The sequence below is a fragment of the Chryseobacterium gilvum genome (assembly GCF_025628965.1).
Taxonomy (GTDB): Bacteria; Bacteroidota; Bacteroidia; order Flavobacteriales; family Weeksellaceae; genus Chryseobacterium; species Chryseobacterium gilvum.
On sequence record NZ_JAOTEN010000003.1, the window covers coordinates 57,672 to 288,357 of the forward strand.

At 36.0% G+C, this 230,686-nt stretch carries 225 protein-coding genes, 2 tRNA genes, 1 pseudogene and 2 riboswitches (2 of these 230 only partly in view); of the genes and pseudogenes, 99 read left to right on the forward strand and 129 right to left on the reverse strand.

All coding sequences use genetic code 11. The features are described from left to right. The 7 genes from N0B16_RS10450 to N0B16_RS10480 all read left to right on the forward strand — a co-directional run. Window positions 1-85 carry the 3' end of a DUF6526 family protein gene (locus tag N0B16_RS10450; protein ID WP_262990847.1) on the forward strand. Its footprint begins 353 nt before the window's first position, so the window shows 85 of its 438 coding nt (coding positions 354-438); its start codon lies beyond the left edge, outside the window; the stop codon is at window positions 83-85. A gap of 19 nt (window positions 86-104) precedes the next feature. Beyond that, a complete protein-coding gene (locus N0B16_RS10455; RefSeq protein WP_262990849.1) occupies window positions 105-272 on the forward strand; it encodes a phosphatidate cytidylyltransferase in 168 nt (55 codons plus the stop codon). Between the two features lie 12 nt (window positions 273-284). Continuing rightward, window positions 285-1,388: a DNA topoisomerase IB gene (locus N0B16_RS10460; protein WP_262990851.1), complete on the forward strand. Its 1,104-nt coding sequence runs from the start codon at window positions 285-287 to the stop codon at window positions 1,386-1,388. 332 nt (window positions 1,389-1,720) lie between these two features. Continuing rightward, window positions 1,721-3,346 carry an L-glutamate gamma-semialdehyde dehydrogenase gene (gene pruA, locus N0B16_RS10465; protein WP_262990853.1) on the forward strand — a complete coding sequence of 542 codons (1,626 nt, stop codon included), beginning with the start codon at window positions 1,721-1,723 and terminating at the stop codon, window positions 3,344-3,346. A 145-nt stretch (window positions 3,347-3,491) separates the two neighbouring features. Then, window positions 3,492-3,716, forward strand: coding sequence for a cytochrome C551 (locus tag N0B16_RS10470; protein WP_262990854.1), 225 nt, complete (start codon window positions 3,492-3,494; stop codon window positions 3,714-3,716). Between the two features lie 80 nt (window positions 3,717-3,796). Further along, complete coding sequence (locus tag N0B16_RS10475) at window positions 3,797-4,054, forward strand: hypothetical protein (protein WP_262990856.1); 258 nt, start codon at window positions 3,797-3,799, stop codon at window positions 4,052-4,054. Between the two features lie 116 nt (window positions 4,055-4,170). Next, window positions 4,171-5,331, forward strand: coding sequence for a thioredoxin fold domain-containing protein (locus N0B16_RS10480; protein WP_262990858.1), 1,161 nt, complete (start codon window positions 4,171-4,173; stop codon window positions 5,329-5,331). Between the two features lie 77 nt (window positions 5,332-5,408). Here N0B16_RS10480 and N0B16_RS10485 read toward each other — a convergent pair whose 3' ends face one another. Then, window positions 5,409-6,431, reverse strand: coding sequence for a 3-oxoacyl-ACP synthase III family protein (locus N0B16_RS10485; protein ID WP_262990859.1), 1,023 nt, complete (start codon window positions 6,429-6,431; stop codon window positions 5,409-5,411). Between the two features lie 75 nt (window positions 6,432-6,506). Between N0B16_RS10485 and N0B16_RS10490 the strand changes: the two genes are divergently transcribed. Genes N0B16_RS10490 through N0B16_RS10510 form a run of 5 tightly spaced genes read left to right on the forward strand, consistent with a single transcriptional unit; the run spans window position 6,507 to window position 10,477 of the window. Continuing rightward, window positions 6,507-7,412, forward strand: coding sequence for a magnesium transporter CorA family protein (locus N0B16_RS10490; RefSeq protein ID WP_262990861.1), 906 nt, complete (start codon window positions 6,507-6,509; stop codon window positions 7,410-7,412). Window positions 7,413-7,452: 40 nt separating this feature from the next. Beyond that, window positions 7,453-9,039 (forward strand): patatin-like phospholipase family protein, encoded by a 1,587-nt coding sequence (locus N0B16_RS10495; RefSeq protein WP_262990863.1) that lies wholly within the window; start codon window positions 7,453-7,455, stop codon window positions 9,037-9,039. A 55-nt stretch (window positions 9,040-9,094) separates the two neighbouring features. Continuing rightward, complete coding sequence (locus N0B16_RS10500) at window positions 9,095-9,592, forward strand: DUF2199 domain-containing protein (RefSeq protein WP_262990864.1); 498 nt, start codon at window positions 9,095-9,097, stop codon at window positions 9,590-9,592. Beyond that, complete coding sequence (locus N0B16_RS10505) at window positions 9,589-10,059, forward strand: hypothetical protein (protein WP_262990866.1); 471 nt, start codon at window positions 9,589-9,591, stop codon at window positions 10,057-10,059. Before N0B16_RS10500 ends, N0B16_RS10505 begins: the two co-directional genes overlap by 4 nt. A 49-nt stretch (window positions 10,060-10,108) precedes the next feature. Then, window positions 10,109-10,477 carry a glyoxalase gene (locus N0B16_RS10510; protein ID WP_262990867.1) on the forward strand — a complete coding sequence of 123 codons (369 nt, stop codon included), beginning with the start codon at window positions 10,109-10,111 and terminating at the stop codon, window positions 10,475-10,477. 84 nt (window positions 10,478-10,561) lie between these two features. Here N0B16_RS10510 and N0B16_RS10515 read toward each other — a convergent pair whose 3' ends face one another. The 6 genes from N0B16_RS10515 to N0B16_RS10540 form a co-directional block, all read right to left on the reverse strand. After that, window positions 10,562-11,113 (reverse strand): DNA-3-methyladenine glycosylase I, encoded by a 552-nt coding sequence (locus tag N0B16_RS10515; protein WP_262990868.1) that lies wholly within the window; start codon window positions 11,111-11,113, stop codon window positions 10,562-10,564. 103 nt (window positions 11,114-11,216) lie between these two features. Beyond that, window positions 11,217-12,794 (reverse strand): DHA2 family efflux MFS transporter permease subunit, encoded by a 1,578-nt coding sequence (locus N0B16_RS10520; RefSeq protein WP_262990870.1) that lies wholly within the window; start codon window positions 12,792-12,794, stop codon window positions 11,217-11,219. A 116-nt stretch (window positions 12,795-12,910) separates the two neighbouring features. After that, entirely contained in the window at window positions 12,911-14,014 is a 1,104-nt protein-coding gene (locus N0B16_RS10525; protein WP_262990872.1) for an HlyD family secretion protein, read from the reverse strand. 19 nt (window positions 14,015-14,033) lie between these two features. Next, window positions 14,034-15,347: a TolC family protein gene (locus tag N0B16_RS10530; protein WP_262990874.1), complete on the reverse strand. Its 1,314-nt coding sequence runs from the start codon at window positions 15,345-15,347 to the stop codon at window positions 14,034-14,036. Further along, on the reverse strand, window positions 15,331-15,957 hold the full coding sequence (locus N0B16_RS10535) for a TetR/AcrR family transcriptional regulator (RefSeq protein ID WP_262990876.1): 627 nt from the start codon (window positions 15,955-15,957) through the stop codon (window positions 15,331-15,333). The genes N0B16_RS10530 and N0B16_RS10535 overlap by 17 nt, the downstream gene beginning before the upstream one ends. Window positions 15,958-16,185: 228 nt before the next feature. Then, window positions 16,186-17,304 (reverse strand): DNA polymerase III subunit, encoded by a 1,119-nt coding sequence (locus N0B16_RS10540; RefSeq protein ID WP_262990877.1) that lies wholly within the window; start codon window positions 17,302-17,304, stop codon window positions 16,186-16,188. Window positions 17,305-17,517: 213 nt separating this feature from the next. Between N0B16_RS10540 and bamG the strand changes: the two genes are divergently transcribed. Genes bamG through N0B16_RS10555 form a run of 3 tightly spaced genes read left to right on the forward strand, consistent with a single transcriptional unit; the run spans window position 17,518 to window position 20,436 of the window. Next, window positions 17,518-18,798 (forward strand): BamG family beta-barrel-assembly machinery protein, encoded by a 1,281-nt coding sequence (gene bamG, locus N0B16_RS10545; RefSeq protein WP_262990879.1) that lies wholly within the window; start codon window positions 17,518-17,520, stop codon window positions 18,796-18,798. Further along, a complete protein-coding gene (gene lptC, locus N0B16_RS10550; RefSeq protein ID WP_262990881.1) occupies window positions 18,798-19,382 on the forward strand; it encodes an LPS export ABC transporter periplasmic protein LptC in 585 nt (194 codons plus the stop codon). Before bamG ends, lptC begins: the two co-directional genes overlap by 1 nt. A 7-nt stretch (window positions 19,383-19,389) precedes the next feature. Further along, entirely contained in the window at window positions 19,390-20,436 is a 1,047-nt protein-coding gene (locus N0B16_RS10555) for an anhydro-N-acetylmuramic acid kinase (protein ID WP_262990883.1), read from the forward strand. A gap of 138 nt (window positions 20,437-20,574) precedes the next feature. Here N0B16_RS10555 and N0B16_RS10560 read toward each other — a convergent pair whose 3' ends face one another. Further along, complete coding sequence (locus tag N0B16_RS10560) at window positions 20,575-20,964, reverse strand: SRPBCC family protein (protein ID WP_262990884.1); 390 nt, start codon at window positions 20,962-20,964, stop codon at window positions 20,575-20,577. A gap of 29 nt (window positions 20,965-20,993) precedes the next feature. Between N0B16_RS10560 and N0B16_RS10565 the strand changes: the two genes are divergently transcribed. Further along, the gene (locus tag N0B16_RS10565) at window positions 20,994-21,605 is read left to right on the forward strand and encodes an NUDIX hydrolase (RefSeq protein ID WP_262990886.1); all 612 of its coding nucleotides are present in this window, start codon (window positions 20,994-20,996) and stop codon (window positions 21,603-21,605) included. On the opposite strand, the gene N0B16_RS10570 is transcribed toward N0B16_RS10565, so the two are convergent. Next, the gene (locus tag N0B16_RS10570; RefSeq protein ID WP_262990887.1) at window positions 21,598-22,869 is read right to left on the reverse strand and encodes a UDP-N-acetylmuramoyl-tripeptide--D-alanyl-D-alanine ligase; all 1,272 of its coding nucleotides are present in this window, start codon (window positions 22,867-22,869) and stop codon (window positions 21,598-21,600) included. The two genes, N0B16_RS10565 and N0B16_RS10570, sit on opposite strands and share 8 nt — an antisense overlap. Window positions 22,870-22,931: 62 nt before the next feature. Then, window positions 22,932-24,533, reverse strand: a complete 1,602-nt coding sequence (gldJ, locus tag N0B16_RS10575; RefSeq protein WP_262990889.1) for a gliding motility lipoprotein GldJ — start codon at window positions 24,531-24,533, stop codon at window positions 22,932-22,934. Window positions 24,534-24,697: 164 nt separating this feature from the next. Here gldJ and porU point away from each other — a divergent pair, with 164 nt between their 5' ends. The 3 genes from porU (at window position 24,698) to N0B16_RS10590 (ending at window position 32,150) form a co-directional block, all read left to right on the forward strand. Then, the gene (porU, locus tag N0B16_RS10580; RefSeq protein ID WP_262990891.1) at window positions 24,698-28,591 is read left to right on the forward strand and encodes a type IX secretion system sortase PorU; all 3,894 of its coding nucleotides are present in this window, start codon (window positions 24,698-24,700) and stop codon (window positions 28,589-28,591) included. Window positions 28,592-28,649: 58 nt separating this feature from the next. Then, a complete protein-coding gene (porV, locus tag N0B16_RS10585; RefSeq protein WP_262990892.1) occupies window positions 28,650-29,813 on the forward strand; it encodes a type IX secretion system outer membrane channel protein PorV in 1,164 nt (387 codons plus the stop codon). 75 nt (window positions 29,814-29,888) lie between these two features. After that, on the forward strand, window positions 29,889-32,150 hold the full coding sequence (locus tag N0B16_RS10590) for an FUSC family protein (RefSeq protein ID WP_262990894.1): 2,262 nt from the start codon (window positions 29,889-29,891) through the stop codon (window positions 32,148-32,150). Here the strand turns inward: N0B16_RS10590 and N0B16_RS10595 are convergent. After that, complete coding sequence (locus N0B16_RS10595; protein ID WP_262990896.1) at window positions 32,131-32,745, reverse strand: 4'-phosphopantetheinyl transferase superfamily protein; 615 nt, start codon at window positions 32,743-32,745, stop codon at window positions 32,131-32,133. The genes N0B16_RS10590 and N0B16_RS10595 overlap by 20 nt on opposite strands. A gap of 54 nt (window positions 32,746-32,799) precedes the next feature. Here N0B16_RS10595 and ahcY point away from each other — a divergent pair, with 54 nt between their 5' ends. Continuing rightward, a complete protein-coding gene (gene ahcY / locus N0B16_RS10600; protein WP_262990898.1) occupies window positions 32,800-34,113 on the forward strand; it encodes an adenosylhomocysteinase in 1,314 nt (437 codons plus the stop codon). Between the two features lie 97 nt (window positions 34,114-34,210). Here ahcY and purE read toward each other — a convergent pair whose 3' ends face one another. After that, window positions 34,211-34,714, reverse strand: coding sequence for a 5-(carboxyamino)imidazole ribonucleotide mutase (gene purE / locus N0B16_RS10605; RefSeq protein WP_262990899.1), 504 nt, complete (start codon window positions 34,712-34,714; stop codon window positions 34,211-34,213). Between the two features lie 164 nt (window positions 34,715-34,878). Between purE and N0B16_RS10610 the strand changes: the two genes are divergently transcribed. Further along, the gene (locus N0B16_RS10610; protein WP_262991159.1) at window positions 34,879-35,784 is read left to right on the forward strand and encodes a DMT family transporter; all 906 of its coding nucleotides are present in this window, start codon (window positions 34,879-34,881) and stop codon (window positions 35,782-35,784) included. 55 nt (window positions 35,785-35,839) lie between these two features. Continuing rightward, on the forward strand, window positions 35,840-36,199 hold the full coding sequence (locus N0B16_RS10615; protein ID WP_262990901.1) for a hypothetical protein: 360 nt from the start codon (window positions 35,840-35,842) through the stop codon (window positions 36,197-36,199). A 51-nt stretch (window positions 36,200-36,250) separates the two neighbouring features. Here N0B16_RS10615 and N0B16_RS10620 read toward each other — a convergent pair whose 3' ends face one another. Both N0B16_RS10620 and N0B16_RS10625 read right to left on the reverse strand, forming a co-directional pair. Continuing rightward, the gene (locus N0B16_RS10620) at window positions 36,251-37,363 is read right to left on the reverse strand and encodes a 5-(carboxyamino)imidazole ribonucleotide synthase (protein ID WP_262990903.1); all 1,113 of its coding nucleotides are present in this window, start codon (window positions 37,361-37,363) and stop codon (window positions 36,251-36,253) included. A 12-nt stretch (window positions 37,364-37,375) separates the two neighbouring features. After that, window positions 37,376-37,924, reverse strand: coding sequence for a DUF1543 domain-containing protein (locus tag N0B16_RS10625; protein WP_262990906.1), 549 nt, complete (start codon window positions 37,922-37,924; stop codon window positions 37,376-37,378). Window positions 37,925-38,009: 85 nt separating this feature from the next. On the opposite strand from N0B16_RS10625, the gene N0B16_RS10630 reads away from it, so the two are divergent. Beyond that, on the forward strand, window positions 38,010-38,840 hold the full coding sequence (locus N0B16_RS10630; protein WP_262990908.1) for a sulfite exporter TauE/SafE family protein: 831 nt from the start codon (window positions 38,010-38,012) through the stop codon (window positions 38,838-38,840). Further along, on the forward strand, window positions 38,837-39,220 hold the full coding sequence (locus N0B16_RS10635) for a DUF1634 domain-containing protein (RefSeq protein WP_262990910.1): 384 nt from the start codon (window positions 38,837-38,839) through the stop codon (window positions 39,218-39,220). Before N0B16_RS10630 ends, N0B16_RS10635 begins: the two co-directional genes overlap by 4 nt. A gap of 12 nt (window positions 39,221-39,232) precedes the next feature. Here N0B16_RS10635 and gloA2 read toward each other — a convergent pair whose 3' ends face one another. Further along, window positions 39,233-39,610 carry an SMU1112c/YaeR family gloxylase I-like metalloprotein gene (gene gloA2, locus N0B16_RS10640; protein WP_262990911.1) on the reverse strand — a complete coding sequence of 126 codons (378 nt, stop codon included), beginning with the start codon at window positions 39,608-39,610 and terminating at the stop codon, window positions 39,233-39,235. A 4-nt stretch (window positions 39,611-39,614) separates the two neighbouring features. Continuing rightward, window positions 39,615-40,055, reverse strand: a complete 441-nt coding sequence (locus N0B16_RS10645) for a nuclear transport factor 2 family protein (protein ID WP_262990913.1) — start codon at window positions 40,053-40,055, stop codon at window positions 39,615-39,617. Between the two features lie 128 nt (window positions 40,056-40,183). Between N0B16_RS10645 and N0B16_RS10650 the strand changes: the two genes are divergently transcribed. Next, entirely contained in the window at window positions 40,184-41,266 is a 1,083-nt protein-coding gene (locus N0B16_RS10650; protein ID WP_262990915.1) for an endonuclease/exonuclease/phosphatase family protein, read from the forward strand. A gap of 362 nt (window positions 41,267-41,628) precedes the next feature. Here N0B16_RS10650 and N0B16_RS10655 read toward each other — a convergent pair whose 3' ends face one another. The 11 genes from N0B16_RS10655 to N0B16_RS10705 all read right to left on the reverse strand — a co-directional run bounded on the left by N0B16_RS10655 (window position 41,629) and on the right by N0B16_RS10705 (window position 53,559). Then, window positions 41,629-42,684, reverse strand: a complete 1,056-nt coding sequence (locus N0B16_RS10655) for a diphosphomevalonate decarboxylase (RefSeq protein WP_262991160.1) — start codon at window positions 42,682-42,684, stop codon at window positions 41,629-41,631. Continuing rightward, window positions 42,684-43,394: a hypothetical protein gene (locus tag N0B16_RS10660; protein ID WP_262990917.1), complete on the reverse strand. Its 711-nt coding sequence runs from the start codon at window positions 43,392-43,394 to the stop codon at window positions 42,684-42,686. Before N0B16_RS10660 ends, N0B16_RS10655 begins: the two co-directional genes overlap by 1 nt. Before the next feature lie 27 nt (window positions 43,395-43,421). Next, entirely contained in the window at window positions 43,422-45,182 is a 1,761-nt protein-coding gene (locus N0B16_RS10665; protein ID WP_262990919.1) for an AMP-dependent synthetase/ligase, read from the reverse strand. After that, window positions 45,182-46,198, reverse strand: a complete 1,017-nt coding sequence (locus N0B16_RS10670; RefSeq protein WP_262990920.1) for an NAD-dependent epimerase/dehydratase family protein — start codon at window positions 46,196-46,198, stop codon at window positions 45,182-45,184. The genes N0B16_RS10665 and N0B16_RS10670 overlap by 1 nt, the downstream gene beginning before the upstream one ends. A 3-nt stretch (window positions 46,199-46,201) precedes the next feature. Beyond that, window positions 46,202-48,358 carry a peptidase domain-containing ABC transporter gene (locus N0B16_RS10675; RefSeq protein ID WP_262990922.1) on the reverse strand — a complete coding sequence of 719 codons (2,157 nt, stop codon included), beginning with the start codon at window positions 48,356-48,358 and terminating at the stop codon, window positions 46,202-46,204. Between the two features lie 9 nt (window positions 48,359-48,367). Beyond that, window positions 48,368-49,375, reverse strand: coding sequence for an MvdC/MvdD family ATP grasp protein (locus tag N0B16_RS10680; protein ID WP_262990924.1), 1,008 nt, complete (start codon window positions 49,373-49,375; stop codon window positions 48,368-48,370). After that, window positions 49,372-50,322, reverse strand: coding sequence for an MvdC/MvdD family ATP grasp protein (locus N0B16_RS10685; RefSeq protein WP_262990926.1), 951 nt, complete (start codon window positions 50,320-50,322; stop codon window positions 49,372-49,374). The genes N0B16_RS10680 and N0B16_RS10685 overlap by 4 nt, the downstream gene beginning before the upstream one ends. An 83-nt stretch (window positions 50,323-50,405) precedes the next feature. Then, the gene (locus N0B16_RS10690; RefSeq protein WP_262990927.1) at window positions 50,406-50,606 is read right to left on the reverse strand and encodes a microviridin/marinostatin family tricyclic proteinase inhibitor; all 201 of its coding nucleotides are present in this window, start codon (window positions 50,604-50,606) and stop codon (window positions 50,406-50,408) included. 97 nt (window positions 50,607-50,703) lie between these two features. Beyond that, window positions 50,704-51,489 (reverse strand): alpha/beta fold hydrolase, encoded by a 786-nt coding sequence (locus tag N0B16_RS10695; RefSeq protein WP_262990928.1) that lies wholly within the window; start codon window positions 51,487-51,489, stop codon window positions 50,704-50,706. Window positions 51,490-51,527: 38 nt separating this feature from the next. Beyond that, window positions 51,528-52,247, reverse strand: a complete 720-nt coding sequence (locus N0B16_RS10700; protein WP_262990929.1) for a pyridoxine 5'-phosphate synthase — start codon at window positions 52,245-52,247, stop codon at window positions 51,528-51,530. A 46-nt stretch (window positions 52,248-52,293) separates the two neighbouring features. After that, window positions 52,294-53,559 carry a mechanosensitive ion channel family protein gene (locus N0B16_RS10705; protein ID WP_262990930.1) on the reverse strand — a complete coding sequence of 422 codons (1,266 nt, stop codon included), beginning with the start codon at window positions 53,557-53,559 and terminating at the stop codon, window positions 52,294-52,296. A 175-nt stretch (window positions 53,560-53,734) separates the two neighbouring features. Here N0B16_RS10705 and N0B16_RS10710 point away from each other — a divergent pair, with 175 nt between their 5' ends. From N0B16_RS10710 to N0B16_RS10720, 3 genes are all read left to right on the forward strand, one after another. Further along, the gene (locus tag N0B16_RS10710; RefSeq protein WP_262990931.1) at window positions 53,735-54,913 is read left to right on the forward strand and encodes a carboxypeptidase-like regulatory domain-containing protein; all 1,179 of its coding nucleotides are present in this window, start codon (window positions 53,735-53,737) and stop codon (window positions 54,911-54,913) included. Between the two features lie 82 nt (window positions 54,914-54,995). Continuing rightward, a complete protein-coding gene (locus N0B16_RS10715) occupies window positions 54,996-55,487 on the forward strand; it encodes a DUF456 domain-containing protein (protein ID WP_262990932.1) in 492 nt (163 codons plus the stop codon). A 5-nt stretch (window positions 55,488-55,492) separates the two neighbouring features. Then, a complete protein-coding gene (locus N0B16_RS10720) occupies window positions 55,493-55,996 on the forward strand; it encodes a hypothetical protein (protein ID WP_262990933.1) in 504 nt (167 codons plus the stop codon). On the opposite strand, the gene N0B16_RS10725 is transcribed toward N0B16_RS10720, so the two are convergent. Together N0B16_RS10725 and N0B16_RS10730 are read right to left on the reverse strand one after the other, a co-directional pair. Further along, complete coding sequence (locus N0B16_RS10725; RefSeq protein ID WP_262990934.1) at window positions 55,983-56,624, reverse strand: uracil-DNA glycosylase; 642 nt, start codon at window positions 56,622-56,624, stop codon at window positions 55,983-55,985. The two genes, N0B16_RS10720 and N0B16_RS10725, sit on opposite strands and share 14 nt — an antisense overlap. A gap of 93 nt (window positions 56,625-56,717) precedes the next feature. Beyond that, window positions 56,718-57,227 carry a GNAT family N-acetyltransferase gene (locus N0B16_RS10730; RefSeq protein WP_262990935.1) on the reverse strand — a complete coding sequence of 170 codons (510 nt, stop codon included), beginning with the start codon at window positions 57,225-57,227 and terminating at the stop codon, window positions 56,718-56,720. A 232-nt stretch (window positions 57,228-57,459) separates the two neighbouring features. Between N0B16_RS10730 and N0B16_RS10735 the strand changes: the two genes are divergently transcribed. The 8 genes from N0B16_RS10735 (at window position 57,460) to N0B16_RS10770 (ending at window position 66,069) form a co-directional block, all read left to right on the forward strand. After that, complete coding sequence (locus N0B16_RS10735; RefSeq protein WP_262990936.1) at window positions 57,460-59,607, forward strand: endonuclease MutS2; 2,148 nt, start codon at window positions 57,460-57,462, stop codon at window positions 59,605-59,607. A gap of 95 nt (window positions 59,608-59,702) precedes the next feature. Further along, window positions 59,703-60,500, forward strand: coding sequence for an SGNH/GDSL hydrolase family protein (locus N0B16_RS10740; protein ID WP_262990937.1), 798 nt, complete (start codon window positions 59,703-59,705; stop codon window positions 60,498-60,500). Between the two features lie 52 nt (window positions 60,501-60,552). After that, window positions 60,553-60,714, forward strand: a riboswitch (cobalamin riboswitch). A 109-nt stretch (window positions 60,715-60,823) separates the two neighbouring features. Continuing rightward, window positions 60,824-61,207 carry an acyl-CoA thioesterase gene (locus N0B16_RS10745; RefSeq protein ID WP_262990938.1) on the forward strand — a complete coding sequence of 128 codons (384 nt, stop codon included), beginning with the start codon at window positions 60,824-60,826 and terminating at the stop codon, window positions 61,205-61,207. A gap of 435 nt (window positions 61,208-61,642) precedes the next feature. Beyond that, window positions 61,643-61,972, forward strand: coding sequence for a PadR family transcriptional regulator (locus tag N0B16_RS10750; RefSeq protein WP_262990939.1), 330 nt, complete (start codon window positions 61,643-61,645; stop codon window positions 61,970-61,972). 10 nt (window positions 61,973-61,982) lie between these two features. Continuing rightward, entirely contained in the window at window positions 61,983-63,701 is a 1,719-nt protein-coding gene (locus N0B16_RS10755; RefSeq protein WP_262990940.1) for a PspC domain-containing protein, read from the forward strand. A gap of 311 nt (window positions 63,702-64,012) precedes the next feature. After that, on the forward strand, window positions 64,013-64,594 hold the full coding sequence (locus N0B16_RS10760; protein ID WP_262990941.1) for a 1-acyl-sn-glycerol-3-phosphate acyltransferase: 582 nt from the start codon (window positions 64,013-64,015) through the stop codon (window positions 64,592-64,594). Between the two features lie 72 nt (window positions 64,595-64,666). Further along, complete coding sequence (locus tag N0B16_RS10765; RefSeq protein ID WP_262990942.1) at window positions 64,667-65,092, forward strand: PaaI family thioesterase; 426 nt, start codon at window positions 64,667-64,669, stop codon at window positions 65,090-65,092. An 8-nt stretch (window positions 65,093-65,100) separates the two neighbouring features. Further along, window positions 65,101-66,069, forward strand: coding sequence for a chorismate-binding protein (locus tag N0B16_RS10770; protein ID WP_262990943.1), 969 nt, complete (start codon window positions 65,101-65,103; stop codon window positions 66,067-66,069). Window positions 66,070-66,239: 170 nt separating this feature from the next. On the opposite strand, the gene N0B16_RS10775 is transcribed toward N0B16_RS10770, so the two are convergent. From N0B16_RS10775 to N0B16_RS10815, 9 genes are all read right to left on the reverse strand, one after another. Next, on the reverse strand, window positions 66,240-66,434 hold the full coding sequence (locus N0B16_RS10775; protein WP_262990944.1) for a hypothetical protein: 195 nt from the start codon (window positions 66,432-66,434) through the stop codon (window positions 66,240-66,242). A 3-nt stretch (window positions 66,435-66,437) separates the two neighbouring features. Beyond that, window positions 66,438-67,040, reverse strand: coding sequence for a MarC family protein (locus N0B16_RS10780; RefSeq protein WP_262990945.1), 603 nt, complete (start codon window positions 67,038-67,040; stop codon window positions 66,438-66,440). A 44-nt stretch (window positions 67,041-67,084) separates the two neighbouring features. Further along, window positions 67,085-68,815 carry a BatD family protein gene (locus N0B16_RS10785; RefSeq protein ID WP_262990946.1) on the reverse strand — a complete coding sequence of 577 codons (1,731 nt, stop codon included), beginning with the start codon at window positions 68,813-68,815 and terminating at the stop codon, window positions 67,085-67,087. Beyond that, entirely contained in the window at window positions 68,815-69,549 is a 735-nt protein-coding gene (locus N0B16_RS10790) for a tetratricopeptide repeat protein (protein ID WP_262990947.1), read from the reverse strand. The genes N0B16_RS10785 and N0B16_RS10790 overlap by 1 nt, the downstream gene beginning before the upstream one ends. A gap of 88 nt (window positions 69,550-69,637) precedes the next feature. Beyond that, window positions 69,638-70,645, reverse strand: a complete 1,008-nt coding sequence (locus N0B16_RS10795; RefSeq protein ID WP_262990948.1) for a vWA domain-containing protein — start codon at window positions 70,643-70,645, stop codon at window positions 69,638-69,640. Continuing rightward, window positions 70,645-71,634 carry a vWA domain-containing protein gene (locus tag N0B16_RS10800; protein WP_262990949.1) on the reverse strand — a complete coding sequence of 330 codons (990 nt, stop codon included), beginning with the start codon at window positions 71,632-71,634 and terminating at the stop codon, window positions 70,645-70,647. The genes N0B16_RS10795 and N0B16_RS10800 overlap by 1 nt, the downstream gene beginning before the upstream one ends. Then, complete coding sequence (locus tag N0B16_RS10805) at window positions 71,627-72,523, reverse strand: BatD family protein (RefSeq protein WP_438265276.1); 897 nt, start codon at window positions 72,521-72,523, stop codon at window positions 71,627-71,629. Before N0B16_RS10805 ends, N0B16_RS10800 begins: the two co-directional genes overlap by 8 nt. Before the next feature lie 35 nt (window positions 72,524-72,558). After that, window positions 72,559-73,422 (reverse strand): DUF58 domain-containing protein, encoded by an 864-nt coding sequence (locus tag N0B16_RS10810; protein ID WP_262990951.1) that lies wholly within the window; start codon window positions 73,420-73,422, stop codon window positions 72,559-72,561. Window positions 73,423-73,518: 96 nt separating this feature from the next. Further along, window positions 73,519-74,523, reverse strand: a complete 1,005-nt coding sequence (locus tag N0B16_RS10815; protein WP_262990952.1) for an AAA family ATPase — start codon at window positions 74,521-74,523, stop codon at window positions 73,519-73,521. Between the two features lie 247 nt (window positions 74,524-74,770). Between N0B16_RS10815 and N0B16_RS10820 the strand changes: the two genes are divergently transcribed. The 7 genes from N0B16_RS10820 (at window position 74,771) to N0B16_RS10850 (ending at window position 81,764) form a co-directional block, all read left to right on the forward strand. Continuing rightward, window positions 74,771-75,241 carry a DinB family protein gene (locus N0B16_RS10820; RefSeq protein WP_262990953.1) on the forward strand — a complete coding sequence of 157 codons (471 nt, stop codon included), beginning with the start codon at window positions 74,771-74,773 and terminating at the stop codon, window positions 75,239-75,241. A gap of 69 nt (window positions 75,242-75,310) precedes the next feature. Further along, on the forward strand, window positions 75,311-76,111 hold the full coding sequence (gene rlmB, locus N0B16_RS10825; RefSeq protein ID WP_262990954.1) for a 23S rRNA (guanosine(2251)-2'-O)-methyltransferase RlmB: 801 nt from the start codon (window positions 75,311-75,313) through the stop codon (window positions 76,109-76,111). Between the two features lie 18 nt (window positions 76,112-76,129). After that, window positions 76,130-77,176, forward strand: a complete 1,047-nt coding sequence (locus N0B16_RS10830) for a DUF6263 family protein (RefSeq protein WP_262990955.1) — start codon at window positions 76,130-76,132, stop codon at window positions 77,174-77,176. A 25-nt stretch (window positions 77,177-77,201) separates the two neighbouring features. Then, a complete protein-coding gene (locus N0B16_RS10835) occupies window positions 77,202-77,423 on the forward strand; it encodes a hypothetical protein (protein ID WP_262990956.1) in 222 nt (73 codons plus the stop codon). 31 nt (window positions 77,424-77,454) lie between these two features. Then, window positions 77,455-80,013, forward strand: a complete 2,559-nt coding sequence (locus N0B16_RS10840) for a YfhO family protein (protein WP_262990957.1) — start codon at window positions 77,455-77,457, stop codon at window positions 80,011-80,013. Between the two features lie 162 nt (window positions 80,014-80,175). Continuing rightward, window positions 80,176-80,394 carry a GIY-YIG nuclease family protein gene (locus N0B16_RS10845; RefSeq protein ID WP_368407551.1) on the forward strand — a complete coding sequence of 73 codons (219 nt, stop codon included), beginning with the start codon at window positions 80,176-80,178 and terminating at the stop codon, window positions 80,392-80,394. Between the two features lie 53 nt (window positions 80,395-80,447). After that, window positions 80,448-81,764: a glycosyltransferase family protein gene (locus N0B16_RS10850; RefSeq protein ID WP_262990958.1), complete on the forward strand. Its 1,317-nt coding sequence runs from the start codon at window positions 80,448-80,450 to the stop codon at window positions 81,762-81,764. Here N0B16_RS10850 and N0B16_RS10855 read toward each other — a convergent pair. Continuing rightward, window positions 81,761-82,396 carry a hypothetical protein gene (locus N0B16_RS10855; protein WP_262990959.1) on the reverse strand — a complete coding sequence of 212 codons (636 nt, stop codon included), beginning with the start codon at window positions 82,394-82,396 and terminating at the stop codon, window positions 81,761-81,763. The genes N0B16_RS10850 and N0B16_RS10855 overlap by 4 nt on opposite strands. 128 nt (window positions 82,397-82,524) lie before the next feature. Here N0B16_RS10855 and N0B16_RS10860 point away from each other — a divergent pair, with 128 nt between their 5' ends. Further along, window positions 82,525-83,487: a YpdA family putative bacillithiol disulfide reductase gene (locus N0B16_RS10860; RefSeq protein ID WP_262990960.1), complete on the forward strand. Its 963-nt coding sequence runs from the start codon at window positions 82,525-82,527 to the stop codon at window positions 83,485-83,487. A gap of 60 nt (window positions 83,488-83,547) precedes the next feature. Here N0B16_RS10860 and N0B16_RS10865 read toward each other — a convergent pair whose 3' ends face one another. Then, window positions 83,548-84,321, reverse strand: coding sequence for a GLPGLI family protein (locus N0B16_RS10865; protein ID WP_262990961.1), 774 nt, complete (start codon window positions 84,319-84,321; stop codon window positions 83,548-83,550). Window positions 84,322-84,331: 10 nt separating this feature from the next. After that, window positions 84,332-84,613: a hypothetical protein gene (locus N0B16_RS10870; protein WP_262990962.1), complete on the reverse strand. Its 282-nt coding sequence runs from the start codon at window positions 84,611-84,613 to the stop codon at window positions 84,332-84,334. A 127-nt stretch (window positions 84,614-84,740) separates the two neighbouring features. Here N0B16_RS10870 and N0B16_RS10875 point away from each other — a divergent pair, with 127 nt between their 5' ends. Beyond that, entirely contained in the window at window positions 84,741-85,100 is a 360-nt protein-coding gene (locus N0B16_RS10875) for a helix-turn-helix transcriptional regulator (protein WP_262990963.1), read from the forward strand. Window positions 85,101-85,207: 107 nt separating this feature from the next. Here N0B16_RS10875 and N0B16_RS10880 read toward each other — a convergent pair whose 3' ends face one another. From N0B16_RS10880 to fbp, 7 genes are all read right to left on the reverse strand, one after another. Further along, window positions 85,208-87,238 carry a TonB-dependent receptor gene (locus N0B16_RS10880; RefSeq protein WP_262990964.1) on the reverse strand — a complete coding sequence of 677 codons (2,031 nt, stop codon included), beginning with the start codon at window positions 87,236-87,238 and terminating at the stop codon, window positions 85,208-85,210. Between the two features lie 112 nt (window positions 87,239-87,350). Continuing rightward, window positions 87,351-88,517 (reverse strand): MFS transporter, encoded by a 1,167-nt coding sequence (locus N0B16_RS10885; protein WP_303647449.1) that lies wholly within the window; start codon window positions 88,515-88,517, stop codon window positions 87,351-87,353. A 132-nt stretch (window positions 88,518-88,649) separates the two neighbouring features. Then, the gene (locus tag N0B16_RS10890) at window positions 88,650-90,323 is read right to left on the reverse strand and encodes a glutamine--tRNA ligase/YqeY domain fusion protein (RefSeq protein ID WP_262990966.1); all 1,674 of its coding nucleotides are present in this window, start codon (window positions 90,321-90,323) and stop codon (window positions 88,650-88,652) included. Window positions 90,324-90,433: 110 nt separating this feature from the next. Next, complete coding sequence (locus N0B16_RS10895; RefSeq protein ID WP_262990967.1) at window positions 90,434-91,660, reverse strand: hypothetical protein; 1,227 nt, start codon at window positions 91,658-91,660, stop codon at window positions 90,434-90,436. Window positions 91,661-91,670: 10 nt separating this feature from the next. Continuing rightward, on the reverse strand, window positions 91,671-92,099 hold the full coding sequence (locus tag N0B16_RS10900) for a hypothetical protein (RefSeq protein ID WP_262990968.1): 429 nt from the start codon (window positions 92,097-92,099) through the stop codon (window positions 91,671-91,673). Window positions 92,100-92,566: 467 nt separating this feature from the next. Next, complete coding sequence (locus N0B16_RS10905) at window positions 92,567-93,571, reverse strand: o-succinylbenzoate synthase (RefSeq protein ID WP_262990969.1); 1,005 nt, start codon at window positions 93,569-93,571, stop codon at window positions 92,567-92,569. Further along, entirely contained in the window at window positions 93,571-94,587 is a 1,017-nt protein-coding gene (gene fbp / locus N0B16_RS10910; protein ID WP_262990970.1) for a class 1 fructose-bisphosphatase, read from the reverse strand. The genes N0B16_RS10905 and fbp overlap by 1 nt, the downstream gene beginning before the upstream one ends. A 236-nt stretch (window positions 94,588-94,823) precedes the next feature. Between fbp and N0B16_RS10915 the strand changes: the two genes are divergently transcribed. From N0B16_RS10915 to N0B16_RS10945, 7 genes are all read left to right on the forward strand, one after another. After that, a complete protein-coding gene (locus tag N0B16_RS10915) occupies window positions 94,824-96,068 on the forward strand; it encodes an aspartate kinase (RefSeq protein ID WP_262990971.1) in 1,245 nt (414 codons plus the stop codon). A gap of 16 nt (window positions 96,069-96,084) precedes the next feature. Next, window positions 96,085-97,926, forward strand: coding sequence for a bifunctional lysophospholipid acyltransferase family protein/GNAT family N-acetyltransferase (locus N0B16_RS10920; RefSeq protein ID WP_262990972.1), 1,842 nt, complete (start codon window positions 96,085-96,087; stop codon window positions 97,924-97,926). 108 nt (window positions 97,927-98,034) lie between these two features. Continuing rightward, window positions 98,035-98,107, forward strand: a tRNA-Phe gene (locus N0B16_RS10925). A gap of 104 nt (window positions 98,108-98,211) precedes the next feature. Beyond that, window positions 98,212-98,284, forward strand: a tRNA-Phe gene (locus N0B16_RS10930). A gap of 99 nt (window positions 98,285-98,383) precedes the next feature. Continuing rightward, window positions 98,384-99,565 carry a thioredoxin family protein gene (locus N0B16_RS10935; protein ID WP_262990973.1) on the forward strand — a complete coding sequence of 394 codons (1,182 nt, stop codon included), beginning with the start codon at window positions 98,384-98,386 and terminating at the stop codon, window positions 99,563-99,565. Between the two features lie 53 nt (window positions 99,566-99,618). Continuing rightward, a complete protein-coding gene (locus N0B16_RS10940; protein WP_262990974.1) occupies window positions 99,619-100,200 on the forward strand; it encodes a DUF3575 domain-containing protein in 582 nt (193 codons plus the stop codon). 4 nt (window positions 100,201-100,204) lie between these two features. Continuing rightward, window positions 100,205-100,411 (forward strand): hypothetical protein, encoded by a 207-nt coding sequence (locus N0B16_RS10945; RefSeq protein WP_262990975.1) that lies wholly within the window; start codon window positions 100,205-100,207, stop codon window positions 100,409-100,411. A 30-nt stretch (window positions 100,412-100,441) separates the two neighbouring features. Here N0B16_RS10945 and N0B16_RS10950 read toward each other — a convergent pair whose 3' ends face one another. After that, window positions 100,442-101,638 carry an exo-beta-N-acetylmuramidase NamZ family protein gene (locus tag N0B16_RS10950; RefSeq protein ID WP_262990976.1) on the reverse strand — a complete coding sequence of 399 codons (1,197 nt, stop codon included), beginning with the start codon at window positions 101,636-101,638 and terminating at the stop codon, window positions 100,442-100,444. A gap of 4 nt (window positions 101,639-101,642) precedes the next feature. Here N0B16_RS10950 and N0B16_RS10955 point away from each other — a divergent pair, with 4 nt between their 5' ends. Together N0B16_RS10955 and N0B16_RS10960 are read left to right on the forward strand one after the other, a co-directional pair. Beyond that, window positions 101,643-102,872: an ABC transporter permease gene (locus tag N0B16_RS10955; protein ID WP_262990977.1), complete on the forward strand. Its 1,230-nt coding sequence runs from the start codon at window positions 101,643-101,645 to the stop codon at window positions 102,870-102,872. 119 nt (window positions 102,873-102,991) lie between these two features. Beyond that, the gene (locus tag N0B16_RS10960; RefSeq protein WP_262990978.1) at window positions 102,992-103,975 is read left to right on the forward strand and encodes a PLP-dependent cysteine synthase family protein; all 984 of its coding nucleotides are present in this window, start codon (window positions 102,992-102,994) and stop codon (window positions 103,973-103,975) included. A gap of 56 nt (window positions 103,976-104,031) precedes the next feature. Here the strand turns inward: N0B16_RS10960 and N0B16_RS10965 are convergent, their stop codons facing one another. Genes N0B16_RS10965 through N0B16_RS10975 form a run of 3 tightly spaced genes read right to left on the reverse strand, consistent with a single transcriptional unit; the run spans window position 104,032 to window position 105,809 of the window. Then, window positions 104,032-104,556 (reverse strand): hypothetical protein, encoded by a 525-nt coding sequence (locus N0B16_RS10965; protein WP_262990979.1) that lies wholly within the window; start codon window positions 104,554-104,556, stop codon window positions 104,032-104,034. 42 nt (window positions 104,557-104,598) lie between these two features. Next, window positions 104,599-104,901: a chaperone modulator CbpM gene (locus N0B16_RS10970; RefSeq protein ID WP_262990980.1), complete on the reverse strand. Its 303-nt coding sequence runs from the start codon at window positions 104,899-104,901 to the stop codon at window positions 104,599-104,601. Between the two features lie 2 nt (window positions 104,902-104,903). After that, window positions 104,904-105,809 carry a DnaJ C-terminal domain-containing protein gene (locus tag N0B16_RS10975; RefSeq protein WP_262990981.1) on the reverse strand — a complete coding sequence of 302 codons (906 nt, stop codon included), beginning with the start codon at window positions 105,807-105,809 and terminating at the stop codon, window positions 104,904-104,906. 94 nt (window positions 105,810-105,903) lie between these two features. Between N0B16_RS10975 and N0B16_RS10980 the strand changes: the two genes are divergently transcribed. The 3 genes from N0B16_RS10980 (at window position 105,904) to N0B16_RS10990 (ending at window position 111,709) form a co-directional block, all read left to right on the forward strand. Next, window positions 105,904-107,103: a dicarboxylate/amino acid:cation symporter gene (locus N0B16_RS10980; RefSeq protein ID WP_262990982.1), complete on the forward strand. Its 1,200-nt coding sequence runs from the start codon at window positions 105,904-105,906 to the stop codon at window positions 107,101-107,103. Window positions 107,104-107,157: 54 nt separating this feature from the next. After that, window positions 107,158-107,703: a hypothetical protein gene (locus N0B16_RS10985; protein WP_262990983.1), complete on the forward strand. Its 546-nt coding sequence runs from the start codon at window positions 107,158-107,160 to the stop codon at window positions 107,701-107,703. Window positions 107,704-107,926: 223 nt separating this feature from the next. Further along, window positions 107,927-111,709 carry a fibronectin type III domain-containing protein gene (locus N0B16_RS10990; RefSeq protein ID WP_262990984.1) on the forward strand — a complete coding sequence of 1,261 codons (3,783 nt, stop codon included), beginning with the start codon at window positions 107,927-107,929 and terminating at the stop codon, window positions 111,707-111,709. Window positions 111,710-111,929: 220 nt separating this feature from the next. Here the strand turns inward: N0B16_RS10990 and N0B16_RS10995 are convergent, their stop codons facing one another. The 5 genes from N0B16_RS10995 to N0B16_RS11015 all read right to left on the reverse strand — a co-directional run bounded on the left by N0B16_RS10995 (window position 111,930) and on the right by N0B16_RS11015 (window position 117,232). After that, window positions 111,930-114,440, reverse strand: coding sequence for a M1 family metallopeptidase (locus N0B16_RS10995; protein ID WP_262990985.1), 2,511 nt, complete (start codon window positions 114,438-114,440; stop codon window positions 111,930-111,932). 9 nt (window positions 114,441-114,449) lie between these two features. Next, complete coding sequence (locus tag N0B16_RS11000; protein ID WP_262990986.1) at window positions 114,450-114,680, reverse strand: hypothetical protein; 231 nt, start codon at window positions 114,678-114,680, stop codon at window positions 114,450-114,452. Next, window positions 114,680-115,996 (reverse strand): serine hydrolase domain-containing protein, encoded by a 1,317-nt coding sequence (locus tag N0B16_RS11005; protein ID WP_262990987.1) that lies wholly within the window; start codon window positions 115,994-115,996, stop codon window positions 114,680-114,682. Before N0B16_RS11005 ends, N0B16_RS11000 begins: the two co-directional genes overlap by 1 nt. Window positions 115,997-116,085: 89 nt before the next feature. Continuing rightward, window positions 116,086-116,880 carry a thymidylate synthase gene (locus N0B16_RS11010; RefSeq protein WP_262990988.1) on the reverse strand — a complete coding sequence of 265 codons (795 nt, stop codon included), beginning with the start codon at window positions 116,878-116,880 and terminating at the stop codon, window positions 116,086-116,088. A gap of 136 nt (window positions 116,881-117,016) precedes the next feature. Next, window positions 117,017-117,232: a hypothetical protein gene (locus N0B16_RS11015; protein ID WP_262990989.1), complete on the reverse strand. Its 216-nt coding sequence runs from the start codon at window positions 117,230-117,232 to the stop codon at window positions 117,017-117,019. A gap of 598 nt (window positions 117,233-117,830) precedes the next feature. Between N0B16_RS11015 and N0B16_RS11025 the strand changes: the two genes are divergently transcribed. After that, window positions 117,831-118,652 (forward strand): GLPGLI family protein, encoded by an 822-nt coding sequence (locus N0B16_RS11025; protein WP_262990991.1) that lies wholly within the window; start codon window positions 117,831-117,833, stop codon window positions 118,650-118,652. A gap of 119 nt (window positions 118,653-118,771) precedes the next feature. On the opposite strand, the gene N0B16_RS11030 is transcribed toward N0B16_RS11025, so the two are convergent. The 6 genes from N0B16_RS11030 to N0B16_RS11055 all read right to left on the reverse strand — a co-directional run bounded on the left by N0B16_RS11030 (window position 118,772) and on the right by N0B16_RS11055 (window position 123,848). Next, a complete protein-coding gene (locus N0B16_RS11030) occupies window positions 118,772-119,224 on the reverse strand; it encodes a hypothetical protein (protein WP_262990992.1) in 453 nt (150 codons plus the stop codon). A gap of 96 nt (window positions 119,225-119,320) precedes the next feature. Beyond that, window positions 119,321-119,761 (reverse strand): hypothetical protein, encoded by a 441-nt coding sequence (locus N0B16_RS11035; protein WP_262990993.1) that lies wholly within the window; start codon window positions 119,759-119,761, stop codon window positions 119,321-119,323. A gap of 160 nt (window positions 119,762-119,921) precedes the next feature. Beyond that, on the reverse strand, window positions 119,922-121,268 hold the full coding sequence (locus tag N0B16_RS11040; RefSeq protein ID WP_262990994.1) for an alpha-amylase family glycosyl hydrolase: 1,347 nt from the start codon (window positions 121,266-121,268) through the stop codon (window positions 119,922-119,924). Window positions 121,269-121,362: 94 nt separating this feature from the next. Next, window positions 121,363-121,965, reverse strand: coding sequence for an IS1096 element passenger TnpR family protein (locus N0B16_RS11045; RefSeq protein WP_262990995.1), 603 nt, complete (start codon window positions 121,963-121,965; stop codon window positions 121,363-121,365). Window positions 121,966-122,093: 128 nt separating this feature from the next. Further along, window positions 122,094-123,125 (reverse strand): sensor histidine kinase, encoded by a 1,032-nt coding sequence (locus tag N0B16_RS11050; protein ID WP_262990996.1) that lies wholly within the window; start codon window positions 123,123-123,125, stop codon window positions 122,094-122,096. Between the two features lie 45 nt (window positions 123,126-123,170). Continuing rightward, window positions 123,171-123,848, reverse strand: a complete 678-nt coding sequence (locus N0B16_RS11055) for a response regulator transcription factor (RefSeq protein WP_262990997.1) — start codon at window positions 123,846-123,848, stop codon at window positions 123,171-123,173. A 188-nt stretch (window positions 123,849-124,036) separates the two neighbouring features. Here N0B16_RS11055 and N0B16_RS11060 point away from each other — a divergent pair, with 188 nt between their 5' ends. Next, window positions 124,037-126,502 carry a TonB-dependent receptor domain-containing protein gene (locus tag N0B16_RS11060; protein WP_262990998.1) on the forward strand — a complete coding sequence of 822 codons (2,466 nt, stop codon included), beginning with the start codon at window positions 124,037-124,039 and terminating at the stop codon, window positions 126,500-126,502. A gap of 23 nt (window positions 126,503-126,525) precedes the next feature. Then, window positions 126,526-127,737 (forward strand): beta-helix domain-containing protein, encoded by a 1,212-nt coding sequence (locus N0B16_RS11065; RefSeq protein WP_262990999.1) that lies wholly within the window; start codon window positions 126,526-126,528, stop codon window positions 127,735-127,737. A gap of 126 nt (window positions 127,738-127,863) precedes the next feature. On the opposite strand, the gene N0B16_RS11070 is transcribed toward N0B16_RS11065, so the two are convergent. Continuing rightward, window positions 127,864-128,217: a helix-turn-helix domain-containing protein gene (locus N0B16_RS11070; RefSeq protein ID WP_262991000.1), complete on the reverse strand. Its 354-nt coding sequence runs from the start codon at window positions 128,215-128,217 to the stop codon at window positions 127,864-127,866. A 215-nt stretch (window positions 128,218-128,432) separates the two neighbouring features. On the opposite strand from N0B16_RS11070, the gene N0B16_RS11075 reads away from it, so the two are divergent. Both N0B16_RS11075 and N0B16_RS11080 read left to right on the forward strand, forming a co-directional pair. Beyond that, the gene (locus N0B16_RS11075; protein ID WP_262991001.1) at window positions 128,433-128,960 is read left to right on the forward strand and encodes a hypothetical protein; all 528 of its coding nucleotides are present in this window, start codon (window positions 128,433-128,435) and stop codon (window positions 128,958-128,960) included. 35 nt (window positions 128,961-128,995) lie between these two features. Continuing rightward, window positions 128,996-129,799 (forward strand): CPBP family intramembrane glutamic endopeptidase, encoded by an 804-nt coding sequence (locus N0B16_RS11080; RefSeq protein WP_262991002.1) that lies wholly within the window; start codon window positions 128,996-128,998, stop codon window positions 129,797-129,799. A 203-nt stretch (window positions 129,800-130,002) separates the two neighbouring features. Here N0B16_RS11080 and hemL read toward each other — a convergent pair whose 3' ends face one another. The 4 genes from hemL to N0B16_RS11100 form a co-directional block, all read right to left on the reverse strand. Further along, entirely contained in the window at window positions 130,003-131,289 is a 1,287-nt protein-coding gene (hemL, locus tag N0B16_RS11085; protein ID WP_262991003.1) for a glutamate-1-semialdehyde 2,1-aminomutase, read from the reverse strand. A 54-nt stretch (window positions 131,290-131,343) separates the two neighbouring features. Continuing rightward, window positions 131,344-132,396 carry a glucosaminidase domain-containing protein gene (locus N0B16_RS11090; RefSeq protein ID WP_262991004.1) on the reverse strand — a complete coding sequence of 351 codons (1,053 nt, stop codon included), beginning with the start codon at window positions 132,394-132,396 and terminating at the stop codon, window positions 131,344-131,346. Between the two features lie 86 nt (window positions 132,397-132,482). After that, the gene (locus N0B16_RS11095) at window positions 132,483-133,391 is read right to left on the reverse strand and encodes a 1-aminocyclopropane-1-carboxylate deaminase/D-cysteine desulfhydrase (RefSeq protein WP_262991005.1); all 909 of its coding nucleotides are present in this window, start codon (window positions 133,389-133,391) and stop codon (window positions 132,483-132,485) included. Window position 133,392: 1 nt separating this feature from the next. Continuing rightward, window positions 133,393-133,728, reverse strand: coding sequence for a hypothetical protein (locus N0B16_RS11100; protein ID WP_262991006.1), 336 nt, complete (start codon window positions 133,726-133,728; stop codon window positions 133,393-133,395). Between the two features lie 32 nt (window positions 133,729-133,760). Here N0B16_RS11100 and N0B16_RS11105 point away from each other — a divergent pair, with 32 nt between their 5' ends. Together N0B16_RS11105 and N0B16_RS11110 are read left to right on the forward strand one after the other, a co-directional pair. Further along, complete coding sequence (locus N0B16_RS11105; protein ID WP_262991007.1) at window positions 133,761-133,943, forward strand: C1orf53 family protein; 183 nt, start codon at window positions 133,761-133,763, stop codon at window positions 133,941-133,943. Window position 133,944: 1 nt separating this feature from the next. Then, entirely contained in the window at window positions 133,945-134,472 is a 528-nt protein-coding gene (locus tag N0B16_RS11110) for a DUF4136 domain-containing protein (RefSeq protein ID WP_262991008.1), read from the forward strand. A gap of 91 nt (window positions 134,473-134,563) precedes the next feature. Here N0B16_RS11110 and N0B16_RS11115 read toward each other — a convergent pair whose 3' ends face one another. The 3 genes from N0B16_RS11115 to namA are packed head-to-tail and all read right to left on the reverse strand — an operon-like array spanning window position 134,564 to window position 136,271. Then, the gene (locus N0B16_RS11115) at window positions 134,564-134,884 is read right to left on the reverse strand and encodes a CCC motif membrane protein (protein ID WP_262991009.1); all 321 of its coding nucleotides are present in this window, start codon (window positions 134,882-134,884) and stop codon (window positions 134,564-134,566) included. 28 nt (window positions 134,885-134,912) lie between these two features. Further along, window positions 134,913-135,194: a DUF2752 domain-containing protein gene (locus N0B16_RS11120; RefSeq protein WP_262991010.1), complete on the reverse strand. Its 282-nt coding sequence runs from the start codon at window positions 135,192-135,194 to the stop codon at window positions 134,913-134,915. Between the two features lie 24 nt (window positions 135,195-135,218). Further along, window positions 135,219-136,271: an NADPH dehydrogenase NamA gene (gene namA / locus N0B16_RS11125; RefSeq protein WP_262991011.1), complete on the reverse strand. Its 1,053-nt coding sequence runs from the start codon at window positions 136,269-136,271 to the stop codon at window positions 135,219-135,221. Window positions 136,272-136,376: 105 nt separating this feature from the next. On the opposite strand from namA, the gene N0B16_RS11130 reads away from it, so the two are divergent. From N0B16_RS11130 to N0B16_RS11140, 3 genes are all read left to right on the forward strand, one after another. Then, window positions 136,377-136,859, forward strand: coding sequence for a cytidine deaminase (locus N0B16_RS11130; RefSeq protein WP_262991012.1), 483 nt, complete (start codon window positions 136,377-136,379; stop codon window positions 136,857-136,859). Between the two features lie 84 nt (window positions 136,860-136,943). Continuing rightward, window positions 136,944-137,120: riboswitch (cobalamin riboswitch) on the forward strand. 31 nt (window positions 137,121-137,151) lie between these two features. After that, entirely contained in the window at window positions 137,152-138,984 is a 1,833-nt protein-coding gene (locus tag N0B16_RS11135; RefSeq protein ID WP_262991013.1) for a TonB-dependent receptor plug domain-containing protein, read from the forward strand. 17 nt (window positions 138,985-139,001) lie between these two features. Then, complete coding sequence (locus tag N0B16_RS11140; protein WP_262991014.1) at window positions 139,002-140,051, forward strand: DUF5074 domain-containing protein; 1,050 nt, start codon at window positions 139,002-139,004, stop codon at window positions 140,049-140,051. 376 nt (window positions 140,052-140,427) lie between these two features. On the opposite strand, the gene N0B16_RS11145 is transcribed toward N0B16_RS11140, so the two are convergent. From N0B16_RS11145 to gldB, 10 genes are all read right to left on the reverse strand, one after another. Continuing rightward, window positions 140,428-141,852, reverse strand: a complete 1,425-nt coding sequence (locus tag N0B16_RS11145; protein ID WP_262991015.1) for a CCA tRNA nucleotidyltransferase — start codon at window positions 141,850-141,852, stop codon at window positions 140,428-140,430. A gap of 27 nt (window positions 141,853-141,879) precedes the next feature. Further along, a complete protein-coding gene (locus N0B16_RS11150; RefSeq protein WP_262991016.1) occupies window positions 141,880-142,224 on the reverse strand; it encodes a nuclear transport factor 2 family protein in 345 nt (114 codons plus the stop codon). Between the two features lie 96 nt (window positions 142,225-142,320). After that, complete coding sequence (locus N0B16_RS11155; RefSeq protein WP_262991017.1) at window positions 142,321-142,869, reverse strand: L-threonylcarbamoyladenylate synthase; 549 nt, start codon at window positions 142,867-142,869, stop codon at window positions 142,321-142,323. A 39-nt stretch (window positions 142,870-142,908) separates the two neighbouring features. Further along, window positions 142,909-143,217 (reverse strand): GIY-YIG nuclease family protein, encoded by a 309-nt coding sequence (locus N0B16_RS11160; RefSeq protein WP_262991018.1) that lies wholly within the window; start codon window positions 143,215-143,217, stop codon window positions 142,909-142,911. A gap of 73 nt (window positions 143,218-143,290) precedes the next feature. Beyond that, on the reverse strand, window positions 143,291-143,794 hold the full coding sequence (locus N0B16_RS11165) for a DinB family protein (protein WP_262991019.1): 504 nt from the start codon (window positions 143,792-143,794) through the stop codon (window positions 143,291-143,293). Window positions 143,795-143,843: 49 nt separating this feature from the next. Then, a complete protein-coding gene (locus N0B16_RS11170; RefSeq protein WP_262991020.1) occupies window positions 143,844-144,290 on the reverse strand; it encodes a GNAT family N-acetyltransferase in 447 nt (148 codons plus the stop codon). A 7-nt stretch (window positions 144,291-144,297) separates the two neighbouring features. Next, the gene (locus N0B16_RS11175; protein ID WP_262991021.1) at window positions 144,298-144,774 is read right to left on the reverse strand and encodes a nuclear transport factor 2 family protein; all 477 of its coding nucleotides are present in this window, start codon (window positions 144,772-144,774) and stop codon (window positions 144,298-144,300) included. Window positions 144,775-144,940: 166 nt separating this feature from the next. After that, window positions 144,941-146,080: a cystathionine gamma-synthase gene (locus N0B16_RS11180; RefSeq protein WP_262991022.1), complete on the reverse strand. Its 1,140-nt coding sequence runs from the start codon at window positions 146,078-146,080 to the stop codon at window positions 144,941-144,943. Window positions 146,081-146,166: 86 nt separating this feature from the next. Next, complete coding sequence (gene gldC / locus N0B16_RS11185) at window positions 146,167-146,493, reverse strand: gliding motility protein GldC (protein ID WP_262991023.1); 327 nt, start codon at window positions 146,491-146,493, stop codon at window positions 146,167-146,169. A 17-nt stretch (window positions 146,494-146,510) separates the two neighbouring features. Next, the gene (gene gldB, locus N0B16_RS11190) at window positions 146,511-147,497 is read right to left on the reverse strand and encodes a gliding motility lipoprotein GldB (protein WP_262991024.1); all 987 of its coding nucleotides are present in this window, start codon (window positions 147,495-147,497) and stop codon (window positions 146,511-146,513) included. 172 nt (window positions 147,498-147,669) lie between these two features. Between gldB and nadE the strand changes: the two genes are divergently transcribed. From nadE to N0B16_RS11205, 3 genes are read left to right on the forward strand one after another with little or no spacing between them, the layout of a single operon-like run. Then, the gene (gene nadE / locus N0B16_RS11195; protein ID WP_262991025.1) at window positions 147,670-148,464 is read left to right on the forward strand and encodes an NAD(+) synthase; all 795 of its coding nucleotides are present in this window, start codon (window positions 147,670-147,672) and stop codon (window positions 148,462-148,464) included. 17 nt (window positions 148,465-148,481) lie between these two features. Beyond that, a complete protein-coding gene (locus N0B16_RS11200; RefSeq protein ID WP_262991026.1) occupies window positions 148,482-148,997 on the forward strand; it encodes a ribonuclease domain-containing protein in 516 nt (171 codons plus the stop codon). A gap of 37 nt (window positions 148,998-149,034) precedes the next feature. Continuing rightward, window positions 149,035-149,343 (forward strand): barstar family protein, encoded by a 309-nt coding sequence (locus N0B16_RS11205; RefSeq protein ID WP_262991027.1) that lies wholly within the window; start codon window positions 149,035-149,037, stop codon window positions 149,341-149,343. A 74-nt stretch (window positions 149,344-149,417) separates the two neighbouring features. Here the strand turns inward: N0B16_RS11205 and pafA are convergent, their stop codons facing one another. Then, a complete protein-coding gene (gene pafA, locus N0B16_RS11210) occupies window positions 149,418-151,064 on the reverse strand; it encodes an alkaline phosphatase PafA (RefSeq protein WP_262991028.1) in 1,647 nt (548 codons plus the stop codon). A 149-nt stretch (window positions 151,065-151,213) separates the two neighbouring features. On the opposite strand from pafA, the gene N0B16_RS11215 reads away from it, so the two are divergent. The 9 genes from N0B16_RS11215 (at window position 151,214) to N0B16_RS11255 (ending at window position 159,883) form a co-directional block, all read left to right on the forward strand. Then, window positions 151,214-152,932: a S41 family peptidase gene (locus N0B16_RS11215; RefSeq protein WP_262991029.1), complete on the forward strand. Its 1,719-nt coding sequence runs from the start codon at window positions 151,214-151,216 to the stop codon at window positions 152,930-152,932. Window positions 152,933-153,032: 100 nt separating this feature from the next. After that, on the forward strand, window positions 153,033-153,617 hold the full coding sequence (locus tag N0B16_RS11220; RefSeq protein WP_262991030.1) for a TetR/AcrR family transcriptional regulator: 585 nt from the start codon (window positions 153,033-153,035) through the stop codon (window positions 153,615-153,617). 71 nt (window positions 153,618-153,688) lie between these two features. Beyond that, window positions 153,689-154,426 carry an SDR family oxidoreductase gene (locus tag N0B16_RS11225; protein ID WP_262991031.1) on the forward strand — a complete coding sequence of 246 codons (738 nt, stop codon included), beginning with the start codon at window positions 153,689-153,691 and terminating at the stop codon, window positions 154,424-154,426. Between the two features lie 171 nt (window positions 154,427-154,597). Beyond that, window positions 154,598-155,575 carry an SDR family oxidoreductase gene (locus N0B16_RS11230; protein WP_262991032.1) on the forward strand — a complete coding sequence of 326 codons (978 nt, stop codon included), beginning with the start codon at window positions 154,598-154,600 and terminating at the stop codon, window positions 155,573-155,575. A 116-nt stretch (window positions 155,576-155,691) separates the two neighbouring features. Continuing rightward, window positions 155,692-156,486 carry a helix-turn-helix domain-containing protein gene (locus N0B16_RS11235; RefSeq protein ID WP_262991034.1) on the forward strand — a complete coding sequence of 265 codons (795 nt, stop codon included), beginning with the start codon at window positions 155,692-155,694 and terminating at the stop codon, window positions 156,484-156,486. Between the two features lie 148 nt (window positions 156,487-156,634). Further along, window positions 156,635-157,693 (forward strand): tetratricopeptide repeat protein, encoded by a 1,059-nt coding sequence (locus N0B16_RS11240; RefSeq protein ID WP_262991035.1) that lies wholly within the window; start codon window positions 156,635-156,637, stop codon window positions 157,691-157,693. Window positions 157,694-157,867: 174 nt separating this feature from the next. Continuing rightward, window positions 157,868-158,776 carry an NAD(P)/FAD-dependent oxidoreductase gene (locus tag N0B16_RS11245; protein ID WP_262991036.1) on the forward strand — a complete coding sequence of 303 codons (909 nt, stop codon included), beginning with the start codon at window positions 157,868-157,870 and terminating at the stop codon, window positions 158,774-158,776. Window positions 158,777-158,857: 81 nt separating this feature from the next. Next, complete coding sequence (locus N0B16_RS11250) at window positions 158,858-159,415, forward strand: Crp/Fnr family transcriptional regulator (RefSeq protein ID WP_368407552.1); 558 nt, start codon at window positions 158,858-158,860, stop codon at window positions 159,413-159,415. A 78-nt stretch (window positions 159,416-159,493) separates the two neighbouring features. Then, complete coding sequence (locus N0B16_RS11255) at window positions 159,494-159,883, forward strand: RidA family protein (protein ID WP_262991038.1); 390 nt, start codon at window positions 159,494-159,496, stop codon at window positions 159,881-159,883. 70 nt (window positions 159,884-159,953) lie between these two features. Here the strand turns inward: N0B16_RS11255 and N0B16_RS11260 are convergent, their stop codons facing one another. The 4 genes from N0B16_RS11260 to N0B16_RS11275 all read right to left on the reverse strand — a co-directional run bounded on the left by N0B16_RS11260 (window position 159,954) and on the right by N0B16_RS11275 (window position 165,119). Next, a complete protein-coding gene (locus N0B16_RS11260) occupies window positions 159,954-160,880 on the reverse strand; it encodes a malate dehydrogenase (protein WP_262991039.1) in 927 nt (308 codons plus the stop codon). Window positions 160,881-161,065: 185 nt separating this feature from the next. Beyond that, on the reverse strand, window positions 161,066-161,617 hold the full coding sequence (locus N0B16_RS11265; protein WP_262991040.1) for a biliverdin-producing heme oxygenase: 552 nt from the start codon (window positions 161,615-161,617) through the stop codon (window positions 161,066-161,068). A gap of 14 nt (window positions 161,618-161,631) precedes the next feature. Next, window positions 161,632-163,839: an ATP-binding protein gene (locus tag N0B16_RS11270; protein WP_262991041.1), complete on the reverse strand. Its 2,208-nt coding sequence runs from the start codon at window positions 163,837-163,839 to the stop codon at window positions 161,632-161,634. Window positions 163,840-164,105: 266 nt separating this feature from the next. Then, entirely contained in the window at window positions 164,106-165,119 is a 1,014-nt protein-coding gene (locus N0B16_RS11275; RefSeq protein ID WP_262991042.1) for a nucleoid-associated protein, read from the reverse strand. A gap of 202 nt (window positions 165,120-165,321) precedes the next feature. Here N0B16_RS11275 and N0B16_RS11280 point away from each other — a divergent pair, with 202 nt between their 5' ends. The 4 genes from N0B16_RS11280 to N0B16_RS11295 all read left to right on the forward strand — a co-directional run bounded on the left by N0B16_RS11280 (window position 165,322) and on the right by N0B16_RS11295 (window position 166,532). Beyond that, window positions 165,322-165,483: a hypothetical protein gene (locus tag N0B16_RS11280; RefSeq protein WP_262991043.1), complete on the forward strand. Its 162-nt coding sequence runs from the start codon at window positions 165,322-165,324 to the stop codon at window positions 165,481-165,483. A gap of 1 nt (window position 165,484) precedes the next feature. Further along, the gene (locus N0B16_RS11285; RefSeq protein ID WP_262991044.1) at window positions 165,485-165,835 is read left to right on the forward strand and encodes a DUF7674 family protein; all 351 of its coding nucleotides are present in this window, start codon (window positions 165,485-165,487) and stop codon (window positions 165,833-165,835) included. Window positions 165,836-165,951: 116 nt separating this feature from the next. Next, the gene (locus tag N0B16_RS11290) at window positions 165,952-166,083 is read left to right on the forward strand and encodes a hypothetical protein (protein ID WP_262991045.1); all 132 of its coding nucleotides are present in this window, start codon (window positions 165,952-165,954) and stop codon (window positions 166,081-166,083) included. Between the two features lie 50 nt (window positions 166,084-166,133). Beyond that, window positions 166,134-166,532, forward strand: coding sequence for a DUF7674 family protein (locus N0B16_RS11295; protein WP_262991046.1), 399 nt, complete (start codon window positions 166,134-166,136; stop codon window positions 166,530-166,532). A gap of 106 nt (window positions 166,533-166,638) precedes the next feature. On the opposite strand, the gene N0B16_RS11300 is transcribed toward N0B16_RS11295, so the two are convergent. Continuing rightward, a complete protein-coding gene (locus N0B16_RS11300) occupies window positions 166,639-166,977 on the reverse strand; it encodes a nuclear transport factor 2 family protein (protein WP_262991047.1) in 339 nt (112 codons plus the stop codon). A 141-nt stretch (window positions 166,978-167,118) separates the two neighbouring features. Between N0B16_RS11300 and N0B16_RS11305 the strand changes: the two genes are divergently transcribed. Then, on the forward strand, window positions 167,119-167,526 hold the full coding sequence (locus N0B16_RS11305) for a putative periplasmic lipoprotein (RefSeq protein ID WP_262991048.1): 408 nt from the start codon (window positions 167,119-167,121) through the stop codon (window positions 167,524-167,526). Between the two features lie 55 nt (window positions 167,527-167,581). Here N0B16_RS11305 and dnaK read toward each other — a convergent pair whose 3' ends face one another. Further along, a complete protein-coding gene (dnaK, locus tag N0B16_RS11310) occupies window positions 167,582-169,477 on the reverse strand; it encodes a molecular chaperone DnaK (RefSeq protein WP_262991049.1) in 1,896 nt (631 codons plus the stop codon). Between the two features lie 232 nt (window positions 169,478-169,709). Between dnaK and ppk1 the strand changes: the two genes are divergently transcribed. The 4 genes from ppk1 to N0B16_RS11330 all read left to right on the forward strand — a co-directional run bounded on the left by ppk1 (window position 169,710) and on the right by N0B16_RS11330 (window position 176,691). Beyond that, a complete protein-coding gene (gene ppk1 / locus N0B16_RS11315; RefSeq protein ID WP_262991050.1) occupies window positions 169,710-171,782 on the forward strand; it encodes a polyphosphate kinase 1 in 2,073 nt (690 codons plus the stop codon). Further along, window positions 171,779-172,663, forward strand: coding sequence for a Ppx/GppA phosphatase family protein (locus tag N0B16_RS11320; RefSeq protein WP_262991051.1), 885 nt, complete (start codon window positions 171,779-171,781; stop codon window positions 172,661-172,663). Before ppk1 ends, N0B16_RS11320 begins: the two co-directional genes overlap by 4 nt. 163 nt (window positions 172,664-172,826) lie before the next feature. After that, window positions 172,827-175,877: a choice-of-anchor I family protein gene (locus tag N0B16_RS11325; RefSeq protein WP_262991052.1), complete on the forward strand. Its 3,051-nt coding sequence runs from the start codon at window positions 172,827-172,829 to the stop codon at window positions 175,875-175,877. 214 nt (window positions 175,878-176,091) lie between these two features. Continuing rightward, on the forward strand, window positions 176,092-176,691 hold the full coding sequence (locus N0B16_RS11330; protein WP_262991053.1) for a hypothetical protein: 600 nt from the start codon (window positions 176,092-176,094) through the stop codon (window positions 176,689-176,691). Window positions 176,692-176,742: 51 nt separating this feature from the next. Here the strand turns inward: N0B16_RS11330 and N0B16_RS11335 are convergent, their stop codons facing one another. Beyond that, the gene (locus N0B16_RS11335) at window positions 176,743-176,991 is read right to left on the reverse strand and encodes a NifU family protein (protein ID WP_262991054.1); all 249 of its coding nucleotides are present in this window, start codon (window positions 176,989-176,991) and stop codon (window positions 176,743-176,745) included. Between the two features lie 39 nt (window positions 176,992-177,030). Continuing rightward, window positions 177,031-178,134 carry an Mrp/NBP35 family ATP-binding protein gene (locus N0B16_RS11340; RefSeq protein WP_262991055.1) on the reverse strand — a complete coding sequence of 368 codons (1,104 nt, stop codon included), beginning with the start codon at window positions 178,132-178,134 and terminating at the stop codon, window positions 177,031-177,033. Window positions 178,135-178,262: 128 nt separating this feature from the next. Between N0B16_RS11340 and N0B16_RS11345 the strand changes: the two genes are divergently transcribed. Beyond that, a complete protein-coding gene (locus N0B16_RS11345) occupies window positions 178,263-181,064 on the forward strand; it encodes a GH92 family glycosyl hydrolase (RefSeq protein WP_262991056.1) in 2,802 nt (933 codons plus the stop codon). A gap of 245 nt (window positions 181,065-181,309) precedes the next feature. On the opposite strand, the gene N0B16_RS11350 is transcribed toward N0B16_RS11345, so the two are convergent. Beyond that, the gene (locus tag N0B16_RS11350) at window positions 181,310-182,560 is read right to left on the reverse strand and encodes a dicarboxylate/amino acid:cation symporter (protein ID WP_262991058.1); all 1,251 of its coding nucleotides are present in this window, start codon (window positions 182,558-182,560) and stop codon (window positions 181,310-181,312) included. Between the two features lie 207 nt (window positions 182,561-182,767). Here N0B16_RS11350 and N0B16_RS11355 point away from each other — a divergent pair, with 207 nt between their 5' ends. The 3 genes from N0B16_RS11355 to N0B16_RS11365 all read left to right on the forward strand — a co-directional run bounded on the left by N0B16_RS11355 (window position 182,768) and on the right by N0B16_RS11365 (window position 185,650). Beyond that, window positions 182,768-183,256, forward strand: a complete 489-nt coding sequence (locus N0B16_RS11355) for a BON domain-containing protein (protein WP_262991059.1) — start codon at window positions 182,768-182,770, stop codon at window positions 183,254-183,256. A 5-nt stretch (window positions 183,257-183,261) separates the two neighbouring features. Then, complete coding sequence (locus tag N0B16_RS11360) at window positions 183,262-183,681, forward strand: SH3 domain-containing protein (RefSeq protein ID WP_262991060.1); 420 nt, start codon at window positions 183,262-183,264, stop codon at window positions 183,679-183,681. 118 nt (window positions 183,682-183,799) lie between these two features. Then, window positions 183,800-185,650, forward strand: a complete 1,851-nt coding sequence (locus N0B16_RS11365; RefSeq protein ID WP_262991061.1) for a CocE/NonD family hydrolase — start codon at window positions 183,800-183,802, stop codon at window positions 185,648-185,650. 80 nt (window positions 185,651-185,730) lie between these two features. Here N0B16_RS11365 and N0B16_RS11370 read toward each other — a convergent pair whose 3' ends face one another. The 3 genes from N0B16_RS11370 to speB form a co-directional block, all read right to left on the reverse strand. Next, a complete protein-coding gene (locus N0B16_RS11370) occupies window positions 185,731-186,342 on the reverse strand; it encodes an alpha-ketoglutarate-dependent dioxygenase AlkB family protein (protein ID WP_262991062.1) in 612 nt (203 codons plus the stop codon). Between the two features lie 134 nt (window positions 186,343-186,476). Then, on the reverse strand, window positions 186,477-187,337 hold the full coding sequence (locus N0B16_RS11375; protein WP_262991063.1) for a bifunctional helix-turn-helix domain-containing protein/methylated-DNA--[protein]-cysteine S-methyltransferase: 861 nt from the start codon (window positions 187,335-187,337) through the stop codon (window positions 186,477-186,479). Between the two features lie 66 nt (window positions 187,338-187,403). Then, window positions 187,404-188,255 (reverse strand): agmatinase, encoded by an 852-nt coding sequence (speB, locus tag N0B16_RS11380; protein ID WP_262991064.1) that lies wholly within the window; start codon window positions 188,253-188,255, stop codon window positions 187,404-187,406. A gap of 114 nt (window positions 188,256-188,369) precedes the next feature. Here speB and N0B16_RS11385 point away from each other — a divergent pair, with 114 nt between their 5' ends. Beyond that, on the forward strand, window positions 188,370-189,032 hold the full coding sequence (locus N0B16_RS11385; protein WP_262991065.1) for an HAD family hydrolase: 663 nt from the start codon (window positions 188,370-188,372) through the stop codon (window positions 189,030-189,032). Between the two features lie 48 nt (window positions 189,033-189,080). Here N0B16_RS11385 and N0B16_RS11390 read toward each other — a convergent pair whose 3' ends face one another. From N0B16_RS11390 to N0B16_RS11410, 5 genes are all read right to left on the reverse strand, one after another. Beyond that, on the reverse strand, window positions 189,081-190,475 hold the full coding sequence (locus tag N0B16_RS11390; protein WP_262991066.1) for a type III PLP-dependent enzyme domain-containing protein: 1,395 nt from the start codon (window positions 190,473-190,475) through the stop codon (window positions 189,081-189,083). 105 nt (window positions 190,476-190,580) lie between these two features. Then, window positions 190,581-191,210: a thiamine diphosphokinase gene (locus N0B16_RS11395; RefSeq protein WP_262991067.1), complete on the reverse strand. Its 630-nt coding sequence runs from the start codon at window positions 191,208-191,210 to the stop codon at window positions 190,581-190,583. Further along, the gene (locus N0B16_RS11400; protein WP_262991068.1) at window positions 191,200-191,844 is read right to left on the reverse strand and encodes a tetratricopeptide repeat protein; all 645 of its coding nucleotides are present in this window, start codon (window positions 191,842-191,844) and stop codon (window positions 191,200-191,202) included. Before N0B16_RS11400 ends, N0B16_RS11395 begins: the two co-directional genes overlap by 11 nt. Beyond that, window positions 191,845-192,414, reverse strand: coding sequence for a cob(I)yrinic acid a,c-diamide adenosyltransferase (locus N0B16_RS11405; RefSeq protein WP_262991069.1), 570 nt, complete (start codon window positions 192,412-192,414; stop codon window positions 191,845-191,847). It lies immediately after the preceding gene. A gap of 90 nt (window positions 192,415-192,504) precedes the next feature. Further along, window positions 192,505-193,077 carry a hypothetical protein gene (locus N0B16_RS11410; protein ID WP_262991070.1) on the reverse strand — a complete coding sequence of 191 codons (573 nt, stop codon included), beginning with the start codon at window positions 193,075-193,077 and terminating at the stop codon, window positions 192,505-192,507. Window positions 193,078-193,246: 169 nt separating this feature from the next. Between N0B16_RS11410 and N0B16_RS11415 the strand changes: the two genes are divergently transcribed. Continuing rightward, the gene (locus N0B16_RS11415) at window positions 193,247-193,738 is read left to right on the forward strand and encodes a DinB family protein (protein WP_262991071.1); all 492 of its coding nucleotides are present in this window, start codon (window positions 193,247-193,249) and stop codon (window positions 193,736-193,738) included. Between the two features lie 41 nt (window positions 193,739-193,779). On the opposite strand, the gene N0B16_RS11420 is transcribed toward N0B16_RS11415, so the two are convergent. The 5 genes and pseudogenes from N0B16_RS11420 to hemB form a co-directional block, all read right to left on the reverse strand. Continuing rightward, window positions 193,780-194,736: a helix-turn-helix transcriptional regulator gene (locus N0B16_RS11420; protein WP_262991072.1), complete on the reverse strand. Its 957-nt coding sequence runs from the start codon at window positions 194,734-194,736 to the stop codon at window positions 193,780-193,782. Beyond that, complete coding sequence (locus N0B16_RS11425; RefSeq protein ID WP_262991161.1) at window positions 194,736-196,457, reverse strand: ABC transporter ATP-binding protein; 1,722 nt, start codon at window positions 196,455-196,457, stop codon at window positions 194,736-194,738. The genes N0B16_RS11420 and N0B16_RS11425 overlap by 1 nt, the downstream gene beginning before the upstream one ends. Window positions 196,458-196,619: 162 nt before the next feature. Then, entirely contained in the window at window positions 196,620-197,201 is a 582-nt protein-coding gene (locus N0B16_RS11430) for a hypothetical protein (protein ID WP_262991073.1), read from the reverse strand. A gap of 349 nt (window positions 197,202-197,550) precedes the next feature. Then, window positions 197,551-198,276, reverse strand: a pseudogene (gene lptB / locus N0B16_RS11435) (LPS export ABC transporter ATP-binding protein); the annotation flags it as partial. Between the two features lie 89 nt (window positions 198,277-198,365). Continuing rightward, a complete protein-coding gene (hemB, locus tag N0B16_RS11440; RefSeq protein WP_262991075.1) occupies window positions 198,366-199,358 on the reverse strand; it encodes a porphobilinogen synthase in 993 nt (330 codons plus the stop codon). Between the two features lie 119 nt (window positions 199,359-199,477). On the opposite strand from hemB, the gene N0B16_RS11445 reads away from it, so the two are divergent. The 3 genes from N0B16_RS11445 (at window position 199,478) to N0B16_RS11455 (ending at window position 202,159) form a co-directional block, all read left to right on the forward strand. Further along, window positions 199,478-199,828 carry a T9SS type A sorting domain-containing protein gene (locus N0B16_RS11445; RefSeq protein WP_262991076.1) on the forward strand — a complete coding sequence of 117 codons (351 nt, stop codon included), beginning with the start codon at window positions 199,478-199,480 and terminating at the stop codon, window positions 199,826-199,828. Between the two features lie 106 nt (window positions 199,829-199,934). Beyond that, window positions 199,935-200,846, forward strand: a complete 912-nt coding sequence (locus N0B16_RS11450) for an ABC transporter ATP-binding protein (RefSeq protein ID WP_262991077.1) — start codon at window positions 199,935-199,937, stop codon at window positions 200,844-200,846. 2 nt (window positions 200,847-200,848) lie between these two features. Beyond that, a complete protein-coding gene (locus N0B16_RS11455) occupies window positions 200,849-202,159 on the forward strand; it encodes an ABC transporter permease (RefSeq protein WP_262991078.1) in 1,311 nt (436 codons plus the stop codon). Between the two features lie 72 nt (window positions 202,160-202,231). Here the strand turns inward: N0B16_RS11455 and N0B16_RS11460 are convergent, their stop codons facing one another. The 8 genes from N0B16_RS11460 to N0B16_RS11495 form a co-directional block, all read right to left on the reverse strand. Then, complete coding sequence (locus N0B16_RS11460) at window positions 202,232-202,876, reverse strand: porin family protein (RefSeq protein ID WP_262991079.1); 645 nt, start codon at window positions 202,874-202,876, stop codon at window positions 202,232-202,234. A gap of 16 nt (window positions 202,877-202,892) precedes the next feature. After that, window positions 202,893-203,765 (reverse strand): succinate--CoA ligase subunit alpha, encoded by an 873-nt coding sequence (gene sucD / locus N0B16_RS11465; RefSeq protein ID WP_262991080.1) that lies wholly within the window; start codon window positions 203,763-203,765, stop codon window positions 202,893-202,895. Window positions 203,766-203,855: 90 nt separating this feature from the next. After that, on the reverse strand, window positions 203,856-204,758 hold the full coding sequence (locus N0B16_RS11470) for a UDP-3-O-(3-hydroxymyristoyl)glucosamine N-acyltransferase (RefSeq protein WP_262991081.1): 903 nt from the start codon (window positions 204,756-204,758) through the stop codon (window positions 203,856-203,858). A gap of 225 nt (window positions 204,759-204,983) precedes the next feature. Next, complete coding sequence (gene efp, locus N0B16_RS11475) at window positions 204,984-205,547, reverse strand: elongation factor P (protein WP_262991082.1); 564 nt, start codon at window positions 205,545-205,547, stop codon at window positions 204,984-204,986. Between the two features lie 25 nt (window positions 205,548-205,572). After that, entirely contained in the window at window positions 205,573-206,361 is a 789-nt protein-coding gene (lpxA, locus tag N0B16_RS11480) for an acyl-ACP--UDP-N-acetylglucosamine O-acyltransferase (RefSeq protein WP_262991083.1), read from the reverse strand. Next, the gene (locus N0B16_RS11485; protein ID WP_262991084.1) at window positions 206,362-207,759 is read right to left on the reverse strand and encodes a bifunctional UDP-3-O-[3-hydroxymyristoyl] N-acetylglucosamine deacetylase/3-hydroxyacyl-ACP dehydratase; all 1,398 of its coding nucleotides are present in this window, start codon (window positions 207,757-207,759) and stop codon (window positions 206,362-206,364) included. Then, window positions 207,752-208,783, reverse strand: a complete 1,032-nt coding sequence (lpxD, locus tag N0B16_RS11490) for a UDP-3-O-(3-hydroxymyristoyl)glucosamine N-acyltransferase (RefSeq protein WP_262991085.1) — start codon at window positions 208,781-208,783, stop codon at window positions 207,752-207,754. The genes N0B16_RS11485 and lpxD overlap by 8 nt, the downstream gene beginning before the upstream one ends. 85 nt (window positions 208,784-208,868) lie before the next feature. Then, window positions 208,869-210,077 carry an HD domain-containing protein gene (locus tag N0B16_RS11495; protein ID WP_262991086.1) on the reverse strand — a complete coding sequence of 403 codons (1,209 nt, stop codon included), beginning with the start codon at window positions 210,075-210,077 and terminating at the stop codon, window positions 208,869-208,871. 246 nt (window positions 210,078-210,323) lie between these two features. On the opposite strand from N0B16_RS11495, the gene porX reads away from it, so the two are divergent. After that, window positions 210,324-211,868 (forward strand): T9SS response regulator signal transducer PorX, encoded by a 1,545-nt coding sequence (porX, locus tag N0B16_RS11500; RefSeq protein WP_262991087.1) that lies wholly within the window; start codon window positions 210,324-210,326, stop codon window positions 211,866-211,868. A gap of 132 nt (window positions 211,869-212,000) precedes the next feature. Beyond that, window positions 212,001-212,765 (forward strand): exodeoxyribonuclease III, encoded by a 765-nt coding sequence (locus N0B16_RS11505; RefSeq protein ID WP_262991088.1) that lies wholly within the window; start codon window positions 212,001-212,003, stop codon window positions 212,763-212,765. A gap of 49 nt (window positions 212,766-212,814) precedes the next feature. Here N0B16_RS11505 and N0B16_RS11510 read toward each other — a convergent pair whose 3' ends face one another. The 17 genes from N0B16_RS11510 to wecB form a co-directional block, all read right to left on the reverse strand. Beyond that, window positions 212,815-213,186 (reverse strand): septal ring lytic transglycosylase RlpA family protein, encoded by a 372-nt coding sequence (locus tag N0B16_RS11510; RefSeq protein WP_262991089.1) that lies wholly within the window; start codon window positions 213,184-213,186, stop codon window positions 212,815-212,817. Window positions 213,187-213,500: 314 nt separating this feature from the next. Continuing rightward, the gene (gene rimO, locus N0B16_RS11515) at window positions 213,501-214,802 is read right to left on the reverse strand and encodes a 30S ribosomal protein S12 methylthiotransferase RimO (RefSeq protein WP_262991090.1); all 1,302 of its coding nucleotides are present in this window, start codon (window positions 214,800-214,802) and stop codon (window positions 213,501-213,503) included. Between the two features lie 90 nt (window positions 214,803-214,892). Further along, window positions 214,893-215,438, reverse strand: a complete 546-nt coding sequence (rfbC, locus tag N0B16_RS11520; protein ID WP_262991091.1) for a dTDP-4-dehydrorhamnose 3,5-epimerase — start codon at window positions 215,436-215,438, stop codon at window positions 214,893-214,895. A gap of 27 nt (window positions 215,439-215,465) precedes the next feature. Then, complete coding sequence (locus tag N0B16_RS11525; protein ID WP_262991092.1) at window positions 215,466-216,527, reverse strand: hypothetical protein; 1,062 nt, start codon at window positions 216,525-216,527, stop codon at window positions 215,466-215,468. A gap of 130 nt (window positions 216,528-216,657) precedes the next feature. Further along, window positions 216,658-217,605, reverse strand: a complete 948-nt coding sequence (locus tag N0B16_RS11530; protein ID WP_262991093.1) for a sugar transferase — start codon at window positions 217,603-217,605, stop codon at window positions 216,658-216,660. A 223-nt stretch (window positions 217,606-217,828) separates the two neighbouring features. Beyond that, the gene (locus N0B16_RS11535) at window positions 217,829-218,887 is read right to left on the reverse strand and encodes a glycosyltransferase (RefSeq protein ID WP_262991094.1); all 1,059 of its coding nucleotides are present in this window, start codon (window positions 218,885-218,887) and stop codon (window positions 217,829-217,831) included. Between the two features lie 9 nt (window positions 218,888-218,896). Next, entirely contained in the window at window positions 218,897-219,658 is a 762-nt protein-coding gene (locus N0B16_RS11540) for a glycosyltransferase (protein WP_262991095.1), read from the reverse strand. After that, on the reverse strand, window positions 219,655-220,479 hold the full coding sequence (locus N0B16_RS11545) for a glycosyltransferase family 2 protein (RefSeq protein ID WP_262991096.1): 825 nt from the start codon (window positions 220,477-220,479) through the stop codon (window positions 219,655-219,657). Before N0B16_RS11545 ends, N0B16_RS11540 begins: the two co-directional genes overlap by 4 nt. Continuing rightward, a complete protein-coding gene (locus tag N0B16_RS11550) occupies window positions 220,476-221,516 on the reverse strand; it encodes an EpsG family protein (protein WP_262991097.1) in 1,041 nt (346 codons plus the stop codon). Before N0B16_RS11550 ends, N0B16_RS11545 begins: the two co-directional genes overlap by 4 nt. An 88-nt stretch (window positions 221,517-221,604) precedes the next feature. Beyond that, window positions 221,605-223,005, reverse strand: coding sequence for a flippase (locus tag N0B16_RS11555; protein ID WP_262991098.1), 1,401 nt, complete (start codon window positions 223,003-223,005; stop codon window positions 221,605-221,607). A gap of 58 nt (window positions 223,006-223,063) precedes the next feature. After that, window positions 223,064-225,424, reverse strand: a complete 2,361-nt coding sequence (locus N0B16_RS11560) for a GumC family protein (RefSeq protein WP_262991099.1) — start codon at window positions 225,422-225,424, stop codon at window positions 223,064-223,066. A 204-nt stretch (window positions 225,425-225,628) separates the two neighbouring features. Next, entirely contained in the window at window positions 225,629-226,195 is a 567-nt protein-coding gene (locus N0B16_RS11565) for a sugar transferase (protein WP_262991100.1), read from the reverse strand. Between the two features lie 150 nt (window positions 226,196-226,345). Next, the gene (locus N0B16_RS11570; RefSeq protein WP_262991101.1) at window positions 226,346-227,479 is read right to left on the reverse strand and encodes an aminotransferase class I/II-fold pyridoxal phosphate-dependent enzyme; all 1,134 of its coding nucleotides are present in this window, start codon (window positions 227,477-227,479) and stop codon (window positions 226,346-226,348) included. Between the two features lie 11 nt (window positions 227,480-227,490). Continuing rightward, complete coding sequence (locus N0B16_RS11575) at window positions 227,491-228,138, reverse strand: acetyltransferase (protein ID WP_262991102.1); 648 nt, start codon at window positions 228,136-228,138, stop codon at window positions 227,491-227,493. A 9-nt stretch (window positions 228,139-228,147) separates the two neighbouring features. After that, the gene (locus tag N0B16_RS11580) at window positions 228,148-228,753 is read right to left on the reverse strand and encodes a sugar transferase (RefSeq protein WP_262991103.1); all 606 of its coding nucleotides are present in this window, start codon (window positions 228,751-228,753) and stop codon (window positions 228,148-228,150) included. Next, on the reverse strand, window positions 228,753-229,949 hold the full coding sequence (locus N0B16_RS11585) for a glycosyltransferase family 4 protein (protein WP_262991104.1): 1,197 nt from the start codon (window positions 229,947-229,949) through the stop codon (window positions 228,753-228,755). The genes N0B16_RS11580 and N0B16_RS11585 overlap by 1 nt, the downstream gene beginning before the upstream one ends. A gap of 1 nt (window position 229,950) precedes the next feature. Beyond that, a protein-coding gene (gene wecB / locus N0B16_RS11590; protein WP_262991105.1) for a non-hydrolyzing UDP-N-acetylglucosamine 2-epimerase crosses the window boundary here: on the reverse strand, window positions 229,951-230,686 show its 3' portion. 404 nt of this gene lie beyond the right edge of the window; the window shows 736 of its 1,140 coding nt (coding positions 405-1,140); its start codon lies beyond the right edge, outside the window; the stop codon is at window positions 229,951-229,953.

Sequence of the window (230,686 nt, forward strand, 5' to 3'; positions counted from 1 at the left end):
GCAGAAGGCACTTACAGAAAATCTTTCAGGAGACGACATCAAAAAATCAATCACCGCCTGGAAACCTGATCATCACAGAATCTAAACCTATTAAATATATTATCATGAAAAAATTTACATTGTACACGCTCAGTTTGCTCAGCTTTTTACTTCTTACCAGTTGTGAAGCGGTAGAGACCATCTTCAAAGCCGGAATGTGGTGGGGAATTATCTTAGTAGTAGGTGTTGTAGGACTTTTAATATGGCTTTTTACAAGAGGTAAAAATTCTTAACCAATCTTTTATATGGATAATTCAGATCTGGAAATTATTTCCCACTTAAAACCGTCGAAGATCATCAAAATAATGAAAGATCCGGTAGCTTCTGCAAAGGCAGTAAATCTTATTTACACTTCGGACGCAGAAACTGCCGGTATTATCCGTAAAAAAAGAGGAAAAAAGTATTCGTATTTCAAAGACGGAGAAAGAATTAAAGATAAGGAAGAAATATCCCGCATCAATAAACTCGTGATTCCACCGGCATGGGAAAACGTATGGATCTGCGCTTTAGACAACGGTCATCTTCAGGCAACCGGATTGGATGCGCGACAAAGAAAACAGTATCGGTATCATCCATTATGGAGTGCTTTAAGAAATCATACCAAATTTTACCGGATGCTGCAGTTCGGGTATAAACTTCCTGAAATCAGGCTGCAGCTCGAGAAAGATTTAGCCTTAAGAAATTTCGAAAAAAGAAAAATTCTTGCCCTGATTGTAAGTCTCATGCAGCGTACAAATATTCGTATCGGCAATAATATTTACGAAAAATTATACGGTTCTTTCGGTTTAACCACCTTAAAAGGAAAGCATGTAAAAATAGAGGGACAAAAAATTAATTTTTCTTTTAAAGGTAAAAAAGGGGTCATGCACAATGTAGACCTAAAAAGTAAAAGACTGGCAAAACTGGTTGCAAAATGCAAAGAAATCCCAGGAAAAGAGCTTTTTCAGTTTTACGATGACGAAGGAAACCGCCATACGGTAGATTCCGGAATGGTGAATGATTACATCAAAGAACTGAGTGGCGAAGATTTTACCGCGAAAGATTTCAGAACATGGTCCGGAACAGTCAACGCTTTAATTGCATTTAAAGAAATCGGCTACGCTGAAAACAATACCCAATACAAAAAGAAAGTGAAGGAAGCCTTGGAAATCGTCGCTTCTCACCTCGGAAATACAAGCACAGTCTGCAGAAAGTATTACGTACATCCTTTGGTGATTAATCTTTATGAAAACAATACCATTAAAAAATATCTGGATGAGCTCGAAGTGATTGAGGAAAATGACGGCAAAGCCGGTTTAACGCACGAAGAAAAACTGGTTCTGAAAATTCTTGAAACCGAAAAAATGTAATTTCTGAAATTTTGGATTCAATTCGATGAGCTCTGCTTCACCTTTTCCATATTAGTACGATTCACAACCTTTAAAAAACTGTTAGCAGTTTACTTTCAGGATAGTTATATTTCAATTTATATTGGGAGAGCAACCTCCTGTATTTTCCGTATAATGCTGTGCAAAACGGTTTAGACAAAAGCGGAAAAATTAACAGTACTTAATCATACTCTGAATGGTGTGATATTTCAGATATAATCATTCTAAAATGCAAATAGTCTCTATCGATTTTTTGTCCAGATTAATTATTGTAAATTTGTATCATTAGCAAATTAAAAATAATACAACGTAATATGTCTAAAGCAATTTCGCAAGTACCATTTGCAGTAAACGAGCCAGTCAATTCTTATGCACCCGGAACTCCGGAAGTAAAAAGCCTTATCGCACAATACAAAAAGATGTGGGCTGAAAAGATAGAAATCCCAATGATTATAAATGGTAAAGAGGTAAAAACCGGCGATACGGTTCAGCTTCAGTCGCCACAGGATCATGCGCACGATTTCGGTTTTTACCACAAAGGAACCATGCAGCATGTGGATGATGCCATTAATTCTGCATTAGCGGCTAAAAAAGATTGGAATGAGCTTGGATGGGAACACCGTGCAGCGATTTTCTTAAAAGCAGCTGATCTTTTGGCTGGTCCTTACAGAGATGTAATCAACGCTGCCACGATGATCGGACAGTCAAAAAATGTGCATCAGGCTGAAATTGATGCCGCTTGTGAATTTATTGATTTTTTACGATTCAACGTAGAATTCATGACAGAGATGTATTCTGAGCAGCCGATTTCTGATGCGGGAATCTGGAATCGCGTGGAATACAGACCTTTGGAAGGATTTGTTTTTGCAGTTACCCCGTTCAACTTTACTGCAATCTCAGGAAACTTGCCGACTTGTATGGCCATGCTTGGAAACGTTGTCGTTTGGAAGCCTTCTGATAAGCAAATCTATTCTGCGAAAGTAATCATGGATGTTTTGACAGAAGCCGGACTTCCCGCAGGTGTGATCAACATGATTTTTACAGACGGAAAAGAAACCGCCGAGAAAGTTCTAGCACACAGAGATTTTGCAGGCCTTCACTTTACAGGTTCTACAAAAGTATTCCAGGGAATGTGGAAAATGATCGGTGATAATATTCATAACTACAGAACCTATCCGAGAATTGTGGGTGAAACCGGTGGAAAAGATTTCGTTATTGCACATCCTTCTGCCAATATAGAAGCTGTTGCGACGGCTTTGGTGAGAGGTTCTTTCGAATATCAGGGACAAAAATGTTCTGCCGCTTCAAGAGCGTATATTCCGAAATCTCTGTGGAACGATGTAAAAGCAGTGATGGAAAAACAGATTAATTCAATTAAAGTCGGTTCTCCGGAAGATCCTTCCAACTTTGTGAATGCGGTGATTGATAAAAATTCTTTCGACAAGTGTAAAGGGTATATCGACAGAGCCAATGCATCAAGTGAAGCAAATGTAATAATCGGTGGAAAAGTAGATGACTCTAAAGGATGGTTTGTATATCCTACTGTGATCGAAACGACCAATCCTCAATACGAAAGTATGGTTGAAGAAATTTTTGGGCCGATTTTATCTGTTTTCGTTTATGAAGATCAGGATTGGGTTGAAACCTTGAAACTGGTTGACTCTTCTTCCCCTTATTCATTAACGGGTTCTGTATTTGCACAAGATCGCTATGCGGTAAACGAAGCTTTTAAAGCGTTAGAAAATGCATCCGGAAACTTCTATATCAACGATAAACCTACCGGTGCGGTAGTTGGCCAACAGCCTTTCGGTGGTGGCAGAGCTTCAGGTACGAATGACAAGGCAGGTTCTAAAATGAATTTACTGAGATGGACTTCTGTAAGAAGTATCAAAGAAACTTTTGTTTCTCCTAAAGATTATAAATATCCTTATTTAGGATAAGATCATTATTCATCAAAAAAAGCTCTGAAATTTTCGGAGCTTTTTTTATTATAACACTTTCATAATTAACATTTTTTAATAATCATAAAAAGTAATTCGGAATAATTATTGAATAGTCATTAGCGCACCATAAAAAATAATTATTATGAAAAAGTTAGTGTTATTAACCGTAGGTTTAGGATTATTTGCAGTAAGCTGCGGAACAAAAGAGTCGTCGATGTCTACCAACAATACCGATTCTGCGGCAGCAGATAACTCTGCAACAGCCAGAACAACAATGCCGCCCGCAACAACAGATAGTATGACTACTACAACTCCGGATAGCATGAAGATGAGAACAGATTCTGCTGCTTCTCCTACTACCCGATAGGAAGTTTATCTTAAAAGTAAATAAATCCACAAATATATTTGTGGATTTATTTATATTTGAACCAATAATTAAAATTGACTATGAAAAAAATATGTATAGGAGCATTTTCAGCATTGTTATTTTTAGCAAGCTGCGCTCAGAAAAAAGAAGGAAGAGAAGAATTTAAAGAAGAGCATAATAAAGATTCTTTACGAAATAAAATGGGAGATTCTGCAGTAGCTCATTCCGAACATGCGCAAATCTCTGCTCAGGACACTTTGCAAAAAATGGATACCGCTCAAACGCCAACAAATTATAAGAAGCTGAAGCCCAATACCGCAGTTGGAGGTAACCGATAAACTATAATCCGCTTTGTGCGGATTTATTTTTTATATACCCCGAAATCAGATAATCTATCAAAAAATAAACTCGGGTATCTGTATAATTACTACTTTTATAATCAATAAAAATTTTCATGAAAAAAACAGCAATATTATCATTCCTTTTCTTTACCGTAATTGCATTCGGACAGGGAATTAAATTTGAAGAAGCAAAATGGAGCACTCTTTTGGCAAAAGCAAAAAAAGAAAATAAATTAATTTTTGTAGATGCATATGCCGTATGGTGCGGACCTTGTAAACTGATGGTAAAAAATATTTTCCCCTTAGAATCGGTAGGGAATGAATACAATGCACACTTTATCAATACAAAAATTGATATGGAAAAAGGGGAAGGAATAGATCTGGCTAAAAAGTACAATGTAAAAGCTTTTCCTACCTATTTATTCATCAATGGTGACGGTGAAGAAGTTCACAGAACGTTAGGTTATGTAGAAGAAGGAGATTTCATACAATTTGCAAAAGACGCTCAAGATCCCAACAAAAGACTTTCTGCTTTAAAACAAAAATTTGAAAAAGGAGAAAATTCACCTGAATTTCTTAAAAATCTGGCCGGTCTTACTATGTATAATGATGCCGAGTTTTCAGGGAAAGTAATGCAAAGGTATTTCACGGTAAAACCTGCCTTGGATCAGGATGATGTACAGATGCTTCTTACCGGAATTCAAAGCTCGGAAAGCCCTGCATATACCATTTTTAAAAACAGAAAGGAAGATATCGTCAAAATATTTCCGGCAGATAAATATGAAAAATTTGATAAGAGCATCAGGCTGAATACGATCGCTAAAAAATCATATAATGCAGAAACTAAAAAATTTGATGATGCGTATTTTCTTACCGAAAGCCAGAAATTTTTAGGCAAAGAAGAATCTGAAATGTTTCTGAAAAAAGTAAAATCAAGCAGAGCTTTGAGAGATAAAGATTTTGCGACGTATGAAAAGATGAATCTAGAATTATACAAAGATTACGCTGCAGCGACTTCAGAAGAATTAAATTCTCTGGCCTGGAATTTCTTTGAAAACATCAATACCAAATCTTCTTTGGAAATGGCCGTAAAATGGGCGCAGGAATCTGTAAAGAAAAATGAAAACTACGCCAATACAGATACTTTAGCCAATTTGTATAACAAGATCGGGGATAAGAAAAATGCCAAAATATGGGCAGAAAAATCGATCCAGCTGGCAAAAAGCTCAGGCGAAGATGCTGCTGATACAGAAAAATTATTAAAAAGCTTATAAGCTTACTTAAATACAAAACCGGCGCGGAAAATGAAATTTTCCGCGCCGGTTTTGTATAATAATTGCAACTCTAATTTTTAATATTCAAATAAAACACTTCCCCAAGTAAAGCCGCTCCCGAAAGCTGAAAGAAGAACCAGGTCACCCCGTTTTACTTTTCCAAGCTCAATGGCTTCACATAAGGCAATCGGGATTGAAGCTGCCGTCGTATTTCCGTATTTTTGGATATTATTATGAATTTTCTCATCCGGCAACCCGAATTTCTGCTGTACAAACTGGGCAATCCTAAGATTGGCCTGATGCGGAATAAACATATCCAAATCATCCACTGTTTTCCCGGCTTTTTCCAAAGCTTCCATCATGGTTTCCGGAAACCTGGTTACGGCGTGTTTAAACACAAAATTACCGTTCATGATAGGATACACTTCTTTATCCGTCACGTTTTCAGGTTCTTTTCTCATCCGGTCGCTCCATCCGTATTTGGATCCCGGAAACTGCGTACACAATTCATCAGCATATTTCCCTTCAGAATGCATATTCATAGATAAAATATCTCCCGCATTTTCATCTTCCGTTGCAGAAAGGATGATTGCGCCTGCTCCGTCACCGAAAATCACTGAAACGCCTCTTCCGGCATCAGAAAAATCTAATCCGAATGAATGTACTTCTGCTCCTACTACGAGAATATTTTTATACGTTCCTGATTTAATAAAAGCATTGGCAACACTCATAGCATACACAAATCCTGAACACTGGTTTCTTACATCCAGAGCTCCGATCGTATCACAACCCAACATATCCTGAAGCAAAACCCCGCATCCCGGAAAATAATAATCCGGCGAAAGGGTGGCAAAAACTATATAATCGATGTCTTTTACTGATAAACCAGATTGCTGAAGCGCTTTTTCAGAGGCCTTAAATCCTAAATAAGCGGTCGTTTCCTGCGCATCATTCCGGTTGATCCGGTGTCTTCTTTCTTTAATTCCCGTTCTTTCTGTGATCCATTCGTCATTGGTGGTCATTAACTGTGCTAAATCATCATTGGTGACAACATGATCCGGAACATGAAATCCGATCCCCTTGATTGTACTTTTAATCATATAGTTTGTTTAATTTTGGTAAAGATAAAATTTATTTAATACATACTATTTTCAAATTAATACTATTTTTACAGTATGCCAATTGAAACACTTTACAGCGGTTCCGGATGTGAATGGGTTGACGTAGAAGCTCCTACGGCAGAAGACATGAAATTTCTGCACGAAAAATATGAGATCAATAACCTCCTTTTGGAAGATACGCTGGATCCCAATCACCTGCCGAAATATGAAGAAGACGGAAACGTGAAATTTTTTCTCCTGCGGGAAAGCACCGAGCTGGAAAGAAAAAACCTGAATACAATAAGTGACATCAGTACAAAAATCGGGATTTTCCTTGTCGGCGATACGATTATTACCGTTCACAGGATGAAAGCGAAAAGCATTACCGAAACAAAAAAGCAGCTTTCTGAAGATACCAATCTTACCAGTGTTTCGCCTGAAAAAGTGGCTTTAATGATCACCATAATCATAATGAAAAGTTTTGATGATGAATCCATCAGTCTTTTTGAAACGATGGATAATATCGAGAATGAAATTTTTCTTAAAAATACCAATCATACCACACAGATCAGGAGATTATACAAGCTTAAAAGAAAATCGGGGCTGAATTCCAGGGTGCTTACGATTTCGAATGATCCGATTGAGAAATTCAGGCTGCTGAAACTGCAGGATTCTGAAGTGGTCGATCTCAAAGACAAACACCGAGATGTGGTGGCCGATTTTGAACATTTAAACATACAGATTACCAACCTGATCTCTATGTTTCTGGCACTGTCTGATCAGAAAGCCAACCAGGTGATGAAAGTGCTTGCGATTTATTCGGTGTATTTTTTACCGATCACTTTTATTGCCGGTTTATACGGGATGAATTTCGATAATATGCCCGAACTTCATACGAAACACGGTTATTTTTACACATTGGGATTAATGGCGGTCATTGTGATCTGTACGTTCATTTATGCAAGAAGAAAGCAGTGGTAATGATTTAATCCTCATCCTATAAAAAGCACCAAACCAGATCATGAAAACCGAAATCCTTCAAAAAATTCTTGATGAAAATCTCCTTTCCCGGGAATCAAAAGAAAAGCTTACCGCACTGCATGAACAAATTTCAGCCAAAACGTTTTCTGATCTTTTGGATGCGGAAGGAAATCAATATATAGAATTTGTACAGGAAGGAGGCGGAGTTTGGGGCAGTGCATTGGTAGGATATTTATATGGACTCGAAATTTTCGGGATCCGGTTCCTGAAAATAGCGGGAACAAGCGCAGGAGCCATCAATACGATGCTTATTGCAGCCTGCAAAACGAAAGAAGAAGCCAAAAGCGAAACCATCAGAGAAATTCTCCTTAATTGGAATTTTGCAGACTTCATGGATGGAAAATCGTATGTAAAAGCGACGATTCATGCTATTTTAAACGATAAAAATTTCCTGAAAACCAATGCCATTATCGCAGCGATACTAATGGGGATTCTCATTATTGCTCCGTTTGCGATCCCCTCAAAAACCATCTGGGAAGCCAAGCTGCTTTTTTTGGTTCCGCTGATTCCGTTAATCATCGCGTTTTTCTATATTAAAAAGCTGTATCATAATTTCCGGAAAAGCAATAGCGGACTTAATCCGGGCAATGTTTTTTTACAACAAATGACCGAAGTGATGAATGGTTTCGGCATAAAAACGGTAGCCGAACTCAATCAGAAGTTCGTCCAAAAGGAGCTGCATCTCAATCTTGATTACCGGTACGGAAATGATATGGAATATTACACCAATGCCCTGAATGCGATTGAAGATATCAGGATGAACAATCTTGAGCATATTGATGAAACCCGATACAGAATATTTTTTGAAGGTGCTGAGAATAACGATTATTACAAACACAATCCTTTTTACCAGTTGCAGTCAGAATATATTGTCATCACCACCGATATCAATGCCAAAATAAAGGTCGAACTGCCTACAATGGCCAATCTCTATTGGTCTGAAGAAGAATTGAAACACATCAGTCCGGCTGAGTTTGTACGGGCTTCCATGTCGGTTCCTTTTTTCTTTGAACCTATGCAAAAGCTCATCAATAAAGATGATGATTCTGTACAATACGCCTGGAAATTCTGGATGAATACTCAGAAAGAAGATATTTTTCCTGTCGGGATTTTCATTGACGGCGGAAGTATTTCTAATTTCCCAATTGATGTTTTCCACTCAATGGATATTTTTTATCCGAGAATGCCTCTTTTCGGTGTACAACTGACCAGTGATTCTGAAATTTTAGGAGAAAAAGGAAAAACGAGCCAACAAATTTTGAAGACGCCCCTCTCCTATGCCGGAAATATAATCGGAACACTAAAAGGGTTTAATGATAAATCTTTCCTTACAAAACACACTTTTTATCATCTGTACAGTATTAAAACCGTGAATTGCGGAACCAGCAGCTGGCTGAATTTTTTTATGAAAAGAGATGAAAAAGAACAGCTTTTCAACGCCGGGTTTCTCGCTGCTTTAGATTTTCTTAATCAATTTGACTGGGAAAAATATAAGTACGAGCGAATGATGGTCGCGATGAAAGAGAAAAAGATTTTAAAGGAAGAAGATACGAAGACGGTAGGGTGAGTAATTTTGAGCTTTAAGGTTAATATTGTAAATTTAAATTTAAGTACTAATTTATATGAAATACATCTGTGAATGTTGTGGCAAAGAAAAAGAAGAATGGCCTGCAATAGCTTACAATTCTCCATCACCATATATGAATCTTACTGAGGAAGAACAAAAAAATTCTGAATTGGGATCTGATTTTTGTATTATAAGATATGATGACGAAACCTGCTATTTTATCAGAGGAGTTCTGGTTCAAAATGTAATTGATGATTGTCAAAACCTTGAATATGGAGTTTGGGTTTCTTTGAGTGAAAAAAGTTTTAAGGAATATGTTGAGAATTATGATAACAAAGAATTTACTGCAGTGTACTTTGGATGGCTATCAAATTATCTACCGGATTATGACTATCATTCAATCCCAACAAATGTTGAAGTCAACAGTTCTTTGGGGCGACCATTAATACTTCCACATAGTTCCCATGATGATCGTTTTGTAAAAGATTGCTATGATGGGATTTCTAAAGAAGAAGCTGACAAAAGAATTGATACTGTTTTAAACAAATTATGAATTGGATCATCCGAAGTACAAAAACGGTAAAGTACCATACAAATCTACAAGAAGTGCTAAAACCGATTTGGGAAGTTTTAAAAGAATATAATTGGGTATTAACTGATCTCGATTTTATTAGCGATACTGAAGTTCCAATTAATTTTGATCATGATTATTTTATACTCAATCATGATGAATTTGAAAAAGTCTACAACTCTGAGACACAAATTATTTGGGGCATTATTTCAGCTGTTCCAAGAAGTCACGAAATAAATCTTAGCTTAATTTCAAAATTTTCAGCAGAAAATGAAAAAGTATGGAAACCTGACCAATTTTTAATTCCAGAATCATTTTTAGAAATCATTGCGTTTGATAGTGGCTATACTATTGTGAAATTTAGGAATAAGGATATGTCAAATAAGTTTAAAAATCATTTTGGAAGAGAAGCATTAAGTTTAAAAAAGTTTAATGAGAAATATAAGTAATAAAATACTGTAATATGTCAATTAAAAAGCCGACATTAAATCATAAAGCATGACAACAAAAATACACCTTAGAGAATCTCTCAACCTACCCAATTCAGAAACAACCACTCCCGCAGAAGTATTTCAAAACCAAACGCTGCGTCCCGTTCTAAAATTACAGAATGAACTTTACCTGTCGCTGTTTACAAACTATATTGTAAGGCAGAAGGCAGATTTTGAAGCCAGCTCTCTTCAGAAAAAGCATATTTTTATTGAGCAAAGCCTGCAAAAAGATGCTGTGCTGAAAAATACTTTTATCGGAATGACGATCGGAATGTTCACCCTTCAGGAATTGGAAACCTACCATACTGATCATAAAGAATTTAACAGAAGAATCATTACAATGCTGATTGAGCGATTGAAAAGTCAGATGAAATAAAAGTTTATTTTTATTTAAAAAACTGCAGCTGAAAATAAAAATGTAAAAGAGTCTTCCTTCGTCAGAATGACAAATTACGAAGGATTAATCTTTCCTCCACATCGGATCATGCTTCAAAATCTCTTCATTTACCACACAACCTTCGGCATGCGCACCTTTTAAAAAACCAATGCTCATCAGAAATTCATTTACAATTTCTCCGCCGGTGAATTTGAAGGTTTTTTTGAAAATTTTCATCCATTCCGGTAAGGTTTGAGGATGATGATGCTCCAACCATTTTTCAAACGATCCGAATTCTTTTTGCAGCGCAAGTATGGTTTTGGCATTTTCGATGGCTGCATTGACTTTCAATTTATTTCGGATAATTCCGGGATCATTTAATAATCTTTCACGGTCTTTTTCTTCATAAGCCGCAATTTTTTTGATATTAAATTGATCATACGCTTTTCTGAAGCCTTCCTCTTTCTTCAAAATAGTTTCCCAACTGAGGCCTGCCTGATTTATTTCCATAATAAGCCTCCCGAATAATTCATCATCATTATGAATCGGAAACCCGTAATGATAATCGTGGTATTTTTTATGCAGTGCTTTTCTGGTTTCAGGCTGCATTTTTTCGATGGCTGAACAATAGCTCATGATTTTATTTTATAGCAAAGATATGACAGACCGATGACAAATGTATGTCATGAACAAGAGCTTAACAAAAAAAACCTCTGAAAATTCAGAGGTTTATATTTTTTTAGTGCATCGCTTCACTCAGATCTATTTTTTCCTTGCTTTTCCGCTCTCTGATAAACAGAATAAACGGTATACAGATTAAAAATGCGATTCCGAGGTACAGGAATACATCCATATAAGAAAGCACGGTCGCCTGTTTGGTTACGGTCATGTCAAGAATTTTGTAGGCCGCATTTCCTGCCGCATCGGGAGTCATTCCTTTGGCTATGAAATTGGCTTTTAATCCTACCAATCTTTGCTGAACATCGAAACTGTCGCTATCTAAATGAGATATTAAATTGACCCGGTATTTCTGGCTTGCATTGGCAATGAATGTGGTAATCGCCGCAATCCCGAAAGAACCGCCCAATTGCCTCATCATTCCTGTAAAAGCCGCTCCCTGACCAATTTCCTGGCCTTTAAGTGTACTTAATGACAGCGAAGTTATCGGAATAAAAAGCAATCCCAATCCCATTCCGCGTACGATCAGCATCCAGAAAAAAGCTTGTTTGCTGGTGTCGGGAGTCAAAATTTTGTAGCCCCAAAAACTGTATACAAAAAATATAAACAGTCCCAGGGAAACCAAAATCTGCTGTTTCGCCCCTTTTGAAAGCAATTTCCCGATAATAGGCATCATGAAAGCTGTTGTTAAGGCTGCAGGTATCATTAATGCTCCGGACTGTAAAGCCGTCCATCCCAAAATACTCTGGGTATATAAAGGAACAATAAAGGTTGAACCATACAAACCAAATCCTAAAACAAAACTCATGATGGTTCCTATCCTTAAATTCCCGTTCTTTAAAACCCGGAGTTCTACGATAGGATATTTAAAGGTAAGTTCCCGCCAGAGAAATAAGATAAATCCTAAAACAGCTGTAGTGGTAAAGGTTACGATCATTCCGCTTTCAAACCAGTCTTCTTCGTGCCCTCTTTCCAGAATAAACTGTAAAGATCCCACAGTAAGTGCCAATAACATAATTCCCAGCCAGTCGACATCTGAAGCTTTTCGTTTTTCCGAAAACTTCGGACTCTTTACAAACTGTAATGTCATTAAAGTTGCTGCGATACCGATCGGAATATTGATATAAAATATATAAGGCCAGCTGAAATTATCTACAATATATCCTCCCAATGGCGGACCTAAAGTAGGGCCTATAATCACACCCAACCCATAAATTGCCTGTGCCATACTTCTTTTCTCAACCGGATATGACTCGGTGATAATGGTTTGTGAAGTTACAAGCAGCGCTCCTCCCCCAATTCCCTGACAGAGCCTGAAAAACACCAGTTCCCAGATATTGTCTGCATTTCCGCATAAAAATGAAAATAGGGTAAATATGATAATGGAAGCAGCAAAATAATTTCTTCGTCCAAACTGTTGGGAAAGCCAGCTCGTCATCGGAACTACGATAACGTTCCCAATGGCATAAGCGGTGATTACCCATCCTACTTCAGAAAGTGTGGCTCCCAGATTCCCTTTCATTTCGTTCAGGGCAACGTTCACAATCGTGGAATCCACAATTTCAAGCAAAGCGCAAAGAATCGCCGTGATCGTAATGATCACTCTTCGGGCTCCGTATTCTACTAATGAATCTTGCATTTGATATTTAATTTAAAGATTAAAAAAATTAAAGGATTAAAAGATTACTGACCCGCATAATTATTATTTTATCTGTCCTGTAATCTTTTAATATTTGAATCTTTTAATTATTTAATCTAATTTAATGATACCTCTGCTTTCACATTCATCCCGGTTCTCAATCTTTTTGCGATATTTTTATCAAGATGCACAAAATCGATTTTTATAGGAAGCCTCTGTACTACTTTTACAAAGTTTCCGCTTGCATTGTCCGGAGGCAAAATAGAAAACGTAGAACCAGTAGCCGGAGAGAAAGAACTTACTACGCCTTCAAAATCTGTATTGGGAAAAGCGTCGATCTCAATTTTCACTTTTTGTCCTTCCACCATTTTAGCCACCTGAGTTTCTTTAAAATTGGCGATTACCCATTTCTGGTCATTTTTCACAAGGCTGAATAACTGAGATCCTGCCTGTAAAAACTGTCCTGCCTGAATAGGGACTTTTCCAACAAAACCATCTTCCGGAGCTACAATTACAGTATATGAAAGATTTAATCTTGCGCTTTCTACATCCACTTCTCTTTGTTTTGCCACAGAACCCGCTACTGAAATCTGCTGTGAGCTGGCTGCAGTTTGCGAAGAAGCAATCCCAGTCTGTTGCGCGATCTGGTTTCTTTGCTCTACCAAAACCTGCAATTGTCTGTCTGCAGATTGTTTGGCGGCTAAAGCCTGCTCATACTGCTGTTCTGTAATAGAGTGATCTTTCACTAATACAGAATATCTTTTTAAATCCTGAGAAGTTTTCCAGACATTTACTTTTGCGGCTTCAATCTGAGCGTTTGCAGTCGCAACGGCTGCCTGTGAGCTGTTGATGTTTTTTGAAGTGGCTGTAGTGGCCGACTGTGCTGATGAAATATTGCTTTTTGCCGTAGATAACGCAGCCAATGCCTGATCGAGAGCCATTTTCTGATCTTTGTTATCTAAAATGACCAGCGTATCTCCTTTTTTTACAAACTGGTTGTCTTTTACTTTTACTTCGGCCACATATCCTGAAATTTTAGAAATGACGGGATTCATATTGGAAGCAATCTGTGCGTCATCGGTTTCTTCATGATTCTGTCCGTAAGAATAGGTTCTGTATCCGAAAATTCCTCCTACAATGATTACTACCGCTAAAATGATCGGGAAAACTAAGCTTTTTTTCTTTTTAGGTTCAGTTGCTGGTGTTGTATTATTTTCCATTTGGGTATATCGTTCTTTATTATTTGATTGTTAAAGTTCCTGTTGTCTGTAATAATTTTCTGTATGCCAATGCTGCATCTGCTTTAGCGTTGATCACGCCTACATTGGCCGCAATCTGCGCCGCATCTGCATCCAGGAGTTCTGTCATGGTTGCTAATCCATTGTCATATTTATTTTTGGTAATTCTGTAGTTTTCGTTGGCCTGCTCAGCAGATTTTTCGAAGACCGCAATTCTTTTTTTAGAATAATCTGTATTCTGATACTCTCTGTTGACATCGAGCTTGATATTGTCATTCAATAATTCATTGGTTGCAGACAATTGCATTTCCCTGGCTTGAGACTGTTTCAGAGAAGAATTTTCTTTCCAGAGATTAGAGAGATTGTAAGAAATTCCTACCCCTACATTGACAGCATTGTACAAAGTCAGAAATTTTGGAATATCTGCAGCTACATAGCCTCCTGTAAATGCTATTGAAGGAAGGTTTTCAGCTTTTGCCGATCTGGTTCCCAATGCGGCCGCTTTTCTTTGCTGGTCTAAAGCCTGAAGATCTTTACGGTTTTCACGGGCTTCATTCAGATAAAAATCAACGGGTTTTACATCATCCGATTCATCAATATAATTTTGATCTATTTCTATTTCTGTGGTTTCCGGAAGCCCCAATAAAAGATCCATATTGATATTGGCAATATTGTAATTGTTTCTCGCTTCCAGCAATTGCAATTCTATATTTGAAGTCTGCAGGTTTGCTTTTAAACGGTCGTTTCTTGCAATCACTCCGTTATTTTCTAGCTTAAGAAAAGTTTCGTCCCTTTTTTGAGAGGCAGAAAGGTTTTCTTCCAAAACCTTAATCGATTGGTTGGCTTTGAATAAATTATTATACGCCTGTGCCACATTGTATGCAATAGAAACTTTATCGTTTTCGGTGCTTAATTTTGATGCTTCCACCAGATATTTTGCCGATTGGATGCCGTACTTTATTTTACCGCCGTTGTAAATCGGTACACTAAGATTTGCCGATCCGTATGCTACCTGATGAACTTGAGGGCCTCCTGCAGTGGAAACTCCCGGAATTTTTAGATCAATAGTCGGTTTGAGCGGGAGGTAAAGATAACTTCCTGAAACAGAAAGTTCCGGAAGCTGCCTGTTTTTAGCTTCTAAAAGATCAGCGGTCGCTTCTTCAATTTTTGCGGCATCAATTTTTAAACTTTTACTGTTCTGGATTCCCAGCTGAACGGCTTCATCCAAAGTAAGCAGCTTTTTTTCCTGAGCATGTACATTGGCAATCCCTATAAGTAAGGCAATTGCAATCACGGAATTATTTATTCTCTTCATAACCTAAAAGGTCTTTTAAAATATGTTTAATATGCTTATTGAGTTCTGTATAGTATTGTTCTTCAAAAACTTCTTCATCTTCTGTGTTATTCAGAAATTCTTTATACATGTCTTTGCCATTCGACGCATAGAACAAGGTTCCGCTTATGGTAGAATGCAAAAGATAAATCGGAGGATTTTTGGTAAAAATCCCATTTGCCAAGCCGCTTTCCAGAATTTTTGAATACATAGATAAAAAACCCAGTTTGGTCTGCTTGAGAAATTCTACAATTTGTGGATTTTCTGTATGAAGCTGCTCTCTCTGCATAATTCTGTAAAAACATTTCTGGTGTCTTATTCTACCGGCAAACTGATCTACTATTTTCTCTATTTTTTCCCATTCGTTAATATCCGTTCTCTCTAAAGTGTCTTTTGAAAAAAACTGGCCTTCATTCATCCTGTATTCTACCAGCTTTTCATAAAGTTTTTCTTTTGAACCGAAATAATAAGAAATCATAGAAATATTCACATTTGCCGCTTTGGAAATTTCTCTGGTGGAAGTTCCCTGAAAGCCATTTTCAGCAAACAGTTTTTCTGCGGCAAACAATATATTTTCTTCTTTCGAAATCATATGTTCATTTTTCACGGGGCAAATGTACAGCAAATTTTAATAAAATCAAACGATTGATTGATTTTTAATTAAAATTTAAGTTTTTGTTAATATTGGGATTTATAATTTTTGATCTACAATTGAAACAGGTACATCATTGACATACCAATCAATGACTACAAAAGATTTCTGATTGCATTTTAGAAAGATTATGACAAATACGAATGAGTTTTAAAAGGCGTTATTCTTTTATACGCTTTTATGGATGTATCTTGAAAGCTTGATTCCCAGATCTGTCCAGATGATTTTAGGATTTCCGTTTCGGGTCAAATGATGGTCTGCCGCATTGATTTCTTCTAAAATACTGATGATGTTTGCGCCACTGATGAATTTTGAGAAACCTTCCCAATTAAATCCGTTGGCATCAATTTTTTTATATACAAGATCATGAGAATGGTAATTCTGAAGCAAAGCCAGCCTGAAAATTTCAGAAGCGTAATTCAGGAAATTCTTTTGCTTTTCCCGGTTCCATCCGGCGATTTCTCTTGCCCAATGAATGATATTTTTGAGAAATTCAGGTTTCTTTTTTACCTGAAAAGCATCACGCACCCATTGTATGAATAATCTTTCAAATTCTGCATTTTTGTTTTCAGAATTTAAAAGCCTTATGGCTTCATTCAGGTCTCCCTGCGCTTCATGTACAACAATTTTTGCCTGATCTTCGGAAGCGGCAAAATGGTTTTTAAGATGAATTTCCAGATCGTGATCGCTGATTCTGGGAACTTCTATCATCTGGGTCCGGGAAATAATAGTGGGTAAAATATCATCTGCACTTTCCGCTGTGAGAAGAATAATCGTTTTTGCAGGAGGTTCTTCCAGAAACTTCAGAAATTTATTGGATGCTGAAACATTCATTTTGTCGGCTCTCCAGACAATCAGGATTTTGGTTCCGCCTTCAAAGCTTTTCAGTGCAAATTTTTGGTTCTGGTCATCAATTTCGTCAGCGGAAATAAATAGCTGCTTATTTTCTGAATCTAAAAAAGCGGCCCAATCATCATAACTGGCATACGGAGAAGCCAAAATCATCTCTCTGAACTCTTCAAACTTATTTTTACTTAAAGAGTTTCTCTGGTCTGTAAAAACCGGTAAACTGAAATGCAGATCAAGATGATTAAGATGGTCTACTTTTGAAGCGGCGTGGTCATTTTCACGGCTTAAAATTTCTCTGGCATACGCCAAAACCATCGGCAAAGTTCCGTAGCCTTCTTTTCCGATAAAAAGCTGGGCATGACTCACTCTGTTTTCAGCGATGCTGTCTTTAAGGAGTTTTTTAAGATTTTCCTGCCCTGCAATGTTTTCCCAATTCATGTTTCAAAGATAAAGAATTTTGTAAAAATAGAATTTTCCGTCAACAAAAATTCACAGCTAATTCATCATTAAATTATTAATCCTAAAAATAAAAAATGATTTCTGCAAACGATTTATTTTCCACGGTTTTAGCCCTTAACAAACTTTAACCTCATATAACTTTTACAATTCATTAATATTTAAGATATTTGCGCATTATTTTAAAAATCTAGAATGAAAAAAATTTTTGTACTATCATTTATTTCGGTTGGGTATTTCCTTAATGCGCAGAATCTGAGCAATTCACCTTATGCAACTTACGGAATTGGAGATGTAAAATATGATAATACGATTGAAACGACCTCTATGGGAGGCATTTCTACCGCTTTTATAAGCGACTTCAACAGTAATTTTAACTTTGGAAACCCTGCAAATAACAGTAATTTTGAATTAACAAGCATTAAGCTGGAAGCTACCAACGAAAATAATTACTTTAAAACCGATTATAACAATACAAAGTCTACCAAACATTCTACGTATTTATCTAATATTTCACTGGCTTTTCCTATTTCTTCGAAAATAAAGATGGGGATTTTGTATCAGCCTTACAGCTCAAAAAGCTATGATATTGTAAATACAGAGACTCAATTAGACGGAACCACTGTCTATGCAAATCGTTTTAACGGAAAAGGAACACTTAACACTGCACAGGCAGCACTTTCTTATAAAATAAATGCCCAGTTTGCGGTAGGAGTAAGAGCCAATTTATATTTTGGAAATCTTTATGATGTGAATGAATTTACGACATCAACTTCGGAACTCATCAACGGATATGAAACCAAAAACAGTATTAAAAACTTTAATTTTACCTTAGGTGCAAGTTATCAGCATATCAATACCAGTACTGATCGCAAGCTTACTCTAGGAGCAACAACTACGTTCGGAAATACCAGTAATATGACGACTGATTTTAAAAACAGTACCTATTATTATACCGACGGGGAAGTGAAAGCAAACGAAACTATCATTGAGCAGAGAAGCTCAAGCTCAAAAAACCTTCTTCCTTTGCAAGCTTCATTTGGCGTAGGTTACGGAAGCGAAAATCAATGGTTTTTATCTGCTCAGCTGGATTATAAAAAGGGAGAAAACATCAGTTATTTCGGTAAGACCTTTGATTTTAAAGATTCTTACAGAGTTTCTGCAGGAGGTTGGTATCTGCCAAATTATAATAATTTCAGAAATTATTTTTCAAGGGTAATCTACAGATACGGCGCATTCTACGAAAAAGGAAACATCGAGCTTTACGGAAACAGTATCAATAAATTTGGTATTTCTGCCGGTGTGATGCTTCCATTCAAAACAAGCAGCATCAACAGAATGAGCGGCCTGGAATTGGGAGTTGAATTAGGAAAAAGAGGTACGTTAAAAGACAATCTGATCAATCAGAATTTTGTTAATCTAAAAGTAGGATTCAATTTTGCTGATAAATGGTTCAGAAAATCACTTTACAACTAATGAAATGTTCTTCAGACATATCATATAAAATTATAGCATACCTTTTTAGTTGTGCTATATTTTTTATGTTTATATCCTGCGAGGAAGATCTTACCAAACAAAACGGAAGTCAGAACAAAAATTTCCCATCGCAGATCATTAATAACGCTAATATTATTCAGAGAGATTCCGGATTTATAACGTTAAAGGCAAAAGCGCCGATTATTGAAAAATATGAATTGATTGACAGCCCTTATATAGTGGCAAGAAAAGGAATCGATATAGAGTTTTTCGATAAAAAAAAACCTAAAGTCCCCGGAAAGATTACCGCTAAATATGCGAAGATTTTTGATTATAAAAAGTTTTATGAAGCGAAAGGTGATGTAAGAATTACCACCAATGAGGGACAAAGATTTGCGACCCAAAGTGTTTACTGGGATCAGAAAAAGAAAAGAATTTATACCCGGGATACGGTTTTTGCAACCATGGAAGACGGCTCTACTCTAGTTCATGCCAACGGAATGACAGCGAAAGACGACTTCTCAGAATATACGTTCTACAATAATTCCGGAGATGTGAGTGCCGGTAAAATATCCAAACAATAATTCTGCAATGATCTTTCGAGCAATAGGATTAATGTCCGGAACAAGCTTAGATGGTCTTGATATTTGTTTTGCGGAATTTGAAAAAAACAATCAAAACTGGTCATTTGATATTGTAAGAGCTGAAACAATACCCTATTCTAAAAGCTGGGAAAACCGGTTACGAAATTCGATTTATCTTTCTGCAGAAGATCTTCTTGCCTTGCATTCTGAATACGGTTTTTATTTGGGTAACGCTGTAAAAGAGTTTATTGACCGGCACAGTCTTCAGAATATCGATCTTATTTCTTCCCACGGTCATACCGTTTTTCATCAGCCGGAGAAAAAATTCACCTTACAGATTGGTGATGGAAGAGCCATTAAAATAACAACCCAAATCCCTGTAGTTTATGATTTTCGCTTACAGGACGTTCTGATGGGCGGAAACGGCGCACCACTGGTTCCGATAGGTGATGAGCTTTTATTTTCAAATTATGACGCATGCATAAATATAGGGGGTTTTTCAAATATTTCCTTACGGCTGAATAATTCGAGAATTGCCTTTGATATTGCTCCCGTGAATATTGTTCTCAACAGATTGGCTCAGGAATTTAATCAGGATTATGACTTCAACGGAGATTTAGCTAAAAAAGGGAAAATACATGATGATCTGCTTAAAAAATTAAATGCACTTCCGTTTTATCGCCAATCGCCACCCAAGTCATTGGGAATTGAATGGTGCAACGAAAACATATTCCCTTTATTCAATGAAATTCATTCTTTAGATGTATTATCAACCTATACCGAACATGCGGCTGTTCAAATCTCCAGCGTTTTACAAAACTACAACCTGAAAAGCGTGCTTTTTACAGGCGGTGGAACGCACAATCAATTTTTAATTGAAAAAATCAGAGAAAAAATCAACTCTCAAATCATTGTTCCTGAAAGAGAACTGATCGATTATAAAGAATCGCTGATTTTCGCATTAATGGGTATTTTAAAGCTCAATAATGAGATAAATGTATTTGCTTCTACTACAGGAAGTTCATCGGATCATAGTTCCGGGCTGATTATATAAAAGTTTTTCTTAATACTTAATTTCCCTCAGTACTTTTGATTTCATAACCCTTTCAGGGTTTAACCCCTGAAAGGATTGAAAGATTAAAAGTCTATAAATTTATATTAAAAAAAGTCCTGAAAATATTCAGGACTTTTTTTATTTATAAGCTTCAATCTTATCCGTCAAAGTATTGATAAAATTTTGGAGTGGTTTTTCGACCATCATTTTGATGAAAGGGTTAAATTTTCCTTCAAACAGCATTTGTACCTCCGTCTGATTTTCGCTGATTGGCTGTAAAGTGGCCGTCAACGAAAAGTCTAAGCTTGAACTTGCAGATGTTAAAACTGCTTTCTCTTCTGTCACTTCATCAATCTTGAGAGCAATTTCGGGCATCCCCTGAAGTCCGAATTTGAACCCATCTTCCCTGCTTTCAAACTTCTGAAGACCATCCGGCATGAAATTTTTGTAATTTTCAGGTGATTTTAGCAATTCAGACAGTTCTTTGGATGATTTATTGACAATTATTTTTCGTCCTTCTAAATTCATTTTTTATTTTTGTATTTAAATTCCTACAAATGTATAAAGTTTTTGTGAACGAAAAAAAATTATTACTGTCTAAGCATCCTGAAGGTTTAGAAAAAACCTTACCATATGACGGTTTCACAACTTTAGAAATTGCGTTGGATCTTCTGCAGAATACTTCAGTGAAGGAAATGAATGTATATGATGAGCGCCTTGATGAGATGTGGGAAGAGTTTAAGAAACTTTTCAGGATTATTGAAGCTGCAGGCGGAATCGTTAAAAATCCTGCCGGTGAAATTTTATTCATTAAAAGATTAGGAAAGTGGGATCTCCCGAAAGGTAAAATGGAAAAAGGAGAATCCCGCGAAGAATCTGCCATACGAGAAATTGAGGAAGAAACCGGTCTGAAAGACGTAAAACTTCTTGATTTTATCAATACGACGTACCATATTTATATCGAAAGGAACGGTGACAGGGTTTTGAAATACACCCACTGGTTTGCCATGAGCTTTGATGGTGAAGATACATCTAAACCGCAGATAGAAGAAGGCATCACTGAAGTGGCATGGAAAACGACCTCACAAATAGATCATGAGGTTTTTCCGAATACATTTAAGAATATCAAATTAATTATCGGGGAATATTGGCAGAATAATGCTAAATAAATTCAATTGCTTTTTCAAGCGAAATTCCTCTTGAAGCTTTTAACAATATATTAGAAGAATCTATCGAATTCGATTTCAGATATTCAATCAGTTCAGATGTATTTTCAAACGAATTGGCAGAAGAGTTAACCTGTTTAAAATATTTTCCCACGGTAATAATCTGGTTAAAACCCAACTCTTGAGCAAGGTTAAGAATATTCTGGTGTTCTTGTCCGCTTTCTTCACCCAATTCCAGCATGTCTCCGATAATAATGGCTTTTGAGCCATCAAATGTGACAAAGTTTTGGAGAGATGCAGCCATGGAACTCGGATTGGCATTATAGGTATCTAAAACAAGCGTTTTATGATCTTTAACCACAATTTGTGAACGCATGTTGGTAGGCGAATAATTGTTGATGGCACCTTTTATATTCTCAAAGTCAATTCCGAAATGCAATCCAAAACTTGCGGCAGCACAAAGATTGGTAAAATTATAATCTCCAGTAAGCTGTGACAGCGCTTTTCCATCTTTATACTGTAATCCCACACAATTTTCTTCCGAAAATAGTCTGAAAAAATAATCGGATTCGTCTTTTCCGAAGGTTATCTTATTTTCATAACCGGATGTTTTTTCCATCTGGATCTGATCATTCTCATTAATCAGAATAGTCTTATGGTTTATTTTAATATAATCATACAGCTCAGATTTACCTTTGATTACTCCTTCAAAACCGCCAAAACCTTCTAAATGGGCCTTTCCGAAGTTGGTAATATATCCGAAATCGGGTTTGGCAAGCGTACATAAAAATCCTATTTCTTTCTGATGATTGGCTCCCATTTCTATGACGGCCATGTTATGTTCAGGTTTAATCGATAAGAGAGTTAGAGGCACACCAATATGATTATTGAGATTACCAGCAGTATATTGTACATTGTATTTTTGAGAAAGTACGGCATGGATCAATTCTTTTGTGGTCGTCTTACCATTGCTCCCGGTAAGCCCGATAACGGGAATTTTCAGCTGATCTCTGTGAAAAACTGCGAGATTTTGTAAGAATTCTAACGTGGAGGGTACAAAAAATATATTGTGGTCTTTATTTTCAAAATCTTTCTGTTCTACAATGACCGCTAAAGCGCCATCAGAAATAGCTTTTTCGGCAAAAATTGCTGCATTGAAATTATCGCCTGAAAATGCAAAGAAGATATCATTCTTTTCGATTGTTCTGCTGTCGATGGTTACCTTATTTGACTTTAAAAATAATGGATAAAAATCTTCTGTATTCATGGTTCAAAAATAAAAAAACCTTCCGGAAATCCGGAAGGTTTTGTAAGTATTTTGATAAATATTTATCTTCTTGTTCTGCCCTTATCGCTTACTCTAGCATCTTGAGCAACACGGAATCCGATCCAACCATAACCAGAAGCCTGATTTTTGTATCTTCTCTGTCCCGGGTCTAGCCAATATGCAGAATCCTGCCAAGAACCACCTTTTACAACTCTGATATCATTAGACATTGCCGAAGTTCTGTCTTTTGTATCTTTCTGCATAATTACTCTTCCGTTTCCATCTACAATAAATCTCTTTGCAGGAGCATTGTACATGTTGTAAGAAGTTGCAGAGTCGCTTGCATTTCTGTAGTCAAGTGAAGACATTCTGTCACCGTCTCTATAATTTCTATAGTCAGCGATTGTCTCTCTTTCAAATTGACCAGGAAGGTTTTTAGCCAAAAGTCTTCCGTCTGCTAACGTATCATATTTGATATTGCTTTCGTCTACCATTTTGTAAGTTCCGTCTCCGTTTCTTACGATAGCTTGAGGCATATTTCCTCTATAGTAGTTAAAATCGCTTGCGTCTTCATCAATGATTGGTCTGTAAACATCCGCAGTCCATTCAGCAACGTTTCCGAACATTCCGTAGATTCCGATATCATTTGACGGGAACTGTCTAACGTCTGCAGTTTGCGCTGCTCCGTCATTTTTCCAACCTGCAGGCCCAGAATAATCTCCTCTTCCTTGTTTGAAGTTTTCAAGGATCATTCCTCTGTTTTTACCTTTGGTTCCTCTTAGATCTTGTATTTCAGGTCTTTTACCTAAATAATTATTATACTCTCTGTTTTTTTCCATCCCAAGAGCTGCATATTCCCATTCTACTTCTGTAGGAAGTCTGAATTTGGTCACCATCGCTGCATTAGGAGCTCTGTTTGCGGCAAGGAGTCTTTGGTTGGTTGTTTTCATACCACTCTTTTGCTGCATTCTTTGTTCGTTGATATATCCTTGCATTTCCGGATCATTCGATTTGAATTTATCCATATTGAATGCAGTTCCTCCCTGATTATTAGATTCGTTGATATACAAATCTTTGGCAATAATTCCGGCACTCATTAATGCTTTTTCGTTCGCTCTGTCGGTCAACCATTCACAGTATCTGTTGGCTTGCGTCCAGGAAACTCCTACTACAGGATAATAATCGTAGTTCTGATCTCTGAAGTACGTCTCATTAAGATCATTTCTAGATAATTTGTTATCCCATAACAAAGTGTCTGGTAATGCACCGTTGTAGATCTCCTTAAAACTAGGATCACTTGGAGGGAATACATACTTCAACCATGTAAGGTATTCGCGGTATTCGTAGTTAGTAATTTCTGTTTCACCGATAAAGAATGAACTTACCTGCATTCTGCGTGGCGAGTTATTCCAATCGTGCATTACATCATCTTTCACTAATCCCATCGTAAAAGTTCCACCTTCTACATATACCATTCCCGGCCACCCTTTCTGCTTTTGTTGCTTTCCTGCAAAAAACCAACCCTGTTTTTCGTTTGGTTTCCAGCCTGTCTTGCTGACAAACTTTTTAGTACCTCCACCACTGTTGGTACCTGAACCACCACAACTGGTTAATGCAAGTGTAGAACTTAATGCTATTAATGAAAACAACTTTAGTTTTTTCATAGTCGATATAAATATTATTCAAAGTACAAAGAAAAAATAAATTATTCAATAAATCAAGTAAAGATTTGATTTTTTTGAAAAACGTTAACAAATTAATTTTATTGTATTACAATTTAATTATAATTTTTCATTTATTTTGTAATTTAGCAATTTCAAATACAAACATGAGACTGAAAATTACTTTACTATTCTTATTTGCTTTTGTATCAACGATTTGGGCTCAAAGAACTTCCATACAATGGGAAGGCTCTAAAACTGAGGATTTCGGCGATACAAAAAGGATTTTACCTAATTTTAAAAATGAGGGTTTTTCTTACAGCCAAAATAACATTTTTATTGTTAACAAACAAAAAATTGGTGAAAACCAGCTGAAAGTTTCAAATCTTGTTTGGGAAGCGGTTTCTGGTAAAGATTTGTATGAAATCAGTAAAGAACTTTTACCGGATTATGATATTGCAGATATTAATTATTACTATCTGGAAGGGCAAAAATATGCCAATATAAGTGTTGCTCTGTTTAAAAATGTGAAAGGGAAAGTTTTGAGGTTGTCATCTTTTGATGTATCTGAAAGCAATTCATCCGCAAACTTCAATGTCAGTAAGGTTGGGACAACCACAAATCCTCTTTCCTCAGGAGGTTTTTATAAAATCCGGGTTGATAAATCCGGTGTTTTCAAAATTACCGCCCAGTTTTTAAGAGATATAGGGATTAACCCTTCTAATGTTAACCCAAAAAATTTCAGAATTTATGGAAACGGAGGGATCATGCTTCCGGAATACAACCAGGATGTAAAATACAGTGCGCTTCAGGAAAATGCAATTCAGGTAGTGGGTGAAGATGACGGTATTTGGCAGGATTCTGACTATGCATTATTCTATGCTCAAGGCCCGAACGGATATAATCTGTATGATGCCGGAAACGGAAACGGCTTTAAAAGAGTAGATACAAGAAATGACCGCGCCAATAATCTTAAAAATATCTACGAAGATTATGCGTATTATTATATTAATTATGACAAAGGCTTAGGAAAAAGGATACAGCCGGTTGATATCAACTTACCGGCAAATCTGATTACACGGTACGACAATTATCAGGTTATCAACAATGATCAGAAAAATCTTTTAAAAGTAGGAAGAATATGGGTAGAAGATCAGCCTTTTTCTACCAATAAAACAATCAGTTTTACTACAAACTCTCCTATTCAGGGTTCAGATGTGATAAAATACAGAACTCAGGTGATTGGGTATAAAGCACAGCAGAATACATTGGGCTTCAATATTAACAATCAAAATCCCCTCACATTCTCTGTACCTCCCAATGCAAGTAATTATGTATACGATTTCTTTCCGTTACGATACGACGGAACGATTACCAATGCGAGCGGAACTCAGATATCAATAAATTACACCCCAAATATCTCTACAAACCCCAACGGAGCTTTTTATCTGGATTATGTAGAAGTACAATATAAGGAAGATTTAAAATTCAACGGTACCCAGATGAATTTCAGGGATTTTTCTCTGCAAAGTGGCAGCAATACCAACTACGGATTCAGCATTTCCAATGCAGCCAATATTGAGCAGGTTTGGGATGTTACGGATATCACGAATGCCAATAGAAGAGTCAACAAATCAGGAGGAAGCGGAGCTTTTAATTTTGCTTACACAACCTCTAACCCGAATTTCAACAATGAATTTGTAGCTTTCAGGGCAGATGCAGCCTATTCTCCGCAGTTTGTGGAAAAAATCGCGAATCAGAATCTTTCTGCGTTGCAAAATGTAGATTACCTGATTATCACCTCTCCGGAAATGATGGCTCAGGCACAGCGATTAGCCACTTATCATCAGACGAAGAACAATTACAATGTACAGATTGTAGATGCTACCAAAATTTATAATGAATTTGGCAGCGGAAGCAGAGATTTAACGGCAATCAGGGATTTCGTCACTAAACTTAATACTCCACTGGGAAGTTTGAAATATGTATTTATATTAGGTGATACTTCATTCGATTATAAAAACAGGGTTTCAAACAATAACAATATAGTGTCGAGCTATGAGAGTGAAGATTCGGCAGACTTTATCAGTTCGTTTGTTACAGATGATTACATTGTCATGACCAAACCTCAGACAACATCATTTATTACCAACAACCTTCCGGATCTGCCTGTCGGAAGAATCCCGGCAACCAATTCCACGGAAGCCGCCAATATGATAGATAAAACATTGGCATACTATAATTCTTTACCGGGACAATCAACACCGTTCGGAGAATGGAGGATGAAGCTTGATTTTGTAGTTGATGATGATAATGATGGTGGAACTCCGTTTCATACAATCATGAATAATACATTGGCAAGCACTTTTGAAATTGCAGGAAACCCCAATCTTAAAGAATATAACCTTAGAAAATTGTACTTAGATGCCTTTCAGGCACAAAGTACTTCCGGTGGACAACGATACCCGCAGGTAAATCAGGCCATCTCCAACGATATGGGGAACAGCCTTTATCTGTTTTATTTGGGACATGGCGGGATCAACGGCTGGTCACAGGAAAGGGTTTTTACGCTTGATGAAATTCAGAACGCCAATAACTTCTCTAATGTATACAGCAGATTTCCGTTTGTATCTACCATAACCTGTGAATTTACTTTATGGGATGAGCCGGGAACCGCTTCTGCAGGAGAACAGCTGATAAAATTAAAACAAGGCGGCGCAGCGGCGATGATTACCTCAAGCCGTGCTGTTGGCGTAGGATACGGACTTGATTTCACCAATCTTTTTACCCAGGATATATTCAAGTTGGTAAACGATGATTTTGAAACGCTTGGAAATGCGCATCTTAATGCTAAAAAACAAAGAGGAGGTGATTCAAACCATTTAAAAGTAAACTTTCTGGGAGATCCTGCCATGAAAATGAGCAGGCCAAAAAGGCTCCTGGTTATTGATAACATTGAAACTCCTGTTCCTGGTCTGATCAGAGGGCTGGATTTTGTAAAAGTGAAAGGCCGTGTTACCAATCCCAACGGAACAACCAATACAACATTCAACGGAAGAGTGGTTATCAATATTTTTGATAAAAAATTCAATAAAAATACCTTAAACAACGACGGCAACCTTACTCCAATACTGAATTATTCTGAAGAGGGAAGCGCTATCGTTAAAGCATCCGGAACTGCAGTAAACGGCGTATTTACCGTTGAATTTTATGTTCCGAAAGACATCAATTATGCAGTAGGAACCGGAAGAATACTGGGTTATGCTGATAATAAATCGATTGATGTATTTAATAACCAAGCGGTACAGGTAGGCGATATCAATCCAAATGGAATTAATGATAACGAACCTCCGAAAATTAAGCTATATATGAATAATACCAATTTCGCAGACGGCGGAATTACCGATCAGAATCCTATGCTTTTAGCCTGTGTTACAGATGATACAGGAATAAATTCTACAGGTTCTGGTATTGGTCACGATATTACTGTATATTTGGACGGACAAATTATTAATACCGTGGTTTTGAATGATTTCTTCGCTTCAGGAGAAGGAAACGGATGTTTAAGCCCGAGTCTTGCAGATTATCAGAAAGGAAATGTAACGTATCCATTCAGAAATTTAGCATTGGGACAACATCAGTTAACATTTAAAGTTTGGGACATAAACAATAATTCTTCCACTGCTACGTTAAACTTTGAAGTTAAGGACGAAGCTAATCAGCACCTGGTTATCAACAGACCGCTGAACTGGCCAAACCCTTTTACCAATAAGACGTATATTCATTTTGAGCACAATTGTGATGATATTTTAGATGTCAATGTTCAGATCTATACCATAACCGGTAAACTGGTAAGAACATTGTCTCAGGCAGTAGTTGCAGAACCATTTTTACAGGGATTCAGAACGCCCCGTCAAGCGATCGAATGGGACGGAAAAGATGATTTTGGGGACACAGTAGCAAAAGGTACGTATATTTTTAAGATATTTGCAAAAAGCCAGAATCAAGAAAAATGCAAAGGAAGTGCTACAGCTGTAGAAAAAATGGTACTTTTGAAATAAATAGATACATAAAGAATACAATTAATAAAAAACTGATAATATATTAAAGACAACATATATGAATTTAACTACTAAACTGCTTTTAGGGATTGGTTTGAGTGCTGGTTTTATTGCCTCTGCACAAGATTTAAGTCTGATAAGACCCGTATTAACCGGAGCTCCATTCCTGAGAATTGCACCTGATGCAAGAGCCGGAGGTATGGGAGATCAGGGGGTGGTTACTTCCCCGGATGCTTTCTCACAGTTCTGGAATGCAGCAAAATATCCTTTTAGCAGAACAAGCTCTTCTGTAGGGGTAAACTATACACCTTACATGGGCAAACTTACCAATGATGTATTTTTACTCTATGGAGCTTTTCATAAATTTTTAGGACAGGAAGAAAGATCCACAATTTCTGCAAGTATCTATTATTTCAACATGGGTGAGGTAGATCTTACACAGTTGGTAGGTAATGAAGTTGCTTCTTTAGGTACCTCAAAACCAAATGAATTCTCCCTTGACGTTGCATACGGTCTGAAACTTTCCGATTCTTATTCAATGGCAGTTACCGGTAGATTTATCCGTTCAGATTTAGCCGGAGGATTCAACACAGATACTACTTTAAAGCCAGCCAACTCATTTGCAGTTGACGTTTCAGCATATTATACATCACCAAAATTCTCAAGTTTTGGAGGATATGACGGTAAATTAAATGCAGGTCTTGCTATTCAGAACTTAGGCCCGAAATTAGACTATACCGGAAATGAAGAATCAAGATCTTATCTTCCTACCATGGCAAGATTAGGAATTGGATATGACATGTATCTGGATGATGTGAACAGAGTGGGGCTTTCTGTAGAAGGTTCTAAGATTCTGGTTCCGGGATCAGAGCTTGTAGGTACGGATCCTAACACAAGACAACCTGTATATGCAATTCCAAACGTAGGACCTATCGCAGGAATCGGAAAATCATTCAAAAACCCTAATTCTATTATGTACAGTGGTGCATTAGAATATTCTTACGACAATGCATTTGCAGTAAGAGGAGGATATTTCCATGAAAGTGAAGAGCAGGGAGCTAGACAATTTGCCACCGCAGGTATTGGTTTAAAATACCGTTCTTTTGGTCTTGATATTTCTTATCTGATTAACATGTCTAAAATTAATACCGCTTTAGATAACACCTTACGTTTCGGGCTTACCTGGAATATCGGTGATGAAACTTCTAATGTGGATAATTAAAAAACAACTTATAAAATTTTATAAAAGTCTCATATTTATGAGGCTTTTTTTATTTTCTATAATTAATTTTGTACCATGAACTATTCTGCGGAGCTTAAAAAATTTGTAACCAGCCAATATGTATATTCTTCGATAAGAATTACATTGGCAACGGTACTCCCCTGTTTGGTTCTCGCCCACTTCGGAATATTAAAAGAGTATTTCCTTTTTCCTTTAGGAACCAGCTTTGTAGCCTTGACAGATCAGCCGGGGCCATTTATCAGACGAAGAAATTCACTCATATTAGCTATTTTCTGTTTTATCCTGGTTGCCTTAATTGCAAGTTTAGTCAAAGGGATTTTCCTTCTGGTTCTATTGGAGATCATTGCTTTCGGAATGTTTTTTTCGTTAATCGGCGTGTACGGACAGAGATTAGCCGCAGTCGGCTCATTATCCTTAGTCGTTTTAGCAATCTTTATTGACGGGCATCTTACCGGAGCCAATATTTTTAAAAGTTTATTGATTTTTGCAGGCGGGTGCATTTGGTTTTTATTGATTTTCCTTATTGTCACCACGATACAACCCTACAAACTGGCAAGTCAGATGATCGGTGAAAATTACCTTCAGCTTGCCGAATTTCTTAAAATCAAAGCCAATTTTTATCAGAAAAATCCCGATTTCGACAGACTGAATATCCAGGTCATTGCCAAACAGGTAGAAATTAAAAATCTTCAGGAAGAAACCCGGGAAACCGTATTTAAAACCAGGGTGATTGTCAATGAGTCTACTACACTCAGCAGATTATTAATGCTGATGTTTCTGAATTCCTTAGATCTTCACGAAAAACTGATGACTTCTGAAAGTGACTACAAAAAGCTCCAGAAAAGTTTTGAAGACACCTCCATTCTGGTCAATATACATGATTATCTCAATATCCTGTCTGAAGAAATTACCAATATCGGGATCTCTCTTCAGAGCAGCACCAGAGCAAGGCCTGTTTATAATCTGGAAGCCCAGTCACAGGATCTGAATTCCCATTATTTTGAATTGCGGAATAAAATCATGACTCCCGATAATCTTGAAGATTTTATGATCTTGCGTCAAATCATGATGCGCATCAACGAAATTACAAAAGAGATCAATGAAATATATAAGGTTTTTTCGCAGAACGTAAAATTGGCAAAAAGCCTTTCTACAGGATTAGATCTGAAAAAGTTTTTACCCAGTCAGGAAAAAATCAATTTTAAAGTTTTAAAAAGCAACATTTCGTTTACCTCATCTCATTTTCGCCATGCAATCAGAATTACCATTGCTTTGCTGTTGGGTTACTTGGTTTCAAGACTACCTTTTTTGGTCATCGGACATGCGTACTGGATTTTAATAACTATAGTAGCGATTTTAAAACCCGCCTACTCTATCACCAAGCAGCGAAACTTGCTGCGTTTCTACGGTACCGTTGTGGGAGCTGTAGTGGCTTACATTATTTTATATTTTATCAATATCAATGCAATTCTTTTTTCGATTTTATTGATAAGCATGATCCTGTGTTTTAGTTTATTAAAAGGCAGATACTTTTGGGCAGTATTATTTATGACGATGTATGTTTTTCTGAGTTTTAATTTTTTAAATCCCGGAAAAATCAATATTATTTTCAAAGACCGTATTATAGACACCTTTATTGCAGGAATTATTGCTTTTATCGTTTCCTATATTGTGCTTCCGGTTTGGGAACACACACAGAATTTAAGTCTGATGAGAAAATCTGCAGAAAGTAACCTTACGTATTTTCACAGTGTCATGTCAAAATTCCTGAATGAAGATTTTGACCTCGAAGAATATAAGGTAAAACGTAAAAACGCGATTATCTCATTAGCCAACCTCTCGGATAATTTCCAGAGAATGATTTCGGACCCCAAAAACCAACGTAAAAAACTCGAAGTTGTACATCAGTTTGTGGCAACATCCCATCTGATTACGGCGTATACGGCCTCCCTTTCGCAATATTCTCAAAACGATGAAAAATACCCTGAAATTGATTCTGAAAACTGGACTAAAAAAATAGAAGCCGAAATGAATCAGGTTTCTGCCTTACTGAATAATGAAAAAATTACTGAAAATTTAAAAATGGACAGCCGTCTGGAACCCGAAGATTCGTCCGTTGAAGATTTGCTGATCAAAAGAAAAAATGAGCTTTTGGAAAATGAATCGTATGACCGAAGAGATCCGAATAAAATTTCCCATTTAACGCAGCTGAAAAATATTCATGATGTACTGGAATTGATTTATGATGTGGCAAAAGAACAGAGAAAGGTCATCGAAAAGTATAAAAACGAAGAACTTACTCTTCCACAATCGTAAAGCAATAATCATCGAAAAATTTCACCCGTGCTTTGAATTCATCAGAAAACGCATCATCGTACACTCTGCAGCTGATATCGAAAAGATGCTTCAGCTCAAAAGGCTTTACTTCATAATTTTTTTTCAGGGACCAGTATTTTGAATGATGTATTTTATACATGCTTTCTTTTACGCTCCAGATAATGGTGTAAAATGTGACCTCATTATCCGAAGGAATAAACCCTCTTTCGTGTTCGTACGTGAATTTATCAATGACCCTTAAAATTTTAGGATTAAATTTTTCTAGATCAATTCCGATCTTATTTTGTGAAATGGCAACAGCTGCAAATGGGAAAGAATGGGTAATTGAAATCTCAGCATCATTCGGTTCTAGAAAAGGTTCCCGGTCTTTATATAAAATTTTAGATTCGGGTTTTAAACTTTTTAAAAGTTTACGGACCATTAAAACCTCCAATAATTTTTTAGGATGATAATCAGCCACTTTCGTTACATTTTCTGGTTCAAGAAGGTCGTTTATATGTAATTCTTCTTCCTCATCGTATTTCCAGATCAGAATGGTCGCATTGTCGTCAGAAAAATCGCGGTAAAGGGGCATATTTTTGGTCAGCAGGATATTAGTTTGTAAATTTGCAAAAAATTTTTCATATAAATGGAAACAACAACACAATACGTTCCTTATAAAGTTAAGGACATTTCCCTTGCAGAATGGGGAAGAAAAGAAATTACACTTGCTGAAGCAGAGATGCCGGGATTAATGTCAATCCGTGAAGAATATGGTCCTTCTCAGCCTTTGAAAGGAGCAAGAATCGCAGGATGTCTTCACATGACTATTCAGACGGCTGTACTTATAGAAACTTTAGTGGCTCTTGGTGCCGAAGTAACCTGGTCTTCTTGTAATATTTTCTCGACTCAGGATCATGCTGCCGCTGCGATTGCCGCTGCAGGAATTCCTGTATATGCCTGGAAAGGCCTTAACGAAGAAGAATTTGACTGGTGTATCGAGCAGACTATTTTCTTCGGAGAAGACAGAAAGCCGTTAAACATGATTTTGGATGACGGAGGAGATCTAACCAATATGGTTTTTGATAAATATCCTGAACTGACTGCCGGAATCAAAGGTTTATCTGAAGAAACCACCACCGGTGTTCACAGACTGTACGAAAGAATGAAAAACGGAACCTTGGTAATGCCTGCAATCAACGTAAACGATTCGGTAACCAAATCTAAATTCGACAACAAATACGGATGTAAAGAATCTGCAGTAGATGCTGTAAGAAGAGCTACAGATATTATGCTTGCCGGAAAAAGAGTGGTGGTTTGCGGATACGGAGACGTAGGAAAAGGTACTGCTGCATCATTCAGAGGAGCGGGATCTATTGTGACCGTTACCGAAATTGATCCTATTTGTGCTTTACAGGCTGCAATGGATGGTTTTGAAGTAAAAAGATTAGATACTGTTGTAGATAATGCAGATATCGTAATCACGACAACTGGTAACTTTAATATTGTAAGAAAAGAGCATTTCCTAAAATTAAAAGATAAGGCAATCGTTTGTAACATCGGTCACTTCGACAACGAAATCGATATGGCTTGGTTAAACGAAAACTACGGCCACACAAAATCTGAAGTAAAACCACAGGTTGATATCTATACCATTGAAGGGAAAGAAGTGATTATCCTTGCAGAAGGAAGATTGGTAAACCTTGGCTGTGCAACCGGTCACCCAAGTTTTGTAATGTCTAACTCATTCTCTAACCAGACTTTGGCTCAGATCGAACTTTGGACCAATGCTGAAGCATACGGAAACGAAGTATACATGCTGCCTAAACATTTGGATGAAAAGGTTGCCGCTTTACACCTGAAAAAATTAAGTGTTGAGCTGGAGACGCTTTCTCCTGAACAGGCTCAATATATCGGTGTAGACGTAAAAGGACCTTACAAACCGGAATATTACAGATACTAAATTAATTAGTAATTAGTAATTAGTAATTAGTAATTAGTAATTTTAAAAAAAACAGTAAAATAAAAAGCCTTACGATTTGTAAGGCTTTTTCTATTGGTTATACATCGTAAAGATTCGGATGTTTAGCTTTTACGTCATCTACGGTTCCTAAAACTTTATCTTTCAAGGTCTCCTGATAAATCTGTAACTTTTCAGCGATTTTTTCGTCACTGCTTCCCAGTATTTTGGCTGCTAAAATTCCTGCATTCAGCGCTCCGTTTAATGCGACGGTAGCTACAGGAATTCCGCCCGGCATTTGAAGGATTGATAAAACCGAATCCCATCCGTCAATGGAATTGCTTGATAAAATAGGAACACCTATTACAGGCAAAGTAGTACAGCTTGCCACCATTCCCGGAAGATGGGCCGCTCCACCTGCTCCCGCAATGATCACATGTACTCCCCTTTTCCGTGCTTTTTTTGCGTAATCAATCATTCTTTCCGGAGTTCTGTGTGCGGAAACCACTGTAAGTTCATAAGGAATGTCTAAACTTTTCAGAAAATCTGCTGCAAGCTCCATGATTGGCAAGTCGCTTTGACTTCCCATGATAATTCCTACCATTTTTCAATTTTTATTAGAAATCAAAGATAAGAATTTTACGGCAGATCATTCACTTTCTCTTAACAGTGCATTTTTTTTGAATATCACTTTCGATTACTTTGTTACACGTAAATTTCATTATGAAATGGTTTCAAATCTTTATCTTTGTCATTCGATTCATGATCTTGAAAAACTACAAACTTACCTTCGCCGTTCTTACTGTTGCCGTTGTCTGGGGAACCACATTTTTAGCTATTCGTGTTGCTGTTGAAACCATTCCGGCTTGGTTTGTGGCGGGAATCCGTCAGTTTTTAGCTTCGATGATTATGCTGATTATTCTCCTGTACCGAAAAGAATTCAGATGGATCGGCTGGAAAAATCTGGGTTACCAGTTGATTTTTTCTACCTTAATGCTCATTATAGCCAACGGAATGACAACCGTCGCAGAAGAACATGTAACAAGCAGCTTAACGTCTCTTATCAGTGCATGCTCTCCTATTATGGTTTTTCTGGGAAGTGTTGCCGTAGGTTTACAGAAATTCAGTTTCAGGGCATTAATCGGGATTTTACTGTGTTTCAGCGGGATACTTTTTATTTTTTCAGATGGTTTTGCCGATTTGGCGAACCCTGATTACAGCAGAGGGATTATTTTTTTATTTATTGCGATCGGAGGATGGGCTTCAGGAACTATTTTTACAAAAAAACTTAATGTACAAAGCCGGAATATTACTTTAAACCTTTTTTACCAGTTTGCTTTTGCGGGAATTGTACAGCTGTGTTTTGCTTTTCTTTTTTCAGAAAATTATAATTTTGGAAACTGGAGCATCATCAGTATTTCAGCAATGTTTTATCTCGCTGTTTTCGGTTCTGTGGCTGCTTTTTTTGCCTTTCATTATGCTCTGACAAGAATTTCGCCGGTACAGGTTTCTATTTTGGCGTACGTCAACACAATTATTTCTATTTTCCTGAGCTGGCTTATTTTAGGAGAACATATTTCTGCACAGTTTATCGTAGCAGCCGTTTTGATTATTGCAGGGGTTTTTATCATTAATTACAATCCGCAAATGTTTAAGAAACAAAGAATTGAATGATTATTATACTATCTATCTTTTAATTTAGCTATCTTAAAAATTCGCATACCATACAATGAAAATTTTAACTGTTATTTTTGTTTTTCTAATTTGTTTCTCTTGTTCAACATACAAAGTAAATCCAATTGAGAAAAAATATCTTTTGAAGGATGAAGGAGATGCAAAATATTATCTTGTAGAATTAATCAGAAAAGCACAAATTGAACATAAGCTGGGTGAAGAGCCTATGCTGATTATTGATGGAATACCGGTTTATTATCATTATAGAAAAGATTTTGTATCCATTAAAATTATAAAGGATCAGATAAAAGAAGTAAGAATAACTGAAAGTTCAAAATGTGTCTCTCTGTATGGAAGTGCCTGTAAATATGGTTTAATAACTTTAAAAACGTATTCAGGAAAATATATTGATTGATTTTAAACAAAAAAGACCGCAAAAGCGGTCTTTTCAAATATAATGAAATAATTATTCAGCAATCACTCTCACCATCGCTTTCACTTTCACCAATTTCTCCATTAATTCTTCTTTTGAATCTGCCAAAACATTAACATGGCCCATTTTTCTGCCGGGTTTGGTTTGTGTTTTTCCGTAGAGGTGGACGTAGGTTTTAGGAAGTTTTAGAACGTCTTCCATTCCTTCATATACCACTTTTCCGGAAAACCCTTCCGCTCCCACCAAATTCAGCATTCCGCTGAATGTGAAAGCGTCCGTATCAGCTAAAGGTAAATTTTTTACTACACGGTACATCTGCTCAAATTGGGAATTGGCGTTACCTTCCTGACTTTGATGCCCGGAATTATGCAATCTCGGAGCCGTTTCGTTTACCCAGACTTTGCCTTCTTTGTCTAAAAATAATTCAATGGCAAAAAGCCCGGGAGAATTTACGGCAGCCAAAAACTTATCGGTAATCGATTTGATTTGCTGATCAACATCTTCACTTAAATGAACCGGACAAATATTAAAATCAAGTAAGTTTAATTTCGGGTCGGCCACCATTTCCGTTACAGGGAAAGTCTTTGTTTCTCCGTTTTCGTTGATGGCAACAATCACTGAAAGCTCTTTATCAATATCCACCAGATTTTCTAATACTGAATCCTGGGTCCATAAATTTTTTAAATCTTCAGCTGAACGAATAATCTGAACACCCTTTCCATCGTAACCACCGGTATTGAGCTTTTGTACAAAAGGAAAATCTATTTTTATTTCGTCTGAACTTCCATCCATAATCTCAAAATCCGGGCTTGGAATATCATGCGCTTTATAAAATTCTTTCTGCAGTATTTTCTGCTGAATAGTTTTAATGATTGCAGCATTCGGAACCACTTTAATTCCTTGACTTTCAAGTTCTTCCAAAGCTTCAGCATTCACGTGCTCGATCTCGATAGTTACAACATCTTTATCTTTTCCGAAATCAAGCACCGTTTCAAAATCATTAAAATTCCCTTGTGTAAAATGCGAAATATTGTGACACGGTGCATCTGCAGCCGGATCCAGCGTGTAAAACTCATCATCATATTTCAATGCCTCCTGAATCAGCATTCGTCCCAATTGCCCACCTCCTAAAATTCCTATTTTCATTGCTATCTTTAGTTAAATTTTATCAATTTTAAAATACCCCACTTCCAGAATATTTTCCTGATTGGGTTCGTCTGACTTTTGTAAAATTATGGAATATTTCTCCCTCATTTTTTTAGGAAGAATATCGTTTACCGTAAAAATATCATCAATATCTACCCCGTGTTTATCATCGATATGGCTTACCGCTTTATCAAATCCCATAGTTTTATAGAATTCGGTCTTTTTCACTCTTTTTATTACTTCAGCCATTGAAGTTCCCACCATAAGATGCTGCTCATGAAATTCTGCAAAAAAACCTCTCTTATAACCTCCGAGATTAATAAAAAACAATTGGTTTTCCTGAGCTTCATCAGTTTTTTCGACAATTTTTACTTCATATCCGTCTATAAATTTCACTTCCTGATACGCATCTAGATGAATTTTCCCTTTTGCTTCTTTCCAGAAATCTTTCATATCCGGAACCAGATCATGGAGCGTTTCGGCAATACCGAAGAATACATCATGCTGCTCGATATTCCTTCCTTTTGGAGTTGCGCCTAGAATGATATAAAATAATTTCATTATCCTTTTTATTTTTGCAAAAATACGGCAAAATAATCTTTCGCTAAAGTTTGTCTGAAAACGGCAATAGTTTTATATTTGTACCATGTCGGAAATCATTATTCTCTTCCTGGGTGCCATCTCTGCAGGCCTCTTAGGTTCACTTACCGGTTTAGGAGGAGGGGTTATCATCATCCCTTTATTGACGCTTGGTTTCGGGGTTCCAATGCATTATGCGATCGGGGCTTCGCTAATTTCTGTAATCGGAACTTCATCCGGAGCAGCGGTAGCTTTTGTGAAAGAAGGTTTCACCAACATGAGAATAGGGATGTTTCTGGAGATTGCCACGACTGCAGGCGCAATTGCCGGAGCTTTGATTTCCGGAATGCTGAATCCCAATACCATCGGGATTATTTTTGCAAGCATATTGCTTCTGACCGTAATTTTAAATCTTAAAGGAAAACCTGATCATCAGGAACCATTAATACAGGGAACATTAGAAGATAAACTGAAACTGTACGGAACTTTTCCGGACAAAGGAATTTTGAAAAATTATGCTGCAAGAAATACGGTTCCGGGATTTTTTATGATGATGTTTGCAGGCGCAATGTCCGGACTGTTGGGAATAGGATCCGGTGCTTTAAAGGTTTTGGCGATGGATAATATGATGAAACTGCCTTTTAAAGTTTCCACCACAACCAGCAATTTTATGATCGGTGTTACGGCTGTCGCAAGTTCATTAATTTACTTTCAGCGCGGGGAGATTATTCCTGTAATTGTAGCTCCCGTATTGGTAGGAGTGGTTGTTGGTAGCTTTATAGGATCAAAAACGTTAATGGTTTCTAAAACGAAAAAATTAAAGACATTTTTTGCCATTGTCATTACGATTCTTTCTATTTATATGATGTATAACGGGTTAAGCAGTAATTTTTCATGAGAAAGAATTTTACAGATGTAGATCTGAACCGATCTGTAGGAAATCTCCTGAGACTTGGTGTTATTTTATCTGTTTTTATATCATTGGCGGGCTTCATCAAGCTTTTTTTTGAAGGTTTTAAAATGCCTAAAAAATATTCGCTTCTGGATATGGGAACTTCATCTGAGAAAGTATGGGGACAGTTTTGGAATTCTCTTTGTAAAGGAGAAGGAATGGCGATTATCCAGCTGGGAATTCTGGTGCTGATTTTTACTCCGCTGATGAGAATAATATTTGCATTAATTGGTTATCTTAAAGAGAAAGATTACCTGTATGTTACGATTTCATCTATTGTATTAGCAATTATGGCTGTTAGTTTTTTTGCCGGTTATGCCCATTAAAGAATATTTCGATTACATTTCATAAAATTCCAGCGGCAACTGATCAGGATCCTGAATAAAGAAAAAAGGTTTACCGGTAAACTCATCGATCCGTATTTCTTCACAGACAATTCCTTTTTCTATTAATTTCTGACGCTGATCAAATACATTCTCTACAGAAAAAGCCAGATGTCTCAAACCGCAGGATTCCGGTCTTGAAGGTCTTTCCGGAGGATCAGGAAATGAAAACAACTCGATGACATAATGATTGTCAATTGCTAAATCCAGCTTATACGACTGCCGTTCTTCCCTGTAAACTTCACGAATGACATTCAATTCTAAAATTTCTGTATAGAACTTCTTTGATATTTCATAATCTGAACATATGATGGCAATATGATGAATTTTCATGATTTTATTTTTTATAGTTTTCTTTTCTTCGGGTGTCGATGAGGTACTGAATTTTCCAGCTTCCGTTCTGTTTCACCATCTGAAAACTGTTGACCCCGCAATGAGAGAAATTTCCTTTATAATAAAATTCATAAGGGGTAAAAACACTAGCCAGATTATCATCAATGAGGACCGATTCAAAAGTGATTCTTTCATCAGCATCATTCTTTGACAGCTTTGAAATAGAAGCAATAAATTCAGCGATATTTTCATTTTTTACCGTTCCGTTTTTGGATACACTCTGTAAAATTGCGTTCTCGGTAAATGCAGTCTTTATCATTTCAGGATCTGCATTTTTCATTCCTGTAAAAAGCTGCTGTATTTTCGCTTTTATAAGCTCATTGTCTGAAGTTTGCCCAAAACAAAAACTACTAATAAATAAGGCTAAAACCACTATATTTTTCATAAAATATTCTTTTAAACATTTAAAAATACTGAAAATTTAATTTAATTACATCTCATGAGCAAATTTAAAGGTGAACCTTATAATTCTTCTGAAAAAAAACTTAATTTTAAGGGTTTATTTTAAATTATATGTGGGAAGCTTATCTGGCAATTACTCTTTTACTGTTGGTTTTAACCATTTTACCCAAAATCCCAAATTCGCATTGGGTTTTTCGCTTTCCGGATTTTGGTAAAATTCAGATTACCTACATTACTCTTATTGTTTTCGCAGCAGGATTTTTAATCGAAAAAAACGCATATTTCTGGTATTTTCAGGGACTTTTGCTGGCGATGTTTATTTTTCATGGTTTTATCCTGATAAGATACACACCGCTATACCGGGTTAAGAAACATCAGCAGGGAAAGAACTCATCAAAAAAATATCATTTCATTTCGGCCAATGTGTATCAGTTTAATAAAGAATATGATCAATTTATCAGCCTGATTGAAAAAAACAAACCGGAAATGTTTCTTACGATGGAAAGCAACGGTGACTGGGAAAAAGCACTGCAGGTTTTAGAAAATGAATATCCTTACCAACATAAAGTAACGCTTGAAAATACGTACGGAATGCACTTCTACTCCAAAATAAACATTGAGCATTCTCAGACACATTTTTTCGTTGCAGACGACATTCCCAGTATTGAAGCTCATTTAAAAACAGAAGATGGATTTTCATTCGTGTTTTTCGGGGTTCATCCTCCTCCGCCAAGCCCCACAGAAGAGGAAACATCCAAAGAAAGGGACGGCGATCTTCTGAGCACCGCAAAACGGGTTCAGGAAATAGACAAACCGGTGATTGTCGTAGGGGATTTTAATAATGTAGCTTGGTCAAAATCATCCATTCTGTTCAGAAAGACAAGCCATTTGATCGATCCGCGGGTCGGCCATTCTTTTGTCTCCACTTTTCATGCAAAATACAGGCTTTTACGATTCCCGATCGATCTGATGTTTCACAGTGAAAATATTTTCATTAAAAATCTGAAAACGCTGGAAAATTTCGGTTCAGATCATCTCCCGGTGTACTGCCAGTTTTTCATTGACCACCAAAACGATCAGCAGGAAGAACGCGTGGAAGAAGCCAGTGCGGACGAAAAAGCGGAGGCCGAAGAAATAATTCAGGAGGGGAAAATGGAAGATGGGGAACGTAATGCGGTAGTGACTGAGGATTGATAATTATTTCATTCACTTAACTTCGAGAAGATATAAAATTACATATAAGTATAATAATTAATCTAAAAATAAAAATAAAAATTGGCAGAGCAAAAAATATTGAAAGATACTTTTCATGTACATTAACTCGTTGTTTCCAATTGCTTTTAATTCTTATTAATGCAATTAATGATAAAATAGATGCAATAATAATTAATGGCAATATGAGCAAAAGATTAAACCCAAAATTATGGGGTGCATAACCTGGCAATATTCCAAACCATTCTTTTCGGTAATAGCCAAATATAAAAACCAAAGTAAAACATAAATTGGATATTGTGACGAGAATAAAATTCCAGAACTGATCTCTGCCTTCTTTCATTCTAAAATTTCATCACATCCTTCACCACTCCATTTTTCTGGGTGTGCTGCATCAATTCTGTTTCTATAAAGGTTTTGATCTGTTCTTCCGAACCATTATTCGGAAATAAAAGATGAACATTCGCACCTGCATCCAAAGTAAAGAATAAAGGCAACGCGGTTTCTTTTCTGAAATCCCAGATTCTATTGATTACTTCCATAGTTCCGGTTTTCATCAAAATAAATGCAGGATCGCTCATCATCATCATTGCATGCAGCGTTAACGCTTCGTGTTCAACTAATTTTATAAACTGCTCCAGATCACCGTTTTTCAGAATTTTATTCATAGGAACAAAATTTTCCCTCGCTTCCTGAAACCTTCTTTCCGCATACGGATTGGTTTTCATCAAACCATGTCCTACAGTGGAAGAAACGCTTTTCTGACCCTCATGAATTAACAAAACCCAATCATTAAAATCTTTAAATACTTCATGAATTTCAGCGTTTGGATACTGCACGGCGAAAAGATCTGAACTTCCTTCAACCTCATCGGTTTCGCCCCATACAACTAAACCTTCATAAAGGCTTCTGCATGCACTTCCGCTTCCTAATCTTGCCAAAAATGAAGCTTTTTTCAAAGAGGCTTCGTCTGAGCTTTTCTCTGAAAAAACCCCATCCAATTTCATTAAGCATTTTGCAATAGCCCCGAAACCGGATGCCGAACTGGCAATTCCCGAACTGTGGGGAAATGTATTTTCTGTTCGGATGACATATTTTCCTTTTAAGATCCACGGAAGGTACTGTTCTATATTTTTAAAATACTTTTCAATTTTTTCAGCAAATTGCATTTCTTCTTTTCCTGATAAAAAAGTCTGCACAGAAAAAGATTCATGGGCCGAAAAATCTATTGTGGTATTGGTTTTACAATGCGTCAAAGTATAACTGATGCTTGGATTTGCAGGGATCTGATCTTCATATTTTCCCCAATATTTAATCAAAGCAATATTTGACGGGCAGCTTTCTGAAACGGTTTCTGAGCTGATATTATATTTTCCTTTTCCTAAAAAGTTTTCCATAATTATTTTTCGTGTTTTTTGATATATTGATTCAGTGAAAATTGAACATGCCATATTCCTACAAAAAATGTCCAAACCGGATTGATTTTTATCCCTGTCAATTTTTCGGTAATCTTTTTTCGGAGGGAAAAAATACAAATCAGGAAACATACAAAATAACCAATTTGCCCCAGCCAATACAAAATCGTTAAAATAACCTTATTTGAACTAGAAGAAGGGCTGAATATATCAATTAAACCTACATGAATACAAGAAAGGAAAAATAGTAAGAGGATAATCCATACATTAAGTTTTGCATTAAATTTAATATCTTTTTTAATAAACCAATACGGAACATAAAGTCCAAAACTTATAATAGAATAGACAATGAGAAGAAAAATATTTTCTCTTTGTATTTCATTTTTAAGAATCTCAAGTTTTAGCAAATAAACGATTATACCATAAAATATAAGCTTATAGCCAAAACCTCCAATCAGACTGATTAGAGAATACCATTTCATAATTTCTATTGAAGTATTATAATTCGCTGTTAAACGCTTATTTACATAATATTGTGAGATATAGTTTAAAATAGTGAAAACAAGTCCTACAACTAAATAATAATTCACTTTATCTTTTGAAGTTTTATCAGAAAAATAAAGATAAAAAATAATGATGATAAGACTTAGTACAGGGAAATAGTTTAATAAATCTGGAATAATTTTTTCCATCATAAAATTTTAGTTTAAATGAAAATTACTCTAATACATTTTCTCAATAAGATCTGCATATTTTTTAAGCACCACATTTCGTTTTACTTTCAGCGTTGGCGTAATTTCTCCGCTGCTGATTTCAAATTCTGAAGGCATCAACGTGAATTTTTTTACTTTTTCATAATCTGAAAGCTCATGCTGCAATTCTTTTACCTTTTCTTTATAGAAATCAACAATTTCTTTTTTCTGAACGATTTCTTCCCAATTTGTAAATGCAATAATGTTTTTCTTAAGATAGTCTTTTAAAAATTCAAAATTCGGGACTATTAAGGCAGAGACAAACTGTTTTCCTTCTGCAATTAAAACAATCTGCTGTATAAAATTGTTGTTGGTCAGGAGATTTTCGATCTGTTGCGGGGCAATGTATTTTCCGTTGGATGTTTTCATCAGATCCTTGATTCGGTCTGTGATAAATAAGTTTCCATTTTCATCGAATCTTCCTGCATCACCTGTTTTGAACCAGCCATCGTCGGTAAAAACCTTTTCTGTTTCTTCCGGCTTCTGGTAATACCCTTTCATAATTCCTTTTCCTTTAGCCAGAATTTCATCATTTTCACCGATTTTCATTTCTATGCCCGATAAAGGTTTTCCGCAGCTTCCGTGTACAAAATGAGTCAGCGGAAAAGCAGTTAGTGTAGCGGTCGTTTCCGTCAAACCATAGCCTACCGTAATGTGAAGACCCATTGCTTCAAACAGCTCGGTAACTTCAGATGAAATAGAAGCGCCTCCGCAAGGCATAAACCATAATCTTGCGCCGAGCTTTTGTTTTACTTTATTGAAAACCAATGTATTAGCAAGCGCATATTTCAGCATCAATCCGATAGGAACCGGCTGTTCTTTTCTTCTCAGTTCTGCGGTCTGCTTTCCGGTCTGTATTGCCCAGTCGAATATTTTTCTCTTAAATGATGAACTTTCTTCTGCTTTTTCCAGGACTCCTGCGTAAACTTTCTGAAAAAATCTCGGAACTGCACACATCATGGTGGGTTTTACTTCTTCTAAAGCTTTGGCAATATCTTTAGGATCTTCGAGAAAATAAACCCTTGCTCCGCCGTAAAGACACAAGAGGCTCCAGCTTCTTTCGAAAACATGAGTGAGCGGCAGAAAAGCCAATGACAGCTCATCCTGAAAATTTTTAAACTTAAAAAATTCAAAGTGGGCATCAAAAGCACTGATGAAATTTCCGTGTGTTAACATCACGCCTTTCGGAGTTCCTGTCGTACCCGAAGTATAAATAAGTGTTGCAATATCGTCATCTTCTTTTTTGCAGATTTCAAATTCGGGAGAAGATTTGGCGATGAAGTCTTCGAGATAAAAAGTATGTTCCTTTTTTACCCAGACTGCTTTTTTGGAAACCACGACGGTCTGAAGGGTATTTTCTTTTTGTACAATCTCAAAACAGGCATCGTATTGCGCCTGATTTCCTACGAGAATTACTTTTGACCGGGAATCATTAATGATATATTCTGCCTGATCTGCATTATTGGTAGAATAAATAGGTACCGTAACTGCTCCTACTGACATCGCGGCCAGATCAAAGATCATCCATTCTGCAGAGTTGTCTGCATAGATTGCTACTTTATCATCCTTTTCCACACCTGCATTTCTGAGTGCATTGGCGGTTTTGAAAACCATATCACTCAGTCTTTTCCAGCTCAGCTCTTTCCAGCCTTCTTTTTTTCTGAATCCGATGGATGATTTAAAAGGATGTTTTTCTGCATTTTTCGTGATAATAGCCTCTGCAAGATTCATTATATTTTCTTCCGCTTTTTGTCGTTAATATAGTTATTGAGATGAAAGTCTATACTTTCTTGTACCGGTATAAACTGATACTTTAACACCTCTTTTATTCTCTGATTTGAAATTGTATTAAGCGCCTTTACTGCATCAATATTAGACTTTGTAGCCATTCTGATGGGCGGGATAAGCCATCCAAAGAATATATTCAGCCATCTTCCCAGATTTAATAAAGAGTCTGAAAGGATTTTTGCCTCCTTCAAACCCAGCTTTTCTCTGACATAGTTTGCCAGATCAGCATATTTTTTATTCTCGGAAATAATAATAAACCGTTCTCCGAAGATATTCTTTTCCATAAGCTGTATCGCAATCTTAGCGACATCTCTTACATCGACGTAGCTTGTACCGCCGGAAAAAGTAAAACGGTTATTTTCAAAAGTCGGAAACAGCTCGCCGCTGCTTTTCCCCCAGTTTCCGCTTCCGACGATCATTCCCGGATTAATAATGACAGTATTAAGCCCTTCTGCAGAAGCCCGCCAAACTTCCATTTCGCCAAGATGTTTTGAAATTGAATACGCAGAATGCTCATCTTTAGGATTAAAGTCGGAACTCTCATCCAGTTCGCCATTTTCATTATATAGATCTAAAACTGCGATTGAACTGACATGGAGAAATTTTTTCACACTTGAATTTTCACAGGCAAATAAGAGATTTTCTGTGCCTTTTACATTAGTCTGGTACATCTCCTTATTATCTTTAGGATTAAAACCCACTTTTGCAGCGCAATGATACACTTCTGAAACTCCATTTAATGCATTTTGCAGAGCATTGATATCCTCAAAATCTACATTTACCCATTCAATCTGACTGAAAAATTCTTCCGGCGTATCGGTAAAATACTGATAGGAATGTTTTACTTCATCCAAATTACTCGTAGGTCTTTTTGCAGCACGCACAGTTTCCCCTTTTTTCAAAAGTTCCAAAGCGACTATTCTGCCTAAAATTCCTGTTGCACCTGTTACAAAAACCATGAATTATATTCCTACCTGATTATTGACTAAATTATAATAATATTTTTTACGGCTCATCAATTCTGCGTGACTTCCGTTTTCTACAAATTCTCCATTGTGAAGCACCAAAATCTGATCTGCATTTCTGATCGTACTAAGACGATGTGCAATGATAATCACGGTTCGTCTTTCAAAAAATTCAGAAAGATTCTCCATGATTTCTTTTTCATTTTGGGAATCAAGCGCGCTTGTTGCTTCGTCCAACAGAAAAACATTCGGATTTTTATAGACCGAGCGTGCAATTAAAACCCTTTGTTTCTGCCCTGTGCTTAGACTGATTCCGTCATTTCCTACCACTGTTTCCAGACCTTGTGGATATTGGCTTACAAATTTCTGCAAATTTGCAACTTTTACGGCATAAGTCAAGAGATTTTCGTCAACATTATCGCTTTTCAGGGTAATATTTTTCTTTATAGAATCTGAAAAAATAAAACCTTCCTGCATGACGGTTCCTGTGGTGTTTCGCCAGCTGGTCAATGGGATATCGGAGAGTTTTCTGACACCGGACCTGATCATCCCCTGATCCGGCTCATAAAATCTGAGAAGCAGTTTAAAAAGCGTTGTTTTCCCGCTTCCGCTTTCCCCTACAATAGCGGTCACCTTTCCTTTAGGTATTTTAGCATTTAAATTTTTTAAAATCTGAAAATCACCGAATCCGAAACTGACATTTTCTATCAGAATATCTTCATTGGAAAGTAATTTTTCATCGGACGGTGTATGATCTTCAATAGGTTTTGTATGAACTTCGGCAATTCTTTCCAGACTCAGTTTGGCGTCCTGAGAAATCTGAATAAAATACAGGAGCTGATCAAAAGGGGAATTCATCTGTCCTACGATGAAACTGATGGCCAACATCATTCCTAAAGTGAGACTGCCGTCAATCACGGCATACGCAGAGAAGCCCGTAATGAGAATATTTTTCAGCTGTGAAATAAACCCTGAACCAATCATTTGATACTGTGACAGTTTCAGTGCTTTTTTATTCCGGTCAAAAAGCTCGTTCTGAAGATGCTCCCACTTTGATTTCTGGAAATTTTCTGACTGATTGATCTTGATTTCTGCCATTCCCAGAACCATTTCGTTGAGAATATTCTGATTTTTGCTGTTCAGGATAAATTCTTGCTGATCTAAAATTTTTCTTTTATTCAGGAAAATAAAAATCCATGCTACTGAAATGATGCTGAACGAGAAAAACAACAATAAAATAATCAGATTATACGTTCCTAATACAGTTGAAAAAACAATCATATTAATAAAAGAAAACAATATGGAAAGTGTGTTGGTAGAAAGAAACGAGCTGATTCTCTGATGATCTAAAATACGTTGCTGAATATCCCCTATTCTTTTGGATTCAAAATAAGAAACCGGAAGCATAATGAGTTTTTCAATAAAATCGCTGATCAGCTTTATGTTGACTTTGGTATTGATTTTCAGCATGATCCAGCTTCGGATAAGATCCATCAAACTGTTTCCTAAAAATAAGACAATCTGTGCCGTAATGATCATCATCACGAGATTCTTGTCTTTAAATTTAATCGCTTTATCTACCAGATTCTGCGTAAGAAAAGGAAAAACTAAAGTAATTACACTGGTAATCAACAAGGTAAAAAGCAGCAAAATCAAAGATTTTCTGTACGGTTTTATGTATTTAAATAAAAAATTAAATCCGTTGACAGGATGCTCTTCTTTCTGGCTAAAAAACGTTTCAGACGTTTCAAAAAGCATTGCTTTTCCCAAACCGTTTTCCTGAAGCCAGCTTTTTTTGAATTCTTCGTCGCTTACTTCTAATTTTCCGTATTCAGGATCTGCAATAATGATTTTATCTGATTCTTTTTTAGGGACCAATACCACGAAGTGCTCTTTTTTCCAATGCAGGATGCAGGGTTTTGGCGCTTCTGAAATTAATTTTTCAAAACTAATTTCTACAGCAAGCGTTTCCAGTCCTAAAGTTTCTGAAGCGGAAATCAAATCATGAAAACTTACTCCGGTTCTGGATTGAAATGTAAGAAGTCTTAAATATTCCGAAGAAAAGTTTTTACCGAAATATTTTGTAATTATCCTGAGACAGGTCGGTCCGCAATCCATAGAATCGAGCTGTCTGTAATAGGTAATTTTCGCCACGTTTTACAATTATATTAATACTCCATTGTTTCTTCTCGGTGCTTTATCGCACAATACATCGGCAATACTTTTTGAAATTATATTGTTGTCGGTAAGATTATCCAGCCAGAAAAATTCTCCCGCCGCGTTGATTTCAATAAAATAATAATCATTTTCTAAAGATACAATGATATCTATGGCGCCGTAATCTACATGATAAACATCCAGAAGCTGTCTTAGTTTTCCTTCAACCTCAGCAGGAAGTTCTGTCTGAACCCATTTTTGCAATAAATTAACCCCGTCTTTTCGCCAGTCTACTTTAGATTCTTCAGATTGTTGGGAATCGATCTCGAAGGTAAAAATATCCTGACCTACGACGGTTACACGAAGTTCTTTTTTCTTCTCGATTTTTTTTTGAAACTGCATCGGACAATACAGCAGATTGTCGAGCTGATCAATATTATCTTCTTCTATTACATTCGTAAACACTACATTTTCCACTCCATCCTCATAAATCGCAAAGCCGGTCTGCATTTTTGCAACAACGCTTTTATGCTTCAGAATAAATTGTTTCGCTGCCTCAGGATTGTTTGTAATACAGGTTTCAGGAACGGTAAGCCCCAATTTATGCGCTATTTTCAACTGCTCTTCTTTGCTGTCCAACCTTCTGTACACACTCGGTTTTCCTAAAGAATAGCAATCTAAAGACTCTAAAAAACCAAAGAGCGTATTTCTGATTTCGCCCATTGCGGCACCAAAAAACTTGGGTTCAAGCTCCTCTTTCAATCCGCTGCCGATATTGTATGCTCTTCTGTACCAGACTGCTGCAACATCATCTATTCTGATTTTTCCTTCTTCATTTTCAAGGAAGCTCATCCATTTCCCATCCTGAAAGATGGTGGAGAGTTTATTGGTAAGCGGGTAAAGGTCTACATCAAAACGGACGACTTCAAAACCGTTTTTAATGATATATTCCGTTACTTTATCAATTGAGAAATTATCTTCTGTGTGGGTGATGATTACTATTTTTTGGGTCATATGTTTATTTTTTTTAAAAGATAGTCGGCGATTTTTTCAGCGATCGGAAAATGGAGCTCTTTTTGCAGCATTCCCCATTCTCCCTGCGGATTGACTTCCAGAAAATGATAATTCCCGTCTTTTCCTTTGATCATATCGATAGCGCCGAAAATGAGCTTCATTTCCTGCATCATATTGGTAAGTTGGCGTTCGATATCTTCCGGAAGCCGATCAACAGACCAAAAATAATCATCCTGAACCAGACGCCAATCTGTATTTTGATGATTATTGATTTTTCCCGTGAAAAATTCTCCGTCGATATATACGATCCTCAATTCATATTCTTTTTCAATATAAGGCTGAAAAATCATTGGACAATAGGCAATATCCGAAAGATTTTCCAAAGTGTGTTCGTCAATAATGGTAGTGGAAATCATATTTTCCCCATCCATATTTTTTGAAATAACACCATGAAGTTTTGCAATCGCTTTTCCATTACATTTTTCTTTAATAAATGTGAGAATTTCATCTTCATCATTTGAAAATAATGTTGCAGGAATTTTGAGCCCGTTTCTTTCAGCTAATTTTAACTGATGCATTTTATTCCCGTCTATTTTCTTTTCGTTTTCATAAGGATTGATCCATGGAAGATGTTCTAAAATCGTATACAGATTATATTTTAAGCTTTCATATTCACTAATGAAAATTTTCAAATATGCGGTATCCAACTCTTCAGGAACATTAACAGACCACGATTTTCTGTGCCAAACTGCAGTAATTTCTGCGGAGCTGACTGAAACTCCGGACTGATCTGTAATGGTAAAAGAATTTTGACTAAGGCTTATTTTCTGTTGATGATTGAGCTGATCTGAATTCAATCTGAAATAAGGAATATTTTTAGAAGAGAGATATTCAAAAAACAGATCAACCGTATAAAAATCCTGGGAATGGGTAATGCAGAGAATCATTTGGAAGCTATTAAAAAAGGAAACTTAGAAATTAAGTTTCCTTTCAATATAAATTTGTTAAAATGTTTATTAATTTACAACATTTAAACTCCTACACCTTCATCACCGTCAGAAGGGTATTTCATCGTCTGAGCGGTATCGTAAATAGGTTTTGTAACGCCGTCACCCAGTGGTGTCGTTGCTGCAGAAACTGTACTGCTTCCTCCTTTTACGTTCTTCGTTTCTTTAATCTGATTTTCTAAAAATGCAGCAAAGAAAGGTTTTTTTGAATTTTTCTTTTCCATAATATAATTTGTTTGATGATTTGATAAATCTAAATTACATAAAAATAGATCACAAAATCATTAAAACATAATTATTAAGAAAATTTTAACATTTCAATTAATAATTATCCAGCCCTAAAAATTCTTTAACCACCTTGCTGAACTCCACGGGATTATCTGCCTGAACCCAATGCGCCGCATTTTTAATTTTTACAATTTTCGCTTTTGGGAATTGCTGTTTAATTGAGTATTCGTCCTGCGGTAAGATATAGTTGGATTTCTCGCCTGAAATGAATAATGTTTCGCCTTCGAAAACTCCAAATTTGATGGCATTTGATACAAATTCGCTGTATTTTTCGGATAACGTTTTTAAATTAAATCTCCAGTTCAGTTTTTTATCATCGGTCCAGTACAAATTCTTCGCAAGAAACTGAATGGTTGATTTTTCAGGAATATACTGGCTTAAAATAGCTTCTACCTCATTTCTTGAATTCACCGTATCGAAATCAACGGTTTCCAACGCTTTGATAATTCCCTGGTGATGCGGCGGATACGCTTTTGGGGAAATATCTACCACCATAAGATGATCCACCTTTTCAGGAAAATTCATTGCAAACTGCATCACCGCTTTACCTCCCAGAGAATGGCCTAAAACATGCGCTTTTTTAATCCCGTAATGATCCATATAACGGGAAATATCATCCGCCAAATCATCGTGAGACATGTGCTCTGAGTGAAAACTTCTCCCGTGATTTCTCAGATCGATTAAATGCACCGGTAAAAACTCTCCCAAATCTTTCCCGAAACTGCCCCAATTGTCAAGCATCCCGAAAAGCCCGTGAAATACAAGAAGCGGAGTTGACGAAAGATTTTCGCCAAATATTTTTGAATTTAAAATTTCCATTTTTTAGATTGTAAATTGAGGTTAATTACAGTTTACTGTTACCATTTAGCCAGTCTTTTCAAATAAGCCTGAACCGTGTTTTCCATCCCCATATATAGTGCTTCCGAAACCAGAGCATGCCCGATGGAAACTTCGAGAAGATTCGGAATATTATCAGCAAAATATTTTAAATTGTCTAAGCTCAAATCGTGTCCCGCATTAATTCCCAATCCAAAATCAGCCGCTTTTACCGCCGTTTCATAATAAGGTTTTATCGCCTGTTCTTTATTTACAAAATAATGTTTTGCATAGGCTTCCGTATACAATTCTATTCTTTCGGCACCGGTTTTAGCGGCGTATTCTACCAGTTCCGGAGTCGGGTCCAGGAAAATTGAAGTCCTGATTCCCGCATTTTTAAATTCGGAAATAATTTCTTTCAGAAAATCAAGATGTTTTCTCGTATCCCAACCCGCATTGGACGTAATGGCGTCATCTGCATCGGGAACCAAAGTAACCTGATCCGGTTTTACTTCCAAGACCATATCAATAAACGAACGGTGCGGATTTCCTTCAATATTAAATTCTGTCGTGACCAAAGGTTTCAGATCGTACACATCTTTCCTGGTAATATGCCTTTCATCGGGTCTTGGATGAATGGTGATCCCGTGAGCGCCAAATTCCTGAATTTTAACTGCCGCTTCCGTCACACTGGGTGTTTCACCACCTCTTGCATTTCTGATTGTAGCAATTTTATTGATATTTACACTTAGTTTAGTCATTTTTTAATCTTAAAAGTTCGATTGAATTCATTCTAACGCTCACTGATTACACTTTTACGCTGACCTGCATAATCTGCAGATCAAATTCTTGGGAGGCCACCAATAAATGATCAAAAATATCTGCCTGAATCTGCTCAAAATGTTCCCATTTCGAATCATTCGCAAAGCAATAGATTTCCAGCGGCAGACCTTGCGGAGTAATTTCCAGCTGGCGTACCATTACGGGACTTTCTTTATCAATATCTGCATTATGCTCAAGGTATTTCTGGGCATAATATCTGAAGACTCCAATATTGGTAAGCTGTCTGCCGTTAATGATTTTATTTTTATGTTCTATTTTTTCTTTTTCTTTTACAATTTCGGCAATTTTCTCTTCCAGATAACCGGTGATCAGATTAATATCTTTTAAACGTTCAATTTCTTCATCATATAAGAATTTGAAGGAGTTGATGTTAAAAAAAATAGATTTTTTGATTCTCCGGGTGTTGGATTCTGACATTACCTGAAGATTTTTGATTTCCGTGGTGAGTAAATCATACGTGGGAATTGAGGAAACGGTTTTATCAAAATTGACAATTTTTGTCGTCAGAAGACTGATATCTAAAATATTCCCTTCAATGCTGTATTTAGGAATCCCGATCCAGTCTCCTACCTTGAGGCTTTTGGAAGTAGCCACATGAATCCCGGTCACAAAACCTAAGATGGTATCTCTGAATACCAAAACCAAAACTGCTGTAATTGCTCCCAAACTACCGACAATAGTCGTTCCTTTAATCCCGAAAATGACACAGATGCTTACAATCGTAAACAGGAATATCCCTAAAATTTTCACCGTTTCAGAGATCGCATTAATGGCCATGATTTTATAATAATCCTGCTTTATGGTGAAATAATTCCGAAAAGCGGTCAAGGCTCTGTACAACATTCCGGCAAGAATAAGAACCAGCCCTAAATTGACACACCGGATGATAAATAACGTGGTCATCTTTAAAGCGCCAACAAAAATTGAATCATGAATCCCGCCAATGACAAGTAAAGCCGCGAAATGACCTAAAGAATTGGTAATTTTTGAACTTCTTATCGAATTTATTACCGGATATTTTTCTTTATTCCGGAAAATCCTAAAACTGTAATTGATGATAATTTTAAAGAAAGAATCGAAGACAAAAAAAATGGCGATAAGTAAACCAATTTTTACGATAATATGAAATACCCAGTCAAGACCCAAAGGGGAAATTTTGGATATATACATATAGAGCTGCTCGCTCATTTCCTGAAAAAAACTTTTGGTGTCCTGTATTTCGTCTTTCATTACGACAAAATTACAAAATATAAAATTTCAAATCTAAGAATTATTAAATTTAAGCAATTCCGCATGAAAAGGATATAATTAAGAAAATTTGAAAATAAAAATCAATTTTTAATACATTATTGATAATTATTTTTTATATTTGATACATACTAACCATTTAAATAAATGATAAACTATGAAAAAAAGCTATCTTTTTATTGTGATGCTCCTGTTTGCTTTTTTAGTAAGCTGTACCGGAGAAGAAACTTTTACTCAGCCTGAAACATCGGTTGCAGCTTTACAGACCGGGAAACTTTCCGGGAAGGTAATGTCTCAGAACGGAAATAAGCCGATTGGCGGTGCTTCGGTCTTTACTTTTGATGATCAATACAAAATTTACTACACGACTTCAGATGCTTCCGGAAACTTTATTTTGGATGCACCGGTAGGAAACCAAACTATCTATATTCAGACCGGAAACGGAAGTAATTTCCGTACAGAAGTTACCGCAACGGTGAAAAATAATGAAACAGTAAATCTAGATGCTTCTCAAACCAAACTTACACAGGTGGCAAAAATAGCCTATGTAAAAGGCTCTTATGATAAGATCGAAGATATCATCCAGACGTTAGGATATACCGCTACAGAAATTACCAATGCCGATCTGGCCAATATGAATACATTAGCGCAGTATGATATTGTATTTTTAAACTGCGGTTCCAGAAAATATTCTCAGTATGCTTCATTATATCCGCTTATCGAAACCAATTTGGGTATTTTTGTAGCCAACGGAGGAAGTATTTATGCTTCAGACTGGGATGTTTCTTATTTAGTAGGAGGTAACGACAATACCAACAACTGTTCTCTAGCCGGCGGATTTATTCCGGATACTAAATTATGTTCTAAAAACACCGGAAGCTCAGGAATGGTTCCCGGAACCATCAACAGCCCGGCTTTGGCAACTGCATTAGGATTTAATACACTGAATATTGATTATGATCTAGGAGCTTGGCAAAAAATCATTAATTATGACCCTGCTTATTGGGAAGTTTTGGTAAAAGAAACCTCAAGCAATGACGCGCTTATGCTGAGAACCAATCATTTTACGAGTACCAACGTTCCAAACACGCCAATCGGTAATGCTCCGACTTCACAGTTTGTAACGATGTGTGTAACGCTTCCAAGCAATGTGCAGATCACCATTACCGTTCCACAAGCAGCAGTTCCGTTCTTAGTGGCATTGGGTGCAACAGTAGGCCCTTGTTCAGGAGCCTCAAACAGTGGATATATTTATTATACAACGTTCCACAACCATGCAACAGGAAACATCGGAAATGCTGGTTCTATTCTACAATATGTAATTTTGAATCTTTAATCAATAAAAAATTTAAAACTTACAAAGTGGCTTTATTAAAGTCACTTTTTTTATTCATAAATTTGAGTTGAAAAATTATTCTATGGACATTACACTCATTAATATCATCTGTATCATTCTTTTGATTTTAGGAATTCTGGGAACATTCTTACCCGTTTTACCGGGACTTGTGCTGAGTCTGGCCGGATTATTAATTTATAAATTCGGGACAGACGCAGATTTATCCATACTTTACATTTGGGTATTTGTCATTCTCACAGTTGCCTCTGTTGTGCTGAGCTATGTCATACCTGCAAAGACCAACCAGAAATATGGCGGCACACGTTGGGGAAGCATAGGATCTGTGATCGGAACTATTGTGGGGATTTTTCTGCCTATTCCGCTGGGTTTTTTAATCGGAATGTTTGCCGGAGTTTTCATCGGTGAATTATTACACGACAGCAAAGACATGAATAAAGCACTGCGATCTACTAAAGGCGCTTTTATCGGGTTTCTTTATGGGACGGGCTTTAGTCTGGTTGTAGGTGTGGCAATGTTTTTGGTAGTAGTATTAGATATGATTAATTTTATTTAGAAAATATGTTTTACAAAACCATCATCCTCGGATTAGGAATTCTGACATTAGCCAACTGCAATGCCCAGAAAAAAAATAAAAATACCTCGAAAACTGAAACTTCGACAGTGCAGAGTCCTGAAAAAACGCCTATGAAAGAAGAAAATATTATCTACCTGAATGAAGGTGAAAGAATGCTGTTTAAGGAATACGAGATGAATATTGGATTTAAAAACATTTCTGAAGACAGCCGATGCCCAAAAGGAACAACCTGTGTTTGGGAAGGTGTTGCGATTGCAAATGTTGAAATTATTGGATATTCTTCACGACCGATGATCGTAAAATTGGCAACCACTGAAAATGCGGCAAGAAATTATCATAGGTCTGTAGATTTCAACGGAGGGACGATTTCGCTGGTAGAAGTTACGCCTTATCCTACGGCTCAAAATAACTCAAAATCACTTGCAGGAAAATACAGAATAGGAATTAAAGTTTCCAAAACAGAAGAAAAGAATTCTACCACTCGATAGGCTTTTTTCCTTTTGAGATCAGATATTCATTAATTTTTGAAAAAGGTTTGCTTCCGAAAAACCCTCTGTGAACGGAAAATGGTGACGGATGTGCCGATTTTAAAATAAAATGTTTAGCCGGATTAATCAGTTCGGCTTTTTTTTGTGCAAAAGCACCCCACAAAACGAAAACTACATTTTCTTTTTTGTCTGAGATTTCTTTAATAATAAAATCGGTGAATTTTTCCCAGCCCAAATCTTTGTGAGAATTAGGTGAGTGCGCACGAACCGTTAAAGTGGCATTCAGTAATAGCACACCTTGTTTCCCCCAATCATCTAATTCTTTTGAAGTTCGTTCTATGCCGATATCGTTTTTAAGCTCGATAAAAATATTTTTGAGTGAAGGCGGAGCAGTAACTTTTTCGGAAACAGAAAAACACAGTCCGTTTGCCTGAAAATCGTTATGATAGGGATCCTGACCTAAAATAACCACCTCAACATCATCAAACGGCGTAATTTCCAAGGCTCTGAAAATCTGGTTTCTTGGCGGGAAAACTTTAGTGGCTGCGTATTCCTGTTTTACTTTTTCCCAAAGTTGGGTAAAATACGGAGTGTTTTTTATGGGAGCTAAAATGTCTGTCCAGGTCATAAGGTGCGATTTGAAATTGTTATTGTATAAGTTTCAATCTTAAATATTGATCTTTTCCAAATGGGATATAAAATAATGCCAAAAAAAGAAAAATTATACGTTTTTATTTATACTGAAAACTATATTTTCCGGAAAACCATCATCTTCCACCCCTTCCTGCAAAGCAAAATCATGCTTTAAAAGAAGACTTTTCGAGTTTTCATTAAACTTATTGGTGATTGCTACAATCTCCTGTAAATGTAAATCATTAAACCCAAAATGTAAAATAGCTTCCAAAGCTTCCGACATGATTCCTTTCCGGTGAAATTCAGGTAATAATTCATACCCGACTTCAGCTTGTTTCCGGTCTTCAGAAAAATTCCAGAGACAGATGGTTCCGATAAGATGTTGTTGATTTTTATACGTGATTCCCCAATACAGAGATTCATTATTTTGAATTCTCTTTTTAATGGTTAAAATAAAATCCAGCGCATCGTAGTTGGTTTTTGGAGGGATTCTTTTTATATACTGGTTGATGATTTCATTACTCCTGATTTTTAGAATATCCTCAACATGGCTTTCATCAATTTCCTTTAAAATCAGTCGGTCTGTTTCTATTTTCATATTTCAAATGTACTAAAAAACGTATTTGAAGTAAAATTAATTTACAATTGAACCATTAAGGAGAATTAAGAAGTTAAGATTATTAAGAAAAATCAAATAGAGTTTTAAACAGAAAAAGAAAATCGAAGCTTCACTCATATTCTTAATTTCTTAATAAAATCTTAATGGTAAAATTTAGATACATTTTCAAATTTCCAAATTAACTCATTTTCAAATTAATTATCTTTGCATTGTGTATATAAATAAAGAAGATTTAAACGAATTAGAGTTTCCGCAATTGCTCGCGGAAATTGCTCCATTTGCCTATTCTCCGAAAACGAGAGAAAAAATCCTTCAGCTTCGTCCGATGAACATTGATGAGGCAGAACTTTCTCTGAAAAAAACCTCAGAATATCTATCGAGTTTTGAAAGTTCAAACGCGATTCCGTTTGATGAATATGAAGATATTGAAAGCGAACTTAAAGTAATGCTGATTGAGAATTACCGTCTCGAAAACAGCGCTTTCATCAAAATAAAAACCATTACCGAACAGATCGGAAAACTCCAGAAGTTTTTCCCGACCATGTCTGAAACGTTTCCGAATCTCCTTCAGGAAGCCTCCGTTCTGGAATTCAAAAAAGAAATCATTGATAAAGTAGATAAGGTTTTCAACCGTTTTGGTGAAGTAAAAAGTGAGGCTTCACCGGCTTTAAAGATATTAAGAACGGAAATTCAGCATGCTAAAAAAGCCATCCAGGAAAATTTTAACCGCGCGTTATTCAATTACGGACAAAGCGATTTTCTCGATGACATCCGTGAAAGCATCGTGGAAGACCAGAGAGTTTTAGCGGTAAAATCAGGCAGTAAAAAAAGAGTTCCGGGACGGGTTTTGGGAATGTCAAAGACAGGTTCCATCACCTACATTCAGCCCGACAGTGTCGTAAAACATTATTTCAAACTTAAGGAAAATGAAGAAGAAGAGAAAAAAGAAATTGATAAAATCTTAAGACAGCTTACGGCTGAACTGGCTGTGTTTCAACCGCAGCTTTGGAGATATCAGGTTTATATTTTTGACCTTGACCTTACAAGAGCAAAAGCCAAATTTTCTGAATCGATAAACGGCGTTTTACCTAAAATCAACCGCCATAAGACATTAAGGCTGAAAGATGCGTATCATCCTTTATTATGGCTGAGAAATAAAGCTGAGAAAAAGACCATTTTCCCTCAAAGTCTTACGCTTACAGATCACAATAGAATCATCTGCATTTCCGGGCCGAATGCGGGAGGAAAATCGATTACCTTAAAAACAGTCGGGTTGCTTCAGCTGATGATTCAGAGCGGGATTTTAGTTCCTGTGCATCCGAAATCCGAAATGTTTTTCTTTGATAAAATCATGACTGATATTGGAGATAATCAGTCTATCGAGAATCATCTTTCTACCTATTCATCAAGGCTGAAAAAAATGGGCGGCATCATTCGTGAATCTGATCCGAATACCCTTTTGCTTATTGATGAGTTCGGAACAGGATCTGATCCGGAATTGGGCGGTGCTTTGGCGGAGAGTTTTCTAGAATTTTTCTACGATAAGAAGAGTTTTGCGATTATCACAACCCATTACACCAACATCAAACTCGTGATAGAACAACTCCCAAACGCTGAAAACGCCGCCATGCTGTTTGATGAAGAAACCCTGGAACCCATGTACAAACTGGAAGTGGGACAAGCCGGAAGCTCATTCACCTTTGAAGTGGCAGAAAAGAATAAAATCCCGAGATTTATCATTCATTCTGCGAAGAAAAAAGTAGAACATGATATTGTAAATCTTGATAAAACAATTGTAAAGCTTCAGCAGGAAAAATTTGAGGTTGAAAAACTAAAAACCGACCTTGCCGAAAGAAAAGAATCGGTAGAAGACAAAAGGGATAATTTGCAGAAACTGAATGAGCAACTACAGCAAAAATTATTCAATTTCCAGAAATTATATGAGGATGAGCATCGCAAGCTGCAGTTCGGAAACAAGATAGAATCATTTATTGACGGATATATCAAAGGAAGATCCAGAAAAGACGTGGTGAAAGATTTCGTGAAAATCCTGGAACAGGAAAAATTCAGGAAAATAGGCGCGGATAAAGATGAAACCAAACGTCTTCAGGTGGTCAAAAGAAAAATTACCCAACAGCTGAAGAAAGAAGATATTATTGAAAAAATATCCGAAACCAATGATAAAATAGAAGAGAAACGCAAAACCGACCGCGCCGTCTGGATGAAAATCGGACAACGGGTACGGATTATCGGAAGCACGAGTGTCGGAACCATTGACAGCATTTCTAAAAATAAGGTAACCGTGAATTACGGAGCTTTTAAAACTTCGATTGATGCGGATCAGCTGGAGAGAATTTAATAGTCATATTTATATAAGATTTAACAGAATTGAAAAAATTTAATTACCTTCCAAAAAACATTTAATTTATATCTTTGAGCATAAATATTTTATTCATGACTTTCATTCACAAAGCAATTTGTTTATCCGTTTTCAGTATTTTTTCTTTTATAATGGTTCAAGGGCAGAATAAAGTTCCTTTCGGTGTTGTAAAAGCAGAAGAAGGCTATGCGATGGTGCGTGTACATAAAGATGATTACCGAAAAATCGTTGACAAGATCCGGATGAAAAGAGGAGATGTTTTTGTATATGTAAAGCCTGCTCCCGGAGAAACCGAATGGATCTGGATCAAATATCCTGAAAAACCGGAAATTGAAAAACCATTTGTACGATATGACAACCTTACCAAGGAAGGTATGGTCAATAAAGACCGTGTCGCTTTTATTGATCAGCTGCCGCAGTATACTCCTTCTAAATCTAAAAACGGGAAATCTTTAATTTTTACAGACAACACCAATTCCAAAATTCCGACGGCGCAGAGATCTAAAGTAATTATTGATATTTATCCTTCCAATGCGGGTTTTCGTAAGCAGGTAAAAGATACAGAAGGCAATATTATTTCTATAGATAAGGTTAAACCTTGGGGAATTGATAAAGAGTTGCCGCAAGGAATGACCGAAATCAAATCAATCCGCGTACAGCAACCCGGAAGAGGCTCTGTATTTGTGAGAGAAGCCATTAAAAATATGTTTCAGCCCACAATGGATTTCGAAAACATCGGTGTTACTTCTATTGATGATGACCATATATTTTTATACATGATCAACGGTTCAGGCCAGAACCGATATACGACACTTTGGACCATTAAAGAAGGAAAAGTAATCAGCCAGATTATTTATAAAAATCCTGAATAATGGTCATTTTTTATTCTTATTATTCTTAATTTTGCTTACGAATAGGGTGAAAACTTATTCATCAGAAACCGGTTCTGCATCACTGCAGATGAAAAGGGGAATTCGTGTGAAATTCATGAGCTGTCGCGCAACTGTAAGCCGCTGAAATCTTTATTAAGTATTTTTTAATAAAGAAGCTGCAAGCCAGAAAACCTGCCTTTTTCTTAAGACAAAAACTTTCGCGATCTGAAGTTTATTGATCTGATGGTTTTTTCAGGAATTATTATTCCTGTGATTTTCTGTTGGCTCCCTATATTTCAGATTCGCATTAACTATAATGAAATATGACTACAGAAAAAAGAATTGCAAACTCTGAAACCCGGATTTTTAAAGCCGTTTTTCCCAATACGACTAACCATTACGACACTCTTTTCGGCGGTACCGCGATGCAGCTCATGGATGAAGCGGCTTTTATCACCGCAACACGCTTTGCCAGAAAAAGGGTGGTAACCGTAAGCAGCGATAAAATTGATTTTAAAAAACCAATTCCTGCCGGAACTATCGTTGAACTCATCGGAAAAGTGACACATGTTGGGAAAACCAGCATGAAAGTAAATGTTGAAATCTATACCGAACAAATGTATTCTTATGAAAGAGAAAGGGCGATTGTAGGTGATTTTACTTTTGTAGCGATTGACGAAATGAAAAAGCCTGTTAAAATATTGTGAGCCTTTTGATTTGATTGCGGCGGGCTTTGCCCGCCGCAATCAAATCAAAAGATATTTTTTTAACGGGTTTCGGCGGGCTTTGCCCGCCGAAACCCGTTCTATACAGAACACTATTAATATCACCTATTTTCCGGGTAATCATCTCTTTCTTATTTCAAAATTACTCTTAGTTTGAGTCAGAATTTTCTTTCTTATTAGCTGAAAATGTTTCAAAATCAACTGTCAAATGTCTCTTTTAAGTCATAAATTTATTTTTTATTAAAATTATATAACTGATTATCAATGATTTAATTATATTTATAAAATAATTTCACTACTTTGTATTGCATATTACCATTTTAATTACATATCTTTGTAATGTAGAATCGGAAGAAGTTCAGCTAGCTAGGAACGACAACGATTTTCAAATAACTATTTAACAAAAACTTATTAAAGATGAATACCGAAAATACCAAAGCGCAAATGCGAAAAGGAATTCTGGAATTCTGTATTTTAAGTCTCATCAATTACCGCGAAATGTATGTTTCTGATCTTATTGATGAACTGAAAAAAGGAAAACTGGACGTCGTGGAAGGAACCCTCTATCCTCTTTTAACCAGACTCAAAAACGGAGAATTTCTTTCTTACCGATGGGAAGAATCTACAGGAGGACCCCCAAGAAAATATTATCAGATTACAGAAAAAGGCAAAACTTTTTTACATGAACTGCAAAATACCTGGAAAGAACTGACAGAATCTGTCAACCAAATCACTCAAAAAATTTAAAAACAAAGCTATGAACAAGACACTCTCAATAGGACTCGCAGGTTTTTCTTTTACCATAGAAGAACATGCATATATAAAGCTCAGCGATTATCTGAATGCTCTTCGCAGCTCGTTAGATGCCGCAGAAGCAGATGAGGTAATGCACGACATAGAAATCAGAATGGTCGAAATATTCCGAGATTCTTTAGGAAAACGTGAAGTAATCAATGATATCGATGTAGAAAGAGTCATTGCACAGATCGGTTCTCCTGAAAAAATCGAAGAACAGGAAGAAGCTTATTATTCTGAAAAGAACAGTAAAAAAACCTACAGTTCAGGAACCGAATATACCGATAAAAAACAGTTGTTCCGTGATCCTGAAAGACAAAAAATCGCAGGGGTCTGTGCAGGATTGGCTCATTATGTAGGGATGGATATTACAGCGATGAGAGCCATCTGGTTAGGAATTTTTGTTTTAGGAATTTTTACGGCCGCTATTTCTTCTACTTTGATCGGGCTGCTTTATATCATTCTGTGGGTAGTTTTGCCAAAAGCAGAAACAGCAGCAGATTTTTTGAAAATGAAAGGGAAACCTATGAACTTTGACAATCTGAAAAGTGAGTCTAACAAACTTGTTCAGTTTGCCAATGAATCTACACAGCGTGTCGGGGAAATCTATATTGAAAGCAAACCCTATATCAACAATGCAGGAAGCGGAATCTGGAATGTAATCCGTTATATTTTAGGAGGAATTTTTGCACTGATGGCCTTCGCAAGTCTTATGGGATCATTTGTAGCATTCGGTTTTATGGGAAACAATGATTTTCCGCCAATCAATGAGATGAATTATCTTTTCGATGACGGAAATATGAAGTATATCTTAATGGCCATGATCATTATCGGAAGTTTAATTCCTGCAATTATTTTTGCTTTATTGAGTATTAAACTGATCTCCCCTAAAACAAAACTCAGAAATATCGGATGGGTAATCGGAGCATTGGTATTGGTTTTAATAGGTCTGAGTACCTATTTTGGAATCAACATGGCAAAAAAAGATATGTTCTTGAAAGGTCATAAGGAAGATACCGAAGAAATTGCGATTCCTACTACTTCAGACAGTATTTATGTAGATATAAAACAGGTTGTGATACCTCAGAACTTTACAGGCTATGAAGATGATCTTTATTCTGACAAAATAAACGTATTCGAAAAAGACTGGATTCACGTAGACGTTACCAGAAAACCGGATGTAAAAAGCCCTTACTTAATCATTAAAAAAGAGGCGAAAGGATACAATATTCCACTTAATGTAAGCATTCCGGTAGAAGTTGTAAATAATAAAGTGATCCTTCCGAATTATATTAAATTCCCTTATGAACACCGTTTCAGAGATTACAGTGTAGATTATGAACTTGTTATTCCTCAAAATGCGGTAGTTATCTCTTTGAATAAGGACGGAATTAATTTTGACGGCGATACAGACGGAAACGGAATTAATGATAACGATGAAGATAACGGTGATGACGAAAACGGTAATATCACTATCGAAAAAAACAAAGTCTCCATTAACGGATCTACCATTGAATATAAAGAAAACGACAGAGACAGTGTAATTATCAACGGCAAAAAATATCCTAAAAATGAAGCTAAAAAGATAATGGATTCCATGAAGGTAGATTTTGAAAAGATAAAAGATGTTGACATTAAAATAAAAGACGGTAAAAAAGAATTTTCTATTAAAACCAAATAATTAACTTTAGAGAGTGGCAGAAGGTGTGGATGAATAGCAACTGTTTGAAATTCACACTCTTCTTCTCTCAAAATTGAAAAAAAGATAAACATTTCATCTTGTCATACAAAAAATATTGTTTATCTTCGTAAAAACTTTAACACATCATCAAACGCAAAAAAAAATTAACACCATGATACAACTTGTTTTAGAAATCGTAGTAAAAGTTGCAGATTTAATCAGCAGTTTATTTTAAGAGCCATAATATTTCAATATATTTGTAGAGTATAACCAAGGTTGGTTATACTTTTTTTTGGTATAAATTATAATCTATGAGAAAACTTCTGAGCAAATTGATATTAAAAATTCTGGGTTGGAAGGTAGTTCTTCAGGGCGATGTCAATGTGCTGAACAGATGCATCCTCGTTGTGGCACCTCATACGCACAATATGGAGTATTTATTGGGGAACCTTGCGTATTGGTCACTCAAAAAGCCGTTAAAAATTATCATTAAAGATGCTCATACCAAAGCGTGGTACGGATTTTTAGTAAGAGGTTTAGGAGGAATAGGCATTGACAGAAGCCAAAAAAACGATCTGGTAAATTTTGTGGCCGATGAATTTAAAAAAGATAATTTTAGTCTTGTGATTACCCCGGAAGGAACAAGAAGCTGGGTTCCGAAATGGAGAAAAGGTTTCTATCACATGGCTCTTGCCGCAAAAGTACCCATCGTTTTGGCAGCGGGAGATTTTAAGAGAAAAACCATGTATTTGGCTTACACCATTCCTTATGAAAGAATCGCATCGGTTTCGTATGCTGAACTTATGGATGAAATTCAGGAGTATTATATCAAAAATGACATTGTTCCGAAAATTCCCGCCAACTGGAATCCCAATATTAACGGAAACGACTAATGAAATGTAATTAGTAATTAGTAATTAGTAAAATTAATTCTCCATCATTTATCATTTATTAGACCACTTATAATGAAAGGAACCAAAGGCGAAATACTCGATTTTCTCAATAACTGGGGAAAAGACACCATGGCAAAAACCATAGAGATAAAATTTACAGATGTAGATCTTGATAAAGAAACCCTGACTGCAACAATGCCTGTTCAGCCAAAAGTACATCAGCCGTTCGGAATTTTACATGGGGGCGCAAGCTGCGTTTTAGCAGAAACTTTAGGATCATGCCTCTCTAATATTTTCATTGACGGTGATCTCTATTATGGGGTCGGAACCAATATCAACTCTAATCATCTTCGCAGCAAAAAAGCGGGAATGGTAACAGGAACTGCCCGTTTTATCCGCAAAGGTAAAACAATGCATGTCTCAGAAATTGAAATACGCGATGAAAAAGGGGAGCTGATCAATCATACAACAATGACCAATAATATTCTTAAAAAATAAATTATTTGATGATTTATTTCAAATTTCCTTTTGATGAAAAACTGTATTCTACAGACAGGAATAATCAAACTCAAATGATCAGTTTTCAATCATTTAATCAGCCTGAGACCGTAGAATTTGCCGGAAACATCATAGAAATTGATTCTTTGTCGAATGAAGCGTTAAACACTGATTTATTGTCAAAGAGTAATGCAGATTTTGTTGCGGAAACAAAAGATGAATATACCCGAAAACTTCAGGAAATTATTGAGATTATTCAGCAAAACAAGCTTCCGAAAGTGGTCATTTCAAGAAGAAAAATCGTACAATTAGATCATGAAATCCATTTGAAAGAAAGTTTTCAAAACCTTTGTAATTCTTATCCGAATGCTTTCAGATATATTTTTATAAAAGATGGAAACGCATGGATGGGCGCTTTCTCAGAAGTTTTAGGAAAATTCAACAAAATCACGCATCAATTTGAAACCATGAGTCTTGCCGGAACGCTTCCCGTTTCAGAAGCCTGGTCGGGAAAAGAAATAGAAGAGCAAAAACCCGTATCTTCTTATATCAGAAATATTTTACAAAAATATTCCGGTCAAAATCAATTAAAAGAATCTGAAACATACGATCATATTTCAGGAAATATCAAACATCTGCGAACTGATTTTAAGGTTAAAATAAATCCCGAAAATGTAGACCAGATTATTCATGAGCTTCATCCTACTCCCGCTGTTTGTGGCATCCCGAAAGAATTTTGCAAAGAAATTATTGAAAAATACGAGAAATTCCCAAGAGAATTGTACGCCGGATTTATCAAAATAGAAACTGATGACTTTATACAGTATTTTGTGAATTTGCGCTGTGCAAAATTATATCACAATTCTGTGCATCTCTTTGCCGGTGGTGGAATTACGGCCCAAAGCAATCCTGAAAAAGAATGGACTGAAACCGAACTTAAAGCCGGAGCAGTACTCAATAATTTGAGCTTTATCTAAGTCTGAGATTAACTATTGCTACAATAATAAAATATCATCAATCCTTATTTGTATAAAAACAAAGCCCTTTCAGGGTTGGAACCCTGGAAGGGTTAGTTCAGAAAGATCAAAATAACATAAAAAAAAATCCTCTTCGGTTGAAAGAGGATTTTATAAACTATTGTAAAAGATTATTTTTTAACACCGATCTTGCTCCAGGTATTTAAAACTAAAAGCAAAATAACCCCCAATGCAGCTGCAGCAATGGAGAAGACAAACTTAAGGTTATCTTCTGATAATATTTCAGAATTCCAGTCCAGCGCGTACAGATTGATCGCGATAAACACAATAAATACTACTAAAAATACTTTATAAAACTTTTGCATGACTTAAAAATTAATATATGCCTGCACCAACTGTGCAAAATTTGCGGTAAATAATTTAATTGAAATTGCTAGAAGAATGATCCCGAAAACTTTCTGAAGAATTGACAACGTCGCATCACCCATTTTATTTTCAAGCCACGGTGCAGATTTCAGCACCAAATATACGAAAATTGTATTGAGCACGATTCCTAAAATGATATTGATATCATGAAATTCTGCCCGCAGAGAAAGCGTAGTCGTAAGAGTTCCCGCACCGGCAACCAGCGGAAAAGCAATGGGCACAATAGATGCAGCCTTAGCCTCGGTAGTTTTATTGATTTCAATTCCTAAAATCATTTCCAGCGCAATGATAAAAATCACCACCGCACCTGCAATCGCAAATGAATTAATGTCTACGCCGATAAATTTTAACAGTTTGTTCCCCACAAAAAGAAAGACGATCATAATTAATCCCGCCGTAATAGATGCTCTTTTTGCCTCGATCTGACCGAATTTCTGTTTTAAGCTTACAATAATAGGTATAGACCCGATAATATCGATTACTGCAAACAAAACCATAAAACATGTGATTACTTCTTTAAAAGAAAAATCCTGAAAAACCTCCATTCTCTTATAATTAATAATTTCGCAAAATTATGAATTAAAAATGGTTATTTGCTAATTTGAGAATACAAATAGACAATATCTTTCAGAAGTTCACTAATTCCTTCCTTAGATTTGATAGGAGAATATTTTTCGATCTGAATTTTCTGAGAAATCTTCCGGTATTCTTCAGCCAGAGTCAGACCTTTTAAACCTTCTATATATTGACGGAAATCGTCGGCAGAACCTTTTGAATGTTGATTTCTGATTTCAAGGTCGAGTTCTTCCACTGTTTTAAAGAATTGCCCGAAATCTTCTTTTTCTTTCAAAGTTTCAAGATAGGCAAAATAATCCCGCACATCAGTCTTTAAATTTTTTCTGATCTCGTTTTCTGTTTCCGCCACCGATCCTAATACTGGTTTTTGACTTACATTTTCTTTAATTGTAATTCGCTTTTTTTGCCAACTTTTAAATATAAGATATATAAAGAATAATCCGAGCAGTATTCCCAGATTGATAAAAAGTGTATTCCAATTAAATTTATCTTTTTGTTTGATTTTAAACGATGTCGTCTTTAAAACCGGGCTGTTAACGGTTTCTAAAAAGCTGTTAGTATATTCATTTACTTTTTCTACAGTAGACTGAGCTTCCAAAACCTGATCGTGTGACATGGCATTCAAAGAAAGTGTCTGTTCTCCTAAATCCGTATATTCTTTTGCTGCAGGATTAAAGAAAGCGAAATTTTCAGTCCTGATCAAAATGTCACCCGCCTTGTTTGGAATGATAACATAATTTGCCAATATCTCTCCTTTGATCCCGGCCTTTCCGGGCATAACTTTGGAGGTAATTTTGGGAGCAAAAACTTCATAATCCGGAGATAGCTGAATTTTTGGAAGATGCAGATCTGTAAGATTACCTTCCCCCGAAACCTTTACAACAATATGAATAGGTTTTTTAACTTCTATTTTTTCCTGTGAGGCATTGTAAACATTAACACTAAAGTTTCCTACTGCATTTTTAAAACCTACAGGAGCATTGTCGGGCAGTTTTTTTACGCTGAGTTTTACTTTATTGGAAAGTATTTTATTCTTATGAGAGAATGTGTTCACAGAAGCTGAAACAGACGGCACTTCAATATAGCCCGCTTCATTAGGAAAAACCATAAACACTGCTAAAATCTGGGAAGCCATGTTTCCGTATCCTGAAGGATCAATATCAGATTTGATAAAGTTTACAGGATGTACAATGATGTTATCCTGTTTAGGAAGATGAATGTTTTTTACTTTACGGAAGTTATCAATATTTTTCGAGTAGACGCGAAGTACTGCAATTGTCGGCTGATCTTTGTATACCTCTTTATCTTCAATTTCCATATTAAGATAAACATCATCCGAAGCCAGTGTTTTTCTCTCAATATCTTTTACAAAAATATCAAAAGGTTCTGTTTTATATCTTTTATCACTTACGGTCACTAAAACAGAGCCTATTTTTATTTTTCCTTTTTTCTTTGGCTCAAGGGCAAGTCTGGTGATTTTCTGAATGATTACGGTATTGGTTTCCGGGTCTACTAATGTATTGGTGACCGATCCGCTTCCGATAATAGTAAATTTTGATAGATCGGGAAGCTGAAATGCGGTCTGCTGCTCATATTCACCTCCATTCAGTTCCAAAGTAACGGTAAGATTTACGATATCTCTTCCGTTGTATTCATATTTATCTGGCTCTAAGGAAAGATTTACCTGCCCGTAAGTAATTACGGAAGTGCATAACAGGAATATGTACAATAATCTTTCTTTCATCACCAATCTTTCTCGTTGCTGTCGGGCACCGAATAAGATTTTTTATTTAAAATTCTGGCTGCGGTTTCTTTTTCTTTATCCCCTACTTTATTGAGTATCGCTTTTTCAAGGTCTTTCGGCATTTTTCCTTCATCATTTTTGTTGGGATCAGGATCGTTTCCGTCATCACTTTTCCCTTTGCTTTTATTACCATTTCCCTGATCTTTGGGATCGCCTTTCTTGTTGTTGTCTTTCTGTTGGTTTTCTCCGCCGCCGCCTTTGCCGGATTCGTCCTTTTTATTTTCTTTCTTCTTCTGTTCTTTTTCTTTCAATTTGGCAATTTCATAATTCTTTCTGGTTGCTTCATTGTAAGGATCCTGTTTCAGAGACTGTTTAAAATACTCAGCCGCTTTCTCTGGATTATTGGTCTGCATATAGGTATTCCCTAAGTTGTGAAGTGCAGCCGCCTTATCAGGAAGAGTCTGTGATAACTTCTCTGCTTTTTCAAACTCAGCTTTTGCCTCATCATATTTTTTGCTTTTGTATAGCGCGTTTCCCAAATTATAATGTGCAGCAAAATCTTTTTCGTCAGATTTTATGGCTTCCATATATTTTGAAGATGCGGCATCATAGTTTTTACCGTTGAATTTTTGATTGCCTTCATACACCAATGTTCTATAGTTTTCCTGTGCATACAGGAAAGTTTTAAACGAAAAAGCAATAAAAAACGATAAAAATATAATTTTAGTATACATCTTATGCAAAATTATCGGTTTATATGTTAATAAAGCGTGTACAATCTGTTAAAATTGGGTTAAAGTATTGAGATTAAAAATCAGGTTATCAAATGTTGAAATCTCTTTTAGGATTTAATAAAAACAAAAGAAGAAAAAAGAATATCGAAACAGCTAAAAAGTACTGATAATAATGGTTTGCGTTTTGAGACTTTACCATCACTTCACTCGAAGATGACTTTTTACTGAGTGCATCTGCAATTTTATCCGGCGCTTCATTCAGATTGTTTCCGTCAATATATATGCCATCTGTAGATTGTGCCATTTTTACAAGCGCTTCCGTCTGCCTTTTTGAGATCACAGTCTGCCCGTTGCTGTCATTTTTATACCCCATTAACTGACCGTACTCATATTCCGGAACAGGAGCTCCTTCATCAGAACCTATACCGACTGAAATAATGGAAATCCCTTCCTTATTCGCCAATTTTATAGCTTCATTGTCATTTCCTTCGTTATCTTCTCCATCGCTGAAGAACACCACTTTCCTTGAGCCTTTGCTTACATTTTTAAATTTTTGAACCGCTATTTCCATTGCTTTCAGGAAATCTGTTCCCTGGCTTTGTACAGATTGGCTCTCAATGGCATTAATATACGTTTCTGCAGAGTTATAATCAGTCGTAAGAGGCATTATAGAAGTTGCCTGACCTGCAAAAATCACAATTCCCACTTTATCATTTCTGAGTTTATGCATTGTGGCGATCATTACGTTTTTGGCTTCGTTCAGACGGCTCGGCTCAATATCTTCTGCATTCATAGAATTGGAAACATCCAGCATAAAAATAACATTATTCATTTTCTGCTTCGATTTTACTTCTTCCGATCCGCTCAAAAGATCGATGATCGAAAAAATTAAAAATAATGTTGCCAAAAGATATAAAGTCGGAAAAAACTTTGTAAATCCGGATTTTTTCTCAAATAAGGCATCATGAAACTGAAGATCGGCAAAAATCTGCTTCCGCTTCTTTTTCCATTGTAGAAAACGGATCATAAAAAATGCTAAAACCGGCAACACCAATAGTAACAACAAATACCAGTAATTTCCCAAATACCAATTCATCAGCTTAAAAATTTATATAAAACCCATCTCAATATGGCATCGAACAAGAGCATTCCCAAAGCAATCCAAAGAAAAATTTTAAACAGCTCTTCGTAATGATACATATTAGAAACCTTCACATCAGATTTTTCAAGCTGATTGATCTCGTTATATACTTCTTCCAAGCTGCTGTTGGAGGTCGCCCTGAAATATTTTCCGCCCGTATTTTGGGCAATTTCTCTTAAGGTGGCCTCATCAATAGTTACCGGCATTTCTTGGTAAATAAGCCCAAATTCGTCTGCATTTACCGGCATCATGGCAAAACCGTTGGTCCCGATTCCTATGGTATATACTTTTATATTGTTGTTTTTAGCCAGTTCGGCCGCCACTAAAGGAGGCATGACATTAACAATATTACTTACGCCATCAGTCATCAGAATGATAATCTTGCTTTTTGCCTTGCTGTCCTTGATATGATTGACAGCTACTGCAAGACCTTCTCCCACTGCAGTTCCGTCCTGTAATTCCAGAGGATCGATATTTTCAAGTTCATTAATGACGGCATCATGATCAAAAGTAAGCGGAATTTTCGGAAAAGCTTCCATTTTATACGTGACTAAACCGATTCTGTCATTCGGCCTTTTTTTGATAAAATCAACGGCTATTTTTTTTAAAACCGATAAACGGTCCGGGTCAAAATCTTTCGCAAACATACTGAAAGAGACATCTACCGCTAACATAACATCAATTCCTTTCGTCTCATCACGATCCTGTGAAATGGTAAAAGTCCGCGGTCTTGCCATGGCAATAATAAGACCGGAAAGTATGATGTATTTTGACAGTTTCAGCAAAAAAAGAACAGGAAGAATTCCTTTATTGCTATCCATATTGGTGACAGCAGGAACTTTAATACCTTTTCGCTTCCGAGTACTTATATCTTTAATAATAAGCGGAATAAACAGTGCGAAAAGCGCAAGAAACCACGGCGTATAGAATTCAAAATTAAACATCTTTTCTTAAATTTTCAAATTCTAAATCTTTGGAAGACCGTTTCACAAATTCTTTAATATCAATAAAGTCTTTCTCCATGGTCTGCTGATCAGGAAAAGTTTTGGCAAATTTCACCAGGTCTCCGCGGAAAAATACATCTTCAATCACTTTTTCGTTATCCTGAGAAATGGTATTGTTTTCCTTCATTAACTGAACTAAATCATCCGTGAGCAAAACATCCGCAGGAATCTCATATTGTCTGGAAATAAACTGTCTTGAAATATCAATAAGTTCCACATAAAATGAGCGGTAATTTCCGGCTTCTATGTATTTTTTCTTTCTGAGAGACTCCAGTTCTTTCAAGGTTTGATTGGTAGCAACGACAGGTGATGATTTTCTCCTTTTCCCCCATTTTATAAACATGATTACAGCAATAATCAGGGCAATTAAAGATAAAGCGGCTAAAATATACCATTTATACAGCTCCCAATAATCTTTAACATCGAGCTTTACCTCTTTGTTGCTCATAATATCATTAATCTCATCTCCCTTTTGAGCAGTATTTACAACCTCTACTTCGTAGGGAATCGTCTTTAAAACTTTATTTCCTACTTTAAATTCAAGCTCGGGAATTGTAAAATTTCCTTCATCATAGACCGAAAATTCAATGATCCGTTCATACGAATTTGCGTTGATTCCTATACTGTCATTAATTTCTTCAAAATGAAACGGAAGAAGCTCGTCTTTTTGAGCGGCAACGACACCCTGGCTTTGCAGATTATCAATTTTGATTACCATTCGGTTGATTTCCCCTAAAGCAAGAGTTTTCTTTTCCAGATTTGACGAAAGTATCTGTGAAAATGCATTGCCACAGATTATAAAACATAATAGTAAAAGTATTTTTTTCAATTTCTTCATTAGGGCAAATGCCTGAATATTTTATATTATTTTTTCTGAAAATAGCCGTAAAGCAATTTTGAATAATCTTCACCGGTATTGATGTTCATAAAACTTGCAGCGCTATTGGCAAAATCTTCCTCCAGCGTTTTTAATTTCTTTTTCTGCGTTTCGGCAAAAGTGTATCTCCATCTTGCATTGGATGTATTGGCCCAGATTTGTTTACCCGTTTCAGAATCAAATAAAAGGGCATATCCTATATCCGGTATTTCATTATCTTTTTCATCATAAATCCTCATCCCCAATAACTGGTGTTTTTTGGAAGCGACTCTCAATATTTTAGAATCATAATCATCTTCAAAATCTGAAAGCATGAAAACCAGCGATTTTCTTTTAAAAATTCCCATCATATATTCTAACGCCTTATCAATTTTTGAAACTGCAGGAACGTAATCTGCTGTCAAAATATGGCTTATAATGGTAAGAATATGCTTCCTGCCTTTTTGCGGAGGGATTACTCGATATACTTTGTCGGCAAATAAAATCAACCCTACTTTATCATTATTCCCTGCGGCGGAAAATCCCAAACTTGCGGCAATTTCCGCGACATATTCTCTTTTGAGCTGATTTTTTGTTCCATAATCCATTGAGGCTGAAATATCTACCAGAATCATCATTGTTAATTCTCTTTCCTCCTCCATCACTTTCACAAACGGCTCACGAAAACGCGCGGTTTTATTCCAGTCGATTCTGCGGATTTCATCTCCAAACTGGTAAGGGCGCACTTCCGAAAACGTCATTCCCTGCCCTTTAAAAGCACTGTGATATTGTCCCATCAAAGAAGCTTCCGTTTTCTTACGAGTACGGATTTCTATTTGCTTTACTTTTTTGATGATATCTTTAATCTCCATAATCAATTTGAAAATGTGCCAATTTGAGAATTTGAAAAATGATATGGTATTTATAGAAATTTTAAATTACCACATTTCTGAATTTTCAAATTTTATTTAAGGTGCCTGTATTTTGGCTAAAATTCTGTTTACAATTTCTTCAGAAGTAATTTCTTCTGCTTCTGCCTCGAATGTCAAACCGATTCTGTGTCTTAACACATCTTTCGCCAGTTCTTTGACATCTTCAGGAATTACAAATGCTCTTCCTTTCAAAAATGCATACGCTCTGGAAGCAATTGCCAAGTTGATTGATGCTCTTGGAGAAGCTCCAAAACTTATATAATTTTTAAGATCAGAGAGTCCATATTTTTCGGGAAAACGAGTTGCAAAAACCATATCCAGAATGTATTTTTCAATCTTTTCGTCCAGATAAATCTGGTTGACTATAGATTTTGCGGTTACAATATTTTCAAGAGAAATAACCGGTTTTACTTCATATTGATGAGAGGTTGAAACCATTCTCATCACCTTTCTTTCATCTTCAAATTCAGGATAATCGATCTTGCATTTCAGCATAAAACGGTCACTCTGCGCTTCCGGTAAAAGATAAGTTCCTTCCTGGTCAATCGGGTTTTGGGTTGCCAACACCAAGAACGGTTTTGGTAAAGGCATGGTTTCATCTCCGATGGTAACCTGTTTTTCCTGCATTACCTCCAGAAGAGCCGACTGCACTTTTGCCGGAGCACGGTTGATCTCATCCGCCAATACAAAATTGGCAAAGACAGGACCTCTTTTTATAGAAAAATCATTTTCTTTAATATTGTAAATCATCGTCCCAACAACATCTGCCGGTAGAAGGTCGGGCGTAAACTGTATTCTTGAGAAATCACCGTGCACTGCTTCTGCCAAAGTTTTTATGGCCAAAGTTTTTGCCAATCCGGGAACTCCTTCCAGCAAAACATGGCCGTTTCCCAAAAGGCCTACCAAAAGCCTATCGATCATATATTCCTGTCCAATGATGACTTTATTGATTTCCTGCCTTAGAAGGGAAAAGAAATAATTTTGTTCTCTTACTTTTTCTGTAAGCTGGCGAATATCTTCTGCTTGATATGAATCTGACATAATAGATTAAAATAATTGGTAAATTTCTGATAAATACTTGCATTAATAAACATAATTAATGCCATATTTAAGTTAAAATTTGTTAAATATTATCTCCTGTTTATTAGATTCGGAACAGATATACCCAAACATTATATTTTATTAAATTCAAAAACTCATAAAAATATATAAATTTACTTCAAACTCTTATTCAAAAATTGTCATTTCCAGTTTATTAAACTATTTTTGGTGATTAAATTTTTGCAAAATGAATTATCATTTTCAGGCTCACCGACAGGTCAGAAAAAACCTTCTGGAGATCCTGCAGAATACTTCCCATGAAGATCTCTTATTAATTCCGGATGGTTTTAATAATAACCTGTACTGGAATATCGCGCATACCGTTGCCACACAGCAGCTTTTGCATTACTATCTAAGTGGAAACCCTTTCAGAATAGATAAATACTGGATCGAAACCTATAAAAAAGGGACTCTTCCTAATCTCAATGTGCAGAAATCTGAAGTGGAAGATCTTGAATTTCTTTTGACAGAAACTTCGAAGATTCTGATGAAAGATTATGACAGCGATTTCTTTTCAGATTACACTCCCTATACGACAAGTTTCGGGATGGACCTGAAAAGCATTCAGGATGCCATTATTTTTAACAATATGCACGAAAGCCTGCATTACGGATATGCAATGGCACTGAAAAGAGCAATTTTAGGAGAAAAGTCCTAAAAGTACAAGGAAAAGAATCAGGATAAAGAGAAAAAGCATTTTATTCATTTAAAAATAAAAAAATAAATTTTGGACGATTTTCAACATAAAAATTCAAAACCTGAATTCAGAAATTCAGAACCTAATAAAAAGGATGATTTTATCTTCGGATTACGTCCCGTTCTGGAAGCAATAGAAGCCGGAAAAACCATCGATAAAATTTTTGTACAGAATGCGTTGCAGGGAGAGATCTATGCAGAACTGAAAACGGCTTTAGCCCAATATAAAATACGCCCGAACTACGTTCCTGTTGAAAAACTAAACCGGTTCACAAGAAAAAACCATCAAGGTGTCGTAGCGTTTATTTCAGATGTTCCTTTTCACCGGGTAGAAAACATCATTCCTGAATTATTCGAAGAGGGAAAAGTTCCGTTTATTCTGATCTTAGACAGGTTGACTGATGTAAGAAACTTCGGGGCGATCTGCAGAACTGCAGAATGTGTGGGAATTCATGCAGTGGTGATTCCTGAAAAAGGCGGCGCACCGATCAATTCTGATGCGATAAAAACTTCGGCCGGAGCCATGTACAATATTAAAATCTGTAAAGAACCGAATCTGGCGCATACCGTAGATTTTTTACAGCAAAGCGGAATCTCTGTATTCTCAGCAACAGAAAAAGCCCAGAAACTCATTTATGATGTAGATTTTACAGAACCGTGTGCCATTGTAATGGGAAATGAAGAAACCGGAATTTCAAAAGAAGTCCTGCATCATTCTGACGAAAAAATAAAGCTTCCGATCGAAGGAAAAACCCAGTCTTTAAATGTCTCTGTAGCATGTGGCGCCATTCTATATGAAGCGGTAAGACAAAAAATAACTAAAATCAAGTAATCCATTTAATATCATCCAATGAAAAATATAGCAGCATTAGCATTCATTTCTATAGCCCTCATTTCTTGTAAAAAAGAGACCGCCACCATCACCAAAGTAGATCCTAAAACCGGAAAAACCATTACGGTAGAAGTTCCTGCAGATTCTGTAAAAGAAATAACGGCAAATCCTGCCATTAAAGATTCTCTCGGAATTTATACGCAGACTTTCAAACTTGAGAAAGGAAAAACATATCCTTTGACCACTTATCAGAGAGACGTAAAAACCATGTCTGATCCCCAAGGAAAAACCATTAACGGAACCAGCGAATCAACTGACGAAATGAGCTTTACCGTAAATGATGTAAAAAACGGAATTTATGACATCACCATCAACCTCATCGGGAAAAGAAACTCCCAAAGTGCAGAAGGAAAAACCATTGTAGTCGATACCAAACAGCCTATTCCGAAGGAAGATAACCTGAAAATGATCTGGAATGTGAACCGCGCGCTTACCGGTAACAAACTGAATATGAAAATGGATACCAAAGGAAATGTCATATCAATTACAGGTTTCGATGCGATTTATACCAAAATCACAAATGCACTGGGAACTTTGATTAAAGATGCGAATCAGAAAGCAAGTGTAGTTGCAAGCCTTAAAGAAAGTTTTAATGAAAAAGTATTAAAACAGCAATTCGGAAAAAACCTTACGATTATCCCTAAAAAAGGAGTCAAAATAGGAGAAAAATGGTCTGAAAGTGAAAATGCCGATCCGAGCGGAAAAATAAAGGTGACTTCTAATTATGTTTTGAAAAGTGTAGGAAACGGTATTGCTGAAATTTCTGTAACCGGCGGAATTCCTAAAAAAGAAGAGAAAAAAACTCAGGGTCCGATGACGCACAGCATCAGCAGTGAGCTGGCTCAGAACGGAACCATAAAATTTGATCAGAACACGGGTTGGATTACCAATCAGAATATCAGCGTAAAAACCACGCAGATTGAAACGATTTCTGACGGAAAACAGTCTCAATCGATGAAAAGCGTTTCCAATTCGTCGGTAATGGTAAACCCGTCTTCAAAATAACTGACGTTCATTAAAATTTAAGGATATGAAACTCATTTTTGAGCTTATACTCGCAGCGATTATTATTTTCTTTGTCTGGAATATTCTGAAAAGGATTTTCTTTACGGCATTTTATAAATACACCGGTTTTAAACCTAATAATCAGCAGCAGGACATTAAAAACTCAAATAAAAAAGTTGAAAAAAAAGTAAACTGGGACGCAGAAACTGTGGACTATGAAGAAATAAAGGAAAATCAGAAAAGATAAATTCCGTTACAATAAAAGAGCAAAACCCGATATGGCGAAAAATAAAAACTTGATTTATATTGCAATTTCAATTGTTGCATTTTTAGTTTTGGCATTTTTATATTCCACCCCCGTTCTCACCGGCAAGCAGCTTTTTCAGCACGATATCGTTCAGTATAAAGGAGGCGCGAAAGAACTCCTGGATTACAGAGCGGCGCATGATAAAGAAACGTACTGGAGCGATTCTATGTTTGGCGGGATGCCTACGTATCAGATGGGAGGCCGTTTTGATGGAGATATTATCAAAAAAATCGACAGTTACCTAAACATTTTGCCGAGACCGGTCAATTATCTTTTCCTTCTTTTTGCAGGTTTTTTCTTATTAGGAATGGTCGTGGTCAGAAACTGGAAATATGCGCTTTTAGGAGCTACTTTTTTCGGTCTTTCTACCTATTTTTATATTATTATTGCAGCCGGACACAACGGAAAAGTAAATACCATTGAGTATTTTGCGCCTCTTCTGGCCGGGATTCTTCTAGTATATATCCGCAAAAAATATATTACAGGATTTATTATCACTACCCTTTTCTTCGGATTGCAGGTAGCTGCCAATCATCCGCAGATGACTTATTATCTTTTTCTTGGCTTAGGATTTTTATTTTTATCTGAATTAATCAGAGCTGTTCTTAAGAAAGTTCCGATGAAACATTTCCTTATTTCATCAGCAGTGATCGGTTTTTCACTGGCAATCGGTGTAGGAATGAATTCCCAGAGAATCATGGCCAATTCAGAGTATATCAAAGAAACAATAAGAGGAAAGCAGATTTTAACTAACGATGCGAACACTGCAGGAAATACCGGACTCGACAAAGAGAGCATTCTTTTATGGAGCTATGGAAAGCTGGAAACCTTAAATCTCTTTATCCCAAGATTAATGGGAGGCGGAAGCCAAGAACCTGAAGCCGCAGAAATGATGGGAAAAGTTCAGGAGTTGGTTCAGGAAAATGTCAGTTCCCAGGAAGAGATGAATACGATGTCTGAGAATATTTCCAAAGGATTTAGCGGAGCTACGTATTGGGGAGATCAGCCGGGAACTTCCGGGCCGGCTTATCAGGGAGCCGTTGTTTGTTTCCTTGCTATTTTAGGATTCTTCTTTGCCGGAAAAAAATACCGTTACTGGATTTTGGGAGCCACCATTTTGACGATTCTTCTCGCATGGGGAAGCAATTTCATGCCGCTTTCGAATTTATTTATTGATTTCGTTCCGTTTTACAGCAAATTTAGAGCGCCTTCTTCTATTTTGGTGGTCGTAGAACTATTATTTCCATTAATTGCCATCATAGGATTATACAGGTTTTATACAGACTCAACATTAGAACAGGAATATAAAAAGAAGATTCTTTTGTATGTAAGTGGCGGAACTTTAGGCTTACTTTTAATCTTGCTGCTTTTCGGAAAATCTTTGTTAGGGTTTCATACCGATAACGAAAAAGCCTATTTCCCTCCTTTCCTTCTGGATTATTTTGTGGAAGAAAGATTTAAATTATTCAGGATTGACGCCATAAAAGCATTCATTTACGTTTTGATTACTGCCGGAGTTTTATTTTTAAGCTTAAAACAGAAGCTGAGTCAGAATTTCGCATTAATTATCATCGGAGCTGTAAGTTTATTTGACCTGTGGATGGTAAACAAACGTTATCTGAACGATGAAAATTATGTTGATAAAATCTTTGCAGAAAATCCTTTCCAAACGGAAGGTTCCGATTATCTGGCTGAAAAAGTAGGAAACAACCCGAATCTGCAATCGATATTATCAAGTATTCCTGTCAATAAAACACTGGAAACCATTTCGGAAAAAGACAAGAATCATTACAGAATCTACAATCAGGTTCTGGGTGTTTCTGGAGAAACCAATACTTCCTATTTTAAATCTTCAATCGGAGGGTATCATGCCGTAAGACTCAGACGCTATGATGATGTAATGAATGAATACATTACTGCAGTTGATAGTATTAAAACCCCAAAAATCCTGAATCTTCTGAATACCAAATACATGGTTTTCGGAAATCCTGAGCAGCCGCAAGTGGTTCCTAATCCCAATACTAACGGTAATGCATGGTTTGTTTCAGAAGTCAGAGTGGCCAATTCTCCCGATGAAGAGCTGAAATTAATAGGGGAAGTAGATACTAAAAAAGTTGCAATCGTGGGAAAAGAAGATGGAAAACAGTTTCTAAACAGAGACAAATATATCTTGCCCGATTCTACAGCTTCCATCAGTCTGACAAAATATGAAGCCAACGAACTGGAATTTAAATCCCGTTCAAAAACCCCGCAATTAGCTGTTTTTTCGGAAATTTATTATCCTCACGGCTGGAAAATGTTTGTGGACGGAAAAGAAGTTCCTTACCTTAAAGCAGATTACTTGTTACGCGCAGTACATGTTCCCGCAGGAGACCACAACATCAGAATGATTTTTGAGCCCGAAGTGATTGAAACCGGAAAATGGATTTCTCTACTATGCTTTGCCGTATTTATATTATTAAGTGCTTTCGGAATTTTCTGGCTGAATAAAAATAAGAAAAAGGAAATTACGCTTGACAGTCAAATTTAGTATTTGTTATTCTGAACGAAGCAAGGCGCAGTGAAGAATCTTAAATAACTAAAAACAATCTATCGAAAACACACAATATGAAAACTTTAGGTAGTCACAATTATTACGTCTATATTTTGACTAATAAAACAAAAACAGTATTATACTGGTGTAACTAATGATTTGAGAAAGAGATTATATTGGCATCAAAACCCAGAAACTATAGAAAAAAGCTTTACTTATAAATATAAATGTTTTTTCCTGATTTATTACGAACATTTTAGCGATGTTGATACGGCAATAAACAGAGAAAAACAAATAAAAGGTTGGGCAAGAATTAAAAAAGATAATATAATTAAAGGATTCAATCCAAGCTGGAAATTTTTGAATGATGAAATTTAACGAGATTCTTCATTACGCTTTGCTCCATTCAGAATGACAAAGAATTGATATTAATGGAACCAAAAAAAATCCTTATCATCACTTATTACTGGCCTCCTGCAGGAGGACCGGGAGTACAGCGATGGCTGAAATTTGCAAAATACCTTCCTGATTTTGGCTGGATTCCTATTATTTACACTCCTGAAAACCCAAGCTATCCATTATTGGACGAAAGCCTGCTGAAAGACATTCCGGAAAATATAGAAGTTATAAAAACAAAGATCTGGGAACCCTATCAACTGGCAGAAAAACTGAATAAGAGCAATAAAAAATTTAAAGCCGGGCAGTTTGACGTAGGGCAACATCAAAGCTGGAAATCAAAACTTTCAATCTGGGTGCGCGGAAATTTTTTTATTCCGGATGCGCGGATTTTTTGGGTAAAACCTTCCGTGAAATTTTTAGAAAAATATTTAAAAGAAAATAAAATCGACGTGGTGGTTACTTCAGGGCCTCCCCACTCTTTGCATCTGATCGGTTTAAACTTAAAAAATAAGTTCCCAACCTTAAAATGGATTGCCGATTTTCGTGATCCGTGGACGGAGATTTCTTATTACAAACATTTAAAACTTACTCAAAACTCTGATAGAAAACATCGTCAATTAGAAAGTGATGTTTTTAAAAATGCAGACATTACCTTGGCAACAAGTTACACCGATGCCGAAAATTTCAGAAAAAACGGTGCAAACGCGTTTTGTATTACCAATGGTTTTGATGAGAGTGATTCATCAGGAAACGCTATAGAGTCAAATACTGAAACATTTAGACCCTCAAATACTTCTGCAAAATTTACCTTAAGCTACATCGGTGTTCTGGAACAGCTCAGAAACCCTGAAAATCTCTGGAAAGCTCTTAACGAATTGATTAAAAATAGTAAGGAATTTGCAGAGAATTTCACTTTGAAGTTTGTGGGAAGAATTGATGATAAAATTCTTAATTCGATTGACAATTCATTATTAAAAGATCACATACAGAATTTAGGATATCTTTCTCATGACAAGGCGATTGACGAAATGGCTACCTCTTCACTGCTATTAATTACCAATTTTCCAAATGATTCGTCAAAAGGCATTATTCCCGGAAAAATATTTGAGTATTTGGCGACCGGGAAACAGATTATTTCATTTGGGCCATCTGAAGCTGATGTTTCAAAAATTTTAAAAGAAACACATGCCGGGAAACATTTCAGTTATGAAGATTCTGAATCTGTTAAAAGTTTTATTATGGAAAAATTTGACCTTTGGAAGAATGGCCAATTGGAAAATAATACAGGAAACATCACACAGTTTTCCAGAAAAACACTCACAAAGAAATTGGCGGATATTTTAGATTAAATCGTCCATTTATCATTGATTACCGCAACCAGATAATATTTTCCCTGAAATTGCTCAAATACCAGACGAAGGGTATTCCAATCCAGTTCATTGTTTTTTCCGACCGGCTTGATATAGTTTTCGGTAAAGTCGGTATCCGGATAAATCTCTTTTAAATTATTAAGCGAATTTCCTCCTGCCTGAAACGCATTGAGAGTATAACTTGACTGCGTAAAATCTTTGACAAATACCCAATTATTTAAATATTCTTTAATTGTGGATTGGTGTGCATCACCCGATCCGTCTCGCGCTCCCCACGTGAAAACCGTTTTTGTCGGCAGATATTTTATAAAATCTGCTTTAGAAAAATTTTTATCTTCATTCACGCTGATGAATGCATACATCGAGAAACGTACTCCTTTTTCAGGATGTATAAATTCTGCAAAGTGTTTGTAATTTTTGGTTTTTAAAGCATGAAGAATTTCATCATTTATTTTTTTTACGCTTTCTTCTTTAGAGGTAGAAATTTCAGGCTTATGATTTTTAACCGAATGTTCCGTAAGAGAATCAGAATGATTCTGAACCGGCTTCGGCTCATTTTTCTTACATCCTATTATTGTTGATATAATAATAAAAAAAAATACTCTTTTCATTTTGAATTTTGATTGACAAAAGGACAAAACCGATGCCACTTTTATGATCCCTATTCACAAATAATAAAAAAGCGAAATTTGCCCGAAACTGAAAATACAGGTTTGACGCAATTCCGTACATTTGTGATATGGAAATTCTGGATATTCTCATCATCGGAGCCGGACCTATCGGTTTAAACTGCGCGCTTGAAGCAGAGAAAAATGATCTCACTTACATCATCATCGAGAAAGGAACAATTGTTAATTCATTATACCGTTATCCTTTATATATGAGGTTTTTTTCGACCGCAGAAAAACTGGAAATTGCAAAAATCCCGTTCATTTCGACCGCTCCAAAACCTGGAAGACAGGAAGCCTTAGAATATTATCAGGGAATTGCCAGACAAAAAAACCTCAATATCAATTTGTATGAGAAAGTTGTAAACGTGACCAAACAAAATGATATTTTTCACATTGAAACTTCAAAAGCAGAATACCGGGCAAAAAACGTCATTATCTCAACCGGTTTTTACGACATCCCGAATATGATGAATATTCCGGGTGAGAATCTCGATAAGGTAAAACATTATTACACGGAACCTTATCCGTATGCAAGACAGAAAATTGTGGTCATAGGATCGAGCAATTCTGCAGTGGATGCCGCATTGGAAACCTACCGTAAAGGTGCTGAAGTCACCATGATTGTACGGCATTCTGAGATTTCGGAAAGTGTAAAATACTGGGTAAAACCCGACATTGAAAACAGAATTGCTGAAGGAAGCATTACAGCGTATTTTAATTCTGAACTGATGGAAATCAAAGAGCATACTGTTGTTTTTAAAAATGAAAAAGGGGAAACCAACGAAATTGAAAATGATTTTGTACTCGCAATGACAGGCTATCTTCCCGATTTTGATTTTTTGAAAAATTCGGGAATCGAGTTGCAGGGAGAGTGTCTAAACCCTCTGTATCATCCTGAAACGATGGAAACGAATGTAAAAAACCTCTATTTGGCGGGTGTGGTCTGTGGCGGAAAAGACACGCATCTCTGGTTCATCGAAAACTCAAGGATTCATGCGGAGATGATCGTGAAAAGTATTCTTTCTAAATAAATATTCTATCATTTGTCATTCTGAGAAAACTGGATACGATCTTTAATTAAATCGTACTTTTTATTTTTCAATTTCCCATTCAAATACTTTTTCTAATCCCGGTCTGTATTTGGGTTTGCCAGATTCCATTTTAGTACCTTCCGGCATTTTGGCAAGAATGTCAGACATTTCTTTTTTCTGTATACCTTCTTTAATTTCTATAAATTCCTTCATGTTTATTTTAGGATAATTATTGAATTGAGGATTAAAATTTATTTTAGTATCTATATTCAACTCAACTTTTTCAGCTTTCCAGATATTATAATTATTATTGTCTTCCCTGATATCCAAAATTACTCCAGGTAGACCATAAAATTTATATGGACCTGCAGAATATGGCAATTCTTTTGTGAAATATGCAGTCACATTAGTTCCTCTGAATTTTGCAGTTGCTTTGAGACAGCTATATCCCAATATTTTTTTTGTTTGAGCCTTATCTATTTTCCAATTTGGAATTGCCACGTTATCATGTATGAAATATTCAGTATCTCGTATATCAGCCGTAAAAAAGAAATCTTTCACTTTATCACTATTTTTATTTTTAGAAATAAAATAATTTTTAGTAAAAGGTTTATTGCTTTTTCTGATAGCAGACAAAGTCCCTGAAGTATTTATATTTATGATGGAATCCTGAATAGAAATTACATGATCGCCTTTAATGTATAAATCTTCATATAAAGTAGCAATCGGCGACCTTACGTGAAGATATTTTACATGGACTTGCTGTTGTGCAAATCCATGTAAAAAAAATACCGTGAAAAAAATTACTGAATATATTTTTTTTAAAGTAATCATTGGAGTACGATTAAGGTTCAATTGTAAATCCAGAATTTGCCAGATTCCACTGTACAAAAGATTGATAAGCTTGACAAGAACTTATTGTCGGTGCATCTGTTATAAACCATTGCGTACCTGTAACGTTGCCTTTAGGATCATAAAAAGTTACGAAAACTCCACAAAGTCTTAAAGTCTTTTCACTTTTTTCGGTTTTCAATTCTTGTACTTCTTTTGGTACTTTAGTTTCTGCATTTTTAGCATTTACCAATCCCGCAGCTACGAACGCTGCCATTAATAAGATTTTTTTCATTGTGTTTAATTTTAATTGTTTGAACACTTCAAAATTAAAAAATAAATTATTTAAAAAATGATATTCCTTTTGCGATTTGATTGCGATTTTTCGCAAAAACTTTATCTTTACGCTAAACTTTATAAAAATGGAGAAAACAAAACTGATTGAAGTTCGCAAAAGAAAAAATATGAGTCAGGAGAAAATGGCGGATATTCTTTGTATGGATGTTTCAAACTATAACAGAAGAGAAAAAGGAACAGCCAAAATTTCTTTACAAGAATGGCAGAAAATTGCAGAAACTTTAGAAATTCCATTGGAAGAAATTTACGAAAACGAAGAAAGTTTAGTTTTTATTTTTAATGATAATTCAACAGGAAATGGAAATGGAGTTGGAAATATAAATAATTATAATATCCCGCTTTCCATTTGGGAATCTCAGAAAAAATATATCGAAAAGCTGGAAGCTGAAATCGAAAGCTTAAAAGCGGAAATCGATAAAAAATAACGAGTATTCATAAAAAGTTCGGCGAAATCTTCGATTTCGCCGAACTTTTTATTTTCAGCTGAAAAAACACAAAAGATTTCTTAATTGTTACACCCTTCACAATGACATTAGAATTCGGTTTTCACGCCAAAAACAAAATTTCTTTTCGCAGCAGGATTATAATATCGGTTTCCGAAAGCGTTGATGTCAAAACCTGAAACATATTCAGTATTATACACATTCTGGATCTGCAGGGATAAGTAAAATCTTGACTTTTCAAAATCTACCGAAACCCTGAATTGAATATTTCCTACAATGCTTGATTCTGACCATACGGAATTAGCATCATTCAGAGGTAATTTTGAAGTATAAAAATGAGAATACTCTACGGAAAGCTTTTTAAAAAACGTAAAATTCAGCAAACTATTGATCGTCGTCCTGGGAACTCCCGTGATATCATTTCCTGAGAAGTCATCTGCATTCTGCCGGTAATTATTAAATTTGAAATGATAAAAACTCCCCGAAAATCTGAATTTAAAAAAGCTCAAAAAATCATTTTTAAGATTAAAATTTTTTGATTCCAATAAAACTTCAACGCCTTTCTGCACTGTTTCACCGGAATTGACAAAATACTCCTGTCCCGCTTCATTTTGCCGTCTTACAATGGCATCTTTCATCCTGAAATCAAAATAATTTGCTTCTGTAAAAATAAAATTTCCAAACTGTTTTCTGATTCCGATTTCTTTGTTCCAGCCGGATTCCGGATCTAAATTGATATTAAATTCCTGACTGGAAGAACGGATTTCTTCATTCGTGGGTGCAGAATTTCCCTTCCCTATTTTTCCTCTTAAAGAAAATCCTTTGGCAAAAAGATACGTGATCCCAACATTGGGAAGCCATTGGTTTTTAAATGTCTTATTTCCATACTGGGAATTAGGAAAAACCCTTTCAAACTGATAAGAAGCAGCGTTTAAGCTGACAGATATATCGGTAAATAACTTTTCATTAAAATTTAATCTCTGTGAAAGAAAATAAAACCCGGAAGTATATTTTAACCGGTCAAAATTCTGCGGTTTTCCTTCTGTCCCTTTATTGTTATCAAAATTTTTAATGAAAACAGATTGCGTTCCGCCTTCAAACCCGAAACGCCATTCTGCCATCAGGTTTTGCCAATCTTTTTTGTAATTGAAATGGGTTCTTACTGCAAAATTACGTTCAAAGCGATTTTCAAAATTGGTAATAAACGGATTCTCAAAATCTACATATGAACCCTGAATCATGATAAAATGTGATAAGCCCGGAGTAAGATCGATATGATGCGAAATTCCTGCTAAAATCATCTTGTTCCGAATCCCCGCATCCTGCTCTATGGCTCCGGGAACTGCTGTTGTGGAAGGTCTCGCCTGCTTTCTGTTGCTCTGCATTTGCGCTAAAGTCAAACCACCCGGAGTTTCATAATCGAGATCAGAAACCACAACCATCGCTTTTAAGTCTGTCTTTTTTGAATAGTGAAAATGGTCTTTAATAAAAATTTGTTTCCTTTCCACAGCCGACTGTTCGCGGTAGGAATCTGTGCGGTAATAGTTCTGAAAAATCTGAAAAAAGTGCTTTCCAAGCTGTTTGGAAAAATTAATGCTTTCATTAAACATCCCATAACTTCCGGTTGAGAGATTGGCCGATAATTTTTCTGAATTCGCAGTCTGCAATAGTACTGTTCCGCCGGTAACGGCCCCGAAATCACCACTTTCAGGACCTTTGAAAATCTCTATCCGATCAATCAACTCAGGAGAAATCACATTAAAATAGGTATTTCCTGAAGCATCTGAAACTATAAAATCATCCAGATATACTTTAATATTCCTGACTCCGAAAGGCGATCTCAAGGTACTTCCGCGAACAGAAATACGGTAGCTTCCCGGTGAACGTTCTTCCATTCTTACTCCTGCAATCTGATTCATAGATTCAAGCATCCTTTCGGGTGTGTTTTGATGTAATAAGCTTTCGGAAACAACAGCAGCCGATTTGGTAGAAGATATAAATGCTGCCGGTTTTTGATAGGCATCAATCTGTACTTCCGGGATCGAAACCACAGAGTCTTTCTTTTGAGAAAAAGCGAGGGAAGCCAAACAGATAAAAGTTGCACAATAGAATCTGATCATTAAAAAAGGGGTTGTCTCTTATATTAGCAAATAGCGTACAGTTTAGACATAATCATGGCAAAACGAAAAGAAAGTTGCAAAAATTTACAACTTTCTTTAATTTTTAAAATTATTAAACCGTTTTTCTGTCTTTCAGCATCCATGGAATAATTCCATAAAACGCAATCGCAATGAGTGTTGCCAAAACCCCGGTTGCGATCCAAAGCGTAGTAAACCCAAACTTTTCGGCAAATAAGGTTCCGATATAAGGCGTAATGATAAAGGCAGCTGAAAATGAGATTCCGTTCAGCCCCATATAAGCACCTTTATTACCATCTCCTGAGCGTAAAGCGGTAATGGTCGACATGAAAGGCAGTGTCCAGATTTCTCCTATGCACAATAAAGTCATGGATAATACTAATGTTACAATGCTGTAATCAAATGCCAACATCGCATAAGAAAGTCCACAGATAAAAGTTCCCAGAAGCATGGTAACCGCAAGGCTGAAATATTTTTCTGCAATCTGAACAAGGCCCATCTCTAATAAAACGACCAGAAAACCGCTGTATCCCAAAATATATCCGATATTCTGCTGACTGAGATGTGCCGTATCTTTGTAAAATATAGTCAGTGTACTGAACAGCTGAAAAAATATAATCGAAAACAGCATACAGAAAAAACAGTATACCAAAAACTTACCATCCATGTAAGGTGAATTTTGCTTTTTAATATCAACGGCATTTTTTACCTTAATCGTTTTTGCTTTGGCCATTCTGTTTCGCTTTGCAAAGAAAGAAATGTATAAAATTCCCGCCAATAATGCAGCTAAAGCATTGCTGTAAAATAAAAATGAATATGAAATTGCAGATAAAATCCCTCCTAAAGCCGGGCCAATTGAGAACCCCAGATTTACCGCCATCCGGTTTAAAGAAAATGCCCTTGTTATATTTTCAGGTTTTGCATACTTAGTAATCGCCACAGAATTGGCCGGCCGGAATGAATCACTTACAATACTTTGAAATAAAATGATCATCGCAACACCGGCTTCTGTTTTGAAAACAGGAATCAGGCAAAACAAAGGAACACTCAGCAATAAGCTTACAGACTGTACTTTATATTCCCCAAATTTATCGGTAATAAAACCTCCCAACCATGAGCCGATAACCGAGCCCATTCCGAAAAAGCTTAAAACAATTCCTGTATTTTCTATCGTAAAATGCAAATGATTGGTCATATACACTCCTAAAAACGGCAGCACCATTGAACCGGAACGGTTTATGAGCATTACCAAAGCGAGCATCCAGCTTTCTTTTGAAAGCCCTTTGAAAGAACTTGTATATATTTTAATTAGTTTCACAATTTTGATTTTAAATAAAAAAACAGGGCTTACATAATTAAGCCCTGTTTCATTTATAATGATATAAATAAATTTTTACTCCGGCTTATAAGAGTCTTTTAACGTAACCGTTCTATTGAATACCAATTGGGTATCCGTAGAATCCTGGTCTTTCGTGAAATAGCCAATTCTCTGGAACTGAAGCGGCTCTCCGACCGCAACATCCTTTAAAGCAGGCTCACCAAATCCCTTGATCGTAGAAACAGAATCCGGGTTTACAAAATTCAGGAAATCTACATCTTTCTCAGCATCGGGCTGTTCTACAGTAAATAAATGGTTATAAATTCTCACATCAACAGGAAGTGCATGTTTTGCAGACACCCAATGTAATGTACCTTTTACCTTTCTCAGACTTTCCTCGGTTCCGCTTCCTGATTTCGATTTTTCATCGTAGGTCGCATAAATAGTCGTGATTTCTCCGTTTTCATCCTTCTCTACCCTTTCCGCTTTAATGATGTAGGCAGATTTTAAACGGACTTCGCCTCCCAATTTTAATCTGAAGAACTTATTATTGGCTTCTTCCTTAAAATCTTCGCGCTCGATATATAATTCTCTTGAGAAAGGAACTTCCCTCGTTCCTGCATTTTCCTGTTCCGGATTATTCTCAGTTTCTAACCATTCTTCTTTGTCTTCAGGATAATTTTCAATTACTAATTTGACCGGATCTACCACTGCCATCACACGTTTTGCGACCTTATTCAGATCTTCACGCACACAGAAATCCAATAATTGAATTTCAATTAAATTTTCTCTTTTGGCAACCCCTACTTTATCGATAAAGTTCCTGATAGAAGCTGGTGTATAACCTTTTCTTCTCATTCCGGAAATCGTAGGCATCCTTGGATCATCCCATCCGTTCACTACATTTTCAGCGATCAGCCTTTGTAGTTTTCTTTTGGAAGTAATCATATAAGAAACATTCATCCTTGCAAATTCTCTTTGCTTCGGCGCTATTTTAGATTCGTCATACACCTGCTCCAGATACCAATTGTATAAAGGCCTGTGATTTTCAAATTCCAAAGAACATAACGAATGCGAAACCTGCTCTAAATAATCAGATTCCCCATGCGCCCAATCGTACATCGGATAAATTTTCCACGTTGTTCCTGTTCTGTGGTGTGGCCTGTTTAAAATCCTGTACATTACAGGATCACGCATATTCATATTGGGTGAAGCCATATCGATCTTTGCACGCAGAGACATGGATCCTTCCTCGAATTCACCGTTTTTCATTCTTTCAAATAAGTCTAAAGACTCTTCTACAGGGCGGTTTCTGAAGGGAGATTCAATTCCCGGTTCTGCAGGGTTTTTTCTCTGCTCGGTAATTACCTGAGAAGGCTGTTCATCCACATATGCTTTTTCTTCTTTGATCAGCTGAACTGCCCAGTCATAAAGCTGCTGGAAGTAATCGGAGGCGTACAAAACTTTATCCCATTTGAAACCCAGCCATTCTACATCTTTCATAATAGAATCTACGAATTCCTGCTCTTCTTTTTCAGGATTCGTATCGTCGAAGCGAAGGTTTACGGGAGCATTGTATTTTTCACCCAAACCAAAGTTGATGCAGATCGCTTTGGTGTGACCTACATGCAGATAACCATTGGGTTCAGGCGGAAAACGGAAACGGATCTGATCATTTCTGAGACCGTTTGCCAAATCATCTTCGATAATTTGCTCAATAAAATTGAGTGATTTTTTTTCTTCTTCCATTTCTGAATAATTCAAGGTGCAAATCTATGTAAAAATAGCGTAAAAACCATAAAATACGAAGCTTTATGGTTTTTACTGTTCATCTTAAACGATGTTTATCTCCTGTTTTTTTACTGGATTTTTCTTTTGGTTCCGAGCCCGCTAATAAAGGAAATTGCTGCAATGGCATTCCCTTTTTTAATAATTGTATTGTCAAAATCTTTTCCTAAAGAAAGTGTGATATGCTGGTTGGCCCAGATTTCATAATTCAGATTAAAAATAAATTTCCAGTCGGGTTTATAATCTGCTCCGCTGATGAAACTTCTGTAAATACCTTCCACACTTCCTGTAAATTTTGAATTTTGCGGAGAATACTGATATTTCAAACCTGCATCAAAAGTTGAAAAATTACTTTCCGTTACAATACCCTCTGTTGTCATCCGTTCAGAATCAGGATTATACATATATCTTAAAAGAAAAAGCGGAGTTCCTTCTTTTTTGAAAGCATAGCCAAAAACCGACCAAAGCCCTACATTATACACTTTAGAGCTGTTAAACATCTTATCCCGGAACTGAATGCTTGTTCCTCCGGCAAAATCTAAAAGAAAACCCGTTCTCTCTATTTTAAAATCACCGTACAGTTCTTTTATCCTTTTGAGATTTTCGGCATATTTCTGACGGGTGAGTATTTGGGTATCAACCACTTCTTTTAATGTATTCAGTCTTTTTTCAATCGCTGCCGTAATCAGTTTATATTCTGTTGACTGTATAACAATTTCCTGTTCTGAAGGGGAAAGATCTTTAACCAACCGTGTTCTTTTTGCTTTTAGATCGATTAATTCCTGGTCTTTCTCAATGATTTCTTGTGAAACCTCATCAATATTGCTAACATTTTCATTTAAAAGATTTTTAATCTGCTCGTAGACAATTTTACTTTCATCAGTTGCTTTTCCTCTCAAAACAGAAAATTTGAATCCTATTCCCGTATATATTGAGTTCACCGGTAAATCTGTGGAAGCGCTGTCTGTATTTTTGATGGCAAGTGACAATACGAAAGTTTGAGGAACCGTATATTTTTCATCAAACATCTGTCCAATGGTTTTATTTTTGGTTTTGCCGGGAAATATCCAATAGGGAGCAAAATCCATGGAATATGCTCCTTCTTTCAGAAAATTATCTGACAGATTCTGCAAACCCAACATGACATCTGCAACATCCGTCGGTTTGTTGATCTCACTGCTTGCAACGCCCAGAAGATTAGATGCAGGTGAAGCAGGTGCTTTTAGTAAATCTGTATTGATTTCCTGTCCAGAAAGTGCGGACACAAGGAGGACGGTTAAAAATTTAATTTTTTTCATGGCTTCTGTTTTAAATACATTCTATATAAACGATAAAAAACAAACCGTTTTCACCAACCTTGGAAGACAAATGAAACACCATATCTTTATATCCTCCTTTCAGAATCACCGAGAATACACATGAAGTGTCTTTTTCTGCAGTGACATTCTGTATAATTTTTATTTTCTTGTTATTCAGATCCTTATTAGTTCCTAAGATCTTTGAATCTGAAAGATCGATTGGGTTTCCATCCAGATATACAGCGACATCACTTCCTATTACCAATCCTGTAAGAGTGGTGGTGAGTGTAACATTCTTTTCACTGTCATCGCAGATGTAGTGCGCATCAAGAATAGAGCTGTCAACATCAATTGTATTGATTCTTTCCTGTAAAAATTTTTTGCTTGAGATTTTGGACGAAACATCCATAAAACCGGGTTGTAAATTTAGTTTTTTCATGGCTGTGATTTGGTTTATTAATCTAAGTTAAATTTACTTAAATTTTTACGAATTCCTAATTTTAAAAATGACATTTTAAGATAATATTTTGAAAATTAACGTATTCGTAAAAGTAAGATTTAGAAAAAAAACCAAATGAAATATTATTTACCAAAAGCGAAAACAGAATGGGATATTGCAGAAAAACCCTTTCGGAGCGGATGTTTAGGAATAGGATAATTATAAAAAAAGAGCATAAATTTTAATTTTTATTACGGAATAAACAAAAATTATCAACAATAATATGAATATGAAATAAATATTGTACTTTTGTACATTATAAATAAACCATAACTCTTTATTATGAAAAAAATTAGAACACAGTTTTTCAATATTTTGGAATACATAAAGAAAACAATCTTCGTGAACGATGTAATCTGATTACTTTACAGATTGTAAAAATTGTATTATTTGAATATAAAACTACATTATTTTCTAAAAACCAATCTTTCTCCGATCAGCTCTACATGAGCATCGAAATTATTGGTAAAAAGACCCCCCGTTCCTAAACCCTGAGGCATTTTATTGTTCTTGGTAAAAGTGTATTGAGCAATGGCATTAAGGCCAATATTGCTTTCCAAAGCCGAAGTAATCCACCAGTCAATATTTTGTTTTTCAGCGAGAAAAATCCATTCATCTGTACCGGAAAAACCTCCAACCAATGAAGGTTTTAATATGATATAGTGTGGTTGTATGATATCCAAAAGCTGCCTCTTTACATCATAATCTATAATTCCGATAAGTTCTTCATCCAGAGCTATTGGTGTTGGAGTTTCTGCGCATAAATCTGCCATATCGTTCCAATTTCCCGCTTTAATAGGCTGCTCGATAGAATGGATTTTCAGATCTGAAAGCTGCTGCAATACCTGTTTTGCCTCATTTTTTTGAAATCCTCCATTGGCATCCACCCGCAGTTCTAATTGTTTGTCCGAAAATTTCTCTCTTAACTTCTGAAGAATCTGATGTTCCGATTTCCAGTCGACCCCGATTTTCAGTTTAATACAATGAAAACCTTTTTCAAGCTTTTCCTGAATTTGCTCTTCCATAAAACCGATATTTCCCATCCAGATCAGTCCGTTGGTAATTATAGAAGCATTATCTGTGGTAAAATCACTTGGAAAATACAGATTTTCTCCATATTTTAAGTTTAACCTTGCCTGTTCATAGCCTATCCAAATGGATGGAAATTCTTTCAGTTCTTGTTTTAAAATTTCAACATCTTGTTGAATATTTTTACAAAGCCACTGCAGTTTTTTTTCATAATCAGGACGGTCATCAAAGCTGAGGCCTCTAAAAAGAGCACATTCCCCGATTCCTTTTTTTCCGTTTTCAGAAATTTCAAGAAAGAAGGTTTCTTTTTCATGCAAAACGCCGCGAGATGTTCCACTCGGGCGTTTGAATTGTAATATATATTTAGAATATTCAGCGGTCATTATTTTACACTGTCGATGCGCATAAATTCCTCTGCCTTTTCTACCATATCTGTACTTCCACAGAAAAACGGAATTCTTTGGTGCAATTCTGTCGGTTCAACCTCCAAAATCCGTCTGAAACCGTCTGTTGCTTTTCCACCGGCCTGTTCTGCCAAAAATGCCATTGGATTACATTCATATAACAATCTCAGTTTTCCGTTTGGAGCCTGTGAATAAGACGGATAAATATAGATTCCTCCTTTCAGCATATTCCGGTGAAAATCTGCCACTAATGAACCAATATATCTTGAAGTATATGGTCTGTCGCCTTCTTCCATCTGGCAATATTTAAGATAATTTTTAACTCCTTGGGGAAATTTGATGTAATTTCCTTCGTTAATGGAATAAATTTTACCGGTTTTCGGAAATGTCATATTAGGATGAGAAAGATAATAGGTTCCCAGGGAAGGATCCAGAGTAAATCCGTTAACACCGTTTCCGGTAGTGTATACAATCATCGTAGAAGATCCATAAATCACGTAACCTGCCGCAATCTGGTTAACCCCTTTTTGTAGAAAGTCCTCCAGCTGAACAGGCGTTCCGGGTTCTGTAACTCTTCTGTAGATCGAAAAAATAGTTCCTACAGAAACATTCACATCTATATTTGAAGATCCATCCAAAGGATCAATCAGGACAACATATTTACTTAGATGACCATTTTCGCCACATTTGATATCTATGAAATCATCATTTTCTTCAGAAGCTATCCCGCACACTACTTCTCTTTGTGAAAGCGCGGTGATAAAAATGTCATTGGCAATCACATCTAATTTTTGCTGCTCTTCTCCCTGAATATTTTCATTTCCTGCTTTTCCGATAATATCTGCAATTCCGGCTTTGTTCACTTCCCTGTTGACTACTTTAGAAGCTAATCTTATGGCACTTAAAAGACGCGAAAATTCACCTGTAGAATATTGAAAATCGTCCTGCTTATCGATAAGAAATTCTCCTAAAGTCTGTAATGGCTGATCTGACATATTTAAGTTTTACGTTTTTCCCAAATTTCGGAAAATTTATAACAATAAAACGAATTTTCTTTTAAAATAGTTTACTATTTGATTTTCAAAATCTTACAACAAAAAGAGGTATTAAAAAAGACATTTGTTTATAATTCTTATTCACCAGATTCTGCACTTTCATATCTCATTGTAAATTTATAATTTTGACGATTCTAAAATTATAATTATCTAACCGATTTATCTCTGATATTTTAATGAAAATTTTCAAGTTTGGCGGAGCTTCTGTAAAAGACGCCGAAAGCGTAAAAAATGTGTCTGTGGTTTTACAAAGCCAGGGATTTGAAAAATGTCTGCTCGTTATTTCAGCAATGGGCAAAACAACCAATGAACTGGAAAAAGTAGTAGAATTTTATTTTAAAAAGCAAGACTATCAAACTGAAATTGAAAACATTAAACAGAAACATATTACCATCTCAAAAGGATTGTTTAAGGATGGCCATTCGGTTTTTACAGAGATTAATCTGTTTTTTGACGATATCATTTCTTTTCTGAGAAGAACCAAATCACCCAATTACAATTTTGTCTACGACCAGGTGGTAAGCTGTGGTGAAATGATCTCAACAAAAATTGTCAGCGAATACCTGAATAGCATGCAATTTACCAATCAATGGCTGGATGCAAGAGATTACATTAAAACTGATAATTCTTACCGGGACGGAATCGTAAACTGGAAAAAAACGGAAGAATTGATTTCAGCACTAGATCGCTCAGTTTGTTATGTAACGCAGGGTTTTATCGGGTCGGATGATAATAATTTTACCGTGACGCTGGGAAGAGAAGGTTCAGATTACTCTGCCGCAATTTTTGCATACTGCTTAAATGCAGATGCAGTTACAATTTGGAAAGATGTTCCGGGAGTAATGACGGGAGACCCCAGAAAATTTAACAACGTGTCATTACTCTCCAACATTTCTTATGAAGAAGCCATTGAAATGGCCTATTACGGCGCAAGTGTGATCCATCCGAAAACATTGCAGCCATTGCAGCAAAAAAACATTCCTTTTTATGTAAAATCTTTTATTGATCCTACACAGGAAGGAACCAAAGTGGGTGTATCAGAAAAAAACCTGCATGAAGAATCGTATATTCTGAAAGAAAACCAGACCCTGCTTAAAATTTCAACCAGAGATTTTTCTTTTATTGCAGAAGATCACATGAGTCTGGTTTTCGGATATTTATCAAAATATAAAATTAAAGTTTCGTTGATGCAAAATTCTGCCATCTCATTGGCTTTATGCCTGGAAGATCAGTTTTCAAAAATAGATGAGCTGAATGAAGAGCTTCAGAAAGTATTTAAGACTGATGTTACAAAAAATGTATCTTTATTTACCGTGAGAAATGCAAAAATAGAAAACATTGGCAAATTTTACCAGGAAAAAAGTGTATTATTGGAGCAGATTGCAAAAAATACACTTCAAATGGTAACACAGCAAAACTAATCACGACTTAAAACACATGAGCTTAATATCGAAAAATGATTTAATCAAAGCTTCTGGCTTAAACAAAATGGGATTTCTTAAAAATCCTATTGCTTCAGCCGTGATGAGCCTTGCTAAAATAAATGAAGTTAACAGATTATACGATAAATTAAAAAATAAAGAAGGTAAAGATTTTTTCGATTCATTTGTAAGAGAGCGAAATTTAAGCTATATCGCTTTTGAAGAAGATCTGGCAAAAATTCCGAAAACCGGGGCTTTCATCTTGGTATCCAATCATCCTCTCGGTGCGATTGACGGGATTCTGATGTGCAAAATCTTATCGGAAGTACGTCCTGATTTTAAAGTAATGGGCAATTTTCTTTTGGAAAAAATAAAACCCATGGAACCGTATGTAATCGCTGTAAATCCTTTTGAGAACAGAAAAGAAGCACACAGCAGCTCTTCCGGAATGCGAGAAACGCTGAAACATCTTCAAAATGGAGGCTGCATAGGAATTTTTCCGGCGGGGGAAGTTTCCAATAAAAATAATCCGTACAGTGAGATTTTAGATAAAGACTGGGAAAAGCCTGCTTTAAAGCTTATAAAAATGGCAAAAGTACCGGTTGTTCCTATGTATTTCCATGCTAAAAACAGCAGCTTATTTTATCAGATTGCCAAGCTGCACCCGAATTTACAGACGTTGATGCTTCCTGCAGAAATGATGAATGACCGTGAAAAACCTATTCGGATACGGATTGGAAAACCAATCATGGTAAAAGCGATGGACGAGATGGAAACCATCGAAGAATTGGGAGAGTTTCTGAAAAGGAAAGTCTACATGATGAAATCGTATTATGAAAAAAGAAAATCTCTTGCACAGGCCATTAATCTTAAAAATTTATATGTAAAATTCCCGCTGTTACGGGAAGAAAATATCGTTCAGAATATTATTGATGAAACGCCTAAAGAAGATATTCTAAAAGATATCAACAAGCTGAAAGGCACCGATAAGATGCTTTTCAGCAATGGTAATTACGAGATTTATTTTACGCCTTATGAGCAGATCCCTTCCATCATGAGGGAAATTGGGCGCCAACGCGAGCTTACCTTTCGCGCCGTTGGAGAAGGAAGTAATCTCCCGTTTGACCTGGATGAGTATGACAAGCATTATCATCACTTATTTCTTTGGGATAATGCTGCCGAAAAGCTCGCAGGAGCCTACAGAATGGCTCTGGGAAAAGATGTCATGAAAAAATTCGGGATTAAGGGGTTCTATACTAGTTCGTTATTTGAGTTCGAGCAGGATATCCATCCGTTTTTTAAAAAAGTAATCGAAATGGGAAGAGCCTATATCTGTGAAGAATACCAGCAGAAACCGCTCCCTCTCTTTCTTCTCTGGCGAGGAATTGTACATGTTTGCCTCAGAAACCCTGATCATAAATTTTTGATGGGAGGCGTAAGTATATCTAATAAATTTTCTGAGTTTTCAAAATCTTTGATGATCGAATTTATGCGGTCTAATTATTACGATTCTGCAGTAGCACAATACATTACCCCAAAAAATGAATTTAAAGTAAGATTGAGAGACCGCGATAAAAATCTTTTTCTTAACGAAATGGAATCTGATCTCAATAAGCTGGATAAAATCATTGATGATCTGGAACCTGAATTAAGACTGCCCGTTCTGATCAAAAAATACATTAAACAAAACGCAAAGGTGATTGCTTTCAACGTAGATCCTAACTTTAATGATGCGATTGACGGATTAATGTATATCAGGATCAGTGATCTTCCTGAAAATACGATTAAACCCGTATTGGAGGAGATGAGCGAGCAAATCAGAAAGGAGCAGGAAAATAATTCCCCTGAAAATCAGTAGGTTTTTATTTTTGTTTAAAAAAAAGAGGGTAATATTTGCTTCATATACGAAAACTTACTACTTTTGCATCACTTTAAAACAACGAAGTCATTCAGACAAAAATATAATGGTTTCTTAGCTCAGTTGGTAGAGCAATGGATTGAAAATCCATGTGTCCCTGGTTCGATTCCTGGAGAAACCACAAACCACCTTTTTCGGGTGGTTTTTGTTTATAATACATTTGCGAGGTAAAAGAAAAAATATTACTTTTGCCCCACTTTACAATACGAAGTCATAAAAATCAATGGTTTCTTAGCTCAGTTGGTAGAGCAATGGATTGAAAATCCATGTGTCCCTGGTTCGATTCCTGGAGAAACCACAAACCACCTTTTTGGGTGGTTTTTTTATTTACCATTTTTTAACAGGTGTATAAATTCAAAATTAAGTATCTTCGCTTTTTTAAAACATCACATTGAAAATGAAAAAAATTATCTCCGGATTATTTATTTTTTGTACCTTATTTTTACAGGCCCAGGACGAAATTCAATTTCAGGCCTTACCTTTTAAAGATCTTGTTTCTAAAGCAAAAAAAGAAAACAAACTGGTTTTTATTGATGCATATGCCTCATGGTGCGGTCCCTGCAAAATGATGGAAAAAAATGTTTTTACAAAAAAATCAGTGGGTGACTTTTACAATAAAAATTTCGTAAATGCACGGATTGATATGGAAAAAGGTGAAGGAAGAGAAATTGCCCAGAAATTTGGCGTTCGCTCCTATCCTACTTATTTGTTCCTCAATGGTGACGGTGAATTGATTTCTCAGAACGTAGGCTACATGGAAGAAAGTATTTTTCTCGCCATGGCACAGGATATTAACTCTCCCAGCAACAAAAAAGGATCATTAAAAGAGCGTTTTGAAAATGGAGAAAAAGACGCTCAGCTTTTGATCAATATCATGAAACTGAATTCAAGCTCAGATTACGAGTTTGCTAAAAAAGCTTCCGAAAGATATTTTGAAAACAGAAAGAAAACCGACGAACTTACCAAAGAGGATGTAGGATTTTTATTATTTTTCCTGAAATCAACACAAGATGTAAATTACAAAACATTTATAGAAAAAAAGGAAGATATCATTAAATATTTACCGGAAGAAAATTACAAGGAATTTAATAATCAGCTGTTGCTTTCACAAGCTGCGGAACAGTCAATTGATCTTAAAAATAAAGCCCTTAATGAAGATTATTTCATGAAAGTTGCAGAACCTTTGGTAGGAAAAGATAATGCGAAGATGAAATTTAATCAGATCAAAATGGGGTATTACGAGCAGACTGCCAATTTCCCCGAGTATGAAAAAGCAGCCTTAGAATATTACAAAAATTCGGATGCTTTTGAACCAAATGAATTGCTGAAAACAGCCTGGGTCTTTTCAGATCACATCAAAACTTCCTCATCATTAAAAAAAGCTGCAGAATGGGCAGAAAAATCGGTCATGAGAGGGGAAACAGCTGAAAATACCTACATTCTGGCAAAATTATATTCTCTGACCGGCAATATAGAAACGGCGAAGAATTTTGCAGAAATGTCAAAAAATATTGCCGTACAAACCGGTAAAGATTCAACTTTAGCATCAGATTTATTAAATAAATTAAACAGCAAATAGTCTTGAAACACAAAATTTTAATCGCGGCTCTGACTTTATTTTCAATACATTATATGAAAGCTCAGGAAGAGGCAATTTCACAGCCTACCGAAAAATCACTTTATGTAAAAGGAAATGCATTATTTATACCGATCGGAGTTTTAAATGCAGGTTTAGAATATCAGCTTAATCAAAAATACACCTTGCAGGGAGACGTTTTTATATCTCCATGGAAATCATTTGCAGGACATGAATTTCAGTACTACTCATTGTCTCTGGAAGGAAGATATTATTTTGACAAAGCATTTAAACACTGGTATGTAGGAGCAAATATTGCTACTGCTTCTTTTGTTTTACAAAAATGGAACTATTGGGATGATGGTGTTTACATCAATGACTTTGATCAAGAATTTATATCATCCAACCTTTATCAGAAAGGATTTTCTGTACTATTGGGCATTACTGCAGGATATCAGTTTAAAGTTTCCGATAACTGGAATATCGATCTGTATGTAACCGCAGGAACTTCACAGGATTTTTATAAAGGATATGACAGAACAACAGGACAGAGATATGATGTAGCCGTTAAATACAATAAAAGTGGCGAAGTGCTTCCTTACCGCGGCGGAGTTATGATTTCTTATAAAATAAAATAATACAATGAAATTATTGGGTAAAAACCATATCATCATCTGCATCATTACTTTTGTAATTCTTTTTCTGATGAATTTTATCGGAAATGATCAGCCGGATAAACTGTACAGGGCTTTATTGACTGCTTTTGCAGGCGTTATAGGATTGTCAATCGGGTTGTTAATCCTTAATAAAGGTAAAAACGATAAAACACCACCACATAATTTTGATTAAAGGTAAATCGCAAACATTTAAGATCAATGCCTAATCTTCGTAAACAATATATTTTGCCCTGATCTTGTTAAAATTTTCAAGATCATTCTTCCAGGAAGCTTTAATTTCAGAGATCGATTTTCCAGCAATTATCTGCTTTCTTAATTCATCGCTTCCGGCAAGCGTATCAAAAAACAGGTTTTTGAGGAAAAAGTCCTGCTGTGGATTTTTGTAATTTTTGTATGCTTTCATAAGCCAGTCTAGATTCAGTGCTCTTAAATCTTCGGAATAACCGGCAAGATTTTCGCCATAGCATAATTTTCCGTTCAAAAAAGGATCTTTTGCACCCGAATTGGGCTTCGGAGTAAATTGGAATGGTAAACCCTGCGTCCATGGAGAGCCATAGATCTGGAAAGGCAAATCGGTCCCTCTTCCTACGGAAACCTGGGTTCCTTCAAAAAAACACAAGCTCGGATATAAGTTGATCGCATGATCATTGGGTAAATTCGGGGACGGTTTATCTAAAATCCCATACCGCAACTTTTTATGATAATTCTGCATTGGAATCATCGTATATTTTGCCTCTACTCCATTTTTCAGCCATTTTTGCCCGTTTACCATTTTCCCGTATTCTCCGATCGTCAGTCCGTACACGACAGGAACCTCATGCATCCCTACAAAACTTGTCCATTTCTTTTTTAAAACAGGGCCGTCAACATATCCGTCATGCGGATTGGGACGGTCCAGAACTACAATTTCCACATTATTTTCAGCTCCGGCTTCCATTAAATAGGTTAATGTAGAAATATATGTATAAAATCTCACGCCTACATCCTGAATATCAAAAACAACAAGATCAATCCCTTTGAGCTGTTCCGGCTTCGGCTTTTTATTATCTCCATATAAAGAAATAATAGGAATTCCCGTCTTGGAATCGACTCCGTTCTTTACAGTTTCGCCTGCATCGGCATTGCCGCGGAAGCCATGTTCAGGCGCAAAAATGGCTTTAATCTTAATTCCGTTTTTTACCAGGTAATCTACAAGATGGGTTTTATCTTTCATCAGACCGGTCTGATTGGTCACAATGCCAATGGTTTTATTTTTTAATAACGGTAGATACAGTTCCGGACGGTCTGCGCCGGTTTTAAAACAATCTTTACTTTGAGATTGAGAATAACAGGGATTGAATAGTCCTAAAAAAATTAGGCAAATAAAAAGTAAAGTTTTAATTTTGAAATCTAAATTCATAAGCTTGAAGTTTCCTTTATATTTTTCTAGAAAAATAGCATTTTCCAAAGATAATAAAAATAACCTGTCACGGGTGATCATCTTTATTGGCAGGCTTTCTGTGGCTTTAGGGATTATTGTTTCGCTCATTACCGTTGCGACCGGCTTCGGATCCAAAAAAGCAATTAAAGAACGGCTTGCAGATTTCAGCGGACACATCACCGTAAAATCTGTGAAATCAAATTCTTCCTACAATACTTCCATACTCGATAATCAGGGATTAGATTTAAAAAAGATACAGGAACTTCCCGATGTAGAGTCTGTACAGAAATATGCTACCGTAACCGGAATCATGCGTAACAAGCACAGCTTTGCCGGTGTTATTTTTAAAGGGGTCGGAAAAGATTTTGACAGTGTGAGATTTAAAAAATTCCTGACGGAAGGCAAAATTCCCATCATCACAGAAAAAGGGTATAACAACGGCGTTGCCATTTCACAAAAAATTGCAGGTGATCTTCAGCTGAAACTAAAAGACAGCATTGTAACCGTTTTTTCTACCGCAGACCAAAAACAGATCTACAGGAAATTTGAAGTGGTAGGAATCTATAAAACTGATATCAAAATGATTGACGATCAGTTTGTGATAGGAGACATTAACCATGTAAGAAAAATTCAGGACATGAAACCTGAAGAGATCGGCGGAATAGATATTTTCTTTAAAAACGTAAACGATATCGACAAAGATTTCCCGGAGATTGAAAAATTGATCGGGTACAAGAATTATGCGGAAAAGGCAACTGATAAATTCCCTCAAATCACAGACTGGATCAGTATTTTCGACACCAATATTGCTTTGATCATCATCATTATGCTTATTGTGGTTATCATCAATATCATTATGGTTTTACTCATTCTGATTATTGAACGCACCAACTCCATCGGCCTGCTGAAAACATTGGGGGCCACAAACGGTCAAATCCGGGCTACGTTCATCAATTATACTTTGATTATTATGGTTCCGGGATTACTGTACGGAAATATAATTGGTCTCGGTTTACTTTTGCTCCAGAAATTCTTTGGAATTATTACTTTAAATCCTGAAAATTACTACGTAAGCACGGTTCCGGTAGATCTTAATCCGCTGATTATACTGGCGATTTCTGCAGGTATTTTAATTATTTCTGGTTTCGCACTTATTATTCCGAGCTATCTTATAAGTAAAATTTCCCCGGTAAAAGCGATTAAGTATAATTGATCAATAATACGGTTAACGGTTGATGATTACGTCTATTAATTTTGTTACAGATGAATATTCAAATCATATTTATTAATTATCTGAAAGCTGTATCTTTGCCCCGCATATAAAAAACATTTATGAAATACGCAAAAAACATCCTCGAAACGATAGGAAACACGCCATTGGTAAAGCTCAATAAAGTTTTGGGAGAAGATTTTCCGGCATTGGTTTTGGCTAAAATAGAAACATTCAACCCCGGAAATTCTGTAAAAGATAGAATGGCCGTGAAGATGATTGAAGATGCAGAAAAAGACGGAAGATTAAAACCGGGCGGAACTATCATTGAAGGGACTTCCGGAAATACGGGGATGGGATTGGCTCTTGCCGCAATTGTTAAAGGCTACAAATGTATTTTTGTAACCAATTCTAAACAGTCTAAAGAAAAATGTGATATCCTTCGTGCAGTGGGTGCGGAAGTAATTGTGTGTCCTACGGATGTAAAACCTACTGATCCGCGTTCTTATTATTCGGTTTCTAAACGATTAGCTACTGAAACAGAAAACGGATGGTACGTCAACCAATATGATAATCTATCAAACAGGACCGCTCATTACGAATCTACCGCTCCGGAAATCTGGGAACAGACTGATGGAAAACTGACTCATTTTTTAGCCGGCGCAGGAACCGGGGGTACAGTTACCGGTTGCGGGATGTTTTTTAAAGAAAGAAATCCGAATATAAAAATCATCGGTGTTGATACCTACGGTTCTATTTTAAAGGAATACCATGAAACAGGTGAGCTTCATTACGATCATGCGTATACATATGTTACAGAAGGAATCGGGGAAGATATCATTCCTGAAAATTATGATATGTCTGTAATTGATCATTTTGAAAAAGTAACTGATAAAGACGGCGCTATCTACGCCAGAAAACTGGCAAAAGAAGAAGGGATTTTCTGCGGATATTCTGCAGGAAGCGCCATTGCATCGCTGATCCAGATGAAAGACCAGTTTACGAAAGATGATGTGATTGTCGTATTGCTGCATGATCACGGCTCAAGATATGTAGGGAAAGTGTACAACGACGAATGGATGAAAGAAATGGGTTGGCTGGATTAAGCAATCTTCTTTATAATAAATAAAAAACTCAGAGCTTAGTACTCTGAGTTTTTTATTTATTGAACGTTTTTCTTAACTGCCTGTTTCAGCAAATCATAATCTGATGCACGCATTGATTTTTTCGGAAACATATAATTGAATTTCCCTTCTAAGGCAATGAATTTTTCATCAATCTCAGCGGCAGTAAATTCTGTCCAGAGACTCGTTTCTTTGTGATGATTAAGGTTTACTTTAAAAACTTTAGCATTAAATTGAATCTGATATATTTCAGCGTTTTCCAAAGTCTTCAGATAAGCAACTACTTCTTTTTTCCATTTCGAAACCTTGTTGACCGCCAAAGAAAGATATACCGCACAAAGCAGAAAAAGAAAGCTTACAAAATATAAAATCCCGAATTTCTCCTTGCTCAGATCATCTTTAAAGAAAAACAGGATTACCAAGATGAAAGCCATTACCACAGTGGTAATAAATTTTCCTTTTACGGAAGGCGAAAAAAACAGGCTTCCCTGATTTCCATGAAGATACACTTCTTCAAAATCTTTCCTGTTGACCTGTAAGCTGATAATTTTATCGTCATTCATTCCCTGAAATATTAATTGATCGTATGCATATACAAAACTAAATCAAATATCTTCATATTTACCACGGATTACAGAAAGTTTATGCATTAATTCCCGATTTTTCTGATGCATCTCTTCCATCTTTCGAAGCATATCATGAATCACTTCCAGACCCGGAAGATTGATCTCGAGATCATAATGCCAATTGATAAATTTTTCAAAAACCGGCAGATCATCATACAGCAGATAACGGGTTTCGTTTTCCGTTTCTACGGGCAATAAGCCTCCAGTAACCAATTCATCAAAAAAGGTAATTTCAACATTGTATATTTTTACGAGTTCTTCCCGTGATATTCTCTCGCTCATGATCAGGAATTTTTAAGTTGTTTAAAAAGTTCTTTCTGTTTCTCGGTAAGATGAGTGGGCAACTTCACTTCATACGTCACAAAAAGGTCACCAAATTCACCCTCTTTTTTATACACCGGAAATCCTTTTCCTTTCAATCTTACGGTGGTTCCGTTTTGGGTTTCGGGCTTTACTTTCAGGTTCACGCTTCCGTCCAGCGTTTCTACTTTTACATCACCACCCAAAACTGCCGTATAAAGGTCAATACTGATTTTCGTTTTCAGGTCATCTCCTGCTCTCTCAAAATCCGGATCTGCAAGAATATTGAACGTGATATACAGATCTCCATTCGGTCCGCCATTAAAACCAGGGTTTCCGTGGCCTTTCAATTTAATCTGCTGTCCGTCATACACGCCTGCAGGAATGGTAATTCTCACTTTTTTACCATTTATATCAAAAGTTTGCTGATGTGTCGTCGCAGCATCTTTCAAATGTAAATCTAAATTTGCATGAATGTCTTGGCCTTTAAATTTCCCTGAAGCGCTTCCGCGTGAACTCCTTCCGAACCCTCCTTCTCCACCAAACATACTTTGGAAAAAATCTGAAAAATCTTCACCCTCTCCAAAATCTGCTCCTGAAAATCCACCTCCGTAATTTTGTCCCTGATATTGTTGTTGCTGTCTCGCTTTTTCGTATTCTTCGCCATGCTTCCAGTTTTCGCCGTATTTATCGTATTTACTGCGGTTTTCAGGATTACTGAGCACTTCATTGGCTTCATTCAGCTCTTTGAATTTTTTTTCAGCTTCCTTATCATTCGGGTTAAGATCAGGATGAAGTTTTCTCGCAAGTTTCCTGTATGCTTTTTTGATGTCTTCCTGCGTTGCGCTTTTGTCTACGCCTAAAATTTTATAATAATCTATATAAGCCATAGAAACAATGTTTACTCAAATTTAGAAAATTTAAAGCAGAAAATAAACGGTAAAATTGTTAAAAAATAGATTTATCTTTGATAAAAATCATTGCATGAAAGAGGTTTTAAAAAACTATTCGGGAATTATTTTTTTGCTTCTCGGGATTGCCTTTGGAAGCATTTTGGGTATTGTGGCTCCGCAGATCGTTGAGTACATAAAACCTTTGGGAGATATTTTCCTGAACCTCCTTTTCGTAAGTGTGGTTCCGCTGGTATTTTTTGCCGTATCCAATTCTATTGCTTCACTAGAACAGCAGGCAAAATTTGGAAAAATCATTTTCACCATGTCCTTTACTTTTCTTTTTTTTATAGTTATTGCCGCGGTTTTTACCATGATTATGGTGTATCTATTTCCGGTTTCTTCCATACCGGGAAGTTCGGAAATCCTGATCGAGCAAAGTTCAAAAGAAAACTGGGGCGACAGGATTGTAAGCTTTTTCACGGTAGGAGAATTTACCGAAGTTTTTTCGCGTAAAAATATGCTGGCTCTTTTGATTTTTGCTTTTCTGACCGGTTTTGCAGCCAGAAAATCGGGAGACAACGGAAAACCTTTCCGGCTTTTCATCGCATCCGGATATGAAGTAATGAAAGAATTGCTTCTGATGATCATGAAAATCGCACCTATCGGTTTAGGAGCTTATTTTGCGTATCAGGTTGCAACGTTGGGACCACAGCTTTTCGGATTTTATGCAAAACCTTTAGGATTGTATTATATTGCAGGAATTATTTATTTTTTGGTATTTTTTTCTTTGTATGCTTTTATCGCAGACGGACAGAACGGCATCAAAAGTTTCTGGAAAAACTCAATTTATCCCACACTTACCGCTTTAAGTACCTGCAGCAGCTTTGCTACAATGCCCGCAAATTTGGTAGCGGCTTCAAAAATAGGAATCCCGGCTTCGATTGCTAATCTTGTGATACCGATGGGCACTACTTTACATAAAAACGGGTCTTCCATGTCTTCTATTATTAAAATATATATTGCGTTTCAGATTATCGGAAGAGATTTTTTTGAACCTTCCAATCTTTTACTGGCTTTAGGCATCACGGTTTTTGTAAGTATTGTTGCAGGAGGCATCCCAAATGGAGGCTATATCGGCGAAATGCTGATGATTTCTGTATATCATCTGCCTCAGGAAGCCGTTCCTGCCGTGATTATTATCGGAACGCTCGTTGATCCTCTCGCGACGGTTTTAAATGCTGTCGGAGATATTGTCGCGGCGATGTTTGTCAGTCGGTTTGTCAAAGTTTGATGCCTTATAATTCTTAACAATTTGATCAATCATTACAGATTTAATTTTATTATTATGAACTCTTTTTATAAAAGTATTGGACTTTGTGAAGAACTAACTTTAGCTACAGAATTAAACAAAACAGAGTTTGTGTCGGATCTGGAAAAGCTAATCTACAAAAGTAATTTCGGTATTTTTGAAGTATCTGAATATTCAATCCCAAACAGATACAAATATAGAGGAATTGTAAATGATCATGATTTTATAATAAGACGAAGAAAACGTTTTTTTGAAAATACGATTCCCAATCCAAAAATCAAAGGCCGTATTGATGAGAAAAATGGCGAAACTTACATTACGGTAGTGTTTACGCCTTTAACATATCATTTTTTAAGAATCATGTTTTTAGTAATTGTCTTTTCTATAATTATTGTCAATATGAACCATTCAAAAAACAACGAGATGATTTTTATGATTTTGATTCCTTTATTTACACTACTGACGCAATATTTCATTGTAAAAAGAGGGATCGCAAAGGAAAAATATAATTTCGTCAGAGAATTAAATTTTATTATTAATAAAAGAAATCAATTTGCCATACAACAAGCTGAAATATTTTAATTTCAAAAAGTGATGTTAAGACATTCAGATTGAATTTTTAATTATGAGGCATTGAATAATTCGTAGGTTTTGTGTTGTGGTCTTATGATTTCAAACCAAAATTCACCTTAAAATGGAAAAAATCACATAATATTTTTATCATTATCATTATTTTAACGCATTGAATTACTTTACAGTAAGAAAAATGATTATTTTTGTATACAAACAATTTAAACAAAAGTCTATGAAGAAAACTTTTACTTCTTTTATTCTTCTCTGTTTGATCACTCTGGGCTTTACAGCACAGCTATACGGTCAGACACCCGCACCTTTGCCTTACACGCAAAATTTTTCCGGCATTAATGATTTTACCTTTGTCAACGGAACCCAGACCAATAAATGGGCATTCGGAGCAGCAACAGGGAATGCCGCAAATTCTATTTACGTGTCTAATAACAATGGTACAGCCAATAACTACACGGTTACAGCAACAAGTGTAGTTCAGGCATACAGGGATATCGCAATCCCTGCGGGTACAACAGCTGCTACACCGGGAACGTTATCGTTTGACTGGAAAGCAGTGGGAGAAGCATGTTGTGATTATCTGAGAGTCTGGCTCGTTCCAGCAACATTTACCCCTACTGCAGGTACACAAATTACAGCAGGAACCGGAAGAATTCAGCTTGGAGCCAATTACAACCAGCAGGCTGCATGGCAGTCATACTCAAATACGGCAGTGAATCTTGCAAGTTTTGCAGGATCTACCATGCGTCTTGTATTTGAATGGAGAAATGACGGAAGCTTAGGAACAGATCCTTCCGTTGCGATTGACAATATTAATCTATTGATCCCAACGTGTAGTGCACCTACTGCACCTGCTGTAAATGCAATTACCGCAAACAGTGCTACAATCAGCTGGACCGGGATTACTCCTGCACCGGCAAACGGTTATCAGTATTATGTTTCTACAGTTTCTACACCACCAACACCATCGACGGTTCCTACAGGAACGACAACGGCGACATCAGTACCTTTAAGTCTTTTGACGCCCAATACTACGTATTATTGGTGGGTGCGTGCAATCTGTAGCCCTACAGATTCAAGTACATGGACTGCAGGAACTACTTTCAGTACCACTCAGATTCCAGCTACCCTTCCGTACAGCCAGAACTTTTCAACAAGTAATGGTTTCGGATTTGTAAACGGAACCCAGACCAATAAATGGGCATATGGAGCAGCAACAGGAAATTTAGCCAACTCGCTTTATATTTCTGATGACAACGGAACGACTAATAATTATTCAATTACCTCAACAAGTGTAGTTCAGGCGTACAGAGACTTTGCTATCCCTGCAGGAACTACGGCAGCTTCCCCGGCTATTCTTTCATTTGACTGGAAAGCAATGGGAGAATCTTGCTGTGATTACCTTAGAGTATGGCTTGTCCCTACTTCCTTTATGCCTACAGCTGGAACGCAGATTGCAGCAGGTACAGGGAGAATTCAGTTGGGAGCTAATTTAAACCAGCAAACAGGTTGGCAAAATTATCTGAACACAAATGTGAACCTTGCAAGCTTCGCAGGTACGACAATGCGTCTTGTTTTTGAGTGGAGAAATGACGGAAGTATAGGTACACAACCTCCTGGAGCAATTGATAATATTAATTTACTGATTCCTACCTGTAAAATTCCTACAGCAATGGCGGTAACCGGAGTCGCAACTAACGGAGCAACTATCAGCTGGACGGCAACTACGCCTCCTCCTGCAAACGGATATCAGTATTTTGTATCAACTAGCCCTGCCCCACCTATCGGAACGACCATTCCTACAGGATCTACTGCAGGTACATCCGTAGTTTTGAATACATTAACACCTAATACAACGTATTATTGGTGGGTTCGAGCAGTATGCAGCCCAACGGATTCAAGTATATGGGTAGGCGGACCAAGCTTTACCACAACGCAGATTCCTGCTATTATCCCGTATGTTCAACAATTCAATACAAATGATTTTGGATTTGTAAACGGAAGCCAGACTAATAAATGGACATTTGGACCGGCAACAGGAAATACTGGAAATTCTATCTATATTTCAAATGATAATGCTACCACCAATGCTTATACCATAAGTTCAACATCAGTAGTTCAGGCATACAGAGATATTGCTGTACCTGCAGGAACTACCAACGCAGCATTCTCATTTGACTGGAAGGCACAAGGTGAAAGCTCGTTCGATTATTTAAGAGTATGGTTGGTACCGGCAGGCTTTATGCCAACTGCGGGCACACAGATTACCGCAGGTACGGGAAGAGTACAAATAGGAACCAATTATAACCTTCAGGGAACATGGCAGTCTTTCCTTAATTCAAATTTGAATTTGAGCAGCTTTGCAGGAACTACCATGCGTCTTGTATTTGAGTGGAGAAATGATGGAAGCGGAGGAACTCAGCCACCTGCAGCGATCGACAATGTAAAATTGCTGATCTGTAGAAATAATACTCCTACTGTGACGGTAAGCGGTGTTACTCATAACAGTGCAGTTGTTACCTGGAATCAGGATCTTGGAGGTGCATCTTATACGATAAGATACAGACCGGTAGGTTCTACAACATGGGCCACAGCTTTGGTTGCAGCAGCACCGTTCCCGGCAACAACAAATACTTACACACTACCGTCTCTTTTATCTGCAACGCAGTATGAAGTAGAGGTAGCCGCAGTTTGTAACAATACACCGGGGATTTATTCACACAATGTATTTACGACACGATGCGATCCCACTCCTCCGACTGTTACCGTTACCAATATTACTTCAACGTCTGCTGTAGTAACCTGGAATCCTTTAGCAGCTAGTTCAACATATATATTAAGATGGAGAAAAGTAGGAGATCCTACATGGAATACCCCTACTGTACCTGCTCCACCGGCAAACTCTTATACCATAACTGGTTTAAGCTCATTTGTAACCTACGAAGTGCAGGTAGCGAATATATGTAATGGTGAAACAACACCGAACCCATGGTCTAATCCACAGGTATTTACTACGGTAAGAATCTGTCAGATTCCGCCTCCGGGACTTACCATTACACAACTTACGCCTACAAGCGCACAGGTAATCTGGGATGCTTTCCCGGGCGCTACCTATATTCTGAAATACAGAAAAGTGGGGATTCCGAGCTGGACTACAGTTCCTGTGGCCGTGAATGCATATACCATTACAGGATTGACAGAATTAACTCAATACGAGATGCAGGTTGCCAACGTTTGTAGCGGTACTCCGGGTAATAATACCCCTCCGTACTTGTTTACAACTCCTACGATAACGTATTGCAGCATGTCATCCACCAATTCTGTGAATGAATATATTTCAAAAGTTACCGTAACCCCGAATGGTAAACCGGTGATGGATAATCCTTCCAACGCTTCGAATTATTCTGATTTTACCGGTAACCCGGCGAAGTTTATTCAAATGATTCAGGGTTCTTCAAATAATCAGATTACGATTGAGAAGAAGCTTAACGGTACATCAAGCGCAGGATTAGCAGTATGGATCGATTTTAACAGAAACGGTTATTTTGATATTGACGAAAGAGTTTTAGTTTCAGGTTCTAATACAACCCAAACGATCTCCGGAACATTCTCTGTACCTGCCAACGCTTATGTAAGCAATACCAATTACCAGTATGTTACCATGAGAGTGGCAATGCAGAAAGGCGGTATCCCTGTAAACTGTACCAGTTTTGCCAATGGTGAAGTTGAAGATTACACGGTAAGAATTTCTAAACTTCCTATACCAAATGCTATTAATCAAGATGAAATACTGATCTATCCTAACCCGGTAAAAACAGTATTGAACGTGAAAAATATCAGCAAAAAAGCGAAGTACAAAATCTACAGTGTTTCAGGACAGCTGATATCAAGCGGAATGATTTTAAATAACAAGATCGACGTCAGCAGACTGACCAACGGATTATACGTAATTGACATCGAAGATGCTCAAGGAACTGTACAGAAAAAATTCATTAAAGAATAATTGTACAATAATTAATTTAATACAAAGAACCACCTATTGATTTAGGTGGTTTTTTTAATATCTAATTTTAAACCAATACATAAAACTGCCAATAAAAACGAGACCGTTTTTGCCGTTACACTGATTCTTAAGATCAAAAAATCTAATGTTCTTTAAACTCAAATACAAAAAAACAGCAGCGAAAATCTGCTGCTGTTTTTATTATACATTTAATATACGCTTATTTATAATCTTCGATTGCTTTATTAAGAGAGTCAATCTGAGAATTGATACTGGAAGCTTTCTGAGGATTCTGCTTCAGCAATTCCATTTTCTTGTTTAATCCTTCTTTCAGCATCTGAGAAATCATCATTTTCACCTGCGGATTGGCTCCGATCTGACCTTTTGCCTGACCGAGTACTTTTGTAATGGCTTCAGTCGCTTTTAGATTATCAGAAGTCATAATCCAGTTAAACCCTTCTTCAGCTGATTTTCCCAATTCTGGATTCTGAAACTTTAAAAATGGATAAAATGCCACCATCTGAGCAATATTGGACATCTGAGATTCTACTTTATTTTTTACGATGATGGGTAACATCTGTGACAACAATTCTTCTGAAGCGCCGTCTAAATCTACTTTGTCAGCAAAAGCACCCGCTTTTGAAGGATCTGTGGAAATTATTGCTCCGATGGAATTTCCTTTTACGGAATTAGAAACCGCATTTGCCCCTTTTTCAAAGATGGGCATATACTTTTTGTCTTTAGTTTTTGCCAATGCAGCAATTGCAGCCGCTTGTACTAAGGTTTTAGGATCATTGGAAGCCAGTTTTTCAACTTCATTTCCTAATGCTTTCATTTGCTCGGCATTCGATAGATCCATCAAATCCAGTGCTTTCATTCTTACTCTGAAATATGGGTCTTTCAGAGCAGCAACCAATAATTTTATTGCAGTTGGATTTTTTCCAACCTGATCTTTAATTGCGGCTAATGCAGAATACCTACTCTTTAATTCTTTAGAATTGGTAAACTGCATGAAGTTTTGCTCAGGCGTTTTGGTATCTGTAATTTCTGCCAGCAAAACTCCGTCAGGATTTATGTTAATCAAATCAGGATTTTTTGATGCCTCAAAATCAAACGTATTTTTTGCCGCTGCATTTACCCAAACCTGATATCTTTTCGGTTTTCCATTATCATACACATCTATGGCTAAAGGAAACTCAAACGGAACCTCCTGAGACTGATTAACGGTTACCGTCACCTGCTTCTTAACAGGTTCAAAAGTATAGCTGTAATTTACTTTTGGGTGGCCGCTTCCGAAGTACCATTGATTGAAAAACCAGTTCAGGTCTTTGCCCGAAACTTTTTCAAAAGATAATCTTAGTTGATGTGCCTCTGCATTTTTATACTCATTGGTTTTAAGATAATCGTTCATTCCTGCAAAAAAAGCATCATCACCCAGATAATTTCTCAGCATATGAAGAATTCCGCCTCCTTTTTGATAAGTCACCAGATCAAAAACGTCTTCTCTGGAATCATAATTAAATCGTACAAGGTCTTTTTTAAAATCTGACGGATTGTGAATATACATATTCACATCACTCATCTGGTGATAATCTGCCTGATCTTTTCCGTACTTATATTCGTTCCAAAGGTATTCTGAATAGTTGGCAAAAGATTCGTTAACGGTAAGGTTGCTCCAGCTTTCCGCGGTTACCAAATCTCCAAACCAGTGGTGAAACAATTCGTGGGCAATGGTATCTTCCCACTTGTTTTCGTCAATCAGCTGTCCCGGTTTCTGTAAAATATCGCTTCCGTGAAGTGTTGCCGTCGTGTTTTCCATAGCGCCGCTTACATAATCTCTCCCGGAAATCTGAGCGTATTTTGCCCACGGATAATCATAGCCTAGTTTTTTGGAAAAAAATTCGATCATTTCCGGTGTATTGCCGTAGATCTGTTTTGCGTAAGGTTCGTATTCTTTTTCAATATAATAATCGACCGGAATATTTTTCCATTTGTCTTTCACAATGGCATATTCTCCTACTCCCATAAAGAAAAGATAGGTAGAATGTCTTTTATCCATCACCCAATGATCGGTTCTTAAGCCGTTGGATTCTTTTTGAGAATCTTTCAGAATTCCGTTGGAAAGGGTTACATATTTATCGGGAACAGTCATAAAAATCTCCTGAGTGGTTTTCTGAACTGATTTATCGATCGTTGGAAACCACGCTGAAGAAGATTCGGTTTCACCCTGTGTCCAGATCTGGGTAGGTTTACCGGCTTCTTTTCCTTGTGCATTGATAAAATATAATCCTTTTGCATCACTGATAGCCGCACTTCCTTCCTGCTTTACTTCATTGGGACGGGCTGTATATTTAATATAAACCGTATAATCCTGGTTTTTTTGATAGACCTTATCCAGACTAATCTTTAAAACCTCATTTTTATAGTCATATTTTAAAGGTGATTTTTTGCCGTTGTTGTCTAAAGCGACCTCATGAATCAGCATTCCTTTTGCGTCAAGAATCAGTTCATTGGTCGGATAAAAATAAGGTGAAGCCGTTACCCACTCTTCCCCGTTCATCTGTTCTTTCTGATAGTCAAAATTTACCTTGAGCTTGGTATGCTTCAGTTCCGTAACTTTTGCAGGCGTGGCTCGGTATACTTTTTCTCTTCCTGAAGTTTCGGTTTGTGCCGATACATGTGCGGAAAACAAAGCTCCGAGTACAGCGACAGATAAAATGATTTTCTTCATTTTTATTAATTATTTTTTAGGATTATTTTTTGTGATGATATCAAAAATATCGTTGACCAATGTTTCGTAATCGCCTTTTTTAAGCTGCTCTTTGGTTTTGACAAACGCTTTTTTCAGTTCGCTCTCCGGATTTTCATCATCAATGATTTCTACAGAATATACTCCTTTTAACTGGAGAATTGCATTTTGAAGCAATTCCAGATCGGCTTTTTCTTCGGTATTTATTTTCAGATATTTCATTATTGTTTCGTAAATGTAATGTTATTGGCTCCTTGTGAGAACTGCATTGTTTTTTTATCGGCATCAAATTTTGTTTTTATTCCTGCCGTTTCAAAGGTAAATTCAGTTTCAGATATTGCTTTTAAAGGAAATGCACCTTGTCCTGTAGCCTGTCCGTTCAGCATTCCGTTTTCAACAAATATTTTAATATCCAAAGGAAAACCGGGCGCTTTATAATTTCCTTCGTATTTTTTCAATATGCTTTCACTGACAGAAATTTCTTTAAAGCCGGGCATTTCAAAGTCTTTTCCTGAAGCAGCATTCATCATTTTCGTTAAGATATCCTGATCATCACCAGAAGATTGATTGGTAATAAAACTCACGGCGATTTTGGATTCCGGGAAGTAATATATTGCTGAATGGAAACCATCGATTGCTCCTTCATGCCCAAAACCATGATATTGACCAACATTGGCTTTAATTAAACCATATCCGTAATCATCCACAAAATTTTTCATTTGTGTAAGGCTGTTTTTATTGATCAGCTTGCCATTTTCAAGGCCTATGATAAATTTTAATAAATCTGAAGGGGTTGAGATTACACTTCCTGCCCCGATCGGAACGCTCATATCAGTTTCCGGCAAAGGCTGATAAATCCCTAAAAACTGATATGATTCTGCCTGATTTTTATCAGAATCTATTTTCCCTCCAACTTCTGTTAATGATAGTTTTAAAGGTTTTGATATTTTATTTTTGATTAAATCTGCATACGATTGTTTGTACACTTTTTCAAGGATCAATCCTAATAGAATATAGTTTGAATTGCTGTAACTGTACTTTGATCCGGGAAGAAAATCACTCGCGTATTTTTTGAGGTATGATAATAGCTGATCCTGCGTCTGAGGTTTTGTATAGTAATTTAAGTATTCTGCTTCATCGGTGATATTGTGGATTCCGCTTCTGTGCTGCAAAAGGTTTTCTATCGTAATTTGGTTTGCGTTTACGATTTCAGGGAAAAAGTCAGACAGTTTTGTCTTGAGCGATAGTTTCTTATCTTCTACCGCTTTCATTACCAAAACGGCCGTAAAAGTTTTTGATATGGAACCGATGCGATACTGCGTATTCATATTGGCTTTCTGCTGCTTTTCTGCATCTGCGAAACCGGTTACTTTTATAAAAGTCGGCTGATCATTATTCGCAAATGCAAAGCTTCCCATTACTTTATGATGGGCATTCAGCGAATCGAGATAATTACTGAATTTTTCTTTTACGTTGCCTTGGGAAAATGCCGCTGATGAAAAGCTTACAGCGAAAAGGAAGTAAAGATTTTTGATCATAACAGAATTTTATGATAAGTTGATGAAACTGCTGAAAAGTTACAAAAAAAGTGAAGTTTTCACTTCACTTTGATATTATTATCACCGGTCTAAACTGCTACAGGAGCTTTAATTCCGGGATGCGGATCGTAATTTTCTAAGGTAAAATCTTCGAAGCTAAAACCGAAAATATCTTTGATTTCAGGATTCAGCTTTATTGTAGGAAGTGGTTTCGGATCTCGTCCCAACTGTTTTTCTACCTGCTCAAAATGATTGTTATAGATATGAACATCTCCGAAACTGTGAATGTAATCCCCCACTTTAAGATCGCAAACCTGTGCAACCATCATCAGTAACAGTGCATAACTTGCAATGTTAAACGGAACTCCCAGAAAAACATCGGCGCTTCTCTGGTAGAGCTGCAAAGATAGTTTTCCGTCTGCCACATAAAACTGAAACAAGGCGTGACAAGGCGCTAAAGCCATATTCGGAATTTCGGCAACGTTCCAAGCGGAAACGATAAGCCTTCTGGAATCCGGATTTTTTTTAATCTGATCGATTACTTCTGAAATCTGGTCTACCACTTTTCCGTCGGCTCCGCTCCAGCTTCTCCACTGCGCACCGTAAACAGGGCCTAAATCGCCATTTTCATCTGCCCATTCGTCCCAGATGGATACCCCGTTGTCATTTAAATATTTTACATTGGTATCGCCATTCAGAAACCACAGCAGTTCATAAATAATAGATTTTAAATGCACTTTTTTGGTGGTAACCAACGGGAAACCTTCAGACAGGTCATATCTCAGCTGATATCCGAAAATGCTTCTTGTACCGGTTCCGGTGCGGTCGGTTTTATCGGTTCCGTGGTCTTTGATATGTTTTAAAAGGTCTAAGTAGTTTTGCATGTTTATTTAAGATTATTAAATTTAATAGTTTTCTAAAACCCTTCCAGGGTTTAAACCCTGGAAGGGTTAAAAAAGAATAATAAGTTTAAATATAAATAGAATTTTATTAAAAATGTGCTCTGTATTATAAGAACATTTATTTTTTTAAAGTATTCTTTAAAGTTTCATTTTCATGCTTCAAAAATTCAATCATCAAATCTTTTTGATGGAGGAGTTCTGTATATAGATTTTTAATTTCTATTAAAGCATCTTTATTATTATCAGTATATAAATTATTTACATAGCCATTTCCAGAAGCGTATTCTTCATTGGTATTTGTAATATTAAAAATGTGTCCCTTATCAATTTCCAATAAATCTAATATTTCTTCTACTTTTATATCTAAAGTTTCTGGTAATAATTTCAGTTTATCAATTTCAAGGTTTCTTTGACCCTATTCTACTCTCCCATAAGTGGTTACATCCATTCCTAACAAATCTGCCACTTCCTGTTTTGAAAGTTTTTTTGAGGTTCGCATGGTAAATAATTTATCTGAAAGTTTCATTGCTATTTTTATTGCAAATATAGTTTCTTTTTGAAATTTCTATATCCTGATCATTATAAAATTTAAATTGTTCAAAATTGAATGTAAGTTATTCAAATTTGAATTGCATTCCAATCCCTAACTGTATATATTTGCATTGCAAACAAATTAAAAATTACACGATGAGAAATCTGAAAAACTTTCAAGAAATGATTTAAAAGTAATTTCTGGAAGAGGCCCTCAAAATCCCACAAGTGAAATTGGCGAAGTAAAAGCATGTACAAAATGTCCTTCTGGTGTAACATCCTGTTATACAGATCCTGAAGGAGATTATAATACAGCATTAAGAATGGCTAAATCCCTTTGTTAAAATTATTATATGGGATGAATTTTAAATTCATCCTATATTTATGTAACATATTTACTTATGAAGAATATACTTATTATAATTATTACGCTAATGTATTGCGGATTATCTGCACAAAATTACAGAGCTACATATAATTTTGAATATAAGAGAGACTCATTATCTAAAGATAAAATCAGAAAAAATATGACTTTAGATATTTTTGAGAATTATACTAAGTTCTACTTTGAAAAATTATTATCATTAGATTCTTTAAAAAGAAAAAATCTTAATGTAAGCTTTTCATCGCCACTTCAACAGATTGTAAAAAGAAAAAGAAATACAGTTCAAAATCAAAATTTTGTGAGTGTCGATGATATATATTATTCTTTTTTTACAGAAGATATAATAAAATGGAAAGTAACCGACAGTATAAAGATTTTTGATCAATACAAAGTACAAAAAGCCGTTGCTTATTGGAGTGGAAGAAATTGGAAAGCATGGTTTTGTTCAGAAATTCCTTTACCTGAAGGTCCTTATAAATTTACTGGATTACCTGGACTTATCATTAAGCTTGAAGATGATAAAAATAATTTTGCCTACACGTTAACATCTTTAAAAAAAATTTCTAAAACTGATGAGACGAAAAATATTGTAGAAAAAAACCTTGGAATTACTCCAATACAAATAACATCTCAAAAGTATAAGAAATTACTGATGAACGCTTATAATAATCCGTTTGAAGAATATAAAACCATGAAACAGGGAACTTGGGTTTTAGATCTATTTGATAAACAAATAAACACTATAGAAGGACTAAAAGATATAACGAAAGAATATCAGGAAGATATTAGAAAAAACTACAATCCCATTGAGATAGATCAAGCTGTTCATTATAAATAGTTTATGCTCACTATCAAATCTTATTCATCCTTATTTATGATAACGCCTTTCTATAAATAAAAAAACGAACCGAAGTCCGTTCTTATAAATATTTCTTTACATTTAAACTGAAGAACAGCTTATTCTTCCCATGCAATCGGAACATATACCGTAACATATCCGTCTTCGTCAATCTGCGCATCAGAAACAGTTCCTATTACGCTTCCATATCCAACCCAACCTCCTTGTCCCTGTTGAGCTGAAAACTCATACGTTCCTGCAGGTAATCCTTCAAAATATTGTGGTACCGACTGAAAACCGCTTCCACCATACGTATAATACTCTTCACCAGTTACTGTGTTGGTAGCCACAAAGCCTCCCAGATCATAGCTGCCTGAAAGTATTTTTGTCCCGTTCTGAGATAACAGACCGAAACGGATATCGTACGTCTGTGTTTTAGCCGTTTGAGATTCTTTTGAATTCTGAGTCTGAGAATGCTCCTGATTGAAAGCCATGTCGTCATCTGATGAGCATGAAATGACAGCTCCTGAAACCCCAACCAGAAGCAGGGTTTTGAAAATTAATTTTTTCATAATAAAATTTTTAATTTGGTTATTTCAAAATTAAGTAATTATTATGAATTGAATAAAAATTAAGAATTAACTAAAAGAAAATTTTACCCTCTGTTTTCACCAAATTCGTTCCACGGTCTGACTGATATTGTTGATCATAAAAACTTCACCCTTTCCTTTCCCCGACATTGCTTTTGCTAAAGGCGATTCGTTTGACATGGTCATAATTTTTCGGTCCTCAAAAATAATTTCACCTAAAGAAACTGATATATAAAACCATCCTTTATCGGTCTCCACCAGCGCTCCGTTCTGAACTTTTTTACACGGTTCAGTATTTAATTTTTGTAAGATATTCTGTTGGCTTAAACTCTCGTTAAGCTGTCTTTGGATAGTATTTATTTCCTGCTGCAGCATCTCACGGCCCGTCTCGTACTTATCCCCCATTGAGCTTTTTGTATCATTGCTAGACGACCTCGTTTCGGTGATCAGGTTTTCAAAAAGTCGGATTTTTGTGGAGATTTTATCTCTCAGGATTTGCAGTATATCTTTTTTATTCATTTTTCAAAGTGATCTATTGATCTGTAAAATTAAATATAAGTTGCAGACCAGATCGTATTTAGACTTTAAATTTTGGCTGAAGCCAACTTCTGATTTTAAATCGAAAGCGGGCTAAAGCCCGCTCCTATTGATATTTTAAAGTATGTTTTTACTACTCAATTTACTTTTCAAAAACTGCAAAATCCGAGACTTTAAAATGAAAGTCCTTACCATCATTGAAATTACGTTTTGTATTATCAAAAATATTTTTGAAATCTCCGGTTACATTTTCATCCTGAATGGTAAAGTTCACAGGCTCTTTTGACATATTAAGAACAACAAGAACCTCATCTTTACCATTTTTTCTTAGATAGGCAAGAATTTTATCATTTGCGGAGGTGTTGAGCATGTAGGTTGTGACGTTGGGATCTCCGCCTCTTAAGGCCGGGTTTGACGATTTTAAATTCAATAAAGTTTTATAAAAATCAGCCATTTGATATTGGCCATTCCATTGTATAACGTCTTTTTCAAAAAACTCCAGTCTTTTCAGATTGGGAAGTTCCTGGCCGGAATACAGAAGCGGAATCCCGTTCCAGGTTGCCGAAAATACAGCCATTGGTTTTGTAATCGCACCATATTTTTCATATTCTGTACCATTCCAGGAGTTTTCGTCATGATTGGTGGTAAACCAAGCTCTCATAGAAGCATCTCCGATTTGGGAATATTGGTTTAAAAGATCTTTCAATTCCTGCAGGGGTTCATTTTTCTGATAATAATCAGCCGATTTGTGCATCCATTTCCAGGAGTAGCTTGCGTCGAAAACTTTACCGTATTCCGGGCTTTCCAACTCATCAAACTCACCGATCCAGAAAAGGGGTTTCAATTTCTCTACTTCGGGTCTTGCCTGTTGCCAGAAATCAACTTCAACCCAGGAAGCAAGATCGCATCGGAAACCGTCTATATTGGTTTCTTTTACCCAGAATTTCATAGCGTCGATCATGGCTTTTCTCATCTCCTGGTTTTTATAGTCGAGTTCGATAATATCATCCATTCCTGATGCGATATGGAATTTTCCGTCGGGATCTTTCAGATAAAAATCGGGATGCGTTTTTGTCCAGACATGATCCCATCCGGTATGGTTGGCAACCCAGTCTATAATGACATGAAAGCCAAGTCTGTGCGCTTCTGCGACCATATGTTTGAAATCGTCCATCGTGCCGAATTCCGGGTTGATCGAGGTGTAGTCTGCTGCTGCATACTGACTTCCCAGGCTTCCTTTTTTATTTTGCTGGGCAATAGGCGTTACCGGCATAAACCATAAGGTTTTTACACCCATGTTTTTCAGTCTTGGCATTTCTTTTTCAAATGCTTTAAAAGTGCCTTCCTGAGAATATTGCCTTAAATTTACTTCATAAATATTGGTAGAATGCTTCCATTCCTGAGGTAGAGTCATAGTTTTAGCGGTATTTTGAGTAGTGCAGGATAAGATTCCCAACCCTACGATTGCGAGCAGGATTATTTTTTTCATTCATTAAATTTTAACAAAAGTAAGAATTGTATTTTAATCTTCCGCACATAAAAAAACCCCTGAATGAGAATCAGGGGCTATATAGTAAACAGTTTTATACTCTGTCGTCATCATTGTCATCTTCCTCATCGAAGATGTCATCATTGTAATCGTCTTCTTCTTCATCATCGAATGCTTCATCATCATCGTCAAAATTACTGACTGCTGCAAAATCATCCTCAAACCCAAAATCATCATCCATTAAGGGCATGATTGATTTTTTATTTTTAGAGCCTTTTCCGGGAGCACTTTTGCTTGGTGCTTTCAACGGTGCATTTCCGAATCTGTACACGGTAATAGGATAATTAACCCCTTTTGTTTCATCGATTATTTCTACCAGTTCGCAGAAAAATTCCCAGAGATCCAAAAAGCCATATTGGAACTGTGCTTTTGTTCCGGCCGTTTCAAATGCTTCATCAATGTAAACATCTGACATAATTTCGCCATCTCCATCATCACTCATATCTTCCAGAGGAACACTTTTTATGATTGTGCCGTCTTCTTCCAGGAGATTAAAGGTAGAAAGCTCATCACCACTCAGATTGAAAGCACTTTTAATTCCTAAGTGTAAGTTCCAGAGCGTTTGTTTTCCTTTAATTTCAATATCACGGAAAATATCTTCTTTTGTATCTAATATTACACGGATTTTGTAAACCATATCATTACTTCAATTACTTTGCCTTATTCTATTATGATAAATTTCTGCTGCAAATATATAATAAATGAGATTTTACAAAGAAATATTTAATTGATTTTTTAGATTTTTTTTTGCTTACATTTTAGGGGCTATTTGCTTTTCTCAAGCATAAAACTGAATCTTGTCCCTTCCAGGTATACGCTTTCTACCGTAATGTTTTCGTTATGAGCTTCTAATATGTGTTTTACGATAGCAAGACCCAATCCGGAACCGCCCTGTCTTCTGCTCCGGCTGGTTTCTACCCGGTAAAACCGTTCAAATATTCTTGGGAGCAGTTCTGCTTTGATGCCCATTCCGTTATCGATTACTTCAATCAATACTTTATTTTTAAGGACACTCGTTTTCACAATGACTTTTGCCTCCTGTCTGTTGGCATAATGAATGGCATTGGAGATGAGATTAATAAAAACCTGTGAAATTTTCTGTTTGTCTGCTTCTACAAAAATCTGCGGATGTAAGGTCTGTAACTGTAAAACAGTATTGTTTTTTTCAGCTTCAAGATCGAGAAGGTCAAAAATTTCTCTGATGAGAATATTGACATCAAATTTTGAAACCGTAAGGTTGATTTCGCCGGATTCTAACCTGTTGATCATATCCAGATCATTCACAATGGCAATAAGGCGTTCAACGGAAATACCGATCCTTTCTAAATATTTATCCCGAATACTTAGATTTTCCACTCCTCCTTCAATTAATGTCTCAACATATCCCTGAATGGAAAAAAGCGGGGTTTTCAGCTCATGGGAAACATTGCCGATGTATTCTTTACGGTAGCTTTCCATTTCCTTCATCATATCCATCTCGGTTACCTGCTGCTGGTTAAAATCTGAAAATCGCTCCCCCAATTCTTTCAGGGTGATATTTTCCTGATTGTCATAGACGATTTCTTCGGGGAGGATTTTTGAAATGTTACGAACCTGCTTTTTGGCATAATACCCGAAAAGCAGTTCCAGAACAATATAATTGATTACAAACATGGCGATAATGCACAGTATAAAACCAATTTTAAAGAAAGAATTGCGGTAATATTTATCATTTAGCGCATCAAAACCGATCACTAAAACAAGCATTACCAATGTCAGAAGACAGGATGAGATAAAACTGAGTCTGTAAAATTTCAATTTTACAAATATTTATAGGGTGAAATGTAAATATAGTCTTTTGAATTAAACAATCAGCTTATATCCTATTCCTTTTAAGGTCTGGATGGTATTGATTCCTAATTTTTCGCGGAGTCTGCGGATATGCACATCAATGGTTCTTTCGCCAACGATGACATCATTCCCCCAAACTTTTTCCAGGATTTCTTCTCTTTTGAATACTTTATCGGTATTGGAAGCTAAAAGATATAACAGATCAAATTCTTTTTTGGGAAGTAAAAACTGCTGTCCGCTTTTTGAAACCCTGAAATTGTCTTTATCAATAATAAGATCTCCTATTTCAATCAGCTTTGCGTTATCAGAAACCTGTGAGGTAAGCTGTAATAAGGCATTCACTTTTGAGATCAGGATCTTCGGCTTGATCAGCTTTACAACATAATCATTGGCTCCTGCCTGAAAACCTGCCAATTGGGAAAATTCTTCACTTCTTGCGGAAAGGAAAACAATAAGCGTTTTCTGTAATTCTTTTACCTTGCGAAGTTCCTGGCATGTTTCTATACCGTCTTTTTCTGGCATCATGACATCTAGCAAAATCAGATCCGGGATAATTTCTTTGGCTTTTTCTATACCCTCGTTACCATTGGTAGCAGTATATATATCGTAGCCTTCTTTTTCTAGATTGTATGAAAGAATTTCTAAAATATCCAGTTCATCATCAATTAATAGAATCTTTTTTTGGTTCATTTTCAATTTTTACAATCCAAAGTTAACAAAATTTAAATAACATGATTGATAATAAGTTTTCGTTCATGCAAACTTAATATAAAAGCATATTTCGTAATGTTTAGTTAAGAAAAATTTAAAATTAACTAAACCAATAAGAACCTTAATGTTTTATTCCTTTGCAGCGAAAGTAATTAGTAAAAAAAGAAATGAATTTTAGAAAACTCAGTATCGCTGTTTTATTCCTGACAACCTCCGGAACTTTAGTGTATGCACAAGAAAAAAATGATACACTGAAAAACGAAAAAAAGATTGAGGGAGTAATCATTAAAGGTTCAACCAAAAAAGGGACCGAAGCCAATCTTATCAATGTACAAAAAAAATCTGTAGAGGTCATAGAACGTGTAGGTTCTGTACAGCTTGCGAAACAAGGCATCGGAGATGTTGCTGCTGCAGTAACAAAAGCAACCGGAACTATAAAGCAGGAAGGAAGCGGACAGATTTTCGTAAGAGGTCTTGGCGACAGATACAACAGTACGACATTGAACGGATTACTGATCCCGTCTGATGACCCTGAAAACAGGAACATCGATCTTTCTATCTTCAAAACTTCAATGATAGAGTATATTTCGCTCGATAAGGTATATAACCCGAAAATGCTTGGTGATTTCGGGGGAGCAAGTATCAGTATTGTTTCAAAAGAATTTACTGGAAAACCTTATTTTAAAATAGGATTAGGAAGCAGCATTAATCTTCAGACGTTTGACAACGAAAAATTCAAACTGCAGGATGGTGGTCCGGGATTCTTCGGATTTAAGGAAACCAAATTCATTAAAGGAAATCCTTATCAGACGTATCCGTTTACTACAAAATGGAATTTCAAAAAAGCGGTTAATCCATTTAATTCAGAAATGAATATTGAAGGAGGAGCCAATTTTGGAAAATTCTCATTATTCGGTTATGCAGGGTTTGAAAACTCTTATGAGTATAGCCAAGGACAGGAGGGCTTCTATTTTGCAGACAATACACCGAACAAAAAATTTGATGTTGAACGTTCTAAATATGAAACCAATACCACTGCGTTGCTCAATTTAGGATACCGGTTCAATGCCAATAATAAAATTAATTTTACTTCAAATCTGATCCACTCCTCAGAGCAAACCGCTAAAATATTCACAGGATATTCTTACGATGTCGATAAAAATGTGATCATTAACAGAGGAGACAACAAAATTACCACGACCTTGATCAACCAATTGTTCGGTACGCATAAATTGGGTGAAACATGGGTTGCAGACTGGGCAGTAGGTTATAATATGCTGAACAGCAAAAGACCTGATCGTCTTCAGAACACCATCGATGCTACGACATTGCAGCTGATTACGGGAAGTGCGATCAATAACCACAGATATTTTGATGAGCTGAAAGACAACACGGTTTTAGGACACGCTTATCTTTCTAAAACGTTAGATAAATTTAAAATCACCGTAGGATACGATGGTCAGTATAAGGACAGAAAATTCGACAATACCACGATTGGGATGAATTTCAGTCTTTCCCCGCAGGTAGATCCCAACAATATCGACGGATTTATTAATGCATCAAACAACGCTTTATTCTCTTACCAGACATTCCAGCCAAGTACTAAATTATTCAAGCCTTTCTACTTTAATGTAGAGCAGAATATCCAGTCCGGATTTGCCAATGTAGATATCAACCTTACTGATAAATTCATCGTACAGGTAGGTGGTCGTTTCGATTATATAGATATGCAGTTGAAATGGTTTGATTCTGTTCAGCAAGAGGGTAAGAAAAGCAAGCAATACAACAAGTTTTTACCTGCTTTGAATGCCAAATACAGCCTAAGCGACAAGCAAAACTTAAGATTATCCCTATCTAAAACTTATACGCTTCCTCAAGCTAAAGAACTTTCGCCGATCGCCTATTATGATGTAACTACGAACGTGTATGGTAACCCGGATCTTTATCCTTCAGATAATTATAATGCAGATTTGAAATGGGAATACTTTCCTAAATCCGGTGAAGTGATTTCAGCAGCAGCTTTCGGAAAATATATACAAAATCCGATCGCGAGAACCACCTTCGCAAGTTCTGCACCAAGTGATATGACGTATTTTAATATTTCAGACTACGGATATATTGTAGGACTAGAAGTAGAATTAAGAAAAGATCTTTATTCCTGGAGCAATTCTAAAATCTATACTTTCCTCAACGGAACGTATATGCACTCTGAGCAGGAATTTAAATCTGAGGATGATATTGCAAAAGAAAACAAAGGTAAAAGAGTGGTGTTTACCAATGCAAAAACTGAACTTCAGGGAGCTGCAGACTTTATTGCCAACGTAAACTTAGGCTACAATTACAAATGGAATAATAACCTAAACAGTTTAGATTTTGTAGTCGTGTATTCTCATATCGGGAAAAACCTTTATTCTGTAGGGACTACCTCTATCGGAAACTTCTATGAAGCAGCAAGAGATCTTTTGGATCTGAACCTGAACTTCACATTAGACAAAATAGGAATTGGTATTTCTGCTAAAAACCTGATCAACCCTCACATCAAAGTAGAGCAGGAAAACAAAACAGCAACACTCATCAACAGTGACTACACCATGGGTCGTGAGGTTGGGCTAAACTTATCATACAAATTTTAATATAATTAAATCTAATAGTACTTATGAAAAAGTCATTTTTTAAAGCTGCCCTTTTCTTATCATTAACTGCGGCATTTTCATCAACTGCAATCTCTTGTAGTGATAATGAAGACGATACAGACGACACGACATCATCTGTAGATCCTAATAACTTTCAAGGAAAAATCGCTGCAGGAACTACTGTAACTTTAGATCCATCAAAAGTATATACGATCACCGGAAAAGTTTTGGTAGAAAACGGTGCAAACCTTATCATCCCTGCAGGTACAAGAATTACCGTAGCTGAAGGGGCAAACTACCTTATCGTTGACAGAGGCGGAAAATTATTCGTGAATGGTACCGCTTCAAGCCCGGTTGTATTCGAAGGAACTACCCACAAGCAAGGACATTGGGGAGGAATCGTACTTTTAGGGAACGCTCCATCAAACAGAAGTGCTGCAGGAACGTCTACTTCAGAATTGGGAGATTTAACATACGGAGGTACCGATAATAACGATAACTCTGGTGTTATCAAATATGTTGTTATCAAAGACAGCGGATTCAAATACAATCCAGAAAAAGAGTTCAACGGACTTTCTTTATTCGGAGTTGGTAGCGGAACTACTATTTCTTATGTATTCGTTACAGACGGTGCAGATGACGGTATAGAATGTTTCGGAGGAAGCCCGAATGTAGATCACATCGTAGTAACAGGAGTGGGCGATGACGGTTTCGACTGGACGGAAGGATACAAAGGAACTGCAAGCTTCCTGTATGTTGCCAGAAAAAAACAATATCAGACTAATACGGAGCCAGGAAACAGAGGTATCGAAGCAGATACTCAGGATACAAACGCAAATACAACTTTCGGAAACGGAGCTTCAAACCCTACTATTAACAATGCTACTTTCTTAGGAAATACAGGAGGTGCAGAATCTCAGGGATTAAAAGTAAGAGCAGGTTCTAACGGTAAATTTGATAATATCGTATTGGCTAACTATTCTACAGGTTTGGATTTTGAAACAGACAGAACATTAACTTGGTTCCAAAGCGGATCATATGTTAAAAACCTGAAGTTTGTAAACGTAGCAACTAAATCTAAAGCTAAGAACACAGCAGGAACAGCAGTAGATATTTCTACCATATTTACTGAGAACACTGCAGCAGTAGGTGCAGGAAGCGGAACTGCTTTACCAGACTGGGCAAAAGGCTGGACAGGTATGTCAAGCTTTGACACTACTGATGCCATGAATTAATCAACACAGTTTCTTCATATCAAATTGAAATCCCTCAGGAAATTTCCTGAGGGATTTATTATTGTTTTGGTGTGAAAACTTTCAGTTTCTGACGGTGTGTGACTATGTTTTAATCTAAGCTAAACATTATTTTTTATCTAAAAGGCTTTTTAATAAAGCAATCTGCTCATCTTTATCCTTAAGTCTTTCTTCATATTGTTCTACAACTTTTTCTGAAAGATATTGATTTACTATATAACCAGCATTATTAGAATATTCCCCATTATTATGATTTATTACAGTCATTCCTTCAGGTAATAAATCATTTAATGTTTTATCATACACCTTTGCAATTTTATCTAAAATAAAAATATCAGGAAAACTTTTATCACCTTCAAATCTTCGGTACGTAGATTCTGAAATATCTAATTTCTCAGCAACTTCAATCGTTGAAAACCCTTTCTCTATTCTCATTCCTTTTAATTTTTGGCCAATTTTCATCTTACTATGTGTTTAAACAAATGTACTTATTTTTTATTAAAATTTTCAGAATTGATATTTTCAAAATTGACTAAAATTGTCAAAAACTGAAGAATCTTTTGTCAATTTTGACTGTATAAAATACAAATTATCACATTATGTTTGCAATATGTTCTCGAGAAAACATAAATGTGAAAAAAAATTTAATCAAAAAAACACTTAACAATTAAAAAACAATGAAAAATTTATTTAAATTTACAAGTATTATTGCATTTCTTTTTGCAAATTTTATTTTTGCGCAGCAAAAGATTGACGAGACATTCATAAAAGAGAATATTGCCATAATGGATGCCCGTATTCTTAGTGTTTCTGAAAAAGATTTTGCTAAACAATTAGTGGTTGTTAATTTTTCAGAAGAGATAAAATTGCCCAACCAAATAAATTTTTCAGAAGAAGATTTTTTTGATGATGGCAAAAATAATGATAAGTTTGCGGAAGATGGTATTTACACTTCCAAAAAAGTGTTTTCTCATTCAGAAAAAATTCCTTTTGTGACAATGGATAAGTCTTATTCAGTTTTAGACCACATTATTATAGATAAGAATTTTAAACAAATAGAAAGTTTAGAAAAAAAGAAAGGATCATCATTATCAGGAGGACCTACTGCAATATTAGATTGTGACATTAAATGGGTATGTGGATGTATGAGTTCATGTTGTGGTTTTATTATAAGTAACTGTCATTTTACAATAGGTTGGGGTTAAATCTTAATCAGTATAGGAGATGACAATATCTTAAGATGAAAAAGACGATTTTTTTAAGCGCAATAGCAGGGGTTTTATTTTGGGGATACATTAGGTTCTTTTTAAAGCTTTATGAAATATTTGAAATAGAAAAATATTTAAATAAGGATATTTTTTCAACCGGTGTAAAAATAATAGGGATTTGTTTTTTGTTACTGTGTTTTAAAAAGATCAAAATTTTAATGAATTTTCATCCAAAATATTTTGTATACCTTTTTCCAATATTACTTATAGATTACTTTTGTTTCACGGATATTGTCAATTTCTTTTCAGGCGATAAGAATGATTTCAAAAGTCATGATATAAAAATAATAACTTATTTTATAAATGCTATTGTGGAAGAGGTTTTATTTAGGGGAATTGTATTATCACTTTTTATAAAACATTTTGTGGATAGCAATAAAAAGCATTTTATTTTATATTCTTCATTCGCTTCCTCTCTCTTATTTGGTCTTTTTCATACAATGAATTTTTTCACAAATGAATTCGAAATGTCTGGAAAAGCTATTGTTTATCAAGTTTATGCTGCTTTTTCTATTGGATTTCTGCTAAGTATCATATATCTTAAAACAAGAAATCTTTTATATATTATTTTGTCTCATTTTATCTATAATTTTTATATTTATTTACAAAATATTGATAAACATACTGAAGTCCAGAGTTCACAAAAGAGCGCTACAATAATTTCAATTTTAATTTCATTAATTTATTTTGGGTTACCATTATTTGTCAGCATGATATACTTTTATTTTTTTGTAAATAATGACGAGAATTTAAAAAAAATACTTCGACAAGTTTAGTGTTCCAAAACTGCAATTAGCTCAATTTATGAAATGTGATTAAAAATTATTTATAAATATGAAGTTTAACGTTGTTCTTCTATTTTTCATTTTTCCCATTATTTTAAAATCTCAAACACGACATCAGGTTTAGCAATGATAAAAGATAAATAACAATAAATTATTAAAACCCTCTCACAGCATTCTGTGAGAGGGTTTTTATTTTAATTAAAATACTCAAATTTTCTTACCGCTTCCAGCGTCATATCAATTTCTTTTTCTTTAATCGCATCGCTGATAAAATACGTTTCATATCCGCTCGGAGGAAGATAAATCCCATTGGTAAGCATCTGATGAAAGAAATTATTAAAGAGAGAATGATTGGCTTGCTGCGCCTCATCAAAATTAGAAACCCTATTAATATGGAAAAATACCGACATCATCGATCCTTTCCTGTTGATCTTATGCGCGATCCCTTTTTCATTTAAAATTTTCCCGATTTCAAAATCCAGTGTTTCTGTAGTTTTGCTCAGATTATTGAAGAAATTGTCATCATTTTTAATCAATTGGAGCGTTTTCAGGCCTGCTCTCATCGCCAAAGGATTTCCGCTTAATGTTCCGGCCTGATAAACACCTCCTTTCGGCGCAAGATGATCCATGATCTCGTTTCTGCCGGCAAAAGCGCCCACTGGTAAACCACCTCCGATCACTTTTCCGTATGTTACCAAATCTGCTTTCACGTTATACAGTTCCTGCGCACCCCCAAAAGCCAGTCTGAAACCCGTCATCACCTCATCAAAAATCAGTAATGTTCCGTTTTCATCACAGATTTTTCGTAAATTCTGAAGAAAATTGTTTTCAGGAAGCACACAGCCCATGTTTCCAGCTACAGGTTCAATAATGATGGCCGCGATTTCTCCCTGATTATGTCTGAACAGATCTTCAACCTGCTCAAAATCATTATATCTTGCCAGAAGGGTATCTTTTGCAGTTCCCTGTGTAACACCCGGAGAATTTGGGTTTCCGAAAGTAGCTGCACCGCTTCCCGCTTTAATCAAAAATGAATCTGAATGGCCGTGATAACATCCTTCAAATTTAATAATCTTATCTCTTCCTGTAAAACCTCTTGCCAGTCGTACCGCGCTCATACAAGCTTCCGTACCGGAAGAAACCATTCTGATCTGGTCGATATTCGGAACGTTATCTACAATAAATTTTGCAATTTCCGTTTCCAGTTCTGTTGGCGCTCCGAAAGAAAACCCTTTTTCGGCCTGAATTTTCAGTGCTTCCAAAACTTCAGGATGGGTATGTCCTAAAATCGCAGGTCCCCATGAATTGATATAATCGATATACGTATTTTCATCAGCATCGGTAAGATAAGCACCTTTTGCAGATTTCATAAAAACAGGAACGCCGCCTACAGACTTAAACGCTCGGACAGGCGAATTGACACCTCCCGGAATGTATCGGTACGCTTCATCGAATAAAGCTGAACTTCTTTGATATTTCATATTATTTACAAATGCGCCTCACAGCGCATTTTTTTATTTTATATTGATACTCTTTTAATTTTTTGGTTTTTTATCAATTAAATAAATCAATTGCCCTGCAACAGGCTTTTGCCCTTCATCCATCCTGTTTTTGGCATAAAGTTTAGTTAATTTGATCCCGAATTTTTGCGCGATATCATGCATGTTTTCCCCGGATTCTGCTTTATACGTCGCGGTATTTCCGTCAGAATTTTTTGATTCGAGGAAGACGATATCATTTTTGTGAAGAATGTCGGTTTCCAGCTCGTTCCATTTTACCAGTTTGCTTTCACTGATTTTGAATTTTGCGGCGATAAATCGTACCGTTGTATCTTCAGGAATCACAATGTATTTTAACCCTTCATTCGGATGGCTTTTGATTAAAATTGAATTCAGGATTTCTGCGTTGGATTTAATTCTTTCCACTCTTTTTTGCTGTTCTGCATAAGAGGTCTGCTTGTAAGGGACTTTTACGGTTACCGGTTCTTTTTTGATTATTTTTGAAGGTTCCAGCTTGGCCATGAAAGCTTTGTCATCTTTGAGATCAGGATATTTTCTTAATACCGCATACAAAACTTCCTTAGAATTGGTATTGTCAAATTCATACAGTTTATACCGTTCAATTTTACCGATAAGAATAGATGCATACCGTGGATTGGTCGCATAACCGGCTTTTTTAAGTCCATTTGCCCACGCTTTATAATCTTTCATGTCAAGCGTAAAAAGATTGGTGTAATATTTTCTGGTTGCCAGGAATTTGGAATGGTCTTCATATGACTGTTTAGGATCATCATATACCCGGAAACATTCATTGGGCGCATCATCGGTATGCTTCATCGTTTTTCCTGTCCAGTCTTCTTTACATTTAATCCCGAAATGATTTTTCCCCTCCTGAGCCAATATGCTTTGTCCGCCACCGGTTTCCAACAGACCCTGCGCAAGAGTGATCGAAGCCGGTATTTTATATTTTTCCATTTCTTCTACCGCATACTGAGCAAATCTCTGAATGTACTGATCTTCGGTAGCCCAGGTCTGAGCCGAGAATTTTGATACGACTAAAATGCTTATGAGTAAGAAAAGTCTTTTCATGTATTTAATTTTTTAAGGTCAGACGAAATACACCATTATTGATTTTTTAAATTAAATGATAACATGTGTGTTCCGTGTATTCAACTTTATAGGATTAAATTTTTATTCTGTTTGTGTAAAAGCAAATTTGCTCCCTGTATTCCCTGCAGGCCACCGGTGTGAAAACACAAAATCCTGCTGCCTTCAGGAAAGTACTCCTGGTCTATCATTTCAAAAACCTTCTGCATCATTTTTCCCGTATATATCGGTTCCAGAGGTATTTGGTATTTATTTTTAAAGTTATTGATAAAACGAATGTTCTCATCATTTATTTTACCATAACCTCCGAAGTGCGCTTCTATGAGATGCCAGTTTTTCTTTAAAGTTAATTCAGATATTTTATTTTCAAGCGATGCATCTTCTACCACTTTAAAACCTATAATCTTCTGATCATCTTCGCAAAATTCCGAAATCCCTGCCATTGTTCCTCCTGTACCTACTGCGGTGCAAAGATAATCAAAATCTTTTGTATCGTTATTGAGCATCATTCCTATTCCTTGAACGGCATTTTTATTCGTTCCCCCTTCCGGAATGACAAGAGCACGCGGGAATTCAAGCTGCAATTTCTCTGTAAGAAGGTCTTTATTCCGGTACTCTCCACGGGTGACAAACCTGAAATTCATTCCGTTTTCCGAGGCAAAAACTAAGGTAGGGTTTTGGTGCCATTTATCCTGAAGCTCTTCACCCCGTATCAACCCTAAAGTGGGTATTCCGGCTAATTTTCCGACTGCAGAAACAGCGGAAATGTGGTTTGAAAAAGCGCCTCCGAATGTTATGATAGAAGGATTTTCAGATTGTACCTCAAGATAATTATTGATATTGTAAAAAAGTTTCCAGAATTTATTTCCTGAAATCTGTGGGTGTATCAGATCTTCTCTTTTGATAAAAAGCCTGACTTTTTTATTGATCTTGATTTCCTGGATCGGAGCAGGTATTGTAGGAATTTGTAATAACATTTTACTGATTTTTCAGGTATTTCCAAAAAGCCCAGGGTTTTCTTTTTTTAATATAATCAAGATCATGTTCCATTGCGTATGCTTCTTTTTCAAATGAGATAGAGCGGTATGCTTTTTCAGCATTTTTTAACCTGAAAAAATGATAATAATATTCTGCAACATACGCCAGATAAAAGAAAATAACAAGCAGCTCTAGCTGTTGCTTCAAATGTATTTTTTCATGATTGATGAGTACCCTATTCCGCTTATCTTCAGGATTTTTGATGAAAATAAATGGATAAAGCGTAATGCCGTTTATTTTTGTATTTTTGAGAAGTTTTTGGCACACAATTATCATGATAACAAATATAAAAGTTTTTGATTTAACTTATGGCACATTTTGACATCCAAGAGCACGAAGACTTTTATTATAATGAGCAGGGATACAAAGTTTTTACAGAAAAATTTCATTTAAAAAGAGGATATTGCTGTAAAAGCGGCTGTAAACACTGCCCTTACGGATATGATAAAAAGACCGACACATTTATAAAAACCAATAAAAAAAATAAATAAAATGAAGAAATATATTTTTATTTTGCTTGCCGCAACGTTAGGTTTATCTTCATGCAGTCCGTTTCAGGTGCGTTCAGATTATGCTGAAACAGCAAATTTTAATGCGTACAGAACGTATAAAATAAGAATTGACGATCTGAAACTGAATGATATTGATAAAGACAGAGTGCTGAATGAATTGTCTAAACAGCTACAGGCTAAAGGCCTTACTTCTGGTCAAAATCCGGATCTGATCATTAATGTAAAAGCCAACCATAAGAAAGTAACCGATATTAACAACAGCTCACCATACGGAATGTGGGGATGGGGTGGCGGTTTCGGATGGGGAATCGGGATGAACAGAACCTGGACGAGCAATTACAACGAAGGCGCGCTAATTGTAGATTTTGTTGATGCAAAAAACCAAAAGCTGGTATGGCAGGGAATCGGAAGCGGAATTTCCGTAGATTCTCCAAAAGCCAAACAAAAGCAGATCCCTCAGATTATGGCGGAAATTATGGCCAATTATCCTCCGGGAATGAAAAAATAAATTTCTTTCACATTTCATTATGGAGATAATTGAAATATTAACGGCTTCTCTTTAGTAGAGAAGCCGTTGCTTTTTGATTATTACAAATTAGTTAACGGCCCATATTTTTTAGTTCATTCATTTGTTGCATATAAGCTTCCCATCCACCTGTTGCAATCAATATTATGATACATAGAATATTCAGTGCACTTAATGCCAAACCAATAATGCAAAGTATTCTACCTGTATTAAGATTGCTGTAATTTAAATATTGACTTGGATTTTGAAGATATAATGTTTTGTCTTTGTTATAGAGCACAAGTCCGATAATTCCAGCGATAATTCCTGGCACTCCATAACAACAACAACCTACTATTGAAAAAATTCCTAATACTAAGACGGCTGTTGCATTTGGTAAATTCTGTTGATTCATAATTTTGATTTTTTTAATGTTTATATTTTTAATAAAAATGTTTATAAAAATAAGAAAATACCATGATAACCGAGTTAAGAATGGCTAAAAAAATTAAAATCTGACCGTAATTCCGTTTCTTGTCGATAAAATTAACCGCCACAAATCCGAAAAACAGCAATAATGTGTAGACTGCAGGAAACATATGAAATGCATCCGCAAACCTGCCTTCAAAAACCAAAAGAATGGCTCTTTGTGTTCCACATCCGAAGCATTCGATCCCCAGAAATTTTTTACTGGGACAGGGCAGCATAAAATCTTCTATTTTCATATTTTTAATACATAATTACTCAGATTAAGAAGAAATTTTTGCTCTTAAATACTGATGCGGGAAAAAGTTTTCTTCCTTCATTTCAAAAGATCCCTGCACGGCAATATAAGGATTTCTTAAAATCTCCCTTGCCACAAATATAAGATCTGCCTCTCCTTTCTGAAGAATTTCTTCTGCCTGTTTTACTTTGGTAATTAATCCCACAGCTCCGGTCTTCGCATCGGCATCATTTTTTACCTGTGAAGAAAAAGGAACTTGATATCCTTCGAAAACTTCAATTTTTGCGCCGTGAATATTCCCGCCGCTTGAAACATCAACAAGATCTACAGAATGCTCTTTTAAAATTTTTGTCAGCCTCACACTGTCTTCCACATCCCAACCGTTTTCGGCGTATTCGGTACCGGAAATTCTTACAAAAAGTGCTACATTTTCGTCAAGTTCTTTATTTACCTCATCTACAATTTCCAATAAAAACCGGATTCTGTTTTCAAAACTTCCGCCGTATTCATCTGTTCTGATGTTGGAAAGCGGCGATAAAAACTGATGGATAAGATAACCGTGAGCACCATGAATCTCGATCACATCAAAACCTGCACCCACCGCTCTTTTTGCGGCATCTTTAAAGTTTTGAACAATTTCTTTAATTTCTTCCGCCGTCAATACATGAGGGATTCTTTCCGTCGGATGATAGGGAATCGGGCTTGGAGCTACGGTTTCCCAACCTTCTTCTATAGAAATCTGTTTATTTTCCCAAGTGGAACCTTTTCTACCGGCATGCGCGATTTGAATTCCTATTTTGCTTTCAGAATTTTGATGTACAAACTCAACGATTTTCTGAAGTTTTTCTGCCTGTTCGTCATTCCAGATTCCCATGCAATGATTGGTAATTCTTCCGCGCGGCTCTACACCGGTTGCTTCTACGATAATTAAACCTGTTCCGCCCTGTGCACGGCTTCCGTAATGGACATAATGAAAGTCATTGGCCAAACCGTTTTCGCAAGAATACATACACATCGGTGACATTACCCAGCGGTTTTTTAATTCTACATTTCTGAATTGTATAGGAGAATATAACATTGATCTGAATTTTTAAAGGCTTAAAATTACAAAATTAGTCTCAGTAAAAAGTCTTGTCTGCCTGACGAAAAAAGTTTAAATTTATCGCCCTTTGCACGAAACAAAATGAAAAAAAATATACAGATCAGTTACCAGCAATTTGCAGACCGCAATGCACTGGATGAAACGGAAAGAATGCTTTTTGAAAGAGCAAAACAGGCACGCGAAAATGCCTACGCTCCTTATTCTAATTTTTTGGTAGGCTGTGCTGTGCTGCTGGAAAACGGAGAAATATATTCCGGGAATAACCAGGAAAATGCGGCATTTCCTTCCGGGCTTTGCGCGGAAAGAACGACTCTATTCTGGATAGGTGCTAATTTTCCGCACGAAAAAATCAAAAAAATATTTATCATAGGAGGACCCAGAGCTTTTTCAGAAAAAACCCCTCCCATTCCACCATGCGGAGCATGCAGACAAAGCCTCATTGAATACGAAACGAAACAGAATGAAAATATAGAACTCTATTTTTCAAACCTGAATGAAGAAGTAATAAAAGTACATTCCATTAAAGATCTTTTGCCGTTTTATTTTAATGCTACTTTTTTGTAAATTTTATCGATTGAAAGTATATCATCGGTTTTATTTATTAAATTAATCTGACACTTCGCTGTTTGCTCACTGAATTTAAAAAACTATATTTGCAAAAATTTTGGTTTCCATTATTTGGAATTAATAGGGAATTGGGTGAAAATCCCAAGCTGTCCCCGCAACTGTAAATCGCATTACCATTCTCTACAAAAAACCACTGTCAAAAACGGGAAGGTGTAGAAAAGCGAAAGTCAGGAGACCTGCCACGATTTAAATCATTAATAATTGCTTTCGGAGGAAAAGTAAAAATATTATGAATATAAAAAGGTCTTTCGTCTTATTTTGCGCATCATTTACTGCGTCTCTTTACTTTAGTCAGGAGAAAAGTATAGATACAGTGTATGTTTTTGACAACCAAATGAATAAGGTTAAACTTTTTCATAAGGTTGCTACTTTATCTTCTGCCGATATTCAAAAAAACGCATTCAATCTTTCTGAAGTTTTACGTTTCCAGTCCCCTGTTTACATTAAGGAAAACGGCCGCGGTGCAGTCTCTTCCCCGTCATTTCGCGGAACAACGGCGCAACAAACTGCTTTTGTATGGAACGGAATAAATATCAATTCCACTTTTTTAGGACAGGGAGACGTCAACAATATTGCACTTTCCGGATATGACCAGATGGAAATAAAAGCCGGCGGTGGAAGTGTAATCTACGGAAGCGGCGCCATCGGAGGAAGTATTCATCTTAATAATGATCTCAGTTTTGATCAAGGTTTCAGCGGTATGCTGAATTCTGAAATTGCTTCTTTTGGTACCTATACTAATTTTGCGAAAGCCGCTTTCAGCAATGATAAGTTTAGTTTTAAAGTTTCGGGAAATTACCTGATCAGCGAGAATGACTATAAGGTTCCGGAATCAAGAGAGTATATTAATAGAAACGGAAAATTTTACAATACCACCTATAATGTGGGTATTTCATATAAAATTGCCAATCATCAAACCATTTCATGGCAAAGCCAGTTTTATAACGCGATACAGAACTACCCTATTTTTGAAGAGACGGGAAACAAAACCAAATACGGATCACAAACCGTAAGAAGCCTCGTTTCCTGGGATGTGAAGAACCCTACAATTTCAAACAGCTTAAAAGCAGCATATACGGAGGAAAATTTTCAGTATTTCGGGGTTTTTAGTGCTCCGAAAACCAGTGGCGGAACCGGTAAAAATTATATTTTCAAAAATGATTTCAATTATTTTATCCATCCGAAACTGAATGCCAATGTCATCGCAGAATTTCAGGTGAATACAGGAGAAGGGTATAAATCCGGAATTTCGGAAATCAGCAGAAATGTAGGTTCGGCGGCAGGTTTACTGAGATATTTTCCTACTAAAAACCTTCGTTTTGAAGCCGGAATAAAAAAAGATTTTGTAGAGAAGATCACATCACCGGTTTTATATTCTTTTTCAGGAAAATGGAATACCACCAAATGGTATAATATAAATATTAATTTTTCAAAAAACTTCAGATTTCCGTCATTTAATGACCTTTACTGGGAACCGGGAGGAAATCCTGACCTGAAGCCGGAAACTTCAGTTCAGGGTGATATGGATCATGAATTTAAAGCCGGAAATTTCACCTTAACGGTAAGTCCGTACTACATCAAAATCAAGGATATGATTCGCTGGGCAAATACTTCTCTGGGATATTGGGGAGCTTTCAATACACAAAACGTAGAATCTTACGGCCTTGAATCTCAGCTTAGTTTTGAAAAACAGCTTCATAAACATCATTTGAAAATAAACGTGGGATATATTTTCACAAAATCAACCGATCTCGAGCTGAGTAAACAACTGATGTACGTACCGCTGCATAAGGTATTTGCCAATGCAGATTATCAGTACAAATTCCTGAAACTGTATGCTCAGGCAATGTTTAACGGGCTTACATACACGACTTCTGATGAAAGCAGGTATTATGCATTAGATCCTTATTGTGTAATCAATGCCGGAATTTCAGCCACCATTCTGAAAAAATATATTTTGGGCATCAAGATCAATAATATTACCGATACCATCTATCAAACTGTGGATTATTATCCGCTCCCAAAAAGAAATTACAGTGTAACAGCAACAATCAATTTTTAAAAAATTAAAATTATATTATGAAAATCACAAGACTTTTACAGCTTGTTCTGGCTTTAACCTTACTTTTTAATATCTCGTGCAGCAGCGATGATGAGTTTGAGAACCTGGTTCCGAAAGGCGCCTATGAAAATGGCATTTTCATTACCAATGAAGGTAATTTTGGGACACCCAATGCAAGTGTAACCTTCGTATCAAAAGATCTGAGCATCATTGAGCAGAACATTTTCTCAACCAATAACAACAATGCTATTCTGGGAGATGTATTGCAGACCATTGCTTATAATGGTGACAGTGCTTATCTGGTGTTGAATAATTCTAATAAAGTACAGATCGTAAACCGTTATACGTTCAAAAAAAGCGGCGAAATTACCAATCAGATTACTCAGCCCCGTTTTATCGCATTTGCCAACAATAATATTTATGTAACCAATGATCAATATGGAGGAGGGAAATATGTGAGTGTTTACAAGTCTTCAGATTTATCATTTGTAAAAAAGATTGATTTTGCATCAACTTCTACGGCTGAGAGAGTGGTAGAAGCCAGCGGAAGCATCTTCGTTCAAAATGCATCGTATGGTTTTGGAAATACCTTAACCAGAATTAACCCTTCTACCAATGAAATTGCTTCTGTAGTAACATTACCAAACGGAAATATCAACAAAACCATTTCTAATAACGGAAGTGTATATGTAATTGCAGCAGGAACCACAAATTCTTATATCTACCAGATTTCCGCTGCAGGAAGCATTGTAAAAACCACTACCCTTACAGGAATTGCCAATGCGACGAATCTTGAAATTGACGGCGGTAAATATTATTTCAGTACCGATAATAAAGTATATGCAATGGATATGAATGCAACAACAATTCCGGCAAATCCTTTGTTTACGGTCGCGTCAAACTCTTATTCTACCTTATACGGATTCAGTGTTGTAGACGGAAAGATTTTTACGTCTGATGCCAACGGATTTACCCAGGATAGTAAAATTACTGTATACTCTACGACAGGAGCCATTATTAAAAACTTTACGGCAGGAAAAAGTTCGAACGGATTTTATTTAAATTAATCTTAGCTTTTTAAGATATTAACATTTTTCATCATGTGTTTTTTCCGGGCGGTTTCTTCGAAACCGCCCGGAAATTTATTTTAATTTCCTTATCTGAGATTTCAAAAAAAAGACTTCTAAAACTCCGATGCCCCACCAAATCGGAAATCTGAAATAAGTATAAAGCAGCGTAAAACCATCAACATTGGTTTCCCCTTTTGTGGCTTTACTAATCTCAATACCCATAGAAAAAAACGGGATGACCAATCCGAAAAGCAAAAACGCAATCAGATACAGTATCCAATTGCGTTTCTTTATGATTTTATACTTAAAAACACATATATTAAAGATAAAAATAAGTGCTGAAATGAGATAATCAAATGTCCCAAAAAACATATTAAAATAATGCTTTCAAGCCTAATTTTTCCGCTTCTGCAATCACAAAGTTTTTCGCTTCATGGCTATCATTGGCAATTTCACCTTCCAGAATCGCTTCTTTTACCTTTTCTTTTAGAATCCCGATTTCTCTTCCCGGTTTGAGGTCAAACATCGCCATAATCTCTTCTCCTGAAATAGGCGGCTGAAAATTTCTTACCTGATCTTTTTCTTCAACCTCTTTTATCTTAACAGCTACATATTCAAAATTCTTTTTAAACTTTTCCTGTTTTTTAGAATTTTTAGTAGTGATATCAGCTTTACAGAGCGTAAATAAGTCTTCCATATCTTCACCGGCATCAAACAACAGCCTTCTGAGTGCAGAATCGGAAGCGTCATCGGTAATTAAAGCAATGGGGCGTGAAGAAAGCTTTACCATTTTCTGAACATATTTCATATCACTTCCCAATGGCAATTTAAGCCTCTGAAAGATTGATTTGGTCATTTTAGAGCCCAGAAATTCATGACCATGAAACGTCCAGCCTGTTCCTTCTACGAATTTTTTTGTAGGTGCTTTTCCGATATCGTGCAGCAAAGCCGACCAACGCAGCCAAAGATGATCTGTGTTTTCAGAAATATTATCTACGACTTCCAGTGTGTGGTAAAAATTGTCTTTATGAGTTTGCCCTTCTACCTCTTCTACTCCTTTAAGCTCGATTAATTCAGGAATAATTAATTTCATCAATCCCGTTTCTTCCATCAATCTTAAACCGACTGATGGTTTTTTAGAAAGCATGATTTTATTAAATTCAACCATTATTCTTTCCATAGAAACTATTTTGATTCTCTCTGCTTCCTTCCGGATAGCGTCTAACGAGTTTTTTTCTATGGTAAAACCTAATGTTGATGCAAAACGGATGGCTCTCATCATTCTCAAAGGATCATCGGAATATGTTTGCGCCGGTTCCAGAGGCGTCTTTAAAATTCCTTTTTGTAGGTGATCAATCCCGTTAAAGGGATCGATCAGCTCACCAAAATGATCTTGATGTAAAGAAATTGCCATTGCGTTAATGGTAAAATCTCTCCTTTTCTGATCGTCTTCTATGGTTCCGCCTTCCACTTCCGGTTTGCGGCTGTTTTCGTGGTAACTTTCCTTTCGTGCTCCCACAAATTCCAGTTCAAGGTCTTTATATTTGATCATGGCTGTTCCATATGTTTTAAAAATGGAAACCTTTATTTTAGGATCAAGTTCCAACGCGACATTCTGGGCAAGCGCTATGCCGTTCTGCTCGGTCACAAAATCAATATCCGTAGACGCTTTTCTTTTCATCAACAGATCACGGACGTACCCCCCGACAATATACACCGACTGATTATTTTGAGCAGCAACCTCAGAAATGAGTTTAAAAAGTTTTAGATTTTTATTTTGAGTAAGATTAATTTTCATCGTTTACAATTGCATCAACAGCTCATATTAGTCATAATGAGCGTACATTTTATTAATTTTTCCTTCTTCATTAAAAAACATTACTTCCACTGCATGTTTATCCATAATAGATTTATAAAATAAAGCCACAGAATCTACTCCTCCTGTAGAATGTATAAGCTCAAACTTTAGATCCGGAAACTTATCCAGCGCTTTTCTCCAATATTCCCGGACAGCATTTTTGCCGCTTAATGAGCTTTCTTTACCTCCTGTAGCGATAGAAATCATGGGAGTGGTGATCACAATATCGTCAGAATAATGAGAAAGAATATCTTCCAGATGATGGGAGTTCCATACAGAAATCCAATCGATAGCAAATTTTTGATGATCCATATCACTATATTACAGTTGAGTTTTGCAAAGATAGGATAAAAAAGAAATTTTGCCGTAATGCTCAGAAAAAGGTTCATCTATAAAAATGAAACCATTTTATTCGCGCAGCACTTTTATTCGGTTATCGCTCCAGATTTTTATAACCGATGAGCCGGAATATTTTGAAACCTTTTCCCGGTCTTCTTCCACCGCAAAATCTACCAAATCAATGATTTCAGGAGAAATATCTGAAAACTTCAACGGACTTTTATCTCCACTGAAATTGGCCGAAGTGGACACTAACGGCTTATTTAATTTTGTGATCAATTTTTTACAAAAATCATTTTTTACCAGCCGGATTCCGATACTTCCGTCTTCTGCCAATAATTCTTTTGGCAACCCTCTAGGATTTTCATAAACGATGGTTACAGGTTTTTCGCTTAGATCAATAATTTCCCAGGCCATTTCCGGTACGTCTACCAAATCCTGAAGTCTTTTTTCATTTTCCACCAAAATAATCATGGATTTGTTTTTTTCGCGTTTTTTGATGTCAAAAATTTTATTAATCGCTTCCATATTGGTTGCGTCACAGCCGATTCCCCAGATGGTGTCTGTGGGATAAAGGATGGTTCCGCCGGATTGTAGTATTTGTATGATGTTTTGCATGTTTTCTGTCATTGCGAGGAGCAAAGCGACGAAGCAATCTTAAAAAGGATTCATAATATCCTTAATATCTTCCGCTAAATCTCTCCATTCCTGATTAAGTGAATTTATTAAATTTATCTTTTTCTGCCGAGAACCCGCTTTAATTTGTTTTTCTCTAAAAATCGCATCTCCTATTTCCTGAAAAGATTCCCAATAAACTAATTTATTGAGATTATATTTTGAAGTAAAACTCAATTCATGAAACTTTTCTTTATGTTCCTGAACTCTTTTAGGCAAGTTTGATGTCACACCTGTGTAAAGTACAGTATTATTTTTATTTGTCATAATGTAGATAAATCCTGCTTTCATTTGTGTAAATCCTTAAAATTATGTGATTGCTTCGTCGCTTCGCTCCTCGCAATGACAATAAAATTAAAAAATTTTACAATCTCGGTAAATACCTTTCCTCAATAATATTCAAATGATGCACATTATGCCCAACAATTAATTTTCCGATGGTTTCGACCGATATTTGGTTACCGTTGGCGGTTCCGGTGTTGTTAAAAACAGAAGTATTTAAAGTTTCTAAAAAAACTTGGGAAGATGCTCTTACCGATCTATACTCGTCCAGTAATGATTCTAAAGTTCTATCATTTGCGAACGAGTTTTTAGCATACATTTCTTCATCAAAGCCTGGCAAATTGGCTGTTTCACCTCTTGCAAAAGCCAACATTCGATATTGAAAAACTCTTTCTGTGTCAGATAGGTGTAGAAGCAATTCTTTCAAGGTCCATTTTCCTTTTTCATAGGTGAAAAAAGATTGTTCTTCTGAAAGATTTGAATATATTTCAACCGTTTTTTCTCCGGATTTTTTTAATTCTTCCAACCAGTTTTCGGAGCGAACAAGATCTAAATATCTCTGAATATATTTTTGAAAATCAGTCATAAATTTAATTTAGAGTATAACAATGTTACTATTAAAAAATATTGATTCATTATTTATTTGTCCATTCATAGAAATTTACGGAATCATACAATTCAAAGCCGCAAGACGGATACAATTGGTTCCCAATATCATTGCTTTTTCCTGTTTCCAGTAAAATTCCACCAGCATTTGTAGATTTCGCCAATTCTTTCGCTTGTTCAATTAATTCTTTAGAATACCCTTTTCCCCGATAATTTTCATTGACGTAAAGATCATTCAATAACCAATACCGTTTCATTCTTGTGGACGAAAATAAAGGATATAACTGCACAAATCCAACTACATTTCCATCTTCTCCAGCAACAAAAATTTCAGAATCTTTATGTTCTATTCTTTCAGTAAGAAAACGTTTTGCTGCAGGAATATCAGAATCCTTATGGTAAAAGATCCTGTATTGATCAAACAATTCAGCCAATTGAGCCAAATCCTGAATTGCAGCTTTTCTTGTATTTTTCATGTGAAATTTATTGATGATCATAACTTAAAACCCTTTTCATTTTCCAGTCTTTGCCGTCTAAAATCCATAGAATGGTAAATTTTGCACGGCTTCCTCTGTTCCATTTTCCCTGATACCATTCGGAAAAATCATGTTCACCCTCCTCAATAAAAGCGTACAACACCTTGTTTTTGTACAAAGGATACACTTTCATGCTATTGGGAATCAATTCACGTTTTACTTTATTCGGTCCGCCGCAAATGTTGTTTTTTATGGAAGCGGTAAACGCTTTTTCACCGGAAGTAATTCCGCCTTTGTCATGATAAAATTCCAGATCATCACTGATGATAGCATGATAATGAGAAAGATCACATGCATTAAATCCGATATCGAATATCAAACTGTCTAATTTTTTTGCCGTTTTATATAATTCATCGGTTTCTTTCACCTGAGAATATACAATTTGACTTAAAATTAACAACAATAAAACCTGAATCTTTCTCATATTTTTATTTTTTAATTAATTTTACTTTCACACTTTGTGTTTATTTTCCAAATGTTTAAATAAACGACTACAAACCTAGCCCCGATTGCAATGACATCCTTTTGTGTAGCGAAGCGTAACAAAAGATATAGTGGAAAGCGGGAAACAGCTTCTAAAAAAAACTAAATTATGAAAAGGCTCTTTCTAAATCTGCGATAAGATCTTCTGCATCTTCGATTCCAACGCTGAGACGAACCAAATCGTCTGTAATGCCCAGTTCAGCACGTTTTTCAGCCGGAATGGAAGCATGTGTCATCAAAGCCGGGTGATTTGCCAAAGATTCTACACCGCCCAGAGATTCTGCCAACGTAAAAACTTTTACTTTCTCTAAAAACTTAACGGCATCTTCTTTTTTACCAGATTTAAAGGTGAAAGATACCATTCCCCCGAAATCCTTCATCTGAGTTTTGGCCAACTCATATTGTGGGTGAGATTTCAATCCCGGATAAATTACCTGAGCAACTGCAGGGTGAGTTTCAAGATATTGTGCTACTTTCATTCCGTTTTCTGAGTGTCTTTGAACTCTTAACGCCAGTGTTTTAATCCCTCTCAACACCAGATAAGAATCGTGAGGTCCTAAAATTCCGCCGCTTGCAAACTGGATGAAATGCAATTTTTCTCCTAATTCAGCATCTTTTGCAATTAAAGCTCCTGCAATAACGTCAGAATGCCCTCCTAAATATTTTGTTGCAGAATGCATGACGATATCTGCGCCCAAATCGATCGGCCTCTGCAGATAAGGTGTCGCAAAGGTATTGTCAACCGCAACCAGGATGTTTTTTCCTTTTGCAACTTCTACAACGGCTTTAATATCAACCAGTTTCATCAACGGATTGGTGGGTGTTTCAATCCAGATTAGTTTTGTTTTATCAGTAATTACGTCTGCAATTTTTGACGCGTCATCAAAATTCACGAAGGTAAATTTCAACTGATATTTTTCGAAAAGCCTGGTAAACATTCTATAGGTTCCGCCATATAGATCATCAACCGCAACTACCTCATCTCCTGGATTTAATAATTTTAAAACACAGTCGATCGCAGCCAGACCAGAACCGAAAGCCAAACCTCTTGCTCCGTTTTCGATACTTGCCAAAGAGTCTTCCAATGCCTGTCTCGTGGGATTGGCAGCTCTTGAATATTCATATCCTGAATGCACTCCCGGACTTTTTTGTGCGAAAGTAGATGTTAAAAAAACCGGAACATTCACAGAACCTGTTGCAGATTCGTGGTGTTGTCCTCCATGGATAACTTTTGTATTAAAATTCATAATTTGTATAATTTACCAATATAAAAATTTACCAGTTTACCAATAATTGTTACATCGTTACATTGGTAAATTGTTATATTTATTATTTACATTTTTATCGCAGATTTAACTGCAAATTCTTCTGCCATTTGCTCGATCCACTGTGCAACATCTTCTTCTCCTGTTGCTCTCTGATACGTATTCCCAAGAGAAACCAGAATCTGGTGCATAAACATTTTCATTTGATCAACCGGCATATCTTTCGTCCAAAGATCAATTCTTAAAGCTTCTGATGTTTTTTCGTCCCAAACGGAAATCATTACTGCTTTGGTTTCTTCTTTTTCTACTCCGCCATCAGCTGCATTCCAAGTCATCAATTCGGGAATGTGGTTTTCATCCAGCTCTACATCTATCGTTATCTGAGTCTTTCTCATTGTATATTCTAATTTTATTATTCTTCTAATTTCGGTTTATAGCTTGCCTGATTAAAAATCTGGGTTGCATCCAGTTTTAAAAAATCGGTAAGCTTTGTTTCAGGTTTATTCTTAAAATATTCTTTGCAGATCTGCCATCCTGTAAAAACGCCTACCATCGGAGATGACTGGTTATCTATTTCGGTATAAAATTTCGAAAACGGACCCGGATTGATAAACCGTTCTGCCAATCGGTGGTCATCACCAAAAATCAGGTTGCTTTCAACAAAATAATTGTAAATATTGGCTTCGTTTGCTACAGCCCAGTCGTACTGCTGCTTTGTATAATCCATTTTCAGATAATCCGGAGTATTGGGTAAAAACGCATCCTGAAGCATCATTACTTTTCCGTTGTACACCAATAAATCGATAAATTTCTGGCTTTCCCCGGAAAAAGGGACAATATTTTCCGCAAACATCCTCGATACTTTCGGAACGATATTATTGGGATTCATTGATTTCTGAAAATACAGTTCCAGACCTTTATAATTAGGATTTTTATCTCCCATAAAACCGGTCATATCTATAAACAGGAAATTTGTTTTTTCGTCATAGAGAATGGGATCCTGAACCATTTGTAATGCCGACGAAAAAAGAAAAACTTTCGGGGTTTTAAACTGCGGGAAATAATATTTGATATGAGAAAACAATTCCTGCAAATTGTTTTTCAGCTTTAACTGGTCTATTTTTGCTGCTGCTTCTTTATAGATTCTCACTTCTTCAGCATCTGTTCTTCTTTTCACAAAATCTTCGTCCGGAACGGTACCCTGAAACCACGGAAATTGTTTTGTAAACTGTTCTAAAGGAATCTTCGGATCGTAAAATTCTTTGGAAATATCAGTCATTTCCACCTTTTCGGCAGGATTTTTTATTTCTACTTTCCAGAGTGTTTCCTGATCTTTTTTACAAGAACTTAAACTTACAACTAAAAGACAGGAAAGTGCGGCAATTCTAAAAATCTTCATTATTTTTACATGAAATTTAAGGATACAAAAATAAGGATATAAAAACAAACTCCTGCTGAAAAAGAATTTTTTTAGAGCCTATAAACAAGAAATTAAATCCTGAAAAAGAATAGAGTTTTGCGAAATCATCTTTTATGGAACTCAAGTAATTGAATTATCAAAAAAATATAAAATGCAGACACAAAAAATAATAGATCATATCGTAAGCTGGCTGAAAGAATATGCTCAGAAAGCAAATGTAAAAGGGTATGTAATCGGGGTTTCCGGAGGGGTAGATTCCGGAGTGGTGTCTACTTTGGCAGCCATGACAGGTTTGAAAACGCTGTTGATTGAAATGCCGATCCGTCAGAAAGAAGACCAGGTAAACCGTGCATGGGAACATATGAATGACCTGAAATCAAAATTTCCGAATGTAGAAGCAATATCAGTAAATTTAACGCCAGCTTTCGAAGAACTCCATAAAACATTTGACGTAAAAGACGATGAGTTTCCCAACGAAAAACTGGCTTTTGCCAATACAAGATCCCGTCTGAGAATGCTCACCTTATATTATTACGGGCAGATTAACGGTCTATTGGTGTGCGGAACCGGAAATAAAGTGGAAGATTTCGGAATCGGCTTCTATACAAAATACGGCGACGGCGGTGTAGACGTCTCTCCCATCGCTGATCTTTATAAAACAGAAGTCTACGAACTGGCAAAAGCCTTAAACCTTGTCAAAAATATTCAGGAAGCCATTCCTACAGACGGGCTTTGGGATGTCGACAGAACCGATGAGCAGCAGATCGGCGCAACGTATCCCGAATTGGAAAAAATTCAGAAAGAATGGGGAACAAAAACCGAGTCGGATTATGATGGAAGAGATCTGGAAGTGTACAAAATTTTCAGCAGGATGAACAAAGCTGCGCAACATAAGATCAATCCGATCCCGGTATGCGATATTCCTGAAGAATGGAGAAATGCATAATCATTAAATAAAACACAATGAATGGTAAAATAAGATCCCTGTTTTTTATCTGTCTCGGGCTTTTGTTCGGAATGTCGGCGATGTATATTTACAGCAATTTCATTGCTGACAAAAATGAAAATAGCTTGGTAGATAATCGTCCAAAATATAATGCTCCCGGAGAGTTTAAAGATACAACACTAAAGCCTGAATATTCTAGAGAACAAACCATAGATCAGCTTACAGAAGAAAAAATGGTCATACAGTATGTAAAGCAAAACCATCATCTTCCCGATTATTATCTTACCAAAAACGAAGCAAGAAAACTAGGCTGGAATCCTTCCAAAGGAAATCTTTGCGAAGTTTTGCCGGGAAGGGCAATTGGCGGAGATCATTTCAGCAACCGAGAAAAGCAGCTGCCAGAAGGACAAAAATATTTCGAAGCCGATGTGAATTACCATTGTGGAAACCGAAATGCCGACAGAATTATTTTCACCCACGAAGGTGAAGTTTATGTAACCAAAAACCATTATAAAAGCTTTGAAAAGCAGTAATCTAAGGTTGAAGCAGATTATCTATAAAAAATAAACTATGAAAACAATATACATCGATTTTACAGCTCTTGGAGATTACGAAGATTTTTATGCGCAGCTCAAAGAAAAAATAAAGCTTCCCGATCATTTCGGGGACAATCTGGATGCGCTTTCAGACATTATTTCGGGCGAACTGGAAATGCCGCTTCATCTCGAATTCGTGAATATGAGTGTCGATCAGCTGGAAACTTTTGAGGATCTTTTAACTACTTTGGAAGATGCAGAAGATCAGGTTGAAGATTTTACATTTACGTATTTTCTTGAACAGTTTGAAGATGATGACGAGGAGGAAACGAAAGAAGAATAATTCAGGTTTGCACAAAAATAATCCCTACAAATAATATTTTGCAGGGATTCTATATTTAATAATCTATCCTGATTTTATTTCCCTAAAACCTCAGTGATCGGATTTCCGATATTTCCACTTGGGAACTGTATCTTTAATAACGAAGAAACTGTAGGTGCAATATCGGTCATATGATACGGTGCATTGCTTTCACCGTGTTGAATTCCCCATCCCATAAAAATCAGAGGAATGTGTGAATCATAAGAATTCCATACGCTGTGCGTTGTTCCTGTTTTTGAATAGGTCGGAAGCATAGAATCATGGGAAATCAACTGAATATCTCCGCTTCTCTGCCTGTTGATTCCGTTGATAATCCTTTGTTTGATAGGTTCAGGAATGGTTGCTTCCTGCACTTTTTCTACTGAAACGGCGAATAAAACCGTCGGATCTTTTTCCAGTTCTTTTATAGTGAAATCTCTTACATCATCAAGTTCAAGCTTATTTTCTTTCAACAATTTTCTGTCAAAATATATCTGATAATTGTCAACAGCATTAATCAGCTTATCAACACCGAATTTCGCTTTTAAATGATCATTAATATTTTTTTCCATCCCCTCTCCAAAAAATCCGGTGGTTATTTTATGTTCCTGCAAAAAGCCTTCAGCATGGGATGCACCGTGATCAGCCGAAAGAAAAACAGTATATTGATCTTTCCCCACCTTCGAATCCAGATAGGTAAAAAACTGAGCCAGATCCTGGTCTAATCTGAGGTATACATCTTCCACTTCAATAGAATTGGGCCCGAATTTATGCCCTGCATAATCTGTCGAGGCCAAATTGATCGCTAAAATATCGGTAATGTTGTCTTCTCCCAATTTTTCACCTTCTATAGAAGCTTCAGCCAATTGTAAGGTGAGCGTATTTCCGAATGGTGTATAACGGATATTGTCTTTTTTAGCCAAATAATCGGCCGCTAAATTACTGTACGGAAAAGTGGGTGTTTTTGCACTGCCCAAAAGCCCTTCCCAGGAAGAATTATCGGGAGAGCTTTCCGTATACTGATTAATCGGAAGCAAAGTATTCCAGCCATTGGCGACCAGTTTATCAGGTAAATTCCGGGCATTAAAATCTTTCATCCATTGCGGTAAATCTTTCATATACCATGTACTCGTTACAAAATTCCCTGAAGAATCGTCAAACCAGTACGCGCCGTTTGGGGCATGACCTGCCGGAAGAATTGACGCCCTGTCTTTTAGGGAAACCCCGATTACTTTTCCCTGAAAATTTGTTGCCAGTCGAAGCTCATCGGTAACCGTAGTTGACCAAAGGTTTTTTGGGGAATGGCTTCCTACCTTTGTATTGGTAGTTCCCACAGGTTGTACATTTTCGTCAGTTGTACAATACACATTTTTACCGGTCTCTTTATCATTCCAGTCATTTCCCGCAATCCCGTGAATCGCCGGAACAGAACCGGTATAAATCGAAGTATGCCCTAAAGCGGTAACCGTTGGAATGTAATTGATATGAACATTATTCAGCGAATATCCTTTATTGATTAATCTCTTAAAACCGTCATTCCCATATTTACTGTAAAAACGGTACAAATAGTCCCATCGCATCTGATCAACCACCAAACCGATGACCAATTTGGGCCTCTCTACCTGAGTATTTTTATTTTTCTGAGCATTTATGGTGATGACCGACAGAAAAGAAGCTGCCGCAACCGTTATTTTTTTGAACATGAATACCTTTTTAATAACGCAAATTTAAGGGTTTTCGGGGTTTTGGTATATGAAATTTTATTTAAATTTGAGGCTGATACTTTTGGTGAAGATTACTGCTGAAAGTCATTGCATCATCATACCCATCACAGTACAAATCCGAATAGTATATGAAAAGAACGGTTATCATCTTAATGTTGTTTTTTTTCCAGCAATCGCTGTCTGCGCAAAAAGAACAGCAATATATTTTTCTTAAGACATGGAATTTTCTTAAATACTATCATCCCGATCTTGCAGGCGGTAAAAAAGATGCCGACAGTTTATTTCTGGCTACCATTAAAAGTGTTGATTCGAATGATGATTTTAATTCTATTATTTTGAAATTATCAAAAGATTTAAAAAAAACATTGACCAATCTTGCTCCTGCAGAGACTTCAACAGATATTCTGACAAAAAATCAGAATTTTGACTGGTTTCAGAAAAACTCAAAAATAAGTTCTGAAAACAAAGCTCTGCTGAATAATATCTATCATCACCGATACAATTTTGAGCTTTTAAAAGAAGGAAAATTAGTAAGTGATGAAAAAAAATATTCATTCCCGAAAAATGAAAATCTACCGCCTGAATACCGTTTATTAGCGTTGGCAAAAATTCAGGGGGTTGTTGATCATCTTTTTCCTCACAAATATATTATGGATAAAGGGTTTGATGATTTTTTCAAGAAAAGTTTAGAAGAAAATTCAAGAATAAGCTCAAGAAAAGATTTTGAAATTGTATTGGCAAAGCTCGTTTCAAAATTGAAAGACAGTCATGCCTTCAGTTTTTATAAACAACTGAATTATAAGAAAGATATTTTTCATGGTGATTATCTCGCCCCGTTTGATTTTCAGATTGTGAATGATCATATTTTAATTACAAAACTTATTTTTCCGGAAATCTGTATGAAATCTGAAATTAGCGTGGGGGATAAAATTATTTCCATTAACGGCAAAACTATTCCACAGGTTATTAAAGAAAAGGGAGAATTATTATCGACTTCCAATACTGAGAAATTGACCTATGTACTTTCAAAATATGAAAACAACCTCATCTGGACCGGTGATCAGCAACAAAAGAGTCTGGAAGTGCGATCAGGAAAAACCAATAAGAAATTTTCTGCGAACGTGGACATGATTGATCCTTCAGATCAGGAAAAATATGAACTGATTGTCAATTATTTACAGGATAAAATCAGAAAATCAGAAAACCGCAAAATTATTCATAAGGATGTGGCTTATTTTAACGCTAATCGAACTTTAGCATTTATTGATAAGGTGAATGATGATAAAATAGATGCCGTGATGGACAGTATTCTAAGCGATGCCGCCCAAAAAAAGGCAATCGTTTTTGACATGAGGGCGTATCCGGATTGGGGCGGATTCTTTTTTCATTATCTCTACAAATACTTTTCTCCTGCTGAAAATTATTTTGGAAAGTATTATCAGCAAAACTTAAAAAATATCGGCACATTTACGTACAAAGATCAAAGCATCACGTATTTCCCTACAATCCCTGGCAAAACAACCCATACGTATAAAGGGAAAGTTTTTATTCTCGTCAATCCCGACACACGGAGTGCAAGCGAATGGTATTCGATGAGTCTTCAGAAAATTTTTCCGCAGTCGCAAACTATTGGTCAGCAAACTTCTGGTGGAGACGGTGATTTGGTAAAAGTGAATCTTCCGGGCGATTATCTTCTGGAATTTACCGGAAACGGAATTTTTTACCCTGATAATGCGCAAACCCAGCAAACCGGAATCAGAATCGATGAACTGATGAAATATCAAGATCAGGATTTTCTCAACAATCGTGATCTTGAATTTGAAAGAGTTTTAGATTTGATGAAATAATCTCAATATAACTTTATTGATAAGAGCTATAAAAGAAATAGGAAATTTTATTTTGTACTGATTAGTACAATTATATATCTTTGTCTCATTAAAATAAGAAATGGCAGGAAGACCAAAAATATTCAACGAAAATCAGGCAATCGAAAAAGCTACTGAAGTTTTCAGAAACAAAGGTTATGATACCGCTTCTGCAGACGAGTTGTTGACTGCGATGGGAATCGGGAAAGGAAGTTTTTATCTTGCCTTCAAAGGTGGAAAACAGGAATTGTATGTAAAATCGATCGAGCAGTTTTCTGAAAGTTTTTATAAACAATTGTCTGAAGGAATTGAAAATGCTGAAAACGAAATTGAATACATCAAACAGGTTTTTTTAAGTCAGGCCCATTCTCCTGACTGTGAAAAAGAAAGAGGCTGCTTTTTAGGAAATTCTTTGGTGCAATTGTCCGAAAAAGATATGCAAATAAAGAAAACGTCTGTTAAAATCCTTAAACAGCTTCATCATCTTTTTGCAAAAGTCATCGAAAAAGCACAGAAAAACAATCAAATAAACACAGGAGAAAATCCTGAGATTCTTGCTTGGCATCTGACCAATCTTTGGAACGGGATTCACATTACAAGACGTATGGAAAATTCTTCGGAAATTCTTAAAAGCATTATTGAACTGAATTTAAAAGTACTCGATTAAATTTTTTTCCTATATTTTGTACCAAATAGTACAATATTAAATTATTATTATAAACATTTAAAAAAAACGTTATGAACATTACAAACAACACTATTTTAATTACCGGCGGAGGTTCAGGAATCGGTTTAGAAATTGCAAAAGCATTAAACGCCACAAACAAAATCATCATTGTTGGAAGAAACAAAGAAAAACTAGACTCCGCAGCGCAAGGTTTAGAAAATGTATCCACCATTCAGGCGGATGTAACCCATGAAGACGATATCAACAGACTATACGAAGAAGTAAAAACGACCTTCGGCAGATTGAATATTCTCATCAATAATGCGGGTTTTGCTCATTATTATACGATTTCTGAAAATTCTCAAACGCATGACAAAGCATGGGAAGAGTTTACCACCAACTATTTTGCGCCGATCAGAATGACCGAAAAATTTCTTCCCCTCCTGAAAGAACAAAGCGAAGCCGCTGTTGTGAATGTTTCATCGATTGTAGGATTTGTTCCGGGTGCAAGTCTACCGACGTATTCAGATTCAAAAGCGGCACTGCATTCTTATACTCAGGTTTTAAGACATCAATTGGCAAAAGACACCTCAGTAAAAGTTTTCGAATTGATGCCGCCATTAGTCAATACCGATTTTTCTGCAGAAATCGGAGGAAAAGAAAACGGAATTCCGCCATCTGTTGTTGCCGATGATTTGGTAAAGGCACTTCAGGAAAATAAGTATGAAGTACGTGTCGGATTTACAGAATCGCTGTATCAAAATTTCTTTGCCGGAACGGAAGGTGCATTTGATGCTTTTAACAGTTAAAAATTTCTTATCAGATATTTAATTTATTTATCTCTCACAAAGTTATGTGGGAGATTTTTTAATGATGATTACAATTGCTTTATTGAACTTCTCAACAAATAAAAATTGGCCTCCACAACAAAATTTTTGTCCGAAATAAGCCCCAACTTTGTCCTGTAAAATATAAACAAAATGGAAAACGTACAGACAAAGAAAACAGTCTTGGTAACGGGAGGTACAGGATTTTTAGGAATTCATACGGTTCTGCAATTATTGCAACAAGGATATCACGTAAAAACTACCCTTCGCTCAATAGCAAAAAAAGAGCTCATTGTAAAAGCATTAAAAGAAGGTGGAGTTACCGATTTCTCAAATCTCACTTTAATTGAAGCAGATCTTACAAGCGACCGTAATTGGGAGGAGGCCGTAAAAGGCTGTGAGTATGTCCTTCATGTAGCCTCACCGTTCCCTGCACAGGATCCGAAAGATGAAGATGAACTCATCATTCCTGCAAGAGACGGCGCTTTGCGCGTTTTGAAAGCATCGCGTGACGCGGGTGTGAAAAGAGTGGTTTTAACTTCTTCCTTCGCGGCAGTCGGTTACAGTAGGGATGCAAAAAATCATGTTTTTACGGAAAAAGACTGGACAGACCTCGATGCTCCACTTCCGGCATACATCAAATCAAAAACCGTTGCTGAAAAATCTGCCTGGGAATTTATTGAAAAAGAAGGAAACGGATTGGAACTTGCTGTCATCAATCCGGTCGGGATTTTCGGTCCCGTTATCGGCGGAATTACTTCCGCTTCGTTGGATATCGCAGTTTCAGGGATCCTTAACGGATCGATGGATAAAACTCCGCCTTTTACGATGGGTGTGGTCGATGTGAGAGATGTTGCCGACCTTCATATCAAAGCAATGCTTTATCCCGAAGCTAACGGAGAACGTTTTATCGCAACTTCAGACGTTGTGATGAGCTTTTATGACGTTGCCGAACTGTTCAAAAAAGAAAGACCGCAATATACTTTTGAAATAAAAGAACTGGAACCCATCAGCAAAGAATTCTACAAAGCAATGTCTAACCAAAAGGCAAAAACCATCTTAAACTGGATTCCCAGAAGCCATGACGAAGCTTTGTTGGCCAGTGCAGACAGTTTAATGGGAAAGTCATAAATTTGTGTACCGCAGTTATTCACAGCCCGACTTGAACGGAGCTCTTTTTGTGCAGCGAAGCGGAACAAAAAAGCGGGAGTGGAAGGCGGAAAAAGCTGCCATAAAAAAAATGAAAAATGAAATTCAACAATATACAGTCTTGTCATTTAGGCCCCGAAATTTCTCCGGAACAGTTTATTCCGGAGCATTTCTTTTTGTTTCTGCTGAAAGGTTCGATGGTTGCATACGATGGATACAGGCATTACAATATGAAACCCGGAGATTACTGTCTCGCTCGAAAAAATCATCTTGTGCGGTATACAAAATATAAGGAAAACGGAGATTTTGAAAAAGTAATAATCGCTTTTGATGAACCTTTTTTAAAAAAATTTCTGGAACGCCATTCGTATCAAGCTGAACCGACGGACAATGAGGATTCTTTTCTGTTCATTAATGAAGATAAACTGATTAAAAATTACATCCAATACCTGGAACCTTATTACAACGGAACCGAGCAATTGGACAGCCATTTTGTTGACATTAAGCGTGAAGAACTGCTTATGATTTTACTGAAAAACAATCCTGACCTGAAAGATATTTTGTTTAATTTTAATGTCCCGCACAAAATTGATCTGGAATTGTTTATGAATCAAAATTATAAATTCAACATCAGTCTGGAACGTTTTGCCTTTATGACAGGACGAAGCGTATCAACTTTTAAAAGAGAATTCAACGCGATTTTCAACACCACACCGGGAAAATGGCTCCTCCATAAACGTCTTCAGGAAGCCTACTTTCTTCTAGACAAAGAACATAAAAAACCAAATGAAATCTATCTTGATCTTGGCTTTGAAGATCTCTCCCATTTTTCTTTCGTTTTTAAGAAAGAGTTTGGGATCTCGCCGTCGGAAGTGTGGAGATTAAAAACCTAATTGACTTTAAAGAATAATTCACGCCTTATTTTATCTTTACTATTGAAGATCAGTTCATTAATTTCTCTAAGAATTTTAAGGAATTATTGCCTTTATATTTATTTACAGAAAATGTGCATCTTTGAAAATTAAATAACGATTTAAATTTATGAGACGTACTTATTATGTTTTTTTTGCCCTTATATTCTTTCAGTGTATAAATGCACAAAAAAAAATCTTTAAATGTGAAAAAATACATGATGCAATAGAACTTATTGATAGTGGAAAATATGATGAAGGTATTACAATTCTTAAAGAATGTGAAAAGATAGATCCCACAGATTCTACCTATCCTTACGAAATAGCGTATGCATTTGTACAAAAGAAAGAGTACAAAAGTGCTATTTTACAGCTTGAGAAAATAAAGAATTACAATAATATTGATGATTACTATTTTTCTCTTCTTGGAAATACGTATGATTATGACGGCAATCCCAACAAAGCAATTTCTACTTATAATGAAGGATTAAAAAAATTTCCGAATTCAGGAAGATTACATTTAGAAAAAGGGGTAGTTTATGAATTTGATAAACCTTCAGAAGCAATGAAAATCTACGAAAAAGGAATTCAGGTTGATCCTTCTTATCCTTCGAATTATTATAGGGCTGCAAAATTATCTCTTGACTCTGAAAATAAATTAGCAGGGCTGATCTATGGAGAAATATTCATGAATCTGGAAAGAACGACAAAGAGAACAGGAGAAATAAGCCAGAAATTGTATGAAACCTATAAAAACTCAATTGATCTTAATGATAAGAATAATAAAAATCTTGCATTTTGCAAACTGGTAAATATTAATCCGGATATGATAGGAAAAGGCAAACTCCCTTTCTGTACAATCTTTGAAATGAATTTTGTACTATCACTTCTGGATCAGAGCGAATTTACCCTGAATGCGCTCTCCGATATGCGAGAAAAATTTCTGAAACAATATTTCACTAGAGACTCTAAAGATTACCCGAATATTTTACTTGATTACTTCAAAAAAATGGCAGATAATAAAATATTTAATGCTTACAATCATTATATCTTTCAGATAGGTGATCAGCAAGCTTTTAGCAACTGGAAAAAAAATAATCAAGCAGAATATGACAAATTTGAAATATGGTACACTACCGATGAAAATATTTTTAAACCCGATGCATTAATAGTCACACAAATTAAATAGCAAAAAGCTTTATTACGATAGAGTTTTTTTCGGCTACGCAAAAAATAAATCCGGCTATATCCAGATTATATGAAACCCAGAACTTTATTACAACAGAATCAAACTAAAGGAAAATTGTAAATTTGTCATTTATAGTGCTGAACGACATAGGTGAGTTAAACGAATTCTAAAATCATGACTGAAAATAAAACGTACGATGTCATTATTATAGGCGGAAGTTACGCCGGGCTTTCTGCTGCAATGGCACTGGGAAGATCATTACGAAAAACTCTGGTGATTGATAGCGGTAAACCCTGCAATATTAAAACTCCGCATTCTCACAATTTTTTAACGCAGGACGGAAAGTCTCCCAAAGAAATTTCAGCTATTGCCAAACATCAGGTTGAGCAATATGACACCGTCCATTTCTATGAAGGAATAGCCGATTCTGCAAAAAAAACAGATGGAGGATTTGAAATAATTACCCGTGACGGGAAACAATTTATAAGCAAAAAACTTATTCTGGCTACAGGAATTTCAGACCTGGTTCCTGATGTAAAAGGGTATAAAGAATCCTGGGGAATTTCTCTGATTCACTGTCCGTACTGTCATGGCTATGAATACCGCAATCAGAAAACTGGCATTATCGCCAACGGAGACCGGGCTTTTCATCTTGCATCGCTGGTTAAAAACCTGACTTCAGAAGTAACAATTTTTACCACCGGAAAATCAACTTTCAATGATCAGGAAAAAGAAACACTGAAACAAAATGAAATTGATATTATCGAAACAGAAATTTCAATACTGAAACATCAAAACGGATATATTGAAAGCCTTATTTTGAGCGACGGAAGGGAAATAAAGCTGAATGCAGTCTATGCCGGATTTACTTATAAGCAGCATTCGGACATTGCTGAAAACCTGGGTTGTGAATTTACCGAAAACGGCCATATTAAAACTGATCATGCGCAGAAAACAAACATTCCCGGACTTTTTGTATGCGGTGACAACTCTTCCATGATGCGATCCGTATCCAGTGCGGTAATGACCGGTAATGTAGCCGGAGCAATGGTCAATATGGAACTGGTGACAGATCGTTTTTAAATAAAATTTGTCTGCTCATTTTTGTAGATTTGTTAATTATCAGATACTAACTGCATCAATCATCATTTTTATTTAATGAATATGCTCAGGAATCATATCGAAAAAATCGTTGCGCTTACAGACGAAGAATTTTCTTTGATCGAATCCTGTTTTCATCATAAAAAATTTTTAAAAAAAGAATTTGTCATCCGTGAAAACGATTTTGTTAAAGAAGTTTATTTTATTGTTTCAGGTTTGATGAAACTTTTCGTTAATGATCCTGAAGCCCAAGAACACATCATTTCATTTTCCATGGAAGACTGGTGGGAAACCGATTACATGGCGTTTTACACCCAATCGAAAGCGACACAATTTTTACAGTGCTTAGAGGAAACAGAAGTACTCTCTTTATCTTTTAATAACTATGAAAAACTCTGCAGCCAGGTTCCTAAAATGGAACATTTTTTCCTGAAAAAAGCACTGGGTGGACATATTTCCAGCCAAAGAAGAATACTTTCACTAATGACTATGAATGCAAAAGAACGGTACGAACAATTCATTAAATTGTATCCATCCTTAATTCAACGGGTTCCCAAAACAGTTTTAGCATTGTATTTAGGGGTTTCCCGGGAAACACTGAGCCGCCTTGAATCAAAATAAAGTTGTGACACACCTCACACAAAAAATTCTTGCAGCTTTAAGAACTTTGCTCCATTGTTTAACTAAAATATATTTAACATGGAAAAAAGAATCATTAATCCCTGGACATGGCAGGACGACAGAAATTATGCACAGGCTGTAGAAGTGAAAAAGGCACAAAGCACACTATACGTTTCCGGACAGACCGCGATCGACGACAACGGAGTTACAAGCAATGCCGACATGAGAACGCAGATCATCAAAACATTTGAGAATCTGGAGAAAGTTATTTCACTGGCAGATTTTGAAGTAAAAAATATCGTTCGCCTGAACGTTTATACGACAGATCATCCTGCGTTTTTTGAAAATTTCGACATCTGGCAAAGCTGGATTACGAAGCATGGCATTCAGCAGGCGAGTAATGTAATAGAGGTAAAAACATTATATGAAACGCTGAAAGTGGAAATGGAGGCAACGGTGGTAAAATAGTTTCTAAAAATCTTTGAACATAAAAAACCGCATCTCACGATGCGGTTTTTATTTATATCAATTTAGTACATTAAAATTTCAAATCACCATTTACTTCTCTTACCGCATTTGCAGCTTCAGCAAATTTCAATTGTTCGTCTGCAGTTAAAGTAATATTTACGATTTTCTCAACCCCGTTTTTCCCGATAATGGCAGGAACACCAAGACAGATATCATTCTGACCGTATTCTCCTTCAAGCATTAATGAACAAGGGATCATTTTTTTCTGATCACAAGCAATGGCCTGAACCATTACAGAAACCGCTGCACCCGGTGCATACCAAGCTGAAGTTCCCAATAATTTTGTAAGAGTAGCCCCACCCACTTTCGTTTCTTCAATTACATATTTCTGTTGTTCATCATCTAGAAATTCAGTTACAGGAACTCCGTTTCTTGTTGCTTTACTTAATAAAGGAAGCATACCGGTGTCACTGTGAGCCGCGATTACCATTCCGTCAACATCAGAAATCGGAGCATCCAATGCTTCAGCCAATCTGTATTTGAATCTTGCAGAATCTAATGCACCTCCCATCCCGATGATTTTATGCTTAGGAAGACCTGAAGTTTTGTGAACCAGATATGCCATCGTATCCATTGGGTTAGAAACCACAATGATGATCACTTCCGGAGAATTTTTTACCAGGTTTTGAGTTACTTCTTTTACAATTCCTGCATTGATCCCGATTAATTCTTCTCTTGTCATTCCCGGTTTTCTTGGGATTCCTGAAGTAATTACAGCTACGTGAGAACCTGCTGTTTTGCTGTAATCTCCTGTTGTACCCGTAATTTTGGTATCAAAACCGTTCAGTGATGCGGTCTGCATCAGATCCATTGCTTTCCCTTCTGCAAAACCTTCCTTAATGTCTACCAAAACCACCTCTGAACAGAAGTTTTTCATTGCGATGTACTCTGCACAGCTTGCTCCTACAGCACCTGCTCCTACTACGGTTACTTTCATAATATATTTATTTATTGTTTTTACTGGTAATATGGAACTTTAAAGTTTCATATGTTTTTATTAAATTATTTATTGATGTAAAATCTGAATTTTAACTCCCAAATTTAACAATTCCTGAAAAATTGAGCAATCTTTCAGGAATTTTATTATTTATTTGTGACAAGATCATCAATAAGAATGACTGATCAGTTGACGCTGAGTAAAAAAGAATATATTTTTCTGGCGCCCGATAATACTTCAGAATACTGCTCTTCGGTAACTTCATGGTCCAGAATCTCTTTAAAATTTTTCCACATAAGACCTGTATTTTCGTGATAACACCCGAAAAAATTAAATGTAACCTCACCGAAACCTTCTGTTTTGGATAGTTGTTTTGCGATCACATTTCCGCCTAAAGTAGAGCCTTCAATGACATACATTGCTCCTAAAGCTTCGTTTTCACTGCTAAATTTAAGATCTTCAGATGTTGATTTATTTTCCAGCGAAAGGCTTTGAAGGTCTTTTTCAATTAAAGGAAGTTTTATTCTGTCGCTGAGCTGTAGTTTATGGGAAAAATTTTCTGAAAGACTGTTGAAAATATTTTTTTCTGAGTGAAGAAGCATCAGATAATTGGCACTGATTATTTTCTTATAATCTTCTAAAGTGAATGTTTTCTTGAAAATTTTATCAGAATTGAATAATTTTTCTGCTGCATCGTGATATTCAGCGGTATTTTTTTTGAGATATTCGGAGACCATCGTATAAAATGAATTTAAACTTTTTCTAATTGAGGTTTTTGAAAGGTCAGGATAAAACAGGTTCCGTCTTCATCACTGATATAATCTACGTTTCCTCCTATTCTTTTCATGATTCGATGAACAATAGAAAGACCTATTCCGTTTCCTTTAAATTTTTTGGCATTATCCATTCTATTGAAGATCTTAAACATTTTATGTTTATTTTCAGCCGGGATTCCGATGCCGTTATCTTTAATTCTGTAAATAATTTTATCGCCTTCTTCAGAACCCTCGATCTCTACGACCGGATGATCCTGATCGGATGAATATTTAACCGCATTGTTGATTACGTTTAAAAATACCTGATGAAGCATCGTCTGATCTGCCAAAACTTCGGGACATTTTTTGATTACAACTATACTTTTTGGAGTATCATAGGTCATCTTGGCATTTTCCGTGATTTTTCGAATCGTAAGATCAGGCTCAATAGGTTCAAGCTGTATTTCGCTGTGTTTTGCACGGCTAAGCTGAAGAACGTTATTCATCAGATCTGCCATGTTATCAATTTCATCGATGATAGAATTAAGCTTACTCCTGTTTTTCTCAGAGGCTTCCGTCATACTTCTGAGCAGCATTTGGGCATTCAGTTTCATTACCGTGAGTGGCGTTCCCAAATCATGCGAAATGGTGTATGAAAAACTGTCCAGCTCCTCGTTCACCTTTTTCAGCTGCTCATTCAGTTTTTTAATGGTAATATATTGTTTATGAGACGTTTCCAGTATCACATCACGAATTGAGTGCACTGCAATCTCATCTCTTTTGCTCCATCTTTTTGAATTGCCTTTTATTTCTTCACTGAAGATCTTGAAAGAAGTTCTCGGGGAAAAAATCTGTTTGTCTTCTCCATTTTGCGAAAAAGTACCCATTTCCTTTTCAGGATTTCCTGCCCAGTTGATGTGTTCATCAAACTCTTTTCTGAACCAGATCAGAATCTCATTTTTACTTCTTTCGACAAAATATATGATTATTCCTGATGCATCATTATTTAAGCCTAATTCTTTACCATAATCCTTCAGAAAGCTGTTGCTTATAAAGATATTGTTTCTGGTGTTTTCGTATGCCCAGCTTACGATTTTTTGTAATACAGCTGCATTAGGGACATTTCCGTCTGTAGTAGTCTTATTATCTGAAACAATAGCGATTCCGTCTGCTTCAGGCATCATTCTGAGCTGAGATTTGTTGGCATCCAGAGATTCAAACAAAGTTTCATGCTCTAAAAAATCTGATCTTAGATGATTTAGCTTTTCATTGAGGTTTACTCTGTATTCGAGTTCTTTTTTAGCTTTAAAAGAAGAATATGCGTTGGAAGCCAAAACAGTAAAAATCCCTGCCTGTACACGGTCTTCAAGATCAATATGTTTTGCTTCGATATTCTGACAGGTTACCAAACCCCAAAGCTCATCATCAATGATAATCGAGATGCTGAAACTTGAGGATGCTCCCGAATTTTTCACATATTGTCCGTGAATAGGCGACATTGCTCGTGATGCAGTAAATGTAAGATCGATGTCCTGTTGTGTACGGCTTAGAAGACGTACCGGCTCTGAGTGTACATTTGAGAAGATTCTTTTCCTTTTCTTTTTGTACAGTTCCCTTGCCTGTCTCGGGATATCATGTTCCGGATAATGCAGCCCGAGATAACTTTCTGCTTTACCATTTGTTTTTTCTGCAATCACTTTTCCTGAACCGTCGCTCATGAATTTATAGACCATGATCCGGTCATAATTGATGATGCTCCACAGAGTACCCAGAAGCTGATCCCAGATTTCCTGCTCATTATCAATGATGTAAAAGTTGTCGTATTTATTGGTAATATGCTTTCGTAAATTGCTTACGACTTCTTCAAATTCAAGAAAAATATGATTATTGGACCTGAAAACGGAAAAATGATATTGCTTTCCTGAAATATATATTTTGTCAAAATAGGTTTCGTTTTCTCTTCTTGAAAGAAAATCTACCCTTTCAAAAATATCTGAATCAAGAACAGGTTGAAAAATATGGGGATAATCTGCAATTTTTTTCCCTAAAAGGTCTTCTGATTTTTCAAGATCAAAAATATCGGAAATATTTTCGCTCAGAAAATCAATGGCATGAGATGTTGTATCAATGCCAATCAGGTATCCAAAACTCTGTATACGGCCCGGAATATGAATGGGCTCATCATGACATTCTACAAAATTCATAACTGCTATTAAATAGTCAAAGGTAAGGAATTTACATCATAAAAATCAATATTTATTTTATGCAGCAAATTTGTTATTAATAATTAAGAAATATTATGAATATATTAAGATTTATTAAAAATACTCATAATTCATAAGATAATGACAAAATAATAATTAAAAATCACTTCGTTTACTTTTACATAAATCACAGATTTTAATTAAGATATAGATAATAAAATACGATTATTTTCACGAAAGATTTATTCACACACCGGAGGTATCATTTATACTTCCTTGTCAAAATACAGCCTGTAGTATTTTCCTTTATCATCCTGCCCCTGTTCAAGCATTTTACGATCGCCGTGAATATAAATATGGAAGTTCTTATCCAGCTTAATGATGCTCTTAAAATGTCTCTGTGTTTTTTTTACCGCCGCATCACTGATCGGGAATTCTTCAGCAATATTAATCTGCATATCCTGTTCGTAATCGGTCTTAAAATTATTAAAACTTTCGATTACATGCTCGTCGCCCAAAACTTCACTTGCAAATTCATCAAGCTTAAATTCTTCTTTTTCTTTGAAAAAATTGATGGATTTATTTAAAAAATCTGCCTGATCTGCTTTTGAAACCTCAAATTCCTGCGGGAGCTGTTTGGTAATGTAATCTTTATACACCATCAATGCTTCCTGGGTATGAAAGTATTCGTCGTCGCGCTGTTTTACTTTCAGAAAATCTTCAAACCAGTAATACATATCTCCGTTTTTGTTGTTATCAACTACAGAAAGGATATATCCGTTTTCTTTATGGTTATTGTAAATCAGAGCTGCTTTATCAATCTTTGACAGGCTGATTCCCTGATCTTTTTCAAGTTCAAAACTTTCATTTTTTGGAAAAATTTTAAGAAATGAATCTCTTTTTTCCGTTTTAAAAATTCCTATTTTATCGACTTTCTCATCACCTTCTCTTTCGTCTTCAAAGTACACGACAAACAGCTCACCTCCCTGAACCCTTGGATTTTCCGCAGCTTCAAAAAGATGTTTCGCAAGGTTTTCAGATTCCCAGAGAAACTTTGCTTTATCATCAAATATTTCTGAAACCGAGCTGTAAACAGGATTATTCACCAAATAAGAATCACTGTAAAACTGGTAGGTTTCTTCAGTTTTGAAAGAGCCCAAAAAATAATTTTCCAGCATTTCTACTGTTCCCTCGTCCAGCTCAAGCTCTTCCTGGGAAAGAATAAGAGATTCTCCGTTGATCTTGTTGCCAACTCTGTGTACTGCGATTTTTGAAAACATTCTTTATTTTTTGTGGACTGCAAATATATTAATTAAATCAAACAATAAGCATCATTTCGTTCTGATAAAAAGCCTATCATTTTGAAAGGGTATTTTGCAGACTTGTAAAAAATTTAATTATATAAAATATTGATTATCATTTAATTAAAAAAATACAATCAATAAGGAACACGATTAGCATCTGCAATATTAAATAGTTAAAATGGATTTAAAAACATTAAACAGAATTAATACTCTGAGAAGATTAAGAAGTAAAGGACCCGAAACTCCAAAATGGGCCAAATCGTATCTATTACTGATTGCCATCTCGGCCATCATTATTTTCGTTGTTTTTATTACAATTGTAGAACAAAACCAAAATTAAAATGAATTATTTAGAAGCCACACAGGAGATCGCAGAGGTAATTCCTGATCTGCAAAGCAAGTCAAAAGAGATTAACAATTCATATGATCTCATAATCACTTTTACAAACAGCATCAAAATGATGATTCAGAATAATGATAATCCTATATTATTAAAAAGTCTAAAAAAAATGAATCTGATTTATAAAAACGGAGATCATTTGCTAAGGAGTGCCATTGAAAATTCATTTATTTACTCTCTTGACAGTTGCACGTTATTTTGCTCTACGACTGATAGAAACAATATCCTGAGAACTCTTTCGCCGGATCTTAAGAAAGTTTATGCAAAACAAATTTACAGTCATGGAATATGAGTGTTTTAAAATTATAACCCAATAAAAATATAATTCAGTTTTATTACATTTTACAGGTATTTCATTACAAAATCACAGGAAAGCCTTTAAACAAAACCTTTTAAAATCAATACATTATGAAAACAAAGATCAGAAGACAAACAGACTGGAAACAGTGGAAAACCTCGAATTATAAGCACAATGCGGAGATTTTGATCACTCACATTGCCGTGATCATCGGTGTATTTATTTTTGCTGCCTGTCTGTAATTTGGTACACTTTTAGTTACCCATATTGTGTTTTGAAAATTTTTAATCTTATGGAGACTGCAGAAATGAACGCTATTAATGAAAATCTAGCGACTGAACATTTAAAAATATTCTATCCTTCCCTTCAGAACGAAATTGCACAGCTTTCTGCTCAGGGTAATTTCGCGGGAATTATACAGGCAACCGTTGATTATCTGAAAATACTTTTAAAAGAATCAAAAATCAACGTGGTAAACCACAACATCAAAATGATGGAATGGCTTTATAAAAACGGAACTTTCAGCGTAAAGCATATTATTGAAAATTTATTCATCCGGTCATTCGGAAGCCTAAGAAAGCAAACTGATGAAAATCAATGGAATCTTCTGTATCAATATATGCCGATCGAGTTTCAACAGATCTATCTCAATCAAACCAGATTAGATGAGATTATGTTTAAAAAGAATTAATTGATCTTATATTATAACGACCTCGCCCAAGCTTTAGCTTGGGCGAGGTCGTTTACAGGCATTAATCTTTGAGGATTATAGAACCGCACGGTTTGACACATCTCGTTTATGCAATTACAAATGCTTTTAATTCAGCCATTTTTCCATTCTCAAATCTCCATATATCACAGTAGGAATACTGTATATCATCTCCGTTCTTATTTTTTAAACTGATTTTCCCTGTTGCCACAACATAATCATTATCCTCAAGAATGGTTTCGATATTAAATTTTGGGGGTTCCAGATAAGCATCCTTCATATAAGCTCTTACATTTTCTTTACCGATAAGGGTTTGATCACCAATAAAAATCCATTTGGTATCTTCTGTACAGTACTGTAAGAATGTTTCGTGATCGCCTTTTTTTATAGCTTCGTTGGCGGCCTGTAAAATTTCTTTATTATTCATGTGAAATATTTTTAATTGAGAAAAAACTTTAATTTTATCAAAGCATTTTCCACAAAACCTATACCAGTTGTCCGGAAATTTTTATTTGTTTTGAATAAGAATATTGAATGACTATCTTTACTTTCACCAATAAGCCACATTATGAAAAAATTAATATTCCTTTTTTTAATGACTTTTATTTTGGCAGGCTGCGGAGATAATTGCTATAATCCTCCTCAACCGATTGTTTTTGAGTTCGTTAATGAAGATCATGAAAATCTGCTGACAAACGGAACGCTTTCTCAGCTTTCAATTAAAGACGAAGATCAGGCCGAGGTTCCGCTGACAAAAACAGATGACGGAAAAATCATTTTGGAAAACGTAGGGGCATATAATGGTACAAAAAACTACACTTTTTATTCATCTGTTAAATCTTTTGAATTTTCTATACAGTCATCCGAATTCGACGGAAAAGGATGTGATGGCTATCAAATCGATCAATTAACTTTTAAAGGGATTGGTATTGATGTGACAGATGAAAAAGGATACTATAGAATCATCTTTAAATAAATAAAAAATCCCCTCGCTTACGCTCGGGGATTTTATTTCATCAGTTTTTAACTGCTTATTTTACTTCTTCAAAATCTGCATCCTGTACATCTTCTGCACCTCCTGCATTTCCTTGATTTTGAGCTCCTGCATCTGCACCCTGACCTTGCTGTCCTGCTGCATACATTTCTTCAGAAGCTGCCATCCAAGCTGCATCCAAAGCTTCGGTTTTAGCTTTCACATCATCACCGTTTTTCGCTTCATAAGCAGTTTTCAGTTCTGCATGAGCAGCTTCGATCGCTGCTTTTTTATCAGCAGATAATTTATCGCCAAATTCTTTCAGTTGCTTTTCCGTCTGGAAGATCAATCCGTCAGCTTTGTTGAAAATTTCCACTTCTTCTTTTCTCTTCGCATCTGCTGCAGAGTTTTCCTGAGCTTCTTTTTTCATTCTTTCGATTTCCTCTTCAGAAAGACCTGAAGATGCCTGAATTTTAATAGACTGCTCTTTTCCGGTACCTTTATCTTTAGCAGAAACGCTTAGGATTCCGTTTGCATCAATATCGAATGTTACTTCAATTTGAGGAACACCTCTTTGCGCTGGTGGAATATCTGTTAAGTCAAATCTACCGATCTCTTTATTATCGTTGAACATGGGTCTTTCACCCTGTCCTACTCTGATGCTAACTGCAGGCTGATTGTCGGAAGCGGTAGAGAATACTTCAGATTTTTTGGTTGGGATGGTCGTATTCGCTTCAATTAATTTAGTGAAAACAGAACCCATTGTTTCGATCCCCAGAGAAAGTGGTGTAACGTCTAATAAAAGAACGTCTTTTACATCTCCTGTAAGAACTCCCCCCTGAATAGCTGCACCGATGGCAACAACCTCATCCGGATTTACTCCTTTTGAAGGCTTTTTACCAAAGAATTTCTCCACTTCTTCCTGAATGATCGGGATTCTTGTAGAACCACCTACCAAGATTACTTCATCGATATCGTTGATGGAAAGACCTGCATCAGAAAGCGCTTTTTTACAAGGTTCCATTGATCTTCTTACCAAATCTGCAGATAACTGCTCGAATTTTGCTTTCGTTAAAGTCTTAACCAAGTGTTTAGGACCTGTAGCGGTAGCGGTGATATAAGGAAGGTTGATCTCAGTTTGTGGAGAAGAAGACAATTCAATTTTTGCTTTTTCAGCAGCTTCTTTTAATCTTTGCAATGCAATTGCATCAGATTTAAGGTCTACTCCTTCTTCAGCTTTGAATTCGTCTGCCATCCAATTGATGATCACATCATCAAAATCATCACCTCCTAAGTGCGTATCTCCGTTGGTAGACAATACTTCAAAAACTCCGTCTCCTAAATCCAGGATAGAAACGTCAAAAGTACCCCCACCAAGATCGTATACTGCGATTTTTTGGTCTTTATGGGATTTATCTAATCCATAAGCTAAAGCTGCTGCCGTAGGCTCGTTGATAATTCTTTCTACAGTAAGACCTGCGATTTCACCTGCTTCTTTTGTCGCTTGTCTCTGTGCGTCGTTAAAGTATGCAGGAACAGTAATAACTGCTCTTGTAACTTCCTGACCAAGATAATCTTCCGCAGTTTTCTTCATTTTCTGAAGCGTCATCGCAGAAATTTCCTGTGGGGTATATTCTCTGTCGTCAATTTTTACTTTTACGGTATCGTTGGGTCCGGCTACCACTTCGTAAGGAACTCTGGAAATTTCTTTCGCATCTTCCTTAAAGTGCGTTCCGATAAATCTTTTGATAGAATATACGGTTTTCTTCGGGTTGGTTACAGCCTGTCTTTTGGCAGGATCTCCCACTTTTCTTTCACCATCCTCTGTAAATGCTACAATAGAAGGAGTGGTTCTTTTTCCCTCTGCGTTAGGAATAACAACAGGGTCTTTACCTTCCATTACGGCAACACAAGAGTTGGTTGTACCTAAATCTATTCCGATTATTTTACTCATAATATTTATATTTTTTCTAATTTTTAATTTAATTTACATTCACTAATTCTCAATATTTGTACCATTGAAAAATTTGTGACAAATTGACACAATCAATATTTTTTGGAGCGGTATAAAAATATTTATGTGTCACAAAAGCTTTATGTACCGGTTAAATTTAATTTAAGCTTAACTTTGCCTACCACGCAAAAGGATCATTTATTAGTATTTTTGAAAAATTTTATAAAAGTATATGTCGTTACATTTTAATCCAAGGGACGTTACATGGCTGGCTTTCAATGAGAGGGTATTACAGGAAGCCATGGACGAAAATGTGCCTTTGAATCTCAGAATCCGGTTTTTGGGGATTTTCTCTAACAATCTGGATGAATTTTTCCGGGTGCGGGTTGCGGGTTTGAAACGCGCAATGGATTTTAAAGAGAAAGTAATTGCTGAATCTTTTTATCAGCCCCCGTCAAAAATATTACAGAAAATCAACGATATTGTCATCAGACAACAACAGAATTTTGATAAAACCTGGAAAAAGATACAGTCGGAAATGGCAGATCAGCACGTTTTCATCAAAACTGCTAAAAATCTAACCCTGAAACAGAAAGAATTTGTCAGAAATTATTTTGATGAAGTGGTGGAATCAAACGTGATCCCGATTTTACTGCATGAGAATACTCCGATGCCTTATCTAAGAGATAAAAGTCTTTACTTAGGCGTTGCGATGAGTAAAAAAGACTGGCAATATCAGAGTAATTACGCTATTATTGAAATCCCTTCTCGCTTCGTTGGAAGATTTGTGCTCTTGCCTACCGAAAATCCTGGAGAAAAAAATGTCATGCTGCTGGAAGACGTGATCACTTTTAATCTTCCGCATATTTTTTCATATTTTGGATACGACGAATTTTCTGCGCATGCATTTAAAGTAACCAAAGATGCGGAACTGGATCTGGACAATGATATCAAAACCAATTTTGCTGAAAAAATAGAAAAAGGGCTCAAAAACAGGAGAAAAGGGAAACCAACCCGTTTTGTATTTGATAAAGATATGGACAAAGCTTTGTTGGAACTTTTGATCCGCAAGCTTAATTTATCTAAAAAAGACAGCATCATTCCCGGAGGTAAAATTCATAACTTCAAACATTTTATGGATTTTCCGGATGTTTTTGAATATTATAAAAAACCTGCCGAGAGAACATCCTTCACTCATCAGGCTTTTGAACACGGCGAAAGAGTAACGGATGTAATTATGAAAGAAGATGTTTTGCTGACGTTTCCGTATCATACTTATACTCCGGTTATTGATCTTCTTCGGGAAGCCGCTATGGATCCTGATGTAAAATCAATACAAATTACCGCCTATCGCCTTGCAAGCAATTCAAAAATTATCAATGCCTTGATCTATGCCGCAAGAAATGGTAAAGAAGTAACGGTAATGCTTGAGCTTCAGGCACGATTCGATGAGGAATCAAACCTCAAATGGAAAGAAATGCTGGAACCGGAAGGCATTACGGTTCTTGTGGGAATTCCGAACAGAAAAGTTCACGCCAAACTCTGTATCATTAAGAAAAGATCTCATAACAAAACTCTGCAATACGGTTTTGTAAGCACGGGAAACTTTAATGAAAAAACAGCTAAAATATACGGGGATCACCTTTTAATGACTTCAGATCGCGGTATTATGGCCGACATTAATAAGGTCTTCAATGTTTTGAAAAAGCCAAAAGAAGATTATACCGCCGTTCTTAAAACCTGCAAATCACTGATGGTGTGCCCGCAGTTTATGCGTGAAAAAATAATGCTTTATATTAGCAAAGAAATTGATGAGGCACTCGCAGGAAGAAAAGCAGAAATCATTATCAAAGCCAATTCGGTAAGCGACCGACTTCTTATTATGAAATTATATGAAGCCGCCCAAGCCGGAGTGGTAATCAGAATGATTGTAAGAGGGATCTATTGTGCTATCAATCAAAAAGATTTTAAAGAGAAAATAAAAGCCATAAGCATTGTAGACGAATATCTGGAACATGCGAGAGTGATGTATTTTTACAATAAAGGAAGTGAAGATTTGTATATTTCTTCTGCCGACTGGATGACGAGAAATCTGGATTACAGAATAGAAGCGGCTGTTAAAATAACCGATAAAGATCTTAAAAAAGAACTGAAGCACATTCTGAACATTCAGCTGAGCGACAATGTAAAAGCAAGAATTTTGGATAAACACCTTAATAATGAATATGTAAAAAATGATCGTGAAGAATGCCGTTCTCAGATCGAAACCTACCAGTATTTAAAAAACAAAACTACCGCACAATGAAAATTGCAGCCATAGATATAGGAAGCAACGCAGCCAGATTACTAATCAACGAAGTGAAAATCCGTAACAATGAGCCGGAATTTATTAAACTGAATCTTTTAAGAATTCCGCTGAGACTGGGTATGGATGTTTTTACACTTAAAAAAATCGGCAGTGAAAGAGAGCAGATGGTGATTGATTCTATGAAAATTTTCAGTGATCTGATGAAGATTTATCAGGTCGAACATTACAGGGCATGCGCAACCAGCGCCATGCGAGATGCAGAAAACGGCCAAGAGATCATACAGAAAGTAAAAGAAACTTCCGGGATTGATATTGAAATTATTTCCGGGGACGAAGAAGCTGCTTTAGTTTTCGAAAACCATATTGCAGAAGGCCTCGATAAAGATTTTGCCTATCTCTATGTAGACGTAGGAGGCGGCTCTACCGAACTTACTTTTTACGAAAACGGAGAAATGCTTTATGAAAAGTCCTTCAATATAGGAACTATCCGACTTCTCAACAACCTTGTGACGGAAGACAACTGGAAGGAAATGAAAGCCGAAATAAAACAAAATATTGTAAGCAAAAAACCCATCGTAGCCATCGGTTCCGGTGGGAACATCAATAAAGTGTTTTCTATGAGCAAAACCAAAGACGGCAAACCTATGGTGCTCTCTTATCTTAAAAAAACATACAAAGAGCTGAACGACCTTTCTGTAGATGAAAGAATGACCAAGTATAATCTGAGGATCGACCGTGCCGATGTAATGCCTCATGCGTTGAAAATATACAACAATGTAATGTTCTGGGCAGAAATCAATACAATTTTTGTCCCTAAAATATCAGTTGCCGATGGGTTGATTCACAGCATTTACAGTAAATTAGAAAATAAAGAATAATTAAAACCAATTGCTTCAGCAATTGGTTTTCTGTTAACATTACCATAACAGATAACCATAAACCGCAGCATAAAACATTATTCTTAAACATTTGTTAAAACTGAGTTAAAACCATCCCACAGATTAATCTTCATTTTTGCACCAATCTAAATAAATGTGTAAAATGAAAAACAAATACCTTTTAAGAGGTTTATTACCAATTGCGGCATTATTTTACGGTGCCGTTTCCGGACAAACCTTGGTTCATTACTGGAATTTTAATAACAATGCATCGGTTGCGGCCATTACAGCTCCTACAGTTTCACTTTTGAACGGATCGATCACCGCGGTTTCTACCGGAACAGGAAGTACTGATACTTTCGTTGATTTTGCGGGAGGAACAGCACAGAATTTTAATGTTGAAAATTTAAACGCAAGAAACGGAGATCCATCCGGAACGCACCTGAGATACAACTATCCCATCAACGGAAATTTACAGTTTTCTCTTCCCACTACAGGTTACAATAATGTTAAGGTAAAATTCTCAACCAGAAGATCAGGTTCAGGAGCGGGAACTCAGACCTGGTCTTATTCTTTAGATGGCACAACTTTTACGCAATATCAAACCATTGCGCCGCAAGACGCCAATCCGCAACTGATTACGTTTGATTTTTCTGCGATTGCAGGTGTTTCAAATAACCCCAATTTTAAGCTTAAAGTGGAATTCTCTACCGGAACCGGCGGGAATGTAGGAAACAACCGTTTTGATAATTTTACGGTAGATGCTACAGCTTTAGGCGGATTAGACACAACTCCGCCCACCGTTGCTTACCTCCCTGTCAATAACACCAATAATGCTTCCACAACAATAAATCCTACCATTTCATTCAATGAAAATGTAAGATTAACTGACAATTCTGCGATTACCAATACAAATGCCCAAAATCTTGTAGAATTACGCTTAGGAAATTCAACAGGAGCTTTGGTACCTTTTACTACTACTTTTACTAACAATCAAATCACCGTAATTCCTACATCGGGGTTACTTCCTAATCAGACGTATTATCTGGCGTTAAAACCAAACCTGATTGAAGATCTGAGCGACAATGCGGTGACAACTACAACTTCAAGTACTTTTACCACTGCAGGAACTTCTATTTCTTTAGACAAAACCTTTATCAAGGTTAATGAAAACGCGGGAACTTTGGCATTTAAGATCAATGTGAACAACCCTTCCAATGCAACCGTAAATCTTGCCGTAAAAGCTGCCCCGTTCAGCACCGCAAACAGCAGTGATTTTACCGTGAGCAGCCAGACCATTAATATTACACCGACTACAACGAGTTATACCGTTAATATTCCTATTACAGATGACAATCTGGAAGAGCAGCAGGCCGAATATTTTGTTTTAAGCCTAGAAAATCCGGTGGGTGCAACAATTTCAGGTGACGCATCTTCTACGATTTATATTGTGGATAATGATAAGGCAGCTCCGGCTCCGTCAAATCAAATCCAGCTTAATTATATCGGAAGTTTTGATCCTTCCGGAAGCAATAACAGTTCTACGGAAATTGTCGTGCATGATCCTTCTACCCAAAGATTATTCACGATCAGTGCTTTAACCGATGTTTTTGATATCATTAATTTTGCCAATCCTACTTCTCCTTCTGTAATCAGCACCGTGAATATGGCTCCTTATGGCGGAATTACCAGTATTGCGGTCAAAAACGGAATTGTCGCTGTCTCTTCACCCAATACCAATCCTCAGCAAAATGGTTCAGTCGTATTTTTTGATACCAACGGAAATTTCCTGAAGCAGGTTTCTGTGGGCGTTTTACCGGATATGATCACTTTCACGCCGGACGGAACCAAAGTAATGACTGCCAATGAAGGCGAACCTAATGATGCGTATACCATAGATCCGGAAGGTTCAATCAGTATTATTGATATTTCTGGCGGAATTGCCGGTTTAACGCAATCTAATGTTACCACACTTTCGTTTACCCAATTCAATGGGCAGGAAGCTTCTTTAGCTTCTTCAGGAATACGAAAAGTAAAATCGACAAGTACCCTTGCCCAGGATCTGGAGCCGGAATATATAGCGGTAAGCACAGACAGTCAGAAAGCATGGGTTTCCTGTCAGGAAAATAATGCAGTAATAGAAATTAATTTAGTTACAAAATCAATCAACAATATTTGGGGATTAGGGAAGAAAGACATGAGCCTTCCCGGAAACGGTTTTGACGCTTCTGACAATAATGGGGAAATTGTAATTGCTAACTGGCCCGTAAAAGCATATTATAATCCTGATGCTATGCAATCTTTCAAAGTAGGAAGCACCAATTATATTGTTACTGCCAACGAAGGAGACGAAAAAGATTTAGGCGGGTTTAGCGAAAGAACAACAGTAGGCGCCAATGGATATACCTTAGATTCCACCATTTTCCCTAATGCTTCTGTCTTAAAAGCTTCTCATAATCTAGGAAGATTCCGGGTGACCAGTGTCAACGGAAATACAGATGCAGATACAGATTTTGAAGAAATTCACGCTTTGGGAGCACGATCTTTTTCCATTTTCAATGCAGATACGAAACAAATCGTGTATGACAGCGGAGACCAGTTTGAAAGATATATTGCCGCCAATCATCCATTAATTTTCAATGCCGATAACGAAGCCAACGGAGCCAAAAACAGAAGCCGTGCAAAAGGGCCTGAACCGGAGGGAGTGGCTTTGGGCACCATCAACGGACAGACTTTCGCCTTTATTACTTTAGAAAGAACAGGTGGTGTAATGGCATATAATGTAACAGATCCTAACAACGTCACTTTTACAGATTATAAAAACTCCAGAACCACATCGGCTTTTGGAGGTGATAACGGACCGGAAGGAATTATCTACATCGCTCCTGAAAATACAACGACTGGAAAAGGATATGTCATTATGGCCAATGAGATCAGCGGAACTTTATCAATGTATGAAGTTAATCTGGGACCAACTTTATCGACAGGCGAGGTAAAAACTGAAAAAGCAACGTTTAACATCTTCCCGAATCCTGTCAATAAAGGAAATATTTTATACTTCAACAGAGCGCAAAGTTATGAGCTGTACGATATGAGCGGGAAACTTCTTGGAAAAGAGAAAAACGCTTTGACCATTGATACTTCAAAACTGAATACAGGAGTTTACTTAATTAAAACTTCTGAAGGTGAGGTGAAGAGAGTGATTGTGAAGTAATTTTTATCCATATTTGATTTTAATAGCCCCGGTTTTTCCGGGGTTTTTTTTGCGGAATATCGTTAACATGAATCAAAGTTAATAAGCAGGCAGATGATAACCTTGACAAGGTTTTTGGGGATAAATTAGTGTATATTCAAAAATCCCTATTAACTAAATAACTGGAATTCGGAAAGACTAAAGAACTTTGTATATTTAGAACTTTAATAATATTATGAGAAAGATATTTTTATTAATTTTTATACCGTTAAACACTTTTCTTTTTTCACAAGTCGATCAAAATAATGGTTTCTCTACAATACCAGCAATAAACATTAATGAGTTGTTAAAAAAAATAAATCCAAGTGAAAATTATACTGATTGGGCATTTGTTCATTATGATTTTAAATCAAATAAAATCATATTTAAAAGAGGTATAAAGAAATTATCTCCAACAAGATCGGAAAATGACTATTACGGGTTTTTTCCATGTGTTCCTGATGGCTGTTATTCTTATTTTTACGCCGTAAATAGGAACAATAAGCCAGAGTATATAACAGACACAAACCAAGTGATCAAGTTTTTCGGAAAAATTGATTGTATGGAAGAGTCCCTTTTTATTGCAATGTTAAATAATTATAGCGTTGACGAGGATTATGAAAAAAGAAATATTTATAAGGAATTTAAGGATGAGTTTATATTATATTTATCAAAAACTTCATATTCTCCGTATAAAAAAGAAGCATTTATCATTACTGTTAAAAAGAGTGGAGAATTTAGTGCAAAATCTGATGGTGTTTATATGTACGATAAGAATGTTCATATTGATATATAGAAAAAGACAGACCCAAAAAAGCCTGTCTTTAAAAAATATATCTGATTATTTTTATTCTACGCTTACCACTTTTTCAATTTCCGGGGCATGTTGCTTAATTGTTGTTTCAACCCCTAATTTCAGCGTTGAAAAATTTAAAGAACAGCCGGAGCAGTTACCTAAAAGTTTTACATAAACGGTATTTTCTTTCACATCAATAAGCTCAATATCTCCGCCGTCTTTATTCAGAAACGGACGAATGCTTTCCAAAGCTTCCATTACCTTTGTTACAGTCGCTTCGTGTGTTGTATTTGTCTCCATATTTGATTTGGGTTTCAAATTTAATTTGAAATATTTAATTTATTTTTTGGGTGAGCATCCCGCCATGGTTGTGATTTTCACCGCTTCTGTAGGGGGAAGAAACTTATTTCTTTCCACCAGGCTTTCGACCATTTTTCTTGCAGTATCTGTGTAGATTTCTGCAATTTTGGAATTTTCCTGAAGCGCTGCAGGTCTTCCTACATCTCCCGCTTCCCTGATACTCTGGATCAAAGGAATTTCTCCTAACACAGGAATCCCTAAATCATCCGCTAAATATTGTGCGCCCTGATTTCCAAAGATATAATATTTATTGTCAGGTAATTCTTCAGGAGTGAAATATGCCATATTCTCTACCAATCCCAGAACCGGAATGTTAATACTTTCCATCTGGAACATTGCAATACCTTTTCTTACATCTGCCAAAGCAACGTGTTGAGGGGTACTTACAATGACCGCTCCCGTTACCGGAACTTCCTGAATAATAGACAAATGAATATCACCCGTTCCCGGAGGAAGATCTATGAGTAAGAAATCCAATTCTCCCCAAGCCGCATCTCTGATCATCTGGTTCAGAGCTTTCGACGCCATCGGTCCTCTCCATACTACTGCCTGATTGGCTCCTGAAAAATATCCTATTGACAGCATTTTCACGCCGTAATTTTCAATAGGTTTCATCAGGCTTTTTCCGTTAACCTCTACAGAAATCGGCTTTTGGCCTTCTGTATCAAACATAGTAGGAACAGACGGTCCGTAAATATCGGCATCTAATAATCCAACTTTAAAACCCATTTTTGCTAAAGTTACTGCAAGATTAGCGGCAACGGTAGATTTACCGACGCCGCCTTTTCCGGATGCGATGGCAATGATATTCTGAATTCCTGGGATTTGCTTTCCTTTAATCTGGCTTAGCTGTACTTCACTTGGTTCGGGAGAAACTATTTTTAGTTTTAAATTGATCTCTTCTCCGAATTCACTCGCAAAAGCCTGCTTCATTGCTGCTTCAAGTTTCTTTTTCTCGTGCATTGCCGGTGAATGGGCGGTCATATCGATGTACACATCATTGCCCATTACCTGAAAATTAGTCACCAAGTCATCTACTTCTATCTCTTTAAGGAAATCCTGAACCTTTTCTTTAGTCAACATATACATATAAATTGTCCACAAATTTACGGAAATTTTAGTGATTTTAAATATGCAAAAGCACTCATAGATAAATTCTTTTGTAAAACCATTTTTTGTAGTATTTTAGGGGGATTTTAATTTTAATGACCATGAAAAAAATAGTAATTGTACTTTTAGGATTAATCACCCATAGTTTCTTTTCACAAAATTATTCACAATATGTAAATCCTTTCATCGGAACGGGCGGTCACGGCCACACTTTTCCGGGCGCAATTGTACCGTTCGGGATGGTACAGCTTTCTCCAGATACGAGAATCGACGGAAGCTGGGACGGCTGCAGCGGCTATCATTACTCAGATTCCGTGATTTATGGTTTTTCCCATACGCACTTAAACGGAACGGGAGTTTCCGATTACGGAGATATTATGCTGATGCCGACCATGGGAAATCCGGGTTTAAGCCCAAAAGAATATTCATCTAAATTTTCACATCAAAACGAAAAAGCAACCGCAGGATTTTATTCGGTTAAATTGGACAAACACAATATTGACGTCCGTTTAACAACAACAAAAAGAGTCGGCTATCATGAGTATACATTTAACAAAGCCGGAAATGCCAATATTATTTTAGATTTAAATCACCGGGATAAATTACTGGAAGGCGAGATAAAAATCATTGACAGTAAAACCATCGAAGTCTTCAGAAGAAGTGAAGCCTGGGCAACCAATCAATATATTTATGCTCGAATTGAGTTTTCAAAACCGATGAAAATTTCAAAAAAGAAATTCAACGGAAAAGAAGAAAATAATGCTTTTACAGGTACCGAACTTGCCCTTGCTTTTACAGCTTCAGTGAAACAGGGAGAGAAAATCAGCGTGAAAGTTGCGATTTCCCCAACGGGTTATGAAGGTGCAACAAAAAATATGCTGGCTGAAGGAAAATCCAATGATTTTGCATCCATAAAAAAACAGGCCGCTGCAGATTGGGACAAAGAATTATCAAAAATTGAGGTAAAATCTGCTGACAAAGATAAACTGACTGTTTTCTACACCGCTTTATATCACGTTTTCACCCAGCCAAACATCAATATGGATGTGGATGGAAAATACAGAGGGCGTGATAACAAGTTTTACATGGCGAAAGATTTCGGGTACTACTCTGTTTTCTCACTTTGGGATACATTCAGAGGTGCACATCCTTTAATGGCTTTAATTGATAAGAAAAGAACGGCAGATTTTGTCAATACATTCATCAAACAATATGAACAGGGCGGAAAACTTCCGGTTTGGGAACTCGCTTCCAATGAGACGGAATGCATGATCGGCTATCATTCGGTTTCTGTCATTGCCGATGCGATGGCAAAAGGGGTTACAGGTTTTGACTATGAAAAAGCGTTTGAAGCGTCAAAAAATTCTGCCATGCTGGATATTTTCGGGTTGAATGCGTACAAGCAAAAAAACTACATCAGTATAGATGATGAGCATGAAAGCGTTTCCAAAACTCTGGAATATGCCTATGACGACTGGTGTATCGCTCAAATGGCAAAAATTTTAGACAAAAAAGAAGATTACGAATACTTCATGAAGCGTTCTCAAAACTGGAAAAATCTTTATAATCCGAACAACGGTTTTATGCAGGCGAGAAAAAACGGAAACTGGTATGAACCTTTTGATCCGAGTGAAGTCAACAACAATTATACGGAAGGAAATTCATGGCATTACTCCTATTCCGTTATGCAGGATATTCCGGGATTGATTGCGGCACACGGCGGAAAAGAAAAATTTGAACAATTTATTGATGCGATTTTTTCAGCTTCAGATAAAACGACGGGAAGGGAACAAGTGGACATTACCGGATTAATGGGACAATACGCACAGGGAAACGAACCGAGCCATCACATCGCTTATCTGTACAATTTTGTGGATAAACCTCAAAAAACGGAAGAAAAAATAAAATATATCCTCGATCATTTCTACAAAAACGCTCCCGATGGTTTAATCGGAAACGAAGACTGCGGACAAATGAGCGCGTGGTTTATTTTAAGTTCTATGGGAATATATGCGGTCACTCCCGGAAAACCAGAGTGGGAAACGGTAACTCCTTATTTTGATGAAATTAAACTCCATTTAGAAGACGGAACCACAAAAATTATTACTAAAAAGACTCCGAAAAGTGAGCTTAAATATTTAGGTTTTGAAAATGTGAAAACAGCAAAAGAATTAAAATATACAGAGCAAACCGCTTCTCCCGTCATTGCTGCAGACCGGTTGTTTGATTTTACTACTCAGGTTAAAATTACTCCCTTGAACGAAAAAGACAAAATCTATTACATGACGATGGATGAGGATGATAAAAACGTCAGAAAAACATTTAAAGCATATAAAGAGCCTTTCACCATCAGTAAAACCACGCAGGTTTCTACGTATGCCGAGAGAAATGGTGAAAAAAGCTCGATCACGACATCGGATTTTAACAGAAGGCCTAATCATTGGGATATTACGATTAATTCTACTGTAAACCCGCAATATACTGCGGGTGGAAAATTGGCTTTAATTGACGGGATCAACGGAGATATCAACTGGAGAAAAGGTGAATGGCAAGGCTACCAAGGGCAAACTGTAGAAGCGATTATTGATTTCAAATCGCCCCAACCGGTCAACCACATCTCTTCGACCTATCTTCAGGACAGCAGGGCCTGGATTTTAATGCCTAAAAAAGTAGAATATTATGCCTCCATGGACGGAAAAACATACATTCTTCTGAAAACCCTCGATAATACGATTGATCCTAAGGACACGAATGTTCAGGTAAAAGACTTTGCGACAGAAGTTTTACCGACGGAAGCACGCTTTATCAAAGTGAAAGCCTACCACTTTGGCAAACTCCCGGAATGGCATCAAGGTGCAGGTGGAGATGCTTATGTTTTTGTGGATGAAATTTCGGTGAAATAAGCTTGTAATTAAATATTTCAACTTCGGAATTTCCTTTAAAAACTGTCGTATGGCAAAAAGATCTTCTGATTTCCTAAAGGTTTCTTTTGAGGGATTAATAGAATAAATAATTTCACTTATTTTTTCGGTTTCTTCCGTAGAAAAAACATTGCTGATAATAGAAAAACCTTTATCAGCAATGATATTTTTATGCTGTTCTAAATTCAACATGATGATTATAACTTTTAATTACTAATTACTAATTATTACAGATCTCCACCATGATTATCCAGCTGCCTTTCCCATTTCGAAACGGCAGAAGTTGCCAGAGCATTTCCCAGAACATTCGTCATACTTCTCCCCATATCGCAGAAATGATCGATCGGTAAAATCAGCGCAATCCCTTCCGGCGGAATCCCAAACATAGAACAGGTTGCCACAATAATGACCAGCGAAGCTCTTGGAACTCCCGCAATTCCTTTTGAGGTAAGCATCAATACCAAAAGCATCGTAATCTGCTGTCCTACCGTCATTTCTATTCCATAAATCTGAGCAATAAAAATAGAAGCGAAAGTCATATACATCATACTTCCATCCAGATTAAAAGAATATCCTAAAGGTAAAATAAAAGAAACTACTCTATTATTACACCCGAATCGTTCTAGTTCTTCCACCAGTTTTGGAAACACCGCTTCGGAACTTGTGGTGGAAAAAGCGATTAATAAAGGTTCCTTTATTCTTTTTAACAGTTCGAAAAGACGGTTTCCTAAAATAAGATAACCTACCAGTAGCAAAACCAGCCATAAAATACCTAACGCGAAGAAAAAGTCTCTAAGATAAATCGCGTATACTTTAAATATTTCAAAACCATTGGTGGCAACAACTGCAGCAATTGCTCCCAAAACTCCAAAAGGCGCAAACCACATGATATAGCCTACCATTTTTAAAATTCCGTGCGCAATGATATCAAACAGTTTAATCACAGGCTGTGCATATTCTTCTCCTAAATTTGCCAGAGCAACCCCAAACATTATGGAGAAAACCACAATTTGCAACACTTCATTGGTGGCAAAAGCTTCAAAAATACTTTTGGGAATAATATGTTTTACAAAATCTTCCAGAGAAAACCCTTTGCTTGTTTTTAAAAGCTCTTCCGCAGAAGCTGCATCCTGAATAGGAAGCTTGGTAACGTGTCCCGGCTCGAGCCAGTTAACCAAAATCAAACCTATAAAAAGAGAAATCAAAGACGCTGAAATAAACCATAGCATCGCTTTTGTGCCTACTCTTCCAATCATTTTGATATCGCTCATCTTCGCGATCCCAACAACGAGGGTAGTAAAAACCAGCGGTGCGATAATCATCTGAACCAACCTGATAAAAACAGTTCCTAAGAGCTTTATATTTTTAGAAAAAGGCTCCGCACTTTCCGGATATTGCAGATGAACGAATCCTCCAATTCCTACTCCCAACAGAAGAGCAATGATGATGGCAAAAAATAATTTGTTTTGTCCTTTCATAATAATGTTGAATAGCCACAAATATAATGGTTTTTCTGCTGAACCTTAAAGTTTTGTGAATTTCATTAAAATTAAGAATTTATAAAATTAATATTCACATTATTAATCTATTGAAGAAAAATCTTTATAAAATTATTCATTTTTCAGATGATTGGTATAGATTTTATTATTACATTTGAGTGTATTTAAAACATTAAACAAACAATTATGAAAAAAACAATCGCAATGTCTGCCTTAGCTTTGGCAGTATCATTTGGATCTATTTCGTGCAAAAAAAAGGTTTCTGATGCTGATCTTCAGACTCAGGCGACCACTGTTGTCACTTCAAACCCAAGCGCAACTGTAGAGATGAAAGAAGGTGTGGCACATCTTAGCGGAACTTTTGCGACGCAGGCTGAAAAAGACGCTGCTATAAAATCCCTTAAAGAGATTAAAGGAGTAAAAGATGTTATGGATATGGCAACTGTTGTTCCTGCACCTATTGAAAGTCCTGTAGAGACTGCATCAGCGGTAGATCCTATGGTTCAGCAAAAAGTACAGGACGCGGTGAAAGATTTCCCTTCCGTAAAGGTAGAAGTGATAGACGGAGAATTGACTCTTACCGGAAACGTATCTTCATTACAGGCAAGAAAGATCAAAGAATCTGTAGATGCCTTGAAAATCGGAAAGTATAACAATAATTTAGTCGTAAAATAATCAAGATGAGCACATTACAAGATAAATATTCAGGAGTTATTTCTGCAGCTCAGTCTGCAGGAGTTTCTAACCTTCAGGTTCAGGAGCAGGACGGTATTCTGTATGTAACCGGAAACGCTGCCAATACCGCTACAAAAGATGCGGTTTGGAATGCATTGGGAGCGATTGATTCTACCTATTCTGCTACCGATATTAATATCGATGTACAGGTTGCAGGCCTTTCTTCAGGTGCCGCTCTTACTGTAGCAACAGAAGATTCTAACCTGAACATCAGACAGGAGCCTTCTACAGATGCTGCTGTTGTAGGAAAAGCTTCAAAAGGATCTTCCGTAACGTTGATTGAGCAGACTTCGGACGATTGGTGGAAAGTGAAAACCGATGACGGACAGGAAGGTTATGCGTATTCAAGATATTTAAGAGCTTAATTAGAAGCTAAACATTCAATAAAATCCCTGAAAGAAATTTCGGGGATTTTTTATTGTGCTTTGCAAAATGATGAAGCTGAGATGTTTTTTATGTTTAAATTAGCGTTAAATTTTTTTTATGAAAATCCATATTTCAATTTTATTCATTTTCTTTTTCATTCTCGGAAATTCACAGTCAACAGATACTTTTGTTAAAGACAACTTTACCAAAAAGGAAATTTATATCCCGATGCGCGATGGAACAAAGCTTTTTACGGCGGTGTATATTCCTAAAGATATTTCTAATAAAAACAAATATCCGTTTTTAATGCAGAGAACGTGCTATAGCATCGCTCCTTACGGTGAAAATGAATTTAAAACCAAACTCGGTCCCAACCAATTTTTAATGAAAGACAAGTACATTTTTGTGTATCAGGACGTTCGAGGAAGATATATGAGTGAAGGGACTTTCACCAATATGACACCACAAGTTGAAAGAAAAACCAAAAAAGATGTTGATGAAAGTACGGATACGTATGACACCATCGATTGGTTATTAAAAAATATTACAGATAACAACGGGAAAGTCGGCCAGTTCGGGACTTCTTATCCCGGATTTTATACTGCAGCCGGGATTTTAGCAGAGCATCCTGCTTTGGTGGCTTCATCTCCACAGGCTCCCATTTCAGATTTCTGGAATGACGATTTTCTTCACAACGGAAAATTTATGTTGGGCTATTTCAGGACATTTCCTGTTTTCGGAGTTCAGAAGACAAGGGCCGAAAACAAAGCTTGGTATTCAGATTCTATGATTAAAACCACTTCTGAAGACGGCTTGAAATTTTACCGCGAGATGGGAACTCTGAAGGATGGCTATGATAAATACTATAAAGATAATTTCTTCATGACTGAAATTATGAATCATCCAAACTACGATGAATACTGGCAAAAAAGAAGCCTCCTTCCTCATCTCAAAAATGTAAATCATGCGGTAATGACGGTCGGTGGTTGGTTTGATGCTGAAGATCTCTCAGGACCGCTAAATATATATAAAACAATTGAAAAAACCAGCCCGAAAGCCAAAAACACAATTGTAATGGGGCCTTTTTCTCATGGAGCATGGGCTCAGGAACAGGGAAAACATTTTCATAATCAAATTTATTTTGGAGACAGCATCGCAACGTATTATCAGAAAAATATTGAGACGAAATTTTTTAATCATTATTTAAAAGGAAATGCAAAGCAGGATGCAGGTTTACCTGAAGCTTTGATGTATGACACCGGCGCAAAACAATGGAGAGAATTTGCCACTTATCCTCCAAAAGAGGGTCAAAAAATAAATTTCTATTTATCAAACGGAACCTTAAAAAGCTCAGCAGGACAAAGCTTTTCGGAATATTACAGTGATCCGAATAATCCGGTTATAAGTTCAGATAACCTAAAAGATTTCAATGGTTTTACTCCAAAAAATTACATGTCTGAAGATCAAAGATTTGCAGAAGGAAGACCGGATGTTTTAACTTTTACGACAGATGTGTTGACAGATGATATGACTTTCGCAGGAGAGATTATGGCTAAATTAAACATCGCTTCAACCTCTACAGATGCAGATTTTGCGGTAAAACTAATTGATGTTTATCCCGAAGATTTTAAACCTGTTGAGAAAAAAGAGGGAGTTGTTTACGGAAATTATCATCAAATGGTGAGAAGTGAAATTATGCCTGCAAGATTTAGAAATTCAAGAGAAAAAGCAGAACCCTTAATCCCGAATCAGAAAACGGCAGTACATTTCAGATTGCAGGATGTCGTGCATACTTTCAAAAAAGGACATAAAATTCAAATACAGATTTCTTCAACCTGGTTCCCGCTTTTCGCAGTCAATCCTCAGAAATTTATGGATAACCCGAATTTTGCAACAAAAGAAGATTACACGAAAGCACTGATCAAAATTTTTGAAGACAGTGCAATTGAAGTTGAGGTTTTAAAATAAATATAAAGGCTGTTCAGATTTGAGCAGCCTTTAAAATGTGGAGATTTAAAACAGAATATTATAATAGATTTACTTAAATACTAATTCTCAATCGTTCTGAACGTCAGATTCACTCTCGGAGTTTTCACTTTTGTCGTTGGCGGAAGCCGATGCATCCAATGGTCTTGTGTTTTACCTTTCATGACCAATAGACTTCCGTTTTCCAGAAATAGTTCTACTTTTTCTTTGGATGTTTTATGTTTAAATAAGAATTTTCTTTCTGCTCCGAAAGTCAGAGAAGCAATTGCGCCATGTTTTTTCAGATCTTTTTCACCGTCGCTGTGATACGCCATTCCTTCACTTCCGTCATGGTATAAATTCAGAAGACAGGAATTATAGGTTTCCCCCGAAATTTCTTCACATTTTTGCTTTAATTTCAATAATTCCGGAGTCCATATTTTTGCATATTTTGTCCGTTTTGAGTACGTATATTCAAAGGGTTTTTCTCCGAACCAGGCAACTTTTCTTTTGGTTAAAATCAATTTACCAAAAATCACCGCTTCATCATTTTCCCAGGGAATTTCGTTGAATAAATATTGGTAAAATCGTTCGCAATCAGCATCAGAAAAAATTTTTCCGTAATATTCTGCGGTTCCGTCTTTTGGAAGTATGTTGACAGGAAAACCTGATATTTCTTCGAATAGGCTTATCATTTTTCTTTAAGTTAAGATTGTTTAATATTTAAAATAAGTTTGGCTAAAGCCAGTTGATCATACTCTTTTTATAAAACGGACTAAAGTCCGTTCTATTGATAAAATCCATGCTTATTTCGTATGAAATATCTGTATTAATTTGTGTGTAAAGTATCTGAATACACTCTTGAACTTTCCCAGCCAATCATCAGTTGTTTCCTGTCACTTCCCCACATGTAGCCTCCCAATTTCCCGGATGACTGAATGACACGATGGCACGGAATTAGAAATGCCACAGGATTACTTCCGATTGCAGTTCCCACCGCTCTGGAAGCTTTGGAATTGCCAATTTTACCGGCTAAATTTCCATAGGTAGATAATTTTCCCATCGGAATAGTCAGCAAACTTTCCCAGACCTTCAATTGAAAATCTGTGCCTTTTAAATGCAACTTAATAGTTTCCGGATGAGACCAGTCTTTTTCGAAAATCGACAATGCATTTTTCTGAAGATCATTATGTTGTTCAGAAAAAGATGCATTGGGGAATTTATGGTGTAATTCCCTCAATGCATGTTCTTCATTCTCTTCAAAAGCCATGTAGCAGATTCCTTTTTCGGTGGAAGCGACAATGACTTTTCCAAAACAGGTTTCGGAAAAACGGTATTGAATGATAAGGTTTTTTCCGCCGTTTTTATATTCCGCCGGAGACATCCCTTCAATCTTTATAAATAAATCGTGCAGCCTGCTTGTACTGGAAAATCCTGTTTCAAAGGTAGCATCAAATAGGCTTGCTTTTTCTTCTTTCAATAAACTTTTAGCATGTTCGAGGCTGATGAACTGTAAAAATTTCTTCGGACTCGTTCCCGCCCAATCCGTAAATATTTTCTGAAAATGGGCCGGGCTCAGATTGATTTTCTCTGCCACTTCATCCAGATTGGGCTGAAGCTTAAAATTGCTCCGGATATATTCTATCGCTTTGGCAATTCTGTGGTAATCGATTTGATTCTGTGTGGACATTGTTTTTGATTTACCTCACAAATTTCCAGAAAAAATCTCCCCGAAAAAATCCGAATCTTGCGAAGTTTAGTTTTTATTAATGTGATAATACGCTAACATTTTATAATACAGTTTTGCTGCTAAAAAAGCACTTGGTTTTGCATACGGAGAATCCATTAATTCTACAATATCAAACGCCACTACATTGCATTTTTCAAACACTTTTCTCAGCAGTTCCAAGGTAGGATACCATTGCAAACCTCCCGGTTCCGGCGTTCCTGTAGAAGGCGCAATTGAAGGATCAAATGCATCCAGATCAATCGTGATATACACATTCCCGGAAACTTTTTCTAAGACATCATTCACCCAGTTTTCATTATTGGCAATTTCGTGCGCGAAAAATACCCTGCCTTCCGGTAAATATTCAACTTCTTCCACATCCATCGAACGAATTCCAACTTGTACCAAGTTATGCTTCTGATTGGCTTCAAAAACCGCACAGGCATGATTGGAAGTAGAACCATGAAATTCAGGACGAAGATCTGTATGCGCATCCAGCTGAAGAACGGTAAGATTTTCGAATTTCTCTCCCACCGCACGGATGGATCCGATGGAAACAGAATGCTCTCCTCCGAAAAGGGTAAATAATTTTTCAGATTCCAAAAGTTCTTTTGTTTTCTGATAAACAGCTTCAGTCATGGCTTCAGCAGAAGAATTTTCAGAAATTTCACCTGCTAAATAAACGCCTTCCAGATAAGGTTCGGTTCCGGTTTCGATGTCGTAAAGCTCCATGTTTTCGGAAGCATCCAGAAATAATTCCGGGCCTTTATCGGCACCTTTTCCCCAAGTCGACGTTCCGTCATAAGGAACAGTGATAAGAACTACTTTTGAATTTTCCAGGGTTGCGTTTTCTTCAGGAATTCCTGCGTATGTTTTCATGTTTATTTTAAAATTAAATGATTGCCGCAAAGATAAGAAGAAGTTCGGAGATATAACTTCTGCTTTCCGGCTTCAGCTTTTAAGCTAAATTATTACCTTTGTAAAAATTTAAATATGTCATTACAGGCGGTGCTTTTCGATATGGATGGGGTTATTGTAGATACAGAGCCGCTGCACAGAAAGGCTTATTTTAAAACATTTAATCAGCTTGAAATCGAGGTTTCTGAAGAGCTTTATACTTCTTTTACCGGAGCCTCCACCAAGAGAGTTTGCGAAACTTTAATCAGTGAATTTAATCTTTCTCATACACACGAAGAAATTACCTATATTAAAAGAACCCACTTCAAAGATTATTTTTACAATGATGAAGAATTTGATTTAATTCCGGGAGTGAGGAAATTGATCGAGCATTATTATGAAAATGGGATCAAACTCATTGTCGCTTCTTCTGCGAGTATGACTACCATTAATATGGTTTTTGAAAAATTCGGGCTTGAAAATTATTTCACCGGAAAAATAAGTGGTGCAGATCTGAAAGAATCAAAACCTCATCCTGAAATTTTTCTTCTGGCTGCAGAAATAGCAGGTAAATCGCTTGAAAAATGTATGGTAATTGAAGATTCTACCAACGGAATTCTGGCAGCACACCGAGCCAATATTTTCTGCGCGGCTTACAAAAGTGAGCATTCCCATAACCAGGATTATCGTTTGGCCAACATTGTAGTTTCAGATTATGCCGAACTAGAAATTGATGAAATTTCAAAATTTTTTCAATAAAAAAACAGTTCCCGAATAGAGAACTGCCGTATTTTAATGGATAATTGATTATCTGTATCCTAATAATTTCAAAATATCTTCGGGTTCTTGCTTTTCCCGAAAAACTTCATACTGCAATTCTCCATTTTCATCTTTCTGAATCAAAATATGCCTCGGTTGCGGCATCAGACAATGGTGAACGCCGCCGTAACCTCCAATCGTTTCCTGATACGCTCCTGTATGGAAAAACCCAATGTATAATGGTTTGGTATCGCTGAAAACCGGGAGATAAATGGCATTTGTATGCTGTTCAGAATTATAATAATCGTCAGAATCACAAGTCAATCCGCCTAAGAACACTCTTTCGTAGGTATCTTCCCAACGGTTGAGCGGAAGCATGATAAAATGTCGCGAAATCGCCCATGTGTCAGGAAGAGTGGTCATAAAAGAAGAATCAATCATGTTCCATTTTTCTCTGTCATTCTGGCGTTTTTGGGAAATAATCTTATAAATGTTCGCACCGCTTTCTCCTACCGTGAAACTTCCGAATTCCGTATAAATATTGGGTTCATCAACGCCTTCTTCTTCACAGAATTTTTTAATCTGCGATACGATTTCTTCAATCATATACTGATAATCATAATCAAACTGCAATGATGTTTTAATAGGGAAACCGCCACCAATATTCAGTGAATTCACTTCGGGAGCAATTTTTTTCAAACGTGCGTATACGCGAAGACATTTGTATAATTCGTTCCAGTAATAAGCGGTATCTTTAATTCCTGTATTGATAAAAAAATGAAGCATTTTCAGCCTTGCATTGGGATGCTCTGCGATTTTCTGGCTGTAATACGGGATAATATCTTTATACCCGATTCCTAATCTTGAGGTATAAAATTCAAATTTCGGCTCTTCTTCGGAAGCAATCCTGATTCCGATATCAAAAGTAGTGTCGATACTTTCGGTCAATTTATCCAATTCACGATAATTGTCAAGGATGGGCGTGATATTTTCAAACCCGTTATTGATCATATCTGAAATTTTCGCCAGGTAATCATCGGTTTTAAAACCATTACAGATCACTTCTATATTTTTATCTACTTTACCTTTGTCATATAGCGCTTTTACAATATCCATATCATAAGCGGAAGAAGTTTCGATCGAGATATCGTTCTTCAGTGCTTCTTCGATGACAAAATTAAAATGGCTGGATTTTGTACAGTAACAGTAGGTGTAATTTTTTTTGTAGCCGGTTTTTTCAAAAGCTTCTTTGAACCAGCCTTTCGCTTTCTGAATGTTCTGTGAAATTTTCGGCAGGTAACTGAGCTTTAAAGGAGTTCCAAACTTTTCAACCACTTCCATCAGAGGAATATCATGAAACAACAGACTATTCTCAGACACATTAAATTCTTCCGTAGGAAAATATAAGGTTTGATCAATAAGTTCAGAATATTTTATTTTCATTTTTCGATAAACATTTTAGAGTGCAAAATTGCTAAAAAAGATTGATTTTTTTGTTTTAAATTGTATTAAAGTTTCTATAAATAAATAGCACTGTAATAACAGGATTTAAAGATAACTTCCACCAATAAATATAAGCAGATCACCGTCTCCATATTCAACCTGCACCTCATCTTCCACTGCAAAATTACGGGTGCCTATTCTTGATGTGATATTTAGGTTTCCTTTGTTTAAAGACCAGTTCAGGCCTTTTGTGGTCACATTTTCCGCAGTCGGAAAAGGATATAATGAGATCATCTTATTCTTAACCTGATTGAGCGTGGTATTTTTGGGAATAAAAAAATATTCTGAAAACTCGTCATAAAATTTAATATTCAAACTTTGCTTAAAAGAAAAAGCCACGGTAAGATTTCCTAAAAAATGATCCTGCTCTCCTCCGCTTGCTCCTAAAACATCAATATTCTTAAACCCTTTTTGGGAAATAATCTCCAATGCTTTATGAAAATCTGTCTTATCCTGATCCGGTGTGTAGATGAATTTCTCTTCATATACATTTTCGTCTGCTCCGGAATGAGAATCAAAATCTCCCGAAATAAAATCCAGCTTATCTAAAGGGAAACCCATTTCTTTCAGATAATGAAAAGCGCCGTCTGTACAGGCGATCAAACTGTAATTTTCTACATTCGGGAAAGATTTCGGCGGCTGTCCGTTGATGAATAATAAAACTTTACTGCTCATTTTTTGTTTTATTAATCAATTCTCCGATATTCTGTTGTGTGGTGATGATCCATTTTCCGACATTTTTGCCGGGTCTTTTCTCTTCCACTTTTTTAATGAAACTTTTTACATCAATATGATCTTCTGCATCAGGCTGCAATTCCAAATATCTTTTATAGGTTTCCAACATCCGGTCAACCTCCTCATACGTAAGACCTTCTGTATATAAAAGCTTCCGATATGATTTCCCGATATAATAATTTACCGCAAAATATTGTTTGGAATTCGGGTCGATCAACTGATATGCCTTTTCAAAATAAGAAACTGCTTTCCTGAAATCAGGTTTATTTTTGCTGAAATTATTGATCCCACCATACCAAAGTGCAGCGGTAAAATTTGGCTGTTTGGCTAAAACTTCGTCAATTATGCGCTCTGCAATGTCATTTTTATCCTGATTAATAAGCGTTAAAGCCAACTGGGACTTTAAGATCGGGTTTTCCGGGTCCTCTTTTAACCCTTTCCGGAAAGTATTTTCAGCATCAGAAAACCTGTTTTTTGAAATAAGATCGTTTCCCTGATCAAGATATACGGTGATATCCTGAGAAGAGACTGTCTGAAATAAGACCAACAGTAAGAGCAGAACTATTTTTTTCATTTATCTATCGTTCGGATTCCAGTATTCTTCCGGTTCGTTATTTAATTTTGAAATATATCTCGCCAGAATAAACAGATAATCTGAAAGACGGTTGAGATATTTAATCAGTTCCGGACGTACTTCTTCAGATTCGTTTAAGAAAACGAGAGACCGTTCTGCTCTCCGGCAAATTGTTCTTGCCGCATGTAAAAATGTGGCCGACTTTCCGCCTCCGGGAAGAATAAAATACTGAAGCGGTGGCAATTTTTCGTCAAATATATCCATCCAATGCTCCAGTTCCTCAATCTCGTGGTCTGAAATGACAAGAGATAGACGGGATTTTCCGTTGGCCAACGTCAGTTTGTCAACCGGAGTTGCCGCTTCCGAACCTACTGTAAATAAATCAAACTGGATTTTCTTTAGCTGTCTCAACACTTCTTCATCACCAATATGGCTTTTTGCAATTCCTATAAACGAATTCAGCTCATCAATATTTCCATAACTCTCAACTCGTGCACTGGCTTTGGAAACCCTGGTTCCGCCGTATAAAGCAGTCTGCCCTTTATCTCCTGTTTTGGTGTAAATTTTCATAGAACTAAAATATGATTATTTGCACAAAGTACAATGATAAAATGTAGGAATAAACTTTTAAAAGTGACCTTAACATTAAAACTTACTTATTTATTGATCTGTTTCTATGTATTGTAAAACAGTCTGATTTTTAGGATTGTAGATAATTGTACTTTGATAAGGAAATCTGCTCAGCTTATAATATTCAATATTCTTATCATTCTTGATATCATCCAGAAATTCTGTATCTATGGTATTTGCCGGAAGAAATTTTTCCGCGAAACGTATTTTATTTATAATACTCTGTCCATCAATTTTACGAATTTTTTGATCTGATCTACTTTCATCTGTTGTTGGCTGATTTTCCAGAAAAGGGATGAGAACAGATTTTTCAGCTTTGTATTTAAAAAAATATCCTTTGGTACCATTCGGAAATGTAAACTTCTTGCCTTTCTCATCTGAAACAATGCTTTCACCCTGATTTTCAAAAACGTCATTCATTTTTACATCTTCAGCATGAGTGAAAGAATTGACAGATTCGCTTACAGTCTCCTCCACTGCTTTTTGCGCTTTCTGACGTACTTTTTCCTTTGTCTGCTCTACCGTTTCGTTGATCTTTTCTTCGACTTTACTGCAAGACCATATAATAGAACCAGCTATAAGAGCAATAATATATTTTTTCATTGAGTACATCTTTTGATTGTACGCTTCAATTTTGCTGCCAATTGCTTTCATTCAATAACAGATCTATCATTATCATTAATTTTTAAATATTTTTTAAAACACTGCTGACAAACTGTTGTCATCGAACCGAATTATCTTTGCTTTAACATTAACCAATACATTAAAAATTATGAACACAACAGCAACAGGAACCAAACAGTTTATCACTTCAGAACAACTTCTGGGACATTGGCAAGGACATAGAAACCTGACGCGAAGAGTCATTGAAATGTTTCCTGAAAAAGAACTGTTCGAGTTTTCTATCGGAGGTATGAGACCATTCGCAAAAATGGCGGTCGAGCTGATCAGTATGGCAGGTCCTGCTCTGAAGGGAATTGTAGAAACACAGACTGATGCCTATTCAGAAGAAGCATTTAAACCTGCAACCAAAGAAGAAATTCTTAAAAAATGGGATGAAGAAACTGATGAGATCAACCGTTATTTTAATCAGATCCCTGAAGCGCGTTTTCAGGAGACCTTCAATTTATTCGGACAGTACGAATTCCCTGTTTATCAGAATATTATGTATTTTGTGGATAATGAAATCCATCACCGTGCTCAGGGATTTGTATATCTGAGAGCATTGGGAATTGATCCGCCGTTTTTCTGGGAAAGATTTTAAGACCTTCTTTTTAGGATTAAAAATAAACCTGGCAATTTTTGTCAGGTTTTTTGGATGATGCTTATTTTATCAATCAATTCCTGTAATGAAATTTTTAAAGATTCCGGTTCCAGAATCTCTGCATAATCTGCAAAGGTAATCAGCCAGCGTGGAAACCCGTCTTTGATCCATTCGGTTTCAAAAATCATTTCAAAACCCTTTTCTCTCTCAATTTCCTCAATCAGACCATAATATTTTTTAGAATTGACAAGATGCGGAATGATCTTTTTATTGACTAAAAGCCGCACCCTGGTTTTATTTCCATTAGAATTTCTGCGGTATTCATTAATCTGGCCATACTCCTGTAAAAACGGGTTTTGAGTTTTGAAAATTTTCCGGACACGGTCTACGCGAAATTGCCTAAAATCATTTCTCAGCGTACAGAAAGCCATAATGTACCAATAGTTAAATTCATAGAAAACGCCCACTACTTCAATGGTACGTAAAGAAATCGCGGAATCGGCCGTTGTATATTCCAGGGTTAGTTGGCGCTTTTCTGCAATACTTTCTAAAATAGTCGGGATGATATTTTTTATGGTGTCTTCTGTTTTAGGATGATAATTAAAAATGTCGATTTGCTTTTCAATATTCTGAATCAGATTTTTATCCGAATGTTTTAATACGGAACGTACTTTTTCCATAGCGGTCTGATAATGGGAGCCCAAACTGTCGTGAGAAAATTTCTGCATGAGCTTTTCGGCGGTGATAAAGCTTAAAATTTCTTCTTTCGTAAACATTACAGGCGGCAGTTTGTAGCCATCCATCAGTGAGTATCCGCTTCCGGCTTCCCCAATAACAGGTATTCCTGCGTTTTCCAGAGTTTTAATATCCCGGTAAATCGTTCTTACGCTTACTTCGAATTTCAGGGCTAAATCCTGAGCTCTTACCAGCGGTTTAGATTGCAACTGGGTAAGAATAGCCGTAACCCGGTCGAGTTTTTTAAGATAATAATCCTGCATTATTTATAGGTATTGATAAGGCGGTCCAGATTCAGGCTTCGTGCCGAAGCGTCAAATATCTCCCTGTAAGTTCCTTCTTTTTCAAAAAGCTCATCATGGGTACCACTTTCTACAACCTCCCCTTTTTTCATCACATATATTTTATCTGAATCTAAAATCTGAGACAGGGAATGCGAAATGATTACTACTGTTCTGCCTTCCTTTATGGCATCTAATGAATTTTTGATCTGTTCTGTTGCAATGGCATCAAGGCTCGCTGTAGGCTCATCAAGAAAAATAATCGGCGGATTTTTTAAGAACAGTCTTGCAATAGCAATTCTCTGCTGCTGTCCGCCGGAAAGTTGTGTGGCGTCATGCTTATAGTGCTCCGGAAGGTCCATAATCTGGTCATGGAGATACGCTTTTTTTGCGGCGGCTTCAATTTCTTCAAAACTGGCATTCATATCGCCATATCGGATATTGTCTTCAATACTTCCCTGAAAAATATGGTTTTTCTGAAGCACCAAACCCAAGTCATCTCTGAGAAAAGTATTATCATATTGATTCAGATTCACCTGATCCAATAAAATCTCCCCAGAATCCGGAAGATAAAATTTACATAAAAGATTAATGATGGTAGACTTCCCCGCTCCGCTCAATCCTACCAAAGCAGTAGTTTTTCCATTTTCAATGCTCATGGAGACGTGATGTAATGCTTTTGTACCGTTCGGGTACGTAAAATCTACATTTTTTAGCTCAAAATTTCCTGTGATTTTATTTTCTTTAAAAGTTCCGTTCTGCTCAGTTTCACCTTCGGCATTTAAAATATCAAAATAGCCTTCTGCGTAAATCATCGCGTCATTCATATCATCATAGATTCTGTGCAGCTGACGAATGGGCGCTGAAACATTATTAAACAACAAAATATGAAGCATAATGGCTCCAACAGTCATTTGCTGGTCCAAAACCAGATAAACGGTCAGTAAAATAATCAGAACTACTCCAAACTGCTCGATAAAGGTTTTCAGGCCGTCATAAATGAAATTGGTTTTTCTCGTAAATAGCTGGCTTTCCATCAGCTGCATCTGAAGATCATACTGTTTTTTGCCTTCAAATTTTTCACGGACAAAACTTTTGATCACCATAATAGAATTGATCAGGTTTAAAAGTCCGGATGTTTTCTGCTCCCGCTGATTTCGCAATGTTCTTCGTACTCCGCCCAGCTTTTTAGCCTGCAAAGAACTGATGTAGAAATAAACAGGGACAATAATCGTAGAAACCAACCCAACATAAACATTTTGCATATACATGATAATCAAGGCAATAAATGCATTTGAAAAAAGGGGAAGCATATCAATAAAAAAATTCTGCACCAGTCTGGTTAAACTTTCGATGCCCCGGTCTATCCGGATCTGTAGTTTTCCCGATTCGTGGTTTTCATCATTAAAATAGGCAACTCTGTAACTCAGTATTTTGTCGATGGCAGATTGCGCCAGGACCGAACTTACATTGATCCTGATTTTCTCCCCATAAAACTTCTGCCCGAAATTAATGAAAATATTCATCAGCTCTTTTCCAAGTAAAATAATCGAAATAATAATTAGAATATGCACACCTTCTGACATCGGATGCGGCAGATGGGTAAGTTTTGTCACCTCATCAACGGTATATTTCAGCACCAAAGGATTGACCTGTGCCGCCAAAGCACCGAGAAATGTGAGCAGCAGGGTTCCGTAAATCATCGGTCGGTACGGCTTGATAAAAGGAATCAGCTGTTTGTAAATTCCGAATAAAGTAACTGTTCTGTTGAAAGGTTTTGCCATGAAATGATATTAAAAGAAAAACGTACTGTTTCTGAGAGAAAAGGTACGTTTATTATAATTTTTAAGCAACCAATTATTTGTTTATCCCATTTTTAAACTTCCATCGTCATTGATATATTTAAATTGATGACTATTTTCTATAATTATGCCGCCGGCTTCTTTAAAAATTCCAAACATACCAATCCAGTTTTCTTCATCAATTGCTTTCGGAGTATCCCATCTTATAATGCCACAATTATTATCATTTTCATTTTTAATTACAATTCCACATTTATTGTTTAGAAACACCTTAGTTCCTGAAATAAAATCATCATCTACTTTCCAAGCATTTGTAATATTGAAAATTTTATAACCTATTTCAATGCCTTTAGATTTAGTGTATTTACTCCATTCATTTTCTGGTTTAAACCAATTCCAAATTCTTGTGAAATCTGCAATATTATCGCCTTTAACTTCATAAATTTCTTCGAAGAGAACATCTTTAAAATGAATGAATTTTGCATCTGAATTTATTATTGCAATCTCTTCAATTAATTCCATTGCCTCTCTTAATAAGTCGAATAATTTTATAAGGTGATATTTTTCAAAATATTCAGCCTTAGAAAGACCATTTGTTTTTGAATATAAAGTTTTTTTCTTTTTAAAAAAGTTTGTAAAAAACATTTGTTTTTAAATTTTATCCTTCAAACACGTATGTTGTCAAATAATGCAGTTCCGGTTTACCAGCGGCTTCCGATTCTGCCTTTGCTTGTTCTAAGGAATACTGGGAATTAATTTCTTTTTTCTGAAACACAAAAGAATTGTTGGCATTCTTATCCACGACATCTGCAAAAATATGCTCTATTTCTGAGTTGGCTAATGAAGCAAAACTGATATCTTCAAAACCGTACATCAATCTCAAATCGTCAAACTGAGAAAACTGATCATTCACAAAATTTTGCAGTTGGGATTTGGAATCAAAATTTCCTGCCCACATATTGTATGCATACGTTTTCTTGCTCGGTTTGTCATAAATATTCTGGTATACGAAATTTTCTCCCAAATATGCTTCTCTTACCTGCGGATCATTCGCCAAATCTTCAGGAAGGCCTTCCTTCAGGATCTTTCCCTCAAACATGATATAGGTTTTATTGGTAATGGCCAAAGTCTGCTGAACATTATGATCGGTAATCAGGATCCCGATATTTTTATCAACGAGACTTCGTACGATTTTCTGAATATCTTCTACGGCAATGGGATCTACTCCGGCAAAAGGCTCATCGAGAAGAATAAAATTAGGGCTTGTTGCCAAACATCTTGCAATTTCAGTTCTTCGTCTTTCTCCTCCCGAAAGCAGATCTCCCCTGTTTTTACGAACGTGCTGCAGAGAAAACTCTTCAATAAGCTCGTCACATTTAATCTGCTGTTCTCGCTTGGAAAGTTTGGTTAGCTGTAAAACTCCCATGATATTTTCCTCCACGGAAAGTTTTCGGAAAACGGAAGCTTCCTGCGCAAGATAACCAATCCCTTTTTGTGCTCTCCGGTACATTGCATCAGTGGTAATTTCCTGTTTATCCAGAAAGATTTTACCGGAAGTGGGTTTTACCAATCCTACGATCATATAGAATGATGTAGTTTTACCGGCTCCGTTCGGACCGAGCAAACCTACAATTTCTCCCTGCTGCACTTCTACGGAAACGCCTTTCACCACTTTTTTGGGACCGTATTCTTTGATTAAATTTTCTCCTCGTAAAATCATGGAAGCAAAGATAAAGTTTTTTTGAATTTAAATTTCAGATAAAAATGATTCCCCGTATCCGTTAAAAAATCGTTATTCCAATATTTAAACTATTGATTATTCAGTAAAATGGCTGCTTCTTTTGCCGCATAGGTGAAAATCATATCGGCTCCGGCTCGTTTAAAACACGTTAAACTTTCAATAATGGCTTTATCATTATCCAGCCAGCCGTTTTGGGCAGCCGCTTTCAGCATGGCATATTCTCCGCTTACATTATAAACCGCTATAGGCAGATCAATTGCTTCACGCACTTTGGCCACAATATCCAGGTATGGGAGACCCGGTTTGATCATAATAATATCTGCGCCTTCTTCTACATCTTTAAAAACCTCATTTAACGCTTCCCGGGAATTATGAAAATCCATCTGATAGGTTTTTTTATCTTTTGGAATATCCATATTATCTTTCGGAGCACTATCTAAAGCACTTCTGAATGGCCCGTAAAAAGAACTCGCGTATTTGGCAGCATAGCTCAAAATCCCAACATCAGTAAATCCGTTTTCTTCCAATGCTTCACGGATGGTCAATACTCTTCCATCCATCATATCACTTGGCGCCACAATATCGGCTCCGGCTTCTGCATGGGAAACCGCCATTCTTGCCAAAGCGTCATTGGTTGCGTCATTGGCAATTTTTCCGTTTTCAATAATTCCGTCATGGCCGTATATAGAATACGGATCCAAAGCGACATCGGGCATAATGATCATTTCCGGAAGCGCATCTTTAATAGCTTTGATGGTGTTCTGCATCAATCCGTTTTTATTCCAGGCTTCTTTTCCGGTATTGTCTTTCAAATCTTCAGACACTTTCATGTACAGATTGACTGCTTTTACACCCAAAGAAAATAATGTTCTGCACTCTTTCACCGTAAGATCAATACTTCTTCTGAAAATTCCGGGCATTGATGCAATCGCTTCTTCTTTGTTCTCACCTTCCATTACGAAAACGGGCATCACAAAATCACTTGTTGAGAGTATATTTTCCCTTACCAGACTCCTCATTGACTCACTCACTCTAAGCCTTCTGTTTCTTGAATATATCATCTTTGGAATACTTTTTGAATAATTTATTGCAAATTTAATATAACTTCTATAAAAAACTATTGCAGATGAATAGAGAATTTATTATTTTTGTTTGTAACAATTATGCAAATTTATCGTTGATGAGAAAACTTTTACTTTTATTCATATTTATGGGCGCTTTTGTCGGGTTTTCCGGTAATCTTAAAGCACAGCTAAAAGAGCCCAATTCCATCTCACAGAAATCTGATGACGGTGTTTTAGCAGCGTATCCGAATCCTGCTAAAGATTTTCTGGTTGTAAAAGCAAAAGATGCTGCTCTAAAAATAAAAAATGTTACTTTTTATTCCATTTTGGGAACTCAGGTTGCCAATTATTCAGTGAATGCCAACAAAGCGGAGATTAACATTGAAAAATTAAAGCCCGGAAAATACCTGATCCGTTATATATTAAGTGACAATACGCAAAAGGTTACTCAAATAGTAAAACAATAATATAGGAATCCTGATAATCATCAGGATTTTTTCTTTTAGATTAATTCTGTTTCAATAATTCCGTAACTTTCGGATTATTTTCTCTACTAACCGTAAAAACAAATTAATGCTAAAAGCCGAACATATTACCAAAACCTACAATGCAGGAAAAAAAACAGCATTGGATGACTTTAGCATCAACGTTCCCCAAGGAAGCATCTATGGTCTTTTAGGACCCAACGGAGCCGGGAAAACTTCTTTTATACGAATCATCAATCAGATTACACAGGCAGACTCCGGAGAGGTTTTCATCAATGGAGATAAACTGAATCCCAATCACATCAGAGACATCGGATACATGCCTGAAGAAAGAGGCTTATATAAAAATATGAGTGTCGGAGACCAGATTCTTTACTTTGGAGAATTGAAAGGAATGCATAAAAATGATGCGTTACATGAAGCTAAAAAATGGTTTGAAAAACTTCATATCGATCAATGGTGGAAGAAAAAACTGTCTGAGCTTTCAAAAGGGATGGCTCAGAAAATACAGTTTGTAGTCACTGTGCTCCACAGGCCCCATTTATTGATTCTTGATGAGCCGTTTTCCGGTTTTGATCCTGTAAATGCCAATTTAATTAAAGATCAGATCATTGACCTTAAAAATAACGGAACGACCATTATCTTGTCTACCCACAGAATGGAAAGTGTAGAAGAAATGTGTGATTATGTCGCATTGATAGACAATTCTAAGAAAATAATCGATGGGAGGGTTTTTGATGTAAGGGAAAAATTCAAGAAAAACATTTTCGGGATTACTCTTTCTGAGATAAAGGATGATGAGCTTCAAAATTTTAAAGGTAAATATGAGATTTTTAATCTAGCTACGGAAAATAGCCTCGTTTCTTTCGATCTTAAAAATACGGCCAATCAAAATGATATTTTACTGGATCTCATTCAAGTAGGAAAAGTAAGATCCTTTGACGAGAAAATTCCCAGTATGAACGAAGTATTTATAAATGCCGTAGGTAATCATTCTTAATTATGAATAATATTTATTTAATTACAAAGAGAGAATTTCTTACCCAGGTGAAGAAGAAATCTTTCGTTCTATTGACGCTGCTTGCACCATTAATGATTATCGGTTTTGGAGCAGTAATCGGTTTAATGTTTAAAGCCAACGAATCTCATACAAAAATAGAAGTTGTAGATAATAGCGGGCTTTTTAAAGGTCAAATAAAATCTAATGAAAAGCTAAATTATATTTTCGTTTCTGCTTCGGATGAAAAATCTAAGATAAAACATCTTAAAGACAATGAATCGGTTGATGGCATTCTGGTTTTACCTTCAATAAACGAGCAGAATTTTGATCAATTCCAAAAAAATACCCGTTTAATTATTAACAATAAAATAGGTTTTGATACAAAGATGCAGATTGTTTCCGACATCAATTCTGTGATCAGAAAAGAAAAAATCAAAAAGCTCGGTATTGCAGAAACTCAGCTTGAAAATTTAGATAAAAGCTTTGAGCTGAAAACCATTAATGTTTCTAATGACGATAAGGAAGATTCTGACCTTACTTTTGGTGTAAAAGCAGGTTTAAGCATGGCGTTGATGTACGTAACATTTATGTTCATCATCATTTACGGCGTGCGTGTGATGAGAAGTGTTCTAGAAGAGAAAAACAACCGTGTTGTGGAAATCATTATTTCTTCGGTAAAACCCTTTGAGCTGATGATGGGAAAAATTCTGGGCGTAACGCTGGTTGCGTTGACCCAGTTTATCGTCTGGATTACCATGTCGGTGATCGGAGCATTGTTTCTGAATACCGGTTTTTCTTCTATTCAAAAAAGTATTCCCGGTGGTGACCAGAGTATGATCAATAAGCTTGATATTACACAAATTGCCACACAGGTTTCTCACAGTCTGCTAGAACTCAATTTTCCTTTGATCATTTTCGTTTTTATCGTTTTTTTCCTCTTAGGCTATATTTTCTACAGTTCAATTTACGCTGCGATCGGCTCTGCAGTTGATAATGAAACGGAAACGCAACAATTTACTTTATTTGCCATTCTTCCTTTAACTTTAGGGATGTACGGAAGTTTTTCTCTGATGAATAATCCCGACGGACCTTTGGGTTTCTGGTTATCAATCATTCCATTTACCTCACCGGTTGCAATGATTGCAAGAATTCCTTACGGTGTTCCTGCATGGCAGATTGCTCTTTCAATAGGATTGCTTTTGATAACAACTGTTTTTATGATTTTCCTGGCCGGAAAAATTTACAGAGTAGGAATTTTAATGTACGGAAATAAAGCCACTTTGAAAGAGCTTTGGAAATGGATCAGAAGTTAGATTCAAAATAAATAATTAAAACAAAAATCCCGGGATATGTATCCCGGGATTTTTTTTATATCTGAATGTCTATTATTCAAAGATGTAGCTTAAAGTTAAGCTCAGAACCTGTTCTGATTTTCTTTTCTTAGAATTCGCATCAAGTTTTGATTCATCCAAATCCGGATAGGTGTTGGTGAGACCTAAGTCATATTTTAAAGCCAGCTCTAGCTGTCTTTTATAACTATATCCTATTCCAAGACCCACTGCAAAATTGAATGAGCTAGCTTTTCCTTGCTGGTCAAGCTTATATATTTCTCTCGATTCATTTTTAACTTTCTGATTCAGTAAAAAATTAAATCTCGGACCGACCATTCCAAAGAATTCTGATTCTGCTTCAGAAAAATATCCTTTAAAATAAACAGGTACACTGATGTAGTTATTTGCATACACAGCATCATATCCTTTAATGCCTTTAGCGTCTTTATCTTTTCCAGACTCTCCGGCTCCGTAATAGGTCACCTCCGGCTGAAGATAAAACTGATCAGCTCCTCCAAGTGGAATCAGTGCCAAAACACCTCCCTGAAAAGCAAATCTGGGTCCTGAAGGATTGTGAGCATTCTTAACGCGGGAATAATTTCCGCCCACGGTAAGACCAAATCTTGTACTGCTGAGATCGATCTGCGCAAAAGATAACGCAGAAGAAGCCACAGCAGCGAGTAATAAAATTTTTTTCATATCATTTGTTTTTATATTATCCCAAAATTTTAGCAACAGTAACACCAATGTCTGCAGGGGAATCTACCACATTGATACCGTTTTCTCTCATAATTTCCATTTTTGCCTGTGCTGTATCTTCATCACCACCTACAATTGCACCAGCATGACCCATTGTTCTTCCTTTAGGAGCAGTCTGTCCTGCAATAAAACCAACAACCGGCTTTGTAGAACCACTCGCTTTGTACCATCTTGCAGCTTCCGCTTCAAGGCCTCCACCAATTTCACCGATCATCACAACCGCTTCCGTTTCAGGATCATTGATGAATAATTCTAATGCTTCTCTTGTTGTCGTTCCGATAATTGGGTCTCCGCCGATCCCGATTGCCGTAGAGATTCCGTAACCTGCTTTTACAACCTGGTCTGCAGCTTCGTAAGTAAGTGTTCCTGATTTTGAAACGATCCCTACTTTCCCTTTTTTGAAAACAAAACCTGGCATAATACCAATTTTAGCTTCATCAGAAGTAATGATTCCCGGACAGTTTGGCCCGATCAATCTGCATTCTTTGTCTGCAATGTATGATTTTACTTTTACCATATCTGCAACAGGAATACCTTCTGTAATACATACAATTACTTTAATCCCTGCTTCGGCAGCTTCCATAATAGCATCTGCAGCAAATGCAGGGGGTACGAATATAATACTTACATTGGCACCTGCTTTTTCCACAGCGTCTGTAACAGTGTTAAATACTGGCTTACCCAAATGCTCGCTTCCTCCTTTTCCGGGAGTAACACCGCCCACTACGTTGGTTCCGTATTCAATCATCTGACCTGCATGGAAAGTACCTTCGTTCCCTGTAAATCCTTGTACAATTACTTTAGAATCTTTGTTTACTAAAATTGACATTTTATTGTTGTTTTAATTTATTTTTAACTTTTTTAATGCTCACAAATTTACTTATTTTTCTTTGATTTCAGATAAAACCAGATCATTTGTTTATTTGAGTTTTCTCAGCTTCACTTCTTTTTTAAGATAGGTTTTAAAATCTTCAGCAAACATTCCGATGTAGGTGCCTTTTTTAAGGTCTCTGTTGACACCGGTTTTCCCTAATATGACAGATCCTGCTTCAATAGAATTTCCGGAAGCAACTCCTACCTGTCCCCATAGGGTGACTTCATCGCCGATGATACAGCAACCCGCGATTCCTACCTGAGAAGCAATGAGGCATCTTTTGCCGATGATGGTATCATGACCTACCTGAATCTGGTTATCCAGGACAGAGCCTTCCCCAATAATAGTAGAATCTGTCACCCCTCTGTCGATGGTACAGCCGTTTCCTATTTCTACATTGTTTTCAATAATGATATTTCCCACAGAAATTAATCTGTCATAATTTCCGTTGAGTTTTCTGTAGTAAAACGCGTCGCCGCCCAAAACCGTATTAGACTGGATAATGACATTATCCCCGATTACCGTTCTGTCACCAATTACCACGTTTGGGAAAATAATGGTATTTTTTCCGATCACGACATGGTTTCCAATAACTGCGGAAGGGTGAATTTTTGTGCCTTCCCCAATCTCCACATCGTGTAATGTTTCCGTAAAGTTGTAAATTTTTGTGAAATGGGTATTGATTCTATTAAAATCCCTGAAAGGGTCATCTGAGATTAAAAGTGCTTTTCCGGGAGGACATTCTACTTCTTTATCAATTAAAATAATAGTTGCGGCAGAATGAAGTGCTTTATCATAATATTTAGGATGATTGACGAAAACAATTTCGCCGGATTTTACCCGGTGAATCTCATTGGTTCCTAAAACCTGAAAATCTTCGTACCCAATAAATTTTGCTCCGATCAGGTCTGCAATGGTTTTTAATTTCTGTGGCTGATGAAATGTCATATAGTATAGATACTTAATTTTATCAACGCTTTCAGGGTTTGGAACCCTGAAAGCGTTTTATTCTCCCAAATGTTGCAGCCCGACCTGAGTGGAGCTCTTTTTGCAGATTTTACAAGGAAAATGCATTGCAAAATCTGCAAAAAAGCGGGAACGGAGGGCGGAAAAAGCTGCTATAAATAAAATGGAAGCATAAAGATGACTTCAGGCTTCCAATGTTGTACTGTTTTATTTTACCCGTTCCAGATAAGAACCGTCTTCTGTACTTACTTTGATCTTGTCTCCCGGCTCGATAAACAAAGGAACCATTACTCGTGCACCTGTTTCTACGATCGCGTTTTTCAAAGCGTTGGTTGCCGTATTTCCTTTCACACCAGGATCTGCTTCGGTAACTTCTAAATAAACTGATTGGGGAAGTTCTGCAGAAAGCGGAGTTTCATCGGCTTCTTTCAGAATAATCGTCACTTCTTCTCCAGCTTTCATCAACTGGGAATTTTCGATCATTTCTTTTCCTAAGTAAAGCTGAGAAAAATCTTCATTGTTCATAAAGTGGAAACCATTTTCATCATCATACAGATATTGAAATTTTCTGGTAATCACTTTTACCTCATCAATTTTATGACCTGCAGAGAAAGTATTGTCCAATACTTTTCCGTTGGTTACTGATTTTAATTTTGTTCTCACAAATGCGGGACCTTTTCCAGGTTTTACATGCATAAATTCGATCACTTTGAATATATCATTGCTGAATTCTATGCAAAGCCCTTTTTTTATATCGTTACTCGTTGCCATGAAGGTATTTTGTTTTATTTTTTTATTATTCTTTTCCTGTTCCGTATCCTTTTACAATCCCTCTTGGAGAATTCTGGATAAATTGTAGAATTTCATCTCTTTCTGCGGTAGAAAGCATTTCTTTTTCGATGTGGGAGACGGCTTGAGAGACGTTCATTTTCATCTGAAAAATGGCTCTGTATATTTTCTGGATTTCAAAAATCTTTTCGTTGGTAAATCCTCTTCTTCTTAAACCTACGGAGTTGATCCCTGCATACGCCATCGGTTCTCTTGCTACTTTTACATAAGGCGGGATATCTTTTCTTACCAAAGTACCTCCCGAAATCATGACGTGTTTCCCGATTTTCCCAAACTGATGAACGGCACTGAGGCCTCCCATTACGGTATAATCGCCAATTTCTACATGTCCTGCAATACCACAACCGTTTACAATAATGACATGATCACCAATAATGCAATCGTGAGCGATATGTGAAGTTGCCATAATCAGGCAATTGGTTCCTATTTTGGTAAAACCCAGTGCTTTGGTCCCCCGATTGACGGTAACACATTCTCTGATTGTGGTCTCGTCGCCGATGATGGTTTGGGTATCTTCCCCATCGAATTTTAAATCCTGAGGAATGGCGGAAATTACAGTTCCCGGAAAAATTCTGCAGTTTTTACCAATTCTAGCACCATCCATGATGGTCACGTTTGATCCGATCCAGGTACCTTCCCCGATTTCCACATCACCTGCAATGGTTGTAAATGGTTCTACAATTACATTTTTGCTGATTTTTGCGCGTTTGTCAACGGCAGCCAATTGATGAATCATTTAATCAACTTTATTTTTTGCAACCTGAGCCATCAGTTCTGCTTCCACAGCTACCGTATCGCCTACATACCCGTATCCTTGCATGTGAACGATCCCTCTTCTTATCGGCTCAATTAATTCAATTTTAAAAATCATGGTGTCTCCCGGAACTACTTTTCTTTTAAACTTTACCTTATCTATTTTGATAAAGTACGTAGAATAGTTTTCAGGATCCGGAACACTTGCCAAAACCAGGATTCCCCCTGTCTGTGCCAAAGCTTCTACCTGTAAAACTCCGGGCATTACAGGTTCTTTAGGAAAATGTCCCACAAAGAAAGGTTCATTCATGGTGACATTCTTCAACCCGACTACATGAGAATCTGACAATTCAAGAATTTTATCAATCAATAAAAACGGTGGCCTGTGAGGCATAAGCTTCATAATACCGTTGATATCAAAAACCGGTTCTTTGGTCAGATCAAAATCCGGCACATTTTTTTTCTTCTGTAATTTCCACTGACGATTGAGCTTTTTTGCAAACTGGGTGTTTACAAAATGTCCAGGCTTATTGGCAATGATTTTACCTTTTATTTTAACTCCAGCCAACGCTAAATCACCAATTACATCTAATAATTTGTGTCTCGCGGCCTCGTTGGGATAGTTTAAGGTAAGATTATCCAAAATTCCGTTGGGTCTTATAGCAACATGATCTTTACCAAATGCTTTTTTTAGTTTTTCGGTTGTCTCCGGAGTCAGATCTTTATCTACATACACAATTGCATTGGAGATATCTCCTCCTTTAATCAGGCCATGATCAAGAAGCATTTCCAATTCATGTAAAAAGCTGAATGTTCTGGCTGATGATATTTCTTCTTTAAATTCTGAAATATTTTTAAGCGTGGCATTTTGCGTTCCCAAAACTTTGGTGCCGAAGTCTACCATCGTAGTAATTTCGTAATTATCGGAAGGGATAATGGTAATTTCTGAACCTGTTGCGGGATCATTATAGCTTAGAACATCTTTAATAACCAAATATTCTCTGGCGATATTTTGTTCTATAACGCCCACAGATTCGATTGCTTCTACAAAGAATTTTGAAGAACCATCCATAATAGGCGGTTCTGAAGCATCCATCTCAAGGAATGCATTATCGATATCACATCCTACCAATGCCGCTAAAAGATGTTCGCAGGTATTGATTTTGACCCCCAGTTTTTCTAATGTAGTCCCTCTTTCTGTAGCGATGACATAATTGACATCTGCTTCAACCTGAGGATGCCCCTCCAAATCAGTTCTTACGAAAATAAAACCTGTATTTTCTTTTGCAGGCTTGATGGTTAATTTTACTTCTTTACCAGTATGAAGGCCAATTCCGGAAAGCGTTACGGCTTCCTGAAGTGTTTTTTGCATATCACTCATTAGTATGATCTTTTGAGTTATTCTCAAGATTATTTATTTTTTTTACGATTTCAGGTAAATTCCTGAAATGAACGTAGCTTCTAAGGTAATCATTATAAGGAATAGCTGGAGAACCATAGACTGTTTCTCTATCATCTACACTAGAATTTACACCACTTTGCGCCTGAATCTTAACCTGATTTCCTATTTTAATATGGCCTACAATGCCTACCTGACCTCCGATCTGGTTCCAGCTGCCTATTGTAGTAGATCCTGCAATACCTGTCTGTGAAGCAATGACATTATTCTGTCCTATTTTCACATTATGGGCAATCTGAATCAGATTATCTATCTTAGTGCCTTTACCGATAATGGTTGAGCCAATGGTTGCTCTGTCAATACTGCAGTTAGATCCAATTTCAACATCATCTTCGATGATTACATTTCCAAGTTGGGGTATTTTTTTGAATCCATCCGGTGTGGGCTGAAAACCAAAACCGTCTCCTCCGATCACAGTATTAGAATGTATGATACAATTATCACCAATAATACAATAGTCATAAATTCTGGCTCCGCTATCAATTTTACAGTTTTTACCTATTTTTACACCCTTTCCGATATAAACCTGAGGATAAATCTGGGAATTTTCACCAATTTTTGCTTTTTCAGAAATATAGGTAAATGCCCCTACATAAACGTTTTCTGCAATTGTGGCAGTATCATGTATGGAAGCACCATCCTCAATTCCATTTTTTTTCCCTTGCATTTCCTGATATAGATTCATCAACACCTGAAAAGAAAGATAAGCATCTTTTACTGCAATAATGGTTTGATTATAGCTATCTCTGTTTAAAATATCTTCTGAAACAATAAGAACGGAACATTTTGAAGTATCCAAATGATGCGAAAAACGTTCCTGAGCAATAAAAGAAAGATGCCCCGGTTCTCCGTTTTCAATAGGTGAAACTCCGTTTATAAGCGCGTTTCCGTCGCCTATAATTTTTCCGTCAATAAAACTCGCAATTTGCGAAGCTGTGAATTCCATATCCTGCAAAGATAAGAAATTCTGTTATTCGCAAACATTTTTTAGTTTAAGGAATGTTGATTTTTATAATTTTAGCAATAAATCATTATTGCTGTCTGGGGAATGTAAGGATGTAGCGTGTTGTCTTATGGGCAATTAACCCTGATAAAAGCTGATCTTCCGATTCTTCTAACCGCAAAACTTTCCCATTTTTCTGCAGGAGATAGATTGGCTGTTTATCTGTATTATAAGGCAGCAGGCTTCTTTCAATTTCATATACGAGCTCATGCGCATTATTAATTCCAAAAAATTCGTTGGTATTTTTTATCTTTTCATCAATAAATTTCTGATCAAAAGGTTGTGACGAAATGATTGTTTTCGGAAGGTCACGCTTAATAACGCACTGACACCAATAGGAAAGGATAAAATCATCAGAATTCTGCCAAAGTTTCATCGCCTGTATGATATCGTTGTCATCAATCTGTGTAAATCGCTCGATATCTTCGGCTGTAGCCTGGCTTTTCCCTCTGTTGAGAAAATATTTTAGATTTTCCGCAGCCGGCAAATCTATTCCCTGAGAGACTAAGTATTTTGCTCTTGCTAAAATTTTAACTAAAATAAATTCTGCCAACGCTGAAGTTTTGTGATAATACACCTGCCAATACATAAACATTCTTGCCGTTAAGAAATTTTCAATAGAATAAACTCCTTTTGCGTCAATTACCAGTTCGTCTTCACAAACATTCATCATTGAAATTATTCTCTGCGTATTGACATTACCCTCTGAAACCCCGGTAAAAAAGCTATCTCTTTTCAAATAATCCAAACGGTCGACATCCAGCTGGGAAGTGATCAGCTGATTGAAAAATTTCCGGTGATATTTTCCCTGGAACATTTCTATCGCTACCGATAAGTGACCATCAAACTCCTCATTTAATTTATTCATTAATAATAACGAGAGCGTTTCGTGATGCCAATCATCCATCAGCATATTTTCTAAAGCATGAGAAAATGGCCCATGTCCAATATCATGCATCAAAATGGCCAACATGGCCCCTTTTTCTTCCTCTTCAGAAATCTGAACCCCTTTCTGTTTTAAGGTTTCCAAAGCGGTAAACATGAGATGCATTGCTCCTAAAGCATGATGGAATCTTGTGTGGGTAGCACCGGGAAAAATTAAATTTAAAAGACCGGTTTGCGAGATTCTTCTCAATCTTTGAAAATACCGGTGTTCTATGATATCAAATAAAATTTCGTGAGGAATTCTGATGAATCCATGAACAGGATCATTGATTATTTTTAACTTATTTTGCATATAAATATACTGTGGTGCCTGCAAAATTAAGTTTTTAAAACTAACACCAGAAATATTACAAATTATTATTCCTTAATCTTCACTACAATCCCGTGTTTTTACCGTATCTTCATGCTTTAATTTGCGTAAACACAACAACTCAAAACCTTTAACTTACATTTAACCTTTCCGGGGATTAATTTGGCTTTCATAAAAAGCTTTTGGTTACAGTTTTGATACATTAATAACAGAAAAAAAATAAAATTTATGTCGGAAAAGATATTATGGATTGATGATGAAATAGATTTACTTAAACCCCATATCGTATTTTTGGAGAAGAAAGGCTATCACATAACGCCTGTAAATAACGTAAATGAGGCTTTGGAACTGATGGATTCTGAAAAATTTGCTTTAACGCTTATTGATGAGAATATGCCCGGAATTTCCGGACTTGAAGCCATTCCTATGATTAAAGAGAAAGACAGCTCCTTAAAGATTGTAATGGTAACCAAGAGTGAAGAGGAACACATTATGGAAGAAGCAATCGGTTCCCAAATTGCCGATTATATTTTAAAACCTGTGAATCCTAACCAGATTCTGCTTTCATTAAAGAAAAATCTGCAGGAAGACAATCTGGTAGAGCAAAAAACTATTTTACAGTATCAGCAGGAATTCAGAAACCTCTCTATGGAACTTTCTTATATGAGAACGTATCAGGATTGGGCAGAATACTATAAAAAAATACTGAACTGGGAGATTAAATTTGATAAAGTTGCCGATAATGAGTTTGCAGATCTCCTGTTGTCACAAAAGGAAGAAGCCAATATTCAGTTTGCCAAGTTTATAGAAAATAATTACGAAGAATGGTTGAATGGCGCAGACAAACCCATGATGAGCCATACTTTATTTAAAGATAAAATAAAAGCTGAGGTAGAAAAAGACAAGGTTCTTCTCTTAATGGTAGACAACTTACGATACGATCAATGGAAAGTAATCGAACCTCTTTTCACCAAATATTACAATAAGGTATCTGAAGATTACTATTACAGTATTCTTCCCACTGCAACCCAATATGCAAGAAATTCTTTTTTTGCAGGTTTGCTCCCATCTGAAATTGAGAAACGTTTCCCGGATAAATGGTTTAATGATAATGAAGACGGCAACAAGAATGAATATGAGCGTGATTTTTTAGAAGACCAAATGAAAAGAATCGGGTTAAGTTCAAAATCAATGAAATATCTTAAAATTCTGAATGCTGATTTTGAAAAGAAAATCTACGAAGATTTTAACCAGCATAAGAATAACGATCTATTGGTAATTGTTTACAATTTTATCGATATTCTTTCTCATGCGAAAACCGATAATCATATTGTAGATCAATTGATCAGAGATGATAAAACGTTCCGTTCTCTTACCTTGAACTGGTTTGAAAATTCATCTTTAATAAAAATCATCAAGCTGGCTGCAGAAAGCGGATTTAAACTTGTGATTACTACAGATCACGGAACCGTTTATGTAAAAAAACCGAGCCGTGTTGTAGGAGATCGGGAAACTTCTACCAACATCCGCTATAAAACAGGAAAAAGCTTAACCTACGACAGCAGTGATGTGTGGGCAGTTACTAATCCTGAAAAGATATTTTTACCGAAAGGCAATTTAAGCTCAAAATACATCTTCGCCAAGAATAATACATTTTTAGCATATCCTAAAAATTACAATCATTTTGTAAATTATTATAAAGAAACTTACCAGCATGGAGGGATTTCTTTAGAAGAATGTATTATACCGATCAGTATCTTGGAGCCAAAATAGCTTTTACGATAATATATTATGACATGGGGCGGAAAAATCGTAGATTTTTCCGCCCCATATCTTTTTATTTTGAATAAGATATTTTTGAATGTATTTTTACAAACTCCAAATATTTGAACTTTACATTTTATCATGAAATTAATTACTTATAATGTTAACGGAATAAGGGCAGCTTTTACAAAGGACTTCTTGGGCTGGCTAAATACAGCCGATCCCGACATTATCTGCATTCAGGAAAGCAAAGCAGGAAATGATCAGATCGATATTAAAAGTCTCGAAAACGCCGGATATTACAGTTACTGGCATTCGGCAGTACGTAAAGGGTATAGTGGTGTAGGAATTGCTACAAAGATAAAACCCAATCATGTAGAATACGGCTGCGGAATCGAAAGCTATGACAATGAGGGCAGGGTTATCCGCGCAGATTTTGATGCGTTTTCTGTAATCTCGGTGTATGTTCCTTCAGCATCCAATATTGAAAGACTGGAATTTAAAATGCAGTTCTGCCATGATTTTTTGGCATATATTAAAAATTTAAAAAAAGAAATTCCAAATCTTATTATTTCTGGGGATTTCAATATCTGTCACCAAGCAATTGATATTCATAATCCGGTTGGCCTGAAAAATACATCCGGATTCCTGCCTATGGAAAGAGAATGGTTGACGAACTTTATTGAAGAGTGTGAACTAATAGACAGCTTCAGGTTTTTCAACGACCAACCAGACAATTATACGTGGTGGAGTTACAGGCAAAATTCGAGAGCTAACAATAAAGGATGGAGGCTGGACTATAATTTTACTTCCTACAGTTTAAAAGACCGGCTTTCGAGAGCGGTCATTTTAAAAGAAGCGATGCATTCTGATCATTGTCCTGCATTGGTAGAAATTACCATCTAAAATAAAAAGCCAGCTGAATCAGCTGGCTTTTATGAATTTAAATCATACGTTAATTGACAATTTCATATTCTACGGGAATCGTGCCTTTTGCAGTTCCGTCGATTTCGTCGAACGCGGCTTTAGACATATCTAATGCTCTTGATGAATGGAAAGGACCTCTATCATTAATTGTTACGATCACCTGTTTTCCATTGTTCAGATTGGTTACTCTAATTTCAGTACCAAAAGGAAGCGTTCTGTTTGCGGCAGTAAATTTAGAATTGCTAAATACCTCTCCGCTTGCTGTTTTTCTACCATTAAACTTATCGTGGTAGTACGATGCATAACTTGTTTTCTTCGCATCTTCGGTATTATTCTTGAAAGAATAAACACCTAGTGTTGAAATCATCATTATGATTACGAGAATGAATCTTTTCATCATGTTGAACTTTATTTGTTTGACGAGGCAAAAGTATACGGAAACTTTTTACTCACCTATTCCAAATGTTAAATACTGTTAACAAAAACTTAAATAAAATATAAATAAGCTTGTAAGTTACTATGAATAGGGAAATTAGAGGTGTGTGTTAAAGAACGTTAAAAATTAACGTAATATGTTAACGTTATTAACTATATTTATCCGTTCGTCATATATCTTAATAAAAACATCATTGATTATCAGTTAATTATAAATTCAAAAAAAAACAACAATTATATGAATAACTGTTGTTTTAATCTATATTAAAAAATGATGGTTTATATTAATTCACCATACAAATCAAATTCTTCTGCGGAAGTAATTTTTACCAAAGCAAATTCACCAATAGATATATAGGTGTTTTCTGCTGATACGAGAACGGTATTGTCTACATCAGGCGAATCATATTCTGTTCTTCCTACAAAGTAATTCCCTTCTTTTCTGTCGAAAATGCATTTGTAAATCTGACCAATTTTCTGTTGGTTTTTTTCCCATGAAATCTGTGACTGCAATTCCATAATTTCTTCAACACGAGCTTCTTTTACTTCCTGTGGAATATCGTCTTCTAAAACATAAGCTCCTGTATTTTCTTCATGAGAATAGGTAAAGCATCCTAATCTGTCAAATTTCTGTTCTCTTACCCAGTCTTTAAGTTCCTGGAATCTTTCTTCCGTTTCTCCCGGATAGCCTACAATTAGAGTAGTCCTTATCGCCATATCAGGAACTTTTTCACGGAATTTTGATAACAAGGCATCTGTTTTTTCGTGAGTAGTTCCTCTTTTCATAGATTTCAGCAAATCTGAATTGATGTGCTGCAGCGGAATATCAATATAATTACACACTTTAGGCTCTTCGCGTATAATATCCAACACATCTTCCGGGAAACCGCTTGGAAATGCATAATGCAGACGAATCCATTCAATTCCTTCTACTTTTACCAATTCGTTTAGAAGTTCTCCTAAAGCTCGTTTCTTATAAATATCAAGTCCGTAATAGGTAAGATCCTGAGCAATTAAAATTAATTCTTTAACGCCAACTTTAGCGAGTTTCTGCGCTTCTCTGACTAATTTTTCGATCGGTGTAGAAATATGTCCTCCACGCATCAGTGGTATTGCACAAAAAGAACAAGGCCTGTCACAACCTTCCGAAATTTTGAGGTATGCATAGTGTTTTGGTGTAGTTGTCAATCTCTCACCCACCAATTCATGCTTATAATCTGCCCCTAAATGCTTTAACAAAATCGGTAAATCTCTTGTTCCGAAATATTGATCAACATCAGGAATTTCTTTAATCAAATCCGGCTTGTATCTTTCTGACAAACATCCGGTTACAAAAACTTTTTCTACTTCACCTCTATTTTTTGCCTCTACATAATCTAAAATGGTATTAATAGATTCTTCTTTGGCGTTATCAATAAATCCGCAGGTATTGATCACTACTATATCTCCTTTATCCTCATGCACCACTTCTTTACCATTGGCTTTCAGCTGGCTCATTAATACTTCTGAGTCATAAACATTTTTGGAGCATCCAAGTGTTACAATATTGATTTTCTTTTTACCTACAGATTTTGTGCGCATCTTTTTATTTTGAGTGTGCAAAGATACAAATATTAAGAGAGGTTATAATAATTAAAAAACCACTATAAGTAAGTGGCTTTATCTATGAGATTAATAATTCTTCTCTTTTAACAAAGGTGCCGTCTGATCTTTTTCTGAAAGAATAATATCATTTTCGTTCAGCTTCCAATCTATTTTAAGGTCATTATCATTATACCGTACGCTTCCTTCAGAATCTTTATGATAAAAGTTATCACATTTGTATGCAAATATTGCATTTTCGCTAAGGACGGAAAAACCATGCCCAAAACCTCTTGGAATATAGAGTTGAATTTTATTCTCTCCGGTAAGCTCTATTCCAAACCATTTTCCGAATGTGGGGGAATCTTCACGAAGATCTACCGCTACATCCCAAACTTTACCTTCTAAGCAGGAAACCAGTTTGGCCTGCGCGTGATCACCTTTCTGCAAATGCAATCCTCTTAATACCCCATAAGAAGATTTTGAAACATTATCCTGCACAAAATGACCGTTCATCCCGGTAAGTTCTTCAAATACTTTTTCGTTGAATTTTTCAAAAAAATATCCTCTATCATCTTCAAAAACTGTAGGCTCTACGATGTAACAGTCTTTTAACGGAGTTTCTTTTATTTTCATAAATCTTATTATAAATTTATATTGATTTTATTGATCGTACGTAAATATGAGAATATCTCCGGGTAAGATGGTATCATTATATTTTTTCAGGGTAGAAACTGCTAGTAATTTTCCGGTATTGTTATTTACTTTTTTCATAGAAAACTGCAATTGATACTTAAAATCTAAATTTTCATCTAACGATTTATTTTGGATGATTACAAACCTTTTATTTCCATTTGACATCAATGAGACCAAAGCATTTTTACCGAATGTAGAAAAAAATTTAAATCCTTTTGGTATTGAATTTAATTTTTTTGTTCCTCGCGGAATTTCATTTCCCGTATGATAAATTTCTTCAGATTTTGCACCCGCAAATATCCAAGCCAGTCTCTGGATCTGCTGATTAACGGTTTTAACCACATTATAAGTGGGGGTCGGGTTTCCCTGATCATCCACAATGGCGTATGAATAGTTATCTTTCTTCCAGGTGATATCAGATTTCATGGTCCAATAAGTGAAATATTGTAATCCCTGAGCTCCATAAAGTAAATTTGCAAAATGTTGTAATTTAATTCCGGATATTTCAGGCTTTAGATAATCAAAATGAATTGTTGTACAGGCAAATCCCCAAAAGGGCTTGTTAGTAAGCTTAGATTCCCTACGAATGAGTTCTAAATTTTCGTAAAAATTTTCTCTGACTTTATTCTTGATTAAGGGATAATGATCGAAAGAAATAAATGATATAGGCAGATCGCTCACTGCTTTTGAGATATATTTATTATATGATAGATTTCCTATATTTTGTGGTAAGACATAGTTTGGAAAAAGGTTTGCGTAAAAAAAGTGTGACTGATCATATTTTTTTATTTTTTCAACGAATTTAATATAATCCGGGAAGTCTGTGGGTGGTGGTTCATCTCCCATATAGTAACCTTCTAATGAAGAATGATTTTTTATCTCTGGAACCGCTTTTTGTGGTTCCGAATATAATTCAGGATAAGAAAGTATTAATTTAATGCCGGTTTGCTTTGCTGCATTTAATGCTTTCATTGCATTAGCATGATTAGAAAACGTCATTAAACTTAAAGAAAATCCTGCTTCTTGCATTATTTTATAATTTTTGGCAGTCGCATCTGTTTCCGGAATTCCGATAAATCCAAGAATTGGGATTTTTTGTCCAAAACAAAAAAAAGAAATAAAAAGAAATATGATTAATGTAAAACCCTTTCTCATTATGTTAATTACTGTTGAGTGTAAGGACAACACTTATTGTTCTTAGCAGTATTTTAAAATCTAAAACTAAAGAATAATTTTTAATATAAAATAAATCATATTCTAATTTTTCCAGATTATCTTTAGGAGTTGCTTTTGGAAGATTAACTTGAGCCCATCCTGTTACACCTGGTTTTACAAGATGCCTTAGGTCAAAATAAGAATTTTCATCAATAGATTCTTTAACGTATTTTGGACGTTCAGGCCGAGGTCCAATAATACTCATATCGCCACTTAAAACATTAAACAGCTGCGGGAGTTCATCAATTTTTGTTTTTCTTAAAAACTTTCCTACCGGAAAAAGTCTGTCATCCTTATCTTTCGTATAGCTGCCATTATGCTTTTTAGTCATTGTCCTTAGCTTATAGATTTTAAATGTTTTTGAGTTTTTCCCAACTCTTTCCTGGGTAAAAAAAACATTGCCGGGAGAGCTAATAAAAACAAGGATACAGCCCAATAAAATAATAAGTAAGGCAAAAGGAAGAAGAATTAACGATATTAACACATCCACAATTCTCTTGAAAACAAAATCAAACTGGTCTAATCCTATTGAAAATACATCATCTGCCAAATATTCGTGCGAATTAAGTTTTACTAATGGGATTCTGCCGTTGATTTTTTCATAAAATTCGTGAATTTCAAATACTTTTACTCCTTTTAATTTTGCTTCAACAATCTCACCTGTAAGTTTTTCAGGCAAATAATTTAGATCTGAGGTTTCAATAACTATAGTCTTAACATTAAATTTCTTGATATATTCTGAAATTGTTCTATGGTCTTTATCTGAACTGAAAAATACAGATTTACGAGATTTACTAAAGTTTTCCTCTGTAAAAATTTTTTCAGAAATACTGCTAACATTAATAAATAAATATCTTTCGTTATTTGAAAGATTAAAGTAATTTTTCATCATATCATATTCTCTAGTCTTTCATAGATAAAAATAATCTGCACAAATATATGAAATACTGTAAAACTACATACAGTAAAAAAACATTATTTAATCATTAAAAAACATTATCAGTAATAGTAGAGACCTAAGCATATTTTTTTGAAAAAAAATTATTTAATTATGAGAAATAACTAAATAATTTTCATTTCTTGTATAAAGATAAACTACTAAATTATGATGTAATTTAACACTGTTTATACAAATCTATGTATTTTTCATACATTTTTGAAATAGTAAATTCTTTTTCATATTTTAATCTTGCTTCTTCACTATAAGTTTTATATGTTTCTTTATTAACCATTATTTTTCTAATTGCTTCTTCAAATTCTTTAACCTCATTTTCGACAGCAAAACCATTTTTATTATTAAGAATTTCCGAAATACCTCCTACATTCGATGCTATTACAGGAATTTCACAACACATTGCCTCAAGTATAGAGATAGGCAAACCTTCATAATTACTAGGTAACAAGAAAAGATGCGCATATTTTAAATAGGCAGAAGCATTAATTAATTCTCCCATCATTGTAATATTCTGTGAATTATCCCCTTTTCCCTGTTTATTCCCTATCCATATGAAATGGAATCTTTCATCGTGCACAAAATGTGCTGCTAAGCTACAGAAGAGATCATATCTTTTTGGGGGACTTAATCTGGCAATTGTCATAACGACAATATGTTTATCGTGAATATTTTTTAAATATTCTGATGTTAAATCGAAAGGCAATATATGAAGATCTGCATCATTTATACCATTATATATCATTTTAACATTTTTACGAATGCCTTCCAATGCTAACTTTTCTCTATCGTATTTGCTGACAGCAACGATAAATTTAGCTTTATTCTTAAGTAGCTTTTCTAATACAAGAAATTTTCTATTTGCAATTCTCACTGAATCAAAACCATGAACGGTGTATATGATTTTGTGTACAGGAAATGCCAATCTTCCGAGAACACCTATTTTTGAAGAATGCAGATGAACAACATCCGGCTTTATTTTTTTATATATTTTCCGTAACGCAATTAGGGTCGAAAAATCTTTTTTTATGTTTATTTCTCTCTGAAGCTGAGGAATTTTTATCTGTGTTATGTTTTTATCCAGCTGTTTCCACATTGGGCCATTTGCTTCAGACACAACATAAACATCATGCCCTTCCAGAGCAGCATTATTACAAATATTAATCAATACGCTTTGTGCACCTCCTAAATCTGCCAATGTTATGGCGTGTAAAATTTTCATAAAGCAAAACTATAAACCGAACTTATTTATCATTTTCATATGACAATATGCTTTAATCACATAAAATCTATATAAAAATTTGAATAAAATTGAATTATTATTTTTCGGAAGATTATTATTTTTTTCTACCAATAAAGAACTGGTTGCAGATACATTATTATCATGCCTTCTGTAAAGAATTGCAGGAGTATGTAATAATTTAAATATCCCGATATCAGAGGTTATAAGGCCAATCCATAAATCGTGTGGCACATTTGCGGGTATTGGTAAAATATATTTTAGGATTTTTCGGCGAAATGCCATACAACATCCCAGGTATCCAGACTTATATATATTCCTGTAAAAACCAATTCTTACATTTTCTAATGTGAACTTTGAAGAAGATATTAATTCTAATGAATCATCAACAATTTTACAATCAGACATTACTAAATCAGCATTTTTAAGAGCTGAGATCATATTTTCTACCTTTGTAGGAAGCCAAATGTCATCTTGATCTGCTAAAAAAATATATTCTCCATTAGCTTTATTTAGAGCATTTTCAAAATTTTTCGCAACATATACGAAACTAAATTTCTGCTTCTCTTTTTTATGATGATATATTTTAATTCTCGTATCGTTAAAACTATGTATAACTGATATTGTATTATCCAGTGATCCATCATCTGAAATAATAATTTCATCATCATCGGCAAGCTGAATAAGGATCGAATCAAGCTGTTGCCTTATATATTTTTCACCATTATAAGTAGCTATGCAAACGGAAATCATATGTTTCTAATAATTGTATATGTTATTTTATACCAATAAAACTTTAGCAAAGATCCATATTCAATTTCCTTTAAAAATTGATACATCTGCAATTGATTGTTAATGGTTTTTTTAATTTTCTTCAGTTGTAAAATAAAGTAAGCATTGTTCGTCTTCTTAGCCCCCACCTCGTTTTTACTGTGTTGTCTATATAAAATTGTAGGGGTATTAATATATATAATTTTACCCATTTGGGCAACTTTTAGTGCAATCCAATAGTCATGCATCGGAACTTCTTTTTTTAAAGGTAATGAAACCTCTTTGGCTTTATTATTTATAATTACCGTGCAGCCTGTAACCCCATTGCAGACTCCTAGATAATTAAACTTAGATAAAAATTGCTGTTTTAATTTTGAATATTTCCAAAATGAAGGATAAATTTCTGTTAATTCCTGATCAACCACCTTCAGATCAGTATGCACTAAAATCGGAATATTTGAATTGGCAGCTTCTGCCTGCTGAATTTTTTTGACTGACATCTGAATCTTTTCCGGTAACCAAATATCATCCTGGTCACAAAACATGTAATAATCTGAATTTATATTTTCCAGCAAATAAAGAAATGACTTGCATGCACCTTTTCGGTAAGAATCTTTAATGAAGTGAATATTATGATATCTGATAGAATATTCTTCAATGATTTTCACTGTATTATCTGATGAGCTATCATCTCTAATATATAAATCCCAATTTGTGTATGATTGTTCTAAAATGGAATTAATTTGTTGTTTTAGAAACTGATCACCATTGTAAGTGGATAATAATATGGCTACATTTATCATCTTGATACCAGTTTTATATAATATATATCTATTAGCAATAATCCAAGTGCTAAACACCAAACTATCAATTTTCCAATCCACATGAAGCGTGCTGAGAAAATGAAGATGATTGATGGAAAAAGTATGATTTCAACCACTCCGAAAAGTTCTTGAATCCTAAATGCAAAAACCGGAATATCTGAAAAAAACAGAAAAGTAAATAGAGAAATTGCGTATGTTTTTATTAAAAAAAAGAATGATGGCAAATGAATGCTTATTCGATCTTCAAAATAAACCAGAAGATATAGAATAGCGATTCTCAATAAAAATAAAATATTAAATACATTTATGGTCGAATCTTCAATAAAGCCAGCCTCTGTAGCTTCTTTATATACTTCAATTTTACTCTGAAAATAAGGGATCGGTATAGATAAGTTAAAATAAGTATTTGAAAAATATAATAAATACCCCGCAGGAACCAAAAAAAGATAAGGCTTTAAATTTTTCTTCGTATTATTTACCAAAATCAGAAAAAGTGCCATTGAGCTTGATTGATGAAAAAAGATAGCAATTATCATAAATACAAAAAAATTCACATAATCATTTTTTGATTTATAATAGAAAGAAATTAATAAAAACCCTGTTGCGACACCAATTCTAATTTGTGTGATTTCGTGCAGAATATAGTAATGACTCAAATAGATTAAGATTGACCCGTATAAAAAAGGACTTAACTTTTTGATTCCGTGTAATTTTGCAACAACGCCTAAAGTAGCATACGTTAATAATAAATAAATGAAGCTTAGGTTAAAATGGTTTTTGATGATATCTTTTATAAGTATAAAAGAATATTCGACATCGGCTTTCATATTATTTGTTCTCCACTTGTCAAAATATATATAATAATCGTTGTCAATATCTTTATCTCTAAAGCCTGCAGTAAGAATTAATAATATTGCCAATACAATTATAATACTTATACTAACTACTTTATTTTTTGTATCAATTATAAAAAAAATTGATACTATTGTAAATAAAATGAAAAGTAATAATATCATTTTTGTATTTTAATATTTATTAGTTAAAATGTCTAATTTATCGTTATCTCGTCTTGATTATAATCATTATTATTATCGCTACAACTTATTATTTCACCGTTTTTATCAATCTACCCAACATATGGTAAGTTTCTTTTTCTTTTAATAAAATTAATGTTAACAGGTAAATGCCCCAAGAACATAGAGAGATCAACACAAAGTACAATATTCCTTTCTGAAAAAATATAATTAGGGGTATAGAAACCAACAGCATAGCAAAAGAAGCTGTTATAATTTTATAAAAATTTCCGGAAAATAGTTTTGGCAGCATTGAGTTCTTTTTTAAAAAGAAAGACATAATTATTATTGCTAATAATTCAGATAAAACTCCAACAACCGCTGCGCCATTTTGTTGATAATACTTTATTGCGAAAAAGTTAACTGCAATACTAAATACCGCAGATATCAAAGTAGCATAGGTATATATTTTCTCTTTGTTTTGAGGATATAATATTAAAAAACCCATGAAATAAGCAATACTTACTATAATACACAGAGGAGAAATAATTCTCATGGTTAATATAGATGACTCAAACCCCTTGCCTGCAATAAGATTTATAATAGGCTCTGCAAAAACTAAAAAATAAACTGTAAATGGCAATGATGCTAAAAGTAGAAAAGTAAAACTTTTATGAAGGTATACAAAGTATAATTCTTTGTCTTCTTTATAAAGAAAGGATAATCTGGGTAACATGACGGCTCCAATAATGGTAATAAAACTAATTACAAATCTAACCAATCTGTTGGCCACAGAATAATATCCAATATTTTTGTCGTCCGCCAGCATTCCGATCAGCAGATAATCTAAATAGAGATAAATACTAACAGAAATTGTTGCTATAAACATTGTCAATATAGGCTTAATATGCCTTCTAACATTTAAGAGTTTTATAGATTTCCGTTCTCTATAAATAATCTTAGATAATACGTAAAAATTAAGAATGTTTGCACCGCAGCTTGTAAGAACTATACAAAAAGCATAAATATCAGAATCGTCTGAAGATTTAATAAACAAAAACATTAATATAACCATCAAGATTCTTACCCCCACATAGCGCAGAGTAATATATAATTGGTCTTCAACTCCCTGAAAATACCATTCAGCTCCGATATTAGTTAAAAATATCATAGAGCTCATAATAAGAATAATATCCCTATAGCTCGCAAAATAATTTAAATTATATAATACCCCGAAAAGCAGTAAATAAGAGATGATACTGGTCACTCCCAGTATAATTAATAATTCAGTAAGAATCTTTGCCCTGACTGCAGGTTTATTTCTAACTTTTGAAATTTCCCTTATACCATACATTGGGATTCCCAATGCGGTAAAAAGTAAAAAATAATTGATAATTGTGTTGATATATTCTACTTTACCAATATATTCTGGACCCAAAACTCTATTGATATAAGGCATGGTAAGAAGACCGACAGCAGCACCAGATCCCATTCTTATTACATTAAGTATATAATTAGATTTTAAACTAAGAGTCCTTTTCAAAATTCAATTAATTACCCAGAAATTTCTGCCACCATTTTTTATCTTCAGCTTGATAGCCGTAGCCATATTTATTGCCATATCCGAAATTTGAATCAGATATCCCGTTTAAAACAATACCTACATTTTTAAGTTTGGATTCTTCTACAGAAGTATTTAAAAACTCTATATAGCTTTTTTCCGTAACCTCAGATCTAGTGACAAATACAATTACATCACTCTTATCTGCAATAAGGAAAGAATCTGTAACTAATAAAAGCGGCGCTGTATCCAAAACAATATATTTATACTTATTTTGAGATTTTATAGAATGTAAAAGTTCATCTAATTTGCCATTTTGCAATAGATCTGTAGGATTGGGAGGTATAGAGCCTGAATAAATAAAATCACAGTTTTCATTATATCCGCTTGGATGAATTATTTCCTCAATTGCAGTTATTTCTCCGCTTAAAAACTCGGTTAACCCCTTTGCAGCTTTCATAGAAGGATTATATCGCTGTAACTGCGGATTTCGTATATCTGCTCCGATGACCAAAACTTTATCTCGAGAAGACGCTAATATAATTGATAAATTAGTTGAAACAAATGTTTTGCCTTCTCCCTTTACAGATGAAGTAACCAAAATAGTTTGAGGCGTATCTTTTACTTGTAAGAGAAATCTTAAGTTAGTCACAAATATCCTAAATGATTCAGCCATCGGAGAAACATCATTAAATGCAACTAAATTGTTTTGTCTATTCTTAAACTTAGGAATCTCTGCAATTACCGGCAGTTTTGTGAGCTTTGACAGATCTGATCTGTTGATGATTGTACTTTGTAAAAGTTGTTTTAAATAGATGAAGATAAATGGAATTAAAGCACCTAATAAAAAGCATACACCCAAAATGATCATTTTTTTAGGAGCTACAGGTTTTTTAAAAACGAATGCTTTATCAATCACTCTTGCCTTTTCAGCAGTGATTTCCATAGTGATCGCAGCCTCTTCCCGCTTTTGCAGAAGCAATAAATACAGATTTTCTTTTATCTGCTGTTGTCTTTCTATGCTTCTGAAAAGTTTTTCCTGGGTTGGAATCTTTCCGATCATTTGTTCTGACTCTCCTAATTGACTTTCAACTTTTCTCCTTGCAAATTGTAAAGAAATAACATTCTTCTGTAAAGATTCCGTTAATGAAGATTTCATTTCTTCTATTTGCTTATTGGCAATTTTTACTAAGGGATTATCTGGTGTAGCTTCCTGCAAATATTTATTTCTTTGCAGAACCAGTGAATTATATTCTTGAATTGCCTTTCCTGCTGATTCATTATCCAAACCTATATTAAGCGGCAGAACATCACCTGAACCTTTTTTATCAAGAGAATTCTGTAGAATCTTAGTTAATTCCAATTGTGTACCTATCTCTAATAATTGAGTTTTGCTTTGTTCCTTAAGCTGAAGATTTATTTTAGCTTCTGTAGGCAGGTCAACAATATTATTACTCGATTTAAATCCTTCTTTTTGAGTTTCTACACTACCCAATTCATTCGATATAAGCGCTATTCTTTTATCTATAAAATCTTTGCTTTTTTTAGACTCAATATTTTTATCGTTAATTGCATAAATGTTATATTGTCTTACCAACCCATTAAGAAAGTCTTTTGCTTTATCTTTATTTTGAAAGTCAACAGAAATATTTATTATTGTACCATCTTTATCCAGCAAATCTACCGTTAATGCTTCCTGAAAATCATTAACAGTGCTTTCAAAATCACTATAATTAAAATAAATTTTTGATATATCTGTTTTATAAGGCGCTTGAAAATTGGGATTTTTACGAATCATTATAACTGCAAAAGGCAGGCTTGTTGTTGTATTGAATGACGTTACAATATCTTTTTCCCATTCTTTGGAAGACAGTATTACATCATTATTTTTGGTTTTAATATACACCGGCTCTTTAGGCAAATCTATATTCTTTTTTTCTTGGATTACATTTATTATATAGGGATTGGTGGTCCCATAAAGTTCTAAATCGCTAAATCTTTGCTTAGAATAAGTAGAAATTTGAAAATTATTATCTTTTAAAACATCTTCCACAATAGTTTTAGAACTAAAAACCCCAAGTTCATTTTCAATACTATTGGTACCCATTCCGGAAAAAGCACCAAAACTTTGTAAAACACCAAAATCTCCAGATGCAGAAGACATTTTTTTAGCATCCTTTATTAGCACTGATGTTTGAATCTTATAAACAGGGGCTATAGATTTTATGATAAAAATTCCTAATAGCAACATTGTGAAAATTATAGCGACAAAGTATTTCCATCTCCTTAAATAAGGAGCTAGTATTTCGTTGAGGTCAGTTTTTTCTTTATTATTGTAATTCTTATCCATTTTGAAGGATTGTTAAGTCAATTTAAAATTTAATTTTATTTTAAACGTGCAAATATATTTATATTTTATAGAAACTGTGCAGTATTATCAATTAATTGTTTAATATTTGTTTTTCAACTTCTTTGTTATTTCACCTACTAATTAACAAACATATTCATATTATTTTTAATTTTTTGTTAAATTAAACCAGAATAATCAAGATGTTCAAATCATATTTTTAAAAGTTTTCATTAATATCAAAACATCTTTTTGAAAAGAAAAATGATGATAGTATTCCAGATTCATTTTTATTTTTTCAGGAAAAATAATTTCGTCATTATATTGTAAAGGATTTTCCTGCAGACTTAGAATATAGTCTTCATTGCGGAACATTATTCCCGCTTCACTCGTAAGTCCCGGTTTCAGGTTCAGAATAAGACGCTCGTTTCCGGTGAGCCGGTCATAATAGCCTTCAATATCCGGTCTCGGTCCTACCAGTGACATATCGCCTTTAAGGATATTAAAGAGTTGCGGAAGCTCATCAAGCTTGGTTTTTCTTAACCAGATTCCGATTTTTGATTTATGAGAAGTGACGGGATGATAGGTCCTGAATTTATAGATAACAAACTTTCTGCCGTGCCTCCCAATTCTTTCCTGACTGAACAGCCCCGGAAAACCCGTATCCCATGATGATATGATGATTAAAATCAAAAAAAGCGGCAGCAGGAGCACAATTGCAATGGAGGTTAACCCATAATCCATCATTGCTTTCCACCAAGGATATTTTTTCACACGTGTTGTATTGGATGGCAAATATAGGTAAAAAGTTGAATTTTTCTGCTTCCTTTACCACCTACAATTTTAAATTTCAATACCGGAATATATGTAAAATATCCCGAAAAAAAAATCTGCTTATCATCAAGACAAGCAGATTTAAAGTGATTAAGCAAACAATTGCTTGATTATTTTTGAAATTCTGTCGCGATCTTGATCGGACAAGTTTGATCCGGAAGGCAAACATAATCCGTTTTCAAATAGTTTTTCGGCAACTTGATCTCCGTAATAAGGAGCATCTTCAAAAACAGGCTGCATATGCATCGGTTTCCAAAGCGGTCGCGATTCTATATTATCTTCCAGAAAAGCCAGACGTACATCTTCCCGGTTTTTTCCGGTTTTTTCTTCATCAACAATAATAGCAGAAAGCCAGTGATTGGAATAATAATCATCCGCAGGTTCTGAAAAAACGGTCACCCCGTCAATATTTTTAAACAGATCTACATAAAAATTATGCATTTTTCTACGTGCTTCCACCCTGCTTTTTAATACTTCCATCTGACCACGGCCGATTCCTGCTACAATATTACTCATACGGTAATTAAACCCGATGTGAGAATGCTGGTAATGGGGAGCGTTGTCCCGTGCCTGAGTAGAAAGAAAAACCGTTTTATCTTTATCTTCCTGAGTGTGACAAACCAATGCGCCGCCACCGGAAGTGGTGATGATTTTATTTCCGTTGAATGATAAAATACCGAAACGCCCGAATGTTCCGCATGATCTGCCTTTGTAGGTTGATCCTAATGCTTCTGCAGCGTCTTCAATAACCGGAATCTGATATTTTTCAGCAATTTCTAAAATTTCATCCATTTTAGCAGGCATCCCGTATAAATGGACTACAATAATGGCTTTTGGCTTCTTACCTTTTGAGATTCTGTCTTCAATCGCTTTTTGCAATGCAACCGGACACATATTCCAGGTATCTTTTTCTGAATCAATAAATACCGGATTTGCGCCGCAATAAGCAATAGGGTTTGCGGATGCAGAGAACGTCATCGACTGGCAAATGACCTCATCACCATACATCACACCACATTCTATTAATGCTAAATGCAATGCTGCTGTTCCCGCTGAAAGGACGGCTACTTTTACATCATCATTTAAAAAAGCTTCCAGATCTTTTTCAAAACCATCTACATTGGGTCCTAAAGGTGCTACCCAATTGGCATCAAAAGCTTCGTGAATATATTTCAGTTCGTTTCCTCCCATATGAGGTGATGAAAGCCATATTTTGTCTTGCATAGTTCTATTTTTTAGTCGTGAAATTTTATGGGTTTTGCAGGAATTCCTACAGCGGTGCAGTTCGGGGGCAATGATTTTGAAACTACAGCTCCGGCCCCTACAATGGTGTTTTCTCCTATTTCTAATAAATTGATAATTTTAGCGCCCGTTCCTACATAAACTCCCTGTTCAATTTTTACTTCACCGGAGATATTGACTGAAGGCATAAACGAACAATACTCTTCAATAACAGTATCATGTCCTACGGTACACATCAGATTAAGGATCACAAAATCTTTGATGGTAATATTGCAGGTAATAATGGTTCCTTCACAGATGATACAGCCTTTTCCTATGGTTACAAACTCATCGGTAACGGAAGCTTTCGGATGTTTGATGGTAGGAAATAAAATATTCTTATTATTAATTTTAGAAATGATTTTCTTTTTTATTTGGGGATCGCCGATACAGATAACAAGAGAGATCTCTTTTTCGTATTGATTGACATCATGAATACCTCCCAAAACAGGGTAATTATTAACAAAAGATCCCTTTTCCAGCGCATCATCAAAAAAACCGATGAATTGATAAGTGTCTGAATTTTCTGTATTGATTGCGTCAATAATTGTTTTTACTTCTCTTCCAAATCCTCCTGCACCAAATATGGCAATATTTTTCATGTATTTAATTTAATTATATCCATTAAAAGGCTCTGCAGTTGCCTGTCCTCCCTGATTGATCCCTTCACGTTTAAAAACTTTTTTAAATGTATTTAAAAAAACTTTAAGATCTGTTGCAAACGAGAGATGGTCTACGTACCAAATATCCAGTTCAAACTTTTTTTCCCAGGAAATGGCGTTTCTTCCGTTGATTTGCGCCCATCCTGTAATACCGGGACGTACATCATGTCTCCGCTTCTGAATTGTATTATACAAAGGTAAGTATTGTGGCAATAACGGACGTGGTCCTATCAGAGACATATCTCCTTTAAGTATATTTATCAGCTGCGGTATTTCATCTAATGAGGTTTTGCGTACAAAAGCGCCAATCGCAGTCAGTCTTTCGGCATCAGAAAGCAGATTTCCGGATGCATCTTTTTTATCGTTCATCGTTTTGAATTTGATGATCTTAAAAATTTTCTCTTTCAGCCCCGGTCGCGCCTGAAAAAAGAAAGGTTTGCCGTCATTCGCAAAATACAGACCAATGGTCACCACAATAAAAACAGGACTTAAGATCAGCAATCCTACGAGTGCGATCATGAAATCTATTATTCTTTTAATATAATTTTTATACATCACTCTATTTTTTCCATAATCAAATGATAGGACTGATCTACTGTATATTTACTCAGCAACAGCTTTTCCGCGCGTTCTCCGATTTCCTTTATATTGCTATTCAGTATCAATTTTATTTTCAGCTGCATTTCATCCTGATTTCCTGCCATTACTTTATACCCGCAGTGTGCTTCTTCAATAACATCGCCAATATCTGTATTAGGATCTGTCGCTGCAATGACCGGCATTTTCATTTCCAGATAGGATAGTAAACGGGAAGGAAAATTAGGAATCAAAAAGTTTTTATCTAAAAATATCAATCCTACATCACACGATGCCAAAAGCTGATCGTAATCTTCCTTCGGCAAACGCTGCAAAAGTTTTGCATTGGCAGGTTTCTTATTATTAAACCATTCCTGAATTTTCTGAAATTCTGTGCCGTCGCCTATTATCAAGAAAAATACATCTTGAGTTTCAGTTGCCAGAATAGTTTCTAATAAAAAATCCAAACCTTGTGGTTTCCCCAGATTTCCTCCGTATACAAATACTTTTTTATCGGTCGGAACCTGATATTTTTTACGGATAGCTTTTTTCTGCAGGTCAGAATAATTAAAAACAACCGGTTCTATCGTATTGGGATTTACCTCAACTTTATTCTTACTGATTTCCGGATTGTTTTGCAGTACAAAATCTACATTTGCCTGAGACATACAACCCACAGTATCTGAAATGTGATAAAGTTTTTTTTCTTTTTTTAAAAACTGCTTATGTAAAAAACCGCCTTCTTTCAGCATTTTCATATCTACTGCATTCTGAGGGAAAATATCTTTTAAAAGAAGATACGATTTTGCATGGTCTCTCTTTTTAATATATTCAATGACTTTTGCAAAAGTAATCGGCGGTGTGGAATACAGCACAAGGTCAAACTTTTTACCGGTAAGATGTTTTTTTATAGCTGCAAGATATTGGTATTCAATGGCAATAGTACCGATTCCTTTCTCTATAATATTGGTTTTCTGAATATTTAATGTTTTTACCTGCAGTATTGAAACCCCTTTTTTCGTATTGAAATTAGTAGCAATCCCCTTCCGTCTTTCAACGGGTGATACAATGGTAACATCATGACCTTCGTTACGGAATTTACGCAACAGATCCTGATAAATACCCCGTTCTTCCACAGAGCTAATTTCAGCTAAAGTCAGAAAAAGCAAATTCATTTTATATTTCTTCCGACCAGACAGTCCTTTTAATATAATCGGTATATGAAATAATAATTCTCACCACTTTTTCAGACACATTCGGCATCGAATAATCAGAAACAGGCCTGAAATTTCTCTCCGATCCTGTTTTTTGCTGTAAAACCTGCGTTAAACCTTGCAAAATGCGTTCGGGAGACAAACCTACCATCATTACACTTGCTTCTTCCATCGCTTCCGGTCTTTCGTGCGCCTGACGAATATTTAATGCTCTGAAATTCAGTATTGAAGATTCTTCTGAGATGGTTCCTGAATCAGAAAGTACAGCATATGCTCTTTTCTGCAATGCATTATAATCATGGAATCCTAAAGGTTTCAGAAACTGAATTTCGGGACGCATCTCGATCTGCATTTTATCAATCATATTCTGGGTACGCGGATGCGTAGAAACAATAATCGGATATTGATATTTTTCTGCAATGGCATTGAGAGAAGTCATTAATCCTCTGAAATTTTTCTCAGAATTGATATTTTCTTCGCGGTGAGAAGATACGACGAAGAACTTTCCTTCTTCAAGATTTAATTTTTTAAGAACATCGGAAGCGTCAATCTGAGGCAAATAATGATTCAGAACCTCAAACATCGGAGAACCCGTTTTAATGATTCTGTCTGCAGGAAGCCCTTCTCTTAGAAGATATTCTCTTGCAATATCCGAGTACGTTAAATTAATATCTGAAGTATGATCTACGATTTTACGA

Coding starts and splice junctions, on each gene's coding strand:
- N0B16_RS10515 (WP_262990868.1), bottom strand. CDS start 11,113: ATGAGCTATTGTTCAGCCATCGAAAAAATGCAGCCTGAAACCAGAAAA.
- N0B16_RS10765 (WP_262990942.1), top strand. CDS start 64,667: ATGAAAGGAACCAAAGGCGAAATACTCGATTTTCTCAATAACTGGGGA.
- N0B16_RS11390 (WP_262991066.1), bottom strand. CDS start 190,475: ATGAAAATAAAATATTCTGAACTTATTGATCAAACCTTATATTTTCCT.
- N0B16_RS10470 (WP_262990854.1), top strand. CDS start 3,492: ATGAAAAAGTTAGTGTTATTAACCGTAGGTTTAGGATTATTTGCAGTA.
- porX (WP_262991087.1), top strand. CDS start 210,324: ATGTCGGAAAAGATATTATGGATTGATGATGAAATAGATTTACTTAAA.
- N0B16_RS10645 (WP_262990913.1), bottom strand. CDS start 40,055: ATGAAAAATATAGTGGTTTTAGCCTTATTTATTAGTAGTTTTTGTTTT.
- N0B16_RS10975 (WP_262990981.1), bottom strand. CDS start 105,809: ATGGCTTATATAGATTATTATAAAATTTTAGGCGTAGACAAAAGCGCA.
- N0B16_RS10880 (WP_262990964.1), bottom strand. CDS start 87,238: ATGATCAGATTCTATTGTGCAACTTTTATCTGTTTGGCTTCCCTCGCT.
- N0B16_RS11545 (WP_262991096.1), bottom strand. CDS start 220,479: ATGATAAATGTAGCCATATTATTATCCACTTACAATGGTGATCAGTTT.
- N0B16_RS11460 (WP_262991079.1), bottom strand. CDS start 202,876: ATGAAAAAAATTTTATTACTCGCTGCTGTGGCTTCTTCTGCGTTATCT.
- N0B16_RS10875 (WP_262990963.1), top strand. CDS start 84,741: ATGGAGAAAACAAAACTGATTGAAGTTCGCAAAAGAAAAAATATGAGT.
- N0B16_RS10830 (WP_262990955.1), top strand. CDS start 76,130: ATGAAAAATATAGCAGCATTAGCATTCATTTCTATAGCCCTCATTTCT.
- N0B16_RS11370 (WP_262991062.1), bottom strand. CDS start 186,342: ATGATAAGCCTATTCGAAGAAATATCAGGTTTTCCTGTCAACATACTT.
- N0B16_RS11295 (WP_262991046.1), top strand. CDS start 166,134: ATGGAGACTGCAGAAATGAACGCTATTAATGAAAATCTAGCGACTGAA.
- rimO (WP_262991090.1), bottom strand. CDS start 214,802: ATGCGCACAAAATCTGTAGGTAAAAAGAAAATCAATATTGTAACACTT.
- N0B16_RS10950 (WP_262990976.1), bottom strand. CDS start 101,638: ATGAATTTAGATTTCAAAATTAAAACTTTACTTTTTATTTGCCTAATT.
- N0B16_RS11260 (WP_262991039.1), bottom strand. CDS start 160,880: ATGAAAGTAACCGTAGTAGGAGCAGGTGCTGTAGGAGCAAGCTGTGCA.
- N0B16_RS11375 (WP_262991063.1), bottom strand. CDS start 187,337: ATGTCCACACAGAATCAAATCGATTACCACAGAATTGCCAAAGCGATA.
- N0B16_RS11395 (WP_262991067.1), bottom strand. CDS start 191,210: ATGAGCAGTAAAGTTTTATTATTCATCAACGGACAGCCGCCGAAATCT.
- N0B16_RS11580 (WP_262991103.1), bottom strand. CDS start 228,753: ATGTATAAAAATTATATTAAAAGAATAATAGATTTCATGATCGCACTC.
- N0B16_RS10725 (WP_262990934.1), bottom strand. CDS start 56,624: ATGACCTGGACAGACATTTTAGCTCCCATAAAAAACACTCCGTATTTT.
- N0B16_RS11045 (WP_262990995.1), bottom strand. CDS start 121,965: ATGGTTTACAAAATCCGTGTAATATTAGATACAAAAGAAGATATTTTC.
- N0B16_RS11330 (WP_262991053.1), top strand. CDS start 176,092: ATGAGAAAGATATTTTTATTAATTTTTATACCGTTAAACACTTTTCTT.
- N0B16_RS11100 (WP_262991006.1), bottom strand. CDS start 133,728: ATGATAATTGTGTGCCAAAAACTTCTCAAAAATACAAAAATAAACGGC.
- N0B16_RS10625 (WP_262990906.1), bottom strand. CDS start 37,924: ATGAAATTATTTTATATCATTCTAGGCGCAACTCCAAAAGGAAGGAAT.
- N0B16_RS10630 (WP_262990908.1), top strand. CDS start 38,010: ATGTCGGAAATCATTATTCTCTTCCTGGGTGCCATCTCTGCAGGCCTC.
- N0B16_RS11555 (WP_262991098.1), bottom strand. CDS start 223,005: ATGGGATCTGGTGCTGCTGTCGGTCTTCTTACCATGCCTTATATCAAT.
- hemB (WP_262991075.1), bottom strand. CDS start 199,358: ATGATATATTCAAGAAACAGAAGGCTTAGAGTGAGTGAGTCAATGAGG.
- N0B16_RS11000 (WP_262990986.1), bottom strand. CDS start 114,680: ATGAAATATCTGAAAATAAATACCGAAGAAAAAGCCGATCTGGAATTG.
- N0B16_RS10530 (WP_262990874.1), bottom strand. CDS start 15,347: ATGAAGAGAATAAATAATTCCGTGATTGCAATTGCCTTACTTATAGGG.
- fbp (WP_262990970.1), bottom strand. CDS start 94,587: ATGTCAGATCAGCCATTACAGACTTTAGGAGAATTTCTTATCGATAAG.
- N0B16_RS11205 (WP_262991027.1), top strand. CDS start 149,035: ATGAAAACAATATACATCGATTTTACAGCTCTTGGAGATTACGAAGAT.
- N0B16_RS10860 (WP_262990960.1), top strand. CDS start 82,525: ATGGAAATTCTGGATATTCTCATCATCGGAGCCGGACCTATCGGTTTA.
- N0B16_RS10755 (WP_262990940.1), top strand. CDS start 61,983: ATGAACAAGACACTCTCAATAGGACTCGCAGGTTTTTCTTTTACCATA.
- N0B16_RS10935 (WP_262990973.1), top strand. CDS start 98,384: ATGAAAAAAATTATCTCCGGATTATTTATTTTTTGTACCTTATTTTTA.
- N0B16_RS11180 (WP_262991022.1), bottom strand. CDS start 146,080: ATGAATTTTAATACAAAAGTTATCCATGGAGGACAACACCACGAATCT.
- N0B16_RS10620 (WP_262990903.1), bottom strand. CDS start 37,363: ATGAAAATAGGAATTTTAGGAGGTGGGCAATTGGGACGAATGCTGATT.
- N0B16_RS10700 (WP_262990929.1), bottom strand. CDS start 52,247: ATGACTAAACTAAGTGTAAATATCAATAAAATTGCTACAATCAGAAAT.
- speB (WP_262991064.1), bottom strand. CDS start 188,255: ATGAAAACATACGCAGGAATTCCTGAAGAAAACGCAACCCTGGAAAAT.
- N0B16_RS10540 (WP_262990877.1), bottom strand. CDS start 17,304: ATGAATTGGGAAAACATTGCAGGGCAGGAAAATCTTAAAAAACTCCTT.
- N0B16_RS11140 (WP_262991014.1), top strand. CDS start 139,002: ATGAAAATCACAAGACTTTTACAGCTTGTTCTGGCTTTAACCTTACTT.
- N0B16_RS11355 (WP_262991059.1), top strand. CDS start 182,768: ATGAAAAAAACAATCGCAATGTCTGCCTTAGCTTTGGCAGTATCATTT.
- N0B16_RS10740 (WP_262990937.1), top strand. CDS start 59,703: ATGACTTTCATTCACAAAGCAATTTGTTTATCCGTTTTCAGTATTTTT.
- N0B16_RS10745 (WP_262990938.1), top strand. CDS start 60,824: ATGACTACAGAAAAAAGAATTGCAAACTCTGAAACCCGGATTTTTAAA.
- lpxA (WP_262991083.1), bottom strand. CDS start 206,361: ATGATTCATCAATTGGCTGCCGTTGACAAACGCGCAAAAATCAGCAAA.
- N0B16_RS10785 (WP_262990946.1), bottom strand. CDS start 68,815: ATGAAAGAAAGATTATTGTACATATTCCTGTTATGCACTTCCGTAATT.
- N0B16_RS10485 (WP_262990859.1), bottom strand. CDS start 6,431: ATGATTAAAAGTACAATCAAGGGGATCGGATTTCATGTTCCGGATCAT.
- N0B16_RS11150 (WP_262991016.1), bottom strand. CDS start 142,224: ATGGATCATCAAAAATTTGCTATCGATTGGATTTCTGTATGGAACTCC.
- N0B16_RS11175 (WP_262991021.1), bottom strand. CDS start 144,774: ATGAGAAAGATTCAGGTTTTATTGTTGTTAATTTTAAGTCAAATTGTA.
- N0B16_RS11445 (WP_262991076.1), top strand. CDS start 199,478: ATGAGAAAACTTTTACTTTTATTCATATTTATGGGCGCTTTTGTCGGG.
- gldJ (WP_262990889.1), bottom strand. CDS start 24,533: ATGAAAAAACTAAAGTTGTTTTCATTAATAGCATTAAGTTCTACACTT.
- N0B16_RS10460 (WP_262990851.1), top strand. CDS start 285: ATGGATAATTCAGATCTGGAAATTATTTCCCACTTAAAACCGTCGAAG.
- N0B16_RS11005 (WP_262990987.1), bottom strand. CDS start 115,996: ATGATCAAAAATCTTTACTTCCTTTTCGCTGTAAGCTTTTCATCAGCG.
- N0B16_RS11040 (WP_262990994.1), bottom strand. CDS start 121,268: ATGAAAAAAATAATCCTGCTCGCAATCGTAGGGTTGGGAATCTTATCC.
- N0B16_RS11455 (WP_262991078.1), top strand. CDS start 200,849: ATGAATAATATTTATTTAATTACAAAGAGAGAATTTCTTACCCAGGTG.
- N0B16_RS10840 (WP_262990957.1), top strand. CDS start 77,455: ATGGCGAAAAATAAAAACTTGATTTATATTGCAATTTCAATTGTTGCA.
- N0B16_RS11385 (WP_262991065.1), top strand. CDS start 188,370: ATGTCATTACAGGCGGTGCTTTTCGATATGGATGGGGTTATTGTAGAT.
- N0B16_RS10480 (WP_262990858.1), top strand. CDS start 4,171: ATGAAAAAAACAGCAATATTATCATTCCTTTTCTTTACCGTAATTGCA.
- N0B16_RS10710 (WP_262990931.1), top strand. CDS start 53,735: ATGAAAAAAAGCTATCTTTTTATTGTGATGCTCCTGTTTGCTTTTTTA.
- N0B16_RS10985 (WP_262990983.1), top strand. CDS start 107,158: ATGAACTCTTTTTATAAAAGTATTGGACTTTGTGAAGAACTAACTTTA.
- N0B16_RS10705 (WP_262990930.1), bottom strand. CDS start 53,559: ATGAAAGACGAAATACAGGACACCAAAAGTTTTTTTCAGGAAATGAGC.
- N0B16_RS11365 (WP_262991061.1), top strand. CDS start 183,800: ATGAAAATCCATATTTCAATTTTATTCATTTTCTTTTTCATTCTCGGA.
- N0B16_RS11010 (WP_262990988.1), bottom strand. CDS start 116,880: ATGCAAAACTACTTAGACCTTTTAAAACATATCAAAGACCACGGAACC.
- N0B16_RS11570 (WP_262991101.1), bottom strand. CDS start 227,479: ATGCAAGACAAAATATGGCTTTCATCACCTCATATGGGAGGAAACGAA.
- N0B16_RS11285 (WP_262991044.1), top strand. CDS start 165,485: ATGAATTATTTAGAAGCCACACAGGAGATCGCAGAGGTAATTCCTGAT.
- N0B16_RS11255 (WP_262991038.1), top strand. CDS start 159,494: ATGGAAAAAAGAATCATTAATCCCTGGACATGGCAGGACGACAGAAAT.
- N0B16_RS10500 (WP_262990864.1), top strand. CDS start 9,095: ATGAAATACATCTGTGAATGTTGTGGCAAAGAAAAAGAAGAATGGCCT.
- N0B16_RS11165 (WP_262991019.1), bottom strand. CDS start 143,794: ATGACTGATTTTCAAAAATATATTCAGAGATATTTAGATCTTGTTCGC.
- N0B16_RS10850 (WP_262990958.1), top strand. CDS start 80,448: ATGGAACCAAAAAAAATCCTTATCATCACTTATTACTGGCCTCCTGCA.
- N0B16_RS11400 (WP_262991068.1), bottom strand. CDS start 191,844: ATGAAAAAAATAGTTCTGCTCTTACTGTTGGTCTTATTTCAGACAGTC.
- N0B16_RS11505 (WP_262991088.1), top strand. CDS start 212,001: ATGAAATTAATTACTTATAATGTTAACGGAATAAGGGCAGCTTTTACA.
- N0B16_RS11250 (WP_368407552.1), top strand. CDS start 158,858: ATGCTCAGGAATCATATCGAAAAAATCGTTGCGCTTACAGACGAAGAA.
- N0B16_RS10505 (WP_262990866.1), top strand. CDS start 9,589: ATGAATTGGATCATCCGAAGTACAAAAACGGTAAAGTACCATACAAAT.
- N0B16_RS10900 (WP_262990968.1), bottom strand. CDS start 92,099: ATGAAAAAACTAAATTTACAACCCGGTTTTATGGATGTTTCGTCCAAA.
- N0B16_RS10800 (WP_262990949.1), bottom strand. CDS start 71,634: ATGTTTAATTTTGAATTCTATACGCCGTGGTTTCTTGCGCTTTTCGCA.
- N0B16_RS10890 (WP_262990966.1), bottom strand. CDS start 90,323: ATGGAAGAAGAAAAAAAATCACTCAATTTTATTGAGCAAATTATCGAA.
- N0B16_RS10680 (WP_262990924.1), bottom strand. CDS start 49,375: ATGACCCAAAAAATAGTAATCATCACCCACACAGAAGATAATTTCTCA.
- rfbC (WP_262991091.1), bottom strand. CDS start 215,438: ATGAAAATAAAAGAAACTCCGTTAAAAGACTGTTACATCGTAGAGCCT.
- namA (WP_262991011.1), bottom strand. CDS start 136,271: ATGTTATATTCTCCTATACAATTCAGAAATGTAGAATTAAAAAACCGC.
- N0B16_RS11170 (WP_262991020.1), bottom strand. CDS start 144,290: ATGAAAAATACAAGAAAAGCTGCAATTCAGGATTTGGCTCAATTGGCT.
- N0B16_RS11095 (WP_262991005.1), bottom strand. CDS start 133,391: ATGTTATTACAAATTCCTACAATACCTGCTCCGATCCAGGAAATCAAG.
- N0B16_RS10855 (WP_262990959.1), bottom strand. CDS start 82,396: ATGAAAAGAGTATTTTTTTTTATTATTATATCAACAATAATAGGATGT.
- N0B16_RS10570 (WP_262990887.1), bottom strand. CDS start 22,869: ATGAATACAGAAGATTTTTATCCATTATTTTTAAAGTCAAATAAGGTA.
- pruA (WP_262990853.1), top strand. CDS start 1,721: ATGTCTAAAGCAATTTCGCAAGTACCATTTGCAGTAAACGAGCCAGTC.
- N0B16_RS11025 (WP_262990991.1), top strand. CDS start 117,831: ATGAAGAATATACTTATTATAATTATTACGCTAATGTATTGCGGATTA.
- N0B16_RS10685 (WP_262990926.1), bottom strand. CDS start 50,322: ATGATTCTCTGCATTACCCATTCCCAGGATTTTTATACGGTTGATCTG.
- N0B16_RS10695 (WP_262990928.1), bottom strand. CDS start 51,489: ATGGAAATTTTAAATTCAAAAATATTTGGCGAAAATCTTTCGTCAACT.
- N0B16_RS11340 (WP_262991055.1), bottom strand. CDS start 178,134: ATGTTGACTAAAGAAAAGGTTCAGGATTTCCTTAAAGAGATAGAAGTA.
- N0B16_RS10455 (WP_262990849.1), top strand. CDS start 105: ATGAAAAAATTTACATTGTACACGCTCAGTTTGCTCAGCTTTTTACTT.
- gldB (WP_262991024.1), bottom strand. CDS start 147,497: ATGAAGATTTTTAGAATTGCCGCACTTTCCTGTCTTTTAGTTGTAAGT.
- N0B16_RS10995 (WP_262990985.1), bottom strand. CDS start 114,440: ATGAAGAAAATCATTTTATCTGTCGCTGTACTCGGAGCTTTGTTTTCC.
- gloA2 (WP_262990911.1), bottom strand. CDS start 39,610: ATGAAAATTCATCATATTGCCATCATATGTTCAGATTATGAAATATCA.
- N0B16_RS10810 (WP_262990951.1), bottom strand. CDS start 73,422: ATGGAGATTAAAGATATCATCAAAAAAGTAAAGCAAATAGAAATCCGT.
- N0B16_RS10560 (WP_262990884.1), bottom strand. CDS start 20,964: ATGAATTTAGAAGGACGAAAAATAATTGTCAATAAATCATCCAAAGAA.
- N0B16_RS10510 (WP_262990867.1), top strand. CDS start 10,109: ATGACAACAAAAATACACCTTAGAGAATCTCTCAACCTACCCAATTCA.
- N0B16_RS11510 (WP_262991089.1), bottom strand. CDS start 213,186: ATGATGAAAAGATTCATTCTCGTAATCATAATGATGATTTCAACACTA.
- N0B16_RS11065 (WP_262990999.1), top strand. CDS start 126,526: ATGAAAAAGTCATTTTTTAAAGCTGCCCTTTTCTTATCATTAACTGCG.
- N0B16_RS11485 (WP_262991084.1), bottom strand. CDS start 207,759: ATGAGTGATATGCAAAAAACACTTCAGGAAGCCGTAACGCTTTCCGGA.
- gldC (WP_262991023.1), bottom strand. CDS start 146,493: ATGAGAAAGACTCAGATAACGATAGATGTAGAGCTGGATGAAAACCAC.
- purE (WP_262990899.1), bottom strand. CDS start 34,714: ATGGTAGGAATTATCATGGGAAGTCAAAGCGACTTGCCAATCATGGAG.
- N0B16_RS11305 (WP_262991048.1), top strand. CDS start 167,119: ATGAAAAAATTAATATTCCTTTTTTTAATGACTTTTATTTTGGCAGGC.
- N0B16_RS10915 (WP_262990971.1), top strand. CDS start 94,824: ATGAAAATTTTCAAGTTTGGCGGAGCTTCTGTAAAAGACGCCGAAAGC.
- N0B16_RS11575 (WP_262991102.1), bottom strand. CDS start 228,138: ATGAAAAATATTGCCATATTTGGTGCAGGAGGATTTGGAAGAGAAGTA.
- N0B16_RS10490 (WP_262990861.1), top strand. CDS start 6,507: ATGCCAATTGAAACACTTTACAGCGGTTCCGGATGTGAATGGGTTGAC.
- N0B16_RS10615 (WP_262990901.1), top strand. CDS start 35,840: ATGAAAATTTTAACTGTTATTTTTGTTTTTCTAATTTGTTTCTCTTGT.
- N0B16_RS11220 (WP_262991030.1), top strand. CDS start 153,033: ATGGCAGGAAGACCAAAAATATTCAACGAAAATCAGGCAATCGAAAAA.
- N0B16_RS10885 (WP_303647449.1), bottom strand. CDS start 88,517: ATGCTCGCTTTGGTAATGCTCATAAACCGTTCCGGTTCAATGGTGCTG.
- N0B16_RS11105 (WP_262991007.1), top strand. CDS start 133,761: ATGGCACATTTTGACATCCAAGAGCACGAAGACTTTTATTATAATGAG.
- N0B16_RS11070 (WP_262991000.1), bottom strand. CDS start 128,217: ATGAAAATTGGCCAAAAATTAAAAGGAATGAGAATAGAGAAAGGGTTT.
- N0B16_RS10555 (WP_262990883.1), top strand. CDS start 19,390: ATGATCTTTCGAGCAATAGGATTAATGTCCGGAACAAGCTTAGATGGT.
- N0B16_RS11160 (WP_262991018.1), bottom strand. CDS start 143,217: ATGAAAGCAGGATTTATCTACATTATGACAAATAAAAATAATACTGTA.
- N0B16_RS11425 (WP_262991161.1), bottom strand. CDS start 196,457: ATGATTTACGGAACCCTGCTGCTCACATTTCTCGGTGCTTTGGCGGCA.
- N0B16_RS11055 (WP_262990997.1), bottom strand. CDS start 123,848: ATGAACCAAAAAAAGATTCTATTAATTGATGATGAACTGGATATTTTA.
- N0B16_RS10820 (WP_262990953.1), top strand. CDS start 74,771: ATGAATTATCATTTTCAGGCTCACCGACAGGTCAGAAAAAACCTTCTG.
- N0B16_RS11325 (WP_262991052.1), top strand. CDS start 172,827: ATGAAAAACAAATACCTTTTAAGAGGTTTATTACCAATTGCGGCATTA.
- N0B16_RS10635 (WP_262990910.1), top strand. CDS start 38,837: ATGAGAAAGAATTTTACAGATGTAGATCTGAACCGATCTGTAGGAAAT.
- N0B16_RS11540 (WP_262991095.1), bottom strand. CDS start 219,658: ATGATTTCCGTTTGCATAGCTACTTATAATGGTGAAAAATATATAAGG.
- N0B16_RS10990 (WP_262990984.1), top strand. CDS start 107,927: ATGAAGAAAACTTTTACTTCTTTTATTCTTCTCTGTTTGATCACTCTG.
- N0B16_RS10775 (WP_262990944.1), bottom strand. CDS start 66,434: ATGCAAAAGTTTTATAAAGTATTTTTAGTAGTATTTATTGTGTTTATC.
- N0B16_RS11155 (WP_262991017.1), bottom strand. CDS start 142,869: ATGCAAAACATCATACAAATACTACAATCCGGCGGAACCATCCTTTAT.
- N0B16_RS10590 (WP_262990894.1), top strand. CDS start 29,889: ATGAACTATTCTGCGGAGCTTAAAAAATTTGTAACCAGCCAATATGTA.
- N0B16_RS11470 (WP_262991081.1), bottom strand. CDS start 204,758: ATGACATTTCATCAGCCACAGAAATTAAAAACCATTGCAGACCTGATC.
- N0B16_RS10720 (WP_262990933.1), top strand. CDS start 55,493: ATGTTTTACAAAACCATCATCCTCGGATTAGGAATTCTGACATTAGCC.
- N0B16_RS11130 (WP_262991012.1), top strand. CDS start 136,377: ATGAAAAAAAATATACAGATCAGTTACCAGCAATTTGCAGACCGCAAT.
- N0B16_RS11525 (WP_262991092.1), bottom strand. CDS start 216,527: ATGCAAGAAGCAGGATTTTCTTTAAGTTTAATGACGTTTTCTAATCAT.
- porV (WP_262990892.1), top strand. CDS start 28,650: ATGAATTTAACTACTAAACTGCTTTTAGGGATTGGTTTGAGTGCTGGT.
- N0B16_RS11280 (WP_262991043.1), top strand. CDS start 165,322: ATGGATTTAAAAACATTAAACAGAATTAATACTCTGAGAAGATTAAGA.
- N0B16_RS11360 (WP_262991060.1), top strand. CDS start 183,262: ATGAGCACATTACAAGATAAATATTCAGGAGTTATTTCTGCAGCTCAG.
- N0B16_RS11120 (WP_262991010.1), bottom strand. CDS start 135,194: ATGAAAATAGAAGATTTTATGCTGCCCTGTCCCAGTAAAAAATTTCTG.
- N0B16_RS11410 (WP_262991070.1), bottom strand. CDS start 193,077: ATGAAAAAATATATTATTGCTCTTATAGCTGGTTCTATTATATGGTCT.
- N0B16_RS11225 (WP_262991031.1), top strand. CDS start 153,689: ATGAACATTACAAACAACACTATTTTAATTACCGGCGGAGGTTCAGGA.
- N0B16_RS10965 (WP_262990979.1), bottom strand. CDS start 104,556: ATGAATGACGATAAAATTATCAGCTTACAGGTCAACAGGAAAGATTTT.
- N0B16_RS10520 (WP_262990870.1), bottom strand. CDS start 12,794: ATGCAAGATTCATTAGTAGAATACGGAGCCCGAAGAGTGATCATTACG.
- N0B16_RS11240 (WP_262991035.1), top strand. CDS start 156,635: ATGAGACGTACTTATTATGTTTTTTTTGCCCTTATATTCTTTCAGTGT.
- N0B16_RS11415 (WP_262991071.1), top strand. CDS start 193,247: ATGAACACAACAGCAACAGGAACCAAACAGTTTATCACTTCAGAACAA.
- N0B16_RS10715 (WP_262990932.1), top strand. CDS start 54,996: ATGGACATTACACTCATTAATATCATCTGTATCATTCTTTTGATTTTA.
- ppk1 (WP_262991050.1), top strand. CDS start 169,710: ATGTCGTTACATTTTAATCCAAGGGACGTTACATGGCTGGCTTTCAAT.
- N0B16_RS10690 (WP_262990927.1), bottom strand. CDS start 50,606: ATGGAAAAGAAAAATTCAAAAAAACCTTTCTTTGCTGCATTTTTAGAA.
- N0B16_RS10895 (WP_262990967.1), bottom strand. CDS start 91,660: ATGAAAAAAATTAAATTTTTAACCGTCCTCCTTGTGTCCGCACTTTCT.
- N0B16_RS11060 (WP_262990998.1), top strand. CDS start 124,037: ATGAATTTTAGAAAACTCAGTATCGCTGTTTTATTCCTGACAACCTCC.
- N0B16_RS10960 (WP_262990978.1), top strand. CDS start 102,992: ATGAAATACGCAAAAAACATCCTCGAAACGATAGGAAACACGCCATTG.
- N0B16_RS11145 (WP_262991015.1), bottom strand. CDS start 141,852: ATGAAAATTAATCTTACTCAAAATAAAAATCTAAAACTTTTTAAACTC.
- N0B16_RS11090 (WP_262991004.1), bottom strand. CDS start 132,396: ATGAAAAGACTTTTCTTACTCATAAGCATTTTAGTCGTATCAAAATTC.
- N0B16_RS11265 (WP_262991040.1), bottom strand. CDS start 161,617: ATGGTCTCCGAATATCTCAAAAAAAATACCGCTGAATATCACGATGCA.
- N0B16_RS10475 (WP_262990856.1), top strand. CDS start 3,797: ATGAAAAAAATATGTATAGGAGCATTTTCAGCATTGTTATTTTTAGCA.
- N0B16_RS10870 (WP_262990962.1), bottom strand. CDS start 84,613: ATGAAAAAAATCTTATTAATGGCAGCGTTCGTAGCTGCGGGATTGGTA.
- N0B16_RS10565 (WP_262990886.1), top strand. CDS start 20,994: ATGTATAAAGTTTTTGTGAACGAAAAAAAATTATTACTGTCTAAGCAT.
- N0B16_RS11245 (WP_262991036.1), top strand. CDS start 157,868: ATGACTGAAAATAAAACGTACGATGTCATTATTATAGGCGGAAGTTAC.
- N0B16_RS10980 (WP_262990982.1), top strand. CDS start 105,904: ATGAAAGAGGTTTTAAAAAACTATTCGGGAATTATTTTTTTGCTTCTC.
- N0B16_RS11430 (WP_262991073.1), bottom strand. CDS start 197,201: ATGTTTTTTACAAACTTTTTTAAAAAGAAAAAAACTTTATATTCAAAA.
- N0B16_RS10795 (WP_262990948.1), bottom strand. CDS start 70,645: ATGAATTGGTATTTGGGAAATTACTGGTATTTGTTGTTACTATTGGTG.
- N0B16_RS10970 (WP_262990980.1), bottom strand. CDS start 104,901: ATGAGCGAGAGAATATCACGGGAAGAACTCGTAAAAATATACAATGTT.
- N0B16_RS10920 (WP_262990972.1), top strand. CDS start 96,085: ATGAGCTTAATATCGAAAAATGATTTAATCAAAGCTTCTGGCTTAAAC.
- ahcY (WP_262990898.1), top strand. CDS start 32,800: ATGGAAACAACAACACAATACGTTCCTTATAAAGTTAAGGACATTTCC.
- N0B16_RS11345 (WP_262991056.1), top strand. CDS start 178,263: ATGAAAAAAATAGTAATTGTACTTTTAGGATTAATCACCCATAGTTTC.
- pafA (WP_262991028.1), bottom strand. CDS start 151,064: ATGTTCAAAAAAATAACGGTTGCGGCAGCTTCTTTTCTGTCGGTCATC.
- N0B16_RS11320 (WP_262991051.1), top strand. CDS start 171,779: ATGAAAATTGCAGCCATAGATATAGGAAGCAACGCAGCCAGATTACTA.
- N0B16_RS11335 (WP_262991054.1), bottom strand. CDS start 176,991: ATGGAGACAAATACAACACACGAAGCGACTGTAACAAAGGTAATGGAA.
- N0B16_RS11110 (WP_262991008.1), top strand. CDS start 133,945: ATGAAGAAATATATTTTTATTTTGCTTGCCGCAACGTTAGGTTTATCT.
- N0B16_RS11300 (WP_262991047.1), bottom strand. CDS start 166,977: ATGAATAATAAAGAAATTTTACAGGCCGCCAACGAAGCTATAAAAAAA.
- N0B16_RS11495 (WP_262991086.1), bottom strand. CDS start 210,077: ATGCAAAATAAGTTAAAAATAATCAATGATCCTGTTCATGGATTCATC.
- N0B16_RS11200 (WP_262991026.1), top strand. CDS start 148,482: ATGAATGGTAAAATAAGATCCCTGTTTTTTATCTGTCTCGGGCTTTTG.
- hemL (WP_262991003.1), bottom strand. CDS start 131,289: ATGAAATATCAAAGAAGTTCAGCTTTATTCGATGAAGCGTACCGATAC.
- N0B16_RS10815 (WP_262990952.1), bottom strand. CDS start 74,523: ATGTCAGATTCATATCAAGCAGAAGATATTCGCCAGCTTACAGAAAAA.
- sucD (WP_262991080.1), bottom strand. CDS start 203,765: ATGTCAATTTTAGTAAACAAAGATTCTAAAGTAATTGTACAAGGATTT.
- N0B16_RS10940 (WP_262990974.1), top strand. CDS start 99,619: ATGAAAGCTCAGGAAGAGGCAATTTCACAGCCTACCGAAAAATCACTT.
- N0B16_RS10835 (WP_262990956.1), top strand. CDS start 77,202: ATGAAACTCATTTTTGAGCTTATACTCGCAGCGATTATTATTTTCTTT.
- N0B16_RS11290 (WP_262991045.1), top strand. CDS start 165,952: ATGAAAACAAAGATCAGAAGACAAACAGACTGGAAACAGTGGAAAACC.
- N0B16_RS11420 (WP_262991072.1), bottom strand. CDS start 194,736: ATGCAGGATTATTATCTTAAAAAACTCGACCGGGTTACGGCTATTCTT.
- N0B16_RS11585 (WP_262991104.1), bottom strand. CDS start 229,949: ATGAATTTGCTTTTTCTGACTTTAGCTGAAATTAGCTCTGTGGAAGAA.
- N0B16_RS10650 (WP_262990915.1), top strand. CDS start 40,184: ATGTGGGAAGCTTATCTGGCAATTACTCTTTTACTGTTGGTTTTAACC.
- N0B16_RS11350 (WP_262991058.1), bottom strand. CDS start 182,560: ATGAAAGGACAAAACAAATTATTTTTTGCCATCATCATTGCTCTTCTG.
- N0B16_RS11115 (WP_262991009.1), bottom strand. CDS start 134,884: ATGAATCAACAGAATTTACCAAATGCAACAGCCGTCTTAGTATTAGGA.
- dnaK (WP_262991049.1), bottom strand. CDS start 169,477: ATGAGTAAAATAATCGGAATAGATTTAGGTACAACCAACTCTTGTGTT.
- N0B16_RS10670 (WP_262990920.1), bottom strand. CDS start 46,198: ATGGTTTTTGTAACAGGTGCAACAGGAATTTTAGGCAGAATAGTCGCT.
- N0B16_RS11560 (WP_262991099.1), bottom strand. CDS start 225,424: ATGGATAAGAATTACAATAATAAAGAAAAAACTGACCTCAACGAAATA.
- N0B16_RS11135 (WP_262991013.1), top strand. CDS start 137,152: ATGAATATAAAAAGGTCTTTCGTCTTATTTTGCGCATCATTTACTGCG.
- N0B16_RS10750 (WP_262990939.1), top strand. CDS start 61,643: ATGAATACCGAAAATACCAAAGCGCAAATGCGAAAAGGAATTCTGGAA.
- N0B16_RS10790 (WP_262990947.1), bottom strand. CDS start 69,549: ATGTATACTAAAATTATATTTTTATCGTTTTTTATTGCTTTTTCGTTT.
- N0B16_RS11215 (WP_262991029.1), top strand. CDS start 151,214: ATGAAAAGAACGGTTATCATCTTAATGTTGTTTTTTTTCCAGCAATCG.
- N0B16_RS11450 (WP_262991077.1), top strand. CDS start 199,935: ATGCTAAAAGCCGAACATATTACCAAAACCTACAATGCAGGAAAAAAA.
- lpxD (WP_262991085.1), bottom strand. CDS start 208,783: ATGGAATTCACAGCTTCGCAAATTGCGAGTTTTATTGACGGAAAAATT.
- N0B16_RS10595 (WP_262990896.1), bottom strand. CDS start 32,745: ATGCCCCTTTACCGCGATTTTTCTGACGACAATGCGACCATTCTGATC.
- N0B16_RS11405 (WP_262991069.1), bottom strand. CDS start 192,414: ATGAAAATTTACACCAAAACAGGAGATAAAGGGCAGACTGCTTTATAC.
- N0B16_RS11035 (WP_262990993.1), bottom strand. CDS start 119,761: ATGAATAAAAAAGATATACTGCAAATCCTGAGAGATAAAATCTCCACA.
- N0B16_RS10780 (WP_262990945.1), bottom strand. CDS start 67,040: ATGGAGGTTTTTCAGGATTTTTCTTTTAAAGAAGTAATCACATGTTTT.
- N0B16_RS11530 (WP_262991093.1), bottom strand. CDS start 217,605: ATGATGAAAAATTACTTTAATCTTTCAAATAACGAAAGATATTTATTT.
- N0B16_RS10865 (WP_262990961.1), bottom strand. CDS start 84,321: ATGATTACTTTAAAAAAAATATATTCAGTAATTTTTTTCACGGTATTT.
- N0B16_RS10495 (WP_262990863.1), top strand. CDS start 7,453: ATGAAAACCGAAATCCTTCAAAAAATTCTTGATGAAAATCTCCTTTCC.
- N0B16_RS10945 (WP_262990975.1), top strand. CDS start 100,205: ATGAAATTATTGGGTAAAAACCATATCATCATCTGCATCATTACTTTT.
- N0B16_RS11030 (WP_262990992.1), bottom strand. CDS start 119,224: ATGAAAAAATTAATTTTCAAAACCCTGCTTCTGGTTGGGGTTTCAGGA.
- N0B16_RS10760 (WP_262990941.1), top strand. CDS start 64,013: ATGAGAAAACTTCTGAGCAAATTGATATTAAAAATTCTGGGTTGGAAG.
- N0B16_RS11535 (WP_262991094.1), bottom strand. CDS start 218,887: ATGAAAATTTTACACGCCATAACATTGGCAGATTTAGGAGGTGCACAA.
- N0B16_RS11080 (WP_262991002.1), top strand. CDS start 128,996: ATGAAAAAGACGATTTTTTTAAGCGCAATAGCAGGGGTTTTATTTTGG.
- nadE (WP_262991025.1), top strand. CDS start 147,670: ATGCAGACACAAAAAATAATAGATCATATCGTAAGCTGGCTGAAAGAA.
- N0B16_RS10665 (WP_262990919.1), bottom strand. CDS start 45,182: ATGAATCTTGCAGAGGCTATTATCACGAAAAATGCAGAAAAACATCCT.
- bamG (WP_262990879.1), top strand. CDS start 17,518: ATGAAAAAAATTTTTGTACTATCATTTATTTCGGTTGGGTATTTCCTT.
- efp (WP_262991082.1), bottom strand. CDS start 205,547: ATGGCAACGAGTAACGATATAAAAAAAGGGCTTTGCATAGAATTCAGC.
- porU (WP_262990891.1), top strand. CDS start 24,698: ATGAGACTGAAAATTACTTTACTATTCTTATTTGCTTTTGTATCAACG.
- N0B16_RS11270 (WP_262991041.1), bottom strand. CDS start 163,839: ATGAATTTTGTAGAATGTCATGATGAGCCCATTCATATTCCGGGCCGT.
- N0B16_RS10660 (WP_262990917.1), bottom strand. CDS start 43,394: ATGATGGAAAAAATTATTCCAGATTTATTAAACTATTTCCCTGTACTA.
- N0B16_RS11235 (WP_262991034.1), top strand. CDS start 155,692: ATGAAATTCAACAATATACAGTCTTGTCATTTAGGCCCCGAAATTTCT.
- N0B16_RS10535 (WP_262990876.1), bottom strand. CDS start 15,957: ATGATTTCGAAAGAAGAAAATATATTGTTTGCCGCAGAAAAACTGTTT.
- N0B16_RS10770 (WP_262990943.1), top strand. CDS start 65,101: ATGATTTATTTCAAATTTCCTTTTGATGAAAAACTGTATTCTACAGAC.
- N0B16_RS11550 (WP_262991097.1), bottom strand. CDS start 221,516: ATGATATTATTACTTTTCATTTTATTTACAATAGTATCAATTTTTTTT.
- N0B16_RS10525 (WP_262990872.1), bottom strand. CDS start 14,014: ATGGAAAATAATACAACACCAGCAACTGAACCTAAAAAGAAAAAAAGC.
- N0B16_RS10730 (WP_262990935.1), bottom strand. CDS start 57,227: ATGAAAATAGAAACAGACCGACTGATTTTAAAGGAAATTGATGAAAGC.
- lptC (WP_262990881.1), top strand. CDS start 18,798: ATGAAATGTTCTTCAGACATATCATATAAAATTATAGCATACCTTTTT.
- N0B16_RS11230 (WP_262991032.1), top strand. CDS start 154,598: ATGGAAAACGTACAGACAAAGAAAACAGTCTTGGTAACGGGAGGTACA.
- N0B16_RS11075 (WP_262991001.1), top strand. CDS start 128,433: ATGAAAAATTTATTTAAATTTACAAGTATTATTGCATTTCTTTTTGCA.
- N0B16_RS11275 (WP_262991042.1), bottom strand. CDS start 165,119: ATGTTTTCAAAAATCGCAGTACACAGAGTTGGCAACAAGATCAACGGA.
- N0B16_RS10905 (WP_262990969.1), bottom strand. CDS start 93,571: ATGACCGCTGAATATTCTAAATATATATTACAATTCAAACGCCCGAGT.